The organism is Salipiger pentaromativorans (assembly GCF_024721115.1).
Taxonomy (GTDB): domain Bacteria; phylum Pseudomonadota; class Alphaproteobacteria; order Rhodobacterales; family Rhodobacteraceae; genus Salipiger; species Salipiger pentaromativorans.
Window position 1 is genome coordinate 54,452 of record NZ_JAMDHK010000002.1, and the last position, 220,900, is coordinate 275,351.

The 220,900-nt window shown below is 67.8% G+C and carries 215 protein-coding genes, 4 tRNA genes, 1 pseudogene and 2 riboswitches (2 of these 222 cut by a window edge); of the genes and pseudogenes, 115 read left to right on the top strand and 105 right to left on the bottom strand.

What is annotated here, in order from left to right; translation table 11 throughout:
• The 3 genes from M4578_RS03365 to M4578_RS03375 all read left to right on the top strand — a co-directional run.
• On the top strand, nt 1-1,276 hold the 3' portion of the coding sequence (locus tag M4578_RS03365; RefSeq protein WP_258092035.1) for an MATE family efflux transporter. 101 nt of this gene lie to the left of the window's left edge; the window shows 1,276 of its 1,377 coding nt (coding positions 102-1,377); the start codon falls outside the window, past its left edge; it ends in the stop codon at nt 1,274-1,276.
• A 39-nt stretch (nt 1,277-1,315) separates the two neighbouring features.
• Complete coding sequence (ychF, locus tag M4578_RS03370; RefSeq protein ID WP_258092036.1) at nt 1,316-2,413, top strand: redox-regulated ATPase YchF; 1,098 nt, start codon at nt 1,316-1,318, stop codon at nt 2,411-2,413.
• Nucleotides 2,414-2,478: 65 nt separating this feature from the next.
• Nucleotides 2,479-3,258 (top strand): hydroxypyruvate isomerase family protein, encoded by a 780-nt coding sequence (locus M4578_RS03375; RefSeq protein ID WP_258092037.1) that lies wholly within the window; start codon nt 2,479-2,481, stop codon nt 3,256-3,258.
• On the opposite strand, the gene M4578_RS03380 is transcribed toward M4578_RS03375, so the two are convergent.
• Both M4578_RS03380 and M4578_RS03385 read right to left on the bottom strand, forming a co-directional pair.
• On the bottom strand, nt 3,244-4,167 hold the full coding sequence (locus M4578_RS03380; RefSeq protein ID WP_258092038.1) for a sugar kinase: 924 nt from the start codon (nt 4,165-4,167) through the stop codon (nt 3,244-3,246). The genes M4578_RS03375 and M4578_RS03380 overlap by 15 nt on opposite strands.
• 30 nt (nt 4,168-4,197) lie before the next feature.
• On the bottom strand, nt 4,198-5,571 hold the full coding sequence (locus M4578_RS03385) for an FAD-binding oxidoreductase (RefSeq protein ID WP_258092039.1): 1,374 nt from the start codon (nt 5,569-5,571) through the stop codon (nt 4,198-4,200).
• A 116-nt stretch (nt 5,572-5,687) separates the two neighbouring features.
• Between M4578_RS03385 and M4578_RS03390 the strand changes: the two genes are divergently transcribed.
• The 3 genes from M4578_RS03390 to M4578_RS03400 all read left to right on the top strand — a co-directional run bounded on the left by M4578_RS03390 (nt 5,688) and on the right by M4578_RS03400 (nt 7,655).
• Nucleotides 5,688-6,425: an SDR family oxidoreductase gene (locus M4578_RS03390; protein WP_258092040.1), complete on the top strand. Its 738-nt coding sequence runs from the start codon at nt 5,688-5,690 to the stop codon at nt 6,423-6,425.
• Between the two features lie 171 nt (nt 6,426-6,596).
• Nucleotides 6,597-7,442, top strand: a complete 846-nt coding sequence (locus M4578_RS03395) for a fumarylacetoacetate hydrolase family protein (protein ID WP_258092041.1) — start codon at nt 6,597-6,599, stop codon at nt 7,440-7,442.
• Between the two features lie 123 nt (nt 7,443-7,565).
• A tRNA-Ser gene (locus tag M4578_RS03400) sits at nt 7,566-7,655 on the top strand.
• Nucleotides 7,656-8,219: 564 nt separating this feature from the next.
• Here M4578_RS03400 and M4578_RS03405 read toward each other — a convergent pair.
• From M4578_RS03405 to M4578_RS03425, 5 genes are all read right to left on the bottom strand, one after another.
• Nucleotides 8,220-8,756: a recombinase family protein gene (locus M4578_RS03405; RefSeq protein WP_258092530.1), complete on the bottom strand. Its 537-nt coding sequence runs from the start codon at nt 8,754-8,756 to the stop codon at nt 8,220-8,222.
• Nucleotides 8,678-9,571 carry a DMT family transporter gene (locus M4578_RS03410; RefSeq protein ID WP_258092042.1) on the bottom strand — a complete coding sequence of 298 codons (894 nt, stop codon included), beginning with the start codon at nt 9,569-9,571 and terminating at the stop codon, nt 8,678-8,680. Before M4578_RS03410 ends, M4578_RS03405 begins: the two co-directional genes overlap by 79 nt.
• Nucleotides 9,572-9,587: 16 nt before the next feature.
• A complete protein-coding gene (locus tag M4578_RS03415; protein ID WP_258092043.1) occupies nt 9,588-10,229 on the bottom strand; it encodes a DsbA family oxidoreductase in 642 nt (213 codons plus the stop codon).
• Nucleotides 10,229-10,852 carry an NAD(P)H:quinone oxidoreductase gene (wrbA, locus tag M4578_RS03420; RefSeq protein ID WP_258092044.1) on the bottom strand — a complete coding sequence of 208 codons (624 nt, stop codon included), beginning with the start codon at nt 10,850-10,852 and terminating at the stop codon, nt 10,229-10,231. Before wrbA ends, M4578_RS03415 begins: the two co-directional genes overlap by 1 nt.
• Nucleotides 10,853-10,950: 98 nt before the next feature.
• A complete protein-coding gene (locus M4578_RS03425) occupies nt 10,951-11,844 on the bottom strand; it encodes a LysR family transcriptional regulator (protein WP_258092045.1) in 894 nt (297 codons plus the stop codon).
• Between the two features lie 76 nt (nt 11,845-11,920).
• A riboswitch (cobalamin riboswitch) is annotated at nt 11,921-12,127 on the top strand.
• 149 nt (nt 12,128-12,276) lie between these two features.
• On the opposite strand from M4578_RS03425, the gene M4578_RS03430 reads away from it, so the two are divergent.
• From M4578_RS03430 to M4578_RS03450, 5 genes and pseudogenes are all read left to right on the top strand, one after another.
• Nucleotides 12,277-13,062: a DUF4198 domain-containing protein gene (locus M4578_RS03430; protein WP_258092046.1), complete on the top strand. Its 786-nt coding sequence runs from the start codon at nt 12,277-12,279 to the stop codon at nt 13,060-13,062.
• 5 nt (nt 13,063-13,067) lie between these two features.
• Nucleotides 13,068-13,685, top strand: coding sequence for a cobalt transporter CbiM (gene cbiM, locus M4578_RS03435; protein ID WP_258092047.1), 618 nt, complete (start codon nt 13,068-13,070; stop codon nt 13,683-13,685).
• Nucleotides 13,682-14,254 (top strand): cobalt ABC transporter permease, encoded by a 573-nt coding sequence (locus M4578_RS03440; protein ID WP_258092048.1) that lies wholly within the window; start codon nt 13,682-13,684, stop codon nt 14,252-14,254. The genes cbiM and M4578_RS03440 overlap by 4 nt, the downstream gene beginning before the upstream one ends.
• 15 nt (nt 14,255-14,269) lie before the next feature.
• The gene (cbiQ, locus tag M4578_RS03445; RefSeq protein WP_274705543.1) at nt 14,270-15,046 is read left to right on the top strand and encodes a cobalt ECF transporter T component CbiQ; all 777 of its coding nucleotides are present in this window, start codon (nt 14,270-14,272) and stop codon (nt 15,044-15,046) included.
• A gap of 59 nt (nt 15,047-15,105) precedes the next feature.
• A pseudogene (locus M4578_RS03450) lies at nt 15,106-15,693 on the top strand (energy-coupling factor ABC transporter ATP-binding protein); the annotation flags it as partial.
• A 223-nt stretch (nt 15,694-15,916) separates the two neighbouring features.
• On the opposite strand, the gene cobF reads toward M4578_RS03450, so the two are convergent.
• From cobF to cbiE, 6 genes are read right to left on the bottom strand one after another with little or no spacing between them, the layout of a single operon-like run.
• Nucleotides 15,917-16,648 (bottom strand): precorrin-6A synthase (deacetylating), encoded by a 732-nt coding sequence (gene cobF, locus M4578_RS03455; protein WP_258092050.1) that lies wholly within the window; start codon nt 16,646-16,648, stop codon nt 15,917-15,919.
• A complete protein-coding gene (cobA, locus tag M4578_RS03460) occupies nt 16,641-17,375 on the bottom strand; it encodes a uroporphyrinogen-III C-methyltransferase (RefSeq protein WP_258092051.1) in 735 nt (244 codons plus the stop codon). The genes cobF and cobA (M4578_RS03460) overlap by 8 nt, the downstream gene beginning before the upstream one ends.
• Entirely contained in the window at nt 17,372-18,688 is a 1,317-nt protein-coding gene (locus M4578_RS03465) for a cobyrinic acid a,c-diamide synthase CobB (protein WP_258092052.1), read from the bottom strand. Before M4578_RS03465 ends, cobA (M4578_RS03460) begins: the two co-directional genes overlap by 4 nt.
• Nucleotides 18,681-19,490, bottom strand: a complete 810-nt coding sequence (gene cobM, locus M4578_RS03470; RefSeq protein WP_258092053.1) for a precorrin-4 C(11)-methyltransferase — start codon at nt 19,488-19,490, stop codon at nt 18,681-18,683. Before cobM ends, M4578_RS03465 begins: the two co-directional genes overlap by 8 nt.
• Nucleotides 19,487-19,855 (bottom strand): cobalamin biosynthesis protein, encoded by a 369-nt coding sequence (locus M4578_RS03475; protein WP_258092532.1) that lies wholly within the window; start codon nt 19,853-19,855, stop codon nt 19,487-19,489. Before M4578_RS03475 ends, cobM begins: the two co-directional genes overlap by 4 nt.
• Entirely contained in the window at nt 19,852-21,048 is a 1,197-nt protein-coding gene (gene cbiE / locus M4578_RS03480) for a precorrin-6y C5,15-methyltransferase (decarboxylating) subunit CbiE (RefSeq protein ID WP_258092054.1), read from the bottom strand. The genes M4578_RS03475 and cbiE overlap by 4 nt, the downstream gene beginning before the upstream one ends.
• Between cbiE and M4578_RS03485 the strand changes: the two genes are divergently transcribed.
• Nucleotides 21,047-21,802, top strand: coding sequence for a cobalt-precorrin-6A reductase (locus M4578_RS03485; protein WP_258092055.1), 756 nt, complete (start codon nt 21,047-21,049; stop codon nt 21,800-21,802). The genes cbiE and M4578_RS03485 overlap by 2 nt on opposite strands.
• Here M4578_RS03485 and cobJ read toward each other — a convergent pair.
• From cobJ to M4578_RS03520, 7 genes are read right to left on the bottom strand one after another with little or no spacing between them, the layout of a single operon-like run.
• A complete protein-coding gene (gene cobJ / locus M4578_RS03490) occupies nt 21,778-22,527 on the bottom strand; it encodes a precorrin-3B C(17)-methyltransferase (protein ID WP_258092056.1) in 750 nt (249 codons plus the stop codon). The two genes, M4578_RS03485 and cobJ, sit on opposite strands and share 25 nt — an antisense overlap.
• The gene (cobI, locus tag M4578_RS03495) at nt 22,524-23,273 is read right to left on the bottom strand and encodes a precorrin-2 C(20)-methyltransferase (protein ID WP_258092057.1); all 750 of its coding nucleotides are present in this window, start codon (nt 23,271-23,273) and stop codon (nt 22,524-22,526) included. Before cobI ends, cobJ begins: the two co-directional genes overlap by 4 nt.
• A gap of 14 nt (nt 23,274-23,287) precedes the next feature.
• The gene (locus tag M4578_RS03500) at nt 23,288-23,917 is read right to left on the bottom strand and encodes a precorrin-8X methylmutase (protein WP_258092058.1); all 630 of its coding nucleotides are present in this window, start codon (nt 23,915-23,917) and stop codon (nt 23,288-23,290) included.
• Nucleotides 23,914-25,047, bottom strand: coding sequence for a cobalamin biosynthesis protein CobG (locus tag M4578_RS03505; RefSeq protein WP_258092059.1), 1,134 nt, complete (start codon nt 25,045-25,047; stop codon nt 23,914-23,916). Before M4578_RS03505 ends, M4578_RS03500 begins: the two co-directional genes overlap by 4 nt.
• Nucleotides 25,044-28,349 carry a cobaltochelatase subunit CobN gene (gene cobN / locus M4578_RS03510; RefSeq protein WP_258092060.1) on the bottom strand — a complete coding sequence of 1,102 codons (3,306 nt, stop codon included), beginning with the start codon at nt 28,347-28,349 and terminating at the stop codon, nt 25,044-25,046. Before cobN ends, M4578_RS03505 begins: the two co-directional genes overlap by 4 nt.
• A gap of 48 nt (nt 28,350-28,397) precedes the next feature.
• Nucleotides 28,398-29,453 (bottom strand): cobalamin biosynthesis protein CobW, encoded by a 1,056-nt coding sequence (gene cobW, locus M4578_RS03515; protein ID WP_258092061.1) that lies wholly within the window; start codon nt 29,451-29,453, stop codon nt 28,398-28,400.
• Nucleotides 29,450-29,863 carry a DUF1636 domain-containing protein gene (locus M4578_RS03520; RefSeq protein WP_258092062.1) on the bottom strand — a complete coding sequence of 138 codons (414 nt, stop codon included), beginning with the start codon at nt 29,861-29,863 and terminating at the stop codon, nt 29,450-29,452. Before M4578_RS03520 ends, cobW begins: the two co-directional genes overlap by 4 nt.
• A gap of 96 nt (nt 29,864-29,959) precedes the next feature.
• Nucleotides 29,960-30,175, bottom strand: a riboswitch (cobalamin riboswitch).
• Nucleotides 30,176-30,213: 38 nt separating this feature from the next.
• On the opposite strand from M4578_RS03520, the gene cobO reads away from it, so the two are divergent.
• From cobO to M4578_RS03585, 13 genes are all read left to right on the top strand, one after another.
• Complete coding sequence (gene cobO, locus M4578_RS03525; RefSeq protein WP_258092063.1) at nt 30,214-30,825, top strand: cob(I)yrinic acid a,c-diamide adenosyltransferase; 612 nt, start codon at nt 30,214-30,216, stop codon at nt 30,823-30,825.
• 377 nt (nt 30,826-31,202) lie between these two features.
• Nucleotides 31,203-32,279: an ABC transporter substrate-binding protein gene (locus M4578_RS03530; protein ID WP_258092064.1), complete on the top strand. Its 1,077-nt coding sequence runs from the start codon at nt 31,203-31,205 to the stop codon at nt 32,277-32,279.
• On the top strand, nt 32,264-33,313 hold the full coding sequence (locus tag M4578_RS03535; RefSeq protein WP_258092065.1) for a zinc-binding dehydrogenase: 1,050 nt from the start codon (nt 32,264-32,266) through the stop codon (nt 33,311-33,313). Before M4578_RS03530 ends, M4578_RS03535 begins: the two co-directional genes overlap by 16 nt.
• Nucleotides 33,298-34,182 carry an ABC transporter ATP-binding protein gene (locus M4578_RS03540; RefSeq protein ID WP_258092066.1) on the top strand — a complete coding sequence of 295 codons (885 nt, stop codon included), beginning with the start codon at nt 33,298-33,300 and terminating at the stop codon, nt 34,180-34,182. Before M4578_RS03535 ends, M4578_RS03540 begins: the two co-directional genes overlap by 16 nt.
• Nucleotides 34,182-34,949, top strand: a complete 768-nt coding sequence (locus M4578_RS03545) for an ABC transporter permease (protein ID WP_258092067.1) — start codon at nt 34,182-34,184, stop codon at nt 34,947-34,949. Before M4578_RS03540 ends, M4578_RS03545 begins: the two co-directional genes overlap by 1 nt.
• Before the next feature lie 14 nt (nt 34,950-34,963).
• A complete protein-coding gene (locus M4578_RS03550; RefSeq protein WP_258092068.1) occupies nt 34,964-36,433 on the top strand; it encodes an NAD(P)-binding domain-containing protein in 1,470 nt (489 codons plus the stop codon).
• Nucleotides 36,430-37,455 (top strand): questin oxidase family protein, encoded by a 1,026-nt coding sequence (locus M4578_RS03555; protein WP_258092069.1) that lies wholly within the window; start codon nt 36,430-36,432, stop codon nt 37,453-37,455. Before M4578_RS03550 ends, M4578_RS03555 begins: the two co-directional genes overlap by 4 nt.
• On the top strand, nt 37,452-38,672 hold the full coding sequence (locus tag M4578_RS03560; RefSeq protein WP_258092070.1) for an amidohydrolase: 1,221 nt from the start codon (nt 37,452-37,454) through the stop codon (nt 38,670-38,672). Before M4578_RS03555 ends, M4578_RS03560 begins: the two co-directional genes overlap by 4 nt.
• A complete protein-coding gene (locus M4578_RS03565) occupies nt 38,669-39,319 on the top strand; it encodes a pyridoxine/pyridoxamine 5'-phosphate oxidase (RefSeq protein WP_258092071.1) in 651 nt (216 codons plus the stop codon). The genes M4578_RS03560 and M4578_RS03565 overlap by 4 nt, the downstream gene beginning before the upstream one ends.
• 43 nt (nt 39,320-39,362) lie before the next feature.
• The gene (locus M4578_RS03570) at nt 39,363-40,037 is read left to right on the top strand and encodes a GntR family transcriptional regulator (RefSeq protein WP_258092072.1); all 675 of its coding nucleotides are present in this window, start codon (nt 39,363-39,365) and stop codon (nt 40,035-40,037) included.
• Nucleotides 40,038-40,123: 86 nt separating this feature from the next.
• A complete protein-coding gene (locus tag M4578_RS03575; protein ID WP_258092073.1) occupies nt 40,124-41,560 on the top strand; it encodes an aldehyde dehydrogenase family protein in 1,437 nt (478 codons plus the stop codon).
• A gap of 33 nt (nt 41,561-41,593) precedes the next feature.
• Complete coding sequence (locus M4578_RS03580; protein ID WP_258092074.1) at nt 41,594-42,859, top strand: amidohydrolase family protein; 1,266 nt, start codon at nt 41,594-41,596, stop codon at nt 42,857-42,859.
• Between the two features lie 252 nt (nt 42,860-43,111).
• Complete coding sequence (locus M4578_RS03585; protein ID WP_258092075.1) at nt 43,112-44,953, top strand: ABC transporter ATP-binding protein; 1,842 nt, start codon at nt 43,112-43,114, stop codon at nt 44,951-44,953.
• Nucleotides 44,954-45,005: 52 nt separating this feature from the next.
• On the opposite strand, the gene M4578_RS03590 is transcribed toward M4578_RS03585, so the two are convergent.
• From M4578_RS03590 to pcaF, 27 genes are all read right to left on the bottom strand, one after another.
• Nucleotides 45,006-46,256 carry an RNA polymerase factor sigma-54 gene (locus tag M4578_RS03590; RefSeq protein WP_258092076.1) on the bottom strand — a complete coding sequence of 417 codons (1,251 nt, stop codon included), beginning with the start codon at nt 46,254-46,256 and terminating at the stop codon, nt 45,006-45,008.
• Nucleotides 46,253-46,978 carry a type 1 glutamine amidotransferase gene (locus tag M4578_RS03595; protein WP_258092077.1) on the bottom strand — a complete coding sequence of 242 codons (726 nt, stop codon included), beginning with the start codon at nt 46,976-46,978 and terminating at the stop codon, nt 46,253-46,255. The genes M4578_RS03590 and M4578_RS03595 overlap by 4 nt, the downstream gene beginning before the upstream one ends.
• A 55-nt stretch (nt 46,979-47,033) precedes the next feature.
• Entirely contained in the window at nt 47,034-47,840 is an 807-nt protein-coding gene (locus tag M4578_RS03600) for an ABC transporter permease (protein WP_258092078.1), read from the bottom strand.
• A 1-nt stretch (nt 47,841) separates the two neighbouring features.
• On the bottom strand, nt 47,842-48,708 hold the full coding sequence (locus M4578_RS03605) for an ABC transporter permease (RefSeq protein ID WP_258092079.1): 867 nt from the start codon (nt 48,706-48,708) through the stop codon (nt 47,842-47,844).
• Nucleotides 48,705-49,802: an ABC transporter ATP-binding protein gene (locus M4578_RS03610; protein ID WP_258092080.1), complete on the bottom strand. Its 1,098-nt coding sequence runs from the start codon at nt 49,800-49,802 to the stop codon at nt 48,705-48,707. Before M4578_RS03610 ends, M4578_RS03605 begins: the two co-directional genes overlap by 4 nt.
• 96 nt (nt 49,803-49,898) lie before the next feature.
• Nucleotides 49,899-50,942, bottom strand: coding sequence for an extracellular solute-binding protein (locus M4578_RS03615; protein WP_258092081.1), 1,044 nt, complete (start codon nt 50,940-50,942; stop codon nt 49,899-49,901).
• A 45-nt stretch (nt 50,943-50,987) separates the two neighbouring features.
• Nucleotides 50,988-52,358, bottom strand: a complete 1,371-nt coding sequence (locus M4578_RS03620; protein WP_258092082.1) for a sigma-54 interaction domain-containing protein — start codon at nt 52,356-52,358, stop codon at nt 50,988-50,990.
• Nucleotides 52,359-52,376: 18 nt separating this feature from the next.
• Nucleotides 52,377-53,552 carry a PAS domain-containing protein gene (locus tag M4578_RS03625; RefSeq protein ID WP_258092083.1) on the bottom strand — a complete coding sequence of 392 codons (1,176 nt, stop codon included), beginning with the start codon at nt 53,550-53,552 and terminating at the stop codon, nt 52,377-52,379.
• Nucleotides 53,553-53,581: 29 nt separating this feature from the next.
• Complete coding sequence (locus tag M4578_RS03630; RefSeq protein ID WP_258092084.1) at nt 53,582-55,060, bottom strand: glutamine synthetase family protein; 1,479 nt, start codon at nt 55,058-55,060, stop codon at nt 53,582-53,584.
• A gap of 29 nt (nt 55,061-55,089) precedes the next feature.
• Nucleotides 55,090-56,406: a type I glutamate--ammonia ligase gene (locus tag M4578_RS03635; protein WP_258092085.1), complete on the bottom strand. Its 1,317-nt coding sequence runs from the start codon at nt 56,404-56,406 to the stop codon at nt 55,090-55,092.
• 7 nt (nt 56,407-56,413) lie between these two features.
• The gene (locus tag M4578_RS03640) at nt 56,414-57,631 is read right to left on the bottom strand and encodes an NAD(P)/FAD-dependent oxidoreductase (RefSeq protein ID WP_258092086.1); all 1,218 of its coding nucleotides are present in this window, start codon (nt 57,629-57,631) and stop codon (nt 56,414-56,416) included.
• A 5-nt stretch (nt 57,632-57,636) separates the two neighbouring features.
• A complete protein-coding gene (locus M4578_RS03645) occupies nt 57,637-57,822 on the bottom strand; it encodes a ferredoxin (protein ID WP_258092087.1) in 186 nt (61 codons plus the stop codon).
• A 37-nt stretch (nt 57,823-57,859) separates the two neighbouring features.
• Complete coding sequence (locus M4578_RS03650; protein ID WP_258092088.1) at nt 57,860-59,068, bottom strand: cytochrome P450; 1,209 nt, start codon at nt 59,066-59,068, stop codon at nt 57,860-57,862.
• Between the two features lie 241 nt (nt 59,069-59,309).
• Nucleotides 59,310-60,545 carry a M20/M25/M40 family metallo-hydrolase gene (locus M4578_RS03655; protein ID WP_258092089.1) on the bottom strand — a complete coding sequence of 412 codons (1,236 nt, stop codon included), beginning with the start codon at nt 60,543-60,545 and terminating at the stop codon, nt 59,310-59,312.
• Between the two features lie 17 nt (nt 60,546-60,562).
• A complete protein-coding gene (locus M4578_RS03660; protein ID WP_258092090.1) occupies nt 60,563-61,696 on the bottom strand; it encodes an alanine racemase in 1,134 nt (377 codons plus the stop codon).
• A gap of 96 nt (nt 61,697-61,792) precedes the next feature.
• A complete protein-coding gene (locus M4578_RS03665) occupies nt 61,793-62,863 on the bottom strand; it encodes an ABC transporter ATP-binding protein (RefSeq protein WP_258092091.1) in 1,071 nt (356 codons plus the stop codon).
• The gene (locus M4578_RS03670; RefSeq protein ID WP_258092092.1) at nt 62,860-63,918 is read right to left on the bottom strand and encodes an ABC transporter substrate-binding protein; all 1,059 of its coding nucleotides are present in this window, start codon (nt 63,916-63,918) and stop codon (nt 62,860-62,862) included. Before M4578_RS03670 ends, M4578_RS03665 begins: the two co-directional genes overlap by 4 nt.
• Nucleotides 63,919-63,965: 47 nt before the next feature.
• Nucleotides 63,966-64,754, bottom strand: coding sequence for an ABC transporter permease (locus M4578_RS03675; RefSeq protein ID WP_258092093.1), 789 nt, complete (start codon nt 64,752-64,754; stop codon nt 63,966-63,968).
• 12 nt (nt 64,755-64,766) lie between these two features.
• Nucleotides 64,767-65,684 (bottom strand): ABC transporter permease, encoded by a 918-nt coding sequence (locus tag M4578_RS03680; protein WP_258092094.1) that lies wholly within the window; start codon nt 65,682-65,684, stop codon nt 64,767-64,769.
• On the bottom strand, nt 65,684-66,409 hold the full coding sequence (locus M4578_RS03685) for an AroM family protein (protein WP_258092095.1): 726 nt from the start codon (nt 66,407-66,409) through the stop codon (nt 65,684-65,686). The genes M4578_RS03680 and M4578_RS03685 overlap by 1 nt, the downstream gene beginning before the upstream one ends.
• 198 nt (nt 66,410-66,607) lie before the next feature.
• Nucleotides 66,608-67,573 (bottom strand): AroM family protein, encoded by a 966-nt coding sequence (locus M4578_RS03690; protein WP_258092096.1) that lies wholly within the window; start codon nt 67,571-67,573, stop codon nt 66,608-66,610.
• A 216-nt stretch (nt 67,574-67,789) separates the two neighbouring features.
• A complete protein-coding gene (locus M4578_RS03695) occupies nt 67,790-68,131 on the bottom strand; it encodes a DHCW motif cupin fold protein (RefSeq protein ID WP_258092097.1) in 342 nt (113 codons plus the stop codon).
• A 43-nt stretch (nt 68,132-68,174) separates the two neighbouring features.
• Entirely contained in the window at nt 68,175-69,725 is a 1,551-nt protein-coding gene (locus M4578_RS03700; RefSeq protein WP_258092098.1) for a hydantoinase/oxoprolinase family protein, read from the bottom strand.
• Nucleotides 69,722-70,852: a DUF917 domain-containing protein gene (locus tag M4578_RS03705; protein ID WP_258092099.1), complete on the bottom strand. Its 1,131-nt coding sequence runs from the start codon at nt 70,850-70,852 to the stop codon at nt 69,722-69,724. The genes M4578_RS03700 and M4578_RS03705 overlap by 4 nt, the downstream gene beginning before the upstream one ends.
• Nucleotides 70,849-71,526, bottom strand: coding sequence for an AroM family protein (locus M4578_RS03710; RefSeq protein WP_258092100.1), 678 nt, complete (start codon nt 71,524-71,526; stop codon nt 70,849-70,851). Before M4578_RS03710 ends, M4578_RS03705 begins: the two co-directional genes overlap by 4 nt.
• Nucleotides 71,523-72,536, bottom strand: coding sequence for a nitroreductase family protein (locus M4578_RS03715; RefSeq protein WP_258092101.1), 1,014 nt, complete (start codon nt 72,534-72,536; stop codon nt 71,523-71,525). The genes M4578_RS03710 and M4578_RS03715 overlap by 4 nt, the downstream gene beginning before the upstream one ends.
• 232 nt (nt 72,537-72,768) lie before the next feature.
• A complete protein-coding gene (gene pcaF / locus M4578_RS03720) occupies nt 72,769-73,971 on the bottom strand; it encodes a 3-oxoadipyl-CoA thiolase (RefSeq protein ID WP_258092102.1) in 1,203 nt (400 codons plus the stop codon).
• Between the two features lie 236 nt (nt 73,972-74,207).
• Here pcaF and M4578_RS03725 point away from each other — a divergent pair, with 236 nt between their 5' ends.
• A complete protein-coding gene (locus M4578_RS03725; RefSeq protein WP_258092103.1) occupies nt 74,208-74,966 on the top strand; it encodes an IclR family transcriptional regulator domain-containing protein in 759 nt (252 codons plus the stop codon).
• A gap of 132 nt (nt 74,967-75,098) precedes the next feature.
• Here the strand turns inward: M4578_RS03725 and M4578_RS03730 are convergent, their stop codons facing one another.
• Together M4578_RS03730 and M4578_RS03735 are read right to left on the bottom strand one after the other, a co-directional pair.
• Complete coding sequence (locus M4578_RS03730; protein ID WP_258092104.1) at nt 75,099-75,590, bottom strand: hypothetical protein; 492 nt, start codon at nt 75,588-75,590, stop codon at nt 75,099-75,101.
• Nucleotides 75,587-76,135 carry a permease gene (locus M4578_RS03735; protein ID WP_258092105.1) on the bottom strand — a complete coding sequence of 183 codons (549 nt, stop codon included), beginning with the start codon at nt 76,133-76,135 and terminating at the stop codon, nt 75,587-75,589. The genes M4578_RS03730 and M4578_RS03735 overlap by 4 nt, the downstream gene beginning before the upstream one ends.
• Nucleotides 76,136-76,410: 275 nt before the next feature.
• Here M4578_RS03735 and M4578_RS03740 point away from each other — a divergent pair, with 275 nt between their 5' ends.
• From M4578_RS03740 to M4578_RS03810, 15 genes are all read left to right on the top strand, one after another.
• On the top strand, nt 76,411-77,991 hold the full coding sequence (locus tag M4578_RS03740) for an ABC transporter substrate-binding protein (protein WP_258092106.1): 1,581 nt from the start codon (nt 76,411-76,413) through the stop codon (nt 77,989-77,991).
• Nucleotides 77,992-78,055: 64 nt separating this feature from the next.
• Entirely contained in the window at nt 78,056-79,045 is a 990-nt protein-coding gene (locus M4578_RS03745) for an ABC transporter ATP-binding protein (protein WP_258092107.1), read from the top strand.
• The gene (locus M4578_RS03750; protein ID WP_258092108.1) at nt 79,042-80,001 is read left to right on the top strand and encodes an ABC transporter ATP-binding protein; all 960 of its coding nucleotides are present in this window, start codon (nt 79,042-79,044) and stop codon (nt 79,999-80,001) included. Before M4578_RS03745 ends, M4578_RS03750 begins: the two co-directional genes overlap by 4 nt.
• Nucleotides 79,998-80,927 carry an ABC transporter permease gene (locus tag M4578_RS03755; RefSeq protein WP_258092109.1) on the top strand — a complete coding sequence of 310 codons (930 nt, stop codon included), beginning with the start codon at nt 79,998-80,000 and terminating at the stop codon, nt 80,925-80,927. Before M4578_RS03750 ends, M4578_RS03755 begins: the two co-directional genes overlap by 4 nt.
• A complete protein-coding gene (locus tag M4578_RS03760; RefSeq protein WP_258092110.1) occupies nt 80,924-81,811 on the top strand; it encodes an ABC transporter permease in 888 nt (295 codons plus the stop codon). The genes M4578_RS03755 and M4578_RS03760 overlap by 4 nt, the downstream gene beginning before the upstream one ends.
• A gap of 3 nt (nt 81,812-81,814) precedes the next feature.
• Nucleotides 81,815-82,777 (top strand): sugar phosphate isomerase/epimerase family protein, encoded by a 963-nt coding sequence (locus tag M4578_RS03765; protein ID WP_258092111.1) that lies wholly within the window; start codon nt 81,815-81,817, stop codon nt 82,775-82,777.
• The gene (locus M4578_RS03770; RefSeq protein WP_258092112.1) at nt 82,774-84,225 is read left to right on the top strand and encodes an alkaline phosphatase family protein; all 1,452 of its coding nucleotides are present in this window, start codon (nt 82,774-82,776) and stop codon (nt 84,223-84,225) included. Before M4578_RS03765 ends, M4578_RS03770 begins: the two co-directional genes overlap by 4 nt.
• Before the next feature lie 111 nt (nt 84,226-84,336).
• Nucleotides 84,337-85,056, top strand: coding sequence for a phosphonate metabolism transcriptional regulator PhnF (gene phnF / locus M4578_RS03775; RefSeq protein ID WP_258092113.1), 720 nt, complete (start codon nt 84,337-84,339; stop codon nt 85,054-85,056).
• The gene (phnG, locus tag M4578_RS03780) at nt 85,049-85,486 is read left to right on the top strand and encodes a phosphonate C-P lyase system protein PhnG (protein ID WP_258092114.1); all 438 of its coding nucleotides are present in this window, start codon (nt 85,049-85,051) and stop codon (nt 85,484-85,486) included. Before phnF ends, phnG begins: the two co-directional genes overlap by 8 nt.
• Nucleotides 85,486-86,028 carry a phosphonate C-P lyase system protein PhnH gene (gene phnH / locus M4578_RS03785; protein WP_258092115.1) on the top strand — a complete coding sequence of 181 codons (543 nt, stop codon included), beginning with the start codon at nt 85,486-85,488 and terminating at the stop codon, nt 86,026-86,028. Before phnG ends, phnH begins: the two co-directional genes overlap by 1 nt.
• Nucleotides 86,029-86,031: 3 nt before the next feature.
• Nucleotides 86,032-87,087 carry a carbon-phosphorus lyase complex subunit PhnI gene (locus M4578_RS03790; protein WP_258092116.1) on the top strand — a complete coding sequence of 352 codons (1,056 nt, stop codon included), beginning with the start codon at nt 86,032-86,034 and terminating at the stop codon, nt 87,085-87,087.
• Nucleotides 87,084-87,983, top strand: a complete 900-nt coding sequence (locus tag M4578_RS03795; RefSeq protein ID WP_258092117.1) for an alpha-D-ribose 1-methylphosphonate 5-phosphate C-P-lyase PhnJ — start codon at nt 87,084-87,086, stop codon at nt 87,981-87,983. The genes M4578_RS03790 and M4578_RS03795 overlap by 4 nt, the downstream gene beginning before the upstream one ends.
• Nucleotides 87,980-88,777, top strand: a complete 798-nt coding sequence (locus tag M4578_RS03800) for an ATP-binding cassette domain-containing protein (RefSeq protein ID WP_258092118.1) — start codon at nt 87,980-87,982, stop codon at nt 88,775-88,777. Before M4578_RS03795 ends, M4578_RS03800 begins: the two co-directional genes overlap by 4 nt.
• Before the next feature lie 123 nt (nt 88,778-88,900).
• Nucleotides 88,901-89,608, top strand: a complete 708-nt coding sequence (locus tag M4578_RS03805; protein WP_258092119.1) for a phosphonate C-P lyase system protein PhnL — start codon at nt 88,901-88,903, stop codon at nt 89,606-89,608.
• Nucleotides 89,595-90,764, top strand: coding sequence for an alpha-D-ribose 1-methylphosphonate 5-triphosphate diphosphatase (locus M4578_RS03810; RefSeq protein ID WP_258092120.1), 1,170 nt, complete (start codon nt 89,595-89,597; stop codon nt 90,762-90,764). Before M4578_RS03805 ends, M4578_RS03810 begins: the two co-directional genes overlap by 14 nt.
• A gap of 323 nt (nt 90,765-91,087) precedes the next feature.
• On the opposite strand, the gene M4578_RS03815 is transcribed toward M4578_RS03810, so the two are convergent.
• Entirely contained in the window at nt 91,088-91,867 is a 780-nt protein-coding gene (locus M4578_RS03815) for a class I SAM-dependent methyltransferase (RefSeq protein WP_258092121.1), read from the bottom strand.
• A complete protein-coding gene (locus M4578_RS03820) occupies nt 91,864-93,078 on the bottom strand; it encodes an alpha-D-ribose 1-methylphosphonate 5-triphosphate diphosphatase (RefSeq protein WP_258092122.1) in 1,215 nt (404 codons plus the stop codon). The genes M4578_RS03815 and M4578_RS03820 overlap by 4 nt, the downstream gene beginning before the upstream one ends.
• Nucleotides 93,079-93,450: 372 nt before the next feature.
• On the opposite strand from M4578_RS03820, the gene phnC reads away from it, so the two are divergent.
• The 5 genes from phnC to M4578_RS03845 all read left to right on the top strand — a co-directional run bounded on the left by phnC (nt 93,451) and on the right by M4578_RS03845 (nt 97,703).
• On the top strand, nt 93,451-94,266 hold the full coding sequence (gene phnC / locus M4578_RS03825; RefSeq protein WP_258092123.1) for a phosphonate ABC transporter ATP-binding protein: 816 nt from the start codon (nt 93,451-93,453) through the stop codon (nt 94,264-94,266).
• A 46-nt stretch (nt 94,267-94,312) separates the two neighbouring features.
• Nucleotides 94,313-95,230, top strand: coding sequence for a phosphate/phosphite/phosphonate ABC transporter substrate-binding protein (gene phnD / locus M4578_RS03830; protein WP_258092124.1), 918 nt, complete (start codon nt 94,313-94,315; stop codon nt 95,228-95,230).
• Nucleotides 95,231-95,293: 63 nt separating this feature from the next.
• Nucleotides 95,294-96,238: a phosphonate ABC transporter, permease protein PhnE gene (gene phnE / locus M4578_RS03835; RefSeq protein ID WP_258092125.1), complete on the top strand. Its 945-nt coding sequence runs from the start codon at nt 95,294-95,296 to the stop codon at nt 96,236-96,238.
• Nucleotides 96,235-97,092, top strand: a complete 858-nt coding sequence (gene phnE, locus M4578_RS03840; protein ID WP_258092126.1) for a phosphonate ABC transporter, permease protein PhnE — start codon at nt 96,235-96,237, stop codon at nt 97,090-97,092. Before phnE (M4578_RS03835) ends, phnE (M4578_RS03840) begins: the two co-directional genes overlap by 4 nt.
• Nucleotides 97,089-97,703 (top strand): DapH/DapD/GlmU-related protein, encoded by a 615-nt coding sequence (locus M4578_RS03845; protein WP_258092127.1) that lies wholly within the window; start codon nt 97,089-97,091, stop codon nt 97,701-97,703. The genes phnE (M4578_RS03840) and M4578_RS03845 overlap by 4 nt, the downstream gene beginning before the upstream one ends.
• A 327-nt stretch (nt 97,704-98,030) precedes the next feature.
• On the opposite strand, the gene M4578_RS03850 is transcribed toward M4578_RS03845, so the two are convergent.
• The 4 genes from M4578_RS03850 to M4578_RS03865 all read right to left on the bottom strand — a co-directional run bounded on the left by M4578_RS03850 (nt 98,031) and on the right by M4578_RS03865 (nt 101,391).
• Complete coding sequence (locus M4578_RS03850) at nt 98,031-98,549, bottom strand: bactofilin family protein (RefSeq protein WP_258092128.1); 519 nt, start codon at nt 98,547-98,549, stop codon at nt 98,031-98,033.
• Nucleotides 98,539-99,849 carry a DUF5930 domain-containing protein gene (locus tag M4578_RS03855; protein ID WP_258092129.1) on the bottom strand — a complete coding sequence of 437 codons (1,311 nt, stop codon included), beginning with the start codon at nt 99,847-99,849 and terminating at the stop codon, nt 98,539-98,541. Before M4578_RS03855 ends, M4578_RS03850 begins: the two co-directional genes overlap by 11 nt.
• Before the next feature lie 191 nt (nt 99,850-100,040).
• Entirely contained in the window at nt 100,041-100,859 is an 819-nt protein-coding gene (locus M4578_RS03860) for a ferritin-like domain-containing protein (protein ID WP_258092130.1), read from the bottom strand.
• Between the two features lie 79 nt (nt 100,860-100,938).
• Entirely contained in the window at nt 100,939-101,391 is a 453-nt protein-coding gene (locus tag M4578_RS03865) for a peroxiredoxin (protein WP_258092131.1), read from the bottom strand.
• 86 nt (nt 101,392-101,477) lie between these two features.
• On the opposite strand from M4578_RS03865, the gene M4578_RS03870 reads away from it, so the two are divergent.
• The 5 genes from M4578_RS03870 to lpdA all read left to right on the top strand — a co-directional run bounded on the left by M4578_RS03870 (nt 101,478) and on the right by lpdA (nt 109,514).
• Nucleotides 101,478-104,756: a YhdP family protein gene (locus M4578_RS03870; protein ID WP_258092132.1), complete on the top strand. Its 3,279-nt coding sequence runs from the start codon at nt 101,478-101,480 to the stop codon at nt 104,754-104,756.
• A gap of 7 nt (nt 104,757-104,763) precedes the next feature.
• A complete protein-coding gene (queA, locus tag M4578_RS03875; protein ID WP_258092133.1) occupies nt 104,764-105,813 on the top strand; it encodes a tRNA preQ1(34) S-adenosylmethionine ribosyltransferase-isomerase QueA in 1,050 nt (349 codons plus the stop codon).
• A gap of 136 nt (nt 105,814-105,949) precedes the next feature.
• Nucleotides 105,950-107,239 carry an MFS transporter gene (locus tag M4578_RS03880; protein ID WP_258092134.1) on the top strand — a complete coding sequence of 430 codons (1,290 nt, stop codon included), beginning with the start codon at nt 105,950-105,952 and terminating at the stop codon, nt 107,237-107,239.
• 118 nt (nt 107,240-107,357) lie between these two features.
• Entirely contained in the window at nt 107,358-107,939 is a 582-nt protein-coding gene (locus M4578_RS03885; protein ID WP_258092135.1) for a DUF924 family protein, read from the top strand.
• Between the two features lie 180 nt (nt 107,940-108,119).
• Nucleotides 108,120-109,514, top strand: a complete 1,395-nt coding sequence (lpdA, locus tag M4578_RS03890; protein ID WP_258092136.1) for a dihydrolipoyl dehydrogenase — start codon at nt 108,120-108,122, stop codon at nt 109,512-109,514.
• A 223-nt stretch (nt 109,515-109,737) separates the two neighbouring features.
• On the opposite strand, the gene M4578_RS03895 is transcribed toward lpdA, so the two are convergent.
• The 3 genes from M4578_RS03895 to M4578_RS03905 are packed head-to-tail and all read right to left on the bottom strand — an operon-like array spanning nt 109,738 to nt 111,225.
• Nucleotides 109,738-110,313: an HD domain-containing protein gene (locus tag M4578_RS03895; RefSeq protein WP_258092137.1), complete on the bottom strand. Its 576-nt coding sequence runs from the start codon at nt 110,311-110,313 to the stop codon at nt 109,738-109,740.
• Complete coding sequence (locus M4578_RS03900; protein WP_258092138.1) at nt 110,310-110,561, bottom strand: hypothetical protein; 252 nt, start codon at nt 110,559-110,561, stop codon at nt 110,310-110,312. The genes M4578_RS03895 and M4578_RS03900 overlap by 4 nt, the downstream gene beginning before the upstream one ends.
• A gap of 10 nt (nt 110,562-110,571) precedes the next feature.
• A complete protein-coding gene (locus M4578_RS03905) occupies nt 110,572-111,225 on the bottom strand; it encodes an alpha/beta hydrolase (protein WP_258092139.1) in 654 nt (217 codons plus the stop codon).
• A 167-nt stretch (nt 111,226-111,392) separates the two neighbouring features.
• Between M4578_RS03905 and iscR the strand changes: the two genes are divergently transcribed.
• From iscR to M4578_RS03960, 11 genes are all read left to right on the top strand, one after another.
• Nucleotides 111,393-111,854 (top strand): Fe-S cluster assembly transcriptional regulator IscR, encoded by a 462-nt coding sequence (gene iscR / locus M4578_RS03910; RefSeq protein ID WP_258092140.1) that lies wholly within the window; start codon nt 111,393-111,395, stop codon nt 111,852-111,854.
• A 75-nt stretch (nt 111,855-111,929) separates the two neighbouring features.
• Nucleotides 111,930-112,973 carry a cysteine desulfurase family protein gene (locus M4578_RS03915; protein ID WP_258092533.1) on the top strand — a complete coding sequence of 348 codons (1,044 nt, stop codon included), beginning with the start codon at nt 111,930-111,932 and terminating at the stop codon, nt 112,971-112,973.
• 203 nt (nt 112,974-113,176) lie between these two features.
• On the top strand, nt 113,177-114,730 hold the full coding sequence (gene sufB, locus M4578_RS03920) for a Fe-S cluster assembly protein SufB (protein ID WP_258092141.1): 1,554 nt from the start codon (nt 113,177-113,179) through the stop codon (nt 114,728-114,730).
• A gap of 45 nt (nt 114,731-114,775) precedes the next feature.
• Complete coding sequence (locus M4578_RS03925; protein ID WP_258092142.1) at nt 114,776-114,970, top strand: hypothetical protein; 195 nt, start codon at nt 114,776-114,778, stop codon at nt 114,968-114,970.
• 40 nt (nt 114,971-115,010) lie between these two features.
• On the top strand, nt 115,011-115,325 hold the full coding sequence (locus M4578_RS03930) for a heavy metal-binding domain-containing protein (RefSeq protein ID WP_258092143.1): 315 nt from the start codon (nt 115,011-115,013) through the stop codon (nt 115,323-115,325).
• 35 nt (nt 115,326-115,360) lie between these two features.
• Entirely contained in the window at nt 115,361-115,924 is a 564-nt protein-coding gene (locus tag M4578_RS03935; RefSeq protein ID WP_258092534.1) for a hypothetical protein, read from the top strand.
• Nucleotides 115,925-115,943: 19 nt separating this feature from the next.
• Nucleotides 115,944-116,699 carry a Fe-S cluster assembly ATPase SufC gene (gene sufC / locus M4578_RS03940; RefSeq protein ID WP_258092144.1) on the top strand — a complete coding sequence of 252 codons (756 nt, stop codon included), beginning with the start codon at nt 115,944-115,946 and terminating at the stop codon, nt 116,697-116,699.
• Nucleotides 116,699-117,976: a SufB/SufD family protein gene (locus M4578_RS03945; protein WP_258092145.1), complete on the top strand. Its 1,278-nt coding sequence runs from the start codon at nt 116,699-116,701 to the stop codon at nt 117,974-117,976. The genes sufC and M4578_RS03945 overlap by 1 nt, the downstream gene beginning before the upstream one ends.
• Complete coding sequence (locus M4578_RS03950) at nt 117,976-118,464, top strand: YIP1 family protein (protein ID WP_258092146.1); 489 nt, start codon at nt 117,976-117,978, stop codon at nt 118,462-118,464. Before M4578_RS03945 ends, M4578_RS03950 begins: the two co-directional genes overlap by 1 nt.
• On the top strand, nt 118,461-119,042 hold the full coding sequence (locus M4578_RS03955) for a YIP1 family protein (RefSeq protein ID WP_258092147.1): 582 nt from the start codon (nt 118,461-118,463) through the stop codon (nt 119,040-119,042). Before M4578_RS03950 ends, M4578_RS03955 begins: the two co-directional genes overlap by 4 nt.
• Nucleotides 119,042-120,262, top strand: coding sequence for a cysteine desulfurase (locus M4578_RS03960; protein WP_258092148.1), 1,221 nt, complete (start codon nt 119,042-119,044; stop codon nt 120,260-120,262). The genes M4578_RS03955 and M4578_RS03960 overlap by 1 nt, the downstream gene beginning before the upstream one ends.
• Nucleotides 120,263-120,316: 54 nt before the next feature.
• On the opposite strand, the gene M4578_RS03965 is transcribed toward M4578_RS03960, so the two are convergent.
• On the bottom strand, nt 120,317-121,819 hold the full coding sequence (locus M4578_RS03965) for a peroxidase family protein (protein ID WP_258092149.1): 1,503 nt from the start codon (nt 121,817-121,819) through the stop codon (nt 120,317-120,319).
• Between the two features lie 202 nt (nt 121,820-122,021).
• Here M4578_RS03965 and M4578_RS03970 point away from each other — a divergent pair, with 202 nt between their 5' ends.
• Together M4578_RS03970 and M4578_RS03975 are read left to right on the top strand one after the other, a co-directional pair.
• Complete coding sequence (locus M4578_RS03970; protein WP_258092150.1) at nt 122,022-123,035, top strand: methyltransferase; 1,014 nt, start codon at nt 122,022-122,024, stop codon at nt 123,033-123,035.
• A gap of 74 nt (nt 123,036-123,109) precedes the next feature.
• Nucleotides 123,110-123,186 (top strand) — tRNA-Arg (locus M4578_RS03975).
• A gap of 96 nt (nt 123,187-123,282) precedes the next feature.
• Here the strand turns inward: M4578_RS03975 and M4578_RS03980 are convergent.
• The 3 genes from M4578_RS03980 to M4578_RS03990 all read right to left on the bottom strand — a co-directional run bounded on the left by M4578_RS03980 (nt 123,283) and on the right by M4578_RS03990 (nt 126,081).
• Nucleotides 123,283-124,266: a sulfotransferase family protein gene (locus M4578_RS03980; protein ID WP_258092151.1), complete on the bottom strand. Its 984-nt coding sequence runs from the start codon at nt 124,264-124,266 to the stop codon at nt 123,283-123,285.
• A 366-nt stretch (nt 124,267-124,632) separates the two neighbouring features.
• Nucleotides 124,633-124,708: transfer RNA gene (locus M4578_RS03985), tRNA-Val, on the bottom strand.
• 86 nt (nt 124,709-124,794) lie between these two features.
• Nucleotides 124,795-126,081 (bottom strand): Nramp family divalent metal transporter, encoded by a 1,287-nt coding sequence (locus tag M4578_RS03990; RefSeq protein ID WP_258092152.1) that lies wholly within the window; start codon nt 126,079-126,081, stop codon nt 124,795-124,797.
• Between the two features lie 203 nt (nt 126,082-126,284).
• Between M4578_RS03990 and mntR the strand changes: the two genes are divergently transcribed.
• Nucleotides 126,285-126,716 carry a manganese-binding transcriptional regulator MntR gene (gene mntR / locus M4578_RS03995; RefSeq protein WP_258092153.1) on the top strand — a complete coding sequence of 144 codons (432 nt, stop codon included), beginning with the start codon at nt 126,285-126,287 and terminating at the stop codon, nt 126,714-126,716.
• 6 nt (nt 126,717-126,722) lie between these two features.
• On the opposite strand, the gene M4578_RS04000 is transcribed toward mntR, so the two are convergent.
• Nucleotides 126,723-127,934, bottom strand: coding sequence for a polyhydroxyalkanoate depolymerase (locus M4578_RS04000; protein WP_258092154.1), 1,212 nt, complete (start codon nt 127,932-127,934; stop codon nt 126,723-126,725).
• 103 nt (nt 127,935-128,037) lie between these two features.
• Between M4578_RS04000 and M4578_RS04005 the strand changes: the two genes are divergently transcribed.
• Together M4578_RS04005 and M4578_RS04010 are read left to right on the top strand one after the other, a co-directional pair.
• On the top strand, nt 128,038-128,691 hold the full coding sequence (locus M4578_RS04005) for a glutathione S-transferase family protein (RefSeq protein ID WP_258092155.1): 654 nt from the start codon (nt 128,038-128,040) through the stop codon (nt 128,689-128,691).
• A gap of 93 nt (nt 128,692-128,784) precedes the next feature.
• Nucleotides 128,785-129,345, top strand: coding sequence for a sulfotransferase family 2 domain-containing protein (locus M4578_RS04010; RefSeq protein ID WP_258092156.1), 561 nt, complete (start codon nt 128,785-128,787; stop codon nt 129,343-129,345).
• Here the strand turns inward: M4578_RS04010 and M4578_RS04015 are convergent.
• From M4578_RS04015 to moaA, 6 genes are all read right to left on the bottom strand, one after another.
• Entirely contained in the window at nt 129,330-130,190 is an 861-nt protein-coding gene (locus M4578_RS04015; protein WP_258092157.1) for a glucosamine kinase nucleotide-binding domain-containing protein, read from the bottom strand. The genes M4578_RS04010 and M4578_RS04015 overlap by 16 nt on opposite strands.
• Entirely contained in the window at nt 130,187-131,371 is a 1,185-nt protein-coding gene (locus M4578_RS04020) for a vWA domain-containing protein (protein WP_258092158.1), read from the bottom strand. Before M4578_RS04020 ends, M4578_RS04015 begins: the two co-directional genes overlap by 4 nt.
• A gap of 111 nt (nt 131,372-131,482) precedes the next feature.
• A complete protein-coding gene (locus tag M4578_RS04025) occupies nt 131,483-131,650 on the bottom strand; it encodes a Z-ring associated ZapG family protein (RefSeq protein WP_258092159.1) in 168 nt (55 codons plus the stop codon).
• Between the two features lie 8 nt (nt 131,651-131,658).
• Nucleotides 131,659-133,038: a DUF2927 domain-containing protein gene (locus M4578_RS04030; protein WP_258092160.1), complete on the bottom strand. Its 1,380-nt coding sequence runs from the start codon at nt 133,036-133,038 to the stop codon at nt 131,659-131,661.
• Complete coding sequence (locus M4578_RS04035; RefSeq protein ID WP_420854797.1) at nt 133,038-133,472, bottom strand: GNAT family N-acetyltransferase; 435 nt, start codon at nt 133,470-133,472, stop codon at nt 133,038-133,040. The genes M4578_RS04030 and M4578_RS04035 overlap by 1 nt, the downstream gene beginning before the upstream one ends.
• Before the next feature lie 371 nt (nt 133,473-133,843).
• Nucleotides 133,844-134,848, bottom strand: coding sequence for a GTP 3',8-cyclase MoaA (gene moaA / locus M4578_RS04040; protein ID WP_258092162.1), 1,005 nt, complete (start codon nt 134,846-134,848; stop codon nt 133,844-133,846).
• An 83-nt stretch (nt 134,849-134,931) separates the two neighbouring features.
• Between moaA and M4578_RS04045 the strand changes: the two genes are divergently transcribed.
• From M4578_RS04045 to M4578_RS04080, 8 genes are all read left to right on the top strand, one after another.
• The gene (locus M4578_RS04045) at nt 134,932-135,417 is read left to right on the top strand and encodes a hypothetical protein (protein ID WP_258092163.1); all 486 of its coding nucleotides are present in this window, start codon (nt 134,932-134,934) and stop codon (nt 135,415-135,417) included.
• 163 nt (nt 135,418-135,580) lie between these two features.
• Nucleotides 135,581-136,108, top strand: coding sequence for an SRPBCC family protein (locus M4578_RS04050; RefSeq protein ID WP_258092164.1), 528 nt, complete (start codon nt 135,581-135,583; stop codon nt 136,106-136,108).
• Between the two features lie 101 nt (nt 136,109-136,209).
• The gene (locus M4578_RS04055; RefSeq protein ID WP_258092165.1) at nt 136,210-136,695 is read left to right on the top strand and encodes a (2Fe-2S)-binding protein; all 486 of its coding nucleotides are present in this window, start codon (nt 136,210-136,212) and stop codon (nt 136,693-136,695) included.
• 148 nt (nt 136,696-136,843) lie between these two features.
• Nucleotides 136,844-139,204, top strand: coding sequence for a xanthine dehydrogenase family protein molybdopterin-binding subunit (locus M4578_RS04060; RefSeq protein WP_258092166.1), 2,361 nt, complete (start codon nt 136,844-136,846; stop codon nt 139,202-139,204).
• Between the two features lie 111 nt (nt 139,205-139,315).
• On the top strand, nt 139,316-140,104 hold the full coding sequence (locus M4578_RS04065; RefSeq protein ID WP_258092167.1) for an FAD binding domain-containing protein: 789 nt from the start codon (nt 139,316-139,318) through the stop codon (nt 140,102-140,104).
• 121 nt (nt 140,105-140,225) lie between these two features.
• Nucleotides 140,226-141,212 carry an LLM class flavin-dependent oxidoreductase gene (locus tag M4578_RS04070; RefSeq protein ID WP_258092168.1) on the top strand — a complete coding sequence of 329 codons (987 nt, stop codon included), beginning with the start codon at nt 140,226-140,228 and terminating at the stop codon, nt 141,210-141,212.
• Between the two features lie 88 nt (nt 141,213-141,300).
• Nucleotides 141,301-142,680: a methyl-accepting chemotaxis protein gene (locus tag M4578_RS04075; protein WP_258092169.1), complete on the top strand. Its 1,380-nt coding sequence runs from the start codon at nt 141,301-141,303 to the stop codon at nt 142,678-142,680.
• 118 nt (nt 142,681-142,798) lie between these two features.
• Nucleotides 142,799-143,065, top strand: coding sequence for a hypothetical protein (locus M4578_RS04080; RefSeq protein ID WP_258092170.1), 267 nt, complete (start codon nt 142,799-142,801; stop codon nt 143,063-143,065).
• A gap of 30 nt (nt 143,066-143,095) precedes the next feature.
• On the opposite strand, the gene M4578_RS04085 is transcribed toward M4578_RS04080, so the two are convergent.
• From M4578_RS04085 to M4578_RS04095, 3 genes are all read right to left on the bottom strand, one after another.
• Nucleotides 143,096-143,172: transfer RNA gene (locus tag M4578_RS04085), tRNA-Ile, on the bottom strand.
• A gap of 278 nt (nt 143,173-143,450) precedes the next feature.
• Nucleotides 143,451-144,515 carry a site-2 protease family protein gene (locus M4578_RS04090; RefSeq protein ID WP_258092171.1) on the bottom strand — a complete coding sequence of 355 codons (1,065 nt, stop codon included), beginning with the start codon at nt 144,513-144,515 and terminating at the stop codon, nt 143,451-143,453.
• Between the two features lie 65 nt (nt 144,516-144,580).
• Nucleotides 144,581-145,048 (bottom strand): YbaK/EbsC family protein, encoded by a 468-nt coding sequence (locus M4578_RS04095; protein ID WP_258092172.1) that lies wholly within the window; start codon nt 145,046-145,048, stop codon nt 144,581-144,583.
• Nucleotides 145,049-145,150: 102 nt separating this feature from the next.
• On the opposite strand from M4578_RS04095, the gene glnE reads away from it, so the two are divergent.
• From glnE to M4578_RS04120, 5 genes are all read left to right on the top strand, one after another.
• Nucleotides 145,151-147,937, top strand: coding sequence for a bifunctional [glutamate--ammonia ligase]-adenylyl-L-tyrosine phosphorylase/[glutamate--ammonia-ligase] adenylyltransferase (gene glnE, locus M4578_RS04100; protein ID WP_258092173.1), 2,787 nt, complete (start codon nt 145,151-145,153; stop codon nt 147,935-147,937).
• The gene (locus M4578_RS04105; RefSeq protein WP_258092174.1) at nt 147,934-148,197 is read left to right on the top strand and encodes a hypothetical protein; all 264 of its coding nucleotides are present in this window, start codon (nt 147,934-147,936) and stop codon (nt 148,195-148,197) included. The genes glnE and M4578_RS04105 overlap by 4 nt, the downstream gene beginning before the upstream one ends.
• Before the next feature lie 115 nt (nt 148,198-148,312).
• Entirely contained in the window at nt 148,313-149,569 is a 1,257-nt protein-coding gene (locus M4578_RS04110) for a vWA domain-containing protein (protein ID WP_258092175.1), read from the top strand.
• A gap of 361 nt (nt 149,570-149,930) precedes the next feature.
• Nucleotides 149,931-150,479, top strand: a complete 549-nt coding sequence (locus M4578_RS04115; protein ID WP_258092176.1) for a YeeE/YedE family protein — start codon at nt 149,931-149,933, stop codon at nt 150,477-150,479.
• Between the two features lie 3 nt (nt 150,480-150,482).
• On the top strand, nt 150,483-151,070 hold the full coding sequence (locus tag M4578_RS04120; RefSeq protein ID WP_258092177.1) for a YeeE/YedE family protein: 588 nt from the start codon (nt 150,483-150,485) through the stop codon (nt 151,068-151,070).
• Between the two features lie 292 nt (nt 151,071-151,362).
• On the opposite strand, the gene M4578_RS04125 is transcribed toward M4578_RS04120, so the two are convergent.
• Complete coding sequence (locus M4578_RS04125) at nt 151,363-152,970, bottom strand: peptide chain release factor 3 (RefSeq protein WP_258092178.1); 1,608 nt, start codon at nt 152,968-152,970, stop codon at nt 151,363-151,365.
• Nucleotides 152,971-153,094: 124 nt separating this feature from the next.
• Between M4578_RS04125 and M4578_RS04130 the strand changes: the two genes are divergently transcribed.
• Nucleotides 153,095-153,364 (top strand): hypothetical protein, encoded by a 270-nt coding sequence (locus M4578_RS04130; protein ID WP_258092179.1) that lies wholly within the window; start codon nt 153,095-153,097, stop codon nt 153,362-153,364.
• Between the two features lie 12 nt (nt 153,365-153,376).
• Entirely contained in the window at nt 153,377-154,300 is a 924-nt protein-coding gene (locus M4578_RS04135) for an agmatine deiminase family protein (protein ID WP_258092180.1), read from the top strand.
• 187 nt (nt 154,301-154,487) lie between these two features.
• Here the strand turns inward: M4578_RS04135 and M4578_RS04140 are convergent, their stop codons facing one another.
• Nucleotides 154,488-155,516 (bottom strand): Hint domain-containing protein, encoded by a 1,029-nt coding sequence (locus M4578_RS04140; protein WP_258092181.1) that lies wholly within the window; start codon nt 155,514-155,516, stop codon nt 154,488-154,490.
• A gap of 160 nt (nt 155,517-155,676) precedes the next feature.
• Between M4578_RS04140 and M4578_RS04145 the strand changes: the two genes are divergently transcribed.
• Both M4578_RS04145 and M4578_RS04150 read left to right on the top strand, forming a co-directional pair.
• Nucleotides 155,677-156,456: an SDR family oxidoreductase gene (locus tag M4578_RS04145; protein ID WP_258092182.1), complete on the top strand. Its 780-nt coding sequence runs from the start codon at nt 155,677-155,679 to the stop codon at nt 156,454-156,456.
• Between the two features lie 8 nt (nt 156,457-156,464).
• On the top strand, nt 156,465-157,604 hold the full coding sequence (locus M4578_RS04150) for a hypothetical protein (RefSeq protein WP_258092183.1): 1,140 nt from the start codon (nt 156,465-156,467) through the stop codon (nt 157,602-157,604).
• 146 nt (nt 157,605-157,750) lie between these two features.
• On the opposite strand, the gene M4578_RS04155 is transcribed toward M4578_RS04150, so the two are convergent.
• Together M4578_RS04155 and M4578_RS04160 are read right to left on the bottom strand one after the other, a co-directional pair.
• Complete coding sequence (locus M4578_RS04155) at nt 157,751-161,449, bottom strand: efflux RND transporter permease subunit (protein WP_258092184.1); 3,699 nt, start codon at nt 161,447-161,449, stop codon at nt 157,751-157,753.
• A complete protein-coding gene (locus M4578_RS04160) occupies nt 161,446-162,732 on the bottom strand; it encodes an efflux RND transporter periplasmic adaptor subunit (RefSeq protein WP_258092185.1) in 1,287 nt (428 codons plus the stop codon). Before M4578_RS04160 ends, M4578_RS04155 begins: the two co-directional genes overlap by 4 nt.
• Before the next feature lie 324 nt (nt 162,733-163,056).
• Between M4578_RS04160 and M4578_RS04165 the strand changes: the two genes are divergently transcribed.
• The 3 genes from M4578_RS04165 (at nt 163,057) to der (ending at nt 166,663) form a co-directional block, all read left to right on the top strand.
• Nucleotides 163,057-163,713, top strand: coding sequence for a tetratricopeptide repeat protein (locus M4578_RS04165; protein WP_258092186.1), 657 nt, complete (start codon nt 163,057-163,059; stop codon nt 163,711-163,713).
• 39 nt (nt 163,714-163,752) lie between these two features.
• A complete protein-coding gene (locus M4578_RS04170) occupies nt 163,753-165,078 on the top strand; it encodes a PQQ-like beta-propeller repeat protein (RefSeq protein ID WP_258092187.1) in 1,326 nt (441 codons plus the stop codon).
• 118 nt (nt 165,079-165,196) lie between these two features.
• A complete protein-coding gene (der, locus tag M4578_RS04175; protein WP_258092188.1) occupies nt 165,197-166,663 on the top strand; it encodes a ribosome biogenesis GTPase Der in 1,467 nt (488 codons plus the stop codon).
• A gap of 185 nt (nt 166,664-166,848) precedes the next feature.
• Here der and M4578_RS04180 read toward each other — a convergent pair whose 3' ends face one another.
• The 5 genes from M4578_RS04180 to M4578_RS04200 all read right to left on the bottom strand — a co-directional run bounded on the left by M4578_RS04180 (nt 166,849) and on the right by M4578_RS04200 (nt 172,286).
• Nucleotides 166,849-167,814, bottom strand: coding sequence for a zinc-binding metallopeptidase family protein (locus tag M4578_RS04180; RefSeq protein ID WP_258092189.1), 966 nt, complete (start codon nt 167,812-167,814; stop codon nt 166,849-166,851).
• Nucleotides 167,815-167,964: 150 nt separating this feature from the next.
• Nucleotides 167,965-168,666, bottom strand: coding sequence for a hypothetical protein (locus M4578_RS04185; RefSeq protein WP_258092190.1), 702 nt, complete (start codon nt 168,664-168,666; stop codon nt 167,965-167,967).
• Nucleotides 168,667-168,668: 2 nt separating this feature from the next.
• Nucleotides 168,669-169,961 carry a serine--tRNA ligase gene (gene serS, locus M4578_RS04190; RefSeq protein ID WP_258092191.1) on the bottom strand — a complete coding sequence of 431 codons (1,293 nt, stop codon included), beginning with the start codon at nt 169,959-169,961 and terminating at the stop codon, nt 168,669-168,671.
• Between the two features lie 49 nt (nt 169,962-170,010).
• Nucleotides 170,011-170,694 carry a trypsin-like serine peptidase gene (locus M4578_RS04195; protein ID WP_258092192.1) on the bottom strand — a complete coding sequence of 228 codons (684 nt, stop codon included), beginning with the start codon at nt 170,692-170,694 and terminating at the stop codon, nt 170,011-170,013.
• A complete protein-coding gene (locus tag M4578_RS04200; RefSeq protein ID WP_258092193.1) occupies nt 170,691-172,286 on the bottom strand; it encodes a pentapeptide repeat-containing protein in 1,596 nt (531 codons plus the stop codon). The genes M4578_RS04195 and M4578_RS04200 overlap by 4 nt, the downstream gene beginning before the upstream one ends.
• A gap of 188 nt (nt 172,287-172,474) precedes the next feature.
• Here M4578_RS04200 and M4578_RS04205 point away from each other — a divergent pair, with 188 nt between their 5' ends.
• The 11 genes from M4578_RS04205 (at nt 172,475) to M4578_RS04255 (ending at nt 180,416) form a co-directional block, all read left to right on the top strand.
• Nucleotides 172,475-173,287, top strand: coding sequence for a hypothetical protein (locus M4578_RS04205; RefSeq protein ID WP_258092194.1), 813 nt, complete (start codon nt 172,475-172,477; stop codon nt 173,285-173,287).
• A 129-nt stretch (nt 173,288-173,416) separates the two neighbouring features.
• Nucleotides 173,417-173,704 carry a preprotein translocase subunit YajC gene (yajC, locus tag M4578_RS04210; RefSeq protein WP_258092195.1) on the top strand — a complete coding sequence of 96 codons (288 nt, stop codon included), beginning with the start codon at nt 173,417-173,419 and terminating at the stop codon, nt 173,702-173,704.
• A 27-nt stretch (nt 173,705-173,731) separates the two neighbouring features.
• Nucleotides 173,732-175,393: a protein translocase subunit SecD gene (secD, locus tag M4578_RS04215; protein WP_258092196.1), complete on the top strand. Its 1,662-nt coding sequence runs from the start codon at nt 173,732-173,734 to the stop codon at nt 175,391-175,393.
• 1 nt (nt 175,394) lies between these two features.
• Nucleotides 175,395-176,366, top strand: a complete 972-nt coding sequence (gene secF / locus M4578_RS04220) for a protein translocase subunit SecF (protein WP_258092197.1) — start codon at nt 175,395-175,397, stop codon at nt 176,364-176,366.
• Nucleotides 176,359-177,111 carry a sulfite exporter TauE/SafE family protein gene (locus M4578_RS04225; protein ID WP_258092198.1) on the top strand — a complete coding sequence of 251 codons (753 nt, stop codon included), beginning with the start codon at nt 176,359-176,361 and terminating at the stop codon, nt 177,109-177,111. The genes secF and M4578_RS04225 overlap by 8 nt, the downstream gene beginning before the upstream one ends.
• 9 nt (nt 177,112-177,120) lie before the next feature.
• Nucleotides 177,121-177,474, top strand: coding sequence for an Mth938-like domain-containing protein (locus M4578_RS04230; protein WP_258092199.1), 354 nt, complete (start codon nt 177,121-177,123; stop codon nt 177,472-177,474).
• Nucleotides 177,475-177,633: 159 nt separating this feature from the next.
• Complete coding sequence (gene ccmA / locus M4578_RS04235) at nt 177,634-178,248, top strand: heme ABC exporter ATP-binding protein CcmA (protein ID WP_258092200.1); 615 nt, start codon at nt 177,634-177,636, stop codon at nt 178,246-178,248.
• A complete protein-coding gene (gene ccmB, locus M4578_RS04240) occupies nt 178,245-178,901 on the top strand; it encodes a heme exporter protein CcmB (RefSeq protein WP_258092201.1) in 657 nt (218 codons plus the stop codon). The genes ccmA and ccmB overlap by 4 nt, the downstream gene beginning before the upstream one ends.
• 87 nt (nt 178,902-178,988) lie before the next feature.
• The gene (locus M4578_RS04245; RefSeq protein ID WP_258092202.1) at nt 178,989-179,717 is read left to right on the top strand and encodes a heme ABC transporter permease; all 729 of its coding nucleotides are present in this window, start codon (nt 178,989-178,991) and stop codon (nt 179,715-179,717) included.
• Nucleotides 179,714-179,872: a heme exporter protein CcmD gene (gene ccmD / locus M4578_RS04250; RefSeq protein WP_258092203.1), complete on the top strand. Its 159-nt coding sequence runs from the start codon at nt 179,714-179,716 to the stop codon at nt 179,870-179,872. Before M4578_RS04245 ends, ccmD begins: the two co-directional genes overlap by 4 nt.
• A gap of 25 nt (nt 179,873-179,897) precedes the next feature.
• On the top strand, nt 179,898-180,416 hold the full coding sequence (locus M4578_RS04255; protein WP_420854798.1) for a DsbE family thiol:disulfide interchange protein: 519 nt from the start codon (nt 179,898-179,900) through the stop codon (nt 180,414-180,416).
• 47 nt (nt 180,417-180,463) lie between these two features.
• Here M4578_RS04255 and M4578_RS04260 read toward each other — a convergent pair whose 3' ends face one another.
• From M4578_RS04260 to M4578_RS04270, 3 genes are all read right to left on the bottom strand, one after another.
• On the bottom strand, nt 180,464-180,589 hold the full coding sequence (locus tag M4578_RS04260) for a hypothetical protein (RefSeq protein WP_258092205.1): 126 nt from the start codon (nt 180,587-180,589) through the stop codon (nt 180,464-180,466).
• Nucleotides 180,590-180,765: 176 nt separating this feature from the next.
• Nucleotides 180,766-181,065, bottom strand: coding sequence for an FtsB family cell division protein (locus tag M4578_RS04265; protein WP_258092206.1), 300 nt, complete (start codon nt 181,063-181,065; stop codon nt 180,766-180,768).
• Nucleotides 181,066-181,266: 201 nt separating this feature from the next.
• The gene (locus tag M4578_RS04270) at nt 181,267-182,445 is read right to left on the bottom strand and encodes a phosphoglycerate kinase (protein ID WP_258092207.1); all 1,179 of its coding nucleotides are present in this window, start codon (nt 182,443-182,445) and stop codon (nt 181,267-181,269) included.
• Nucleotides 182,446-182,581: 136 nt separating this feature from the next.
• Here M4578_RS04270 and M4578_RS04275 point away from each other — a divergent pair, with 136 nt between their 5' ends.
• A complete protein-coding gene (locus tag M4578_RS04275) occupies nt 182,582-183,088 on the top strand; it encodes a peptidylprolyl isomerase (RefSeq protein WP_258092208.1) in 507 nt (168 codons plus the stop codon).
• Nucleotides 183,081-183,632: a peptidylprolyl isomerase gene (locus M4578_RS04280; RefSeq protein WP_258092209.1), complete on the top strand. Its 552-nt coding sequence runs from the start codon at nt 183,081-183,083 to the stop codon at nt 183,630-183,632. Before M4578_RS04275 ends, M4578_RS04280 begins: the two co-directional genes overlap by 8 nt.
• Nucleotides 183,633-183,788: 156 nt before the next feature.
• Here M4578_RS04280 and M4578_RS04285 read toward each other — a convergent pair whose 3' ends face one another.
• Nucleotides 183,789-184,676, bottom strand: coding sequence for a GNAT family N-acetyltransferase (locus M4578_RS04285; RefSeq protein ID WP_258092210.1), 888 nt, complete (start codon nt 184,674-184,676; stop codon nt 183,789-183,791).
• Between the two features lie 47 nt (nt 184,677-184,723).
• On the opposite strand from M4578_RS04285, the gene M4578_RS04290 reads away from it, so the two are divergent.
• Nucleotides 184,724-184,864, top strand: a complete 141-nt coding sequence (locus tag M4578_RS04290; RefSeq protein ID WP_258092211.1) for a hypothetical protein — start codon at nt 184,724-184,726, stop codon at nt 184,862-184,864.
• A 120-nt stretch (nt 184,865-184,984) separates the two neighbouring features.
• Here the strand turns inward: M4578_RS04290 and tyrS are convergent, their stop codons facing one another.
• Entirely contained in the window at nt 184,985-186,235 is a 1,251-nt protein-coding gene (gene tyrS / locus M4578_RS04295) for a tyrosine--tRNA ligase (protein ID WP_258092212.1), read from the bottom strand.
• A 97-nt stretch (nt 186,236-186,332) separates the two neighbouring features.
• Between tyrS and M4578_RS04300 the strand changes: the two genes are divergently transcribed.
• A complete protein-coding gene (locus tag M4578_RS04300) occupies nt 186,333-187,388 on the top strand; it encodes an anhydro-N-acetylmuramic acid kinase (protein ID WP_258092535.1) in 1,056 nt (351 codons plus the stop codon).
• A gap of 316 nt (nt 187,389-187,704) precedes the next feature.
• Complete coding sequence (locus tag M4578_RS04305) at nt 187,705-189,522, top strand: ABC-F family ATP-binding cassette domain-containing protein (protein ID WP_258092213.1); 1,818 nt, start codon at nt 187,705-187,707, stop codon at nt 189,520-189,522.
• Nucleotides 189,523-189,592: 70 nt separating this feature from the next.
• Here M4578_RS04305 and M4578_RS04310 read toward each other — a convergent pair whose 3' ends face one another.
• Nucleotides 189,593-190,672: an AbrB family transcriptional regulator gene (locus M4578_RS04310; RefSeq protein WP_258092536.1), complete on the bottom strand. Its 1,080-nt coding sequence runs from the start codon at nt 190,670-190,672 to the stop codon at nt 189,593-189,595.
• 116 nt (nt 190,673-190,788) lie between these two features.
• Between M4578_RS04310 and M4578_RS04315 the strand changes: the two genes are divergently transcribed.
• Nucleotides 190,789-191,895, top strand: coding sequence for an acetoin utilization protein AcuC (locus M4578_RS04315; protein ID WP_258092214.1), 1,107 nt, complete (start codon nt 190,789-190,791; stop codon nt 191,893-191,895).
• A gap of 31 nt (nt 191,896-191,926) precedes the next feature.
• Here the strand turns inward: M4578_RS04315 and M4578_RS04320 are convergent, their stop codons facing one another.
• The 4 genes from M4578_RS04320 to glmU form a co-directional block, all read right to left on the bottom strand.
• Nucleotides 191,927-192,601 (bottom strand): DNA alkylation repair protein, encoded by a 675-nt coding sequence (locus tag M4578_RS04320; protein WP_258092215.1) that lies wholly within the window; start codon nt 192,599-192,601, stop codon nt 191,927-191,929.
• Complete coding sequence (locus M4578_RS04325) at nt 192,598-193,149, bottom strand: pyridoxamine 5'-phosphate oxidase family protein (protein WP_258092216.1); 552 nt, start codon at nt 193,147-193,149, stop codon at nt 192,598-192,600. The genes M4578_RS04320 and M4578_RS04325 overlap by 4 nt, the downstream gene beginning before the upstream one ends.
• A gap of 108 nt (nt 193,150-193,257) precedes the next feature.
• A complete protein-coding gene (gene glmS, locus M4578_RS04330; RefSeq protein ID WP_258092217.1) occupies nt 193,258-195,075 on the bottom strand; it encodes a glutamine--fructose-6-phosphate transaminase (isomerizing) in 1,818 nt (605 codons plus the stop codon).
• 5 nt (nt 195,076-195,080) lie between these two features.
• Entirely contained in the window at nt 195,081-196,430 is a 1,350-nt protein-coding gene (glmU, locus tag M4578_RS04335) for a bifunctional UDP-N-acetylglucosamine diphosphorylase/glucosamine-1-phosphate N-acetyltransferase GlmU (protein ID WP_258092218.1), read from the bottom strand.
• Nucleotides 196,431-196,540: 110 nt separating this feature from the next.
• On the opposite strand from glmU, the gene M4578_RS04340 reads away from it, so the two are divergent.
• The 4 genes from M4578_RS04340 to M4578_RS04355 all read left to right on the top strand — a co-directional run bounded on the left by M4578_RS04340 (nt 196,541) and on the right by M4578_RS04355 (nt 200,575).
• Nucleotides 196,541-197,203, top strand: a complete 663-nt coding sequence (locus M4578_RS04340) for an HAD-IA family hydrolase (protein WP_258092219.1) — start codon at nt 196,541-196,543, stop codon at nt 197,201-197,203.
• 121 nt (nt 197,204-197,324) lie between these two features.
• Nucleotides 197,325-198,518, top strand: a complete 1,194-nt coding sequence (locus M4578_RS04345; RefSeq protein ID WP_258092220.1) for a DegT/DnrJ/EryC1/StrS family aminotransferase — start codon at nt 197,325-197,327, stop codon at nt 198,516-198,518.
• Between the two features lie 102 nt (nt 198,519-198,620).
• Entirely contained in the window at nt 198,621-199,589 is a 969-nt protein-coding gene (locus M4578_RS04350; RefSeq protein ID WP_258092221.1) for an XdhC family protein, read from the top strand.
• Nucleotides 199,586-200,575 (top strand): molybdopterin-binding protein, encoded by a 990-nt coding sequence (locus M4578_RS04355; protein ID WP_258092222.1) that lies wholly within the window; start codon nt 199,586-199,588, stop codon nt 200,573-200,575. The genes M4578_RS04350 and M4578_RS04355 overlap by 4 nt, the downstream gene beginning before the upstream one ends.
• Nucleotides 200,576-200,777: 202 nt before the next feature.
• Here the strand turns inward: M4578_RS04355 and infC are convergent, their stop codons facing one another.
• A complete protein-coding gene (gene infC, locus M4578_RS04360; protein ID WP_338054500.1) occupies nt 200,778-201,470 on the bottom strand; it encodes a translation initiation factor IF-3 in 693 nt (230 codons plus the stop codon).
• Nucleotides 201,471-201,529: 59 nt separating this feature from the next.
• Between infC and M4578_RS04365 the strand changes: the two genes are divergently transcribed.
• Nucleotides 201,530-202,300: a translation initiation factor 3 gene (locus M4578_RS04365; RefSeq protein ID WP_258092223.1), complete on the top strand. Its 771-nt coding sequence runs from the start codon at nt 201,530-201,532 to the stop codon at nt 202,298-202,300.
• An 80-nt stretch (nt 202,301-202,380) separates the two neighbouring features.
• Here M4578_RS04365 and M4578_RS04370 read toward each other — a convergent pair whose 3' ends face one another.
• The 6 genes from M4578_RS04370 to cobA (M4578_RS04395) all read right to left on the bottom strand — a co-directional run bounded on the left by M4578_RS04370 (nt 202,381) and on the right by cobA (M4578_RS04395) (nt 207,317).
• Nucleotides 202,381-203,244, bottom strand: coding sequence for a ferredoxin--NADP reductase (locus M4578_RS04370; protein ID WP_420854794.1), 864 nt, complete (start codon nt 203,242-203,244; stop codon nt 202,381-202,383).
• 82 nt (nt 203,245-203,326) lie between these two features.
• The gene (locus tag M4578_RS04375; RefSeq protein ID WP_258092224.1) at nt 203,327-203,710 is read right to left on the bottom strand and encodes a DUF934 domain-containing protein; all 384 of its coding nucleotides are present in this window, start codon (nt 203,708-203,710) and stop codon (nt 203,327-203,329) included.
• Nucleotides 203,707-204,498, bottom strand: a complete 792-nt coding sequence (locus M4578_RS04380) for a phosphoadenylyl-sulfate reductase (RefSeq protein WP_258092225.1) — start codon at nt 204,496-204,498, stop codon at nt 203,707-203,709. Before M4578_RS04380 ends, M4578_RS04375 begins: the two co-directional genes overlap by 4 nt.
• 5 nt (nt 204,499-204,503) lie before the next feature.
• Complete coding sequence (locus M4578_RS04385) at nt 204,504-206,177, bottom strand: nitrite/sulfite reductase (protein ID WP_258092226.1); 1,674 nt, start codon at nt 206,175-206,177, stop codon at nt 204,504-204,506.
• A gap of 67 nt (nt 206,178-206,244) precedes the next feature.
• The gene (locus tag M4578_RS04390; protein WP_258092227.1) at nt 206,245-206,544 is read right to left on the bottom strand and encodes a DUF2849 domain-containing protein; all 300 of its coding nucleotides are present in this window, start codon (nt 206,542-206,544) and stop codon (nt 206,245-206,247) included.
• Nucleotides 206,544-207,317: a uroporphyrinogen-III C-methyltransferase gene (cobA, locus tag M4578_RS04395; protein WP_258092228.1), complete on the bottom strand. Its 774-nt coding sequence runs from the start codon at nt 207,315-207,317 to the stop codon at nt 206,544-206,546. The genes M4578_RS04390 and cobA (M4578_RS04395) overlap by 1 nt, the downstream gene beginning before the upstream one ends.
• Nucleotides 207,318-207,468: 151 nt before the next feature.
• On the opposite strand from cobA (M4578_RS04395), the gene M4578_RS04400 reads away from it, so the two are divergent.
• Entirely contained in the window at nt 207,469-207,924 is a 456-nt protein-coding gene (locus tag M4578_RS04400) for an Lrp/AsnC family transcriptional regulator (RefSeq protein WP_258092229.1), read from the top strand.
• Between the two features lie 9 nt (nt 207,925-207,933).
• Here M4578_RS04400 and M4578_RS04405 read toward each other — a convergent pair whose 3' ends face one another.
• The gene (locus M4578_RS04405; RefSeq protein WP_258092230.1) at nt 207,934-209,106 is read right to left on the bottom strand and encodes a cytochrome P450; all 1,173 of its coding nucleotides are present in this window, start codon (nt 209,104-209,106) and stop codon (nt 207,934-207,936) included.
• 60 nt (nt 209,107-209,166) lie between these two features.
• On the opposite strand from M4578_RS04405, the gene M4578_RS04410 reads away from it, so the two are divergent.
• Together M4578_RS04410 and M4578_RS04415 are read left to right on the top strand one after the other, a co-directional pair.
• Complete coding sequence (locus M4578_RS04410; protein ID WP_258092231.1) at nt 209,167-210,921, top strand: sensor histidine kinase; 1,755 nt, start codon at nt 209,167-209,169, stop codon at nt 210,919-210,921.
• Nucleotides 210,918-212,144, top strand: a complete 1,227-nt coding sequence (locus tag M4578_RS04415) for a sigma-54-dependent transcriptional regulator (RefSeq protein ID WP_258092232.1) — start codon at nt 210,918-210,920, stop codon at nt 212,142-212,144. The genes M4578_RS04410 and M4578_RS04415 overlap by 4 nt, the downstream gene beginning before the upstream one ends.
• Before the next feature lie 78 nt (nt 212,145-212,222).
• Here M4578_RS04415 and M4578_RS04420 read toward each other — a convergent pair whose 3' ends face one another.
• Nucleotides 212,223-212,783 carry an HD domain-containing protein gene (locus tag M4578_RS04420; RefSeq protein ID WP_258092233.1) on the bottom strand — a complete coding sequence of 187 codons (561 nt, stop codon included), beginning with the start codon at nt 212,781-212,783 and terminating at the stop codon, nt 212,223-212,225.
• 288 nt (nt 212,784-213,071) lie between these two features.
• Here M4578_RS04420 and M4578_RS04425 point away from each other — a divergent pair, with 288 nt between their 5' ends.
• The 3 genes from M4578_RS04425 to M4578_RS04435 all read left to right on the top strand — a co-directional run bounded on the left by M4578_RS04425 (nt 213,072) and on the right by M4578_RS04435 (nt 216,300).
• Nucleotides 213,072-214,085, top strand: a complete 1,014-nt coding sequence (locus M4578_RS04425; RefSeq protein WP_274705546.1) for a DctP family TRAP transporter solute-binding subunit — start codon at nt 213,072-213,074, stop codon at nt 214,083-214,085.
• A 144-nt stretch (nt 214,086-214,229) separates the two neighbouring features.
• Complete coding sequence (locus tag M4578_RS04430) at nt 214,230-214,919, top strand: TRAP transporter small permease (RefSeq protein WP_258092234.1); 690 nt, start codon at nt 214,230-214,232, stop codon at nt 214,917-214,919.
• A 4-nt stretch (nt 214,920-214,923) separates the two neighbouring features.
• Nucleotides 214,924-216,300, top strand: coding sequence for a TRAP transporter large permease (locus tag M4578_RS04435; protein WP_258092235.1), 1,377 nt, complete (start codon nt 214,924-214,926; stop codon nt 216,298-216,300).
• Between the two features lie 173 nt (nt 216,301-216,473).
• Here the strand turns inward: M4578_RS04435 and M4578_RS04440 are convergent, their stop codons facing one another.
• The 5 genes from M4578_RS04440 to M4578_RS04460 form a co-directional block, all read right to left on the bottom strand.
• Nucleotides 216,474-217,235, bottom strand: coding sequence for a substrate-binding domain-containing protein (locus tag M4578_RS04440; RefSeq protein ID WP_258092236.1), 762 nt, complete (start codon nt 217,233-217,235; stop codon nt 216,474-216,476).
• Nucleotides 217,236-217,471: 236 nt separating this feature from the next.
• Nucleotides 217,472-218,767: a calcium-binding protein gene (locus M4578_RS04445; protein WP_258092237.1), complete on the bottom strand. Its 1,296-nt coding sequence runs from the start codon at nt 218,765-218,767 to the stop codon at nt 217,472-217,474.
• A 142-nt stretch (nt 218,768-218,909) separates the two neighbouring features.
• Complete coding sequence (gene tpiA, locus M4578_RS04450; protein ID WP_258092238.1) at nt 218,910-219,656, bottom strand: triose-phosphate isomerase; 747 nt, start codon at nt 219,654-219,656, stop codon at nt 218,910-218,912.
• Nucleotides 219,657-219,789: 133 nt separating this feature from the next.
• Nucleotides 219,790-220,170, bottom strand: a complete 381-nt coding sequence (locus tag M4578_RS04455) for a HesB/IscA family protein (RefSeq protein WP_258092239.1) — start codon at nt 220,168-220,170, stop codon at nt 219,790-219,792.
• 80 nt (nt 220,171-220,250) lie between these two features.
• Nucleotides 220,251-220,900 carry the 3' portion of a DUF3307 domain-containing protein gene (locus M4578_RS04460; protein ID WP_258092240.1) on the bottom strand. 55 nt of this gene lie beyond the right edge of the window, so only the last 650 of its 705 coding nucleotides appear in the window; its start codon lies beyond the right edge, outside the window; the stop codon is at nt 220,251-220,253.

Consider the following 220,900-nt stretch of genomic DNA (forward strand, 5'->3'; position numbering starts at 1 on the left):
CGACACGGTGATGATGGGCTGGTACGGCGTGCCCGAACTGGCGGCGTTGACGCTCGCCAACACGCTCTTCATGACGCTGTTTCTGGTCGGCTCCTGTTTCGCCTGGGCGGTGATGCCCATGGTCGCCTCCTTCGCGGCCTCGGGCGACGAGCGGCAGATCCGCCGCGTCACCCGCATGGGGCTGTGGCTGTCGCTGGCGGTCTTCGCGATCTGCCTGCCGGCGCTGTGGTTCTCGGCACCGCTGCTGCGGATGCTGGGGCAGGCGCCGCAGGTGGCGCAGGACGCGCAGGGCTATCTGCGTATCGCCGGATGGGGGCTGGCCTTTGCGCTGGGCGTCATGGTGCTGAAAAGCTACCTCGCGGCGCTCGAACACACCCGTGTGGTGTTCTGGATCACCGTCATGGCGGCGGTGGCCAATGCCATCGCCAATTACGCGCTGATCTTCGGCAACTGGGGCGCGCCCGAGCTGGGGATTCGCGGCGGCGCCATCGCCTCGCTGGTCTCGCACGGGATCTCGCTGGTGGGGGTGGTGATCTATGCGCGCCTGAAGCTGCCGCAATACCCGCTCTGGCAGCGCTTCTGGCGCCCCGATACCGAGATGCTGCGCGAGGTCTTCGCGCTCGGCTGGCCCATCGGGCTCACCACGCTGGCCGAGGTCGGGCTCTTCGCCGCCTCGGCGCTGCTGATCGGGCTGCTGGGCACCGCGCCGCTGGCCGCGCATGGCATTGCGCTGCAGATCTCGGCCATCGTTTTCATGGTGCATCTGGGGCTTGCCAATGTCGCCACCGTGCGCGCCGGGCAGGCGCGCGGACGTGGGGACAGCGCCTTTCTCATCCGCGACGCCCATACGGTCTTTGCGCTCTCGGTCGTGGCGGTGGTGATCACCGTGGTCATCTTCCTGACGCTGCCCGAGCTGATGGTGGGGCTTTTCCTCTCGCCCACCGATCCCGACCGCGACACCATCCTCGGCATCGGCGTGGCGCTCCTGATGGTGGCGGCGCTGTTCCAACTGGTGGATGCGTTGCAGGTGGTGACGCTGGGCCTGTTGCGCGGGCTTCAGGACACCCGCGTGCCCATGGTCTTCGCCAGCTTCGCCTATTGGGGGCTGGGCCTGCCCGCCGCCTGGGGGCTGGGGATCGTGGCCGGGCTTGGCGCGGTGGGCGTCTGGTTCGGTCTGGTCACCGGGCTCGGCGCCGCCGCCGTGCTGCTGCTCTATCGCTTCTGGGGCCGCGCGGTGCCCGCGCTTAGGCTTGCGCGCGGCGCGGCGCGCGACTAGACACGCCGCGTCCGTCAGCCGTTTACAGGGAGCATTGGCATGGGATTTCGCATGGGGATCGTGGGTCTGCCCAACGTGGGCAAATCGACCCTGTTCAACGCGCTGACCAAGACCGCCGCGGCGCAGGCGGCCAACTTCCCCTTCTGCACCATCGAGCCCAATGTGGGCGAGGTGGCGGTGCCCGACGCGCGGCTCGACAAGCTGGCCGAGATCGCCAAATCGCAGAGCATCATTCCCACCCGCATGACCTTTGTGGACATTGCGGGGCTGGTGAAAGGCGCGTCGAAGGGCGAGGGGCTCGGCAACCAGTTCCTCGCCAACATCCGCGAGACCGACGCCATCGCCCATGTGCTGCGCTGTTTCGAGGACGATGACGTCACCCATGTGGACGGCCGCGTCGATCCGGTGAGCGATGCCGAGACCATCGAGACCGAGCTGATCATCGCCGACATGGAATCGCTGGAAAAGCGACTCCAGAACATCACCCGCAAGGTGCGCGGCGGCGACAAGGAGGCGGTCCAGCAGGAGCGGCTGATGAAAGCCGCGCTGGCGATGCTGGAAGAGGGCAAGCCCGCGCGTCTGGTCGAGGTCGATGCCGAGGACCTGAAACAGTGGAAGATGCTGCAACTCCTGACCTCCAAGCCGGTGCTTTATGTCTGCAACGTCGATGAGGACGAGGCCGCCACCGGCAACGCGCTCTCGGCCAAGGTGGCCGAGATGGCCGCCGCTCAGGGCAATGCGCATGTGGTGATCTCCGCCAAGATCGAAGAGGAAATCAGCCAGCTCGACGCCGAGGAGGCCGAGATGTTCCTCTCCGAGCTGGGGCTGGAGGAGGCGGGGCTCGACCGGCTGATCCGCGCCGGCTACGAACTGCTGCACCTCGAGACCTATTTTACCGTGGGGCCCAAGGAGGCGCGCGCCTGGACGATCCGCAAGGGCACGCTGGCGCCGCAGGCGGCGGGCGTGATCCATGGCGATTTCGAAAAGGGCTTCATTCGCGCCGAGACCATCGCCTTCGACGATTTTGTCGCCTGCGGCGGCGAGCAGGGCGCCAAGGAAGCCGGCAAGATGCGCGCCGAGGGCAAGACCTATATGGTCAAGGACGGCGACGTTCTGCATTTCCTCTTCAACACCTGAGCCTGTCCGGGGTGGGGCCCGGGGAGGGGTCTTGCCCCTCACCGGCATCGCAGGGGAGGAGTGCCATGCGCATCTCGGCCAATCTCGGCTTTCTCTATACCGATCTGCCGCTGCCCGACCGGATCCGCGCCGCGAAACGCGACGGGTTCGACGCGGTGGAATGTCATTTCCCCTATGACACGCCCGTGGCCGAGACGCGCGCCGCGCTGGACGAGACCGGCCTGCCGATGCTGTCGCTGAACACCGCGCCGGGCAGGCCCGGGACGGGCGATTTCGGCCTCGCCGCGCTGCCGGGCCGCGCCGAGGAGGCCCGGGCCGCCGTCGCGCAGGCAGTGGCCTATGGCGCGGCGGTGGGCGCGGGCTGGGTGCATGTCATGGCCGGCAAAAGCGCGGGGGCGGCGGGGGCCGAGGAGGCGTTCCGCGCGACGTTGTCGCTGGCCTGCGATCTGGCCGCCGCGCAGGGCATGGGGGTGCTTATCGAACCGCTCAATCCGCGCGACGTGCCGGGCTATCACCTGAGCACCGTCGAACAGGCGGCCGAGACGATTGCCGCGCTCGGGCGCGACAATCTGAAGATCCTCTTCGATTGTTATCACGTCCAGATCACCCAGGGCGATCTTACCCGGCGTTTCGCCGCGCATCTGCCGCTGATCGGCCATGTGCAGATCGCCGCCGTGCCCGACCGCGGCGATCCGGATCACGGCGAGATCCGCTATGACTGGCTGCTGCCGGCCTTTGCCGAGGCGGGTTATCGCGGCGATGTGGGCGCGGAATACCGCCCGCGCGGCGGTGCGCCCGCCTGGCTGCCGCCTTTGCGCGCGGCGCTCGGGTCAGCGCCCGTCTGAGGGGCCGGGCACGGCCTCGGGCACCAAAGCGCCCGGCGCCTGGATCACCCGTGCCGCCAGCGCCATGGCCTGTCCGGCGGCATCCCGCAGCGGCAGGCCGGTGGCGAGCCCGGCCAGCAGCCCGGCGGCAAAGCTGTCGCCCGCGGCGGTGCTGTCGGTCACCCGCGCCACCGGCCGCGCCGGCACCGCCGCGCTGCCCGCCTCGCGCTGCCACAGCAGCAGATCGCCGCCGCCGCGCTTTACCGCCACCAGATCGGCGCCGTGCCGTCGGTAGCGCGCGACCGTCTCTGCAGGGTCCGTCTCGCCAAAAAGCGTGCGTTCCTCGTCGAAGGAGGGCAGCACGATATCCGCCGTGCGCGCGCCCAGCGTCAGCCCCTCGCGCATCGCTTCGCGGCTCTCCCAGAGCTGCGGGCGCAGGTTGGTGTCGAAGGCGACGATGGCGCCCTTCTTGCGCGCCCGGGCCAGCGCGCCGCAAAAGGGCTCGCGGCTTTTCGGTGGCAGGATCGCCAGGGTGATCGCCGAAAAATAGAGCATCTCGCGCCCCTTCAGCACACCGTCGAGCCAGCCCAGATCCTCGGCCAGAAGCCGTGCCGCCGATTGTCCGCGCCAGTAGGAGAATGCCCGCTCGCCCGCCTCCAGCGAGATCATGTAAAGCCCCACCGTGTGCCCAGGCAGGCGGCGGATGGCGTCGGTGTCGATGCCCTCGCGCTCCATGAAGGCCAGCATCTCGTGGCTGATCGCGTCCTCGCCGACGCAGCTTGCGTAGCCGACCGTCCAGTCGGCGGGCAGCAGCCGGCGCGCGTACCAGGCGGTGTTGAACGTGTCGCCGGCAAAGCCCCGGCGATACAGCCCGTCGCCGGCATCGGACATCTCGACCATACATTCGCCGAGGGCAAGAAAGGCGCTCATGGAATTCTCTCCCTTTGAGGCGGCTCCGGGTCAGGGGGCGGGGGGCAGCAGCTTGCCGGGGTTCAGGATGCCCTGCGGATCGAAGGCCGCCTTGAGACGGCGCATATAGGCCAGGGCGGCGCCGTGTTCGGCCTGCATATAGCCCTGCTTGCCCAGCCCGATGCCGTGTTCGCCGGTGACCGTGCCGCCCAGCCGCAAAGCGGCCTCGGCCAATGCGCCCGAAAAGGCCAGAACGCGGTCGCGCTGCGCCGTGTCGCGCGGGTCGAAGCGCACGCCGCAGTGGAAATTGCCGTCGCCCACATGGCCGACGATCGTGCAGGTCAGCCCGCGCGCGGCGGCCTCGCGTTTGGCCTGCGCAACCGCCTCGGCCAGCCGCGAGATCGGCACGCAGACATCGGTGGAAAAGGTCCGTTTCTCCTTCCCCGGATCCAGCGCCGAGATCGCGCCGAGCGCGCCATGGCGCAGGTTCCACAGCGCGTTGCGGGCCTCGGTCGTGTCCGCATCCTTCCAGCCGCCGGCGCCGGCCTCCCGCGCGATCTCGCGGAACCGCGTCACCTCTTCGCGCACCGCGGCGGGGGCGCCGTGGAACTCCAGAAACAGATGCGGCCGCTCGGGCAGGGCGGTGCCCATGTGCCGGTTGAAGCCGCGCACCATCATCTCGTCCACCAGCTCGATCCGCGCCATCGGCAGCCCGCTCTGGATCGTCAGGATCACGCAATCCACCGCCGCCGCCACATCGTCGAAATGACAGGTGGCCGCCGCGATGGTCTCGGGCTGGCCCTGCAGCTTCAGCGTCAGCTCGGTGATCAGCCCCAGCGTGCCCTCGGAGCCCACCAGAAGATGGGTCAGGTCGTAACCCGCCGAGGATTTGCGCGCCGCGCTGCCGGTGCGGATCACCGACCCGTCGGCCATCACCGCCTCGAGCGCGAGCACGTTCTCGCGCATGGTGCCGTAGCGCACCGCGGTGGTGCCGCTCGCCCGCGTCGCCGCCATGCCGCCGAGGCTGGCATCGGCGCCGGGATCGACCGGAAAGAACAGCCCCGTCGCGCGCAGCGCCGCGTTGAGCTGCATCCGCGTGACCCCGGGCTGCACCACCGCGTTCATGTCTTCGGCATTGACCTGCAACAGCTTGTTCATGCGTGAGAAATCGAGACTGACTCCGCCATGGGCGGCAAGGTGCTGACCTTCGAGAGAGGTGCCGCTGCCGATGGCGGTCACCGCAATTCCGGCGCCGGCGCAGGTGCGCAGGATCTGCGCCACCTCCTCGGTGGTTTCGGGATAGGCGACCGCATCGGGCAGCATCTCGTCGAAATGCGCCTCATTGCCCGCGTTCTGGCGCCGCGCGGCCAGCGAGGTCGCAAAGCGCGGGCCGAGCAGATGGTCGAGAGCCTCGAAGGCGGTCATGTCTCTCTCCGGGGGCGGGGATTGCGCTTGCATTCGGTATATCAGCCGGGGAAGTTGAGGCAAGACGGGCCGCGCGAGGGGGCGGAGGGCCCGGAACCGTTACCGGGAGGGGGCATATGAGCCAGGGCATCGTCATCACCGGCGCGGGCAGCGGCATCGGCCGCGCCACCGCGCGGGCGTTTCTCGAGGCGGGCTGGCGGGTGGCGCTGGTCGGGCGCCGTCAGGCCACGCTGGAGGAGAGTGCGAACGGCGATCCGAACGCGCTGATCCTGCCGTTCGACGTTGCCGACCCGCAGGCGGTCGAGGCCGGATTCGCTCAGGTCGCCGCGCGCTGGGGGCGGCTTGATGCGCTGTTCAACAACGCCGGTGTGTTCCTGAAGGGGGCAACGATCGACGAGATCGCGGTCGAGGACTGGCTGGCGCTCTCCTCGGTCAATATCACCGGCATGTTCCTCTGCGCCCGCGCGGCCTTTGGCCAGATGCGCCGGCAGGCGCCGCAGGGCGGGCGGATCATCAACAACGGCTCGATCTCGGCGCATGTGCCCCGCTGGGGATCGGCGCCCTACACGACCTCGAAACACGCGATCACCGGGCTGACCCGGTCGCTGAGCCTCGACGGGCGCGCCTTCAACATCGCCTGCGGCCAGGTGGATGTGGGCAATGCGCTGACCGACATGGCCGCGCCCATGGCACAGGGCGTGCCGCAGGCCAATGGCGAGATCGCGCCGGAGCCGGTGATGGATGTGGCGCATGTGGCCTCGACCGTGCTGCATATGGCGGGGCTGCCGCTCGACGCGAATGTGCAGTTCGTCACCGTGATGGCGACGGCCATGCCCTATATCGGCCGGGGCTGAGGCGGCGATGTCGTGCCGGCACCCGCGCTGCGGCGGGCCTGCGACCCGGAGCGCGATCCCGTGACGGTGATCCCGGTGCCGGGCGGCGATCCGGGCGATCTTGCCAAAGACATTCCTGCCGCGTGTCCGGTAAAGGCCGGCGCGGCGGATCCGAAGAAGGAGGATTGAGACATGAAACTCTTGCGTGTGGGTGCCCGCGGCGCGGAACGGCCGGCGGTGCTGGATGCGGCGGGGCAGATCCGCGATCTGTCCGGTCTGGTGCCGGATTTTGCCGGGCAGGGGGTGTCGCCCGAGGCGCTGGCGGCGATCCGGGCGCTGGAACTGACGGCGCTGCCGGTGATCGCGCCCGACACGCGGATCGGCGCCTGTCTGGCCTCGGTGCCGAATTTCTTCTGCATCGGGCTGAACTATGCGCGGCACGCCGCCGAAACCGGCGCCGAGCCGCCCACCGAACCGATCCTCTTTTCCAAGGCCAGCTCGGCGCTGTCGGGGCCCTGCGATCCGGTCACGCTGCCTGCGGGCTCGGAGAAATCCGACTGGGAGGTGGAGCTGGGTGTGGTGATCGGGCGGCCCTGTTCCGGCGTCACCGAGGCCGAGGCGCTGGAGTATGTGGCGGGATATTGCACGGTCAACGACCTCTCCGAGCGGGCCTGGCAGATGGAGCATGGCGGCCAGTGGATCAAGGGCAAGTCGGCGCCGGGCTACGGCCCCTGCGGCCCCTGGCTGGTGACGACGGACGAGATCCCCGACCCGCAGGCTTTGCGTCTGTCGCTCGATCTGAACGGCGCGCGGGTGCAGGAGAGCGACACGTCGGACATGATTTTCGGCGTGGCCCAGATCGTGTCTTACATGAGCCGGTTCATGACGCTGATGCCGGGCGATCTGATCGCGACGGGCACGCCGTCGGGCGTGGGGCTGGGCATGAAACCGCCGCGTTTCCTGCGCCCGGGCGATGTGCTGGCGCTGCGTGTGGAGGGGCTTGGAGAGCAGCGCCAGGAGATCGTCGCGGCCGGCTGAGCATGCCGCGGGGGGCTGCCGTTGCGGCGGCGGATCCGGCGATGGCGGGCGGTTTGGAGATAGTGTTCGGGAGGGGGCAAATTCTGCTTGTTTTTCCGGAACGCGATCCTTAGACAGGCCGGCGGAGACGTGGCCGAGTGGTCGAAGGCGCTCCCCTGCTAAGGGAGTAGGCGGGAAACCGTCTCGAGGGTTCGAATCCCTTCGTCTCCGCCACCAAAACCCGTCTTGTTTTGGATATTTACCAAATAAAAACAAAACGGTAGATCGACGCGCTCTGCGCGCAATCCGTCGTTTTGCCTTGTTGTTGTGTGATAGACATTCTTTCTGTGTTTCCGGCAGACCCCGAATGAACCCGAACTTTTCCGAATGGGTCAATGAAACAAGGGCTTTTCAGGAGGTTTGAAAGGTGCTGAGCCTTCGCCAAGGCATGTCTTTCAGTAAACCGCAAAACGGGTCTGAAATGGCGATGTAGAGCGGTTTCAGGGTGGGGCTGGTAAGGGGCGCCATGGAGGCGTCATAGCCAATAAAGCAAGGCGTTTGAAACGGATTTCATGGGCTCTGATGCGCCGCCGCCCAGCATCGGAACATGCAAATGGCGTTGCATGTTGCCGTGGCGCGCTACATGTTCAGAAAAACAATTAATTATCAGCGTCTTGGGTGATGTGATCGGAGCCAGGCCACGCCGCGAAACATGCAACGGGTTTTCGCGGAAGCGCCAGCCCTAAAGTCCTGACAGGTCACCGCTCGAAATTGGTGTATAGACCAGAGCGTCTGGCTCTAGGCTGGCGATGGGCACCTCGCGTTCCAGCACCTTGCCGCCGCCATCGCCCTTGACGTGTTTGTAGCCCCTGGGCGCCCAGAAACAGAAATACCCGGCCTTGAGACGTGCCTCATGCGGTGGCGGACCTGTTCGGCGTTCTTGTCGCAGTGATGCTGGGCAAAGGGTGCTGCGACGAGTTCGAATGTCTTTTGATACGCATCGTCGCCGAACTCAATGGAAGGGCTCTCTAACCGCGCGCCAACCGCGCCGATGGCGCCCCGCAGCTTGATGGCGGCTTCGACAGAGCGTGCGATGCGCGAGATGTCGGCGACGATCACGGCCGGTTCGTGTTTGCGATGCTTGCGCAGCCAGCTCAGAAGCCGCTCCATCTCGGGGCGGTCGGCGATACCGCCGGAGCAGCCTTCTCCGCGAACACGGCTCCGACGGTGTCTGCCTCCGCTCCGGGGAGGGATGTCTAGCGCGCCCCTTGCGGAAGCCCGGCGGAGGGTGGCAGGGAAACGGGCCGGTTGGCGCGCCCGCCGAGCCAGACGCAGAGCAGCACAAGCACCATGCCGGCGGCCTGGACGGGGCCGGGGATCTGACCAAGCACGACCATCCCCAGCAGCACCGCCGTGACCGGGCTCAGAAAGCCCAGCGGCGCGACCGCGTTGGGCCCCAGCCGGGCAATGCCCCGGAACCAGAAGAGATAGCTCACCGCCCCGCCGATCAGCGTCAGCCAGGCGAAGCCGGCGATATTGGCAGCGCTCAGCGCCGGCAGCGGCGGTTCCAGGAGCAGGGCCACGGGCAGCAGCAGCAGTCCGCCGGCGGTCAGTTGCCAGGCGGTGAAGGTGAGCGCGGGCACCGGCGGCTGCCATTTGCGCGTCAGGACCGTTCCCGCCGCCATCGACAGCGCCCCTCCGAGCGCGGCGGCAAGGCCCAGCGGATCGAGCGTGGCCGCTGCCGGGCTGAGCACCAGCAGTCCGACGCCGATCAGCCCGCCGATCCCCGCCAGCACCGCCCCGCGCCGCACCGGCTGGCCGAGCAAGAGACTGGAGAGGCCCAGCACGATCAGCGGCTGTACCGCGCCGACCGTGGCGGCCATGCCGCCGGGCAGGCTGTAGGCCGCCACGAAGAGCAGCCACCAGAACAGCGCGAAATTCAGCACGCCCAGCAGCACGACGCGGGCGATCCAGAGACCCCGGGGCAGGTGCCGTGTGAGCGCAAGCAGGATCAGCCCGGCGGGCAGGGCGCGCAGCATCGCGGCGGTCAGCGGATAGCCTTCGGGCAGCGCTTCGGTGGTGATCAGATAGGTGCTGCCCCAGACTGCGGGTGCTGCCGCCGCAAGGGCAAGATCGGCATGTCGTCTCATGAAACCTCTCCTTGCCTCAGGCGGCCAGCCGCGCGGCGGCGCGCAGTTGCGCGCGCAGGTCGGCCATCGGTCCGTTGACCAGCCGCTGGCCCGTTTCGCGCACGATCACCGAGGGAATGCTGCGGATCTGCAGCGCGCGCGCATGGTGGCGGTCGGCCTCGACCAGCGCGGCGGTGCGCGGATCGGCAAGCCCCTCCCGGAAGGCGGCGGGGGCGAGCCCGATCTCCTGTGCAACCGTTGCCAGCACCTCGGGGGCGGCGATATTGCGCGCCTCGGTCAGATGCGCGCGCTGGAGCGCGTCGAACATGGCCCAATGCGCCGGCTGACCGCCGATGCGCTCTGCCGCCTTGCAGGCCAGCGCGGCCTGTCCGCCATGCGGATAGTCGAAGGCGGCAGCGCGCATGGCGTCGATCCGGATGCCCTCGGGAGTGTCGCTCACCTCGCGGCAGGCGGCCCAATGTCCGAGGATCGTGGCGCGGGCCTGGTCGGGCGTGCCCCAGCGCGCCGTCATTTCGCCGCTGTCGGCCTGCAACACGAAGGTGCGGTGCCGGATCTCGAGGTTGCATTCGGCGGAGAGCCGGCGCAGGCGCGACGAGATGTTGTAGCACCAGCAGCACACCACATCGTGGAAGAAGTCGAGATGAAGCCTTGTCATCATCACGCGGCCTCGGCGCGCTGACCGGCGGTGGCGAGCGCGCGGGCCAGCCGCGCCACATGCGCCCCCTGGAACCGGGCCCCGGCAAGATCGACCTCGGTGGGGGCCAGAGACCCGTCGGCGCCGGCGATGGTGCCCGCGCCATAGGGGGCGCCGCCGATGACGTCGTGTTTCTCGGTCTGGCCCGCGAAGGTGTAGGGCAGCCCCGCGATCACCATGCCGAAATGCATCAGCGGGATGTGGCTGGAGAGCAGCGTCGCCTCGTGACCGCCATGCTGCGAGCCGGTCGAGGCAAAGACCGCGCCGACCTTGCCGACCAGGGCGTTCTGCGCCCAGAGCCCGCCCAGCGTGTCGAAGAACTGCTTCATCTGCGCCGCCATCATGCCAAAGCGCGTGGGCGTGCCGAAGACGATGCCGTCGAACTCGGCAAGCCGGGCCGCGTCGATCACCGGGGTGTCGTCGGCGATGAACCCCGCCGCCGTGCGGATATGCTCGGGAACGGTTTCGGGCACGCGGGCGATCTCGACCTGGCAGCCGGCGACCGTGCGCGCCCCCTCGGCCACGGCCTCGGCCATGCGGCGCACATGGCCGTAGCTCGAATAGTACAGAACCAGAATCTTGGTCATGGGATCCTCTCTTTCATCTCTGTGGATGGTGCGAGGATGGCGCTTGCCGGGCGCCGGATTAAGCGCCCGTTTCGAAGAACAGTCTTTACGTCCGGTTCTCAATCGGTTTCGCCGGGTTTCAGCAGCGCGACAAAGGCGGCAGCGGCGGCATTGGCTTCGAGCCGCGCGCCGGTGACCGCAAAGATCTGGCGGTCCGGCAAGGCGTGATCGGGCAGCACCGGCAGCAGCGTTCCCGCCGCCACCGCCGGGTCGGCGACGAAATCGGGCAGGGTGCCGATCCCCTTGCCGGCGATCAGAAGATCGCGCAGCACCAGAGAATTGCCGACGCTCATGCGCGGGGTCACCGCCACATCCTGCACCGTGCCGCTGCCCCGGTGGCGGAGCTGCCATCTTCGGTGGTGGTCGGCCAGCGTGAACCCCAGCGTCGCGTGATCCGCCAGCGCCTCGGGGCTTTGCGGGGCGCCTGCGCGGTCGAGATAGCGGGGCGCCGCGTAAAGGCGCTGCCCGACCTCTGCGACGGGCCGGGCGAACAGCGTCGAATCCGGCAGCGAGGCCCGGACCCGGATCGACAGATCGAACCCTTGCTCGACCATGTCGATCACATGATCGTCGAAGGACAGGGTGACGGTCAGATCGGGGTGGCGTTCCATGAAGGCGGGCAGCCGCGGCGCGATCACGATCTGACCGTAGGAGCTGGGGGCGTTGACCCGCAGGTGCCCCTGTATCCGGCCGCTGCTGGCACGGATCTCCTCGTCGATTCGCGCCACCCGCCCGAGCAGATCGCGTGCGGCATCGTAATAGGCCAGCCCCTGCGCCGTGGGCGACATGCTGCGGGTGGTCCGCGTCAGCAGGGTGCAGCCAAGGCTTTGTTCCAGCAGCTTGATTTCGCGGCTCAGCAGCGCGCCCGAGACGCCCAGATCTTCGGCGGCGCGGGCAAAGCTGCCGCGCTCGACGATGCGGCAATAGGCGTTCATGACGGAAAACTTGTCCATGGGCCCAGCGATACAGGGTTTCGGCGGCGCTGTCAGCGCGCCGACATTGCGATTGACCCGGTCCGCGCTTTTCTGGCATGCAGAGAGCATGTCCGGTTCCGGGGGTCGCACCCCGGAGGAAAGAGGGAATGCAGTGCGGCGCGGTCTCGCGTCCAAATCTGCAGCTGCCCCCGCAACTGTAAGCGGCGAGCACGGCTGATCATGCCACTGGAGCGATCCGGGAAGGCCAGCCAGAGTGCAACGACCCGCGAGCCAGGAGACCTGCCGGACAGGCGCCTTTGGAAAGGGCGCTTTCCACCGGACGCCGGGGTGCGCGTCTGGCCTTGCGCGCGCCCGAGCCCTTTGCCAAGTCGCGTTTCAGGCTGACCGTCCCCGCTGTCCACAACATCATTGCGCCGGGTGTGGCGCATACGGACAAGGACGAAGAGCCTGATGAAAAAGACCCTGCTCGCCGCAGCGGCGGCTGTCGCGTTTCCCGCGATGGCCTCTGCCCATTTCCTTCTGGAATACACCACCGATACGATGATCGAGGCGCCCGGAGAGGTGCCGGTCAAGCTGATCTTCTGGCACCCGTTCGAAAGCGGCCATGTCATGGATCTGGAGATGCCCGAAGAGTTCTTCGTGATCCACAGGGGCGAAAGGACCGATCTGAAACCCTCGCTGGAGCCGGTGCGCTTTACCGGCACCAGCAACGAGGGCGCGGCCTTCAAGGGGGCGGTGCCGGTCAAGCGCGCGGGCGATTACGTCCTGGTGACGGTGCCCGCGCCCTATTACGAGCCCTCCGAAGAGATCTATATCCAGCAGATCACCAAGAGCTTCCTCAACCGTGGCGAGCTGCCCACCGACTGGATGGAGCCCGCCGGCCTGCCGACCGAGATCCTGCCGCTGATCAAGCCTTACAACGTGCTGGCCGGCTCGACCTTCACCGGTCAGGTACTGTCCGAGGGCGCGCCGGTGGCGGGCGCCGAGATCGAGATCGAATACATGGCGGCCGAGCCCGACATGGACAGCGGGTCCGCAACCGATCCGGTGGTGTCGCCGCCACCGGGCGGGAGCGTGGTCGCGATCTCGGATGCCAATGGCTATTTCACCTTCGGCATTCCGAAACCGGGCTATTGGGGCTTTGCGGCGCTGGGGTCCGGCCCGGTGACCGCGCATGAGGGCAAGGAGCTCAGCCAGGACGCGGTGATCTGGATCCGCGCCTGGGAGCTGGAGTAAGCCGCATGCATATCGTCGATGGCGCCCTGTCGGCCCCCGTGGTGATCGGTGGCACGATCGCCGCGCTGGGGGGCATCGCCCTGGGGCTGCGCGCCCTGCCGTTGGAACGGATTCCGGCGGCGGGCGTGCTTTCCGCCAGCTTCTTCGTGGCCTCGCTGGTGCATGTGCCGGTCGGGCCCTCGTCGGTGCATCTGATCCTCAACGGTCTGGCCGGGCTTGTGCTCGGCTGGGCCGCCTTTCCGGCGCTTTTCGTCGGGCTGCTGTTGCAGGCGGTGTTCTTCGGCTTCGGCGGGCTGACGGTGCTGGGCGTTAACACGCTCAATATCGCGCTGCCCGCGGTGCTAGCCGGGCTGCTCTTCGGGCGGCTGGCCGCCTCGGGCACGCCGCTCGCGGGTGCCGTCTGGGCGGGGATCGGCGGCGCCTTCGCTATCGCGGCCACCACCGTCATGGTGGGGATTTCGCTGAGGCTGTCGGGCGATGCCTTCATTCCGGCGGCCAAGCTGGTGTTTGTCACCCATCTTCCGGTGATGGCCATCGAAGGGGTGCTGACCGGCTTTGCCGTGCTTCTGGCGCGCCGGGTCAAGCCGGAGCTGTTTGCCGCGCTGAAAGGAGCCTCGGCATGAGACCTCTGATCCTTGCAGCCCTGCTTTGCCTCGCGCCGCTGCCGGCGCTGGCGCATAAGGTGATTGCCGCGGTGTTTCCATCGGGCGAAGCCATCGAGGGCGAGATCGGCTTTTCCAGTGGCGATATGGCGGCCCATCAGGAGGTGATCGTGATCGGGCCGGACGGCGCGGAGCTGGGCCGCACGGTGACCGATGAGGACGGGTTCTTCGTCTTCACGCCGGTTCAGCCGGTGGCGCATGTGTTCCGCGCCGATCTCGGGGCGGGCCATGTCGCCGAAGCGGTGATGCCCGCCGGGGAGGTGGCCGCGATCCTCGGCGTCGGAGTACCGGAGGAGGCCGCCCCGGCGGTGCCGACCGCTGCTCAGGGCGCCCCCCTGGCCGCGCTCTCGGGCGAAGAGCGGCAGGCCATCGCCGAGACGGTGCGCAACGAACTGCGGCCGCTGCGCCGCGAGATCGCGGCCTATCGCGAACACAACGATCTTCAGACCATCCTCGGCGGGATCGGCTATATCGCGGGGCTCTTCGGTCTGGGCTTCTACCTTGCGGCGCGCCGCAGGCTGGCGGGCTGAGCCTTGGCGCATGTCTTGTCCCAGGGGCCGGAGGGGCTTGCCGGTCACGGCGGGCCCTCCGGCGCCGGCTGGATCGTGCCGCTCGATCCGCGTGTGCGGATCCTCGGCGCCTGCGTTTACGGGATTGCCGTGGCGGCGCTCTCGGGGCTGGTGGCGCTGTCGGTGGCTCTGGCGCTGTCGCTCGGGCTTCTGGCGCTGTCGCGGCTGCCGCTGCGGCCCACCCTGCGCCGGATGGCGATGATGGACGGGTTCATCTTCTTCATGCTGGCGCTGCTGCCCTTCACGGTGCCGGGCGATCCGGTCTTCACGCTTTGGGGCTTTGCCGCAAGCTGGCAGGGGCTGGGACAGGCGGTAGAGATCGCACTCACGGCCAATGCGGTCATCCTGGCGCTGATGGTGCTGGTCGGTACGCTGGAGCCGGTGACGCTGGGCCATGCGCTCTACCGGCTGCGCTGCCCGGAGCGGCTGGTGCATCTGCTGATGTTCACGCTGCGCTATATCGAGGTGCTGCGCGAGGAATATCTCCGCCTGCGCGCGGCGATGAAGCTGCGCGGGTTCCGGCCCGGCAGCAACTGGCACAGCTACCGCAGTTTTGGCTATCTGCTGGGGATGATTCTGGTGCGGGCCATCGAACGTTCCGAACGTATTCTGGAGGCGATGAAATGCCGGGGCTTCTCCGGGCGCATCGTGCTGCTGCGGGAGTTTGCGCTGTCGCGGCGCGATTGGGTGTTCGGTGCGGCTTTGCTGGGGGCGGTCGCGGGGCTGTTTGTGCTGGAGCGGACATGGCCCTGATCGCGCTGGAGGATCTGCATTTCGCCTATCCCGGCCAGTCGCCGGTGCTGCGCGGCGCCTCGCTGCGGCTGGAGGCGGGGCAGCGCCTGTCGCTCACCGGGCCGAACGGGGCGGGGAAATCCACGCTATTGCGGATGATCCTGGGGTTGCAGCGGCCCGACCGGGGGCGGGTGGTCGCCTTCGGCAAGATGCGGCGGGCCGAGGCGGATTTCCACGAGGTGCGCCGCCGGGCGGGGCTGGTGTTTCAGGATGCGGACGACCAGCTCTTTTGCCCGACGGTGGCCGAGGATGTGGCCTTTGGCCCGCTGAACCTCGGCAAGTCGCGGGCCGAGGCGCTGGAGATCGTCGACCGGGTGCTGGGCGATCTGGAGCTTTTGCATCTGCGCGACCGGATCACGCACAAGCTCTCGGGCGGGGAGAAGCGGCTGGTGACGCTGGCCACGGTGCTGGCGATGGCGCCCGAAGTGCTACTGCTCGACGAGCCGACCAACGCGCTCGACCAGACCAACGAAGCGCGGCTCTTGGAAATCCTACAGGCGCTGCCGCAGGCGATCCTGCTGGTCAGCCACGACCCGGCCTTCCGCGCAAAGCTCGCGCCCGAGGCGCTGGATCTGCGGGACGGGCGGCTGGTGCCGGTGGCGGGGTAAATATTCTCGGGTCAATCCACTCGCCTTTGGCCCGGAATCAAGGCCGAAGGCCGCCGGGCCCAGCGGCGGCCCGTCCGTGCGGGCTGCCGCTTGGGTGACGTTTGCGCATCGCTGAGAGGTCCTTCGGATCTGGTCGGGATAAATCAAGGGATTCTACGCTCTGTGCGGCATCCCACGGGCCGCCGCTGGGCCCGGCTTCTGTTGCGCTTGAGGCATCGCTCCTTTAGCCCCGCCGCAGCAGATAGGTGTCCATGATCCAGCCATGCCGCGTCCGCGCCTCGGCGCGGCGCGCCACGATCCGCTCCGCGACCTGCGCCAGCGGGCCGCTCTCCAGAAGCTGCTCGGCCATACCCAGATAGGCGCCCCACCAGATATGCAGCCCTTCGACGTCGAGCGCCTGAAACGAACAGGCGCCGTCCAGCATCACCACCACCGTCTCGGCGCCCTCAGGCCAGCCTTCATCGCGCAGGCGGCGGCCGGTGGTGATCGTCACCGCGCCGTTCACCGTGTTGAAGGGGATCGCATGCGCCGCCGTCAGCGCCTGCAAGGCAGTGATCCCCGGCACCACGCGCAGCTTCGGGCGCGGCGCCAGCCGCTCGGCAATCCGCAGCGTGCTGTCGTAGAGCCCGGGATCGCCCCAGACCAGCAGCGCCACCGGCCCCTCGGGCGCGTCCGCCAGCGCGGCCTGCCAGCGCCGCGCGATCTCGTCATGCCAGCGCGCCACGCGGTCGCCATAGGGCAGGCGCTCGTCCCGCACCGGCATGTCGAAATGGATCACCCTCGCTGTGGCGCCGGCCTCTGCAAGAATACCCTCGCGCAGATGCGCCAGATCCTCCTTGCCCGCGCCCTTGCGGGGAATGAGCACGACCGCCGCCTCGCGCAGCGCGCGCTGGCCCTCCAGCGTCACATGGGCGGGGTTGCCGGTGCCGATGCCGATCAGCCAGAGCTCAGTCAAACCCCACCCCCAACTCGGCCAGTGGCCCGTAGAGGATGAGCGCCGGCCGGTCGCTGCGCCCGGCGGCGAGCTCATCGGCCAGTGACGCCAGCGTGCTGCGGTGCAGCCGCTGCTCGGGGGTCGAGACCGCCTCGGCGAGCAGCGCCGGCGTGTCGCCCGGCAGGCCGTGTGCCACCAGCTTTTCGACAAGCGCGGGAAAGGTCCGCTTTCCCATGAAGACCACGGTGCAGGCGGTGGGATCGGCGAGCGCCGCGAGGTCGAGATCCTCGGGCAGCGCGCCGCCGGCATCGTGGCCGGTGACGAACTGCACCCGCCGCGCGGTCAGCCGCCGGGTCAGCGGAATGCCCGCGCAGGCGGCGGCGGCCACGGCGGAGGGCACGCCGGGCACGATCTCGTAGGGAATGCCCGCCTCGCGCAGCGCCACCAGCTCCTCTTCCAGCCGCCCGAAAAGCCCGCCATCGCCGGATTTCAGCCGCACCACCCGCTGGCCGGTCTGCGCGTAGTCGACCAGCAGCCGGCTCACATGGTGCTGGCGCGGCGAGGGCCGCCCGGCGCGCTTGCCGACGCCCACCAGATCCGCGCCCTTGCGCGCATGGCTCAGCACCGGGCCCGAGGACAGATCGTCGAACAGCACCGCATCGGCGCGCTTCAGCCGGTCCACCGCCTTCAGCGTCAGAAGCTCCGGGTCGCCGGGGCCGGAGCCCACGAAACTGACGAAACCGCTCATGCCGGCGCCTCCGCGATCAGGTGAAAGAAGGTGCCGCTCACATGGCCCCGGTGCGAGCCGGTCTCGGGCACCGGATTGCCATCCGCATCGGCGACGCGGGCGAGCGGCGCGTCGGGCTGCTCCAGAATGGTCGAGTAATGGAACTCGTGCCCGCGCAGCGCGGCGCCCGGCGCGTGGCCGGGCAGCGGCGCCTCCAGCACCGCCCGGCGATAGCCGAGGTGGAACTTGCGGCGCTCGTAGCTCGTCACCAGCCCCAGCAGCCCGGCCATCTGGTGACGCACGCCTTCCTTGTCGATCAGCGCCGCGCCGAGCGCCATGTAGCCGCCGCATTCGCCATGCACGGGCTTCGTTTCGGCATGGGCGCAAAGCCCGGCGCGGAACCGCTCCGCCGCCGCCAGCTTTCCGGCGTGCAGCTCGGGATAGCCGCCGGGCAGCCAGACCAGATCGGCCTCCGGCGCGGGCGGCGCGTCGGCCAGCGGCGAGAACGGCAGGATCTCGGCCCCCGCCGCGCGCCAGCCTTCGAGCAGATGCGGATAGGTGAAGGAAAACGCCGCGTCCTGCGCCAGTGCGATGCGCTGCGCGGGCGGGCGGGGCAGGGGGGGCGGATCTGCGGGCAGGAGATGCCCGCGTGCGGCGGATCTGAGCGCGCCCAGATCCACATGGGCGCGCAGGAAGGCCGCATAGCCCGCGATGGCGGTTTCCAGATCCGGATGTTCCACCGCCTGGATCAGCCCCAGATGCCGCTCGGGCAGGGTGAGGTCGCCGCGCCTTGGCAGCACGCCCAGCACCGGCAGACCGGCGCGCTCCATCCCCAGCCGGATCAGCCGCTCGTGGCGCGGCGAGGCGACGCGGTTCAGGATCACCCCGGCAAAGGGCAGCTCGCGGTCGTAGCTGGCAAACCCCAGCGCCGTGGCGGCGGCGGATTGCGCCTGACCGCCCACATCCAGCACCAGCACCACCGGCCAGCCCATGCGCCGCGCGGTCTCGGCGCTGCTGCCGAAGCCGCTCTGCCCGCGCGTCGCCACCCCGTCATAAAGCCCCATGGAGCCCTCGGCGATGCAAAGATCCGCGCCCGCCGCCTGCGCCGCGATGGACGAGAGCAGCCCGTCGTCCATCGCCCAGCTATCGAGGTTGAACGAGGCCCGCCCGCTGGCGGCGCGGTGAAAGGCCGGGTCGATGTAATCGGGGCCGGATTTGAAGGGCTGCACGCGCAGCCCGTCCTCGGCCAGCGCCCGCAAAAGCCCCAGCACCACGGTGGTCTTGCCGGTGCCCGAGGAGGGCGCCGAGATCAGCAGACCCGGCATCTCAGCCATTGTTGCGCTCCTCGCCTTCGGGGCGCCAGCCCGACCACGGGCTTTCGGCGCTTTGAGGGCGGTAGCGGCGGTCGTATCCCGCAGCATAGAGGCAGCTTTCGGCAAAGCCCTCGCCGGCAAGCGCCGGCCCCACGAGGATCAGCGCGGTGCGCGAGATGCCCTCGCCGAGCGCCGCCTCGATATCGCCGAGCGTGCCCCGGACGATGCGCTCGTCGGGCCAGCTCGCGCGGTAGACCACGGCGACGGGGCAATCCGCGCCATAGGCGGGAGAGAGGTCGGCAACCACGCGGGAAAGGTTCTGGATCGAGAGGTGAATGGCCAGCGTCGCGCCGGTGGCGGCGAAATTGCTCAGCGTCTCGCCCTCGGGCATGGAGGAGGCGCGGCCCGGCGTGCGGGTGAGCACCACCGACTGCGCCAGGCCCGGCAGGGTCAGCTCGGTGCCGAGCGCGGCGGCGGCGGCGGCGAAGGCGGGCACGCCGGGGGTGACGGAGACCGGGATGCCCAGCGCGCGCAGCCGCCGCATCTGTTCGCCCATCGCCGACCAGACCGAGAGATCGCCGGAATGCAGCCGCGCCACGTCCTGCCCCTTGTCATGCGCGGTGCGGATCTCGTCGATGATTGCGTCGAGATCCATCGGCGCGGTGTTCACGATCCGCGCGCCCTCGGGGCAATGCGCCAGGATCGCCTCGGGCACCAGCGAGCCGGCATAGAGGCAGACCGGGCAGGCGGCGATGATGTCGCGGCCGCGTAGGGTCAGCAGGTCGGGGGCGCCGGGGCCGGCGCCGATGAAATGAACGGTCATGTGGTCTCTCCCCAGGCCAGCGCGCAGGTGGCCAGACGGTCTTTGGAAATTGCCCGCGCGCCGAGGAGCCGGGCCTGCGGTCCGGCGGCGGCGAGGGCGGCGGCTTCGGCCACCGACCCGGTGCCGCGCGCGGTTTGCGACGCGGCGGAGCGGGTGAGGGTGGCCTGATGTGTCAGGTGTTGCGGCGGCACCGGCACAACCGGCAGGCCGAACGATTGCGCAAAGGCGCGGAAGGCGGGGCTTTCGGCCTTGTCGGCGGCAGTGGCGATGCGGGTCGCGGTGTTGCCCGCGCGCGCGAGGTCATAGGCGTCGCGCAGGCTCTCCGGCGTGGCCGCGCCGCGAAATCCGAACCCCGCCACGATCACAGCACCACGCTCCATTGCACGATGGGATAGCTCGCCCGCCAACCCCGGCGCGGGCCGATGGCAGCGGGTTCCGACAGCTCGATGCGCAGCAGGTCGCCCCCCAGCCGGGCCTGCGCGCTTGTGAGCAGCGCCTCGGTCTCCAGCGTCACCGCGTTGGCGACGAGGCGGGTGCCGTGGGGCAGGTGGGTCTCCAGCCAGCCCAGCAGTGCCGTGTCGAGCCCGCCGCCGACAAAGACGGCATCCGGCGGGGCGAGCCCGTCGAGCGCGTCGGGGGCTGCGCCGGTCACGACGTGCAACCGGTCCATGCCCAGCCGGCAGGCATTGGCGCGGATGCGGTCGGCGCGCTCGGCGCGGGGCTCAATGGCGGTGGCGGCGAGCGTCGGATGCGCCAGCAGCCACTCGATCCCGATGGAGCCCGAGCCGCCGCCAATGTCCCAGAGATGCTCATAAGGACGGGGCGCCAGCGCCGAGAGGGTCAGCGCGCGCACCGGGCGCTTGGTGATCTGCCCGTCGCTTTCGAACCAGTCATCCGCCCGCCCACTGGCCAGCGGCAGGGCAGGCCCGCCCGCAAGCTCCAGCGCGGCGCAGACCGGATGCGCGAAATCCGCCTCGGGCAGCGCGTCGGCGCGTGCCCGTGTGATGCGCTCGCGCGGGCCTCCCAACGCCTCCAGCACGGTCAGGCGGCTCTCTCCGAACCCGGTTTCGCAGAGATAACCCGCCAGCGCCGTCACCGCTTCGCCGTCGCGCAGCAGCACGATCAGCCGTGCCCCCGTCGCCAGATGCGGGCGGAGCCGGGTGAGCGGCGCCGCGTGCAATCCGAAACAGCCGGTGGTTTCCAGCGGCCAACCGAGGCGGCTTGCGGCGAGGGCAAAGGTGGAGATCCCGGGCAAGGCGCGCCATTCCTCCGGCGCCAGATGCCGCGCCAGCACAGCGCCCGCGCCGAACCAGAACGGATCGCCCGAGGCCAGCACGACCACATGCCGCCCGCGCAGCGCCAGCAGCCGTTCGAGGCCATCGGCGAAGGGCACCGGCCATGCCATCCGCTCCGCCGCGAGATCGGGGAGCAGCGCATGGTGGCGGGGCGGGCCCATGACCACCTCTGCCGCCTCCAGCGCCGACCGGCTTGCAGAGCAGAGCCCCGCCGGTCCATCCTCGCCCAGACCGATGATCGTCACCCAGGGGTCTTCAGCCATGGCGCCCAATCTCCTCGTTCTCGGCGGCACGACCGAAGCCACCGCGCTCTGCCGCCGCCTTGCCGATGCCGGCATCGCCGGAACCGTGTCGCTGGCCGGCCGGGTCGAGCGCCCGCGTCCGCAGCCGCTGCCGCAGCGGGTGGGCGGGTTCGGCGGCGCCGAGGGGCTGGCGGCGTATCTGCGCGCGCAGAAGATCACCCATGTGGTCGATGCCACCCATCCCTTTGCCGCCCGGATGAGCGCCAATGCGGTGGCGGGCTGCGCTTTGGCCGGCGTGCCGCTCATCGCGCTCACCCGCGCGCCATGGCAGGCGGGGCCGGGCGACGACTGGCGCCATGTGTCCGACATCGCGGGCGCCGTCGCGGCGCTTGCCGGCGCGTCGGCGCGGGTGTTTCTGGCGGTGGGGCGGCAGCATCTGGCGGCCTTTGCCGCCGCGCCGCAGCACCATTACCTGCTGCGCCTCGTCGATCCGCCCGCAGAGCCGCTGCCCTTGCCGCACCATCGGGTTGTCGTGGATCGCGGCCCCTTCACCGAGGCGGGCGACCTCGCGCTGATGCGGGCGCACGGGACCGAACTGGTGGTCTCGAAAAACTCGGGCGGCAGCGGTGCCAGAGCCAAGCTCGCGGCGGCGCGGGCGCTGGGGCTGCCGGTGATCATGATCGACCGGCCCTCGCTGCCCGCGCGGCGCGAGACCCACGAGATCGCCACGGTTCTGGACTGGATCGGACATCATCCCGCCGATCTGGGAGTGTAGACGAAGGGCGCGCCGTCGCGGGCGATGATCCGCGTGGCCGAGGAGCCGACGATCACCATTGTGCGCATGTCGGCCATCTCCGGATGGCACTCGGGCAGGGGGACGACGCGGATCTCTTCCTCGGGCGTCGAGACGGCGCGGGCGAAGATCACCGGGCGGGCATCGCCGCAGGTCTCGGTCAGCAGCGACAGCACGCGGGCAAAGCCCTCGGGCCGCGCCTTCGAACGCGGGTTGTAGAAGGCCATGGCGAAATCCGCCTCGACGGCAAGGCGCAGGCGTTTCTCGATCAGATCCCAGGGTTTGAGGTTGTCGCTGAGATTGATCGCGCAGAAATCATGCCCCAGCGGCGCCCCCGCCCGCGCCGCCGCCGCCAGCATCGCGGTGATGCCCGGCAGCACGCGGATGTCGAGATCGCGCCAGCGCTGCGGCCCGGCCTCGACCGCCTCGAAAAGCGCCGAGGCCATGGCAAAGACGCCGGGGTCGCCGGAGGATACCACGACCACGCGCCGCCCGGCCTCGGCCAGTTCCAGCGCGTGGCGGGCGCGGTCGAGCTCCACCCGGTTGTCGGAGGCGTGTTTCACCAGCCCCGGACGCTCGGCCACCCGCGCCACATAGGGGATATAGCCCACCACATCGGTGGCATCGTCGAGCGCGGCCTGCACCTCGGGGGTGATTTGCGCCCCGGCGCCGGGGCCGAGCCCGGCGATGACGACAGAGCCGCTCATGGCCGCCGCCCCTGTCCATGCACCACGACGATGGAGAAATAGGGGGCGGTCTCTGCCTCGGTCTCGCAAAACCGCTGCACCGTCTGCTGCGGCATGGAGGCGTATTCGACCAGCCAGGCGGCGTCGTATTTACCGGCGGCTTGCAGCGCCCGGCGCACCTTGCCGAGATTCTGCCCCACCTTCATCACCACCAGCGCATCGGCCTGCGCCATATGGGTGGAGAGCGCCTCTTCGGGCAGGGTGCCCATCACCACCGACAGCACGTCGTCGCCCCAGGTGACCGGCAGGCCCGTGGCGGTCCAGGCCGCCGACATGCCGGTGATCGCGGGCACCACGCGGACCGGCACGACCGGTTTCAGCCGCGTATAGAGATGCATGAAGGAGCCATAGAAGAACGGATCGCCCTCGCAGAGCACCACCACATCCTCGCCCGCCTCGGCGAGCCTGCGCAGCCGGGTGGTGCAATCGGCGTAAAACCCCGAGAGCGCCGCGACATAGCGCGGATCGGAAAAGGGGATCTCGGTCGTCATGGGATAGTCCATCGGCACTTCCGAGACGGTGCCGGACAGCATGCCGTCGACGATCTGGCGCGCCCGGCCCCTGCGCCCGGCCTTGCGGAAATAGGCCAGGTGCCGCGCGCCCCGGATCAGCCGGTCGGCACGCACGCTCATCAGATCCGGATCGCCGGGGCCGAGGCCGACCCCCCAGACCGTGCCATGGACGCGGGTGCCGGTCTCTGCGGACATTTCCTCCTGCGCGTTCATTCGGCGCGGCTCGCGATGGCATTGATGGCGGCGACGGTGATGGCGCTGCCGCCGAGCCTGCCTTCGACGATGCAGCAGGGCTCGGGCTGGTCGGCCCAGAGCGCCGCCTTGCTTTCTGCCGCGCCGACAAAGCCCACCGGGCAGCCGATGATCGCTGCAGGCCGCGGGCAATCCGGGTCTTCGAGCATGTTCAGCAGATGAAAGAGCGCCGTGGGCGCGTTGCCGATGGCCACCAGCGCGCCGCGCAGATGCGGGCGCCACAGCTCCAGCGCGGCGGCGGAACGGGTGGTGCTCATGCGGGCGGCAAGGTCGGGCACGCGCTTGTCCTGGAGCGTGCAGATCACCGCGTTGCCGGCGGGCAGGCGCGGGCGGGTGATGCCCTCGCTCACCATGCGCGCGTCGCAGAGGATCGGCGCACCGTCTTCGAGCGCGGCGCGGGCCGTCTCGGCAAAGCCCGGCGAAAAGCGGATATGGCGCTCCAGCCCCACCATGCCCGCCGCGTGGATCATCCGCACGGCGATCTGTTCCTCGTCGGGGGCGAAGCCGCCGAGCGCGGCCTCGGCGCGGATCGTTGCAAAGGACTGCCGGTAGATCGCCGCGCCGTCGGTTTCATATGTATAGGTCATCGCAGCCATTCGCTGTTGCTCTGAAGATCGGATGGGGTGAGGCCGGTCCGCTGCGGCGTGTCGCCGGCGCAGCCGTCGCGGATGAGGTCGAAGACCCCGTCGCGGCCGGTGAGGGTGACCGTGGCGGGGGCCGCGCGGGCGCAGCCCTTGGCGCAGCCCGAGACGTGCAGCCGCCCCGGGACGCGCGGGGCGAGCGCACGGGCCAGCGCGCGGGTCTCGACACTGGCGGAGGGGCAGAAGGGCGCGCCGGCGCAGGCATCGGCGCGCAGCAGCGGATCGCCGGGGTCGATGACGAACTCGTCCGTTTCCGGCATCGCCGCGCCTTCCAGCAGGAAGAGCCGCCATGGGGTGAGGCGCAGCGCCGGGGCGCCGGTCTCGTGCAGCAGGCGGGCGAGGGGCTCGGCGCCGATCTGGCCGAAGGGGGCGCCCAGCAGCGCGCCGAGCGCATGCGCCCCCGGCTGCGGCAGTGGCGCGCGCGGTTTTGGCGCGGTGCTGGCCCAGGCGTCGGGCAGCGGCGTCGCGGCCAGCACCTGCGCCATGCGGCGGCGCTCGGGGCTGCGATGGGCGTCGAACCATTCCGCCAGCTCGATCAGCGCGGGGATCGCGCTGTCATCGGTCACCGGGCGCCCCAGCGCCCAGCCATCGGCGCGCAGGAGCAGCCCGCCCTGGCTGCGCTCGAAACGGAAATCGGCAGGGGCGTCGACCAGCACCGGCAGCGCCCCGGTATCGACGGCAAAGCCCACCTTGGCGGGCAGCTCGGGCAGATCCGGCAGCGCCTCGGTCAGTGCCCGCGCCAGCCGCGCGCTGCGGTCGCCGCGCTGCCAGAACGGCGTGACGAGGATATTGCGGCGGCGCTCGGTCTCGGGATCGGTGTCGAGCAGGTCGAGCCCGCCGAGCGCCGCCATCAGCGGCTTATGATCGTCGGGCGCAACACCCCGGATCTGGAGATTGGCGCGGCTGGTGAGATCGAGGCTGCCATTGCCATAGCGCTGCGCCAGATCGCAGAGCCCCAGCGCCTGCGCCGCCTCCAGCCGGGCCAGGCGCGGGCGCACGCGGATCACCAGCCCGTCGCCCGACATCATCGGGCGCAGCGCCCCCGGACACCATCCCTTGACCTGTGGCTCGCTCATGCGTCGTCCTCCATGAGTTGCATGCGGAGCGAGTTGCTTTGCGTCTGCCAGAGCCCGGCGTCAAGCAGTGCCCGGAACCGCGCGAGCATCGCGGCGCGCGCCTCGGGGTTGGCCTCTTGCAGAAAGCGGTCGGTGTCGCGATCGGCGAGCGTTGCCGCGTAGTAGAGATCGAAGAGATGCGGCGCGACGGCGCCCGAGAGATGGGCGAAGGCCGCCATGTGATCGAGCGTTGCGGCGATCTCGGCGGCGCCGCGAAAGCCGTGGTCGCGCATGCCCGCGATCCAGCCCGGATGGGCGGCGCGGGCGCGCACCACGCGGGCGATCTCTTCGGGCAGGGCGCGGGCGCGGGGCCGGTCGGGATCGGTGTTGTCGAGGTGATAGAGTGCGGCGTCGCCTCCGGCGACGGCCTGCGCGGCGGCGAAACCCGCCTCGTGCCCGGCGTAATCGGCGGCGAGCAGCAGATCGGTCTCGGGCAGATCCTGGCTATGGACGAAGCCCTCGGCCTGCCTGACGCGCGCATGGATGCCCGGCAGGTCGCGCTGCGCGTGGTCTCCGTCGAGCGCCCAGGCACTGGCGGCGAGCCAGGCCTCGCCCGCTGCGCGGCGGGCCGCGTCGCTGTACTCCTCCAGCGATGCGCCCATGCCGAGCCCGAAGCTGCCCGGCGCGGGCCCGTAGACCCGGGCGAGATCGTCGCGCCCGGCATAGGGGTTCCAGTCGGGCGCCTCGTCGCGCGCCGCCAGTGCCCGCACCGCCTGTCCGTAGAGCGCCGAGAGCGTCGGGAAGACGTCGCGGAACAGACCCGAGACCCGCAGCGTCACGTCGATGCGTGGACGGTCGAGCTCGGCGATGGGCAGCACCTCTATGCCGCTCACCCGCTCCGAGCCTTCGTCCCATACCGGGCGCACCCCCAGCAGATGCAGCGCCATGGCGAAATCCTCGCCCGCCGTGCGCATGGTGGCCGAGCCCCAGAGATCGACCACCAGCCCGCGCGGGTAATCGCCCTCGTCCTGAAGGTGGCGGCGGATCAGCTCCTCGGCCAGCCTGCCGCCCTGCGCATAGGCCGCCCGCGTGGGCACCGAGCGCGGATCGGTGGTGAAGAGGTTGCGCCCGGTGGGCAGCACGTCGCTGCGTCCGCGATAGGGCGAGCCCGAAGGGCCGGGCGCGATCCGCCTGCCATCGAGCGCGTCGAGCAGCGACTGCCGTTCGGCGCGGGTCGAGGGGCCGGTCTCGAAACCGGTGCCGGGGCGCGCGTCGCGGCCCCAGACATGCAGCCCCTCGCCGAACTGGCTGTCCTTCACGTCGCAGACGAAGCGGTCGATGCGGGTGATCGCCTCATGTGGGCAGGAGGCGCGGTCGAGCCCCAGATCGCGCTCGACGCCGAGCGCCTGCGCCTCGCCGCGAATGTCCTCCTGAAGCCGGTCGCGGCGTTTCGGGTCGAGCCCGTCGGCATTGGAGAACTCGTCTAGCAGCGCTTCGAGCCGCGACAGGCGCTGCGGCGTGCCGCTGCGGCGCAGCGGCGGTGGGATATGGCCCAGCGTGAGCGCGCCGATGCGGCGCTTGGCCTGTGCCGCCTCGCCGGGGTCGTTGACGATGAACGGATAGAGCACCGGCAGCGCGCCGGTCAGCGCCTCGGGCCAGCATTCGGCAGAGAGCGCGACGGATTTGCCCGGCAGCCATTCCAGCGTGCCATGGGCGCCGATATGAACCAGCGCGTCGGCTTGTTCATGCAGCCAGAGATAGAAGGCGACATAGGCGTGGCGCGGCGTCCGGGCGAGATCGTGATACTCGTCGTCGCGCGCGCCGGGCAGGCCGCGCTCCGGTTGCAGCGCCACCAGCGCCTTGCCCTGCCGGATCGCGGCGAAGCGGATGCTGCCGTCGGTGATGTCGGGATCGTCCTCGGGCGCGCCCCAGGTCTCGTGCAGGTCGTTTTGCAGCGGCTTTGGCAGGGTGGCGAGCGCGGCCTTGTAGGCGTCGAGATCCCAGCCCGTCTCGCGCGCCAGCAGGCGTTGCGGCAGGTCGTTCCCCGCCGGGACCACGTCATAGCCCTCGGTCGCGAGATCGCTCAGGATGGCGCGGGCGGAGGCCGGGGCGTCGAGCCCGACCGCGTGACCCAGCGCCCAGTCCTTGCCGGGATAGGTCGACAGGATCAGCGCGACGCGCCGCTCGTGGCGCGGCGTCCGGGCGAGGTGCAGCCAGCCCTCGACACGGTTGACCGTCGCCGCCACACGTTCGGGCGCGGGGCGGTGCGCCTGGCGGGAGAATTGCAGATCCGGGTCGCGCGGGGCGGGCTCCTTGAAGGAGATCACGCCGCCGCTCAGCCGCCCGTCAACCTCGGGCAGCACCACATGCATGGCGAGATCGGCGGGCGAGAGCCCGCGCGCCGCCTCCGACCAGGCCTTGCGGTCGGAGGTCGCCAGCGCCACCTGAAACACCGGCACGCGGCCCGCGTCGAGCGGCGAGCCGCCCGTGCTGCCGATGCCGGAAAAGGCGGTGGCGTTGACGATGGCATCGGGAGCGAGCTGCGCCACCTGCCGGCGCAGCCAGCCCGCCGCGTCGGGCGATTTGAGCGAGGGCGCGAAGAGCCCCATCACAACATAGCCGCGCGCCCGGAACGCCGCCGCCAGCGCCTCCAAAGGCGCGAGATCGTCGGCGACGAGATAGGAGCGGTAAAAGACCAGCAGCACGCGCGGCGCGTTGTCGCTTTCGGCGCGCGCGGGCAGGAGCAGCGGGCAGCAGACCCCGTGTTCGGGCAGCCAGGCGCCGACCTCGGGCACATGTTTGGCGCCGCGCACCGGCCCGGCATAGAGCCCCGCCGCCAGCGCGAGCTGTGCCAGTGCCGCCTGCGCCGCCACCACGCCGCCGGCATCGCAGAGCTGGGCGAGGCGCCGCAGCGTCGAGACCGGCACGGTGGACTGCGCATCGAGGCGCGGATCGGGGCGTCCGTCGGCGGGCAGCACCGCCAGCGCGATGCCCTTGCGCTCGGCCAGCGCACGCACCTGTTGCAGCCCGTAGGCCCAGTAAGGCATGCCGCCGATCAGCCGGATCAGGATGCCCTTGGCGCCCTCCAGCGTCTGCTCGACATAGGTGTCGACCGAGAGCGGATGTTTCAGCGCCGCAAGGCTGGCGAGCCGCAGCGTCGGCAGCCGCCCCTCGCGCCCGCCGCCGCGATGCCAGGCGCCGGCAAAGGCGCCGAGATCGCTGTCGGAGAAGGACAGCACCACCAGATCCGCCGGGCTCTGGCCCAGGTCGGTCGGGGTCTCGGTTTCTTCGAGCCCGTGGCTTTCGCGAAAGAGGATGTGCATCGCTGGCTCCGGTCGCGCCGGGGGGGGGAGGCCCCCGGCGCCCTCAGGTCATTCCGCCGCTTCGGAGATCGCGCCCAGCACGGCGGAGATCGCCGCGGGGTCGATATCGTCATGCTCTGCGATCACCACAAGCTGGCCCCGGCGCGGCTCACCTGCTCCCCAGGGGCGGTCGTACTGGTGACGCACACGCGCGCCCACCGCCTGCACCAGCAGCCGCATGGGCTTGCCCGCCACCGCCGCATAGCCCTTGACGCGCAGGACGTTGCGTTCCTGCGCCAGCGTTTCGATGGCGCCGACCAGCGCCGCCGGATCGGCCAGCTCGGGGATCTCCACCACCACCGAATCGAAATCGTCATGGTCGTGGGGCGCGGCGCCGTCGTGATGGCTGGGCCTTGCCTCCATGTCGTCTTCGGCGGCGGCCTCCAGCCCCAGGATCACCCGGGGATCGACCACACCCTCGGCCACCTCGACCACCGGGATCGGACGCGGCGCCTCGGCGGCGATCACCGCCTTGGCCTGCGCCACGCCTTCGGGGCCGGCGAGGTCGGGCTTGGTCAGCAGCACGATATCGGCGCAGGAGATCTGATCCTCGAACACCTCCGAAAGCGGGGTCTCGTGGTCGAGACTGTCATCGGCGGCGCGCTGGGCGTCGACCCGCGCCACATCCGGCGCAAAGCGCCCCGCCGCCACCGCCTCGGCATCGGCCAGCGCGATCACCCCGTCCACAGTGATGCGCGAGCGGATATCGGGCCAGTCGAAAGCCTTGAGCAGCGGTTTCGGCAGCGCCAGCCCGCTGGTCTCGATCAGGATGTGATCGGGGCGCGGATCGAGCGCCATCAGTGCCTCGATGGTGGGGATGAAATCGTCGGCCACGGTGCAGCAGATGCAGCCATTGGCCAGTTCCATGATGTTCTCCGCCGGGCAGTCGGGGATGGCGCAGCTCTTGAGGATCTCGCCATCGACGCCGACATCGCCGAATTCGTTGACCACCACGGCAAGCCGCTTGCCGCCGGGGTTGCGCATCAGCTCGCGCACGAGCGTGGTCTTGCCCGCGCCGAGAAAGCCGGTGATGACGGTGACGGGGAGTTTTGCGAGATCGCTCATTGCTCGGCCTCCTGAAGCGGATCGGAAAAGACGGCGGGGGGAATGCGGGCGATGCAGTTGCGCTTGAAATGCTCCGGACGCTGGCGCCAGGGGATCAGCCCGTCAGCCGTGGCGTGGTAGCGCGCCAGCCCGTCGAGCAGCGGCTCCAGCGGGCCGGTCTCGTCGAGATTGCCGTAGAGATAGGTCCAGCGCGCGCCGCCGCGCAGGGCGACGCTGCATCCGTGATCGCAGTTTTGAAGGCAATCCACCGCCCGCAGCGCGACGCCCTCGGGCAGCGGTTCGTCGCGCAGCCTGTCGTAAAGCCGCCGTCCGGGGCGGCGCGCATCGACGGGGATCTCGCCGCCGCGCCGGCATTTGATGCAGACCAGAAGTTCGGTCCGCTCGGGGGGCGGACACTCTGCGGTTGTCATGTCGTTTCGGTCCCATGGGTCATGGGACGCGGGTCAGATGGCGGGAGGAGTCCGTTCGAGAACGGCGTTCCCGACACCGGAACACCCCGTCCGGTTGCAAGTCGTCTTACGCTGGCAGGTCTCCCGGCTTGCGGATTTCGGAGGGCCTTTCGGGCTCTCCGGCGGTTGCCCATCCTTCCCGGCACGATGCCAGTGGCTTTGGGCGACCTCTCCGGTCACGGTCGCGGGGGCGGCTGTGCTTGACCCGGGGTTCCGGGCTGGCACATTCCCTTTTCACCTGTTTACACAGGCACCAGCGTGCGGCCAGATGCGCCCCATTTTGCCGCCTTGTCAAGCCAGAGGATCCTGTCGTGACCCAAGACACCAATGCTCGCCACACCGAAAAGATGCGCAAAATCAAGGCGGCGCGCGACCGGATGATGGAAAGCAAGACCGAGGAAAAGGGCCTGATCATCGTCCATACCGGCACCGGCAAGGGCAAGTCGTCCTCGGGCTTCGGGATGATCCTGCGCTGCATCGCCCATGGCATGCCCTGCGCCGTGGTGCAGTTCATCAAGGGCAGCCGGGCGACCGGCGAACGCCGTCTGATCGAGGAGCGTTTCTCCGATCTCTGCACCTTCGTCGTCTCGGGCGAGGGCTTTACCTGGGAAACCCAGGACCGCGCGCGCGACATCGCCGCGGCGCGCGCGGGATGGGAACGGGCAAAGGCGCTGATCCGCGATCCCGAGATCCGCTTCGTGCTGCTCGACGAGATCAACATCGCCCTGCGCAACGACTATCTGGAGATCGGCGAGGTGGTGGATTTCCTGCGGGCCGAGAAGCCCGAGATGACCCATGTCTGCCTCACCGGGCGCAACGCGAAACCCGAGCTGATCGAGATCGCCGATCTGGTGACCGAGATGACGCTGGTGAAACACCCGTTCCGCGCCGGGGTGAAGGCGCAGCCCGGGGTGGAGTTCTGATTCCGTACCCGCGCAGCGCATAGAATCCGGCACCCGGCGCGGAAGCGTCGGGCAGGCGGGTGCGGTACGGCCGTTCGATTTGCGCAGTCTGCCGGTGATCGCCTCTGCGGTCCCCGAGGGGATGTCTTCTGTTCCGGCGCGAGGACCGCGACCCAGCCCTTGGGGGGCGGATGCGCTGCGTTTCCAGCCTCCGGTTTTCGTGCGGCGCGCAATTGCTGTGCGCATGCCGCAGATGAGAGATTAAAAATTCATATTTCTTAAAAGATACTCATATTTATCGTTCTGTATACAGAAAAGATGATGCGTATACAGATATTTTGGATGCTCATTTGGGCAGAAGACTCACTTCCTGTCGCTTCCAACAGAGGATAGCCCTGATGCTTCGAAAGACCTGTCTGCCGGCGGCCTGCGGCGCCGCCACCCTCACCGCCACCCTCGCGGCTCTTGCCGCCAGCACTGCCGCCGCCGAAGAGGTGCTGATCTCGGAAGAGCGTTGCGCGCTCAACCGCGCGGCGGGCGAGATCACCTTCCTGACCTCCTATGCCTATGCGGCCACGCCGGGCATCCTCGACATTCTGGCCGCCGACATGCAGGGCTATTTCACCTCGCATTGTCTCGATGTGACGATCCGTCCGGGCCATGACAACATCCAGCTCGTGTCCGCCGGACGGGCGCAGATCGCCGGCATGGGCGATCCGGGCGTGGTGATGTCGGGCATCGCCAACGGCGCCAAGATCATCGGCATCACCACCTATGGCAACCAGGCCGCCGATGCGATCATCACCATGACCGACGGGCCGATCAAGGAGCTGAAGGACCTCGAAGGCCATATCTTCGGCTACAAGCTCGCCTCGTTCCCGCATCTCGCGGCGATGATGGCCGCGGCGGGCGTCGAGACCGACAAGGTCAAGATGGTGCAGGTCGGCTACGACCCCTCGATCCTGCCCATGGGCCAGGTCGATGCGCTGATGTCCTACAAGTCGAACGAACCCAACCGGCTGCGCTCGGAAGGTCACGCCATCACCGTCTGGGACCCCACCGATTACGGTGTGAAGGCGACCTTCAACACCCAGATCGCCAATATCGACTTTACCGAGGCCCATCCGACCGCTGTCGAGGATTTCCTGCGCGCCTCCTTCAAGGGCTTCGGCTGGATCACCGAGTCCGACGAGAATCTCGACGCGGCGCTGGCCCATGCCGCCGATCTCTCGACCGCCGGTTACGACATCGAGCTGTCGCGGCTGCGCTGGACCACCGAGGTCGGGCTGATCGAAAGCAGCAAGGTGCCGGGCAAGCCGCTGGGCTGGCAGAGCGCCGAGCAATGGCAGGGCGAGGCGGACAACCTCACGCGGTTCAACCTGCTCGACGAGGTGCCGGATGTGGAAACCGCGCAAAGCGGCGCCTTTGTCGATGCGATCTATGAGGGCGAGACCCTGGTATGGCCGGCGAAATGAAGGCTTGGTACTATAGCGAGCATGGCGGACCCGAGGTTCGCCAGCTCCGTGACGTCGAAATGCCCGCGCTCAAACCCGATGAGGTGCGCGTCAAGGTCATCGCCTGTGCGCTGAACCGGCTCGATCTGCTTCAGCGCGAGGCGCCGGTGGTGGCGGGATTCTCGCTGCCGCATGTCTGCGGCATGGATTTTGTCGGCACCGTGGTCGAGGTCGGCCCCGAGGCGGATGCCGGGCTGCGCGACAAGATCGTGGTCATCGACCCGGTGGTGAGCTGCGGGACATGCGACCGCTGCCTGTCGGGCAACGAATTCTACTGCCGGACCATGCGCACCATCGGTTCGAGCCGCTGGGGCGGCATGGCGGAATATGTCGCGGTGCCCGACCGCAACTGCATCGAGGTGGCCGATAGCACGATCCCGCTCGAAGAGCTGGCGGGTGTGCCCGTCGCTTCGGTCACCGCCTGGCACGCGGTGCTGGGCGCGGCCAAGGTGCAGCCGGGCGAGACGGTGGTGATCCCCGGAGCGAATTCGGGCGTCGGCATCGCGGCGATCCAGATCGCCAAGCAGCAGGGCTGCCGCGTGATCACCACGATCAGCGGCCCCGAACGGATGCAGAAGGCCTATGATCTGGGCGCCGATCTGGTGATCGACCGCCGGGCCGAGGACTGGGTGCAGAAAGCGCGGGACTTCAGCGGCGGCGATGGGGCAGATTTTGTCTGGGATCACGTCGGCGGCGCCTTTCTTCAGCAGGCCATCGACGCCTGCACCATCGAGGCGCGCGTGGTGATGTCGGGAACCACCGATGACGGCTATTCGACGATCAAGGATACCAGCGTCTACCACTACGGGCGCACCCTGATCGGCCACGGCAAATACACGCGCCAGGAGATGCGCGACACGGTGGCGGCCTATGCCTCGGGCAAGCTCAAGCTGGTGGTCGACAGCTACTGGTCCTTCGAGGACATGCACAAGGCCGAGGAGCGTCTGCAATCGAACGACTTTTTCGGAAAGGTCATCGTATGTATGCCAAACTGACCTCGGTTCCCGGCCCGGTCGCGGCCATGCGCGAGACAGAGGAGGCGCGGGGCGACAGCCCCGCCGGCCTCGGCGCGGCAGGCGACCGGATCGAGATACGCGGGGTCAACCGCATCTATCAGGGCAACGGGCGCGAGGTTCACGCCCTGAGCGACATCAACCTGCATATCCGCCGGGGAGAGTTCGTCACGCTGTTCGGCCCGTCGGGCTGCGGCAAGTCCACGCTGTTGCGGATCATCGCCGGGCTCGATCGGCAGAGCTCGGGCGAGGTGCGGCTCTTCAAGCAGGATCCGCTCGACGCCTCGCGCAGCAAGAACATCGCGTGGATCCCGCAATCCTCCTCGCTGCTGCCCTGGCTGACGATCCGCCGCAATGTCGAGCTTTCGGCCCGTCTCAACCGGCGCGCCGACCGGCTGCGCCTGACCGCGCGCAAACCCGAGCGCCCGATGCAAGTGCTGCGCGAGCTGGGGCTTGGCGAGTTTGCCGACAAGCGCCCGGCACAGCTTTCGGGCGGGATGCGCCAGCGCGCCTCCATCGCGCGCGGCTTTGTGCAGGGCGCGCCGATGATGCTGATGGACGAGCCCTTTTCGGCGCTTGACGAGCTGACCCGCGACGCGCTGCAACTGCGCCTTCTGGATCTGTGGGAGAAGCACCGCAAGACGGTGATCTTCGTGACCCATTCCGCCGCCGAGGCGGTGCTGCTGTCGGACCGTGTCGTGGTGATGACCTCGCGCCCGGGCCGCATCCATTCCATCATCGACATCGACCTGCCGCGCCCGAGGCCGGCGGGGATCGAGGACAGCCCGGCCTTCGGCGAGCTGGTGCGGCGGGTCAAGGCCACGCTGCGTGCCGGCTGGGAGGGCGCGTGATGGCGGCCGGTCTGTTCCGAAGCGGCGCCACCGGGCGCCAACTGGCCTATGCGATTGTGGCGCCGCTGCTGGTGCTGGCGATCCTCGGGCTGCTCTGGCAATGGGTCGCGCTGACCATCGGTTCGATCCTGCCGCCGCTCGGCAAGGTCGGGGGCGAGTTCATCGAGCGGCCGGGGTTTTATGTCTTCCACCTGGGCGTCACGCTTTACGCCGGGCTCATCGGTTTCGCCATCGGGGCGCTGAGCGGCGTGCTGCTGGCGGGCTGCATCGTCTGGTTCCCCTTCCTCGGCCCGGCGCTGGTGCCGGTGGCGCTGATGCTGAACGCAACCCCCATCGTGGCGATCGCGCCGGCGCTGATCGTCGCTTTCGGGTTCAACGCCATCCCGCATATCATCGTCGCCACCATCGCCGCCTTCTTCCCGATGCTGATCAACGCGATCACCGGGCTGCGGTCGGTGGATCGCGGTGCGCTCGAGGTGTTCGACGCGATGTCCGCCTCGCGCGGCGAGGTGTTCCTGCGGCTGCGGCTGCCGTCGAGCCTGCCGTATCTCTTCTCCGGTGCGAAAGTGGCGGTCACCGCCGCCATGATCGGCGCCATCGTCTCCGAGTTCACCGGCACCACCGAGGGGCTTGGCGCGGTGATCGTCATCGCCACCTCGTTTCTCAACCTGACGCAGATGTGGGCGGCGATCTTCACCTCGATCCTCGCGACCCTGCTGCTGATCGGCGTGATCAACCTCGCCGAACGGCTGATCGTGCGCTGGTAGGGGGGATGACGACCATGGACCGCATCCTCCCCGAAACCGCCCGCGCCCGGCTTGCGCGGCTGTGGCAGCGCGCGCAGGACGAGATGGAGCGCATCGAGTTCGCCTCGCCGGGCTGGATGCCCGAGCCGCAACGGCGGGACGGCCGCCCGGTCGCCGATGTGATTATCGTCGGGGCCGGGATGTCGGGGCTGGCCATCGCCTTCGGCCTGCGCCGGCGCGGCATCGGCAATGTCCGGGTCATCGACAGGGCGCCCGCCGGGCAGGAGGGGCCCTGGATCACCTGCGCGCGGATGAAGACGCTGCGCTCGCCCAAGACCCGGACCGGTCCGGATCTCGGTGTGCCTAGCCTGACACCGCAGGCGTGGTTCGTCGCGCGCTACGGCGAGGCCGCCTGGGAGAGCTGCGAGCGCATGAGCCGGGCCGACTGGATGGCCTATCTGACCTGGTTCCGCGACACGGTCGGGATCGCGGTGGAGAGCGAAACCGAATTGACCGACCTCGCGCCCGCGGGGTCCGGGCTGGTCGCGCTGGACCTGAAGACCTCGGAGGGGACCGAGCGGGCCCATGCGCGCCGCGTGGTGCTGGCGACGGGGATGGACGGCGCGGGCGGGCCCCGGGTGCCCGGGCTCTTCGCCGCGCTGCCGAAACACTTCTGGACACATAGCGCCGAGACCTGCGACGACAGCCATCTGCGCGGCAAGCGCGTGGCGGTGATCGGCTCGGCCACCTCGGCCTTCGACTGGGCGGACGCGGCGCTCGATCAGGGCGCGGCCTCGGTCACGCTGCTGTCGCGCGGGCATGCGTTTCCGCGCCACGAGATCCTGCTCTTCACCCATTTCCCCGGCTATCTGGGGCATTTCCAGGCGCTGCCGGATGCCGAGCGCTGGCGGTTCAACCGGCTGTCGCAGACCTTCAAGGTGCCGCCGACGCAGGACCAGTATGACCGCGCGGTCGCGGATCCGCGCTTTGCCATGGTGTTCGACGCGCCGGTGACGGGCTGCCGGGTCGAGGGCGATGCCGTCCGGCTGGACACGCCGAAAGGGACGCTGCTGGCCGATCACCTGCTGCTGGGCACCGGCTATGTCGAGGCGGATCTGCGCCTGCGCCCCGAGCTGGGTCGGATCGCCGAGACCTGCACGCTCTGGCGCGACCGTTACAGCCCGCCCCCTGAGGACGCGGATGCCGGGCTGGGCCGCTTCCCCTATCTGAGCGAGGATTTCGCCTTTGTCCCGCGCGGAGCCGGGGCGGAATGGCTGCGCCGGGTGCATCTCTTCACCTATGGCGCGGCGCCCAGCGTCGGCCCGGTCAGCAACGGCATCACCGGCATGAAATACGGCGTGCCGCGCATGGTCGAGGCGCTGGTGGCGGCGTTCTTCCGCGAGGATGCCGCGTTTCATGCCCGCCGCATGGCCGCCTATGACGCGCCGCGCTTCGATCCGCATCTCGAAACCCTGTCCGGCACCGTAAGGGAGGCCCTGACATGACGACCGCCACCGTGCCGCTCTCCGATACCATGGCCGCTGCAAGGCGCGACAGCGCCGAGTTTCCGGTGCTGCTGGCCAATCACGCGCCGATGATCCTTGTGGCGATGCGGCGGCTGGGCGCCCCGGACGCGCGCATCGCCGCGTGGTTCGCGCAATACCGGCAGGCCAAGAAACTGTATCCGATGCCCGCGCCCGTGGCCCCGATCACCGGGGCCGACTGGCTGGACCATCTCGGCGACCGCAGCCGCGAGGCCGATTACCGCGCCTTCATGCGCGCCGAGATCCATCGGCTGGGCCGGGCCGCGACGCTGCGGCGCTACCTGCCGGCGCTGCTGCCCGGGATCGGTGCCAGCGCCACCCATCCGCTGATGCGCATCGCCTATGCGCTGCTCGCCGATGACGATGACGAGATCGGCGCCGCCCTGGGCTACTGGGCCGCCTGTTTCCTGCCGCTGCCCGTCTGCACCGGCCAGCGGCCCGACACCGACGATCCCCTCGCGGTGCTGGCCGGGGTCGGGGCGATCCCCGGCGCGCGCGATTACGATCCCGGCAGCCATTTGCTCTGGCACCACATCCGCACCGTCGCGGCGCTGCCGGAATTCGCCCCGGTCGGGGGCCGGCTCGAGATCGGGCAGGGGACGCTGGCGCAGATGGCGGCAGTGGGGCTCAACCTCTATGCCGCGACGCTGGATTTCGCCGCGCTGCATGTGGTGACCGGTCTGCACTGGTGCCGGCTGTTGTTGCCCTGGCTCGACGGGCCCGAGCCGCTGCTGCGCCCCTATTGGCAGGTGGTCGCGGCGCTGGTGCCCTATATCGGCTTTCCCGATCCGCTGACCCCGGCCGAACTGGACGAAATGCGCCGCTTGCCCGCGCCCCCCTGGGAGGAGATCGCCCGCAAGGCCATCGCCTCGGAGGACGAGCACGACATCAGCCTCACCTTCTCGGCCCGCGAAGAAGAGAAGATCTATGGCGATCCGCTTTACCGGGTGGTGGCGGCGCGGCGGCTGGGGCTGCTGTCATGACGGGGTGCCTGCTTGAGAACGTCCGGCTGAACGGCGGCGAGGGACCGGTCGAGATCCTCATGGAGAGCGGCACGATCCGCGCCATCGCGCCCAGGATCGCCGTGCCCGAGGGGCTGCCCCGGCTGGATGGCGGCGGCGGGCTGGTGCTGCGGCCGATGGTCGATGGCCATGTGCATCTCGACAAGACGCGGCTGGGCCTGCCTTTCGAGTCCCACGTCCCAGGCGCCTCCGTGGCCGAGCGCATCGCCGTCGAGGAGCGGCTGCGCGCCGACCGGCCCGACGCCACGGCGCAGTGCGGCGCGGCGCTGATCGAGCGCATGGCGGGTTTCGGCACCATGGCGCTGCGCAGCCATGCCGACATCACCCCCGGCGCGGGTCTGGCCGGGCTCGAGGCCGAGCTGGCGCTGCGAGAGCGCTATCGCGGCGTGATGGACATCCAGATCGTCGCCTTTCCCCAGACCGGCGTGATCCGGGTGCCGGGTCTCGACGATCTGCTGGATGCGGCGTTGAAGATGGGCGCCGATCTGGTGGGCGGGCTCGATCCCGCCGGCTTTGACGAGGAGATCGCGGCGCAGCTCGATACCGTCTTTGCGCTGGCCGACAAGCATGGGGCAGGGGTGGACATCCACCTCCACGATCCCGGCACGCTGGGCACGTTCGAGCTGCGCCAGATCGCGGCCCGCGCCCGGCGCTACGGGCTGGAGGGGCGGGTTGCGGTCTCGCACGCCTATTGTCTCGGACAGGTGCCCGGCGACGATTTCGCCCGCACTGCCGATCTGCTGGCCGAGAGCGGGGTCGACATCCTGACCAATGTGCCCTCGCATGTGGAAATGCCGCCGGTCGCCGATCTGGAGGCACGGGGGGTGACGGTGTTTCTCGGCTCCGACAACATCCGCGACGCCTGGTCGCCCTTCGGCACCGGCGACATGTTCGAACGCGCGGCGCTGCTGTGCCAGCGCTGGAACTGGCGCGAGGATGCCGATCTCGAACATGCCTGCGCGCTGGCCTCGGAGGTGCCGGCGCGGGTTCTGGGGCTGCGCTCTGACCCGATCGCGCCGGGCACCGCGGCGGATCTGCTGATCGTCGGCGCCGCCTGCATCGCGGATGCCATTGCCACCCGACCCGCCCGCCGCACGCTGCTGCGGGCGGGCCGGGTCATCGCCGAAAACGGCCGCCTGCGGGCCGCCGGAAACACGAAGGACCAAGACCGCCAATGACCCTGCTGGACATGCAAACCACCAATTATTTCCCGAAACTGCGCGGCGGGGCGCAGCCGATGGATTTCGCGACCTGCCCCGACAATCCGCTGCGGCTGATGCAGGACTGGGCCACGCATGTGCTGTCCATCGGCGCGACAGAGCCGATGTTCGTCACACTGGCCACCGCAAGCGCCACGGGCATTCCCTCGTCGCGCACCGTGCAACTGCTGGACATTGCCGACGACGCGCTGCTCTTCACCACCAATATGGGCAGCCGCAAGGGGGTCGAGATTCTGGAAACCGGCGCTGTCGCCGTGTCGCTCTACTGGCGCGAGACCGGGCAGTCGATCAACGTCACCGGCACCGTTCGCGTGGCCGATGACGACGAGAACGACCGCCGCTTCGCCCAGGACCACCGCGAGGTGCAGGCGTCGCGGGTGGTGTCGTTCCATGGCCGCAAGCTGACCGACGAGGCGGCGCATAATGCCCGCTGGGAGGAGCTTTACCGCAGCGACCGCGCGATTGCGCGGCCTGACTACTGGAAGTGGTTCCGCGTCGTGCCCAATGGTGTCACCTTCTGGGAGGGGCATCCCGACCGGATGAATCGGCGGCTGCATTACACGCGCACCGGCGAGATCTGGGACAAGAGCCCGATCGAAGCGTGAGGCCGTCCCGAAACGGGTGTGTGGGCAGAGGAAAGGGGAGGAAATGATCGCGTCTGACAGTTCCCTGATGGTGGAGCGGGTCTATCGCTCGCTGGTGCAGCAGATCTTCGACGGCGAACTGACGCCCGGCGACATGTTGCAGGAGGAGCAGGTGGCCGAGAGCTTTGGCGTCTCGCGCACGCCGGTGCGCGAGGCGCTGCACCGGCTGATGTATGACGGGCTGGCGGCGCGCGGGCCGCGCCGCGCCTTCATGGTGCGCAGCCTCTCTCCCGACGAGGTGAGCGATCTGGTCGAGGCGATGTGGGAGCTGGAGGCGCTTTGCGCGCGCCTGTCCTCGATGCGCATGACCCCGCAGGAGCGGCATGCGCTGTCGCTCTGCGTCGAACAGGGGGATGTGGCGCTGGCCGAGAACGACAGCGTGGCCTATGCCAAGATCAACCGCGACTTCCACAACCGTCTGGTCGAGGGCGCGCGCAACCGCATGATCGGCGGCAGCGCCAAGGCGACGCGCGTGCGCCTCTCGCCGCTGCATTCGGCCCCCTTCGCCACCCGCGAGGACATCGCCAAGAGCCAGGAAGAGCACAAGGATATTCTCAAGGGCGTTCTGGCCAGCGACCAGTTGCACACCTGGGAGGCGATGAGCCGCCACATGGCCACCACCGCCACCAAGGTGCTGGCGCTTTATCACGAGATGGAAGAGACGCGCAAAGCCCGCTAGCGGGCTGCGCGCCATTCCGTTGCAGCGTTCTCCGGGGCTTTGGCGCCGGACACCCCCTTTTTGCCTCAGACCGTTCCGGACCCGCCATGCCGACCTCCTATCGCTCCCCCTCGCTTTATCTTGCCGGCCGCTGGCAGGCGGACACCGCCGCGACGGCGCCGGTCGTCGATCCGGCCACCGGGCGCGAGATCGGCCGGGTGCCTCTGGCCGATGCCGCGCTGGTGGCCGAGGCGCTCGACGCGGCGGAGCGGGCCTTTGCGCCCTGGCGGGCGCTGGGGGCCGAGGCACGCGGGGCGATCCTCGAACGCGCGGCGGGGCTGTTGCGCGGCGGGCTGGAAGAGGCCGCGCGGCATATCGTTCTGGAGCAGGGCAAGCCGCTGGCCGAGGCCCGGCTCGAAATCGCAAGCTGCGCGGGGATGCTGGAATGGTTCGCGGCGGCGGGCCGCGCCGCGCCGGACCGGCCGCTTCCGGCACAGCCGGGGTTTCCCCGCCGGATCATCCGACAGGAGCCCATCGGCCCCGTCGCGGCCTTTGCGCCCTGGAACTTCCCGGCCTCGATCCCCACCCGCAAGGCCGCCGCGGCGCTGGCGGCGGGCTGCCCGGTGGTCGTCAAACCCGCCGAGGAGACGCCGGCGGGCTTTGGCTTTGTCGCCCGCGCGCTGCACGAGGCGGGGCTGCCGCCGGGCGTGCTTTCGGTGCTTTACGGCGATCCCGGGCCGCTCAGCGCGCAGGTGATCGCGTCGCCCGCGATCCGCAAGATCGCCTTCACCGGTTCGACCCGCGTGGGCTGCCTCATCGGCGAGATGGCCGGGCGGCTGGCAAAGCCCTGCGTGCTGGAGCTGGGCGGCCATTCGCCGGTGCTGGTGCTGGAGGATGCCGACATCGAGATGGCCGTCGCGCGCTCGGTTCAGGCCAAGTTCCGCAATGGCGGGCAGATCTGCGGCTCGCCGACGCGCTTCTATATCCACGAAAGCCGTTACGATGCCTTTGCCGACCGCTTTGCCGAGGCGGTGGCGCGCCTGCCCATGGGCAGCGGGCTCGACCCCGAAACCCGGCTTGGCCCGATGATCGGCGCCGGGCGGGTGGAGGCGTTGCACGCGCTGGTGACCGAGGCGGTGGCGCAGGGCGCCACGCTGCGCAGCGGTGGCGAACTGCCCAACGGGCCGGGGTTCTTTTATCGTCCGACGCTGTTGCAGGACGTGCCCGAGACCGCGCGGATCATGCAGGAAGAGCCCTTTGGCCCGGTGGTCGTCCTGAACCGCTTCTCGGACCGCGAGGACGCACTGGCGCGGGCGAACGGCACGCCCTACGCGCTGGCCGCCTATGCGTTCGCGGGCAGCGGCGCGGGGCTCGACTGGGCCGGGGCGGGGCTCGATGCCGGGCTTGTGGGGCTCAACAGCTATGCCGTGGTCTTTGCCGACACGCCGATCAGCGGCCGGCGGTCGAGCGGTTATGGCTCCGAGGGCGGGGCCGAGGGGCTGCGGGAATATCTGATCCCGAAATTTCTGGTGGAGGAGGGCTGAGCCCCGCCGCATCCGCATGCAAAGGAGACCGCCATGGCCCCCGATCTGATCATTCGCAACGCCCGCCTGCCGGACGGGCAGGACCCCGTCGATATCGCGGTTGCAGAAGGCCGGATTGCCGGCATCGGCCCGGGGCTCGCCCCCGGCTTCGCGGGGCCCTGTCACGACGCGGCGGGCCATCTGGCCACCGCCGGCCTGATCGAGACCCATATCCATCTGGACAAGGCCGGCATTCTGCATCGCTGCACGCTGTGCGACGGGACATTGGGCGAGGCGGTGCGCGAGACCGCGCAGGCCAAGGCCGCCTTCACCGAGGAAGACGTCTACCGCCGCGCCGAAAGCGTGGTGCGCCGGGCGATTTCGCACGGGACGACCCGGCTGCGCAGCTTCGTCGAGATCGACCCGAGAGCAGGGTTCCGCAGCTTCGATGCGCTGCTGGCGCTGCGCCGGGCCTATGCGGAGCTCATCGACATCGAGCTTTGCGCCTTTGCGCAGGAGGGGCTGACCAACGAGCCCGAGACGCATGTCATGCTCGACCGGGCGCTGGCGCGGGGGGCCGATCTGGTCGGCGGCTGCCCCTATACCGATCCGGATCCCGCGCGCCATGTGGCGCAGATCTTCGATCTGGCCGCGAAATACGACGTGGCGGTCGATTTCCACATTGATTTCGACCTCGATCCCGCGCGTTCGGACCTGCCGCATGTGATCCGCGAAACCGAGGCGCGCGGCTGGGGTGGGCGCGTGTCGCTGGGCCATGTCACCAAGCTCTCGGCGCTGCCGCCGCAGGCCCGCGCGCGCAGCGCCAGGGCGCTGGCCGATGCCGGGATCGCGCTGACGGTGCTGCCCGCGACCGACCTGTTCCTGCTGGGTCGCGAGGCCGAGTGCCTGACCCCGCGCGGCATGGTCGCGGCGCATCGGCTTGAATGCGAGGGGCTGCTGGTCACGCTCTCGACCAACAATGTGATGAACCCGTTCACCCCCTTCGGCGATGTCTCGCTGATGCGCATGGCCAATCTCTACGCCAATATCGCGCAAGCCGGCACGCCCGAGGCGCTGCGGCGCGTCTTCGCCATGGTCACCGACAATGCCGCGCGGCTGCTGGGGGACGGGGCCTATGGGCTGCGCCCGGGCGCGCCCGCCGACATCGTGCTTTTCGAGGCACGGGAGGCGGGCGAGGCGGTGGCCACCGTTGCCCCGGCGCTGGCCGGGTTCAAGCGCGGCAGGGCGAGCTTCCTGCGCCCGCAGGCACAGGTTTTCGGGCCGGAGCCCGGCCTTCCCATCGCGGCACCCGGCGGCTGAGCGGCGCCAGCCTCACCGCGCCGCAAGAGCCCGCTGGCGGGAAATCGCGTCTGGCGGGAATTTGGGGGGTGACGGGTGGAAAAATCTTGGCTACCGTCGCGCCACTCATGACGAAGGAGAGTCGGATGATGTCGAACAGGATCCCACACCAGCGATAAGCGTCGGTCCTGTTCGGGTGGGCGCGTGCCCCGCCTCGATCATCTTCTCCTTTTTCCCTCCAGACCTGTTTCCAATTCCTACGGAGTGTCCGTCATGTTCCGAGTCTTCGAGACTCTCGTCGATCCCTTTCAGCCCTTCGAGGCGGAAACCCCGCCCCGGCGGCTCCTGCCCTATATCTGGTCGCAACTGCGCACGCTTGGCGGCTGGCTGCCGGTCATGGCGGCGACGAGCCTGCTGGTCGCCCTCGCGGAAAGCCTGCTGATCTTCTACGCCGGGCGCGTGGTCGATCTGATGAACGCCGCCGGCATCTCCGGGTTCTGGACGGCGCATGGCGCCGAGATGGCGCTGGCCGCTGTGGCGCTGCTGTTGCTGCGCCCGGCGCTCATCGCCTTCAACCACCTGCTGCTGGAACAGACGCTGGTGGGCACGCTGCATGTGCAGTCGCAATGGCGTGCGCACCGGCACATGCTGGGCCAGTCGATCCCGTTCTATCAGAACGATTTCGCCGGGCGGCTGTCCAATCGGGTCATGCAGATGGGCCCGGCCACCGAGGATTCCGCCTATATCTTCCTCGAGGCGATCTGGTTCTCGCTGGTCTATGTGGCCGGCGCGCTGGTGATCATCGCGCCGATCGACACCCGGCTGGCGGCGGTGCTGGCGGCCTGGCTGATCCTCTATGTGGTCTATACGCGGTTTCTGGTGGTCCGCATCACCCATGCCGCCGAACGCTGGTCGGACGGGCGCTCGGCGGTGACCGGGCGGGTGGTCGATGCCTATACCAACATCGAGTCGGTCAAGCTGTTCGCGGGGACGCGGGCCGAGGAAACCTATGCGCTTTCGGCCTTCCGGCGGCTGCGGCTGCGGATCCTGCGGTTTTTGCGGCTGGCGACCGAGATGCATCTGGTGCTGAACCTGCTGAACGGCGCGCTGATGGTCGGCATGGGCGGGCTGGCGCTGCTGCTCTGGACGCGCGGGCAGATGAGCATCGGCGAGGTGACGGCGGCGCTGGCCCTGACGCTGCGGCTCAACGGCATGAGCGGCTGGATCATGTGGGTCACCATCCGGCTCTTCGAGCATTTCGGCGTGATCCGCGAGGGGCTGCGCTCGATCGCGGTGGATCATTCGGTGACCGACGTGCCGCAGGCGCCGGCGCTGGCCGCGACGCGGGGCGAGATCCGCTTCGAGCGGGTCAGCCACCATTACGGCAAGGGATCGGGCGGGCTCGACGCGGTGTCACTGACCATCCATCCCGGCGAGAAGGTGGGGCTTGTGGGGCCGTCGGGGGCGGGGAAATCCTCGCTCATCAACCTGCTGTTGCGCTACCGCGACATCGAGACGGGGCGCATCCTGATCGACGGGCAGGACATTGCCAAGGTCAGCCAGGACAGTCTGCGCCAGGCCATCGGCGTGGTGACGCAGGACAGTTCTCTGATGCACCGCTCGATCCGGGCCAACCTGCTGTATGGCCGGCCCGATGCGGACGAGGCGGCGATGGTGGCGGCGGCGAAACGGGCCGAGGCGCATGAGTTCATCCTCGGGCTGCGCGACCGCGAGGGGCGCCGGGGCTACGATGCGCAGGTCGGCGAACGCGGCGTGCGGCTGTCGGGCGGCCAGCGGCAGCGGATCGCCATCGCCCGGATGATCCTCAAGGACGCGCCCATCGTGATCCTCGACGAAGCGACCTCGGCGCTGGATTCCGAAGTCGAGGCGGTGATCCAGGACTCGCTGCACCGGGCGATGGACGGCAAGACGGTGATCGCCATCGCGCACCGGCTCTCCACCATCGCCGAGATGGACCGCATCGTGGTGCTCGAGCGGGGCCGGATCGTCGAGCAGGGGCCGCATGAGGCGCTGCTGGCGCAGGGCGGGCTTTATGCCCGGCTCTGGCAGCGGCAGTCCGGCGGGTTCCTGCGGGACAGCGACGCCGCCGAATGACGGATCCCGGCGGGGCCTGGCCCCGCCGGGCTCTGGCGTGCGGCGAGAACGGTCAGGCGCGGTGGCGGCGCGCGGCGCGGTTGGCGATGCCGGCCTCGGCGCGCAGCCGGGCGACGGTGCGGCGCGACACGTCGATGCCCTCGGCGGCCAGGCTGTCGGCGAGGGCGCCGTCGCTCAGCGGCCGCGCGGGCGGCTCCTGCGCGATCAGGGCCGCGATGCGGCGGGCAATCGCCGGGGCGCCAAGATCGGGCCGGGCGTCGTGGCCGCGCCGGGCAGCGGCGCAGAAAAAGGCGCGCAGCGGCAGCGTGCCCGCCGGGGTCCGCGCGGAGCCCGCGTTCACCATCCGGCCGACCGAGCTTTCGTGCCGGCCGATCTCGGCGGCGACCGCGCGCATGGTCAGCGGGCGCTGCGCTTCGGGGCCATGCCGCAGGAACCCGGCCTGCCGCTCGGCCAGCACGCGCCCCAGCGCCAGAAGCGAGTGGTTGCGCCGCTCCAGCGCGTCGACCAGAGCCAGGGCGGCGCGGCGCTCTTGTGCCAGCGGCGCGCCGCGCGGCAGCGGGCCGAGATCGGCCAGCGTCAGGCGGGGCAGGGTTTCGGGGTTGAGCCGCACGCTCCAGCCCGCGCCTTCGGGGGCAAAGATCAGATCGGCGACGCGGGTCTGCGCCAGCGGTGGCGCAAAGCGGGCGGCGGGGCGCGGGTCGAGCGTTTTCAGCGTCGCGAGCCGGGCCGTCGCCTCGGCTTCCGAGAGACCGCTGTCGCGGCAGAGCGCCGGCAGGCCGCCCGTGGCCAGCACCGGCAGCGCGTCGAGCAGGCGGCGCATGCCGGCGTCGGGCGGCGTGCCCTCGGCCACGAGCTGCAAGGCCAGCGACTCGGTCAGGGACCGGGCGAAGAGGCCCGGCGGTTCGATGCGCTGGAGCAGGCGCAGCACCGCCTCGGCCTGCGCCTCGGTGCAGCGGGCGCGGCAAGCGATTTCGGACGGGGGGAGCGAGAGAAAGCCCGCGGGATCAAGCGCTTCGGTCAGGGCCAGCGCGATGCGCCGCTGCGCCGGGTCGGGCACCAGATAGGGCAGCCGGTCCAGCACATGGGCAATGAGCGACGGGCCCGGCGCGGCGCTTGCCTCTGGCGCCGCTTCGACCGCCGGGGGCAGATGCAGCCGCAGCCAGGGGTTGCCGGCGGCGGTTTCGGAAAGCTGGCGGGCGAGGTCGAGATTGGACAGCTCCAGAAAACCGATCGTGCGGTGCTGGTCCTGGCTGAGCTTCAGCCCGGCCTGTTGGCGCAGCGAGACGGTCTGTCCGAGTTTCATGACCTCGTAAGCGTATGCGCGCGCAGGAAGTTTGCAAAGCCCTTGGCGACGCGGCCGCCGTCGAGCGGCTCGGACAGCCCCGCGCGGGCCAGCGCGGCACGTTCTTCGGGCAGGCGCAGGCCCGAGGGCTCGTCGAGCAGAGCGCGCAGATAGGCCGGGTCGAACTCCGGATGGAACTGCACGGTCAGGGCCGGGACGGTCTCGTAGCCAAGCCCGCCATTGGGCGAGGCGGCATTGGCCAGCAGCCGCCGCGCGCCCGGCGGCAGCACGGTCACCTGATCCTGATGCGCGGAGAGCGCGGCGAGCGTCTCGCCGCCGAACAGCGCCGTGCCCTCGGTCGTGAGCCGGTGTTCCTGCCGTCCGATCTGCCAGCCTTCCGCCGATTTCTCGACCCGCCCGCCGAGCGCCTGGGCAATGATCTGGTGTCCGAAACAGACGCCCAGCAGCGGCACGCGCAGGGCGCCGGCGGCGCGCAGGAACGCCTCCAGCGGCGGAATCCACGGGTGGTCCTCATAGGCGCCGGCGCGCGCGCCGGTGACCAGATAGGCGTCGAACGCGGCCGGATCTGCGGGCAGGGCGGCCCCTCCGGCGACATAGACGCGGGTGAAACCCGCCTCGGGCAGCGCCGCGCCGAGCCAGGTTTCGAACATGCCCGCATAGGTGCCGAACCGGGGGCGGTGCGTCTCGGCGGGGCGGTCGGCTTCGAGGATGCAGATCTTCATGGCTGTTGCCCTTGCAGAGCGACCGCGCGGGGGGTACGAGGCGGGAGGAGGCCGGTCATTTCCGGCGCTCCCGCGTTGCGATCACCGCGACGACGATCAGCAGCAGCGACAGCAGCACGATGATCGTGCCCACCGCGTTGATCTCGGGCGTCACCCCGCGCCGCATGGTCGAGTAGATATACATCGGCAAGGTGTTGTCGCGGCCCGTCAGGAAGAAGGTGACGGGGATCTCGTCGAAGCTCAGCACGAAGGACAAGAGCCCCGCGCCGACGATCGCCGAGCGGATGTTCGGCAGGGTGACATCGACAAAGCTGCGCCAGGGCGTGGCACCAAGATCGTAGGCCGCTTCCTGCAGCGATTTCGGCAGGCGCTGGAGCCGGGCATAGACCTGCGTCACCACCACGCCCAGAAGCGCCGTGGCATGGCCGAGGACCACCGTTTCCAGGCTAAGCTGAAAGCCCATGAGCCGGAACATGTTCAGCATCGAGATGCCGGTGACGATGCCGGGCAGGGTGATGGGCAGCAGGATCAGCCGGCGAAAGACGGATTTGCCGGGAAAGTCGAACCGGTGCAGCACCATCGCCGCCGGCACGCCGACGCAGAGCGTCAGCAGCGTGGCCAGCGAGGCGACGTAAAAGCTGTTGCCGATGGCGGCCTGAAGGTCGGTGTTCTCGGCCAGTTTGCGATACCAGTCGAGGGTGAAGCCCGAGAGCGGCCAGGTGAGCGAGCGCGAGTCGTTGAAGGAAAACGCGATCAGCACCCAGATCGGGATATAGAGGAAGGCCATCAGCGCCGCGACAAAGGTCATGAAGGCGGTGTCGGCGCCGTAGCGGGCCATCAGCGAAGGGGTGTTCTTGGTCATCTCAGGTCCCTCCCGTCAGACCCTTGCGCTCCAGCCGGTCCGAGACGGATACGATGGAGAGCACCACGATCAGCATCACGATGGCCAGCGCCGAGCCCAGCGGCCAGTTGAGCGCCGCGCCGAACTGCGTGGCGATCACATTGGCCACGAGGTTGCCGTCGGGCCCGCCGACGAGGAAGGGCGCGATGAAATCGCCGAAGGACAGGCAGAAGGTCAGCGTGAACCCCGCCGCCACACCGGGCAGCGAGAGCGGCAGGGTGACGTGCCAGAAGCTGCGCCAGGGGCTCATGCCCAGATCGGCGGAGGCTTCGGTCAGGTTCACCGGGATCTTCTCGAGCGCCGTGTAGATCGGCATCACCATGAAGGGGATGAAGATATAGGTCAGCGTCACCACCATCGAGAACTGGTTGTAGAGAAACAGGCTCGACGGTTCGTCGATGATTCTCAGCCACATCAGGAAGGAGTTGAGCACGCCTTCGGTGCCGAGGATGGTCTTCCAGATATAGGCGCGCAGCAGGTAGCTGACCCAGAGCGGCGCGATCACCGCCATGTAAAGCCAGGTGCGCAGCGCCTGCGAGCGGCAGCGGAACACCAGGTAATAGGCGAAGGGATAGGCCAGCAGGAACGAGGCCGCCGAGACCAGCAGCGATATCTTCAGCGTGCGCAGGAAGACCCGCAGATATTGCGGATCGGTGAACAGCGTCACGTAATTGCCGAACTGGAAGGCGGGCAGGAAGGTGGGGTATTTCTTCAGCCAGAAGGAATAGGTCACGATGATGCCATAGGGCAGCAGCATGAAGACCAGGATCCACAGCACCGGGATGCCCACCACCAGCGCGCCCGGAAGATTGCGGCGCAGCAGGTTCACGGCGCGACCCTCCCCTCGAAGACGAAGACATTATGCGGCGCCACCGCCAGCCGCATCGACTGGCCGATCTGCGGCAGCACGCTCTGCGCCAGCCGGTCGGGCAGCAGGCTGTCGGCAAAGACCCGGGCGCCGCCCTCGAGCTCGACCGCCACGCGCAGGCCGAGCCCGTAATAGATGACCTCGGCCACCCGGCCCGAAAGCGTGTTTTCGGCGCTTTCGGTCTCGGCCAGCACCCGCACCTTCTCGGGGCGGAAGCCGATGGTGATCTCGCGCCCCGGCGGCGGGGCGGCGTCGAGCTCGGCGCGCAGCGTGGTGCCCGGTGCCTCGACATGGGTGAGCCGGCCCTGCGTCGCGCCCGAGGTGCCGGGCAGGAAATTCGTCGTGCCGATGAAATTCGCCACATAGGGCGAGGCGGGATGATCGTAAAGATCCTGCGGCCGGCCCTCCTGCGCGATGCGCCCGCTTTCCATCACGACCACCCGGTCGGACATCACCAGCGCCTCCGTCTGGTCGTGGGTCACCATGATGAAGGTGATACCCACCTTCTCGTGCAGGTGCTTGAGTTCGATCTGCATCTGCTCGCGCAGCTTGGCGTCGAGCGCCGAAAGCGGCTCGTCGAGCAGCAGCACCTTGGGGCGCCGCACGATGGCGCGGGCCAGCGCGATGCGCTGGCGCTGGCCGCCCGAAAGCTGCTGCGGGCGCTGGTTGACCTTGTCGTAAAGCCCCACCAGCGACAGCGCGTCCTTGACCCGCGTCGCGATCTCGCCCTTCGAGAGCCTCAGGGTCTTCAGCCCGTAGCCGACATTCTCGCCCACGCTCATATGCGGAAACAGCGCATAGTCCTGGAACACCATGTTGACCTCGCGCTTGTAGGGCGGATCCCAGGTCACGTCTTTGCCGGCGAGGCGGATGCTGCCATGGGTCGGCGCCTCGAACCCGCCGATCATCCGCAGAAGTGTGGATTTGCCGCAGCCCGAGGGGCCCAGCAGCGTCACGAACTCGCCGTCCTCGACGGTGAGCGACACATCGTCCACGCCGATGATCGTGGGGCTGTAATGCTTGGAGAGGTTCTCCAGTTCGATAATCGCGGCCATGTCGCCTCGTTCCCTGTCGTTGAGGTGGCGGGCGCTCCTCCCAAGACTTCCCGCCTTATGGGCTGTCCGGCCCCCGGGGGGCCGGACAGCGGGAGGTTATTGCGCCTTCACGGCGTTCCAGGCGTTGGTATAGGTCTCGAACCGGTCGCCGAGCGGCGTCCAGATCAGCAGGCTGTCGAGATAATCGGGGTCGTCCTGGTGCAGCGCCGAATACTGTTCCGCCGTCATGCAGGCCTTGGCGGCGCTGGCATTGGCGGCGGAATAGCCGTTCACATTGGCGACGCCGCACTGGCCCAGCTCCGAGAGCTGCATGTTCAGGAACTTGTAGGCGCAATCCTTGTTGGGGGTGTCCTTGACCACCATCCAGGAATCCATCCAGCCCTCGGCGCCTTCCTCGGGAATGAACTCGGTGACCGCCACGCCTTCGGCGGCGAGCAGGCTCGACTGATACCCGGCCCAGGTGTTCGAAATCACCACCTCGCCGGCCTTGTAGAGATCGACCAGCTCCCCCGCCGTGGCCCAGTATTTTCGTACCAGCGGCTTCTGTGCCAGCAGGCTGTCCTGCGCGGCGGCGATCTGGTCGTCGGTCAGGTTGTAGATGTCCATATCGCCGTTCTTGCGCGCGGCCACATAGATCGCGCTCTTGTCGTCCCAGAGCGAGATCTTGCCGGCAAGATCCTCGCTCCAGAGCGCGTCCAGCGAGCTGGGCGGCGTGTCGAAGGCGGAATCGAGATACATGAAGGCGATGGCGCCCCAGCTATAGGGCATGCCGTAATAGGCGCCGTCCTGCTGGATCCCGTCCTGGGCGAGAAACTTGGGATAGATCCCGTCCCAGCCGGTGATCGCGGCGGTGTCGAGCGGTTCGACAAAGCCCAGGTCGATCATGAGCTGGGTGGTGTCGATCGACGGTGTGATGAGGTCATAGACCCCGCCGCCGGCCATCAGCTTGGGCGCGAAATCGTCGTTCGAGCCGACATAGGTGGCGTTGACCTTGCAGCCCGAGGTTTCCTCGAACGGGGTGATGAAGGAGGGATCGGCATAGCCCTCCCAGGTCAGCACGTTGATCGTGCCCTCCGCCCAGGCGGCGCCCGAGGTGAGCGCCGCGATGCAGCCGGCGGTAATACCCTTCTTGATCGTCATTTTTGTTGGTTCCTTCTGTTGGACAAGTGTCTGTTTTCCGGCCGCTTACGGCTCTTTTCTGGTTTTCCGGGAGATGGTGCCGATATCGACCCCGAGCGCGGCAGCGGCCTTGCGCTTGCTGCCGTGCCTGCGGATCGCCTCCTCGATGATCCGCAATTCGTAATCGGCCACCGCCTCGCGCAGCGGCCGGTCCGTATCGTCCCCGGGCGCGGGGGCGCGCAGCATGGGCGCGTCGGGATCGACGGCGAGCAGGCGGCGCGGCAGATCTTCGAGATCCTCGCCCAGCACCGAAATCTGCTGCATCAGGTTCCACAGCTCGCGGATGTTGCCGGGATAACGATAGGCGCGCAGCCGGGCGCGCAGGTCGTCGGGCAGGTCGAGCGGGATCGAGCGGCGCTGGTTGATCGCGGTGAGGAAGCGGTTGATCAGGTGATCGAGCAGTTCGGGCACCTCGCGCAGCGGGCGCATCGGCATGTTGACCACCGCCAGCCGGTAATAGAGATCCAGCCGGAACGCGCGCTCCTCGGCCATGGCCAGCAGGTCGCGGTTGGTGGCCGAGATGATGCGCACATTCACCCGCCGGGGCCGGGTGCCGCCGATGCGGGTGATCACCCCGTCCTCGAGGAAGGACAGCAGCTTGGCCTGAAGCGGCAGGGGGATCTCGCCGATCTCGTCGAGGAACAGCGTGCCGCCCTCCGCCGCCTCGATCAGCCCTTTCTTGCCCTCGGTCGAGGCGCCGGTGAAGGCGCCTTTCTCGTAGCCGAAAAGCTCGGATTCAAAGAGGCTTTCGGGGATCGCGGCGCAGTTCACCGCGATGAAGGGATCGCTGCCATTGGCGACGAAGGAATGCAGGTGGCGGGCGATCTCGGTCTTTCCGACACCGGATTCGCCGGTGATGATCACCCGCGCCCCCTGCAAAAGCGCCCGTTCCCCGCGCGACATCATCCGGTCGAGCCAGGGCGAGATCGCGCGCTGGCGGGCGAAATCCGGGCGCAGGCGGCGTTCGGCGGTGCTGTTGAGCGCCATGGTGTTGCGCTGGCCGGTGGCCTGGCGCCGGGCGTGGTCGAAGACCGCCAGATCGCGCAGGGTGATCACATGGCCCTCTTGCGGACCGGTGGCCGAGACCCGGCGCAGGGTGACAAAGACCGCGCCCACCGTCTCGCCGCGCAGGATCATGTGGCCGCTGCGGCCGGTCTCCAGCATTTCCTCGATGGGCGCCCAGTTGAGCGCCGCGCTTGCCGAGAGATCGGCGAGCGTCCGGCCTTTCATCTCTGCCGCGGCGATCCCGGTAATGGCGCCGGCCTCGCGATTGGCGAAGGCGATGGCGCGCGCGGCATCGAGAACGATCAGCCCGTCGGCCAGCGCGTCCAGCGCGGTTTCCAGACCGGGGCGGGTATTGGGCGTATCCTGGTTCATCCTGCGCACCCCCATCGCCTAGCCCCGTGCCCTCAGCGGCGGCGCGCCCGTGCCGCTGATCCCCAGCCGCGCGCGCAGGCTGAGCACCAGGCACTCGGTGCCGCGCAGGCTGAGCGGGCGCGCGGCGAGATCGGCGCGGAAGCTCTGGCTGGGCGTGCGCAGCCCCACCGCGATCGTGCTCACCGGATGGCCGGGCAGCCGCTCCGCCGCCGTCGCGAAAAGCGCGCTCAGCGCCATGGGCAGATCGACCAGATCGGTCAGCGACCGGCCCGGCAGCAGATCGGGCGACAGGTCGAAGAGTTCCTCGGCGGCAAGGTTGGCGCGCAGCAGATGGCCTTCGCCATCCACCACCAGCACCGCGTCGGGCAGCGCCGCGAGGATTGCCTCCAGCGTCTCGATCTCCTCGCGCAGCACGGCGGCGCGGCGGGCGTGTTTCGACACGTCGCGCACCGTGCCCCACATCCGGTAAAGCCGGTTGCCGCGGATATGGCCGCGCACATCGTTCTCGACCTCGATCCAGACGCCGTCATAGCGCAGATCGCGCGAGGGCGAGCCGTTCACGTCGAAATTCGCCTGCACCAGCCGGTGGACGAACTCCTCGTTCTCGGGGCTGCGGGGAAAGGTCTCGTGCACCGGCAGGGCGTTGAAATCGGCGCCCTCGGGGGTGCGGTAAAGCCGCGCCATGGCATCGTTGCAAAAGCGCCAGCGCGGCCCGTTCTCGAAGACCTGGCGGATGATCTCCTGTTCGGGCGCCGACAAGTCCACGGGCTCGGCCCATTCCATGCACCAGCCGGCATCGTCCGAGGCGGCGAGGATCGAGCTGATCACCTCGTTCTCCTCGGCCAGACTTGCGGCGTTTTCCAGCATGCCGCTGCTGCGCCATTTCACCGTGCGCAGGCAGATGCCGTGATCGGGGTGGGAGATGCGGGTGACCACGGCCGTGACGGGGAGCAACGTCCCGTCGTCACGCCGCATCTCCAGCGCCACGAGATGAGGCCCGGCATCGGGCTGGCCGAACAGCTCTTCGAGCCGTTCGCGCGCCGGCAGCCGGTAGATCCGCGACCAGTCCGCCCCGGCAAGCGCGCCGGGCGCGGTTCCCAGAACCGCCTCCTGCGCCGCGCAGATCTGCGCGACCCGGCCCTCGCGGGTCAGGATGTCGGTCATCTCGGTCTGGTCGGTGGTCCTCACGCTCATGGTGCTCTCCTGGTCCAATGGTCAGCGGGTTACGGCACGCAGTGCAGATACCGTTCCACATCCCAATTGGTGACCTCCCGGAGGAAGCGCGTCCATTCATCTTGTTTGTATTCGTCGAAGACCTCGTAAAGCCGCCCCGGCAGCGCCGAGCGCACCACATCGTCGGCGCGCAGCGCGTCGAGCGCATCGCGCAGGTTGAGCGGAATGAGATCCACCGGCTCGCCGGACATCCAAAGCTCGGTCACGTTGCGCGATTCCGGCGCGCCCGGGTCGATCTTGTTGCGGATGCCGTCGTCCATCGCCTTGAGCAGCGCGCCACAGAAGAGATGCGGGTTCACCATGCTGTCGACCGCGCGGAACTCGAACCGGTCGGGCGAGGAAATGCGGATCGAGCAGGAGCGGTTCTGAAGGCCCCAGTTGGCGCCGATGGGGGCCCAGAGCCCGTAATCGTTGAACCGCCGGTAGCTGTTCACCGTCGAGGCGCCCAGGCAGGTCAGCGCGTTGATATGTTTCAAAGATCCGCCAAGGACGTGATGGCCCAGCTCGGTCGGCAGCCAGCCGCCCTCGGTGTTCTCGAAGGCGTTGGTGCCGCCCTTGGAATACATGAAATTCTCTTCCATGCCGGGCAGCTCGCCGGGGATCAGCTCTTGCAGCTCGCGCGAGCCGCCGGTCCAGACCGAGCAGTTGTGATGGCAGCCATTGGCGGCGTAGCCCATGAAGGGCTTGGCCATGAAACAGGCGATCAGCCCGCGCTGCCGTGCCACCTCGGCGCAGATCTGGCGGTAGGTGGTCATGCGGTCGCAGGTCGGCAGCGCGTCGTCGAACTGATAGTTCAGCTCGATCTGGCCGGGCGCGTCCTCGCAATCGCCCTGGATCATGTCGAGACCCATGGCGCGGGCATAGTCCGAGACCTGCATCCAGATGTCGCGGGCGCCCTCGAACTGGCCGATGTGATAGGCGAGCGGTTCGGTGACGCCCTTGTAGGGTTGGACCTCGCCGTCCTTGGGTTCGAGCCAGAGCATCTCGGGTTCCAGCCCGACGCGCAGATGCAGCCCGTTATGCGCCTCGCGGAATTCGCGGTCGAAGCGCTTGAGGTTGCCGCGGGTGTCGTATTCGTAACAGGCGCCGGGCAGGTTGGGGTCTTCGAGGCTGTAGAACAGCGTACAGAAGACCCGCGCCACGCGCTTGTCCCAGGGAAGCTGCACGAAGCTGTCGGGATCGGGCAGGGCGATGCATTCCATCGCGTTGGAATCAAAGCCGATCAGGTTGCCCTTGAAGTCGGGCAGCACGTTGGTGACGCCACCCATCCAGGTCTGCACACCCTTGCGCGCCTGGGTTTCCCAGTGCCGCGCGGGGGCGGCCTTGCCCATCACCCGGCCGGTGATCGAGATATATTGGTAATAGATGTAATCCACGCCGAGCGCGTCGATCTTCTTGCGCACGCGGGCGACCATGTCGGCGCGGCCCGGTGCGTCGACCTCGCGGTGATAGTCGGTGTCTGTTGTCATGTCGGGCTCCCTGTTGGTGTTGTTCTGTCTCAGCCTTCGAGATAGCGGGCGCGTTCTTCGGCGCTGACCGCCGTCGCGAGGCTGGCGTATTCGGCGCGGCAGGCGGCCGCGAAGTTCTCGGTGAAGGCGGTGCCGAAGATGCGCTTGGCATGGTCCGAGGCGGCAAGCCGCCCTGCCGCCTCGGCCAGATCGCGGGGAAAGCGCTGCGCGCCTTCGGGCACGAAATCGGGATGGGCGGCCTCGGCGGGCGGCGGCGCGGGCAGGTCGCGTTCGATGCCGTCGAGCCCGGCGCCCAGCATCAGCGCCATGGTGAGATAGGGGTTGCAATCGGCGGGCGGCACGCGGAATTCCAGCCGCGCGCGCGGGTCCGCGTGGGGGACGGAACGCACGGCGACGGTGAACGGGTATTCCGCCCAGGTCAGCGATTTCGGCGCCCAGCTTCCCGGCGCCAGACGGCGATAGGCGTTGACCGAAGAGGTGCACATGGCAAAGGCCTCGGGCACCACCTGCATCATGCCGGCGATGAACTTGCGCGCCAGATCGTTGGTCTGGCCCGAGGGATCGGAGAAGAGGTTTGCGCCGGTGCTCTTGTCGCGCAGGCTCATGGTGCAATGGCCGCCGATGCCGGGATACTCCTTGCCGAGATAGGGCATGAAGCTGGCGGTCTTGCCCTGCTTGCGGGCGTAGGAGCGGGCGGCCATGCGCAGGAACGCGGCGTCGTCGGCGGCGCGCAGCCCCTCGGTCGCGGCCTGCGTCGCCTCCAGGCAGCCCGGCCCCAGCTCGACGCTCAGCGCATAGAGCGACACGTCATGGCCGAGGATCTCGGCCTCCATCCCGGCGATGAACGCGGCATGGGTATTGGCGGTGGCGCCCGACCAGCATTTGTTGTCGGGGGCGAATTTCTCCAGTCCTTCGAAGCCCTTGTCGCGTGAAGTTGAGGCGTCTTCGTCAAGCACGATCAGTTCGAATTCGAACCCGGCATCGACCTTGAAGCCCATCGCCTCGGCGCGGTCGAGCTGCGCGCGCAGCACCTGACGCGGCATCAGCGCGCGGGCCTCGCCCGAGAGTTCGGCGATCACCGTGACGGCGTTCGGCTCGGACGGGTTGCGGCGCATCGAGGCCGGGTCGATCTCGACCGTCTCGGTGAAAAAGGAGGTGCCGCCGAACAGCGTGTCGCCGCTGTCCCAATACGCCAGCACATTGGCAAAGCGCGGATCGCCCGCCCAGTGCAGGAAGGGCTCGCGCCGCAGCCGGCGTTCGCGGAAGACCGAGCCGTAATCGAACTGGCCGACATGCACGATCTCGGCGCCGAAGCGGTCGAGGGCGGAGGTGAGAAGGTCTGTCATCAAGGCCTCATGCGTCAACGGGAGGGGTGAGCGCGGCGGTCAGCCGGGCGCGGTGGCGGGCCAGCGCGGCGGGGTTGGCGCCAAGCCCGATCAGGCCGACGGGCCGCCCGGCGCGGGCGTATTCGACGATCACCGGGGCTGTGCCGGTCTGGCTCAGATCGCCCTCGATCACGGTCTGGGTCTCGGCCAGCGCCGGGGCGCCGAAAGCCTGAAGCCGCATGCCGTATTGATCGCTCCAGAAGCTGGGCATCGGGGCGAAGCCGGGCGTCGGCCGTTGCCCGGTACAAAGCGCGGCAATCGTTTCGGCGGCGCGTTTCGCGGTCTGGCCGGGGATGCACCAATGTTCGGTGCGGCGCGGCACGGCATCGAAGAGCGGGTTGGCGAAGCGGGCGATGTCGCCCACCGCCAGCAGGTTTTCGGCACCGGGGGCCAGCATCCGGTCATCGACCAGCACGCCGTCGCTCAGATCGGCGCCGCTGTCGGTCAGCCAGCCGGTGTTGGGCTGTGAGCCAAGCGCCTCGACAATGACATCGGCCTCGAGCGCCTGCCCGTCGTCGAGGATGACGCGGGCACCGTCGAACCCGGCGACCGCGCGGCCCGAGAGCAGGGTGACACCGTGGGAGCGGTGCAGCGCCGCCATGGCGGCGGCAACCCGCGCGCCGAGGGCGCGCAGCATCGGCTGCGGCGCGGGTTCGACCAGCGTCACATGTAGGCCGAGCTTGCGGGCGGTGGCGGCGATCTCGCAGCCGATGAAACCCGCGCCGATGACCACCATCCGCGCGCCGGTGCGCAAGGTCGCGGCGAGGGTCAGCGCGTCGTCGTAGCTGCGCAGCACATGGCGCCGGTCCTCGGCGCCGGTGAGCGGCAGACGGCGCGGGCGGAGGCCCGTGGCCGCGACCACCCAGTCGCTGCCGATGCGGCGCCCGTCGCTCAGACGCACATCGGTGCCGTCGAGCGCCTCGGCCGCCACGCCCAGCCGCAGGGTCACGGCGCCCGGCGCCAGCTTGCTGCGCAGGCGCAGCTTTTCGAACACCTCCGGCCCCGCTCCGGGGCCGGCGGCCAGCGCCTCGGCCGCGTCCTTCGACAGCGGCGGGCGGTTATAGGGGGCGTGTCGCTCGTCGCCCACCAGCGTCACCCGCGCCTCGGGCAGCGCCGCCAGCAGCGCCTCGGCACAGCGCAGCCCGGCCAGCGAGGCCCCGACGATGGTGATGCGCGGCGCGGCCATCCGGGTCAGCCGATCACGATGGCCTGCTCGGGGCAGGCATCGGAGGCGGCCTCGACATCGGCGGCGAGCGACTCGTCGACCTCGGCAAGCCAGACCAGCCCGCCATCGTCGTCGAAGGAGAACACCTCGGGCGCGGCGATGACGCATTGGCCGTGCAGCAGGCAGATGGACATATCCACATGGACTTTCATGTTTGCGGTTCCTTTTTCCGGAAGGGCGCGGCGCCGGTCAGGCGGCGTCGAAGGCGATGGGCATGGCGGTGGCGCCGGTGTTGCCGCTGTCGGGCAGCCACAGCACCTCGCCGTTGAAGCGCGGGTTCTTGAGCCGTTGCGCCAGCAGCTTCAGCGCCTCGGTCATGTCGCCGCGGGCGATGAAATGCCCCAGACAGTGATGGGTGCCGCCGCCAAAGCCGAAATGCGGCTTGCGCTTTGCGGTGATGTCGAAATCGGTGGTCTCGAAGACCGCCGGGTCCGAGGCCGCCGATTGCGAGAAGAGATGCACGGTGGTGCCCTGCGGGATCTCGGTGCCGTTATAGGTGAAGGTCTCGGTCGCCTCGCGGGTGACCCAGGTGACCGTGGGGCGCACGCGCATGACCTCTTCCACCGCCGGGCGGGCCAGATCGGGCTGTTCCGCCAGAAGCGCCCATTGCTCGGGGTGTTCGATGAACATCGCCATGGCGAGGCCGAGCTGGTTGCGGGTGGTGTCGATGCCGCCGAAGATCGCCAGCACGATCATGTCCAGAAGCTCCTGATCGGAAAGCTGGTCCGTGTCGGCATTGGCCCGGACCAGCATGCCGATGAAATCCTCCGAAGGCTCGGCCCGGCGCAGCGCCACCAGTTCCTCGGCATAGGCAAAGAGCCGTTCGGTGGCAGCGTCCACCGTGGCCTGATCGCGCTTGTAGCTCACCGCAAGCGCCAGCCCCATGTCGCCCGCGATGTCGGCCAGCTCGCGCCATTTCTCGAAGGGCAGGCCCAGCAGGTCGCAGATGACGCCGGTGGCATAGGGTTCGGTGAACTCGGCGATGAAATCGCATTCCCCCTTCTCGGCAAAGCCGTCGATGAGCCTGTTGGCCAGCGCCTGGAATTTCGGGATGAGCGACGAGATGAGCTTGGGCGAGAAGGCCGGGTTCGCCATCCGGCGCAGCCGCGCGTGTTCCGAGCCTTCCTGGCTGAGCAGCATCTGTTCCCACCAGCGCGCGAAGGCGCCGCCGGTCACGCCGCTATGGGCGGGCCAGCGATAAGAGCCCTGGCGCAGCTTGGGGTGGCGCAGCATCTTCTGCACGTCGTCATAGCGCAGCACTGCAAGCCCATAGGGCGTGCGGGCGCACCAGGCGGCATCGCGCGCGTCGAGAACCGCTTGCGAACGGATCGAGAAATCGGCATCTGCGATGTCGAGATAGGGCAGGGCGTCGGTGGAGAGAATCTCCTGCTGCGTCATGTCGGTGCCTCCCGGGCAAAGGTCGCGGTTCCCGGGATAAGGCACGCAAGTTCTTGTCCAGAATGACTGCATTTCTGGCAAGCATCTGATTAATAGTGGAATTAAATTTTATGCTGCCGCCATGGGGCGGACTCCCGCGGGGCGCGGGCGTTTCCGAGGCGGCCTTCGATGCAGAAATTCATCACCGATGATGACGCGCATCGCCGCGCGGGCGCGTTGCCGGGCTGGCCGGGCGCGGGGCTCAGGGCGCGGTTGCGGTGGTTTCCGTGTCCGGATGCAGCCCCGCCACCCCGAGGATCGCGGCGAGCCCGGCGTAAAGGCCGCGCAGGCTCGGTTCGGGGGCCACGTCGATCCATTCCCCAAGCGTGTGGGCGCGCCCGCCGCAACCGCCGGTGCCGATCTTGACGGCGGGAATGCCCAGGCTCATCGGGATATTGGCGTCGGTCGATCCGGTCTCGGGGCGCATGGTGAAGCCGAAGGCGGCCAGCGCCGCGTCGCAGGCGCGGACGATGGGCGCCGAGGGGTCGGTTCCGCCGGCGGGACGGGCGCCAAGCCGGGCGGCCTCGACGGTGATTTCGCCGTGGCTGGTGTCGCCCCGGGCGTTCTCGGCCTCGACCGCCGCCGCGATCAGCATGTGCAGATCCGAATCCAGACGGTTGAGTTCCTCCTGGCAGACCGACCGCAGGTCGATCTCGGTCCAGACCTCTTCGGGGATGGCGTTGATCGCGCTGCCGCCGCCGAAGACGCTGGCGCAATAGGTGGTGCGCGGCTCGGAGGGCACGCGCCAGCGCGCCATGCCGGCCACCACATCGGCCATCACATGCGCGGGGTTCACGGTGCCGAAGGCGCCGTAGCTGTGCCCGCCCGGGCCGCGAAAGGTGATCCGGTAGCGGTGCGAGCCCACCGCACGGATCACCACCGGCTCCACCTCGGGGCTGTCGAGGGTGAAGAAGGCGCCGATGCGGTCGCGATAGCGGCCTTCGATCAGAAGATGGCGGATGCCGCGCAGGTCGCCTTTGCCTTCCTCGCCCACATCCGCGACGAACAGCAGATCCTGTTCGGTCTCGATCCCGGCGGCATCGAGCGCGCGGGCGAAGGCCAGCAGCACCGCCAGCCCGCGCGTGTCGTCGCCGATGCCCGGGGCGTAGAGCCGCGTGCCTTCGCGGCGGACGGTCACGTCGGTGCCTTCGGGAAACACCGTGTCGAGATGCGCCGCCAGAACCACCATCTGCCCGTTGCCGCGCCCGCGGCGGAGGCCGGTCACATTGCCGATGGCGTCGGTCCGCACCTCTTCCAGCCCCTGCGCCGCCAGCCTTTCGCGGAACGCCGCCGCACGGCGCGCCTCGTGGAAGGGCGGCGCGGGGATTTCCGTCAGCGCAATGATCTCCTCCACCAGCCGGTCGTGCTGGGCGCGCAGGGTCTCTTGCGCTTGGGCAAAGGCGGGATGGGCGACGATGCGGGCGATGTTGCGGGTCATTCCAGGGTCCTTCCGGGTCACCAGCCGCGCAGGATCGGCCAGTCGTCCACGATCTCCTGCCCGCCCTCGGTGACGGCAAAGGCGGGGTGCATGCCGACGGTGGCGCAGGCGTGGTTGGGATAGATCCGCAGGCGCGTGCCCACGGGCAGGTCGGGCAGGGGCGCGCTGCTGCCGGGGCGCATGGCCAGAATCCCGTGTTCCTGGCTGGTGCCCTGCACGATCAGATCGCCGAAGGGCACCCCGTCGAGATCGGCGACAAGCCCAAAGCCCTGATCCACCGGCATGCCGGCAGTGCCCCGGTCGCGCGACAGCGCCATGAACCCGGCGTCGGTCAGAATCCAGCCGCGCGCCTCCTGATGGCCGATCACGGTGGCCACGACCGAGAGCGCGATGTCGTCGATGCCGCCGACGCCCAGCCCGGCCATCATCAGATCGGAGAGCGTATAGACGCCGGCGCGCAGCTCGGTCACGCCGGTGAGGTCGGTGGCGAAAGCGGCGCTGGGGGTCGAACCGACGCTGACCACCGGGCAGGCCAGCCCCGCGGCGCGCAGCGCGGTGGCGGCGGCAACGGCGGCGTCGCGCTCCTGCGCGGCCATGGCGCGGCGGTCGGCGTCGGTGAAGCGACCGTAGCTCGCGCCGCCATGGGTGAGCACGCCGCGCAGCTCCGCGCCGCCCTCGACCAGCCTCCGGCCCAGCGCCACGATCCGGGGATCGTCGGGGGCGAGCCCGGCGCGCATCCCGTCGCTGTCGATCTCGATCAGCGCCGGGATCGGGGCGTCTGCCGCGCGCGAGGCGGCGCAGACCGCCTCGGCCTGCGCCGCGTTGTCCAGGATCACCGCAAGATCGGTGCCCGCCTGACGCATGGCCAGCACGCGCGGCAGCTTGGCCGGGGCGATGCCCACGGCATAGATCAGATCGCGGCAGCCGGCCTCGGCAAAGGCTTCGGCCTCTTGCAGCGTTGAGACGGTGGCGGGGGCGGCCATGTCGCCGAGGATGCGCTGCGCGGCGGGCACCGATTTCACCGTCTTGAGATGCGGGCGCAGCGTCACCCCCAGCGCCTCGGCGCGGTCGCGCATGCGCGCGACGTTGCGATCCATGCGGTCGCGGTCGAGCGCCAGAAAGGGGGTGTCCCTGTCGCTGAGATTGGGCATGACGGCTCCTGTCTGTTCGGTCGGCGCGGGTTTGCCCGGGCAGGGTAGAGCCTGCGCCCGGCAGATGCGAGGGCCGGGCGCGCGCGCCGGCGCCGCTCAATCCGCGAGAAAGACCAGGTCCGAGGGCTGCCAGTCGAGCCGGGTCATGGCGCCGGGCGGCAGCATCCGGCTATGTGCCGTGTTGGCCGCGCGCGCGAGCACATGCCGGCCCTTGGGCAGCGCAATCCGGTAGAGGATGGAATCGCCGAGGAAATTGGCGCTGTCGATCCGGCCGCGCACGATGCAGGGAGCATCGCTTTCATCCGGGTGCAGCACGATCTTTTCCGGGCGCAGCGCCGCATGGACCACGCCGCCGGGATGGTGATCGGCGCCGGGGATCTCGAACCCGTCCTCGGCCACCACCAGAACCTTGCCGCCGTCGCGCTCGACCACCTTGCCGCTCAGCAGGTTGGTGTCGCCGATGAAATCCGCGGCAAAGCGCGTCTTCGGCCGGTTGTAGATCTCGGAGGGGGTGCCGATCTGCTCGACCCTACCGCCGTTCATGATGGCGATGCGGTCGGACATCGCCATGGCCTCTTCCTGATCGTGGGTCACGAAGACGGTGGTGACGCCCAGCGTCTTTTGCAGCTCCTTCAGCTCGAACTGCATCTGCTGGCGCAGCTTCTTGTCGAGCGCGCCGAGCGGCTCGTCGCAAAGCAGCACGCGCGGTTCGATCACGATGGCGCGCGCCAGCGCCACCCGCTGCTGCTGACCGCCGGAAAGCTGCGCGGGGCGCCGTTCGCCCATGGCCGAAAGCGACACCATCTCGAGCGCCCGGTCGACCTTGCGCGCGACGGTGGCCTTGTCGATGCCGCGCATCCGCAGCCCGAAGCCCACGTTCTCGCGCACCGTGCGGTGCGGGAACAGCGCGTAGTTCTGGAACACCATGCCCATGTCGCGCTTGTGCGCCGGCACCCCGGTCACATCCTTCCCAGAGACGCGGATCGTGCCCTCGGTCGGCTGTTCGAACCCGGCGATCATGCGCAGGGTCGTGGTCTTGCCGCAGCCCGAGGGGCCGAGAAGGGCGAAGAACTCGCCCTCCCGGATGTCCATGTCGATCCGGTCGACGGCGCGCACCGCGCCGTCATAGACCTTGGAGGCCCGCTCGATATGGATCGAGGCGCTCATGCGCGGAAGATCCGGTTGACGCGCATGTCGATCGCATCCTTGTTGGCGTTGTACCACATCCAGTCGACCTGCTTGAGCTGGGCCACCTTCTCCGGCGTGGTAAGCAGACGCTCCTGATAGACATCCGACAGGACGACGTTCTTGTTCGCGGGCGAGTACCAGACCGCCTCGGCCATGGTCTTCTGGATCTCGGGCGAGAGCATGAAGTTGATATAGGCCTCCGCCAGTTCGCGTTTCTGGGTGCCGGGGGTGATGTTGAGCACCTGTTCCAGCGCCAGAACGCCCTCTTTCGGCGCGCAGAAGGCGGCCTCGTTCGGGGTGTCGTAGTAGCGCAGCACGCCGGAATCGTGAATCACGCAAAGCTCGACCTCGCCCGAGAGGATCATCTTCTCCATGGCGCCGGTGAAATCCACCAGCTTGATCGGCTTCAGCTTCTCCAGCGCCTCATAGGCGGCATCGAGATCCTTGGCACCGGAGCCGTAGATCGAGGCGGCCATGGTCAGGAAGGCCTGGCCCAGCGAGTTGATCGGGATCACATAGGCGCCGCGCTTGTCGGCATATTCCTCCTTCCACAGATCGGTCCAGGAGGTGGGCACCTCCTTCACCAGATCCTTGCGGTAGCCCATGCCGATGGCCGAGGTGAACATGCAGACGCCGTTGATCGTGTCCGAGGTGGCGTAATCGTAAAGCTCGGCCATGTTGGGAATATTGGTCGGGTCGAGCTTTTCCTCGACAAGCCCCATGACCACGGCCGCGGCCTGGGCGTTCTGGTTGGAATGCACCACGTCATAGATCGGGTTGCGGCGCGAGGAGGCCTGCAGCTTGGGCACGAAGGGGAAGGAGGTGTCGCGCACGATCTTGCAGTTGTATTCCTTTTCGAACATCGGGCCGACGGTGGCCTCGAAGACCTCGCCCCATTTGCCGCCCCAGCCGGTGATGTTCAGCTCGGAATTCTGGGCACGCAGGACGAGGGGCGAGCCCAGCGTCATGGCGCCCGCGGCGGCGGCAGAGGAAAGGAAGCGGCGGCGTCCGGCATTGAAGCGAGAGTGGGTCATCTTGTGGGTCTCCTGTTGGTCGCGTTTGGTTGGGGAAGGGGCGGGGGTCACATCTTGCCGTAGCTGCGCAGCCCGACGGTGCGGTCGATGCCGATGACCACCACTAGGGAAATCAGGATCGACACGACCGACGCGGCGGCGATGCGGCCGTCCATCTCGAATTTCAGGTAGTTGAAGAGGGTGATCGGCAGCGTCTCGTTGCCCGGCCCGATCAGGAAGAGCGACACCGGGAACTGGTCGAAGGAGACGATGAAGGCAAAGATCCCGCCGGCGATCACGCCGGGTTTGATCAGCGGCAGCGTCACCTCGAAATAGACCCGCACGGGGCCGGCGCCGAGATTGGTGGCGGCCTCTTCGAGCCGTGTGTCGAAATTGTGCAGCACCGCCAGCGTGGTGCGCACCACATAGGGGGTGGTCACCAGCACATGGCCCATGACCAGCCCCCAGAGCGGTCGGCCGATGTCGAGGAACATATAGGCCTGGAACAGCGCGAGGCCGGTGAGGATCGCCGGCAGCATCAGCGGCGAGAGCACGAAGGCGGTGATCGTCCGCGCCCCGGGCAGGTTGCCGCGCGCGATGGCCAGCGAGGCGGTGGCGCCGAAGAACACCGCCAGCAGGGTGACGATGGCCGCCACGCGCAGCGACAGCCAGAGCGAGCGCATGAAGATGTCCGAGGTGAAGAACTGCACGAACCAGTCCCAGGTGAAGCCCGAGGGCGGGAAGTCGATATAGGGAACGGGGTTCACCGCAAAGACGAAGATGATCGCGATGGGGGCGAGGATGAAGATCAGGATCGCGGCGTTGAGGGCGATATAGGCGAGGCGTCCGGGGGTCATGGCGGCGTCTCCTCAGGTCAGGTCGCGGTCGCCCGACAGCAGTCCGAGCACGCGGTTGTAGCCGATCACCAGCGCCAGCGAGATCACCAGGAGAATGATGCCGAGGGCGGCGGCGAAGCCGATGTTGAAGGAGGCCGAGATCTGCTGGTAGATCAGCAGCGGCAGCGTCATGAACTGGAACCCGCCCATCAGCAGCGGCGTCACATAGGCCGAGATCGACAGCGCGAAGACCAGCAGCGACCCCGCGAGGATGCCGGGCACCGACAGCGGCAGCGTCACCTCCCAGAAGGCGCGCAGCGGATGGGCGCCGAGATTGGTCGCGGCCTGTTCCAGCCGTTCGTCGATGCGGCTGATCACCCCGTTCAGCGTCAGCACCATATAGGGGATGTAGATATGGGTGAGGCCGATCACGATGCCGGTCTCGCTGTTCAGCAGCGGCAGCGGCCGGTCGATGAGGCCGAAGCGCATCAGCGTGGCGTTGACGACCCCGGTATCCGACAGGATCGCCATCCAGGCGAAGGTGCGCACGACGATGCCGGTCAGCATCGGCGCCAGCACCGCGATCAGCAGCAGCGCGTGGCCGGTGCGGCTGTGCACCCGGGCCATCAGATGCGCCAGCGGATAGCCCAGAAGCAGCGCGGCCAGCGTCGTCGAGAGCCCGATGCGGATGGTGATCCAGAGCACCTCCCAGTTGTAGCTGTCCGAGGCGAAGCGGATGTAGTTCTCGGGGGTGAAGCGCACCCCCTGTTCGAACATCGGATTGCCGGTCAGCACGCTCATCAGCAGCATGAGCGAGATCGGCAGCACGAAGAACAGCGCGAACAGCAGGGCAATGGGCAGGATCAGCCAGGCCAGCGCGTTGGGGCCCGTGCGGCGCGGTGCCGCGTCGTCGGAGGTCAGCGCGGCCGGGGCGGTTGCGGCCTCGCTCATCAGACGATCTCCGCGACGAGCTTGGCGATCAGCGCGCTCGACAGCACCACCGGCAGGCCGCTTGCGGCGCGGGCGGTGTCGCGGTGATGTTCGACAAAGCCCATGCAGTCGGTCATCAGGATCTCGGCACCGGCCTCGGCCAGCGCGCGGGCGGTTTCGGCCAGCGCGTCGTTTGCGGGCTCGTAGGGCGAGACGGCGGCGGCGATCGGCGGGGTATCGAAGGCGGCGAACTTGCCGCCCTCACTGTCGATCTGCTCGGGCAGCGGCACCAGCAGCCCCACCCGGAGGCCCTGCGTCAGCGCGGCGAGGCTCGGCAGCAGCACCTTCTGCGGCTCCACCAGCCGCGCGCTCCGGGTGTGCAGCGCCTCGAACTTGCCGGTGCAGAGCAGCAGGATCGTGGTGCAGCCGGCGTCCTCGAGCTCGGTGACCAGACGCTGGATATTGGCCTCGACCTTGTGCTTGTCCATCACCGCCGACGCGCCGTCGAGCAGCCGCGAGATGATCACCGGCGCACCGGGGGCGGGTGCGAAGCCGGCGGCGATCTCCTCCGCGCTCAGCCCGTCGAGCACGCCTTTCTGGATCAGCGCGACCCCCTCGGGCAGCGCCGCCTCGAGGATCGGCGTCAGATCCGCGCGCGGCGCCTGGCCGGGCGTGATCGTGCCGAGCTTGCGGCCGAGCGGAGCGGTTTCCGGTGCGGACGCGGGTTTGGGGGTGCGGTCAAGCATGGCGGGTCTCCAGTTCCTTGGGGCCGGTCCCGGCAGCGGGCGCGGCTCCCGCCGCCGGTCCGTCGTCCGGCCTTTGGGAAAGCCTAGCACCGCGCCGCGCGGCACCGATATTGGGGAGACTCCCAATGCGCGGCGCCGGCAGGGTTTGCACAGCGCCGCAATTTTGGGCGCGCCGGAGCGCGCCGCCGCCTTGCGGGGTCAGATCGAGAGGGTCGAGGGGGTGATGCCCAGCATCATGTGAATCAGCCCGCCGAGCGAACTGGCGCCGGTCTTGGACATGACATTGGCGCGATGCACCTCGACGGTCTTCTGGCTGATGCCGAGCTGCGCGGCGATCACCTTGTTCGGCAGGCCCTCGCAGACCAGCGTCGCCACCTGCCGTTCGCGCGGGGTCAGCCGTTCGAGCCGCCGTCTTGTCTCGGCCGACAGCGCCGGGCCCGAGCGCAGCGGCGCCTGTTGCAGCATCAGGCGGATCGCCGTGGCGATGATGCGCCGCGCCAGCAGCACCGGCTTGCGGCTGGCCTGGGCGACGATCTCGCGGTCGGCCTCGGTATAGCTGACCGAATGCAGCACGATCACGTCGCTGTCGGCCACGTCCATCACCGCCCTTGCCAGCGAGTCGCGGTCGCCTTCGCGGGCGTGGCTTGCGGTCACGTTGAACTGGTTCAGCACCGGGATGTCGATCTCGCCCACCTGCCGTTCCAGCGGATGAATGAGCCCGATGGTCTGATCGTTCGACCCCAGCGCAATGATCGCCGATTCGACCGCGCGCTGGGCGTTCACCATCGGGCGCGGGCTCTGGAAATCGCGCAGCAGACCGGTCGAGAGCAGCACGACGAGATCGCAGTCATAGGGTTGGATCTCGTCCAGGATACGCTCCAGCTTGCGCCGCACCGCCGCCTTGGACAGCACCACGCGGATGTTCTCGGACAGATAGGTCGACAGGCTTTCCTCGCCGTCGTGCGCCAGGATTTCCTCGATCTCGCCGGCGCTGAGATCGTCGAGCACACCCAGCTCGACCACGTCCAGGTCGATGTCGAGAATGTTCAGGATTTCGGGCAGGATGTCCTGTCGCGGCGACCGGCCGACGGTGAGGAACAGGACCCGGGGCAGGGCGGGGCGATCCTGCGCGAAGACGCTGCGATGGGCCTTGTCGAGATTCATGCGGGGCACCCTTTCCAGATCCGCAAAGGCGGCACCGGCGGGGCCGCCTCCGGGTCTCCCGGTCTGCGCCGCCATCCTGCCGAACCGTCCGGGCCGGGGGGAGAGCGATTCTGTGTCGGCGGCGGGAATCCGGCGCGGCGGTTTTCGGATTGCACAGCCCGGGCGCGTATTGCCCATCTTTTGGGCGCGGCACCGATGCGCCCGCCGCCGCGCCGGTCAATCGACGATGAACAGCGTTGCCCCGGTTTCGGTGCGCGAGGCATGCGCCTCGGCGTCGTCGGCCACCTGATAGCTCATGCCCGCGCGCACCTTCAGAACGCGCCCGTCCTTCAGATGCGTGTCCATGCCGCCTTTCAGGCAAAAGATGATATGGCCCTTGCGGCACCAGTGATCCGAGACATAGCCGGGGGAATGCTCCACCAGACGCACCCGGATCCGGTTTTCTCCCGTGCCGAAATACTGCACGCGCCAGAGCGAGAACCCCGCGTCGCCCTCGTGCCGCTCGGGGGCGATCTGCGACCAGTCGGTCAGGGCAATGGGGAAATCCTGGAGCTTCATGCGTTGGCCTTTCCTGGCTGTTGCCTGTGGTCTGTCTGTCCGCTCAGGCGGCGCGTGCGGCGCCGGCGGCGATCTGGCCCGCCACCCGGGTGCGCACGCGCAGCGCGCCGCCGGGCAGATAGGCCAGCGGCATGTCCTCGACATCCACCGTCTTGAGGCTGCCGCGGTCGGCGCCGCCGGCGACGGCGCGCTCTTCGGCAAGCCGGATCGCCTCGGCGATGGCCTCGTCGCGGCTGAGGCCCGAAAACACCTGATCGACCTCGCCCGAAATCTGAGCGATGGCCGCGCCGACCGCGTTGGCGCAATCGCCATGAGGCACATGCAGCACCTCGGAAACGCCCGAGAGCCGCTCGGGGATGAGAAAGGCACCGCCGCCCACCGCCAGCAGCGGCACATCGCCCGCCTCGGTCTTCATGCGGTCGACATTGGTCTCGATCTGCCGCTTTGCATCCGCCAGCGCGGCCGAGACGGTGGCCGCCGAAAGATGCGCCACGCGGGATTTGTCGCCGATCTCGAGCAGCCCGGCCGCCACGGCGATGTCGCTGGCGGTGAGTTGCGCGCCGCCAAAGACCAGCGCCTCCTGCGGCAGCCGGTAGCCGACCGAGAGCGGCCCGATGCGCAGCGGATCGCCGCCCACATGGCTGCCGCCGCCCAGGCCGATCGACAGCAGATCGGGCATCCGGAACAGCGTGCGCACCCCGCCCACCTCGACCACCGCATTGGCCTCGCGCGGGAAGCCGTTGCGAAGCTGGCCGATGTCCGAGGTGGTGCCGCCCACATCCACGACCATGGCGTTTTCCAGCCCCGACAGATGCGCGGCGCCGCGCATGGAATTTGTGGCGCCCGAGGCAAAGCTCATCACCGGGAAGGCAATGGCGGTATCGGCCAGCATCACGGTGCCGTCGTTCTGGGTCAGGTAGAGCGGCGCGTCGATGCCGCTTTGCGCGATGGCCGCGCGGAAGGCCTCGACCGTTTCCACTGCCAGATCGTGCAGCGCCGCGTTGAGCAGCGCCGCGTTCTCGCGCTCCAGCAGGCCGATGCGCCCGAGATCGTGGCTCAGCGTCACCGCCACATCGGGGCAGATCTCGGCCAGGATCTCGCGCGCGGTTTCCTCGCAGGAGGGATCAAGCGGCGAGAAGGAGGAGGAGACGCCCACCGTGCGCACGCCGCTGTCGCGGATCTTGCGGGCGGTCTCCTTCAGCCCGGCGATGTCGAGCGGCATGAAGGGGCGACCGTCGAATTCATGCCCGCCCTCGAGCTGGTAGATGCCGCCATCGGCGAGCGCGGCCAGATCGCCGGGCCAGTCGCAGAAAGGGGGCAGCGTTGCCGAAGCGGGCAGGCCGATGCGAATGGCGGCGGTTTTCATCAGGTGCTTGCGCTGCACCACCGCGTTGATGAAATGCGTCGTCCCGATGACCACCGCGTCGATGGGGCCGGCACAGGCGGGATCGGCGCGCACCGCCGACAGCGCGTCGAGAATGCCCGAGGTCACGTCCTGCGTGGTGGGCCGCTTGATGGCGAAGAGAACCGCGTCGCCTTCGAGCAGCACCGCGTCCGTGTTGGTGCCGCCCACGTCGATGCCGATGCGCTTCATTCCGCGGCCTCCAGATCGAAAACGGATTTATAGTCGAGATCGTAGCCGAAGGCCCGGGGGCCCACATGCTCCAGCCCCTTCGGCGTCCGGAGCACCTCGGGCGCCTCCATCGCCAGAACCGAGACGCGCTGGCCGTAGCGGATGGTTTCGGTGCCGATGCCATGGGCGGTCACGCTGTCGAGCAGGCAGATGAGATCGGGTGTCGTGGCGATGGCGGTGCCGCGCGGCTCGGGGCCGTCCCAGGCCACAACCCATTCGTTCTGGAACGAGACCGTCAGTTCGCGCCCGGCATCGGCATCGAGCCCGCTCAGCCGCGCGGTGCCGCGCAGAAACCCCTCGGTGGTGCGGCGTTCGACATCGGTCACCTTGCCGGTGAACAGCAGCTTGGCGCCCTCGGTCTCGATCAGCGCGGCGATCGGGTCGGCGTGGCGGCGCTGCGCCTCGGCCAGCGTGCGGCCGATGCCGATGGCCTTGGTGGTGGTGAAGTGGATGCCCCAGCGCTTGACCTCGGCACCGCTGCGCGGCGCCTTGCAGGTCGAGGCGGTCGAGCCCATCTCGGTCACCATCTTGCGGCCCACGCGCTCGACCCATTTCCACGACGGCGCGGTGCGGATGATCGCCTCGATTCCGCGCACGTCGTAAAGCACATTGGGGGTCGGGCGCAGGTCGCCGATGGCCGAGGAGGTCATCTGCGCCTCGGGATAGGCGCGGCCCATGAAATCGGTATCGACCACCGGGATGCCCAGATGCGTGGCGGCCATCAGCGCCTGGATGCCGTTGCCGCCGCCGATCTCGACCGACATCACCGCGTCGAACTCCTGGCCGAGATAGTCCTGCTGGATTCTCACCGCATGGGCGCAGGCGCGGCTGTCCGAAAGGCGTTCCTGGGTGACCAGCGGCGCGCCCATGTTCGACACCACCGCCACCCGGGCGTCGTCGGGCAGGTCCATGGGCGACATCAGCGACACGCGGTGGCCGTCGGCATAGAGCCGGCGCATATTGAGCAGCGCCAGATAGGGGCTGCCGCCGCCGCCGGTGCCCAGCACCCAGGCGCCCACGGCCAGATGCTCGATCTCCTCGGCGCTGATTTCGCGCGCGGGCAGGTCGGGATAGCTGCGAGATTTCATGTGGTCAGTTCCTCCATCACCCGCGCGGCGCAGGCGACGGCCAGCACCACGGGGCGGTTGATCCGGGCGCCGATCCGCGCCTTGTCGGCGGCGGTGTAGCCCATGCAGTCCATGACGATCAGCTCCGGCTGTCCGGCGGCAAGCCTTGCGGCCGCCGCGTCGATCTCTTCCGGTGACGATCCGGGGCGCAGTGCCTCGGCCACCAGCGTGACGCCCTCGCGCTCCCATTTGCGGGTCAGTTTGCCCACCTGCTCGGGCAGCGGCACCAGCACACCCAGCCGCCCGCGCTCGAACACCGCGCCCACCACCGCATCGAGGATGCGCGAGGGGCGCAGCAGCACGCCGGCGCCTCGCAGCTCGGGAAAGGTGCCGGTGCAGGACAGCAGTGTCACGTCGAAGCCTTCGGAGGCAAGCTCGTCCAGCCGCCGCTGCACGCCCGCCGTCACCACATCGTGGCTGACGGTGATCGGCATCCCGTCGCGGCGATAGGTGAACAGCGCGCTGTCCTCGGGGCCGGGCGCGGCGGCGGTGATCTCGTCATTGCTGAGGTCGTCCAGCGCGCCGCGCTGCACCAGTTCGATGCCGGGGGACAGGACACGGGCAAGCTCGTCGGTCTGTCCCGGGCGTGGGGTCTGGCCGATGCTGACAATGGCGGCGCGGCGGGTCACGGTCATCCTTTCAGCGGCAGGTTCATGGTCAGGCAGGTGTCGAGCGGTCCGCGTTGCGAGACGGGCACGGTGAGCGTCTCGGGCAGGTTTCCAAAGCCGATCATCACCGCCACCAACGCGCTTTCGGGAATGCCGGTGAGCTCGCGCAGCGCCTGGTCCTGGGGGTATTCCTCACCCCAGTTCAGCATCACGGCGCCGAGGCCCTCGGCATGCAGCCCCAGAGCCAGCGACATGGCGAACATGCCCGCATCGACCCAGCCCTGATAGCGTTCCTCGACCTCGTACCAATGGGTGAGATCGCTGGCGACGATGGCGACACCGGAGACCTCGTGGCCGAAATTGCGGTTGCCCGACTGCATCGCCAGAACCCGCTGCACCGCCTCGGGCTCGGTCCAGATCCAGACCCGGCAGGTCTGGCGGTTGCAGCTCGAAGGGGTCATCTGCGCCGCCCGCACGGCGCGGTCGATCTTGTCGGGCGCGACCGGGCCGGGCGCGAAGCGGCGGATCGAATGGCGCGCTTCGGCGAAATCGAGGAAGTCGATCTTGCCACGGCGCTGGATCTCCTCGCGCGTGACGGTTTCGGTGCCGCCGCGCAGCGGGGCGCCCTGCCAGTCGCGCAGCGCCGCGATCTGCCCCAACTCCTGGTCGAGCGCGGCGATGTCCTGGCCGGCGCCGGCGTTGAAATCGCGATAGGCCTCCAGCGTGCGCAGCATGATCTCGCAGGTCGCATCCCAGCCGTAATGCCGGGCATAGCTGCCGAGATCGTCGCATAGCAGCGCCACCCGGTCCTTGCCGAAACCCGCGCGGGGGCTGCGCATCGACAGGCCGTATTCGAGGAAATGCCCGGTCATATGCATCCGCGAGCGCAGCGTTTCCCGCCCCTTGATGCCGGTCAGATAGGAGTGTTTCCAGAGTCGCCGCGCGTCATAGGCGGCGTTGAGCGTCAGCACCCAGGCCAGTTTCAGCCTGGCCCAAGGGCCCACGATCCGCGCGCCCTTGGGCTGGGCGGGGGCCATTGCGGCGGGCCCTCGCGTGGGGGCGGCGGATGTTTCGGTGGCGGTCATGGCGGGGCCTTGCGGGGCTCGGATCAGATGCCCGAAGTGTGGGCCCCGCGCCCGTCCGGGATCAATTCGGGACAAACCCGTAGGGGCAGACCCCGCGATGTTCCGCTTCTGCCGAAAAAAGCGGCGCCCTTGCGGGCGCCGCTGGCGGGGCTGGGTTTTCCACGCGGTGCTTGGGCGCGCGCCGTCAGACGCGCTCGAGCGCGATGGCGATGCCCTGACCGACGCCGATGCACATGGTGGCCAGTGCGCGCCGGCCGCCGCCATGCGCCAGTTCCAGCGCCGCCGTGCCGGCGATCCGCGCGCCCGACATGCCGAGCGGATGGCCCAGCGAGATCGCGCCGCCGTTGCGGTTCACGCGCGGGTCGTCATCGGCGATCCCGAGCGCGCGCAGCGTTGCGAGGCTCTGGCTGGCGAAGGCCTCGTTCAGCTCGATCACGTCGAAATCGCTCTGGCTCAGGCCGAGACGGGCCATCAGCTTGCGGCTGGCGGGGACCGGGCCGACGCCCATGATGCGCGGCGGCACCCCGGCCGCGGCGCCGCCGAGCACGCGCGCCACCGGGGTCAGGCCGTGGCGGTGGGCCGCCGCCTCCGATGCAAGGAGCAGCGCTGCCGCCCCGTCGTTGACGCCGCTGGAATTGCCCGCCGTCACCGATCCGCCCTCGCGGAACGGCGTCGGCAGTCTGGCCAGCGCCTCGAGCGAGCTGTCGCGCGGATGTTCGTCCCGCGAGACGCTCACCGGCGGTCCCTTGCGCTGCGGCACCTCCACCGGCGCGATCTCGATGTCGAGCCGCCCGTTTTCCTGCGCCGCGCGGGCCTTGATGTGGCTGCGCAGGGAAAAGGCATCCTGATCGGCGCGCGAGACACCGTATTCCTCGGCCACGTTCTCGCCGGTCTCGGGCATGGAATCGACGCCGTATTGCGCCTTCATCAGCGGGTTCACCAGCCGCCAGCCAATGGTCGTGTCATACACCGCGCCGGCGCGGCTGAAGGCGCGGTCGGCCTTGGGCATCACGAAAGGCGCACGCGACATGCTTTCGACGCCGCCGGCCAGGATCAGCTCGGCCTCTCCGGCCCTGATGGCGCGGCTGCCGGCCAGGATCGCGTCCATCCCCGAACCGCAGAGACGGTTGATTGTCGTGCCGGGCACCTCGACCGGCAGGCCCGCCAGAAGCAGCGACATGCGCGCCACGTCGCGGTTGTCCTCGCCGGCCTGGTTGGCGCAGCCGAAGACGACATCGTCGACCGCCCCCCAATCGACCGCTGCATTCCGCGCCATCAGCGCGCGCAGCGGGATGGCGCCCAGATCGTCGGGACGCACCGAGGAGAGCGCGCCGCCGAAGCGGCCGATCGGGGTGCGGATGTAATCGCAGAGAAAAACCTCGGTCATGGTTGCATCTCCGTCGCGGTATGTGCGGCTGCGGGGCCGTTCGCAGGCCGCCCGGCGGGCGGTTGCGGGAGCGGGCCCGGCACGGGCCGAGCGTCCTCGGATGGGCGGGCGATATGTCTCGTCATGAGATCCTCCTATGGGGGTTGCGGGGGGATCCTCTGCCGCGTCACGCGGCGCTGTGAAGTGTATTTGTGCGCATTGCGCTTTTTGTTCATAATGTGTATTCCCATGTCTAAATGGCGAACAAAACCGACATCATTGCCTCGATGCTCAAGGGATTGCGCGTGATCGAGACCTTCAGCGCCGAGCGTCCGCGACTCGCCATCGCCGAGGTGGCCGAGCTGACGGGGCTCGACCGGGCAACCGCGCGGCGCTGCCTGCTGACGCTGCATGAGGGCGGCTATGCCACCTATGACGGCAAGTTCTTCACGCTCACGCCGCGCGTGCTGCGGCTGGGCATGGGGGCGCTGGCGGCGCTGCCGCTGGCGCAGCTCGTGCAGCCCTGGCTGGACCAGCTTTCCGAGCAGATCGGGCAATCGACCTCGGTCTGCATCCTCGACGACACCGACATCGTCTATATCGCCCGGGCGGCGCAGCGCCGGGTGATGTCGATCGGGCTGATGCCGGGCTCGCGGCTGCCGGCGCATTGCACCTCGATGGGCCGGGTGCTGCTGGCGGCGCTGCCCGAGGAGGAGGCGCGGGCGATTGTCGAACGCTCGGATCTGAGCCCGCGCACCCCGGTCAGCCTGACCGATCCCGAAGAGATCATGCAGCGGCTCGTGCAGGTGCGGGCGCAGGGCTATGCGCTCAACGATCAGGAGGTGGAGCTGGGGCTGCGGTCGCTTGCGGTGCCGCTGATCTCGGCGCGGGGCCGGGTGGTGGGGGCGATGAACACCGGCGTCGCGGCGGTGCAGGGCGATGCGGACGAGATGGTGCGCCTCTATCTGCCCGCGCTGACGAAGGTGCAGGAGGGGCTGCGCCGGATCCTGCCGTGACTTTCGGAGCGACAGTTCCGCAATTAAATATTATATTTCAGTGCATTGTGGTGGTGTCTTGATGATCCGCGCGAGCGGGTCGCATCTACGCCCGAGCGGGCGAAGACGGCCCTTCGCCGGGCGGGCACCGGGTCAGAACAGCAGGCTGGCGCAAAGCCCCAGCAGGATCGGCGCGGGAAGCGAGATAAGCACCCGCGCAAGGGTGAATTGCCTGCCCATCAGCGGCACCTCGTAGCTGAGCGTGCGCACCATCGAGACCAGCGACCAGGCGGTGATATAGGCGACAAGCGCGCCGGCCCCGGCGCCGGCCTTGAGCGCCGAGGCGCCGATGGCGAAGGCCACGAAGGGCCCGCCGGGGGTGAGCAGGCCGAAGCCCGAGGCGATCAGGATGCCCTGAAGCCCGGATTGCGCGCTGAGCCAGCGCTGGACGAAGGCTTCGGGCAGCAGCGCGGCCAGGAACCCTGCGCCCACAAGCCCCACCACCAGACGCGGCAGCATGAAAAGAAAGGTCTCGGTGGCGCGGCGGTACAGCTCGGGCCGCGCTTCGGGCGCGGTGCGGTTGAGATGCGCCAGCGCCCAGAGCGCGGCGCCCCAGATCAGGATCGTGCCGATCAGGATATTCACTCCGCCTGCCTCCGTGCCCGGTGCCGCACCGCCGCGCGCAGCCCGAGGCCCAGAAGGATCGGCACCGGCAGGCTGAGCAGTACCCGCAGCAGCACCAGATCGGGCGGCAGGAAAGTCAGCTCCCAGACGATCGTCCGGTTGAGCCCCAGCAGGATCCAGCCGGTCACCATCGCCACGCCCGCCGCCAGATCGGCCCCGGCGCTCATCAGCCCGAGGGTCAGCGGAAAGGTCACCGCCGGCCCGCCGGGGATCACCGCCCCCGCCGTGGCGGCGATGGCCAGCCCGCGAATGCCGCTTTCGGGCCCCACATGCCGCAGCACCTTGTCCTTGGGCAGCACCAGCGCCAGCGCCGTGGCCAGCAGGACACCCGCCGCGATCTTCGGCAGAAGCAGCAGCGCCAGCCCCAGATCCGACAGCAGGATGTCGCGGAACCGTTCCCAGCCTTGGGTGACCAGCACGCCGGTGCCGCTGCACAGCGCGATGGCCAGAACGAAGAAAAAGCCGCCATCGAACAGGCGGCGCCGGGGGCGGGGATCGGGAGACATGACACCTTGGGTGGTCGTGAAAGCTGGGCGCAAGGTACCTCCGGATGTTTCCGGCGCCACAGGATTTTGTGGCATTTGCCTGTGGGTAAAACATACGGATGAATTTTCCGGATTGGTAAGTTGTTGATTTGAAATGAAACAGGCGCAGAGCCGTCATCAACCCGAAACAATCGGGACGCAAAGAATTCGCCAAACTGCAATCTGCCGGAGTCATTCGGACGACAGGGAGGGCCGCAAGGGGCGATCGCAGCCCCGATCCAACCGGAGACCTCCCGATGTTGAAACGCCTCAAGACCTTTCTGGCGGCCACCGCGCTGTCGCTGACGGCGGTTTTGCCCGCCGCGGCGCAGGACGACCGCCCCGATCTCACCGTTGCGGTGAACAACCTGCCCGACAGCCTCGAAAGCATCGAAGAGATGGGCAACGTCGCCGTGCGCATCACTTATTCGATGTTCGACAGCCTGATCCGCCGCGATTTCCTGGCCGACGGCTCGGGCACCGCCTCCAAGCTGGTGCCGGGCCTTGCCGAAAGCTGGACCCGCATCGACGACCGCACGCTCGAGCTGACGCTGCGCCAGGGCGTGACCTTCCATGACGGCTCGGAACTCACCTCCGACGATGTGGTGTTCTCGTTCAATGCCGGGCGCGGCCATGGCTACGACCCGCTGATCGGCGGCGCCAAACGGTTCATGCTGACCGTCAGCCATATCGAGCCGGTGGACAAATACACCGTGCGCGTCGTCTCGAAAGAGCCCGATGTGCTGCTGGAACAGCGCCTTGCGGGCTATGCCTTCTGGGTGGTCGAGAACAAGAGCTACCTGACCATGGGCAAGGACGCCTTTGCCCGCAAGCCGGTCGGTACCGGCCCCTATAAGATGGATGAATGGGTCGATGGCGAATATATCCGCCTCGTCTCGCATGACGATTATTTCGGCGGCAAGCCGACCGCGAAATCGGTGACCTTCGTGCAGGTGCCGGAAGTGTCGGCGCGGATCGCGGGGCTGGTGTCGGGCGAATACGACATCGCGGTGAACATCCCGCCGGATCAGATCCCGGTGATCGAGGGCTATGACGACCTCAAGGTCGAACAGATCGTGCTCGACAACACCCATATGCTGGTCTTCTTCAACGACGGCCCGACCGCGCATAAGGAAGTGCGTCAGGCGCTGAGCCTCGCCATCAATCGCGACCTGCTGCGCGAGGCGCTCTGGGGCGGCAAGAACTACACGCCCAACGGCCACCAGCTTCCGTCCTATGTGATGTATATCGAGGACTACCCCGCCTTCGAATACAACCCCGAGAAGGCGCGGCAGATCCTCGCCGAGTGCAACTGCTACAACGGCGAGGAAATCGTCTACAAACTGCCGCTGAACTATTACCTGCTGTCGCTGGAAGCGGCGCAGGCGATGCAGCAGATGTGGCGCGAGGTCGGTCTGAACGTCACGCTTCAGCCGGTCGAGAACTGGTCGCAGGTGCGTGACCCCGACCAGCCGGTGAACATCCGTCCCTGGTCCAACACCCACCGTCTTCCCGACCCGACCGGCAGCTTCGTGCCGCAATGGGGCAAGGAAAGCGACATCCAGAACGACGCACAAAAGCCCGTGCGCAGCTGGCAGGCGCCCGAGCGTTTCAATGCGCTTCAGGACACCATCATCACCGCGACCGATTGGGATGCGCGTCAGGCGGCCTATCGCGAGGCGCTGGACATCTGGACCGACGAGGCCCCGGGCACCATGCTTTACAACCCGCTCGAGACCTATGCGCTGCGTCGGGACATCGGCTGGAAGCCCTATGCGCTCTATTACATGGACCTGCGCCCCTACAACCTGACCTTCGGCGACGCTCCCAACAACTGAGCCTTGCCCGCCCCGGCGCGCGGTCGCGCGCGCCGGGGATTTCGCTATTTCCCGAAAGTCCGAAATGCTGTTTTCCGCCGAAAACCTCTCGGTCGAGATCGACCGTCCCCTCCGCGATCCCGTGTCCCCGGTGCGCGGCGTGAGCTTCTCCCTCGATGCCGGCATGACGCTGGCGCTGGTGGGAGAATCCGGCTGCGGCAAGTCGATGACCTGCCTTGCCATCGCGGGGCTGCTGCCCAAGCGCGGCCGGATCTCCGGCGGGGCGCTGAAACTCGACGGGCAGGACCTTTGCGCGCTGCCCGAGAACGAGGCGCAGGCGCTGCGCCGCCGCCATCTGTCGAGCGTGTTTCAGGACGCCACCGGCGGGCTGAACCCGGTGCGCAGCATCGGCTGGCAGGTGGCCGAGGCGGTGCGGCTGCGCAAGGGCGCCACGCGGCACGAGGCCCAGGCCGAGGCGGTGCGCCTGCTGGGCCGCGTCGGCCTGCCGGACCCGGAGCGCCGGGCGCGCGAATATCCGCATCAGTTCTCCGGCGGCATGAACCAGCGCGCCATGATCGCGCTCGCCATCGCAGGCAACCCGCGCCTGCTGATCGCCGACGAGGCGACCACGGCGCTGGACGTGACGCTTCAGGCGCAGATCCTCGACCTGATCGCCGATCTGCGCAGCAGCCTCGGCATGGGGGTGATCTTTGTCACCCACGATCTTGGCCTTGTCGCCCAGACCGCCGACCGCGTGGCGGTGATGTATGCGGGGCGCATCGCTGAACGCGCCGATGTGGCCGATCTTTTTGCCGCGCCGCGCCACCCCTACGCCCACGGGCTGCTGTCCTCGCTGCCCGAGCGGCAGGCGCAGGGCGGGCGGCTCGCCACCATCCCCGGCACCGTGCCGCCCATCGACGCGTTGCCCGGCGGCTGCGCCTTTGCGCCGCGCTGCCCGCGCGTCAGCGACCGCTGCGGGCAGGAGATGCCCGAACTGGCGCTTGGTGCCGCTTGCCATCATCCGCTGCCGCCCGGCCGCGCCGCCGCGACGATCCGCGAAAGAGAGTTCTCATGACGGCCCTTCTGCGCGCAGAGGATCTGCGCAAATCCTATCAGGTGGGGCGGGGCGGTCTCTTCCGCCGCGCCCGCCGCTTCAATGCCGTGGATGGCGTCTCGCTGACGCTGAACCGGGGCGAGACGCTGGGGGTCGTGGGCGAATCCGGCTGCGGCAAATCCACCCTCTCGCGGCTGGTGCTGGGGCTCAGCCCGCATGACAGCGGCGAGATCACCTTCGACGGCGCCCCGCTGCCCGACGAGGGCAGCGACGACTGGCGTCATCTGCGCCGCCGCATGCAGCTGGTCTATCAGGATGCCGCGGGCGCGCTTGACCCGCGCCAGAGCATCGGCACCCAGATCGCCGAGCCGCTGAAGATCCACAACCTGCCGCCCGAGCGCGCCGAACAGGCGCTGGCCGATGTCGGCCTTCCGCAAGCCATGGCGGCGCGTCATCCGCATGAGCTGTCGGGCGGCCAGCTCCAGCGCGTGGTGATCGCCCGCGCGCTGACGCTGGAGCCGGAGCTCATGGTGATGGACGAGCCGGTCTCGGCGCTCGACGTGTCGATCCAGGCGCAGATCGTCAATCTGATCCAGGATCTCCAGCAGGCGCGGGGCATGGCCTATCTCTTTGTCAGCCATGATCTTTCCATCGTTCATCATGTCGCGGACCGGGTGGCGGTGATGTATCTCGGTCAGGTGGTCGAGGAGGCGCCGAAAGCGGCGTTCTACACCCGCGCCCTGCATCCCTATTCGAAGGCGCTGCTTGCCGCCGTGCCGGTGCCCGATCCCGCCACGCGGGGCCGCGCCGCGCCGCGCATCGGCGACCCGCCCAACCCGGCCGCGCCGCCGACCGGCTGCCGCTTTCACCCGCGCTGCCCGCACGCCACCGAGCAATGCCGCGTCGAGGCACCGGCGCTGCGCGATTTCGGCGGGCGCCGCGCCGCCTGCCACCGCATCGAGGAGCTTAGCCAATGACCTGGATCCTGCTGAAACTGCTGCGCGCGCTGGTCACCATGGGGCTGGTGCTGACCTTTGTCTTCTTTGTGCTGCGCCTCTCGGGCGACCCGACGCTGGTGCTGCTGCCCGACGATGTGGATCAGGCGACGCGCGAGTTCTACCGCGCCAAATGGGGGCTCGATGCGCCGCTCTGGGAGCAGTACACCAGCTATCTGCGCGCGCTGTTGCAGGGCGATTTCGGCATCTCCTTCCGCAACAATATCGACGCCTTTCAGGTGGTCTGGGACCGGGTGCCCAAGACCGCGCTGCTGGGCGGCACCGCCATCGCCATCGCGCTGCTGATCGGCATGCCGCTGGGGGTGCTGGCGGCGGTCTACCGCGACAGCTGGCTCGACCGCACCGTCATGAGCATCGCCGTCTTCGGCTTTTCCATGCCGAATTTCTTCCTCGGCATCCTGCTCATCCTGATCTTTTCGCTGAAGCTGCGGGTGCTGCCCTCGTCCGGCTCGGGCACCTGGGCGCATCTCATCATGCCCGCCGCGACGCTCGGCACCGGCTTTGCCGCGCAGATCGCCCGCTATACGCGGTCGTCGATGATCGACGTGCTGTCGAAACCCTATATGCGCACCGCGCGGTCCAAGGGCGCGGGGCTGACGCGGCGGGTGAGCCAACACGCGCTGCCCAACGCCTCGGTGCCGGTGGTGACGATCCTCGGCATCAAGGTGGGCGAGATGCTGGGCTGGGCGGTGGTGACCGAGACGGTCTTTGCCTGGCCGGGCATCGGGCGGCTGCTGACCAGCGCCGTGGCCTCGCGCGATCTGGCGGTGGTGCAATGCATCATGATCCTGCTCGCCTTCACCATGGTGGCGGCGAATATGGTGGTGGATCTGGTCTATGGCTGGCTTGACCCGAGGGTCCGCGTCGGCGCGAGGGCACAGGCATGAGCGCGCTCGACCGTCCCGCGCTGCCCGCCCGCCGCTGGGTCTGGCTGGCCACGCTGTCGCGCCTGCCGGTGATGGTGAGCGTGGCGGCGGGCTTCATGCTGCTGATGCTCTTCGTCACCGTCTTCGCGCAGGTGATCCAGCCCTATGCCTTCGACCATGTGGACCTGATGAACCGCATGACCCCGCCGGTGCCGTTGGCAGGCGCCACATGGGCGCATCCCATGGGCACCGACACGCTGGGCCGCGATCTTTTCTCGCGGCTGCTGGTGGCGGCGCAGACCTCCATGCTGCTGTCGATCCTCGGCACCTGCCTTGGCGCCGTGATGGGGATCGCGCTGGGCTTTCTTGCCGCCCACAAGGGCGGGCTCTGGGACGAGGTCATCATGGCGCTGGTGGATTTTCAGGCCGCCATGCCCTGGTTCATCATCGCGCTCGCCATCCTTGCCTTCATGGGCAATTCCATGGCGGTCTTCATCGCCATCATGGGGCTTTACGGCTGGGAGACCTATGCCCGCATCACCCGTGGCCTCGTGCTGAGCGCGCGCGAGCAGGGCTATGCGCTGGCGGTGCGCGGGCTCGGCGCGAAACCGCGCCGGGTCTACCTGCATCACATTCTGCCCAATATCGCCGGGCCGCTGATCGTGCAGCTCACGATCAACTTCCCCAACACCATCCTGTTCGAGACCTCGCTGAGCTTTCTCGGCCTCGGCATCCGCCCGCCGATGACCTCGCTCGGCCAGATGCTGGGGGAGGGGCGCGACTACCTGATCAACGCATGGTGGCTCGCGGTCATCCCCGGACTGGTGATCTTTCTCACAACGCTCAGCATGTCCGTCCTCGGCGACTGGCTGCGCGTGAAACTCGACCCCTCGCTGGAGACCTGACCCATGACCCAATCCGATACCCTCGTCCGCGAGGACACAGCCGCCACCGGCACCATCGTCGCCACCGGCTTCAACACCGGCGCCGAGAGCGATCTGAGCAAGCTCGACGCGCGGCTGGCGCATATGGCCGAGATCGGCTGCACCGGCGCCGAGATCACCGCCACCGGGCTTGACGCCGTGGTGTCCTGCCGCCTGCTGTCCGACCGCGTGGCGCAGATCCGCGAGATCATGGCGCGCTATCCGCTCAGCTATTCCATGCACGCGCCCATCGCCATCAACCTGATGGACGAGGCGCATGGCGACCTGATGCAGAAGGCCGCAACGGTCTCCATGGAACTGGCCGCCGAGATCGGCGCGGGCGCGGTGGTCATCCATCCCGGCCGTTGCCATCCGGCGGATTGGGAGGCGCGGTCGACCACGCTTTTGGCGCAGGAGCTGGAGCGCCTGCACCCCGTCGCCGACCGCGCGGCAGAGCTGGGCGTGGCCATCGCCTATGAGAATATCTCGCCCAACCGCCGGGTGATCGACGGGCTCGAGACCTCCTATTCGCTCGACCCGCGCCAGCTTGGCGCGCAGCTTGCCGCGCTCGATCACAAGGCGGTCTTTGCCTGCCTCGACATCAGCCACGCCCAGCAGGGCGCGGTGCTTTGGGGCTTCGACATGATCGAGGCCTGCGCGGCGCTGTCGCCCTGGATCGGGCATATCCATTATTCCGACAGCACCGGCCTGCCGGCGAGCTTTCCCTGGACGCAGGAGGGCGAGAAGCATTTCCTCGGCGCCGGCGACATGCACGCGCCCAAGGGCTTTGGGTCGGTGGATTTCGAGGCGCTGGCCGCGCGGCTCACGGTGCGCCCGGGCACGCGCATCGTCATCGAGATCAAACGGAATTTTCACAACCACGCGGAACGGGCGACCTTGCTTGCGGCCCAGGATTTCGCGCGGCGCGTCAATGGAGCTGCGGCATGACCACACATATCGACAAGGCGGTTGTCGTCGTTTTCGACGGGCTGCGCCCGGATCTCATCGACGATGCCATGCCCAACCTGCGCGCCTTTGCCGACGAGAGCCTGCGCTTTACCAATGCGCGCTCTGTCTTTCCGTCGCTCACGCGGGTCTGCACCACGAGCCTTGCCACCGGGAGCTGGCCGGAGCGCCACGGCATCGTCGGCAACGCCTTTCACATGCCCGAGGTGGTGCCGGGCCGGCCGCTCGATACCTCGGATTTCACCCATCTCGCGCGGATGCGCGAAGTGCTGGGCGAGATCGTCACGACCGACAGTCTGGGACAGGCGCTGGCCCGCGCGGGCAAACGCATGGCGACGGTGCATGCGGGCTCGCCCGGGTCGGCCTTTCTGGTGAACCATGACGCGGCGCGCAACGGGCATTGGACCTTTTCCGTGCATGGCGCCGACAAGACCCAGACGCCCGAGGCGGTGGAGCGTGCCATCGCCGCCTGCGGCCCTCTGCCGGGGGGAGAGATCCCGAAGGTGGACGCGGTGGCCTATGCGGGCCGCGTGATGCGTGAGCTGGCCATCGCGCAGGACCGCGCCGATGTCGCCTGGCTCTGGCTGCCCGAGCCCGACACCTCGTTCCACTACCGCGAGATCGGCTCGGAAGCGAGCCGCGAGGCGCGCCGGGCCGCCGATCTGGTCTTTGGCGAGATCGTCCACCAGATCCGCAGCGGGCCGGAATCCGAGCGCACCGCAATTGTCGCGCTGTCGGATCACGGTCAGATCTCGACGGTGGAAGAGATCGACCTCGGCGCCGATCTGACTGCCGCCGGGCTCAGCGCCAGTTCGCGCCCCGGAGCAGAGACGAAATTCGCCATGACCGACGGCGCGGCGGGTGAGCTGCGTGCGCTCGACGGCGATCCGGGCCTTCTGCGGGCGGCGGTTTCCTTTCTTCGGGAACATCCGAAGGTTGCTGCGGTCTTTGCCCGCGATGCGCTCTGCGACGAGCTGCCGGGCGCGTTGCCGCAATCGCTGGTGCGCCACGGTCATGCCCGCCAGCCGGATCTGTTCTATGTGATGCGCTCGGACGAGGCGCCCGACGCCTACGGCATTACAGGCCGCAGGGCTTACACCGGCGGCGTGCCGCTGGGCGGTGGCATGCATGGCGGGCTCAACCGCCACGAGATGGCCACGACGATGATCTGGCAGGTGCCGGGCGGCCGCACCGGCCACGAGACGGCGCCGGCGGCGCTGGTCGATGTGGCGCCGACGCTGGCGGCGCTGATGGGGCTTGCGCTCTCCGCCGATGGCCGTGCGCTGCCGCTGATGGCGGCAGAGACCGAAGCAGCACGGGTTCTGGAAACGCCGGGGCAGGGCGGCGATGGCGCGTTTGTGCTGCGCCGGATGGCGCAGGGCGGGCGGATCTACCTCGATTGTCTCGAAGCGGCGGGCGATGCCCGCTAAGGCGGGGGCGGGCGCGGCGATGGTTTCTTTCAACTGTCATCGCCGCGTCACGCCCCCGTCATGCGGAGCCGCCACTGGTCAAATCATCCGAATGAATTTGCGGGAAGAGTGATGGCGAAATCGGGCAATTGGGAACGCGCGCGCGACTGGATCACCCGGAACATCGAAAGCGAGGCGCTGGCGGACGGCGATCGCCTGCCGACCGAGGGGGATATCCAGCGTCTGACCGGCGTCGGGCGCCACTCGGTGCGCCGCGCCGTCGCGATGCTGGCCGCCGAAGGGGTGCTGAGCGTCGAGCAGGGGCGCGGCACCTTCGTGCGCGCCAAGCCGCCGATCCTCTACCGCATCGGCGCGCGCACCCGGTTCCGCGAAAACCTGATGTCGCAGGGGGTGACCCCCTCGGGCGACGCGATCGCCGCCGGCATCGTGCCGGCCTCGGCCGAGGTGGCGCAGGCGCTGGGGCTTGCCCCCGGCGCGCAGGTGCACCGTGTGCTGCGCCGCAACCGCGCGGATGGCCGGCCGATCAGCCTGGCCCGCGCCTTTCACGACGCCGCGCGCTTCCCCGACCTCGGCGCGCGGCGACAGCAGGGGATCTCGGTCACCGATATCTATCGCGATTACGGGATCCCCGAATATCACCGGCTGGAAACCAGCTTTTACGCCCGCCTGCCCGATGGCTGGGAAGCGCGCGAGCTGGAACAGTCGGCAGAGCAACCGGTCATCGTCATGTGCAAGACCGACATCGACGAGGCCCGCCGCCCCATCGGCTTTTCCGAGTCGATCTGGTCCGCCGGACGGGTGCGGTTTTCGCTGGAGCCCGATCATGACTGAGACCGTGTCCCCCCTCGCGCCCTCGGAGCGGCTGTCCGTGCTGGCGCGCATGACCCCGGCGCGGCTTGCCGCCGAGGCCGAGGCGCTGCTGCCCGAGCTGGGCGAGATCGAGGTGCTGCAAAGCCGCAGCGGGCTGGTCATGCTGCCGATGCGGGACACGGTGATGGGCACCGATTTCCATCTCGGCGAGGTGCTGGTGAGCGAGGCGCATATCCGGCTGCCCGGCGGGGTGCAGGGCTATGGGATGATCACCGGCCACGATCTGGAACGCGCCATGGCCATGGCGGTGATCGACGCGGGGTTTGCGGCGGGGATCGGCGGCGCGCGCCTGCCCGCGGCGGTTGCGGAAGAGGCCGCGCGTCAGGCCGCCGAGGACCGCGAGACCCTGCGCGAGATCGAGGCCACCCGCGTCAATATGGAGACCTTCTGATGCAGAGCGCCCCGCAACCGGATGCCAGAGAGATCCGGGACAATGCCAGCTTTCACGCGCTGATGATGGCGCTGTCCCGTCCCGGCGAGGTCCAGACCCTGCCGGAGGCCGGGTTTGCGCCGCTGGCGCAGGCTCTGCTCGACCGGGAATGCCGGGTCTTTGCCGATGACGACGCGCTTGTCCCGGTGCTGCGCGCCACCGGCGCGGCACTGGTGCCGCTGGCCGAGGCCGATCACCTGTTTGTCGCGCTCGACAGCGCGGCGGCGGTGCGGGCGCTGGCGGGGGCGGCGGTGGGGTCGTTCCTCTATCCCGATCAGGGGGCGACGGTGATCGCACCGGCGCAGATCGGCGTCGGCCCGGCGCTGACCCTGACCGGGCCCGGCATCGAGGGCCGCCGCACATTGCGGCTGGGCGGCGTCGATCCGGCGCTGTGGGAGGCGCGGCGGCGGCTCTGCCGCTATCCCGAAGGCGTCGATCTGTTTTTTGTGGACGGCCGGCAGATCGTGGGGCTGCCGCGCTCTACTGCGGTCGCGGAGGGCTGAGCGATGGCTTATGTGGCAACCCGTGGTGGCGAACGCGCCATCGAACAGGCCGAGCGGCTTTACCGCGCGCAGATGGGCGAGATCACGCCCGCGCGCGTGGCCGAGATCGAGCGCGCCCTGCCGCACCTGATCGACCGGGTGATGGGCGAGGCCTCGCTTTATGCCCCCGATCTGGCGGCGCTGGCACTGGCGCAGTCGGGGGGCGATCTTTACGAGGCGCTGCTGCTGCTGCGCGCCTGGCGCAGCACCCAGCCGCGGTTGCAGACCGCCGCGCCGGTGACGCAGGAGGTGACGCTGACCCACCGCCGCATCTCGGCGGCGTTCAAAGATATTCCCGGCGGTCAGATCCTCGGGCCGACGCTGGATTACAGCCACCGGCTGCTGGCGACCGAGGTGCTCGAGGGCGCGCGCTTTGTGCCGGCGCCTGTCGAGAAGGCGGCGCGCCCCGCGCCCGCCTGCCACCCGTCGCTGGCCGACTGGCAAAAGGCGCAGGGGCTGGTCGAGGCACCCGCGCTGGCGCCGGTCGCGCGCGACGCGATCCCCGATCTCACCAAAGAGCCGCTGCTCTTCCCCGCCAAGCGCGCCCATACGCTGCAAAGCCTGGCTCGCGCCGATACCGGCGGGATGCTGGCGCTCGGATATTCGGCCATGCGCGGCTATGGCAACGCGCATCCCACGGTGAACGAGCTGCGGCTGTCGGAGGCCGAGGTGATCGTGCGCCATCCGGACGGCACGGAGTTCAGCGCCGGACGGGTGAAGACCAGCCAGGCCGAGGTGGTGACGACGAAGGGCGAGGGCAAGCTGCGGCTGGGCTTTTGCGCTACGCTGGGTTGGAACGAGGTCAAGACCATCGCGGGCGCCACGCTGGACCTGAACGCGCCGGGCGCGCCCAAGGGCTCGCCGGTGAACGAGGAGTTCTTCCTCTATCACACCGAGCCGGTCGAAAGCTCGGGCTTCTGCATCCACTTCAAACTGCCGCATTACGTGACCTTCCAATCCTCGCTCGACGCGCTGCGCGATGCGAAGAAACGGCGCGAGACGACGGAGGAACCGGCATGAGCCTCGACACGCTCACACGGCCCTGGAAGGCGTTTTCCTACGGCTTTCTGGATGCGTCTGCCAAACGCGAAATGCGCCGCAAGATCCTCAAAGCTATCGCGGTTCCGGGCTGCCAGATGCCCTATGCCAGCCGCGAGGTGCCGATTGCGCGCGGCTGGGGCACCGGGGGCTTGCAGGCCACGCTGACGCTGGTCCATCCGGGCTCGGTCGTCAAGGTGATCGACCAGGGCGCAGACGACAGCGTCAATGCCGCCTCGATCCGGCGCTTCATCGCGCGGGTCTCGGGCGCGGCGACCACGCTGGATACGCTGGAGGCGACGATCCTCCAGTCGCGCCACCGGGTGCCCGAGGAAAAGCTGCGCTCCGATCAGGTGCTGGTCTTGCAGGTGCCCAATCCCGAGCCGCTGCGCCCGGTGGAGCCCAATATGTCCGTCGCGCGCCAGATGCATGCGGATGCGGATTACGGGCGGATGTGGTTGCAGCTTTACGAACAGATCGTGCGCTCGGGCCGGGTGATGCAGGGCGCGTCCTACCCCTCGCTGGTGAACGGGCGCCATGTGATGACGCCCTCGCCGATCCCGCGCTGGGACGTACCCAAGCTGAACATGGCGGAGCATCTGACAATTCTCTCGGCGGGGCGGGAAAAGCGGCTCTTTGCGGTGCCGCCCTTCACCCGGGTGGAGCCCCTGGTCTTCGACGATGTGCCCTACCGGGTCGAGGAGCACGGCGCGCTGAGCTGTCATCGCTCGGGCGCGCTGGGGTTCTTCATGAACGAGATCCCGCAGGAGGACGGCACGGCGCGATACGAGATCTCGGACAGCCAGCTCGGGGTCAAGCATCTGGACGGTGAGGCACCGGGCGAGACCTGGTATCGGGACGGGGAGTTTGCGACATGACCCTGCTGCGAGAGGCGCCCCGGCTGGTTCAGGCACAGCCTTTGCTGCGCATGGAGCGGGTGCACAAGCGCTATGGCGATGTGGTGGCGCTCGAGGATGTCTCGGCCGAGGTCTATCCCGGCGAGGTGCTGGGCATCGTTGGCGAAAGCGGCTCGGGGAAATCGACGCTGCTGCGGATGATGAATCTCGAGGATCTGCCGGATGCGGGCCATTACCGGCTCGACCTGCCGGGGGTGCCGGAGGATCTGTTCACGCTCGACGGCTATGCGCGGCGCATGCTGCGCGCGCATCATATCGGCATCGTCTATCAGAACCCGCATCTCGGGCTGCTGATGAAGAACTCCTCCTCGGGCAATGTCGCCGAACGGCTGCTGATCGCCGGTGAGCGGCGGTTTGCGGTGCTGCGGGACAAGGCGCGCGATGCGCTCGCGGCCTCGGAATTCCCGCTCGACCGGATGGATGCGCCGCCCGTCGAACTGTCGGGCGGGATGCAGCAGCGGGTGCAGCTTGCCAAGGCGATCGCGCTGGAGCCGGCGGTGCTGCTGCTCGACGAACCGACCACCGGGCTCGACGTGAGCGTGCAGGCGCTGGTGCTGGACACGCTGAAACGTCTGCAACGCGAGCGGCGGATCACCATGGTGATCGTCAGCCACGATCTTGGGGTGATCCGCACCATGGCCGACCGGGTCATCGTCATGCGCCGGGGGCTGGTGGTCGAGGCCGGGCTGGTCGATCAGGTCTTTCAGGACCCGCAGGCGGCCTACACCCAGGCGCTTGTCCATGCCAAGCTGTGAAAGGGTCCAGATGAGACGCGACCGCTCCAGGGGCGCAAATTCCTTCGAAGGAATTTGCAAGAGTTTTCGAAAACTCTTGCCCGCCCGGCCCGAACCTTGCCGCGAAACCGGAGGACGCCGGAAATGACACAGCCCATCCTGCGGGTCGAGCGCCTTGCCAAGAGCTTCCGGATGCACCACCTGGACCGCACGCTGCACGCGTTCGAGGGGCTGAGCTTTGATCTGCACCCCGGCGAGTTCGTGCTGCTTTCGGGCCCCAACGGCGTTGGCAAATCGACGCTGCTGCGCACGCTCTACCGCTCCTATCTGCCGGTGGCGGGGCGCATTCTCTACGACGCGCCCGAAGGTCGGATCGACCTTGCCACCGCGGCGGATGTCGATGTGGCGCTGCTGCGGGCTCGGGAGATCGGCTTTGTCACCCAGTTCCTGACGGCGCGGCCGCGGGTGGCGGCCGAGGATCTTGTGGCCGAGCCGCTGCGCCGTGCCGGCCGGGACGCCGCGAGCGCGCGCGTCGAGGCGCGCCGCTGGCTCGCCGAATTCGGTGTGAAGCCGGAGCTCTGGCGCGCCTATCCCACCACCTTCTCGGGCGGTGAACAGCAGAAGGTCAACCTCGCCCGGGCGCTGATCCTGCCGCAGCGGCTGCTGCTGCTCGACGAGCCCACCGCCTCGCTCGACGCGGGCGCGCGGGGGGCGCTGGTGCGGCGGCTCGAGGCCCTGAAACAGCAAGGTGTCGCGATGATAGGGGTGTTTCACCATCCCGGCGATGTCGCGGCGCTGATCGACCGGGACATCCGGCTTGACCCCAAGGAGATTGCCCATGTGGCTGAGTGACTTTCGCATCGTCCTGCACGACCGGGTGATCGATGGCGGCGCGCTGCGCCTGGAAGACGGCAAGATCGCCGAGCTGTCCGAGACCCCGGTGCCCGGTGCCGCGCTGCAGGGCGATGGGCTGCTGCTGATGCCCGGCTTCGTCGATATGCATGGCGACATGATCGAGCGCGAGGTGGAGCCCCGCCCCAATGTCCGGATGCCGATGGAGCTGGGGCTGCGCGATCTCGACCGCCGGTTGAAGGTTGCGGGCGTGACCACCGGCTATGCCGCCGTCAGCTTCAACCCGAAATCCGCCTATGGTCATCTGCGCAGCTACGAGCATTCCAAGGCCATGCTGCGCGCGCTCAAGGGCATGCGCCAGACGCTCAAGGTGGATCACCGGGTGCATGCGCGGTTCGAGGTGAACTACCCCGGCGCGCTGGAGGTGATCGAGGAGTTGATCGCCGAGGGCACCGTCGATCTGGTCTCGCTCACCGATCACACGCCGGGGCAGGGCCAGTACCGCGATCTCGAGCGGCTCAAGGCGCGCACCGCCGCCGAGCGCGGGCTCTCCGCCGAGGAAGCCGCGCAGGCGGTGCAGGAGCGCATCGACGAGAAGCGCCGCAATGTCGGCGATCTGGCGGCGACTCTTGGCGCGATCTCGGGGCTTTGCAGGCGCCATGGCATCGCGGTGGCCAGCCATGACGACGACACCGCCGAGAAGGTGGCGCTGATGGTGTCGCTGGGCGCGGCGATCAGCGAGTTTCCGGTGACCGAAGAGGCCGCGCGCGCGGCGCGGGCGGCGGGGCTGATGACGGCGATGGGCGCGCCCAACGCGCTGCGCGGGGAAAGCTATTCCGGCAATCTCTCGGCGCGCGCCGCCCATGCGGCGGGGCTGCTGGACATTCTCGCTGCCGATTACCATCCCTCGGCGATCCTGCCGGCGGTGCTGGTGCTGGCGCGGCAGGATCCCGAAGGGCTTGCGGGGGCGGCGCGGCTCGCCACCGCCAATCCGGCGCGGGCGCTGGGGCTTGGCGACCGGGGCGAGATCGCCCCGGGCAAGCGCGCCGATCTGGTGATCGCCGACGACGAGGGGGTGGGCCATGTGCGCGCCACCTTCCGCGCCGGGCGTAAGGTGTTCTCGGACGGCTCTCTGCGGCTGCGGGAGGTGGCGTGACAGGGGCGCCGGTGATCGGCGCCGCGCGGCGCGTGGAGGATCTGGCGCCCTATCGCGACGGGCTGTTCGAGTAGGATCGCGATCTTGAGCGGTCGAGCTGTGCCCCGGCCCGAACCGCCGGTCTCGGGCGGCGGGCTGGGGCGCGTCGATGCGGCGCGGGCGCTTCTGGACGGGTTTTCACGAGCGGTTTCGGCGGGTGTCGTTGTAGACCCCCCCCCGATCCCGAGATCCACGCCGTGATCGTGACGCGGATGTAAAGCCGGCCGGCGATCTGCCGGCGGGGGCAGGGCGCGCCGGGGCTTTGGCCCGGCGTCCGGCCCCGATCAGCGCCGGCGGGTCCACTTCACGGTGGTTTCCCACTCGAGGGTGAAGCGGCCCGTGGCACCTTGCGCGTCGCAGATGGCACGCAGATCGGCGATCACCTGTCCCAGCCCGATCCGGCGCACCAGCGACCAGACGGTCGAGCGGGTCAGATAGAGGTCGATGAGCCCCTGGCAATCGGTCTCCTGCTGCCAGCCGAAGGTGCGCGACTTGCCCGAGCGGAAGGTTTCGAGCGCGCCCAGATCGCGCACCGAGGGTTCCTTGGTCTTCTCGCGCGCCTGGAAATCTCCGAACTCGATGGAATGCTCGGCGACATAGGCGTCGAACGCCGCCACCAGCGGCGAGCCGACACGGCGGTTGCGCAGCATGGCCAGCACGCCGCCCGGGGCAAGCACCCGCGCGGCCTCGGCGAAAAACGCCGTGCGGTCGAACCAGTGATAGGCGGTGCAGGCGACGATGAGCCCGGCGGAGCCATCGGGCAGGGGCAGGGCCTCGGCGGCGCCGTCATCGACCTGCACGCGCGGTTCCTCGCGGAAACTGCGGGCCAGCACACGGCGCATGTCGCGGCCCGGCTCCACCGCCATGACCAGCCAGTCCTGCGGCAGCGCCAGGCGCAGCGCCCGGGTGGAATTGCCCGGCCCGGCCCCCACATCGACCGCGATGCGCGCGGGGCAATCGACCTGATCGGCAAGCGCGGCAAAGGCCGCCACCGGATAGCCGGGCCGGTAGAGCGCATAGGTCTCGGCCAGCCCTTCGAAGCGATCGGCGGCTTCGGGCCTCACAGCCCGAAGCCCCGCGCGGCATGGGCGATCCGCCCGGCGCTCAGCGTCAGCACCGGGGCAGGGGCGCCGCCCTCGGGCCAGTCGATCAGCACCAGATCGGCGCGCTTGCCCGGCGCGATCTCGCCCCGGTCGGTAAGGCCCGAGGCCCGCGCCGGGTTGGTGCTGATGGTCTTCCAGAGCGCGTGCAGCGGCGCGCGGTTCTCGGCCCGCATCTGCGCCACCGCCCCCAGCATCGCCGGATAGTAGTAATCGGAGGCAAGGATGTCGCAGAGCCCCCGGCTCACCATATCCGCCGCCGAGGGCGAGCCGATATGGCTGCCGCCGCGCACCACATTGGGGGCGCCGAAGACGATCCAGTCGCCCGCGCCACGCGCCGCCAGCGCCACCCGGTCGTTCATCGGGAACTCGCTGATCCGGGCGCCGTGGCCGCGGTAGAAATCGCGGGTCTCGATCTGGGTGTCGTCATGGCTGAGCATCGGCGCCGCATGCGCCCGCGCCCGCGTCCCCACCGAGGCGATGGCCCCGGCCACCTGCGGGCGGCGCTCCCACATCTCGCCCAGCAGCCGTATATAGGCCCTCGCGTCGATGCCCGAGCGCGCGGCGCGCTTTTCGAACTTGCCCGTCGCGGCGGTGCGCGCAAGATCAATGGCGGGGTAATCCGCGACCAGATCGAAGGGCCGTTCCTGCAAGGGGATCGCCGGATCGAGCATCGCCATCGAGGTGTGGTCGTTGAAGGCGACCGAAGGTGTCTGCGCCCCCGCCAGAGCGCGCTCGATAAGCGGCTGCGCCTCGAAGCAGAAGGTCTCCCAGCGCAGTTGCAGCCGGTTCTCCACCGCCAGCCGGGGCTCCAGCGCCGCCAGCCGGTCGAGAATGCGGGTGCCGTGCTCGACCGAGCGCAGCCCCGGCTCCCAGGACAGGGTCAGCGCGTGATAGGCGGTGGCGATGCCGTTGGCGGCAAGCTGGCGGTCGGTTTCCAGCAGCGCCACATCGAGCGGGAAGAACACGTTGGGGCGCGGCATGAGCTGACGCTCGAAGGCATCGCCGTGGATGTCCACCAGCGCGGGCGCGAGGATCAGCCCGCGCGCATCGACCCGCTTTGCGCCATCGACCGCCCCGTCGAGCCCGGTGATGTGGCCATTCTCGACCCGCACCGAGACCGTCTCGATGCCATCCGGCAGGATCACCTCGGCGCCTTCGAACATCACTGCCATCACCGCTGTTCCTTCTGCTGGTCCCGGGCCGGGCCCTGGGACAATCCGTTGTTGCGCGGCGCGCGGCCGGGCAGGCGCCACAGCGTGTCCGTCCGCGCGCGGCCTTGATTGATCCGAATGAATTCCTGACGGTAACAGATGACCGGCGCGTTGCAGTTCCATGACGGTTTCGGTGCGGTTTTGTGAAGGGGGCATGACGCCTTTCGGGGCCATCGCGCGCGGTTTTTGGGCGCCGAAACAAGGCCGGATCGGCAAGTCTCTGGTTTTGCTGACTCCCGCCTGCGGAGCGTCATCAAAGCGTTTCAAAGCGGCGACGCAAAATTCATCCGGATGTGCCGAAGCCGTCATGAGAGGCGGCAAGGATGCGGCCTCATGGAAAACGCATCGCTTCGCCTCACCTCGCTGACCCGCCGGTTCGACACGAACACCGCTGTCGACCGGGTCACGCTCGAGATCCCGCAAGGCCAGTTCGTGGGCGTCATCGGACGTTCAGGCGCCGGCAAATCCACGCTTCTGCGTCTGGTGAACCGGCTAATCGACCCCAGCGCGGGCCAGATCCATCACGGCGACACCGACGTGACCGCGCTGAAAGGCCGGGCGCTGCGGCAATGGCGCCGCGACTGTGCGATGATCTTTCAGCAGTTCAACCTCGTCGACCGGCTGGACGTGCTGACCAACGTGCTGGTCGGCCGTCTGGCCGAGCGCGGCTTTCTCGCCTCCATGGCGATGAATTTCACCGACGAGGAGCGCACGCTGGCCATTCAGGCGCTCGACCGGCTGGACATGGCGCCCAAGGCGCTGCAACGCGCCGGCACGCTTTCGGGCGGCCAGCAGCAGCGCGTGGCCATCGCCCGCGCGCTAGTCCAGCAGCCGCGCATCATGCTCGCCGACGAACCCATCGCCTCGCTCGACCCCGGCAACGCCACCCGCGTGATGGAGGCGCTGCGTTCCATCAATGCCGAGGACGGCCTGACCGTTCTGGTGAACCTGCACACGCTCGACACCGCGCGCGCCTATTGTGAGCGCATCATCGCCATGCGCGAGGGCCGCGTGATGTTCGACGGCACCGCGCGCCAGCTCACCGACGACGTGGTGCGCGACATCTACGGTTCCGAGGGGCTCGCCGAGTTCAACGAGGCCGTCACCTCCACCACGGTCACACGCAACCCGGCTCTGACCCCGGCCTGACCCCGACCCATCCAAACGTCTGACATATCTCAGGGAGATCTCTGCCATGAAACTCTTTACCACCGCCGCTCTGCTGGCGCTCGTCGCCGCGCCCGCTCTGGCCGAAGGCTGGAAAGACGACTATCAGGTCGTCAAATTCGGCATCCTCTCGGGCGAGAACGAGAAAGACCGCCTGATGCGCAACGAACCGCTGCGCACCTATCTGGAAAACGAGCTGGGCGTGAAGGTCGAGATCTTCACCGCCGGCAATTATGATGGCGTCGTGCAGGCGCTGGCCGCCGACCAGATCGAGATCGCGCGCTTCGGCTCCTCTTCCTATGCCGCGGCCTATACCGCGACCGAAGGCGGCGTGCGTCCGATCCTGACCACCGTCAAGAAGAACGGCAACACCGGCTACAACTCCATCGTCGTGACCCGCTGCGACAGCGGCATCAAGAACCTCGACGACGCCAAGGGCAAGGTGCATGCCTTCGCCGATCCCGACAGCACCTCGGGCTACGCCGTGCCCTTCTTCAACATGAAGGAAAAGCTGGGCATCGACCCCGCCAGCTATTTCTCGGCCATCCCCTTCTCGGGGTCGCATGAAGCCGGTGTGCAGGGCGTCGTGAACGGCACCTTCGACACCGCCTCGACCTATCAGAACAACGACGTCGATGGCATCCCGCAGCGCATGGTCGCCAAGGGCATGATCGAGGACGGCGTGGTCTGCACCATCTGGGAAAGCCCCGAAATCACCTCCGGCCCCTGGACCGTCCGCAACAACCTGCCCGAAGAGATGGTCAACGACATCGCCGTCGCGCTGGAGAATTTCGCCGAGAAGGATCCCGAAGGCTTCAAGCTGGTGACCTCCTTCGATCCGACCGACGAGAACCCCGACACCGATTACATCCGCGTCGATCACGACCGCTATCAGTGGATCGTGGACATGCGTCAGTGGATCAAGGAACAGCGCCGCGGCTCGTAAGCCAAGGCAGACCTGCAAACCGGGGCGCAGCTTGCGCCCCGGTTCTTTTATGAGGGGGCAGGCATGAGCGATGTTGCGGAGCTGACGGCCTATCCGCCGGTGAGCGGGCCAAGCGCGATCAGCGTCTTCGAGCGCGAATTCGCCGCCAAACGCAAGGCGGCGCGGATCAACTGGGCGCTTGGCACGGCAGTGTTTCTGGCAATCTTCGCCATCACCGCCTGGCTGGGCGATTTCTTCAAGGTCACGCAGGTGACGCTGCCGGACGGCTCGCGCGACTGGCGCTGGATCATCCCGGCCGGCATCCCGCGGCTTGGCGAATATATCGAAAAGACCCTGCCGGTGCTGCGCTGGGAAAGCCTGGGTGCGGATCTGGCGGAATGGTTCTGGCGCTGGAAGATCTGGCTGCGGCTGCTGGTGGAAACCATCCTCATCGCCTTCATGGCCACGACGCTGGGGGTGATCGGCGGCTTTATCCTCAGCTTTCCCGCGTCGCGCAACCTTGCGCCCAACCGCTGGGTGCTGTGGATCTGCCGCCGCTACCTCGAGATCGCCCGCACCGTGCCCGAGCTGGTCTGGGCGCTGATCTTCGTCTTCTGCTTTTCGGTGGGGCCCCTGGCGGGCGTGATGGCCGTGGGGCTGCACGCCACCGGCGCGCTCGGCAAGCTCTATTCCGAGGTCAACGAGAACATCGACATGCGTCCGCTCGAAGGCGTGAAGGCGGCGGGCGGCACGTGGTTCGACCAGATCCGTTACGGCGCGGTGCCGCAGGTGCTGCCCAATATCATCAGCTACACGCTGCTGCGCTTCGAGATCAACGTCCGCTCCTCCTCGATCATCGGCTATGTCGGCGCGGGCGGGCTGGGGCAGGAGTTCCGCACCGCGATGAGCTTTCAGGAATATACCGATCTTTCGGCGCTTTTCGTCATCATCTTCCTGACCGTGGTCGTGATCGACTTCGGCTCGGAGAAGCTGCGCCACCGGATCATCGGGCTGGAGGACCGGGCATGAGCGTTTCCGATCTCGACATCGCACGCGCCAAGGCGCGCTTTCCGCTGGCGTTCCGCGCGCCGCTGCCGGTGCGGCTGCGCCGCTGGGCGCTCTGGGCCGGGTTTCTGGCGCTGTTTGTCTATTGCCTCGTGGCCTTCGACGTCTCGCCGCAGCGGATCTGGACCGGAATCCAGCGCTTCGGCGATGTCGCGGGCTTTATGTTCCCACCCTATGTGTGGACAAGCTGGGACGCGTTCTCGGAGATCCTGAAGGGGTTGGGCGAGACGCTGTCCATGGCCTTTCTCGGCACGCTTCTGGGGGCGGTCTTTGCCTTTCCGCTCAGCTTCCTGGGCGCCAAGACCATCAATCGTCTGCCCCTCCTGCGCCTTTCGGTGCGGCGCGGATACGATGTGATCCGCGCCTTCGAGACGCTGATCCTGGCGCTGATCTTCATCCGTGCCTTCGGGCTGGGGCCGTTGCCGGGCATTCTGGCCATCGCCGTCAGCGAGATCGGCACCTTTGCCAAGCTCTTCTCGGAGGCGATTGAAAACACGTCGGAAAAACCCGTCGAAGGGGTGAAGGCATCGGGCGGGTCGCGGCTTCAGCAGATCCGCGTCGGCACGCTGCCGCAGGTGATGCCGGTGATCCTGTCGATCCTGCTCTACAACTTCGAGTCCAATGTGCGCTCGGGCACCATTCTGGGCATCGTCGGTGCGGGCGGCATCGGGTTCCTGCTTTCGGATCGCATCAGCGCCTATCGCTGGGACGAGGCCTGGTCGATCATCTTCCTGATCGTGCTCATGGTCTATGTGATCGACTTTTTCTCGGCCCGCATCCGGGCCCGTATCATCGGCGACTGGGGACGCACGACATGAAGAAACTGACCGAGGCACCGACGATCCACGAGACCGCGACGGTGACCGATTGCACGCTGGGGAAATGGACCGAGGTGCAGGCGCATGTGTCCATGCGTGAGGTGGCGTTCGGGGATTATTCCTACATCGTGAAGCACGGGAATGCGGTCTGGGCGACCATCGGCAAGTTCTGCTCCATCGCCGAGGGCGCGCGGATCAACCCCGGCAACCACGCCACCTGGCGCGCGGCGCAGCATCATTTCACCTATCGCGCGGCGCAGTTCGATCTGGGCGACGACGACGAGGCGTTCTTTCAGTGGCGCAAGGATCACTGGGTGACCATCGGTCACGATGTCTGGATCGGCCACGGGGTGACGGTGCTGCCCGGCGTGCGCATCGGCGACGGCGCGGTGATCGGGGCCGGGGCCGTGGTATCGCGCGATGTGGAGCCCTATACGATCATGGGTGGCGTGCCCTCGCGCGAGATCAAGCGCCGCTTCAGCGAGGCGCAGGGCGCGGCGCTGCAGCGCATCGCCTGGTGGGACTGGTCGCATGACGAGCTGCGCGCCGCGCTGCCCGACATCCGCGCGCTGCCCATCGAGGCGTTCATCGAGAAATACCATCGTATCTGAGGCTTGTCGGCCAAAGCTCGAGTCGTTTGTGAGGCTCGAAGCGAGGGGCGCGCGGTGTGGCGAGGGCCGGCATCAAGCCGGTTGTCTGCGGGCCGTTCCGGGTGTTCGGAGAAGAGCACTATTCCTTTGAGCCAGGTGATTGCCTGCTGCTTTTGACGCGTTCTTCGAGGTGGAGATTGCGTCGGGGCGCGCCGCGGCAAGAGGGGGCGGCGCAACATGCAACATTGCTCTTGTCCGTGCATCGGGCGCTGTCAGAGGGTCGCCGGACATGAAAACGCCGGGCCCAAGGCCCGGCGTCTGTCATACGGTTCTGTGAAGCGGCTGCGCTCAGCCGGCCTGGCCGCCGGAGGCCGGTTTCGGCGCGGTGGGCGCCGGGGCCGCAGCGGTCTTGCCGCGGGTCGACAGCGGGTCGTCCTGGCGCTGCACGGAGCCTTCGAAATGCGCACCGCTCTCGATCGCGATGGTCTTGTGGATGATGTCGCCCTCGACACGGGCGGTGGCGGTCAGGCGCACCTTGAGGCCGCGCACGCGGCCCACGATGCGGCCGTTGATGACGACGTCATCGGCCACGACCTCGCCCTTGATGGTGGCGGTTTCGCCGATGGTCAGCAGGTGGGCGCGGATGTCGCCCTCGACCGTGCCTTCCACCTGGATGTCGCCGGTGGTCTTGAGGTTGCCGGTGATGTGCAGATCGCTCGACAGCACCGAGGCGGGCGGCTTGGCCTTGGGCGGCGCCGACGGCTTGAACTCGGGGCTGGGCTGACGCGGCGCCTCCGGCATGGCCGGTTTCGGTGCGGTATCCTCGGCTTTGGGGCCAGGATCGTTGATCTTGCTTTTAGAAAACATCGTTTGCAGCCTTGATGTAGATCATGGGGTTCACGGGCTCACCTCCGACGCGAACTTCGTAGTGAAGATGCGTTCCGGTCGACCGTCCGGTATTTCCCATATCACCGATGCGCTGCCCGCGCGAGACCCTTTGGCCCACCTCCACACGGATTTTGGACAGATGCGCATAGCGGGTTTCGATGCCGAATTCGTGCTTGATCTTGATCAGGCGGCCATAGCCCGAGGACCAGCCTGCGTGCACGACGACGCCATCGGCGGTCGAATAGATCGGCGTGCCATGCGGCGCGGCGAAATCGGTGCCGGCATGCAGGCGGCCCCAGCGGTAGCCGAAGCCCGAGGTGAAGCGGAACGCGTCCTTGATCGGGACCGCGAAGGGCGCCTTCTGCGCGGCGATACGGTAGAGGTTGAGCTTGTCCATCTGGCCGAGGATGCGGTTCGCGCGCTCCATCTCGAGCGAGGGCTCTTCGCCGCGGGTCGAGAAGGTCAGCGGGGTCAGCGGGCCGCCCTGGCCGGAATAGCCCTTGCGCACCTGGCTGATGATCCGGTCGGGATCCATGCCGGCGGCGGTGAACATCTTGTCGAGCGGCTTGACCGAGACGGTCATCGCCTCTTCGAGCTGGCGGAAGATCCGGTCGTTCTTTTCTTCCATCAGCCGCAGCTCGGTGGCCATCTCGTCGGCGCGGACCAGCGCGTCCTGGGCATCGGCCACGACCTGATCGCGCTCTTCGGCGGTGCGGGCGAGCGCCTCGGCCAGCAGGTCGAGCGTGCTGTCGCTTTCGCTGCTGCCGGCGATCTGCGCGCCTCCGCCGTCGATCTGGGTTTCGAGCGCGGCGAGCTTTTCGCTGGCCTCTTCACGCTCTTCCATGGCGGTGCGCAGCGTCGTCTGGATCACGTCGATGCCGGTTTCCAGTTCGCGGCGGCGGGTTTCGGAATCGAGCAGCTTGGACTGCATGGCCGAGACCTGCGCGAGCGCGGTGTTGAAGCGTTCCTGTGCCGCCACGGCTTCGGCGGCGCGGCTGTCGCGCTCATCCGAAAGCTCGTTCAGGCGGCGCTGGTAGGTGATCTGATCACGTTTGGCCTGTTCGCGGAAATTGCCGGCGCTGATGCTGTCCATCAGCAGGATCGCGGTGGCGATGATCGCCCAGGCGACCAGCAGCGAGCTGCCGAGGAAGGCAATGGCCTGCGTGCCCGGACGCAGCCGGATAAAGCGCGTGTCGGTGTCCGATCTGAGGAAGAGCCGACGTTCCGGAAAGAAGCGCTCCATAAGCGCATGGGTTCTGATCGCGAGACGCGTTCTCACCTGATTGTCCTTTGTTCCCGTCCCAATATCGACGTTCGGTTCCCCAAAAACCCGACGTCCTGTATTGGGCCTTACCAGACATTCACGGACACGCAACAATTTTGGGCTTTGTCCGGGGAAGACGCGGCGAATCTCCCCAGAAATGGCGAAAAACCGCCGATGCCAAGGGCTTCGGTCGGCCTATTTTTGCGTCACCTTGCCGGGATCTCGTCGGCGAGGGGCCAGTAGAAGTCGGGCGGCAAGCCGGCTTCGGCGCGTTTTTCATCGTTGAAGGGCGGTTTGAGGGCGCCGTGAAAATACCTGCGCACGAGGCCGTGGAAGACCTCCTTGGGGTCGAGATCGTGGCGGCCGCAGAGGAAGTGAAACCATTTCGATCCATAGGCCACATGGCCCACCTCTTCGGCATAGATGGTTTCCAGCGCGGCGACGGCGGCTTGCACGCCGGCCTTGCGGAAGATGCCGATCATGCCCGGCGTGACGTCGAGCCCGCGCGCCTCGAGCACCATGGGCACCACCGCGAGCCGCCCCATCAGGTCGCCGGCGGTGTCTTCGGCGGCGCGCCACATGCCCGCATGGGCGGGCAAGGCGCCGTAAAAGCTGCCCAGTTCCTCAAGACAGTCGCACATCAGGTTGAAATGCTTGGATTCCTCATCCGCAGCCTTGACCCAGTCGTCGTAGAAGCCGAGCGGAAAGGACACATCGGTGAAGCGTGCAATGAGGTCCCAGTGCAGGTCTACCGCGTTCAGCTCGATATGCGCCACCGCATGCAGCAGCGCGATGCGCCCGGTGGGCGAGCCGGGCTTGCGCTTGGGCACGTCGCGGGGGTCGAGTAGCTCGGGTCTTGCGGGACGCGCGGGGCGCGGCGGCGGGGTGGCCCGGCCCAGGGGCAGCGGGGTTCCGGCGGCGCGGGAGGCGCGCCAGGACGCCGCATGGGCGTGGGACTTGGCGGTCTTCTCGCGCCCGTCGGCGGTGGTGAGCACATCGACGGCCATCTCGCTCAGGGTCATCATGGGCGCTGCCTTTCCTTCGTCGCGGCAAATTCCTTTAAAGGAATTTGCAAATCTCTTCGGAGAGATTTGTGGCCCGGGCTCAGAGCGCCAGAGCCGCCTCCAGAACCTCCTCGGCGTGGCCGGGCACCTTCACCTTGCGCCATTCCCGGGCGATCTCGCCGCTGGCGTCGATCAGGAAGGTGCTGCGCTCGATCCCCATGAAGGTCTTGCCGTACATCTTCTTCTCCTTCCACACCCCGAAGGCTTCGCAAACCTCGGAGCCCTCGTCCGACAACAGCGGCACGGTCAGCGCCTTTTTCGCGATGAATTTCTCGTGACTCGCAAGGCTGTCCTTCGAGATCCCGAAGACCTTGACGCCCGCGGCCTCGAATTTCGGCAGCAGCGCCGAGAAATCCAGGTTCTCGACGGTGCAGCCCGAGGTGTCGTCGCGGGGGTAGAAGAACAGCACCACCGGCGCCGGGCGCAGCGCCGAAAGGGTCACGGTGTCGCCGCTGGAGGCGGGCAGGGAGAAGTCGGGGGCGGTCTCGGCCATGGCGGGCTCCATTCTTGCGTTTCTCAATTCTCAACAGAGGGTGTAGAACGCCCGGGCGACAAAGCAAAGCATGAGGCCGGCCGGGCGTGACCGACAGCAGCAGAGATTCCCTGGCCGCGCCGGCGGCGCGGCGCCGCCGGCGCTGGCCGCTGTGGCTGGCGCTGGTGCTGGGCCTGCTGGCAGTGAGCGCCGCCGCCGGAGGCTGGGCGCTGATCGGGCGGCCGCTTTCGGCGCCGGACTGGCTGCGGGCCAAGGTCGAGGCGCGGATCGGCGCGGCGGTGCCGGGGCTGGACATCCGCTTTGGCGACCTGCGGCTGCTGGTCAAGCCGGACGGGCTCGCAAGTCTGGTGCTGGTGGATGTGGATATCCGCTCGGCCACGGGCGCGCAGGTGGCGACGCTCTCGGATGTGGAGGCGGGGTTCTCGCCGGTCCAGCTGCTCGCCGGCGAGGTCGAGCTGCGGGCGGCGCGGCTTTCGGGCGCGGTGCTGACCCTGCGGCGCGATGCGCAGGGGCGGCTGGGGCTGGCCCTGGGCGATGTCTTTGCCGCCGACACCCCTGCGCCCGACATTCCCACGCTGATCGCGCAGGTGGATGCGGCGATGACGGATCCGCGCCTTGCCGGGCTGCGCGTGGTCCGGGCCGATGCGCTGACCATCCGCTACGAGGACGCGCGCGCGCGGCGCGGCTGGACCGCCGACGGCGGGCGGCTGAGCCTGACGCGGGAGGACGGGGCGCTGCGGCTGGCGGGGGATGTGGCGCTGCTCGGGCGCGGGGATGTGGCCGCGACCCTGGCGCTGAACGCCGAAAGCCCGATCGGCGAGACCGGGGTGCAGTTCGGGCTTAACCTTACCGGGCTCGACGCGCAGGACATCGCCACGCAAAGCCCGGCGCTGGCCTGGCTCGAAACCCTGCGCGCGCCGATCTCGGGCGCGCTGCGCGGCGCGGCCACGGAGGACGGTCAGCTTGGCGCGCTCAGCGCCACGCTACAGATCGGCGCCGGTGTGTTGCAGCCCAACGCGCAGACCAAGCCCATCCCCTTCGACCGCGCGCGCACCTATTTTTCCTACGATCCCGCCAGCGCCACGCTGCGGTTCGACGAGATCTCGGTGCAGAGCAGCCTCGGCACCGTCGTGTCCGACGGGCGCGCGGTGCTGCGCGCGGCCGAGAGCGGCTGGCCCAGGGGCATGACCGGCCAGTTCCGTGTGACCCGGTTCGAGGCCGATCCCGAAGGTATTCTCGACAGCCCGCTGCAACTGGCGGGGGCAGAGCTCGACTGGCAGCTCGATTTCGATCCCTTCCGCCTGGTGCTGGGCCGGTTCCGCAGCACCGACCCGGCGCTGCCGCTGCGTCTCTCGGGCACGCTTGCCGCCGAGCGCGAGGGCTGGCGGCTGGCGCTCGACGGACGGCTCGACGAGATCGGCCACGAGGCGCTGCTGGCCTATTGGCCCGAGGCGGTGGTCGCGAACACCCGGCGCTGGGTCGCGGAGAATATCCACGCGGGCCATCTGCGCGACGCGATCTTTGCGCTGCGGCTGGCGCCCGGCGGCAAGGTCCAGCCCTATATCGACGCGCGGCTGGACGGGGTGGAGCTGACCTATGCCAGAGCGCTGCCCCGGCTGACCGGCGCGGCGGGTCAGTTGACGATCTACGACAACCGGCTGGCGATGACGCTGGAGGCCGGCCAGGTGACCCCGCCCGAGGGCGGGGTGCTCGAGGGGGCGGGCACGCGCTATGTCATCCCCGATCTGCGCGCGCGCCCGGCGACGGGCGAGCTGAGCCTCTCCGCCAGCGGCCCGCTGGTCGCCGCGCTGTCCTATCTCGACAGCCCGACGCTCGAGGTCATGCGCAAGGCGGGCCAGCCGGTGCGGCTGGGCGAGGGGCGGGTGGCGCTGACCGGGCGCATCGTGCTGCCGCTGATGCCCGGGGTGAAACGCGAGGATATGAGCGTCCAGGCGCAGGGCACGCTCTTCGATGTGTCGAGCGACGTGATCGTGCCGGGCAAGACGCTGCGCGCCGAGCGGCTGGCGCTCGATCTCGACGACACGCGGCTGGAGATCTCGGGCAGCGCGGATCTGTCGGGGGTGCCCTTCACCGGGCGCTGGACGCAGCCGATGGCGCCCGATGCGGGCAGCCGGGTCGAGGGCGAGATCGCGCTTTCGGAACCGGTGGTGCAGGCGCTGGGGATCGGATTGCCCGCCGGCACCTTTTCCGGGCGTGGCAGCGGTCGCGTGACCATCGCGCTGGACAAGGGCGCGGCGCCGCGGTTCTCGCTCAGCTCGTCGCTGGCGGGGCTGGGGGTGGCGCTGCCGCAGATCGGCTGGAGCCTGTCGCAGCGCGGCACCGGATCGCTGGAGCTGGCGGGCAGGCTGGGCCAGCCGCTCGAGATCGACCGGCTGGCGCTGTCCGCCGCCGGCCTCGAGGCGCGCGGGGCGGTGACACTGAACCGCGACGGCAGCTTTGCGCGGCTCGATCTGCCCGAACTCAAGGTCGGTCGCTGGCTGGACGGCGCGGCGGTGCTGACCGGGCGTGGGCGCGGCGCCCCGCCGGCCATCGCGCTGACCGGAGGGCGGCTGGACATGCGCAGCGCGCCCTTCGGCGACGCGGGTGGCGGCGGCACGGAGGGCGGGCCGCTGTCGGTGACGCTCGACCGGCTCGAGGTCTCCGACTCGATCCATCTGACGGCGTTCCGCGGCGATTTCGGCGCGTCCGGTGGGCTTTCGGGGGATTTCACCGCGCGGGTCGGCGGCACGGCGGCGATCACCGGGCGGATCGTGCCGCAGCACGGGCGCAGCGCCATCCGCATCCAGAGCCGCGACGCGGGCGACGTGCTGGCCGGGGCAGGGATCTTCCGCAGCGTACAGGATGGCACCTTCGATCTGACGCTGACCCCGGTGCGCGGCCGCGCCGGCGAATATGACGGGGCGCTCGAGATCGGGGGCGCGCGGTTGCAGGACGCGCCGGCGATCACCGGGCTGCTCGACGCGGTTTCGGTGGTGGGGCTGCTGGACGAGCTGAACGGCGCGGGCATCTTCTTTTCCCAGGTCGAGGCGCGGTTCCGGCTGACCCCCACGCAGGTGGTGCTGACCCGGTCCAGCGCCGTGGGCCCGTCGATGGGGATTTCCATGGACGGCTATTACAACCTGGCCAGCCGGACCATGGACATGCAGGGCGTGCTGTCGCCGATCTATATCCTCAACGGCATCGGACGGCTCTTTGCGCGCAAGGGCGAGGGGCTGATCGGGTTCAATTTCAACCTGTCGGGCGGGGTGGATGCGCCGCGCGTTTCGGTCAATCCGCTTTCGGTCTTCACCCCCGGCATGTTCCGTGACATCTTCCGCCGCCCGCCCCCCAGCGTGAGCCAGTAGGATCCCCATGAAACTGAGCGATTTCGATTTCGATCTGCCGGAGGCGCTGATCGCGACCCGGCCCGCGCATCCGCGCTCCTCCGCCCGGCTGCTGGTCGCCGAGGGCGACCGGATCACCGATGCGGTGGTGCGCGATCTGCCGGGCTGGCTGCGGCCCGGCGACCGGCTGGTGCTGAACGACACCAAGGTGATCCCGGCGCGGCTGTCGGGCTGGCGCGCGCGGCAGAGCGCCCAGGGGGTGACGCGGGCGCAGATCGAGGTGACGCTGCTCGAGCCGCGTCCGGGCGGGCTCTGGGCGGCGCTGGTGAAGCCGCTGAAGAAGCTGCGCGAGGGCGAGACGGTGGTGTTCTCGGACCGGCTCTCGGCGGTGCTGGAGGGCCGCGAAGAGGGGCAGGGGCTGTTCCGGTTCAACCTCGCCGGCGGGGATTTCGACGCGGCGCTGGCCGAGGCCGGCGCGATGCCGCTGCCGCCTTATATCGCGGCCAAGCGGCCCGCCGATGCGCAGGACAAGGAGGATTACCAGACCGTCTGGGCCAGACGCGCGGGCGCGGTGGCGGCACCGACCGCCTCGCTGCATTTCGATGCGCCGCTGCTCGAGACGCTTGCGGCGATGGGCGTGGCCTTTACCCATGTGACGCTGCATGTGGGGGCGGGCACCTTCCTGCCGGTCAAGGTCGAGGATGTGACCACCCACAAGATGCACGGCGAATGGGGCGAGGTCAGCGAGACCGCCGCGGCCGAGATCGCCGCGACCAAGGCGGCGGGCGGGCGGGTGATCCCGGTGGGCACCACGGCGCTGCGGCTGATCGAGACGGCGGCGCGCGAGAGCGGGGCGATTGCGCCCTGGTCGGGGGTGACCGACATCTTCATCTATCCGGGCTTTGCGTTTCGCGTGACCGATGCGCTGATGACGAATTTCCATCTGCCGAAATCGACGCTGATGATGCTGGTCTCGGCGCTGATGGGGCGCGTGCGGATGATGCGGATCTACGACCACGCGGTCGCAGAGAGATACCGGTTCTTTTCCTATGGGGACGCCTCGCTGCTCATTCCCTGACGCCGCCGCGTGCCGCCTTTGCCGCATCCGAGGGCGGGGATGACCGGCAAAAGGGCGCTGCGCGGTTGCCTTTGACTTGGTCCGATGTCAGGGCTGCGGCAGACTGACTCGCAACGAAGACGATTGGGGGGAGACCATGCTCGAGGTTCTGAGACATTCCTGGGCGTTGCTGCTGGGCATGCTGCTGCTGATGCTGGGCAATGGTCTTCAGGGCTCGTTGCTGGGGGTGCGCGGCAGCGGGGCGGGGTTCTCGGCCTTCGAGATGTCGCTGGTCATGTCGGCCTATTTCGCCGGCTTCCTGCTGGCCTCGCGGCTGACCCCGGGCATGATTCGCCGCGTCGGCCATGTGCGGGTCTTCGCCGCGCTCGGCTCTTTCGTCTCGGCGGTGCTGATCCTCTACCCGGCCTTTCCGCATCCGGTGGCCTGGACCATCGAGCGCATGGTGATCGGCTTTTGCTATTGCGGCGTCTACGTGACCGCCGAGAGCTGGCTCAACAACGCCTCTTCCAACGAGTCGCGGGGCCAGGCGCTTTCGGCCTATATGATCGTGCAGATGCTGGGGATCATCGCCGCGCAGGCGATCCTGCTGATCCCCGATCCGTCGGGCTATCTGCTCTTCGTGATCCCCTCGGTGCTGGTCTCGGTCGCCTTCGCGCCGATCCTGCTGTCGGTGGCGCCCACCCCCGCTTTCGACACCACCAAGCGGATGAGCCTGCGCGAGCTTTATCAGGTCTCGCCGCTCGGCTTCATGGGGATGTTCCTGCTGGGCGGCGTCTTTGCCGCGCAGTTCGGCATGGCGGCGGTCTTCGCCGCCGAGGCGGGGCTGCGGCTGAGCCAGATCTCGATGTTCGTCGCCGCCTTCTACGTCGGGGCGCTGGTGACGCAATACCCGCTGGGCTGGCTGTCGGACCGGATGGACCGGCGCCAGCTCGTTGCTGCGGTGGCGGTGGTCGGCGGGCTGGCCGCCTGTGTCGCTGCGGTCATGCCCGACCGGTTCACGGTGCTGCTGGGGGCGGCCTTCCTGATCGGCGGCGCGGCCAACCCGCTTTATTCGCTGCTCATCGCCTATACCAATGATTTCCTCGATCTCGAGAATATGGCGGCCGCTTCGGCAGGGCTGCTCTTTGTCAACGGGGTGGGGGCCATCGCCGGCCCCATCGTCACCGGCTGGGCGATCGAGAGCTTCGGTCCCGGCGGCTATTTCGCCCTGATCGCGGTGCTGCTGCTGAGCCTGACCGCCTATGCGATCTGGCGCATGACCCAGCGCCCGGCGCCTTCGGTGGAGGAAACCAGCGCCTATACCGCTGTCGGGCCCACCGTCACGCCGGTGGCGGTGGAGGTGGCGCAGGAGGTGGCCATCGAAGCCATCGAGGCCGCCGAGGCCGAGGCGGAAGCGGAGGCCCGCCGCGACGGCGCCGCGGCGTGAGCGTAAACTGGCGGAATGTCGTAATTGACAGAATTTTTTACTTTTGTTCCCTTCGAAGGGGATTGTAACCTTTCTGTAACGCCCGGGGAGTGGGTATGGTTGAGAGGAGCGAGCGGCCATGAAAGGGCCCGATGAAATTTTGGCATTCTGGCTCGACGAGGTCGGCGAGAAAAACTGGTATGCGGTGGAGGATGCGCTGGACGCGCGCATCCGCGATATGTTCGGCGAGACCTGGGAGGCGGCGATGGATGGCCGCTTCGGTCTCTGGCTGACCTATCCCAGCGGATCGCTGGCCTATATCATCCTGATGGACCAGTTTCCGCGCAATATGTTCCGGGGGGCCGGACGGGCCTTCTCGTCGGACGAGATTGCTTTGGCGGCGGCGAAACAGGCGATCTGGCGGGGCTGGGATCTCAAGATCGACGAGCCGGCGCGGCAGTTCTTCTATCTGCCGCTGATGCATTCCGAAAACCTCTGCGATCAGGATCGCTGCATCCGTCTGCTCAAGGAGCGGATGCCCGAGACGGGCGCCGCGAGCCTGCTGCATGCGCGCGCCCACCGCGAGGTGATCCGCGATTTTGGCCGCTTCCCGACCCGCAATGCGGCGCTCGAACGGGCCTCGACGGCGGCGGAACGCGATTATGTCGCGCGGGGCGGCTATGGCAGCACGCTGCGCAAATTGCAGGCAGAGGCCGCCTGAGACGGCGACAAGCCTCTGACCTTATTCGGAAAGGCCCGCGCGAGCCCGCTCGCGCGGGCCTTTTTGTGGCGGCGCGCTAGGTCAAGGGGCGAGGGAAACCGCCACCGGGAGTTTGCTTTACATTGAAGCGTTCCGGAAAATGGTTTAATGCCAAACTAATTTGACTCGACGGAGAGAGCCATGGCTTCGCAAACATTCGACATGATCGTCATCGGCGCCGGACCCGGCGGCTATGTGGCCGCGATCCGCGGCGCGCAGCTCGGGCTCAAGGTGGCCTGTGTGGAGCGCGAGCATATGGGGGGGATCTGCCTGAACTGGGGCTGTATCCCGACCAAGGCGCTGCTGCGCTCGTCGGAGATCTTTCACTACATGCACCGGGCCAAGGAGTATGGGCTTTCCGCCGAGAAGATCGGTTTCGATCTCGATGCGGTGGTGAAGCGGTCGCGCGGCGTGGCCAAGCAGCTCAACTCGGGCGTGACGCATCTTCTGAAGAAGAACAAGGTGACGGCGATCATGGGCGAGGCCACGGTCGCGGCCAAGGGCAAGGTCACGGTCAAGACCGACAAGGGCACCGAAGAACTGACCGCCAAGGCCATCGTGCTGGCCACCGGCGCGCGGGCGCGGGAACTGCCGGGGCTCGAAGCCGACGGCGATCTGGTCTGGACCTACAAACACGCGCTGGTGCCGAAGCGGATGCCGAAGAAGATGCTGGTGATCGGCTCGGGCGCCATCGGAATCGAGTTCGCGAGTTTCTACAACACGCTGGGTGCGGATGTGACCGTGGTCGAGGTGATGGACCGTATCCTGCCGGTGGAGGATGCCGAGATCTCGAAATTCGCCAAGAAGCAGTTCGAGAAGCAGGGGATGAAAATCCGCGAAAAGACGATGGTCAAACAGCTCGACCGGGGGCAGGGCAAGGTGACGGCCCATATCGAGCAGGGCGGCAAGACCGCGACCGAGGAATTCGACACGGTGATTTCCGCCGTGGGCATCGTCGGCAACACCGAGGGGCTGGGGCTGGAGGCCGTCGGCGTCAAGGTCGACCGCAGCCATGTGGTGGTGGACAAGATGTGCCGTACCGGTGTCGAGGGGATCTACGCCATCGGCGACATCGCCGGCGCGCCCTGGCTGGCGCATAAGGCCAGCCATGAGGGCGTGATGGTGGCCGAGCTGATCGCCGGCGGGCATCCGCATGCGGTGGATCCCGACAGTATCGCAGGCTGCACCTATTGCCACCCGCAGGTCGCCAGCGTCGGGCTGACCGAGGCACAGGCGAAGGAGAAGGGCTATGACATCAAGGTCGGGCGCTTCCCCTTCATCGGCAACGGCAAGGCCATTGCCCTGGGCGAGCCCGAGGGTCTGGTGAAGACGGTGTTCGACGCCAAGACCGGCGCGCTTCTGGGGGCGCATATGGTGGGGGCCGAGGTGACCGAGCTCATTCAGGGCTATGTGATCGGGCGGCAGCTCGAGACCACGGAAGAAGACCTGATGAACACGGTCTTCCCGCACCCGACCCTGTCGGAAATGATGCATGAAAGCGTGCTCGACGCCTGGGGCCGGGCGCTGCATTACTGACGGTTTGAGGGTGGGCAGATTGCCCACCCTACTTTCTGCTGCGTGACGGTGAGGGAGTTTCCCGGCCCACACGATATATCGGGAGGCTTTCGGGCCACGCCTTTTCATCTTTCAGGACAATACTCCCGCCGGAGGCATCGGTATCGTCGAAACTGCGAGGGGGAAGAAGATTTTTCGTTCGAAAAATCTTCGCGACCAAGAATTTTCGTTCGAAAATTCTTGGTCAGGCCTTCGAGAAAAACGCGGCGACGCGCGGCCGCAGCCAATCCCAGAGCGCGGGGGCCCCGCGATGGACCTTGGCACCGACGCGGGTTTCGAACATCTCGTAGGTGACGCCGTAATCCAGCCAGCTGCCACCGCCAATGGCGAGATTCAGATTGGGCGGCTGGAAGCGATCCAGCGATTTGGCGAAGCGCGCGTCGGGCGTCTCGTTCGCCTCGAATTCCTGCCAGATTGCCAGCAGCTCCGCCCCCTGCGGCTCGGGCAGCAGGCCGAAGAGCCGTCTGGCAGCGGCGAGCTCGCCAAGGGCCTGGGCCTCCGCATCGACCTCGCCGTAGATCGGCGCGTCGCCGGCGTCGATCTCGACCAGATCGTGCAGCAGCAGCATGCGGATCACCCGGTCGAGGGCGATCTCTTCCGGCGCGTGCTCGGCCAGCACCAGCGCGAAGAGCGCCAGATGCCAGCTGTGTTCGGCAGAGTTTTCGAATCGCCCGTCGTGGTTGCGGGTGGCGCGGGTGATGGATTTCAGCCGGTCGGCCTCCATCAGAAAGGCCATCTGCGCGTCGAGCCGGGCGCTCATGTCTCTGGCGCCTCGGGCTTGCCTGCCTCCGCCTGGATCTGCCTTGCGCGGTCGAGGATGAACTGCCGCGCGCGGCGCTCGGCGAGCCGCACGCGGATCGAGGTGAGATAGGCCTCTTCCAGCGTGGTGGAGGAGGCGCCGATCACCTTGGCGACCTCCATGAAGAACCGGTCGTCGCCGCTGGCCTTCATCACCTTGAACGTGTCCTCGGCGAGCTTGTCGGCCAGCTCCTGCGTCAGCGACGACATCGGGATCCCCTCAGCGCGTGGTCTCGGTCAGGCGGCGCTTCACATAGGAGGTGACCGTGCCGATCATCGTGTCCATATGGGGCTCTTCGAAGAAGTGGCCCGAGCCCTCGATCTCCTCATGGGTGATCGTGATGCCCTTCTGATCCTTGAGCTTGTTCACCAGCGCCGTGGTGTCGGCGGGCGGCGCCACGCGGTCGGCGGTGCCGTTGATGATCAGCCCCGAGGAGGGGCAGGGGGCGAGGAAGGAGAAATCGTACATGTTCGCGGGCGGCGAGACCGAGACGAATCCGGTGATCTCGGGCCGGCGCATCAGAAGCTGCATGCCGATCCAGGCGCCGAAGGAGAACCCCGCGACCCAGCAATGTTTGGAATTGTTGTTCATCGACTGCAGGTAGTCGAGCGCCGAGGCGGCATCGGACAGCTCACCGATGCCCTGGTCGTATTCGCCCTGGCTGCGGCCGACGCCGCGGAAATTGAACCGCAGCACCGTGAAGCCCATGTTGTAAAAGGCGTAGTGCAGGTTATAGACGACCTTGTTGTTCATCGTGCCGCCGAATTGCGGATGCGGATGCAGGATGATCGCGATCGGGGCGTCGTTTTCTTTCTGGGGATGATAGCGGCCTTCGAGGCGGCCTTCGGGTCCGGGAAAAATGACCTCGGGCATCGGTGCGGTGGGCTCCTGTAAGGGCACAGGCGTTTCTTGACGAAACTGCTCAGGTACCTTAGAACGGTTCTAATCCCCGGAGGCGGGTCCGGGAGGGCTGGATTGCAGATAGGCAATCGCCCCGGCAAGGTCAATCGTCAGGTCCGCGTGGGCCCGGGAGGAATGATGTGAAACTGAGCACGAAGGGGCGTTATGCCATGGTGGCGCTGACCGACATCGCGCTGCAGCCCGAGGGCGATCTGGTGACACTGGGCGATATTTCGAAACGTCAGGACGTCTCGCTGCCCTATCTCGAGCAGTTGTTCGTCAAGCTGCGCCGCGCAGGGCTGGTGGCTTCGGTGCGCGGGCCCGGCGGCGGCTACCGGCTGGCCCGGCCGGCCTCGGAGATCCGGGTGGTCGATATTCTGGCCGCCGTGGACGAGACCGTGGATGCGATGCACAAGGGCGCGGGGGCCAGCGGCGGCGCCTCGGGCAGCCGGGCGCAATCGCTCAGCAACCGGCTGTGGCAGAGCCTTTCGGCACATGTCTATGTGTTTCTGCATCAGACCCGGCTGTCGGATGTTGTGGACAATTCGCTGGCGCCCTGTCCGGCGGTGCCCTCGCTCTTTTCGGTGGTGGATGAGGCCTGAGGCCCGGCCTCGCGTCTTTCGGGGCGCTGCCCCGGACCCCAGAGTATTTATGAGAAAGATGAAAGACAGGTGGCGGTGAGGCGGAGCTATCTCGACTGGAATGCCACGGCACCGCTGCGGCCCGAGGCGCGCGCGGCGATGATCGCGGCCATGGATGTGGTGGGCAATCCGTCCTCGGTCCATGCAGAGGGGCGCGCGGCCAAGGGGCTGATGGAGCGGGCGCGGGCGCAGGTGGCAGAGGCCTTTGGCGCGGACGGGGCGGATGTGATCTTTGTCTCGGGGGCCACGGAAGCGGCGGCGCTGGCCTGCGCGGGGCGCGGGCTGAAAGGCGCGGCGATCGAGCATGACGCTGTGGCGGCCTGGATCGACCCGGTGCTGGCGGTGGATGCCCGTGGTCAGGTGGCGGTGACGGCGCCGGAGGAGACCGCGTTGCAGGCCGCCAATTCCGAGACCGGTGTGATCCAGGAACTGCCGCAGGGGCTGGCGGTGGTCGATGCCACCCAGGCTTTCGGCAAGATCCCCTTTGCCTTCAACTGGGCGGGCTGCACCGCCGCGCTGATCTCGGCGCATAAGCTGGGCGGGCCCAAGGGAATCGGGGCGCTGGTGATCCGGCGCGGCACCGATCTTGCGGCGCAGCTCAGGGGCGGTGGGCAGGAGATGGGGCGCCGCGCAGGCACGGAAAACATCCCCGGAATCGCAGGGTTTGGCGCCGCCGCCGAGGCCGCGGCCCGCGATTTGGCGCAGGAGCGCTGGAAAGGGGTGGAAAAACTTAGAAACATTCTAGAGAATGTCATTGCGGATCGCGCAAAAGAGACTATTTTTGTCGGGAATGACGTGCCGCGCCTGCCCAACACCTCCTGCTTTGTGGTGCCGGGCTGGAAGGGCGAGACGCAGGTGATGCAGATGGATCTGGCGGGCTTTGCGATCAGCGCCGGCTCGGCCTGCTCCAGCGGCAAGTTGCGCCCCTCCCGGGTGCTACAGGCGATGGGCCATGACGACGAGACCGCACGTAGTGCGGTGCGGGTGAGTCTGGGGCCGGATGTCGCGGAGGAGGATGTGGTGCGCTTCGCCGAGGCCTGGCTGCATCAATACGAGAAATTCCGCGCCCGCGGCGCGTGAGGGGTAAAGCGCGCCGCCGGCGCCATGACGACTGGACCGCGCCTTCGGCGCTGCGAAGAACACCGCGCCTCCGGCGCTTTTGAACTGACGGCGCCTCCGGCGCTTGGAACACAGCGGCGCCTCCGGCGCTTGGAAACTTACGGCGCCTCCGGCGCCAGGGACGATTGAAACCGCGCCTCCGGCGCGATGACAGGAGAAAGCACATGGCAGCCTTCGACAACGTGACCGTCAAGGAAGGGGTCGAGAAGGAGACCGTGGAGGCGGTCGAGGCGGTCTCGACCTATAAATACGGCTGGGATACCGACATCGAGATGGAATATGCCCCCAAGGGCATCAATCCCGACATCGTGCGGCTGATCTCGGACAAGAACGGCGAGCCGGAATGGATGACCGAGTGGCGGCTCAAGGCCTATGAGCGCTGGACCCAGATGAAAGAACCCAGCTGGGCCATGGTCACCTATCCCGAGATCGACTTTCAGGAACAGTATTACTACGCCCGCCCCAAGAGCATGGCGGAAAAGCCCAAGTCGCTCGACGAGGTCGATCCCAAGCTGCTGGCCACCTATGAAAAGCTCGGCATCCCGCTGAAGGAACAGATGATCCTTGCCGGCGTCGAAGGGGCGGAGGCCGCGCCCGCCGACGGCATCGCGGCGCTCTCCGCCACCGCGGGCAGCGATCGCAAGGTGGCCGTTGACGCGGTCTTTGACTCCGTTTCGGTGGGCACCACCTTCCAGAAGGAGCTGAAGGCGGCGGGGGTGATCTTTTGCTCGATCTCCGAGGCGATCCGCGAACACCCGGAGCTGGTGAAAAAATACCTGGGCTCGGTCGTGCCGGTCTCGGACAATTTCTACGCCACGCTGAACAGCGCCGTCTTCTCTGATGGCTCCTTTGTCTATGTGCCGCCGGGGGTGCGCTGCCCGATGGAGCTTTCGACCTATTTCCGGATCAACGCCGAGAACACCGGCCAGTTCGAGCGCACGCTGATCATCGCGGACAAGGGCTCTTACGTGAGCTATCTCGAAGGCTGCACCGCGCCGCAGCGCGATACCGCGCAGCTGCATGCCGCCGTGGTGGAGATCATCGTGGAGGAAGACGCCGAGGTGAAATATTCCACGGTGCAGAACTGGTTCCCCGGCGACGAGAACGGCAAGGGCGGCATCTACAACTTCGTGACCAAGCGCGCCGATTGCCGGGGCGACCGTGCCAAGGTGATGTGGACGCAGGTCGAGACCGGCTCTGCCGTGACCTGGAAATACCCCTCCTGCATCCTGCGCGGCAATGAGAGCCAGGGCGAGTTCTATTCCATCGCCATCGCCAACAACCACCAGCAGGCCGATACCGGCACCAAGATGATCCATCTGGGCCGCGATACGCGCTCGCGGATCGTGTCCAAGGGCATCTCGGCGGGGGTGGCGCAGAACACCTATCGCGGGCAGGTGGCGATGCACCCGAAGGCGAAGAATTCGCGCAACTACACCCAGTGCGACAGCCTGCTGATCGGCGACAAATGCGGGGCGCATACGGTGCCCTATATCGAGGTGAAGAACAATTCCTCGCGCGTGGAGCACGAGGCGACGACCTCGAAGGTGGATGACGAGCAGCTCTTCTATTGCCGGCAGCGCGGCATGGACGAGGAAGAGGCCGTGGCGCTGGTGGTGAACGGCTTCTGCCGCGAGGTGCTTCAGGCGCTGCCGATGGAGTTTGCCATGGAAGCGCAGCAGCTTGTTGCGATCTCGCTCGAAGGCTCGGTGGGCTAACAGGTGGCGGTGGGCAGGATTGCCCACCCTACGCAGGGGAACGTCATGATCCAGCAACTGGCCATTCAATCGCTTGGCGCCGGGGTCGGTGTCTTTATCGGGGTCCTCATCGGGCTGAGCATCCGCAAGCGCAAGGGGCGGACCGACGGGCTGCTTGGCGGATCGGTCTTCGTCACCGCAAGCGCAGCGGCGGGGCTGGCGATGATCGTCATGATGGCGATGAAATACCTGACCTCATAAATCGTGTGAGGATCTTGTGGTAAATCCTTGGAGTAAAAGCATGATCGTGACAACGACCAACGCTGTCGAAGGCCATGCCATCACCGCCTACAAGGGCATCGTGGTGGGCGAGGCGATCATGGGCGCCAATGTGGTGCGCGATGTCTTCGCGCAGATCACCGACATCGTCGGGGGCCGGTCCGGCGCCTATGAAAGCAAGTTGCAGGATGCCCGGGAAACCGCGCTGCGCGAGCTCGAGGAGCGCGCCGCGGCGCTTGGCGCGAATGCGGTGGTCGGCGTCGATCTGGATTACGAGGTGGTCGGAAACTCCATGCTGATGGTGTCGGCTTCGGGCACGGCGGTGGTGATCGCGTGAGTGTTGAGGCGCCCATATCGCGCCCCGAGCTGACCATGCCCGAGGCCGAGGCCGCGCTGCTGCGCGACCACTATGCGCGCGCCGGTGTCATCCTCGAATACGGTTCGGGCGGGTCCACCGTGTATGCCTCGGAACTGACTGGAAAGACGGTGTTTTCGGTGGAAAGCGACCGGGATTGGGCGCAGATGATGCGCCGCTGGTTTGCCGAGAACCCGCCGGTGGCGGGCACCGAGGTCGATGTGATCTGGTCCGATGTCGGCCCCACCAGGGAATGGGGGCGCCCGGTCGATGACAGCGAATGGCGCCGCTGGCCGCGCTATCCGTTCGAGGTCTGGGGGCTGCCCGAGTTCCGGCACCCCGATGTGGTGCTGGTCGATGGCCGGTTCCGCGAGGGCTGTGCCCTGGCCACCGCGTTCTTGGCCGAGCGCCCGCTGGTGCTGCTCTTCGACGATTACGCGGAGCGCACGCAATATCACAAGGTCGAGGAGTTTCTCGGCCAGCCAGACATGACCGGGCGCATGGCCCGGTTCGAGATCACCCCGCAGCCGGTGCCGCCCAAGCGGCTGCTGCGGATCATGCAGTTGACCATGCGGCCCTGAGGTTCGCGAGGAGAGAAAAATGCTGGAAATCAAAAACCTGCAAGTGAAACTTGAAGAAGAGGATAAGCAGATCCTCAAAGGTGTGGACCTGACCGTCGAGGCGGGCAAGGTGCATGCGATCATGGGGCCGAACGGCTCGGGCAAATCGACGCTGTCCTATGTGCTGTCCGGCAAGGACGGCTATGAGGTGACCGGCGGCGAAGCCTCGCTCGATGGCGCGGACCTGCTGGAGATGGAGCCGGAAGAGCGCGCCGCCGCAGGCCTGTTCCTGGCGTTCCAGTACCCTGTCGAGATCCCCGGTGTGGGCAACATGACCTTCCTGCGCACCGCCGTGAACTCGCAGCGCAAGGCGCGCGGGGAGGAGGAGATGTCCTCGACCGAGTTCCTCAAGACCGTGCGCGAAAAGGCCAAGTCGCTCAAGATCGACGCCGAGATGCTGAAGCGTCCGGTCAATGTGGGCTTTTCGGGCGGTGAGAAAAAGCGCAACGAAATCCTCCAGATGGCGATGCTGGAACCGAAGATGTGCATTCTCGACGAGACCGACTCGGGCCTCGATGTGGATGCCATGAAGCTGGTCGCCGATGGCGTGAACGCGCTGCGCTCCGAGGGGCGCGGCTTTCTGGTGATCACTCACTATCAGCGCCTGCTCGACCATATCAAACCGGATGTGGTGCACATCATGTATGACGGCCGGATCATCAAGACCGGCGGCCCCGAGCTGGCGCTCGAGGTCGAGAACGAGGGCTACGCGCATCTGATCGAGGAGGAGGCGTAATGGCACTTCCGCAACCGAAACTGGATGCGACCGAGGCGCGGATTGCCGCGCTGAGCCTGCCGGAAAGCGGCTGGTCGGCGCCGGCGCGCGCCTCGGCGCTGGCGCGGCTGCGGGGCATGGGGCTGCCCGGCGCGCGTGACGAATATTGGAAATACACCCGGCCCGAGACGCTGACCGCGCCGGCGGCGCCGAAGGCGGCGCTGTTCGAGACCGGCGAGAGGCTGGTCTTCGACGGCATGGACCGGCTGAAGATCGTCTTTGTGGACGGGGTGTTCGACGCCGAGGCCTCCGACCCGCTGGCGCTTGAGGGGGTGGAGTTCGCCCGTCTGGCCGACAGCGCCGATATTCACTGGGCGCAGGATCTTTACGGCACGCTGGAAGAGGCCGGCCAGACCCCGGTCGAACGGCCGCTGGCCGCGCTCAACACCGCCTTCGCCAGCGATGGCATCCTGATGCGCGTCACCGGCAGGGTCCTGAAACCTGTCAGCCTGATTTACTACCATAAATCAGACGCTTCCGATGCGATCTTGCATCATGTCATCAAGGTCGAGGAGGGCGGCGACATCACCGTTCTCGAAAACGGCCCGGCCGCCGCGCGGTTCAACAAGGTGATGGAGGTCGAGGTCGCCGACAAGGCGGGATTCCACCATGTCCGCGCCCAGGGCCGCGACCACGAGCGCCGCGCCGCCACGCATATCTTTGCGCGGCTCGGCACCGAGAGCACCTTCAAGACCTTCACGCTCACCATGAACGGCGTGCTGACCCGCAACGAATGCGTGATCGAGCTGACCGGCGACGATGCCGTCTGCCACGTTGCGGGCGCCTGCATGGGCGATGGCGATTTCCACCACGACGACACGGTGTTCATCACCCATGACGCGGTGAATTGCGAAAGCCGGCAGGTGTTCAAGAAGGTGCTGCGCAATGGTGCCACCGGCGTGTTCCAGGGCAAGATCCTGGTGAAACCCGGCGCGCAGAAGACCGACGGCTATCAGATCAGCCAGTCGCTTCTGCTCGACGGCGACAGCCAGTTCCTCGCCAAGCCGGAACTCGAGATCTATGCCGATGACGTGGCCTGTTCGCATGGCTCCACATCGGGGGCGATCGACGAGGAAGGGCTGTTCTATCTGCGCGCCCGCGGTCTGCCGCGGGGCATCGCCGAGGATCTTCTGACCATCGCCTTCATCGCCGAGGCGGTGCAGGAGATCGAGGACGAGGCGTTGCAGGAGGAAATCGTCGGCCGCGTCGAGGCCTGGCTGACCCGGCGGCGCGGCTGATGTCGCTCTCGCGCGAGATCGTGGCCACCTACCGGGGGCCCGGCGCCGTCGTGGCGCGGCTACTCGCGCAGGGCCCGCGCGAGGACCGGGCCTTGATGCTCGTCATGGCGGCCTGCGGGCTGTTCTTTATCGCGCAGATGCCGGCGCTGTCCCGGCAGGCCCATCTGGCGGGCAGCGAGCTGAACCCGCTTCTGGGCGGTGCGCTGCTGGCTTGGCTGGTGATCGCGCCGCTGCTGTTCTACCTGATCGCCTTTCTGAGCCATCTCGTGGCCCGGGTGCTGGGCGGCAGGGGCACGGGCTATGGCGCACGGCTGGCGCTGTTCTGGGCGCTGCTGGCCTCGGCGCCGCTGGTGCTTCTGAACGGGCTGGTGGCCGGGTTTCTCGGCACCGGGCCGCAGCTCAGCCTTGTGGGGCTGCTGTGGTTCGCGGTGTTCCTGTGGTTCTGGCTGGGCGGGATGCGCGCGGTGCAGAAGGCGGCGGCGGCATGACCGGCGCGGCGCTTGCGCGCCTGGCGTGGCAGACGCTGGTCGCCCCGCGTGAGGTGGCGCAGACGTTGCTGTCGCTACGGCTGTCGCAAGAGACGATCCTGACGGCGCTGGCGCTGGTCGTGGTGCTGAACGCGCTGGTGATCGGTGCCATGCAGGCGGCGGGGCTGACCGGTGCCGCCGTGCCGGTCATGCTGGGCCCGCTGCCGATCGCGGCCCTGCTGGCGGCGATGCTGACCGCGTCGATCCTGTTCATGACCTGGGCCGGCCGGCTCATGGGCGGGCAGGGCCGCAGCGAGGATGTGGCGCTGCTGCTGGCCTGGCTACAGGGGCTGCGCGTGGTGGCACAGCTTGTCGTGGCCGTTGCCTCGGTTCTGTCGGGCGCGCTGGCGTCGCTTGCGGTCGTGGCGACGCTGATCGCCGGGACCTGGATCCTGATCAACTTTCTCGATGTCGCGCATGGGTTCGGCAACCTGTTCCGGGCGCTGATGGTGCTGGTCTTCGGCTCTGTCCTGCTGATCTTTGCGCTGACCGTCATTTTCTCCCTGCTGGGAGTCTCACCGAACGGGATGGCCGTCTGATGTATGATGTCTCCGAAATCCGCCGCGATTTTCCGATCCTTGCGCGCGAGGTGAACGGCAAGCCGCTGGTCTATCTCGACAACGGCGCCTCGGCGCAGAAGCCGCAATGCGTGATCGACGCGGTGACGCGCGGCTATGCCGAGGAATATGCCAACGTCCACAGGGGGTTGCACTACCTTTCGAACCTCGCGACTGAGAAGTACGAAGGCGTGCGCGGCACTGTGGCGCGCTTTCTCGGCGTGCGCGACGAGGACGAGATCGTCTTCACTTCGGGCACCACCGAGGGGATCAATCTGGTGTCCTACGGCTGGGCGATGCCGCGGCTTCAGCCCGGCGACGAGATCGTGCTGTCGGTCATGGAACACCACGCCAATATCGTGCCCTGGCATTTCCTGCGTGAACGCCAGGGGGTGGTGCTGAAATGGGTCGATGTGGATGCCACTGGCGCGCTCGACCCGCAAAAGGTGATAGATGCCATCGGACCCAGGACCAAGCTCGTCGCGATCACCCATCTGTCGAACGTGCTGGGCACCGTGGTGGATGTGACCGCGATCTGCGCGGCGGCCCGCGATCGGGGCGTGCCGGTGCTGGTCGATGGTTCGCAGGGGGCGGTGCACATGCCGGTGAATGTCGAGGAGATCGGCTGCGATTTCTACGCCATCACCGGGCACAAGCTCTACGGGCCCTCGGGCTCGGGGGCGATCTATATCCGCAAGGAGCGCATGGCCGAGATGCGCCCCTTCCTCGGCGGCGGCGACATGATCCGCGAGGTGCATAAGGACAGCGTGACCTATGCCGATCCGCCGATGAAATTCGAGGCCGGCACGCCCGGCATCGTGCAGCAGATCGGCATGGGGGTGGCGCTGGAATACCTCATGGATCTGGGTATGGAGAACGTGGCCGCGCATGAGGCGCGCATCGCCTCTTATGCCAAGGCCCGTCTGGGCGGGATCAACTGGCTTCAGGTGCAGGGCCACGCACCGGGCAAGGCGGCGATCTTCTCCTTCACGCTCGAGGGTGCGGCCCATGCGCATGACATCTCGACGATCCTCGACAAGAAGGGGGTTGCGGTGCGTGCGGGGCATCACTGCGCCGGGCCGCTGATGGACCACCTGGGCGTTTCGGCCACCTGCCGCGCCTCCTTTGGCCTCTACAACACCGAGGAGGAGGTCGACGCGTTGGTCGAGGCGCTGGAGCTGGCGCACGAGCTTTTCGGCTGAGCCCGCCACGGGCGATGCGCCCCGGATCGGTCCGGGGCGCGCGCTGCCGTTCGGTCAGCCGCAGCGCAGATCCTTGGCCAGCGGGATGCCGTCGCGGTTCTTTTCCACCCAGCCCATGATCCGGCCCATGGTCATCTTGCTGCCACCGAAGCCGATCCAGGGGGTGAATTCGGTGTTGAGGATGCTCTCGGGATCGAGCCGCAGCAGCCGGACAAAGACCTGCGCCACGATTGTGCCGCCCACGCCGGTCAGCTTGCCGGTCTTGTCGGCTTCCTGAAGGCAGTAGAACCAGAGCGGCGTCTTGTCGATATGGCGCTCTTTCAGTGTCTCCGGCGCCGCCAGTTCCTTGATGCCCAGATGCGGCGCGTGATCGTGCAGCCAGCGCGCCACCTGCTGTCCCGAGGCCAGGTTCAGCGTGGTGCGGTCGCGCAGGATGTTGCGCAGCCCCAGCTTCTTGGCCTGATCGCGGGGGACCACCAGATCGCCCCAGCGTTCCTCTTTCGACACCACGGCATCGGGCAGGGCAAACAGCGTCTCGGCCATCTGCGTGCCCACCGGCAGCGCTTTCTGCGCCCGCCCGTTGCCCATCTCGAAGAACATCTCCATGTCCATGTCGTCGCCGGGATCGCGCGGGCCGAGGGATTTCATCATGGCGAAGAGATCGCGCGGCGGCTGGCCGTTCTTCAGCACGTAGGAGGGCTGCACGGTGGAATGGCCGAAGCGATAGGCCGCGCCCGAGAACTCCGCCGGCATGATCGGCGCATGCGGCCCGAAGATATGGGGCGTGCTCAGCGCCGCGTCGATGCAATCCTGATCCACGAAGGCGGGCAGAAGCTGGTGCAGCACCAGCCATTGGTAATGCAGCCGCACGCTGCGGCGCACATGTTCGAAATCCATCAGCCGGGGGGCGACGGTCTCGTGCCAGACGCTTTGCCGGATCGACATGGCGCCCATCTCGCGCACGTCGTCGGCGGCGCTGCCGCCCTCCTTCACATGGCTCATCAGGATGTTGTGCAGGCAGATGAAGGCGCCCTGGATCTGGCTGACGAGGATGTTCTCGTCGTTGCGCGGATCGCCGATCAGCGCCGTGCCCTTGCCGTTGCGCGCCAGATCGAGCGGGCAGGCGTCGCGGCCGAAGAGCAGGTAATCCTTGTGCTGGGGGTGATAGAGATGCGGGGTCGCCTCGGGTCCGTCGCCATAGACGCAGTCGAGATCCAGCGTCGGGGTGCGCACGTTGCGGATCGAGCGCGGGTCGATCTTCTTGCCGATGCTGCTGGTGGCGTCGAGCGTGATGTCGTGATCGACGAACTGCCCGAAGAAGGTCATGCCCGCATCGGCGGGGCCGGTGGCGATCTGATCGGTCTTCATCTCATCGACCAGCGCGATATAGGCGTCGAGGATATGCTGGTGCGACAGGTTGCCGGTGATCTCGTTGGGCTTGCCGAGCAGGTGGCCGAAATGCTGGGCGGGTGGCGTTTCGGACATCAGCGCGGTGCCGTCGAGGCATTGTTTGACAAGGTAATCGTAGCGGGACAGGGCGTGGATCATGCCGGTCATGCGGAAAGTCTCCTGAAAAAAGGCTGTCTGAAAATCTGCGAACGGGGCGGATTCCCCTGCGTCAGCCTGACGCAGCCGCGTCATCCGGTCGTGAATGAAAATTCCTGAATATGTCGCTCCGGCGCGGGATCCGGTCCCCGGGGTGGTCCTTTGCGGGGCGGCCTGCTAGCCTGCGGACACAATCACCACAGGGAGCGTTTTTATGGGGCCGGCTACGGACGCCGACGATATTTCGCAGATTGCATTTGGATTCATGGGGTCGCAGGCGCTGTTCGTGGCGCTCGACCACGGGGTGTTCACCCGGCTGGCGGACGGGGCGCTGACCGCCGAGGAGATGGCGGCGGGCACGGGCCTGCATCGCGACCGCGCCGAGACCCTGCTGACGGCGCTGGCAGGGCTGGGTCTGGTGAGTGTCGAGGCGGGGCGCTTTGCCAATTCTCCGGCGGCGGCGGCCTTTCTGGTGAAGGGCGAGAAATACGATTTCGGCGATTACATCCGCCTGCAGGTCGGGCGCCAGATGTATGGGCTGATGGGGCAGCTCGGCGCCGTTGTCGCGGGCACGCTGCCGGCCGGGGCCACCGCATCTTACGAGCAATGGTTCTCTGATCCGGAGCAGGCGCGGCTTTACTCGGAAAGTCAGCACGCCGGATCGCTCGGTCCCGCCCGCCAGCTTGCGCGGCGGCTGGATCTGTCGGGCGCGCGGCATCTTCTGGACGTGGGCGGCGGCACCGGCGCCTTTGCGATCACCCTCTGCCGCGCCTTTCCCGAGCTGCGCGCCACCATCGTCGATTTTCCCAATGTCGCGGCGCTGGGGCGGCGCTATGTCGAGGCGGCGGGGCTGTCGGAGCGCATCTCCTATGTCGAGGGCAACGCGCTGGAGAGGGGCTGGCCCGGCGGGCAGGATGTGATCCTGATGTCCTATCTCTTTTCCGGGGTGCCGGGCGCGGCGCATGACGGGCTGATCGGGCGCGCCTTCGATCATCTGGCGCCGGGCGGGCGGCTGCTGATCCATGATTTCATGGTGCATGCGGATCGCAGCGGGCCGCCTCTGGCGGCGCTCTGGCAGCTTCAGCACACCGCTTTCACGCCCGAGGCGCGTTCGGTCGATACCGAGGGGCTGACGGCGCTGATGACCGCGAAGGGATTTGCCGAGGCCTCGGTGTCGGAGATGATTCCGCAGATGACCATGCTGGCCGAGGCGCGGCGCGCGGCCTGAGGTTTGAAAGCGCCCGCAATCGGGAAATTTCCCGATTGCGGGCGCTGCCGCTTTGCCGTATCACCCCGGCGCAGGCACCCGTAGCTCAGCTGGATAGAGCGCTGCCCTCCGAAGGCAGAGGCCATAGGTTCGAATCCTATCGGGTGCGCCATCTCCCATTCGTCGCCGTCCCTGTTATTCACGTTTCAGCAGGGGGTTCGGGAAAGCCTACGGATGCGCTTTCCGGCCATGCGCGCTTTCCCTGTTGTCAGTCGCGGGTGAAGGGAGGGCGATCTTTTGCGAAATAAATGTCTTTGCAGATGTCGTATAGCTTCTTGTCCCAGACTGTGAAGCCATCAAGAATATCGCGCTGACGGGGGCTCAGATCTTGTAGAGCACTATCGGTGTCGGCGTTCCCCGGTGCCCGGTTGAGACGGACCATGCCCGGTTTTGTGATGAGCTTTCTGGCGAGAAGACGCTTTACGAAATCGTCGAAATACTCGGTCAGACCGTAGGTGAAATCGTCGGCGAGAATGTTGGAGATCGCCTCATGCGTCAGCCGGGCCTTCACATGCTCATTCTGTTGCTGCGCGCGCCTGTTTGCAAGCCTGCGAACCTGGCCGTTGTCGAGATCCTGGTCGGGTTTTCCGGTCTCGGCCGAGAACTCGAGAAACGTTCCAAAGCTCATGCCACCGCCGGCGACCTGCTCATGCAGAATATGCGTTTGAGTCCGAAGGACGTAGCGATAGAAGCTCAAGATCCGGGCTTTGGGGTCGCGTAGCACCGTAATATAGTGGCACTTCTGAGGAAGATGCTGCGCGACGCCGTAAAACAGGTGTCCGAAAACAAAGCGCAAAGCGGCCCGGTCCTCGATCGACATGGTCTTTAAGGATGCCAGGAACCCGTCATTCACCGCCAGTGCGGTGCCCTTCGCGCATTCACGGCCAAGTATGGCACTCAGCGACGAGCCTGCGGTTTTGGGAATGTGCAGATGGATGAGCGCGGTTGACCCGGCATTGCCGGCCATCTCGGAATGCACCTTTTGTTTGATATTGCGTTGCTTCAGATTCCGGGAGAACTCGGCAGATTTCCAGAAACTCTGACGAAGCTGCGCGCCGCTTTTAAGGTTGCGGAGTTTTCCTTCGATCTCTTTCTGGGACGGCGACCTCCCAAGGTAGATTCGGTAAGCGATCTCAACATCATGCGCCGAAATCCCCTCGTTCTCTTGCTCGGTGAGTTTTTCGACACTCATGGAGATTTCTCACGTATTTACGCCAACCGTCACTGGCCGTTTCCTGCCCACGATCCGCACAGGAAACATCCGTATTCTGGAGAAAATCGTTCAGAGCCGCGTCCCGGAAACGCAACGCCCAAAGGGTGTGATCCCGAAAACCGCTGAGCAATCCTCTCACGCCTGCAAGAGGTATCACCGCCGCATCGTGCCCGCAAACTCAAGTTGTGATTTGCCCCGGCGCTACGCGCATTAGGAGTCGATCCTGATGCTCGAGAAAGCCGCGAGGCGCGTTGCGAGCGAGATAACCGGTGGCCGGCGGGCCGCGCCCGGCCTGCCAGAGCCCCGCCAAACGCGCTGTAAATCGTCTCGAAGGGTCTGCGTTTATGGTGGGTGATGAGAGACTCGAACTCCCGACATCTTCGGTGTAAACGAAGCGCTCTACCAACTGAGCTAATCACCCGGCCTGCGCGGGTTTATCCAACCCCGCGGGACGTTTCAAGCGGCTTCGCCACGCTGATTTGCGAGCGACCGACCCCGGCGCGGCGGTCAGCCGCCGAGGAAGGGCAGGGGCAGGCCGAAGGCATCGGCCAGCAGCACCGCGTTCAGCCCCAGTACGGCGGTTGCCCCGGTGAGCGCCAGCAGGCGGACAAGCGGGCCCGTGGCGTGATCGCCCATCACGTCGCGGCGCGAGGTGAAGACGATCAGCGCGATCATCGGGACGGGCAGGGCGATCGACAGGATGACCTGGCTGACCACGAGCGCCTGGGTCGCGTTCACCCCCGCAGCCACCACCGCGAAGGCCGGCAGCATGGTGATCAGCCGCCGCAGCCAGATCGGGATGCGGATGTGCAGGAAGCCCTGCATGATCATCTGCCCGGCCATCGTGCCCACCACCGATGACGACAGCCCCGACGCGATCAGCGACACCAGAAACACCCCCGCGGCGGCGGCACCCAGCAGCGGCGTCAGCGTGTGATAGGCCGTCTCGATCTCGGCCACCTCGCTGTGGCCGAGGTGAAAGGCGCCTGCGGCCATCATCACCATGGCCATATTGACCATGCCGGCCACGGCCAATGCCAGCACCACCTCGGTGTTGGAAAAGCGCAGGACGCGGCGGCGGTCCGCGTCGGAGCGGATGAGCGTGCGGTTCTGCGTCAGGCCGGAATGCAGATAGATCGCATGCGGCATGACCGTGGCGCCGATGATCCCGACGGCAATGGTCAGCGCTGCGGTATCGGGCAGATCGGGGGTGACCAGCCCGGTTGCGGCCCCGGCCCAGTCCACCGGGGCGATCAGCAGCTCGGCCAGGTAACACAGGCCGATCACGCCGACAAAGGCGCCGATGATCAGCTCCATCGGACGAAACCCCCGGCGGTCGAAGAGCAGTAGCGCATAGGTGACGATGGCGGTGATCGCCATGCCCACGATCAGTGGCAGCCCGAACAGCAGCGCCAGCCCGATGGCCCCGCCAAGGAATTCGGCCAGATCGGTGGCCATCGCCGCCACCTCGCTCACCGCCCACATCCCCCAGACAACCGGCCTGGGAAAGCGGTCGCGGCTGAGCTCGGCGAGGTTCTTTCCGGTGACGATGCCCAGCCGCGCCGAAAGCGCCTGGAACAGCATGGCGATCAGATTGGCCAGCAGAACGACCCAGAGCAGGCTGTAGCCATAGCCGGCGCCGGCCTGGATATTCGTGGCGTAGTTGCCGGGGTCCATATAGGCCACCGAGGCGATGATCGCCGGCCCGGCAAACAGAAGACGCCCGCCAAGCCCGCGCCGTTCGCCTGCCAGCACCGCCGCCATGCCCTGCCGGGCGCGCTCTGTCGAAGTCATGAAACCGGTCCGTTTGCGCAGAATGCGAAGAGTCTGAGTTTTAAATATAGCCGTGGCTATATCGCATGCAATGGACAATTCAAGTTGCGACAGTCTTTGCGCCGCATTCGATGCCGCTCCGCTCTGGCGGGCGGCCAAAGCCTTGGCTATAAAGTATGTCCACGATATGCCTTGTGGCGCCGCGCCGCTCTGGAAGGACCCCGATGACGCAGGACGATTCGCCACCCGCCGCCGCGCAGCCCGACCGGTTCGCCCATGCCCGCGAGGCGCAGGCGGTGGCGCTGCTGGAGGATTACGTCGAGATGATCGGCGATCTGATGGCCGAGCTGGGCGAGGCGCGGGTGGCCGATATCGCGCTGCGCATGGGAGTGGCGCAGCCCACCGCCACCAAGGCGGTGGCCCGGCTCAAGCGCGAGGGGCTGGCGGTGTCGCGCCCCTATCGCGGGGTCTTTCTGACCGACTCCGGGGCCGAGCTTGCCGACCGGGTGCGCGCCCGCCACCGCACGGTGGTGGCCTTCCTCGTTGCCGTGGGCGTGCCGGAGGAGGTGGCGGAGCTCGACGCCGAGGGCATGGAACACCATGTGTCGGCAACGACGCTGCGCGCCTTCGAGGCGTTTCTGGCGGAAAAGGGCTAGCGGCCCTTATTCCATCGACAGGATCATATTGCGCACCACCGGGTAGATCTCGTTCTCCCAGCGGCGCCCGTTGAACACGCCATAATGGCCGACATTGGCCTGAAGGTGATGGCGCTTGAGATGCGGGCGCAGGGTCGAGCAGAGATCATGCGCGGCGGTGGTCTGGCCCAGCCCGCAGATGTCGTCGCGCCCGCCCTCCACGGTCAGCAGCGCGGTGTTGCGGATCTTGGAGGGATCGACGGTCTTGCCGCGATAGGTGAAATCGCCCGTCGCCAGCTCGGCGCGCTGGAAGACCCGGTCGATCGTCTGGATGTAGAACTCGGCGGTCAGATCGAGGACGGCGAAATATTCGTCGTAGAAGTCCTTGATCTTCTTTGCTTCTTTCTCTTCCCCCGCAGCGAGGTGTTCATAGAGCTTGCGGTGCTGCGCCTGGTGCCGGTCCATGTTCATGGTCATGAAGGCGGTGAGCTGGACGAAGCCCGGATAAACCTTGCGGCCACCGCCCGGAAAACGCATCGGCACGGTCGAGATCACGTTGCGTTCGAACCAGGACAGCGGTTTCTCGTTGGCCAGATCGTTCACCGCGGTGGGGCTTTCGCGCACATCCACGGGCCCCGCCATCAGCGTCATCGAACGCGGCGTCGCGGGGTTCTTTTCCTCCGACATCACCGCGACCGCGGCGAGGGTCTGCACGCAGGGCTGGCAGACCGCCAGGACGTGGCCGCCGGGGCCGATCTCTTCCATGAAGCGGATGACGTATTCGACATATTCCTCGACGCCGAACTCTCCGGCATCGCGGGGCACGTCGCGGGCATTCTTCCAGTCGGTGATATAGACATCGTGATCGCGCAGCAGCGTGCGCACCGTCCCGGCGAGCAGCGTGGCGAAATGGCCCGAAAGCGGTGCGGTCACCAGCACCTTGGGCTGCTCGACCTCGATGTCGCGCCGGAAGCGCAGCAGATTGCCGAAGGGCATGTCGAGCACGACTTCCTCGGTCACCGGAACTTCGCGGTTCTCCACCTGCACGGAATGAATGCCGAAGCTCGGCCGCTCATGGCTGAGGCGGAAGCGCGACACCATTTCCATGAGGGCGGCGTTGCGGCGCAGCAGATCGCCAAAGGGGCCCATATTTTTCGGGCCAAACGCCAGCGACGAGAGCGCGGCGGTCCGAAAAGGGGCGATAATATCATCAAGTCCTTGATAAGTTGCGTAAAGCACGTTGGTTCGCCCTTGTTAGTCCATGAAAACGCTAGCCAGAACGCCGCGCCTGTGCGACAAAAAAATTACCGCACTGCAGCATGAGGAGCGAAGTGAAGACGCCATGACACAGGCAACGCTCACGATTTCATCGAAAAATTATTCCTCTTGGTCGTTGCGCGGCTGGCTGTTGTGCAAGATGTCGGGCCTTGATTTCAAGGAAGAACCGGTCGATCCGACCGATGCGGATGTGCGCCAGGAACTGCTGTTGCTGTCGCCCACCGTGCGGGTGCCGCGCCTCACCCATGGCAAGGTCGAGGTCTGGGACACGCTGGCGATTGCGGAATACCTGTACGAGATCTTTCCCAAGGCGGGGCTTTTCCCGAAGGATGTGGCGCAGCGCGCCCATTGCCGGGCCATCGCCGGCGAGATGCATTCGGGCTTCTACAACCTGCGCTCGGCGCTGCCGATGAACCTCAAGGCACGGCACGAGACCTTCAAGATGTTCTCGGGCGCGCGGCCCGACGTGGAGCGCATCAAGACGATCTGGAGCGATTGCCTCGAGACCTATGGCGGGCCGTTCCTCTTTGGCGAGCCGACGGTGGCGGATGCCATGTATGCGCCGGTCTGCACCCGGTTCCGCACCTATGCGGTGACGCTGGACGATGCGCTCGAAGCCTATATCGACACGGTGCTCGACTGGGCGCCGATGAAGGAATGGACCGAGGGCGCGCTGGCCGAGCCGGAAGAGATCGAAGAACTCGAAGTCGAATTCTGAAGACCCGCGCGGTGACGGGCCAAGCTCTGGATTTCGGGCGGAATTGGCGTTACGCCGCTTCCCAGGCCGTGACGGTGGCTTGGGGCGCGTAACATGTCGAATTTTCTTCTTCGCGATCCGGATTGTATCCTGATCCACATTCCCAAGACCGGCGGATCCTCGATCCGGCGCGGGCTCTGGAAAGGGCGCTACGAAGGGCCGGCCTTCGGTGACATTCCGGAAAGCTGGCCCGAGGTCTTCCGCTTCGCCTTCGTGCGCCACCCGCTCGACCGCTTCGTTTCTGCCTATGCGGATTTCACCCAGATCCGGGGATATGGCGGCGGCATCGGGCGCTTTGCCAGGATCGCCATGGACGAAAGCGTCGCCTATGGCGAAGAGCGCGCCACCCGCAAGGAGCGCATCCGCCATCACACGATCCCGCAGACCCACCCGTTCAACTGTCTCGATCTGGCCGACACGCTCTATCGCTTCGAGGATTACGAGGCCGAGGTCGCGCGGCTGGCGGAAAAGACCGGGGTCGGGGTCGACGGGTTGCAGCACCGGCGCAAGACACAGCACGAGGGCTGGCGCGAACTGCTGGATCCCACGCTGGTGCGCAGCCTGACCGGCTTTTACGAAGAGGATTTCACCCGGCTCGGCTATCCGCTGCCCTGAGCGGCCGTGTCTGCCAGGTGCCGGGCGAGCGCCAGCGCGCCGTCAAGGCCGCTGCCCTTTGCCGGCACCAGCGCCTGGGCCATCTCGCGGGGCAGCCAAGGGGCATAGGCGCCGGCGACGCCGCCGATGAGGCAGACCGGCTCGCCCGGCGCCCAGCCAAGCGCGTTGATCCCGGTCGCGATATAGCCCGCGCCGCGCCGCATCAGCCGCTCTGCCGCCGTGTCGCCCCGCGCCGCGGTGACCCGTGGTGCGAGCCGGCCGAAATCCTGCGGCGTCGCTCCGGTCGCAAAGGCCACGATGCCCGCCGCGCCGCCCATCTCGTCCAGCAGCGCCCCGGTCAGCGCGCTGGCCGGTTCGAGCCCGTCGCGCGCGCGCAGGCTGTAGGCCAGCGCCTCGCGTCCGAGCCAGGCGCCCGAAGCCTCGTCCCCCAGGGTCAGCCCGTATCCGCCCAGCGTCGAAAACCCGCCATCCGCCTGCCGGGCGAGAAAGCTGCCGGTGCCGATCCCGGCCACGCAGCCGGTCGCCTCTCCCAGCGCGCCGGCCACCGCCGCGCGCCGGTCTTCCTCGACCACGGCACGGTCGAGCGGCAGCGCCGCCGCGACCCGCGCGGCGATCTCCGGCCCGGTCACGCCGGCCAGCGCCAGATAGGCCGGGCAGGGGCGCAGCGCCTGCAGCGCCAGCCCGGCGCTGTTCGCCAATTCGGAAAGACCCGAAACAAGGGTCGCCACGGCGCCGTCGAAATCGCTGGTGACATTGGCCGCGCCCAGCCGCAGCTCGATCCGCGTGCCCTCGCGTTCCAGAGCCAGCCGGCAGGTCGAGCCGCCGGCATCGGCGGCGAGGATCACCGCGACAGCTCCCGCATGCCCCGGTCGATGCCCTCGAGCGTCATCGGGACCATGCGGTCCTCGAAGATGTCGCGGATCATCTGGATGCTCTGGGTGTATTGCCAGTGGCGTTCCGGCACCGGGTTGATCCAGAGGTGATCGGGCCATTGCGCGCGGGCGCGCTCCAGCCAGGTCTGGCCGCTTTCGGCGTTCCAGTGTTCGTTGGCGCCGCCGGGATAGGCGACCTCGTAGGGCGACATCGAGGCGTCGCCGACGAAGATGCATTTGTAGTCCGACCCGTAGGTGTGCAGCACGTCCCAGGTGGGTGTCTGCCGGTCCCAGCGGCGGCGGTTGTCGCGCCAGACGCCTTCGTAAAGGCAGTTGTGGAAATAGTAATGCTCCATGTGCTTGAACTCGGAGCGCGCCGCCGAGAACAGCTCTTCGACCACGCGGATATGGTCGTCCATCGAGCCGCCGACATCGAGAAACAGCAGCAGCTTCACTGCGTTGCGCCGTTCGGGGCGGGTCTTTACGTCGAGATAGCCATGTTCGGCGGTGGCGCGGATCGTGCCATCCAGATCCAGCTCCTCATGGGCGCCGTCGCGGGCCCATTTGCGCAGCCGCTTCAGCGCCACCTTGATGTTGCGCGTGCCCAGCTCGACGCTGTCGTCGAGATTGCGGAACTCGCGCTTGTCCCAGACCTTGACCGCGCGGCGGTGGCGGCTTTCGTGCTGGCCGATGCGCACGCCTTCGGGATTGTAGCCATAGGCGCCGAAAGGCGAGGTGCCGGCGGTGCCGATCCATTTGCTGCCGCCCTGGTGGCGGCCCTGCTGTTCCTTGAGCCGCTCCTTGAGCGTTTCCATCAGCTTGTCGAACCCGCCAAGCGCCTCGATCTCGCGCTTCTCCTCGTCGCTGAGATGCTTCTCGGCCATCTTCTTCAGCCAGTCGGCAGGCAGGTCCACCGCCTCCAGCATCTGGTCGAAGGAAATCGCCTCCAGCCCCTGAAAGGTCGCCGCAAACGCGCGGTCGAAGCGGTCGAGATGGCGCTCGTCCTTCACCATGGCGCTGCGGGCGAGATAATAGAACCCGTCCACGTCATAGGTGGCGAGCCCGGCGCGCATCGCTTCGAGGAAGGTGAGATATTCGCGCAAGCTGACGGGCACCTGCGCCTTGCGGAGATTTTCGAAGAAGGGGACGAACATGCGCGGTCCTTTCGGGCGGCTCGCCCCATCCTACGCAAAGCGCTCTCCGCTGCAACCGCTGCGCTCTTCGGGATTACCGGCGGCCCCCGGTCCGGGGCGGTGGCGCTTCGCTCAGGTGACCACCTTTTCGATCACGATCGTGACGACCAGCCCCAGCAGCCCGAAGGCGATGGCATAGGCCACCACGAACTGCGCGATATCCGCGGCGTTGCCCTTGCGGCGGCGGGCGGTCAGCCCGCCCAGAATGGCGCCGATCAGCACCCCCGCGATCACGATCATGCCTGCCCTCAGCCCCCTTTGAGCGGATTGAGCGAGCCGATCTCGCGCAGCTTGGCGCGGACGGCCCAGTCCGAGCCGAACCCGTATCGTGCCCAGCCGAGGGAGTCCAGACGCACCTGCCGTCCTTCGGCAACCCGGCCGGACAGGTCCAGCGCCTCGGCGCGCAGCAGCATCAGCGTTGCCAGAAGCGCGGCGTTCTCGTGCCGGGCGGCGGTGTCGAGATGCTGGCCCAGCAGATAGAGCGCGTCCTCGGGACGGTTGTCGTTGATCGCATAGGCGGCAAGCTGCGAGGCCACATAGGCCTGGTGAAGCTGGGTGTTGGGCGAGGCGGCGAAATAGCGCTGTGCCAGAACGAACTGGTCCTGCGCGTCTTCGGCGCTCACCCCTTGCAGGATGCGGCCCATGGCATAATGCGAGAAGCCGCGGCGATGATCGCTCCAGCCCATGGCGGTGGCGACGTTCAGCGCCTCGGCGGCGGCGGTGCGGCGTTCGGCCGGCGTGGCACCGGGGCCAAGCGCTTTCTGGATCGCGTCGATCCAAACCCGCGGGGTGCGGGGCAGGCGGCGCACCGGCTGGCCCGCGCCCGCCGGGTTCACCTGGGCAAGGATCGCCGGCAGCCGGTCGGCCACGTCGCGGCGGGACATGCCCGAGCGCAGGGCGGGATCGTAATAGGCCCGCAGCACCGTCATGTCGAAGCCGGTCAGCACCGTGTGCACGTTGTCGTCGTTGAACACGCTGTCGGCGAGGCGGTAGAGGTCGTTGAGCGGCCCCAGCGCCTGGGCGATCTCTTCGTGCAGGCAGTCGCGGACCTCTTGCGGGGCGGCGTCGGCGGGCAGGAAGATGGCCACTTTCTCGCGTCGCGTGACCCGGGCCCAGCTCACCACCGCGCTGCGGCGGGCCGAGAGATATTCCTTGAGCGACGAGACATTGGGCACCACGAAACAGGCCGCCTGCGGCAGATGGCGGCGGATCTCGGCGCGCGGGATCGCCACGAGGGTGATGTTGGCGGCGGGGCCCTGAACCTGGGTGATGTCGATCCGCGCCTCGGTGCGCAGCCGGTGGATCAGCCGGTTGAGATCCGGCGCCAGCGACGGCGGCGGGCTGCCGGCGACGCGCAGGGTGATCGGGCCTTCGAAGCGGGTGAAGGCCGGCAGCGAGCGGCCCGATTCCAGCGTGAAGGACAGGTCCAGGAAATCCCGGGCAAGATCGGAGTTGGAAACCACCGGCGCGGTCGGGCGCGGGGTGGAGAAGCTCTTCATCGCGGGCAAGCCGCTGACGCTTTCGACCGAGGCGGCGGCGCGGGTGGCGGTGTCGGAGGGCGCGACCGGCATACAGGCGCTGACGGCCAGACAAAGCGGGAGGCAGAGCGGGATCAGGAACCTGCGCATCACGGCCTCTGATACTTGATGAAGGGCGTGAGCGTGCCGATGCGGTCGTAAAGCTGGCGCGCGGTGTGGTTGAACTCCTGCGTGAGCCAATAGACCGTGGGGGCGCCGGCGCGGTCGGCGGCCTCGTAGACGCCCTCGATCAGCGCCCGGCCGATGCCCTTGCCGCGGACTTCGGGGGCGGCATACAGATCCTGCAGGTAGCAGACATTCTCGACGCGCCAGCAGTGGCGGTGAAACAGGTAATGGGTGATGCCCACGACCGTGCCGTCCAGCTCGGCGACCAGCGCGTTGAAATCGTGATCGTCCGATCCGAGCAGCCGTGCAAAGGTGCTTTGGTAGACCTCTTCGGACAGTGAGGTTTCGTAGAAGGCGAGATACGCCTTCCAGAGTTCGCGCCAGATTTCCTCGTCGTGCGCGGTGAGGGGCCGCACGATCACATTCGATTGGGACACTAGTTTCGAAGCCTGCCTGCTGCTTTTGATCTCAGATGTTCAAGACATCCGATGTTTTTCTGTCCTCTATGCGATCACTATAGGGCAAAAGCTGGGTTTCTGCACAGCATGCGATTCGCGGGGCGAAAAGAAACATCGCCTTATGCGGGAGTTCCCCTCAACTGCCTGTTTTTAAAGGGGATGGCCTGTGCATTGATGCAACAATGATGCAACAATCAGGGCGGGAAACCGCGATTGTTGCTACACTCTTCATGGCTCGATTGCGGCATTTCGTCAGGGTGACGCCGCGGAAAAAGGGCAGAGGCCGGCCTGCGAGGGGGATAAGGGAGGGCTGTGCCCGGGGGGGGGCGCGTTCAGCCGCCGGTGTGGCTCATGTGGCGCGACACGCGCCCGTCCACGGTCTGCCGCGAATAGTCGAAATCATGGCCTTCGGGCTTCCGCGCGATGGCGCTGCGGATCGCCGCTTCGAGCGGCGCGTCGCTGTCGGGATGGTTGCGCAGCGCGCTGCGCAGATCGGCCCGGTCTTCCTGGCCCAGACACATGAACAGCTCGCCGGTGCAGGTGACCCGCACGCGGTTGCAGCTTTCGCAGAAATTATGCGTGAGCGGGGTGATGAAGCCGACCTTCTGGCCGGTCTCCTCGAGGCGCACATAGCGCGCCGGGCCGCCGGTGCTTTCCGCAAGATCGGTCAGCGTATATTGCTCGGCCAGCCGGCTGCGCAGGTCGTCGAGCTTCCAGTATTGGCCCAGACGGTCCTCGTTGCCGATGTCGCCCATGGGCATGACCTCGATCCAGGTCAGATCCATGCCGCGTTCCGCGCACCATTCGGTGATCGAGAACAACTCGTCCTCGTTGAAGCCTTTCAGCGCCACCGCGTTCAGCTTGACCCGCAGCCCCGCCGCCTGCGCGGCGTCGATTCCGCGCAGCACCTGCGGCAGACGGCCCCAGCGGGTGATCTGGGCGAATTTCTCTTCGTCGAGCGTGTCGGCCGAGATGTTCACCCGCCGCACCCCCGCCTCGTAGAGCGGTTTGGCGAATTTCTCGAGCTGCGAGCCGTTGGTGGTGAGCGTCAGTTCCTTCAGCGCGCCGGAGTCGAGATGCTGCGACATGGATTGGAAGAACTTGAGAATATCCCGCCGCACCAGCGGTTCGCCGCCGGTGATGCGCAGCTTTTCCACGCCCAGACGGATGAAGGTCGAACAGAGGCGTCCAAGCTCTTCGAGCGTGAGCAGCTCTTTCTTGGGGAGAAAGCTCATATGTTCGGACATGCAGTAGACGCAGCGGAAATCGCAGCGGTCGGTGACCGAGACCCGCAGATAGGAGATCGGGCGCGCGAAGGGATCAATGAGCTTTTCCATGACGCGAACCTAAGCACGAAAGCGCTCCTCGGCAAGCGCGGACGCGATTGTCAGGGTCGCACATTGGTTTTAGGGTGCGCGTCATGAAAGCCATTTCTCTCCTGCCGTTCCTGTTTCTGGCCGCCTGCGCGAAGGGCCCGCTCGGACTGTCTCCCGAGGCGGCAGCGCCCGCCGGCGACCAGATGCGCCCGCATGCGCGCCCCGAGGCGCTGTCGGCGCCGCCGCCGCCCGCCAATGCGCGCACCGCGGAACAGTTCGACACCACCACCGCCGCCGAGCGCAGCGCCGCCGCGGCGGCACCGGCCCCTGCCGGAGAGCGGCTGCTGGGCACCAGCGTCGCCTCGCTGGGCGACCCGGCCAAGCCCGGTTTCTGGGTCGAGACGCCGCTGGTCGCGCAGGCGGCGCAGGGCCGGGTGCTGTTCCCCGGAACCGGCAAATCCGCGCAGGTGGAGCTGATTCCCATCGACGGGCCCGCCACGGCCGGCAGCCGTCTGTCGCTGGCCGCGATGCGGCTCATCGGCGCGCCGCTGACCGATCTGCCCACCGTCGAGATCTATACCGGCGGCTGAACGCGCCAAAGCGCGGCAATCCGATGAAAAAATCCCTTGGCAACCACCGGTGCCCTGGCACATGCTGCCGCTAACACCGGCGGCCGGATACGCCATTGGTCTAATATGCCCGGGGCCCCGAGCGTGTAGTCTGGGCGCCGGAGGACAGGAAAGGATCACCCTTATGCACATGAGCGATACGCGCGAGATCAAGGCGCCCCGCGATCTGGTTTGGGCAGCGATCCTGGACCCGGAGGTGCTCAAGCAATGCGTGCCCGGCTGTACCGAGATGAGCGGCTCGGCCGAAGAGGGGTTCGAGGCGACGGTGGTGCAGAAGGTCGGCCCGGTGAAGGCAACCTTCAAGGGGCAGGTGACGCTGTCGAACATGAGCGCGCCGGACAGCGTGACGCTGTCGGGCGAGGGCAAGGGCGGCGCCGCGGGCTTTGCCAAGGGCGGCGCCGACGTGACCCTGACCGACAAGGGCGATGGGGTGACCGAGCTGCATTACGAGGTCGAGGCCAAGGTGGGCGGCAAGCTCGCGCAGCTCGGCTCGCGCATCATCGACGGGTTTGCCAAGAAGATGGCCGATCAGTTCTTCACCAACTTCCAGGAAGCGCTGGAAGGCCCCGCCGAAGCGGAAGAGGCCGGCGAGGCCGAGGGCGGCGAAGAGGGCAAGAAGAAGGGCTGGTTCAAGCGCATGGTGTCGGGCTGACCCGCGCCGGTCGGACCGGCGTCGCTGGTGCCGGCGGGATGTGACGAAGGAAACGGCGGGCGGGAACCGCGCCGCAGGGAAAAAGACCCAGGGAGGATTGGATGACCAAGGTGACGATGACGGTGAATGGCAAGGCCGTCTCGAAAGAGGTCAGCGGCAACACGCTGATGACCGAGTTTCTGCGCGACGAGCTGCGCCTGACGGGCACCCATGTGGGCTGTGACACCAGCCAGTGCGGTGCCTGCGTGATTCATGTGGACGGCAAGAACGTCAAGGCCTGCACCATGTTCGCCGCCGAGGCGCATGGCGCGGAGGTCACGACGATCGAGGGCATGGCCAATGCCGATGGCTCGCTGTCGGTGCTTCAGCAGGCGTTTCAGGATCATCACGGGCTGCAATGCGGCTTCTGCACGCCGGGCATGGTGATGACGGCGGCCAAGCTGCTGGAAGAGAACCCCAAGCCCAGCGAGCACGAGATCCGCGATTATCTCGAGGGCAATATCTGCCGCTGCACCGGCTACCACAATATCGTCAAGGCGATCCTGGCGGCCAGCGGTCAGGACGTGAGCGGCATCGCCGCCGAGTAAGGCGCCCTTGCCACCGCGCGCCGCCGGGATTGGCGGGGACGGTTTGAGTATTTGAAGAAAGATGAAAGGGCAGGGGGCGAGGAGGATGCGCCGCTGTCCGAAGCATTCCGAGGCGGGCGGAGCCTGCCAAACTCAGGGAGGAGTTTTCATGCCGAAGGATCATGGGATCGGCGCGGCGCAGAAACGGCGCGAGGACGTGCGCTTTCTGACCGGCGCAGGGCAATATACCGACGACATCAACGTCTATGGCCAGACCTATTGCGCCTTCCTGCGCTCGGATGTGGCGCATGGCAGGATCGTCAGCATCGACACCAGCGACGCCGAGGCGATGCCGGGGGTGGTGCGGATCTTCACCGGCAAGGATTTCGAGGGCGTCGGCGGGTTGCCCTGCGGCTGGCAGGTGACCGACAAGCACGGCGAGCCGATGAAGGAGCCGGGCCACCCGGTGCTGGCCCAGGGCAAGGTGCGCCATGTGGGCGATCCTTTCGCCGCCGTGGTGGCCGAGACTCTGGAAGAGGCGCGGAACGCTGCCGAGGCCATCGTTTACGACATCGAGGAACTGCCGGCGGTTGTGGATATGAAAGCCGCGCTGGCGCCGGGCGCCACCAAGGTGCATGACGATCTGCCGGACAACCTTTGTTACGACTGGCAGTTCGGTTCGGATCAGGCGGATGTGGACAAGGCCTTTGCCGAGGCCGCCCATGTCACCACGCTGGAGCTGGTGAACAACCGTCTGGTGGCGAACCCGATGGAGCCGCGCGTGGCGCTTGGCGAATACAGCCGCGCCAATGACGAAAGCACGCTTTATACGACGAGCCAGAACCCGCATGTGATCCGGCTGCTGATGGGCGCCTTCGTCCTCGGCATCCCCGAGCACAAGCTGCGCGTGGTGGCGCCCGATGTGGGCGGCGGTTTCGGCACCAAGATCTTCCACTATGCGGAGGAGGCCTTTGTCACCTTCGCCTCGCGGCAGATCAACCGGCCGGTGAAATGGACCTCGACCCGCTCCGAGGCCTTCATGTCCGACGCCCATGGCCGCGATCATGTGACCAAGATCGAGCTGGCGCTGGATGCCGACAACAATTTCACCGGGCTGCGCACCGATACTCTGGCCAATATGGGCGCCTATCTCTCGACCTTCTCGAGCTCGATCCCGACCTGGCTGCATGGCACGCTGATGGCCGGCAACTACAAGACGCCCGCGGTCCAGGTGAATGTGAAGGCGGTGTTTACCAACACCGTGCCGGTGGATGCCTATCGCGGCGCGGGCCGTCCCGAGGCGACCTTCCAGCTCGAGCGGCTGGTGGACAAGGCGGCGCGCGAGCTGGGGGTGGACCCGATCACGCTGCGGCGGCAGAATTTCATCACCGAGTTCCCCTATACCACGCCCGTCGCGGTGCAATACGACACCGGCAATTACATCGCCACGATGGACAAGCTCGAAGAGATGATCGACCGGGCGGGCTTTGCCGCGCGCCGCGCCGAGAGCGCAAAGAACGGCAAGCTGCGGGGCCTCGGCGTCAACTGCTATATCGAGGCCTGCGGCATCGCACCGTCGAACCTCGTGGGCCAGCTCGGGGCGCGGGCGGGTCTTTACGACGCCGCGACCGTGCGGGTGAACGCCACCGGCACGATTTCCGTGATGGTGGGCGCGCATTCCCACGGCCAGGGGCACGAGACCGCCTTTCCGCAGGTGGTGGCCGAGATGCTGGGCATCGACGAGAGCATGATCGACATCGTGCATGGCGACTCGAGCAAGATCCCCTTCGGCATGGGCACCTATGGCTCGCGCAGCCTTGCGGTCTGCGGTTCGGCCATGGTGCGGGCGACCGAGAAGATCATCAACAAGGCGAAGAAGATCGCCTCGCACCTTCTGGAAGCCTCGGAAGCGGATATCGAGCTGAAGGACGGCCAGTTCACCGTGGCGGGCACCGACAAGTCGGTGGCCTGGGGCGACGTGACGCTGGCGGCCTATGTGCCGCACAACTACCCGCTGGAGGAGATCGAGCCGGGGCTGGAGGAGACGGCGTTCTACGATCCGTCGAACTTCACCTACCCGAGCGGCGCCTATGCCTGCGAGGTGGAGCTGGACCCGGAAACCGGCAAGGTCGAGATCCTCAACTTTGCCGCCGCCGACGATTTCGGCAATGTGGTGAACCCGATGATCGTCGAGGGGCAGGTGCATGGCGGCATCGCCCAGGGGATCGGTCAGGCGATGCTGGAGAGCTGCGTCTATGACGAGAACGGCCAGCTTCTGAGCGCCTCCTACATGGATTACGCCATGCCGCGTGCCGAGGACGTGCCGTTCTTCAAGGTCGATCATTCCTGCGTGACGCCCTGCACCCACAACCCGCTGGGGGTGAAGGGCTGCGGCGAGGCCGGGGCCATCGGCTCGCCGCCCGCCGTGGTGAACGCGGTGCTGGATGCGCTGAACTCGGGCGGCTTCGATGTGGCGCATATCGACATGCCCGTTTCGCCGCACCGGGTGTGGAAAGCGATGCATGGCTGAGCCTTTCTCCGGCGGTCGCGCTTGACGCCGCCGCCGGGATTTTGCGTATTTTGAAAAGAGAAGAAGGGCAGGGGCGCACGAGATCCCGGACCCTTCGCAGGAGGTAAGACGATGTATAGCTTCGAGATCGAGACGCCGACGAGCCTTGCCGATGCGCTGAGCGCTCTGGGGCAGGACGAGGCGCAGGCGCTGGGGGGCGGTCAGACGCTGATCCCCTCGCTGAAGGCGCGGTTGGCTTCGCCGGCGGTGCTGGTGAGCCTGGCCAAGATCGACGAGATCAAGGGGATCACCGCCGGCGACGGCACGGTGACCATCGGCGGCGGCACCACCCATGCGGCGGTGGCGGCGGGGGTGGCCGGCAGCTATCCGGCGCTGGCGGCGCTGGCGGGCAATATCGGCGATCCGGCGGTGCGCAACCGCGGCACCATCGGCGGGTCGCTCGCCAACAACGACCCGGCGGCCTGCTACCCGGCGGCGGTGCTGGCCTCGGGCGCAACCATCGTGACCAACACACGCGAGATCGCGGCGGACGATTATTTCCAGGGCATGTTCACCACCGCGCTGGAAGAGGGTGAGATCGTCACGGCGGTGACCTTCCCGATCCCGGAAAAGGCCGCTTATCTGAAGTTCGAGCAGCCCGCCTCGCGCTTTGCGCTGGTGGGGGTGTTCGTGGCGAAATACCCCGACGGGGTGCGCGTGGCGGTGACCGGCGCGTCGGAATCGGGGGTGTTCCGCTGGACCGAGGCCGAGGCGGCGCTGTCGGCGGACTTCTCGGTCGCGGCGCTGGACGGTCTGTCGCTGCCCGCCGAGGGCATGATGGGCGATCTGCACGGATCCGGCGCCTATCGCGCCCATCTGGTGGCGGTGATGACCAAACGGGCGGTGACCGCCGCCGGCTGACCCGGTTGCGGCCAAGCGCCCTTTTCTGGCCCCGGTCCGGCGCGGATCGGGGCTTTTGCGCTTTCATCCGGGTTTGTCTTTCCTATATCGGTTGGGGAAAGACAAACCGGAAAGACCGCTCATGATCCCCGCCTCCGTTCTCGATCTCTCGCCCGTGCCCGAAGGCGGCACGGTGGCCGACGCGCTGACCAACACCATCGACCTTGCGCAACATGTCGAAGCCCTGGGCTACAACCGTTTCTGGCTGGCCGAGCATCACAATATGATCGGTATCGCCTCGGCGGCGACCTCGGTGGTGATCGGGCGGGTGGCGGCGGCGACGGCGACGCTGCGGGTGGGGGCGGGCGGCATCATGCTGCCGAACCACGCGCCGCTGATCATCGCCGAGCAGTTCGGCACGCTGGAGACGCTGTTTCCGGGCCGCATCGACCTGGGGCTCGGCCGGGCGCCGGGCACCGACCAGATGACCACCGTGGCGCTGCGCCGCAACCCGGCCTCGAGCGACCGCTTCCCCGAGGATGTGATCGAGCTGCTCGGTTTTCTGGGCGATGCCGCCGAGGGCCAGCAGGTGCGCGCGGTGCCGGGCGAGGGCACCCATGTGCCGGTCTGGATTCTGGGCTCGTCGCTCTTCGGCGCGCAGCTCGCCGCGCATCTCGGGCTGCCCTATGCCTTTGCCTCGCATTTCGCGCCGGACGCGCTGGGGCAGGCGGCGGAGATCTATCGCGACCGGTTCCGCCCCGGTCTGACGCAAGAGCCCCATTTCATGATGGCGGCGAATGTCTGGGCGGCGGAGACCCCCGAGGAGGCGATGTTCCGGCGCAGTTCGCAATTGCAGTCCTTCGTCAATATCCATCGGGGGACGCGGGGCAAGCTGCCGCGCCCGGTGGAGGACATCTCGGCGGTGGCCGAGCCGCGCTATGTCGCGGCGGCCGAGCGGATGATGAGCGTCGGCGCGGTGGGCGACCGGGCGCAGGTGGCCGAGGGGCTGGGGCGGCTGATCGACCGCTACAAGCCCGAAGAGCTGATGCTGGCCAGCGCGATCCACGACCCCGAGGCGCGCAAGCTCAGCTATACGATCGCCATGCAGGCGCTTCGGGATCTCGGCTGATCCGGCGCCGGTGTTCGGCGGTCTTCAGCTTTCGGAAAGATCCCTCGGTATATGACAGGCTCCAGACCGCTCACTGGAGGGATTGCAGATGGGGCTTTGGAGCCGACCGAAAAAGCAGCCGGCACAAGAGATTTCGGGGGATGAGGCGATCTTGCAGATCGTCGAGCGCACGCAGGCGGTGATCCATTTTGCGCCGGACGGGACGATTCTGCGCGCCAATGAAAACTTCCTCCGCGCGCTCGGCTACACCGAGGAGGAGGTGGTGGGAAAGCATCACAGCATCTTCGTGCAGCGGAAATACCGGCAGACGCCGGCCTATGCGCAGTTCTGGGAGGATCTGCGCGCCGGCAAGTTCTTTTCCGACGAGTTTCCCCGCATCACCAAGAGCGACGAGGTGATCTGGATCAGCGCCACCTATGCGCCGGTCTTCGACGAGGCGGGCAATGTGGTGCGGGTCACCAAGATCGCCACCGAGATCACCGGCCAGCGCGAGGCGATCAAGGACATCGCGCGGGGGCTGGCGGCGCTGAGCCGGGGCGATCTCTCCTTCCGCGTGACGCTGCGGCCCGAGGAGCGGCTGTCGGAGCTGGGCGAGGCCTATAACGTCGCGGTGGAAACCTTTGCCACGCTGATCACGCAAGTGCAGTCGGTGTCGAGCACGATCGATGAGATCGCCGAGCGCATCGGCGGCAATTCCGACGAGCTGTCGCGCCGCACCGAGACTCAGGCGGCCACGCTGGAACAGACGGCGGCGGCGGTGGAAGAGCTGAACACCAATGCGAAATCGGCGGCGGAATACGCCTCGGAAGTGGGCCGCGAGGCGGAGGACACCAAGCTCGCCGCCGAGGGCAGCAGCCAGGTGGTCGAGGATGTGACCGCGGCGATGCAGCGGATCGAGACCTCGTCGGAATCGATTTCGCAGATCATCTCGGTGATCGACGACATCGCCTTCCAGACCAACCTTCTGGCGCTGAACGCGGGGGTCGAGGCGGCGCGCGCGGGGGAGGCCGGACGCGGCTTTGCGGTGGTCGCCTCCGAGGTGCGGTCGCTGGCGCAGCGCTCGGCGGAATCGGCGCAGGAGATCAAGGCGCTGATCGGCGAGAGCGGCGGCCATGTGAAGGCCGGCGTGGATCTGGTCGGCAAGGCCAGCAGCGAGCTGATCAACATCTTTCAGGGGGTGGAACGGATTTCCGACCGCATCCGCGAGGTGGCGCACGGGCTGAGCGAACAGACCATGACGCTGGGCGAGATCAACACGGCGATTTCGCAGCTCGATCTGGTGACGCAACAGAACGCCGCCATGGTCAACGAGACCACCGAGGCGACGCGCAGCCTGGCGCGCGACAGCCGGACGCTTTCGGAAGGGGTGCGGGTGTTCCAGGTCTCCGGCGACGGCGGGGCTGCGCTTGCCGTCATGCCCTCTGGAGGCGGTCAAACCGGTTGGGCCGAGGAGGCTTCGGTCGCCTGAGGGGCGCAAACCGGCGAGGGGTTTCTGTTTTCATAAGAAGGGCGGGGCGGGCTCGAAGGGCTCGGTCTGGTTTCGAATCTGTGCTAGGATTCGTTTCGGGACTTTTCAGGTAAACATTTTGACGGAGGAGACGATGCGTTTTTCCAAAGCGGTTGCCGGGCTGGCTGTGGCGCTCATTCTATCGGGAGGCGTGGCGCTTGCCGGCGATGCCTCCTGGAAATATTCGGACGGGACACGGCTCAAGATCAAGTGCCGGACCGCTGGCTGCACGGTCAAGGCCAAAAAGCCGGGCGGCGACTGGGTGCTGGTGGAAGAGGGCCCCGGCGGCAACAAGAACTTTGTTGTGCTGGAAGCGAAGTATAAGAAGGCGAAACCGGTCTTGTGACCGTCTAGGCGGTCGCTGCCGCTGGCGATCTGGTAGGCCCGGAGGGACTTGAACCCCCAACCAAGGCGTTATGAGCGCCCTGCTCTAACCAATTGAGCTACAGGCCCACCGTGTCTGCCTGAGTAGCATTCGCGCGGGCAGGGTCAAGGTTTTCGCACGCGGCCCCGGCGCGCCGGGCCGTCCGGCTGCCACGCCGCCAGCTTCCGGAGCGCTGCGGTAGGTCACACGCGGGGTGTTCAGACGGCGTCCGCGCCACGCGGGCCTTGGGACTGTGGCGGCGGTTCTCGCACGGCGCGCTGTAGGGTGGGCAATTTGCCCACCCCGCCCGAAAGGCCCACGCCCATGGGGCACCGCTCGAAGGTCGCCGCTGCGTGGGGGCCTCCCTTCAACGTGGGCTGCGCAGCACCATCAGCTCGCCGACATTCTCACGGGTGATATAGCCCAGCACATGGCCGCCGGGGTCGGTCACGGCCACGGCGGCGGCCTCGGAGAGCGCGTCCAGAACCTCGCCCAGCGGGCTGCCGAGCGTGAGCTGCGGGACGTCTTCCATGAAATCCCCCACGGGCAGGGTGTTTTGCCCCTCGGCGATGGCGCGGAAGAGCGCGGTACGGGTGAGGAACCCGGCGAGCCGCCCGTCGGGGCCGAGGACCGGAAATTCGTGCTGGGTGGTGCGGATCAGGGTCTGGCCCGCAACATGCAGCGGATCTTCGGGGCGCAGGCTTTCGAAGGCGGTGATCATCGCGTCGCGCGCCTGAAGATCGTTTGCCACCGCGCGCGAGGTTACGTCCTGGCTTTCCGCCTGACCGGCGAAATAGACGAAGAGCGCGATCAGCAGCAGCATGAAGTTTCCCGAGGCAAGACCCCAGAACGCAAAGAGAAACGCCATGATCTGACCGGCGGTGGCCGCCGCCCGCGTGGCATGCACGCGGTCCATCCGCGTGGCGAGAAAGGCTCGCAGCACCCGCCCGCCATCCATCGGAAAGGCGGGCAGCAGGTTGAAGAGCGCGAGGAACAGGTTCACCGCCGCGAGCTGGCCCAGAAAGGCGCCGGGCGAGCCGCCGAGATTGGCCAGCTCCTCGATATCGGTGCTGGCGCCAAGCGCCATCAACACCGCCCAGATCACGATATTCACCGCAGGCCCGGCAAGCGCCACGATGATCTCCTGCGCGGGTTTTTCGGGCATCCGCTCCAGCCGCGCCATGCCGCCGATCGGCAGCAGCGTAATGTCGGGGGTCTTGATGCCATAGCGCCGCGCAGTCAGCGCGTGGCCGAATTCATGCGCCACCACGCAGGCGAAAAGCGCCAGGACGAAGCCCACGTTTTGCAGCGCTGCCATGGCGCCGCCCTGCGGCCAGGCCGCCGCCGCGACCCAGGCGAGCAGCAGGAAAAACGTCGCATGGACGCGCAGTTCCGAGCCGAAAAGGCGTCCGATGGAGAATGACCAGCTCATGCGATGGGCTCCTGCGATGACGGTGGGGTCAGGATGCGCCCCCCGCGTGCGGGGGGCAAGGGGGGCTATTCGGTGAAGGCGGCAGGCACGGCGCCGGTGAGGCCGGGCAGCAGATGCGCATCCAGCGCGAAGACATGGCGCGGGGTGCCGGCGGCGGCCCAGATCGTGGGGAACTCCAGCAGGCGCGGGTCGATCCAGGCACGGATCGGGCTGAGATGCCCCACCGGCGCCACGCCGCCGATGGCAAAGCCGGTCTGCGAGCGGATCAGGTCGGCATCGGCCTTGCCCAGCGGCTCGCCCGCCAGCGCCGAGGCCTTCTCGGCGCAGACCTTGTTGCCGCCCGCGGTCAGGAACAGCACCGCCTCGCCGCTCTCTTCGGCGCGGAAGATGATCGACTTGGCGATCTGGTCGATCTCGCAGCCGACGCTGTCGGCGGCCTCCTGCGCGGTGCGGGCCTGGCCCACCTCGCGAATGTCCGGCTCCATCCCGGCGGCTTCCAGTGCGGCGCGCACCCGTTTGAGGCTCTTGCTCATGGCGGTCTCCTGTCGTTTCTTGCAGGGGTTAGACCCCGATGGCGGCGCGGGTGCAAGAGCTTGGCATTGCGCAGACCCGCTCGGCTCCGCCATACAGGCGCCATGAGCTTTGCATCCCGCATCACCCGCCTGCCGCGCCCCTATGAACCCGAACTGGGAGAGGAGGCCCGCGCCGCCGCGCCCTGGGCCTCGGGCGATGTCGCCACGCTGCTCGCGGGCGCGGGCGGGTCGAGCCCTTATCTCAAGGGGTTGATCGGCAAGGAATCGGCCTGGCTCGAGGGTGCGCTGGCCGATCCAGAGGTCGCGCTGCCCGCGCTCTTCGATGCGCTGGAAGACACGCCGGCGGACAAGCTGGACAATGCGCTGCGGCAGGGCAAGCGCCGGGTGGCGCTGCTGACCGGGCTGGCCGATCTGGCGGGCGTCTGGCCGCTGGCGGAGGTCACGGGCGCGCTCACGCAATTTGCCGATCTGGCGGCGCGGCTGGCGCTGGAGGCGGCGATCGCGCGCGAGATCCGGCGCGGCAAGCTGCCCGGCGCCACCGAGGAGGACATTGCCATTGCAGGTGGCATGGTGGTGCTGGCGATGGGCAAGATGGGGGCCTTCGAGCTGAATTACAGCTCGGATATCGACCTTATCTGCCTTTTCGATCAGGATCGCTTCGAGCGCGACGATTTTCACGAGGCGCGCAGCGCCTTCGTGCGGGCCACGCGCAAGATGTCGGCGACGCTCAGCGATCTGACCGGCGAGGGCTATGTCTTCCGCACCGACTTGCGGCTGCGCCCCGATCCGGCGGTGACCCCGGTCTGCATCGCCATGGAGGCCGCCGAGCGTTATTACGAAAGCCTGGGCCGGGCGTGGGAGCGCGCCGCCTATATCAAGGCGCGGCCCTGCGCGGGCGACATCGCAGCGGGCGAGCGCTTTCTCGACACGCTGCGCCCCTTCGTCTGGCGGCGGCATCTGGATTTCGCCGCCATTCAGGACGCGCATGACATGCGCCTGCGCTACCGCGATAAGAAGGGCCACGGGCCGATCACCCTGCCGGGCCACGACATGAAGCTGGGCCGGGGCGGCATTCGCGAGATCGAGTTCTTCACCCAGACGCGGCAGATCATCGCCGGCGGGCGCGACCCGGATCTGCGGGTGCGCGGCACGGTCGACGGGCTGCGGGTGCTGTCGGAAAAGGGCTGGGTGCCCTTCGATGTGACCGAGCGGCTTACGGATCATTACCGCGCGCATCGCGAGGTGGAGCACCGGGTACAGATGGTCAACGATGCGCAGACCCATCTGCTGCCGGGCTCGGGCGACGGCTTCGACCGGCTGGCGGCGCTGATGGGGCGCGACCGGGCCGAGCTGGAACACGATCTCAAGGCCCGGCTCGAAGAGGTGCACGAGCTGACCGAGGGGTTCTTTGCGCCCGATGCGCGCGACGGGCGCAAATGCGAGGTGCCCGACGAGCTGGAGCGAAGCGAACTTCTGGCGCGCTGGACAAGCTATCCGGCGCTGCGCTCCGGGCGGGCGATGGAGATCTTCAGTCGTTTGCGGCCCGAGATCCTGAGCCGTCTGGCCCGCGCCGCGAAACCGCAGGAGGCGCTGGCGGCCTTCGACGGGTTCCTCGCCGGACTGCCCGCCGGCGTGCAGCTCTTTTCGCTCTTCGATGCCAATCCGCAGCTCATCGACCTGCTGGTCGACATCGTCTCGACCTCGCCCGATCTGGCGCGGCACCTGTCGCGCCATTCCAGCGTCTTCGACGCGGTGATCGGCGGCGATTTCTTCAGCCCCTGGCCGGGGGCGGCGGCGCTCACGGCCGAGCTGGGCGAGATTCTTGCGCGCGAGGGTGATTACGAACGCCGTCTCGATATGGCGCGCCGCTGGGCCAAGGAATGGCATTTCCGCGCGGGGGTACATCTGCTGCGCGGCCTCAGCGAGCCCGAGGAGGCCGGGCAGTGCTATGCGGATCTGGCCGAGGCGGCGCTGGCGGCGGTGCTGCCGGTGGTGCAGGAGGAATTCGCCCGCAAGCACGGCCCCGCGCCGGGGCGCGGCGCGGTGGTGGTGGGCATGGGCTCGCTCGGGGCGCGGCGGCTGCACGCGCTGTCCGATCTCGACCTGATCGTGATCTACGATCCGGCGGGGGTCGAGGCTTCGGAGGGCCGCCGCCCCTTGCAGTCGCGGCAATATTACGCCCGGCTGACCCAGGCGCTGATCACCGCGATGACCGCGCCCATGGCCGAGGGCAAGCTCTACGAGGTCGATATGCGGCTGCGCCCCTCGGGCAATCAGGGGCCGGTGGCGACCTCGCTCGCCTCTTTCACCGAATACCAGCGCAAACAGGCCTGGGTCTGGGAGCATCTGGCGCTGACCCGCGCGCGAGTGGTGGCCGGGCCGGTGGAGCTGGCCGAAGAGGTCGAGGCGCTGCGGGCCGGGATCCTCGCGGCACCGCCGCCGCGCGCCAAGGTGCTGGGCGAGCTGGCCGAGATGCGCGCGCGCATCGCCGCCGCCAAGGGGCAGGGCGACCCGTGGGATCCCAAGCTGGGGCGCGGGCGGATGCAGGACATCGAGCTTCTGGCGCAGGCCGGGGCGCTGCTGTCGGGCCGGGCGCCCCGGCGCACCGCGCGCGGGCTCGCGGCGGCGGCGCGCGACGGCTGGCTGGAGAAGGCGGAGGCCGATCACCTTGCCGCCACCTACCGGCTGTGCTGGAGCCTTCAGATCGGCGCGCGGCTGATCACCGAGGGCGCGCTCGACCCGGAAGAGCTGGGCGCGGGGGGCTGCGCCTTCCTCACCCGGCTGACCGGCACGCAGGCGGCGGCGGAGATGCAGGAAAAGCTCGACGACATGACCCGCCGCGCCGCCGGGATCATCGACGCGGCATTGCCCAGGGAGGCGGAGACATGAGCAAGGGGCACAAGGACGACCCCAAGGGGCTGATCACCGAGGCCTATCGCATCGAGGGCATCGGCGCGGCGGAATGCCGGTCGATCTTTCTCGACTGGGCGCTGTCGCTGCCCGTGGGGGCCGAGCCGCGCAGCCATATCGAGGCGCTGCTGGCGCGCCACGGGGAAGAGGGCCATCCGATGACGGAGGTGCTGCGCGAGGGGCTGACCCGCGCCGGGGCGCCGCGCCGCCGGGGCGGCGCCTCGGGCCGCCGCAACTGAGGGCACCGGGCCCGCGACGAAGGAAGCACTTGCTCCACGCCGCTGCATGCGTTTGGCTGTCGGGACCGTTCACACCGGGCCGCCCGCCGGCCCGGCCCGCCCTTGGCCGAGATTTATGCCCGAATACGTTCCCATCGCGATCCCCGAGCATCCGAGGCTTGCGCAGAACATCATCCATTTCGCCCGCGCGCTGCGCCGCGCCGGGCTGCCGGTGGGGCCGGGCCGGGTGATCGACGCGATCCGCGCGGTGGCGGCGGCGGGGTTTACCGACCGGATGGATTTCTACTGGACGCTGCACGCCTGTTTCGTGAACCGCCCCGAGCATCGCGTGGTCTTTGCCCAGATCTTCCGGCTTTACTGGCGCGACCCGCGCTATCTCGAACATATGATGTCGATGATGCTGCCCGCCGTGCGTGGCGTGCAGGAGGAAAAGCTCGCCCAAAGCGCCGAGAAACGCGCGGCGCAGGCGCTGCTGGGCGACCAGTTGCCCGAACTGCCCCAGCCCGAGGGTGAGGAGGAGGCGACCAAGATCGAGGTCGACAGCTCCTTCACCATCTCGACGGAGGAAAAGCTCAAGACGCTGGATTTCGAGCAGATGTCGACCGAGGAGATCGCGCAGGCCAAGCGCATGCTGGCAAAGCTGAAGCTGCCGGTGAAGCCGATCCCCTCGCGCCGGGGCATGGCGGCGGTGGACGGGCGGCGGATCGACTGGCGCCGCACTCTGCGCGCCTCGATGCGGCAGGGCGGCGAGATGCGGTCGCTCGCGCATCTGAAGCCGCGCCCGCGCTGGCCTAATCTGGTGGTGCTTTGCGACATCTCCGGCTCGATGTCGCAATATTCCCGCATGGTGCTGCATTTCCTGCATGCGGTGGCGAACGAGAAGGGCGCCGGCTGGGCCAGGGTCCATGCTTTCACCTTCGGCACGCGGCTCACCAATATCACCCGCCATCTGGCGACCCGCGACGTGGACGCGGCGCTGAAGGCGGCGGGCGCCGAGGCGCAGGACTGGGAGGGCGGCACGCGCATCGGCGAATGCCTGCACGCCTTCAATCGCGACTGGTCGCGCCGGGTCATGGGGCATGGCGCGGTGGTGCTGCTGATCACCGACGGGCTCGACCGCGACGACGCGGCGGCGCTGGAGAAAGAGATGGAGCGGCTGCATCTCTCGGCGCGCCGCTTGATCTGGCTAAACCCGCTGCTGCGCTGGGACGGGTTCGCGCCCAAGGCCTCGGGCATCCGGGCGATGCTGCCGCATGTGGACAGCTTCCGCGCCGGGCATTCGATTGCGTCGCTGGAGGATCTCGCGCAGGCGATCTCGCGCCCGGACGATGCGGGCGAGAAGGAGCGGCTGATGCGGATGATGGCGGGGTAGCGGCGTCACCGTTTGAGCTGTCTCCGGCGCGGACCATGGCGACGCCGCCGCGCCATCGCCGGACCGCCCCCCTGGGCCGGCGATTTGGTGACGCCAGCGCAAAGTGCCGAGGTCTTTCGGATTTGGCAGGGATAAAGTCGGGGGAACCATCTGTCAGATCGCCAAGCCGCGGTCCGGCGACGGCGCAGCTTTCTTTGCGCTCGGCGAGCTTTTCCGAACCAGGGTGCTGCCTTGACGGGGCAGACAGGTCTTTGAACCGCCATCCTCTCCGATGTTAGCGCCATTTGATCCAAATCATGCGGTATATGGAATGTGTTTGATATTCGGTTTCCAGAATATCTCTGGATCGGGAGGGTCATTCATGACTTTGAACTGGAAACTGGGCGGTTTGCTGCTGGGCGCGGTGTTCTTCGCCGCCGTCCTGCTGGTGAAGCCCATCGGGGTGAGCACGCAATTCGTGATCCTGGACGGGATCATCGCGGATAGCGTCGCCACCGACTTCATCACGCAGAGTGACGAGGGCTATACCTCGACCAACGCTTATATGGCGAAATCCGGTGGCAAATACGCCAAGAACGCCGCCAACCCGCTGAATTACAGCTTCATCTTCGTGTTGGCGATGGTCGGCGGCGCGTTTCTGTCGACCGTCCTGCGCGGCGGCATATCGAAGGAAGAGCGCAGCGCTCCGGCGATCTGGCGGGCGAATTACGGCGACACGCCGTGGAAACGCTACGCTGTGGCCTTTGTCGGCGGCTTCGTGGTGCTTTACGGCGCGCGCCTCGCGGGCGGCTGCACCTCGGGGCACATGATGTCGGGCATGATGCAGACCTCCCTTTCGGGCTATATCTTCGCCGCCGGGGCTTTCCTGACCGCCGTGCCCACCGCCATGCTCATGTATAAGGAGGGCTGACCCATGCAGATCGCTCTTGCCATTCTCATCGGCGCCGGTTTCGGCTTTGTGCTCGACCGTGTCGGCGCCACCAACCCCAATGTGATCGGCGGCATGCTGACGTTGCGACGGCTGCACCTGATGAAGACCATCCTGCTGGCCATCGGCACCGGCTCGATCCTGATGTTCGGCGGGCAGATGCTGGGCCTCGTGGATGTGATGCATATGGACGTGAAGGCCGCCTATGCGGGTGTGTTCATCGGCGGGCTGCTGCTCGGCGCGGGCTGGGCAGCCTCGGGCTACTGCCCCGGCACCGGCGTCTGCGCGCTGGGGACGGGGCGCAAGGATGCGCTTTTCTACATCGCGGGCGGGCTGCTGGGCGCTGCCGCCTATATGGCGACCTATCCGGCCTGGAAATCCTCCGGCCTGCTCGACGATATCGCGGGCGGCAAGGTGACGCTAGGCACGGTGCCGGGATCGAAATTCGACGGTCTCTTCGCGGTCTCCGGCGATATGCTGGGCATCGCGCTGGGGCTGGTCTTTGTGCTGGTGGCCTTCGTGCTGCCCGAGAACATCTCGGGCGGTCGCGTGCAGGAAGTGCCTGCGGAGTAAGGCGCCGGTCTTAAAACATCTGGCGGCTCCGGAGAGGACCTCCGGGGCCGTTGCGGTTGAAAACGCCGGATTTTGAGTATTTGCCAGAAAGATGAAAGGGCAGGCGCATCCCTTTCATCTTTCCGGACAATACTCCCGCCGGAGGCCGGCCCGAGGCGGGCGCGATTGCTGGGTTTCAGAAGAGGGCGTGGCCTGTCTTCCGAAAGCCGAATGCCGCCAGAAAGAGGGCGCCGCTCCTGATCTCCTCAAACACTCCTCTGGAGCCTTTGCCGGGCAAGGCCCGGACCGGAGATCACACCATCATCTCTTTCGTCGCGCTCAGCGTGATGTCGGGGTAATCCCGCACCACCCGGTCGATGTCCCATTGCAGCCGCGTCAGATAGACCACGTCGCCATCGTTGTCATGGGCGATGTGCTGCTTGTTGGCATTGACGAATTTCTCCACCGCTGCCTTGTCGCCCGAGACCCAGCGGGCCGAGGTGAACTGCGACGGCTCGAAGCGCACCGGCAGCCCGTATTCCTGCTCGATCCGCGCGCCCAGAACCTCGAACTGCAGCGCGCCCACGACGCCCACGATAAAGCCCGAGCCGATATTCGGCTTGAAGACCTTGGCGGCACCTTCCTCGGCGAATTGAAACAGCGCCTTTTCCAGATGCTTGGCCTTCATCGGATCGCCCGCGCGCACATTCTGCAACAGCTCTGGCGCAAAGGAGGGGATGCCGGTGACCTTCAGCGCCTCGCCCTCGGTCAGCGTGTCGCCGATGCGCAGCTGCCCGTGGTTCGGGATGCCGATGATGTCGCCCGCCCAGGCCTCTTCCGCCAGCTCGCGGTCGGCGGCGAGAAACAGCACCGGGTTGGCGATGGCCATGGGCTTTTTCGTCCGCACATGGGTGAGCTTCATGCCGCGCTCGAAATGCCCCGAGGCGAGGCGCACAAAGGCCACCCGGTCGCGGTGCTTGGGGTCCATATTGGCCTGCACCTTGAAGACGAAGCCCGCGACCTTCTTTTCCTCCGGCGCGATCTCGCGCGGTTCGGCGCGTGTCGGCTGCGGCTCCGGCGCCAGCGATCCGATGCCGTCCATCAGCTCCTTCACCCCGAAGGAGTTGATCGCCGAGCCGAACCAGATCGGCGTCATATGGCCTTCGAGCACCGATTGCGGGTCGAGCGCGGGCAGCAGCTCGCGCGCCATCTCGATCTCTTCCTTGAGCTGCTCCAGCAAGTCGGTGGGGACGTGCTGTTCCAGAGCCGGATCGTCCAGCCCTTCGATCTTGATCGATTCCGCCACCTTGTTGCGGTCGGCGCGGTCCATCAGCTCCAGCCGGTTGCGCAGCATGTCGTAGCAGCCGATGAAATCGCGCCCCATCCCGATGGGCCAGCTCGCCGGGGTCACGTCGATCGCCAGGTTTTCCTGGATCTCGTCGATGATCTCGAACGTGTCGCGCGCCTCGCGGTCCATCTTGTTGCAGAAGGTCAGGATCGGCAGGTCGCGCAGGCGGCAGACCTCGAAGAGCTTCTGCGTCTGGCTTTCCACACCCTTCGCGCCGTCGATCACCATGATCGCCGCATCCACCGCCGTCAGCGTGCGATAGGTGTCTTCGGAGAAATCCGAGTGACCGGGCGTGTCCACGAGATTGTAGCGATACTGGCCGTAGTCGAAGCTCATCGCCGAGGCCGAGACCGAGATCCCGCGCTCCTGCTCCATCTTCATGAAGTCCGAGCGCGTGCGCCGCGCCTCGCCCTTGGCGCGCACCTGACCGGCCATCTGGATGGCACCGCCATAGAGAAGGAATTTCTCGGTCAGCGTCGTCTTGCCCGCATCCGGGTGCGAGATGATCGCAAAGGTGCGGCGCCGGGCGATTTCCGGCGGCAGGTCGGGGCGGTTTTGAGGCGTGTCCAGCATGAGCGAGCCTATATCGCCAGCCGATGCGCCCCGCAATGCGCGACCGCGCATTTGGAGAACTGCCGGGGTCGTGCTAGACTGACCGGGCGTTTTTGATCTGCATTATTTCAACAGGAGAACATTCATGTCTGGCAACACCCCCCTCAAATCCCGTCTCAGCAAGGCCCTCGGCCTCTTCGTCTCCGTTCCCCTGTCGGCTCTGCCGGCATTGGCACAGGACAAGACCCCGGACCGCACGGTCGGGCTGAGCAAGGGCCGCGCCGTCGGCGTGCGCGCGATCAAGGGATCGACCGGTTTGCGCGTCCCGGGCATCCGCAAGCCCGGTATCCGCTATCCCGGCATCCGGGTGCCCGGGAGTGTCGGAAAGAACCTGCCGGAGTTCGAGGGCAAATAAGGGCTTGCCGGGGTGCACCTGGCGGTCCGGCCGCGGCCCGACGGGGTCATCCTGCCGGACTATGCGTTTCCGGACGCGATCTGCGTGCCCTGGTCTGATTTCACTATCAGGGCCACACTCGAGGCGCTTGCGGGCGAGATTTCGCGGCAGGCGGGCGTTGTCCTGATCTGCCGCGACCCCGACGCCGCCCGGCGCTTTGTCGCGGGTCAGGCCCGTCCCGAGCATTTCGGCATTGTCACCGGCGGCTTCGACAGCCCCTGGCTGCGCGACCACGCACCGGTGGCGCTGAGGGCCGAAGGCCGGTTGCGATATGTGCGCCCTTTGCGTCACGGCACGCCGCGCGAAAACGATGGCCGCCTGTTCGAAACGGTCTTTCCCGCCGCCGAGCGGATCACGCCGCTCAATCTGGCGGCGGGAAATCTGGTGACAGGGTCCGGCGGACTGGCGGTGTCGACCGACGGCATTCTGGAAGAGAACGGTCTCGAGGATCCCGGGCCGCTGCTGCCCATGGCCCGGATGCTGGGGATACACGACTGGCTGATCGTGCCGGGGTTTCCGGACGATCTCAGCCGCCATTCCGATTGCATGCTGCGCTTTCTCGGCCCCGATCTCGCGGCGATCTGCCTGCGTGACGACGACCCGGAGGCGCGCCGCGCCTCGGATGCCTGCCGGGACGGCTTGCGAAAGCTGCGGCCGGAGATACGCCTGCTGGACCTGCCGGCGGCAGCGGGACCGGGCGGGTTCAACAGCCCGCTCAACTGGATACAGCTCGGCCAGACCCTGCTGCTGCCGGATTTCGGCGTCGAGGATCCGCTGGCGAGAACGCGAACCGCCCGGCTGCGCGCGGCCGGCTTCGACGGCCTCTCGATTCCCTGCGCAACATCCGGGCTGGGCGGCGCGCTGCATTGCCTGACGGCATCCGTCTTTGCATCCTGACGGCACAGCGCAGGCATGATGATCCTGCGGCGCAACAAGCAGAGCCGCTCACCGGGCCGCATCGCAACAGGGCCACACGCGCCCTCCCGCTGTTTCCATTGGCTGCAAATATCCCGGGGGGAAGCGCGCCCCGGCGCGCGAGGGGGCAGCGCCCCCAACCACGGCGCCGCAGACGCGGCGCACCCCCTCAGCAGCTCGACGACTTGCGCAGAAGTTCCGCCAGATCGGGGCGGTTCAGCAGCGCCTCATGCACTTCCAGATCGCCGTGATCGCTCTTGCCGTGCCCGGGCAGGAGCTGCGACAGCCGTTGCGACAGCTCCTGCGGCAGTGCGGCCCGGGTGCGGGTATCGACCAGCATGGATTCCGCCGCGATTCCCTCGGCATAGATGATCTGATGGTGATCGAAGAGCATCTGGTAATAATCCACGAATCCGCCCTTCACGCGGGTGATCGTATCGCCGTTGATCAGATGCCGCGCCTTCACCAGAAGCTCCGACCGCCCGGCACCCAGCCGGTCCTGACGCTGATAGATGAACAGCCGGTGATCGGGGCTGACCAGAAGATCGCCGGAATTGTGCAGCACGCCCGCCTTGATCAGGATCGGCGCGAAGGCGCCCACGGCGCGCGCCGTGTGGTGCCCGATCCAGCGGATCTCCTGCGGGCCGTCGTCACGGGTCAGCACCCGGTCGCCGACGCTCAGCGCCTCGACCGGGCGTTGCGCGCCCGAGGCCAGGGTGATCATCGTGCCGCGGGTGAAGGAGACACAGGCGACCTGCGCGAATTTCTGCAGCGCGTCGTCGCGCGACACCCCGACCAGCGCATAGTCCTGACGCGGGTTCATGGCGCCGAGCGGCAGCAGCAGGATCTCGGCAACGTCGCCATCGGCGTCGGTTTCCACCAGCACCAGCCCTTCGGTGGTCTCGCCGTCGCCCGACATGAAGGTCACCGCGCAATCGAGATGCAGATCCGCGCCGGGCGTGCCGATCTCGCTGTCTCGGGCAATCCTGAAGGGCGGCTGGCTGACCGGGTGCAGGCTGAGCCGATGCAGCGCGGCCACCGGCGAGACGCGGTAGATGTCGTCGGGAATCAGCTCTTCGGCAAAACTCAGCCCGTCGCCGAGATTGGCGCCGTTGATCACCCGGATCTGATCCGCGCGATAGACGTTGACGCTATGCGCTGCCTGCGCGTTTGCCGACTGCTCCATGAACTGGTCCATGACATGCCCACCTTGTCAAACCCACCTGACCGCTTCCATGCCGGTCGCGGTACGGAAACAGACTATACCCCATTGTATGCATTGGGAATGTGTCATCAAATGGGTCGTCCGCCGGCGTTTTCCCGGCGCAACAACGCGGCAGAGAAGGAGCGCGCAGGAGATGGATCTGAAGATTGCCGGAAAGCGGGCGCTGGTCTGTGCCTCGTCGCGCGGGCTGGGCCGGGGCTGCGCCGAGGCGCTGGCCGAGGCCGGCTGTTCGCTGGTGATGAACGCCCGCAGCCCGGGCCCGCTGGAGGCGGCCGGCGCGGAGATCAGCGCCGCCTACGGGGTCGAGGTCACGGTGGTGCCCGCCGATATCGTCGATCCCGAGGGCCGTGCCGCGGTGATCGAGGCGGCGGGGGCGGTGGATATTCTGGTGACCAATTCCGGCGGTCCGCCCGCGGGATACTGGACGGAATGGGACCGGGGCGATTTCATCGCGGCGCTGGACGACTCCATGCTGACGCCGATCGCGCTGATGCAGGCGCTGATCCCGGGCATGATGGCGCGCGGCTGGGGCCGGGTGGTCAATATCACCTCGCGCTCGGTCAAGGCGCCGCTGCTGCCGCTGGGGCTGTCGAATTCGGCACGGGCGGGGCTGACGGGCTTTGTCGCGGGCACCTCGCGGCAGATCGCGGGCAGCGGCGTGACGATCAACAACCTGCTGCCCGGCGTGCATGACACCGACCGCATCGACGAGCTGGACGATGTGACCGCCGCCGAAAAGGGCATCAGCCGCGACGAGGCGCGCCGCCAGCGCGCCGCCGGCATTCCCGCCGGGCGCTATGGCGATCCGGCCGAGTTCGGCAAGATGTGCGCCTTTCTCTGCTCGCAGCACGCGGGCTATATCGTCGGACAGAATATCCTGCTCGACGGCGGCGAAACCTTTGCCTCGCTCTGAGTACCAGCATGGCGCGCGGCCCTGACGGCAAAGGCGGTGGGGCGGGGTTCTCGCTCGCCGATCAGCTTTTCAACGCGGAGACGGCGGGCGATCTGGCCGCCGGCTTTGCGATGCTCCCCGGCTTCGATGCCGGGCGCTTTCTCGAGACCGTGCTGCCGCGCTTTCCGGGGCTCGGCGTCCATGCGCGGCTTGACGTGTTGGCGGATGGGCTCGAAGCGCAATTGCCGCGCGATTTCAACGCGCTGGCCGAGGCTCTTGAAGCCGCGATGCCGCCGCCGCTTTCACCGGATCTGCGGGACGACGATTTCGGGCGCTTTGTCCATGCGGTGCCTGGCGTGCTGGCGGCACGGCACGGGCTCGAGGCGCCCGAGCGGGCGCTCGACCTGCTCCATGCGGCGACGCAGCGGTTCTCGATGGAATTCGCGATCCGCCCCTTTCTGAACCGCTGGCCCGATCTGGTGCTCGACCGCATGAGCGTTTGGGCGCGCGATCCGCATTACCATGTGCGGCGGCTGGTCTCCGAGGGCACGCGCCCCCGGCTGCCCTGGGGCATGGGGATCGCCGTCGACCCGCTGCGCCCGCTGGAACTGCTGGATCTGCTGCATGCGGATCCAGCGCGCTTCGTGACCCGCTCGGTGGCCAATCATCTCAACGATCTATCCAAGATCCATCCCGAGGCGGTGTTGGGCCGGCTGCGTGGCTGGCGGGAGCGGGGCGCGCAGGACCCGGCGGAGCTGGACTGGATGACCCGGCACGCGCTGCGCACCGCGGTGAAGCGGGGCGAGCCCGAGGCGCTGGCGCTGCTGGGCTACCGCGCCGATCTGCCGGTTCGCGCGGCGCTGGAACTGCCCGCCGAGGTGCGGATCGGGGAGATGCTGGCCTTTGCCGTGACGCTGGAGGGGGAGGAGGCCGGGCCGGTGCTGGTGGACTACCGGCTGCGGTTCGCGCGGCCGTCCGGCGATGCGGAGAAGGTGTTCAAGCTCAAACCCGGGCGGTTGACGCCGGGGCGCCCGCTGCGGCTGGAGAAGCGGCACCGGATGAAGGGCGACGCGACGACCTTCCGGCTGCATCCGGGACGGCATGCGGTGATCGTGCAGGTGAACGGGCGGGATGTGGCCGAGGGGGCGTTCGAGTTGCTGGCGGTGTGAGCGGTGTTGGGAGTGGTGGGCAAATTGCCCACCCTACGAGGAGGGGCGCCGCGCCTTCGCCCTGGTCCGCGCCGGGGCAGGGCGCCTCTGTAGGGTGGGCAATCTGCCCACCATCTGCTCTCAAAAATCTCGCCGCACCGGGCGCCCTATTCCGCGGCCTTCAGCGGCGGGACCGCCTTGGGTGCGGCGGCGGCGGGCGGTAGGTCGTCCCAGAGGATCTCCGGCGCCTTCACCTTGCGCGCCGCCCGGGTCAGCGCCCAGTCCTGCGCGGCCCGGCTGCCGCGCCCGAGCGACAGCGCCGCCAGCGCGCGGGCGATCCACATCAGATAGGTGTTGAACCAGACCCGCAGCGCCAGCATTGCCGGCGTGAAGACCAGCGTCAGCACCGTCGCGATGGAGAGCCCGAAGACCACCGCCGTCGCCAGTGGCTTCCACCAGAGCGAGGTGGGCGAGTCGATGGCATAGCCGCCGCCGAAGAAATCCAGCGACAGACCGATCATCATCGGGAACAGCCCCGCGATGGTGGTGACCGTGGTCAGCAGCACCGGGCGGATGCGGTCCTCGGCGGTGCGGATGATCGCCTCGATGCGGGGCATGTAGCGGGCGTAATCCTGGAACGTGTCGATCAGTACGATGTTGTTATTGACCACGATCCCCGCCAGCGCCACCACGCCGGTGCCGGACATGATGATCGAGAAGGTCTGGTCCATCACGATCATGCCGAGGAACACCCCGGCGGTAGAAAGCACCACCGCAAGCAGCACCAGAACCGAGTTGTAGAAACTGTTGAACTGCGCCAGCAGGATGATGAACATCAGCGCCAGCGCGGCGGAAAACGCCTGCGCCAGAAACGCCTGGCTGTCCGCCTCCTCCTCCTGATCGCCGGTCCATTCCCAACTCACGCTCGCCGGCAGCGGATCGGTCTCCAGCCAGGCGGTCAGCGCCGCGATGCGTTCATTGGCGGTCACCGGCACCACATGCAGCGCCCCGTCCTCGGCCAGTTGCGCCAGCGCGGCGGCGCTCTGGCCCTCGGCGGCCGAGGTCACCCGATAGGCGGTGCCGCGCAGGGACAGATCCCCGGTGCCCGGCGCGGTTTCCTCGCCATAGCCGAGGATCTCGCCCTCGGCACTGAAGGCGGACAGCCCGTCGCGCACCCCGGCCTTGATGTCGAAATGGCGCTTCTGGTCGACGCGGTCGATCTCGGCCAGTTTCGCCACCGGTTCGCGGGTGATGAAATTCGACAGCGGCACCAGCCCGTCCGAGGTGCGCACCTTGAGCGAATCCAGCGTCGAGAGCACGCGGTCCTCTTCGGGCAGACGCACGCGGATGTCGATCTCCTCGTCCGAACTATCGACCCGCATCGTGTCGAGCGTGAGCCCGCGCGTCACGAGCTGCACCATGGCGCCCACGGTGGCCACGTCGGCGCCATAGCGCCCGGCCTTCTCGACATCGACATTGATCTGCCAGTCGATGCCGGGCAGCGGGCGGGTGTCTTCGATCTGGCGCAGCCCGGGCATCGCGTCGAACTGCGCGCGGGCGGCCGCCGTCGCATCGAGCAGCGCCTGCCAATCGTCGGATTTCAGCCGCAGGTGCACGGGTTTGGCCGAGGCAGGGCCCATGGCGAGATCGAGGATCTCGATCTCGATCCCGGGCAGGGCGCGCATCGCCTCGGTCAGCTCTTCCAGCACGATATTGCCGTCGAGCTCGGGCCGGTCGCGGCGGTTGTCCCAGGGCACGATCTCGAGCTGGATCTGCCCGATCGTGTCCTTGGGCGGCTGCGCTCCGCCGGTGTTGGAACTGAGCCCGCCGTCGCCGGCGAAGGCAAAGGCGGTCTCGATGCCGGGATGGGCCAGCACGATGCGCTCGGCGCGTTTGACCAGCGCGTCCTTTTCCGCAAGCGACAGGTTGCCGCGCGCTCGGACATAGACGAGCGCCTGCTCGGGTTCGCTTTCGGTGAAGAACTGCGTGCCGTTGTTGTTCTCACCGTAATAGCCGAAGACCGAGATCACGAAGAACACCACCGCGCCGATGGTCACGAGCGGCATCACCGGATTGGCGGTCACGAGCTGGATGAGCCGGCCGAAGAGCGAGCGGCGATAGCTGCCGCGGATGCGCTTGCGGCGATGCTCGATGCGGGCGGCGTCGAGCGTGATCGAGGCCATGACGGCGAAGACGAGGAACAGCGCCACGCCGGGCAGCCGGGCGCCATAGCCCGTGGCCGGGTTGTAGAAGAGGAAATTCGGGTTCAGCACCATCATCGCGCCGGCGAACATTCCCAGCAGGGCCACGGGCACCAGCGCCGCCCGCGCGGCCCAGCTGGGCCAGGCGCGGCGCAGCTTTTCCGAGGCGTTGTGCAGCAGGCGCGAGAAGCGGCCCGAGACGCCGCCCATCACCGGCAGGTAGATCAGCGCCACCACCAGCGAGGCCGAGAGCACGAAGATCAGCGTGACCGGCAGCATGCCCATGAACTGCCCCGCGACACCGGGCCAGAACAGCATCGGCAGGAAGGCGCAGAGGGTGGTGGCGGTCGAGGAGACCACCGGCCAGAACATGCGCTTGGCGGCCTCGACATAGGCGTGCATCGGGCCGGTGCCCTGGGCGATGCGCTTGTCGGCGTATTCCACCACCACGATGGCGCCGTCCACCAGCATGCCCACGGCGAGGATCAGCCCGAACATCACGATGTTCGACACGGTGATCCCCATGCCCCAGAGCAGCAGGAAGCAGAGCAGGAAGGAGGTGGGGATGGCAAAGCCCACCAGCAGCGCCGCGCGGGTGCCGAGCGTGGCCAGCACCACGATCATCACCAGCGCGATGGCGGTCAGTACCGACCCTTCGAGCTGCTTGACCATGGAATCGACGATCACGCTCTGGTCGTTGCTGGCGGCCACGGTGACGGTGGCCTGCAACTCGTGCGGCCAGGCCGCCTGCGCCTCGGCCACCACGGCGCGCACCGCCGCCGTGGTGTCGATCAGGTTGAAGCCCTTGCGCTTGACCACCTGTAGCGCAACGGTGTTCTCGCCGTTGAACCGCGCGGTGCCCTGGCGGTCCTCGAAGGTGAGGTGGATGGTCGCCAGATCGCCAAGCGTCACCACCCGGTCGCCGTTCACCTTGACCGGCAGGTCATAGACGTCGCGCGGGTCGTCGAAGCTCGACGGGATCTTGACCGAGAAACTGCCATTGTCGGTCTCGACCTCGCCCGCAGCCACCAGCAGGTTGTTGTTCTGAACCACATTGATCAGTTCGCTGGCGGTGACGTTGTAGCTTTCCAGCCGCAGCGGGTCGATCGTGACCTCGAGCATCTCGTCGCGATTGCCGGCGATGCCCGCCTCGAGCACCGAATCGAGCGCCTCGACCTTGTCCTGAAGATCCTTCACCACCTGCGCCATGGTGCGTTCGGGCACCGGGCCGGTCAGCGAGACGATGAGGATGGGGAATTCCGAGAAGTTGATCTCGTTGATCGAATATTTCTCGGCGCCTTCGGGGAATTTGGATTCCGCCTTGTTCATGGCGTCGCGGACATCGGCCATGGTCTCGGTCTTGTCCCAGCCGAACTCGAATTCCAGCGCCACGCCGGCATAGCCTTCGGAGGCGACGCCGCTCAGGGTCTTGAGCCCGTCGAGATCGGCAAGCTCGGTCTCCATCGGTTTCACGAGCAGCTTTTCGCTGTCCTCGGCGGAGATGCCGGGGAAGGGGACGGAGATGAACAGCGCCGGGATCTCGATGTCGGGTTCGCCCTCTTTCGGCAGGGTGACATAGGCATAGGCGCCGGCCACCAGCGACAGGAAGACGAAGGCCAGCACCATGCGGGCGCGGCGGGCGGCCCAATCGACGATCCCGGTCACTGGATGACCTCCTCGAAGCTGGGGGCCACCGGCACGCCGTCGGTGACGTATTCCTGACCCACGGTGATCACATCGACCGTGTCGGGCAGGCCGCGCACCCAGATGCCCTCGCGGCTGTCGCGCAGCACGGTCACCGGCATGAAACGCGCGCTGTCGTCGCCGGCGACCGTCCGCACCCCCAGCCGGCCGTCGTCGTCCAGCGTCAGCGCGGATTGCGGCAGCAGATGCGCCAGGGCGCCCTCGGCCTCGATGGCGATCTCGGCGGTCTGGCCGGCGCGGATCGCCAGATCGGGGTTGGGCAGGGTGATTTCGACGCGGAAGGTGCGGGTGGTCTCGTCCGCCCGGCGGGCGACGAAGCTGACGGTGCCGGTCACCAGCGTGGTGCCGGTGAGCCGCGCGCCGGCGCGCGCGCCGGGAACGACCCGCGCGACATCGGTTTCGGGCACATAGCCCACCAGCCGGATCGGGTCGAGCTGCAGCACGGTGGCGCAGCTTGCCCCCACGCTCATCAGCGCGCCGAGCTCGGCGGTGTCGCTTTCAAGAACCCCGGCAAAGGGGGCCTCGATGGTCAGATCGTCCACCGTGGTCTGGGCGCGGGCCACCGCGGCCCGGGCGCTTTCGAGCGAGGCCTCGAGGCTGTCGCGCCCCGATTCCGCCGATTTCAGCCCGGCCTCGGCGCTGCTGACCCCGGCCTCGGCGGCGCGCTGCGCGGCGCGGGCGGCGGCGAGCGCGGTGCGCGAGTTGTAGCCGCCCTTGGCAAGTTCCTCGGCGGCGGTGAGGTTGATCTGCGCCTCCTCGAGCTGTGCCTGCGCCTGCACCAGCGATGCCTGCGCCTCGGGGATGCGTGCCTCGATCTGCGGGCGCTGCGCTTCGGCCTCGGCCAGCGCGGCCTTCGCCTCGGCCAGCGAGGCGCCGGAGGTGCCCGGGTCGAGCGTGCAGAGCGCCTGACCGGCGGCGACCGCGCTGCCCTTGGGCAGCGGCGCCGAGATCACCCGGCCGCTGGTCTCGGCCTTCACCTCGACTTCGCGCGAGGGCTGGGTTTCGCCGCGCAGCACCACGGCGTCGTCGATCTCCTGCGCGGTGGAGCGCATGGCGATCACCGCGACCGCGGCGGCAGAACGGTCTTGCGGGGCCGCCTCTTCGACCGCGGGCGCGGCCTCCTCGGCGGCGGGCGCGGCGGGGGCGATGTCCTGGGCAAAGCCCAGCAGGCGGTCGCGCTCCATGATCACGCCATACAGCACCGCGATCACCAGAAGCGCCGTCAGGATCGAGATGATACGCATGGTTCCGGTCTTTCCACTCTGTCCGCACCGCGGCGGAGCCTATAACGACACGGGCACAAGGCAAGCCCGACGAACAGCCTGCGGCGCCATGACCGCACGGCACCCGCCCATGGTCCGGGCGGGCCTCGCGAGACGGTCTGCGGGGTCCGCACCGAATACTGAACTACCTGGTTCAGTTTAGGCGTGATCGCGCCGCCGATCAAGCCATTGCCCGGGATTCGCGCGGCGGCCGGCGGGCCGCCGCCCGGAGCGACGGCGGTGATGCCTTGGCAGGCCCGGCGCGGGGCTGTAAGGAGGGGGCAAATCAAGACCAGTGAGGCCCCCTTGAGCGACACCGACAGTTTCATCGACGAAGTGACCGAAGAGGTGCGCCGCGACCGGCTGTTCGCGCTTATGAAGCGCTATGGGTGGCTGGCGGTGCTGCTGGTGCTGGTGCTGGTGGGCGGGGCCGCCTGGCGCGAATATGCCGCGGCGCGCGACCGCGCGGCGGCGGAGGCGCTGGGAGACGCGATCCTGTCGGCGCTCGATGCCGACGATCCCGCCGCGCGCAGCGCAGCGCTGGCTGCCGTGGACGCGCCCACGCCGGGCGCGCAGGCCGTGGTGGCGATGCTGGCGGCGACCGAAGCGGCGCGGGCGGGCGATGCGGACACCGCCGCCCAAAGCCTCGAGTCGGTGGCCGCGAACGGCGATCTGCCCGAAATCTATCGCGAAATCGCCTCCTTCAAGGCGCTGAGCCGCCCTGATACAGGGCTGTCCCCGGAAGACCGCCGCATCGGGCTCGAGGCGCTGGCGGTGCCGGGCAAGCCGCTGCGGCTGCTCGCCGAGGAACAGCTTGCGCTGATCGAGATCGAGGCGGGAGCCCGTGAGGCCGCCATCGACCGGCTGCGGCGCATCATCGAGGATTCCGAGGCGACCGCGGGCTTGCGCCAGCGCGCAACTCAGTTGATTGTAGCGTTGGGCGGCGCGCCCGAGGCCGGGTAAACCGGCGCAAAAACGGCAGAAACGACGGGGGCAGGGGATTTGCGTATCACCACGATCACGGCGGGGCTTCTTGGGCTGACGATGCTGTCGGCCTGCGAGGATCCCGAGGTCATTCTCCCCGGCGAGCGCTACGGCACCCGCGAGGTGCTGCAAGGCGACGTGCCCGCCGAGGCGCCGCCGGAAAACAGCGCCCGCGCGCTGGCGCTTGCCGCCGCGCAGAGCAATGCCGATTGGGCGCAAAGCCCGGTGTCGCCCTTCGTGCGGGTCGGCAACGCGGCTTTGGGCCGGTCGCTGACCCCGGTGCTTTCGGTCAATATCGGCGAGGGCGACACCCGCCGCGAACGGCTGAACGTCGATCCGGTGGTGGCCGGAGGACGCATCTTCACGATGGATTCGCAGCACCGGGTCAGCGCGGTGAGCCCCGCCGGCGCCATCCTGTGGCAAAAGAGCATGGTGCCCGACCGCGACGCGGCGCAGCAGGCGCAGGGCGGCGGGCTCGCGGCGGCGGACGGGCGGCTTTACGTGGCCTCGGGCTTTGGCCGGCTGACGGCGCTCGACGCGGCCACCGGCGACGAGATCTGGACCCAGCGCCTCGGCGGCACCGCCACCGGCGCGCCGACCGCCTCGGGCGGGCTGGTCTATGTGACCTCCGGCGACAACCGGGGCTGGGCCATCGAGGCGGATAGCGGTCGCGTCCGCTGGCAGACCGAGGGGGTCGAGGACATTCACAACGTCGCGGGGGCGCCGGCGCCGGCGCTGAGCGATGACATCGTGATCTTCGGCTACGGCAGCGGCAGCCTGCAGGCGGCCTTCCGCCAGGGCGGGCTGCGGCGCTGGAGCGCCGACGTGGTCGGCGCGCGCAACGGCATCGCGCTGGCGGGGATCACCGATCTGACCGGTGCGCCGGTGATTGCCGGCAACCGGGTCTTTGCGGGCAACCATTCCGGCCGGGTCGTGGCCTTCAATCTCGACAGCGGTGAACGGCTCTGGACCGCGCTCATGGGCGCGCGCGGGCCGGTCTGGCCCGCGGGCGACTCGGTGTTCCTGGTCTCGGACGTGAACGAGCTGGTGCGGCTCGACGCCGCCACCGGCGGCCAGATCTGGGCGGTGCCGCTGCCGGGCTATGTCGAGGTGCGCCGGCCGCAGCGCAAACGCAGCACGGCCTATGCGCATCACGGCCCGGTCATGGCCGGCGGGCGGCTGGTGCTGGCCTCGTCGGACGGGCTGCTGCGCAGCTTCAACCCCGAGGACGGTGCGCTGCTCTCGGCGGTGGAGATCCCGAACGGCGCCACCACCGCGCCGGCGGTGGCCGGCGGCACGCTCTATGTGGTGACCAAGAAGGGTCAGCTCGTCGGCTATCGCTGAGGCGGTACATGGGACGGCCCGGGGAACGGCGTGCCGGACCCCCCGGCGCTGCGCGTGCCCTCTTTCGCCGATGCGGCAAATGCGCTATCGGGGCGGCTTGTGATCAAGGACGCATGAGATGAGCTTTTCCCTCGCCATTGTGGGCCGCCCGAATGTGGGCAAGTCCACGCTGTTCAACCGCCTGGTCGGCAAGCGCCTGGCGCTGGTCGATGACCAGCCCGGTGTGACCCGCGATCTGCGCGAGGGCGAGGGCAAGCTGGGCGACCTGCGCTTCACGGTGATCGACACGGCGGGGCTGGAGGAAGCCACCGACGAAAGTCTTCAAGGCCGCATGCGCAAGCTGACCGAACGCGCGGTCGATATGGCCGATGTCTGCCTCTTCATGATCGACGCGCGGGTCGGCGTGACCCCCACCGACGAGGTCTTTGCCGAGATCCTGCGCAAGCGCGCCAAACATGTGATCCTGGCGGCGAACAAGGCCGAAGGCGCCGCCGCCGATGCCGGTGTGCTCGAGGCTTATGCGCTGGGGCTGGGCGAGCCGCTGCGTCTGTCGGCCGAGCATGGCGAGGGGATGCCGGATCTCTACGGCACGCTGCAGCCGCTGGCCGATGCCTTTGCCGAACGTGCCGCCGAGGAGGCGCCTGAGACGGATGTGAGCATCGCCGACGAGGACTCGGACGAGGCCGAGGAGGGGATGCCCGAAATCACCGCGGCAAAACCCCTCCAGATCGCCGTGGTGGGGCGCCCCAACGCGGGCAAGTCCACGCTGATCAACAAGATCCTTGGCGAGGACCGGCTGCTGACCGGCCCCGAGGCGGGCATCACCCGCGACGCCATCTCCGTGCGCCTCGACTGGGAGGGCGTGCCAATGCGGATCTTCGACACCGCGGGCATGCGCAAACGTGCCAAGGTGCAGGAAAAGCTGGAGAAACTCTCGGTCTCGGACGGGCTGCGCGCGGTGAAATTCGCCGAGGTCGTGGTGGTGTTGCTGGATGCGGCCATCCCCTTCGAGCAGCAGGATCTGCGCATCGCCGATCTGGCCGAGCGCGAGGGCCGCGCGGTGGTGGTCGCGGTCAACAAATGGGACGTGGAAGAGCACAAGCAGGAAAAGCTGCGCGATCTGAAAGAGGCGTTCGACCGGCTGCTGCCGCAGCTACGCGGCGCGCCGCTGGTGACGGTTTCGGCGCGCACCGGCAAGGGGCTCGACCGGTTGCAGGCGGCGATCATGAAGGCCTGGGAGGTGTGGAACCGCCGCGTCTCCACCGGCCAGCTCAACCGCTGGCTCGAAGGCATGATCTCCTCGCACCCGCCGCCCGCGCCGCAGGGCCGGCGGATCAAGCTGCGCTACATGACCCAGGCCAAGACCCGACCGCCGGGCTTCGTGGTGATGTGCTCGCATCCCGACAAGATCCCCGAAAGCTACACGCGCTATCTGGTCAACGGGCTGCGCGAGAGCTTCGACATGCCGGGCACGCCGATCCGGCTCTATATGCGCGGGCAGGGGGACAAGAACCCCTATAAGGGCCGCCGCGAAAAGAACGCCGGGGCGCTGAAGAAGCACCTGGGCAAGCAGCGCAAAAGCTGATCTCGGCACGCCCCGTCGGGTTGCCGCGCCTTGTCGCACCGCCGGGGTGGGGCTCTGCCCCGGCTCCTGCGGAGCCTCCCCGGGATATTTGACGCCAATGGAAGACCGGAACGCCGCGCCCCGTCTTCTTCTCTTTTGAAATACGCCCGCCGGAGGCGTCCGGCATTGCCGCCGCGAGCAGGCGGTTAGAGCGGGGCGTTGCGGCGCAGCCAGCCATGGGCAAAGCCCAGCTTGTCCCGCACACCCTGCGCCAGCACAAAGGGATAGAGATCGGGCAGGTCCAGCGCCCGGTTCACATGGTTCATGGCAATCGACAGGTCGATGGCCAGCGTGATCTCGGCCTCGGTGTCGCTCTCGGCATAGGCGTCATAGCCGGGCGGCGGCCCGCCGGGCAGCGCCAGACCCGCCGCCGCCGCGCTGTCCACCAGATCCACCAGATGCAGCAGATGCGCGATGCTCTCGGCCCAGTCCTCATGCGGGTGCGCCGTCGCATAGCTCGTCACATGGTGATAGCCCGAGGGCTGCGGCGCGGCGTAATGCGCCTCGAGCGCGGCGCCGTAATCCTGGCGTTCGTCGCCGAAGAGCGGGCGGAAGGCGTCGAGAAACCCCGGCTCCGCCGCGAGTCGTAGGAACAGGAAATGCGCGATCTCGTGGCGCATGTGGCCCAGCATCGTGCGGTAGAGTTCGCCGAACTGCTCCTGACGCAGTACCAGCACCGCGTCGCTGGCCTCGGTCACGTTGATGGTGATGATCCCGTCCGCGTGCCCCATCACGATTTCCTCCGGCCCGGCGGCGGTCTTCTCCGACAGCAGCCGGAACACCGGGCGGCGGCCACGGTCGGTCGCGGTGAACCAGCCCCAGCGCGCGAGATTGGCGAGCATCCAGCGTTTGGCCAGCTCGGACACTTCCCAGAGCGGGCGGTTGGTGCCCTCGCGCAGATCCGGCAGCGTCTTGGTCATCGCGCAGGAGCGGCAGAGCCCGCGCGTCTCCGCCTGCCAGTTGCAGCCGATAATCTCGCGATTCGCACAGACCGGTCCGGCGCGCAGCATGACCTGCCCGTCCGGGTCAAAGCTCACCTGCTGCCCGCAGGTGCAGCCGGTGTTGTGAAAATAAAGCGGTGCCCCGCAATTGGGGCAGCGGAAGATCTGCATGACAAGCGGTCCTGGCCCGATACTACGGGGAGGGAACGGGCGCCCCTCGGCGCCGGTTCCGACACCGGCCAAGGATGAGGAAAACGCCGCCCGCCGCAACCCCGTATAGCGCCGCAGCGGGCGTTGCGGGCCGTCGTCGCGGGCGGGCGCCTACTCCGTATCGGTGCCGCGCAGCGCCAGAATGGCGAAGATGCCGATCAGCGCCAGCCCGGCCACCGCGATGTTGAGCGGCGCGGAATTGGCCACGATCACCGCGATCAGCGCCCAGATCACCGTGATCCCGTAAAGCGGCGCCCGGTGCAGCCGGTATTGCATGACCAGCGCGATCGTCAGCGCAATGGACAGCGCCACCAGCGCGGCAGGCGTCTCGGGCAGCCAGCCGTAGCCCGCCAGCAGCAGCCCGACCGAGACCGGCGCCGCCGCCGTCAGCCAGCCGGAATAGACCGCCAGCGGCGAGACCTGAAGCCAGCGGTCCATGTCGCCGGTGAGAAACAGCGCCCGCAGCGCCGCCACAAGCATCACCCAGATCATCGCCGTGGCCGCGATGGGCGAGACCTGCGCCACCGGCAGCCAGAGCACGCCCACGCCGAGGCTCAGCAGCAGCGGCGCCCGGTGGCCCTGCCAGTCGGGTTCCTCCGGGCGGCGGAAGAGGCCAAAGCCCGTGCCCGCGACAAGCCACAGATAGATCAGCCCCCAGATCGCAAAGGCATAGCCCGCGGGCTGGGAGGGCGGATCCTCCTGCGGCACCGGAAAGGCGCCGGGGTCGAACCCGGCAAATCCGGGCCACAGCACCGGCCCGGCGGCAAAAGCCACCGCCGCCAGGAACACCGCTGCCGCCCAGAGCTTGTTCATGATCAGACCAGATCTCCGTCCGCCGTGAGCGTGGTCTTGCCGCGCAGCCAGGGGTGCAGCGCCTCGGGCAGCTTCACCGAGCCATCCGCCTGCTGGCCGTTTTCCAGCACCGCGATCAGGCAGCGCCCGACGGCCAGACCCGACCCGTTCAGCGTATGCACATAGTCCGGCTTGCCACCGGCGCCAGGCTTGAACCGCGCGTTCATCCGCCGCGCCTGGAAATCGCCGCAGACCGAGACCGAGGAGATCTCGCGATAGGTGTTCTGCCCCGGCAGCCAGACCTCGATGTCATGGGTGCGCCGCGCGCCGAACCCCATGTCGCCGGTACACAGCACCACCGTGCGATAGGGCAGGCCCAGCTTTTCCAGAATGCCCTGCGCGCAGGTGGTCATCCGGTCGAGCTCTTCGCGGGACTTGTCCGGGTGGGTGATCGAGACCATCTCGACCTTTTCGAACTGGTGCTGGCGCAGCATACCGGCGGTGTCGCGGCCCGCGCTACCCGCCTCCGAGCGGAAGCATTGCGTATGCGCCACATAGCGGCGCGGCAGATACTCCTCGTCCACGGTCAGCCCGTTGACGATATTGGTCAGCGTCACCTCGGCGGTGGGCACCAGCCACCAGCCCTCGCGGGTCTGGTAGCTGTCCTCGCCGAATTTCGGCAGCTGGCCGGTGCCGTACATCATCTCTTCGCGCACCAGCACCGGGGTCCAGGTCTCGGTGAGCCCGTTTTCCTCGGTGTGGGTGTCGAGCATGAACTGCGCCAGTGCCCGGTGGATGCGCGCCACGGCGCCGGACAGCACCACGAAGCGCGCGCCGGAAAGCTTGGCGGCGGTCTCGAAATCCATGCCCTTCTGGACGCCCTCGAGCTGGTAATGCTCCTTGGGCGCGAAATCATAGGTCGCGGGCGTGCCCCAGCGGCGGATCTCGACATTGTCGTCCTCGTCCGCGCCCTCGGGCACATCGTCATAGGGCAGGTTCGGCAGGCCCATCAGCAGGTCATTGAGCTGGGTGTCCAGCTCCTTGGCCCTGGCCTGCATCTCGGCCACTTCGGATTTTTTCGCGGAAACCAGCGCGCGCAGCCGTTCGAATTCCGCCTCGTCGCCGGAGGCCTTCGCCTTGCCGACCTCCTTGGAGGCCTTGTTCTGCTCCGCCTGCGCGGTTTCGGCGGCGTGGATCGCGGCGCGGCGTTCCTCGTCGATGGCCAGGACCGACGACGATTGCGCATCCAGCCCACGGCGAGACAGCGCCGCATCCCATGCGGCGGGGGTTTCTCGGATGGCGCGGATGTCGTGCATCGTCCCTTGTCCTTCTTTGGGTGCGAGTCGCGGCGGTTATGCCCTCTTTTTAATCCGAGGTGTAGGGGGCGCCCCGCAACAGCCGCGCCCGAACCCACTCATCCACCGGCACCGCCAGCGTATCGCCCTGCGCATAGGCAGAGACCACGGCGACGATCTCCCACGCGCCCGGCCCGCCGCTCAGCACCGGCCCGCCGGAATTGCCGGGGCGCACCGGGCAGGCGATGCGCAGGAGCGCGTGGTCCTTGTGTCCCGCGCAATCGAAGCGGGCCGAAAGCCTGTGCGGCCGGTGATCGTGATAGCCGATAAGGGCGTAGGGCGGGGCGAAGGTGCTGCCGATATGCAGCGGCGCGATGTCGAGCGGCTGGGCCAGCGTGACCAGCGCCAGATCGTGTTCGATGTCGAGATACAGGTTTCTATAGGCTTTGGGGTGCAGCTCATAGCCCGCCACGGCGCTCTCCCCGGCATAGTCGCCGCCGAGCCAGCCCGCGACGAAATGCAGGTTCTCGGCACGCTCCGGCGTGCCGCCGGGGCCCGCGAGACAATGCGCGGCGGTCAGCACGGTATCGGGCGCGATCAGCGCCCCGGAACACATGCCGCGCCGGTTGTAGCCCCTGGTGTTGAGCCGGCCCACGGCCTGCCACTGGGGGTGGTCACCGAGGGGCAGGGCGGGCAGATCCTGCGCGGTGGCCGGGGTGGCGAGGAGGAGGGCGAGCAGGGCGGCGCGGATCATTGCGGGTTGTCGGGGTCCATGCCGATGGAGCGCTGCCAGGCGCGCCAGCGGGTTTCGAATTTGTAGTTGAGGAGTGTTTCGCTGACCCAATGATCGGGTCTAGGTTCGCCTCTCGGAAGTTGCACCGTGCCATCGGCAAAGATGTCATTCTGGAATTCCTGCAAAACCAGCGCAGTCACTTGACTGGCGGTTTCACTTGATTGCCCACCACTTAACTTGAGTGCAGCTCCACGAAAGTTTGCATTGCCCAGAAGAGTGTTCTCGTCCATCTCCACGTATCGAAGATCTGCTCCTTGGAGCTGCGCCTGTTCTAAGTTGGCGCCTTGCAACTTAGCCCCGCGAAATTTGGCGCCTTGCGCTTGTATGCACGAAAGTTCAGCTTCACGTAAATCGGTGCGCATGAGATCAGCGACCTGAAATTGCGCGAAGTTCAGCTTCACGCACCGCAGATCGGCCCAATTCAGCTGTGCTGCTTGCAACGCGGCGTATTCAAAATTTGCTCCGTTTAGCTTGGCGCTTCGAAACTTAGCCCCTTGCATCTGGGCTCTCGCAAATAGCGCACCGCGAAAATCACGTTGCCGCAACATTGCGCCTTGTAGGTTCGCGCCGCTGAGGTCGATGGACAGGGTGTTGTCGTCCAGCCCGCAGGTCTGCGTCAGCCGGCCAAGCGTCTGCGCGGCGTTCTGCATGTCGGAGCGGATGTGCAACCCGCGCGCCCATCTTTGTAGCGCCTCAAGGCTCGCATTGTCCGGGTGCAGGCCGAGCTGGGTCAGCGCCTCGGTTTGTGTCAGGGGCGGGCTGTCGTCCTGCGGATGGGTCAGTGCCCGCACCTGCATCCAGGCATGCTCTTTCGCCGGATGCTCCCGCGACAATTCGCGCAGATAGACGCTGAGCATCCGGGCGATGCGGTCGGCGGTGGCGATATCCGGGGTGACCTCGCTGCGTTCGCGCAGCAGCCCTTCCAGCCGGTCGATGGCGGCGTTGCGGCGGACCACATCGTCTTCCCAGGCGTTGAACGGGTCTGTCGTGCGGGGCGGGTCACCGGCTCCGGGGCTTTCTTCGGTCACCGCCTCACGCCATGTCACCTGCCGCTGCGCGTGCAGGTCGGCAGCGGCCTCGGTGATCTTCTGGTTGAAGAGCGCCTCGTCGGCGATGCGGGTCTGCTGCCGGGTGAGGCGCAGCCGGTAGAGGGTGATCGGCAGGGCGATCACCGCTGTCAGCAGCGTGGTGAGCGCGGCGAGCTGGGCCAGCTCGAACCGCCAGTTCCAGAGTGCCTGCTTGTCCGCCTCGGTCTCCGGCGCCATCGGCGGCGGCGGGGAGGTGGTCAGATCGGCAACCAGACCCAGCAGACCGTAGAGCAGGTATCCGGCGACGCAGGCCCAGAGGATCCCGGCGGCAATCGTGAGGAGTGTCCAGAGCAGGAAGAGGCCGCCATCCATGCTCTTGTAGCCCAGCCGCATGCGGAAGCGGTCGAGCGCTGCGGGCCTCTTGCGGGCGCGTTCGGGCAGATAGGCCGCGACGAGCAGCACCGCGAGGACGAAGGCGAGGGTGCCGAACCATCCGGGTGGAATCGGAAATGTGGTTGTCGCCATGACCTCGGCCCCTCGCTACGCCTGCCGAGCCTAGCCGCGACGCCGCGCCGCCGCAATCGTGCCGCGCCGGGGGACGGGCGGGCAGGGTGACGTCGCGTCGGGGTAGACCTTCCTGTCGGTGGAATGTGCTTGAAGCCGCCCTGCCGCTGGGTAAGGTCTTTGCAGAGTGTGAAAATCCGGGTGTGGACATGATGGACAGGGTGAGAGGCTGGCATCTGCCGGCAGGCGTGGCGCTGGTTCTGGGACTTTTGCTGGCGGCGCCGGTCGCGGCGCAGCAATGGGGGCCTTATGACGGCACCATCCATTCCACGACGCCGGGGAATGCGGGCGCGGCGCCGGTCGATGGCGGCGCCATCTGCCAGGGGCATCGGTCGGGCTATTACTGCATCGTCGTCGGCTGCCTGCCGGGTCAGCCCATCGGGCTGTATCTCGTCTCCGAGGCGCTGGCCAAGAACGGGTTGCGCAGCGCCCATCTCATGGTCGATGGCCGCAACCTCGGCTATATGCTGCTGGAGAAGGTCGAGGGGCGCGAGACGCTGTTCGGCAAGGTCATCCCCTCGACGGTGGCGCGGCATTACATCTCGCGGATGCGCTCCGGGAGCCAGCTCGAGATCCGGCTTCAGGACGGCAGCGACATGCTGAGCTATGTCAGCACGCTGCGCGGCTCCTCCAGGGCCATCGCCAACGCGCTGGCGCGGTGCCCGGCGCCCGGAACGCCCGAGCCGCGCGCAGGGCAGGCCGCGACCCCGGCGCCGGCCCCGGCCCCGGTGCCGCAGGGCACGCAGGGGCTCGACCCGCTGGACTCGCTGTTCGTCGCCAATGGCTGCACGGCCAGCGAGGCGCAGATCTACGATCTGATGTCGGATGGCGGGCGCAGCATCGGCGACGGGCAGGCGCAATTCATGATCTGGGTGAGGTCGCCGGGATGGCACGACGCCTATGAGGTGATCAACCGCTCGCCCTTCGTCTATCGCTGGAAACAGGGGCCCTGCGCGCGCTGACGTTCGGAGAGCGCGCAACTTGCCGTGCAAGGCCGCGGGGCGCCTTGCATCCGCTACCGTTCGCACATAGGTTCCGCGCGACTTGCACAGGGGGGCGTCCCCCGCCATCAGCCAATGAGGAGCCCGCCCATGGACACAAGCGCCATTGCCCAGTTTGTCCCGCTTATCCTGATCTTCGGGATCATGTATTTCCTGCTGATCCGTCCGCAGCAGAAGAAGGTCAAGGAACACCAGAAGATGGTGTCGGCGCTGCGCCGGGGCGATCAGGTGGTGACCCAGGGGGGCGTCATCGGCAAGGTCTCGAAGGTCAAGGAAAACAACGAGGTCGAGGTCGAGATCGCCGAGGGCGTCAAGGTGCGCGTGGTGCAGAGCACGATCACCCAGGTCCTGTCCAAGACCGAGCCCGCGGAAAGCTGACCTGCCAAGCCCGGGAGGGCGCCCTGAATGCTTCAGATCGAAACCTGGAAACGCGTCCTTATCTGGGCGCTGGTGGCGGCGGGGCTGGTGCTTGCGGCGCCCAACCTCTTCTACAGCCGAGTCGAGACCCATAACGACGCGGTGAGCGCCATCGAGAAAAGCGGCGCCACGCCCGAGCGCGAGGCCGCCGCGGCGCAATGGCCCTCCTGGCTGCCCTCCGATCTCGTGAATCTCGGGCTCGACCTGCGCGGCGGCGCGCATCTGCTCGCCGAGGTGAAGGTCGCCGATGTCTATACGTCGCGCATGGAGGCGCTCTGGCCCGATGTGCGCGACATCCTCCGCGATGCCCGCGACGAGGTCGGTACGGTGCGGCTGCAACCGTCGGAGCCCGGCACGCTGCGGGTGCGGATCTCGAACCCCGAGGGCATGGCCCGCGCGCTGGAGCTGGTGCGCGGTCTGGCGCAGCCGGTGGTTTCGCTGACCGGCGCCGGTGCCACCGACCTTCAGGTGGCGGGCGAGGGCAGCGACATTGTCGTGACCTTCTCGGAAGCCGAGAAACAGGCCACCGACGAGCGCACCATGCGCCAGTCGCTGGAGATCATCCGCCGCCGGATCGACGAGGTCGGCACGCGCGAACCGACGATCCAGCGCCAGGGGGCCGACCGGATTCTGATCCAGGTGCCGGGCATCGGCTCGGCCGCCGAGCTGAAGGACATCATCGGCACCACCGCGCAGCTCACCTTCCAGCCGGTGGTGAGCCGCACGACCAATCCCAACGAATCCGCCGGGGTGGGGAACGAGATCCTGCCCTCGCTGACCGAGGAGGGCGTGTATTACGTGCTCGAACAGGCGCCCGTGGTCACCGGCGAAGAGCTGGTGGATGCGCAACCCTCCTTCGACCAGAACGGCCGCCCGGCGGTGAACTTCCGCTTCAACCCGGCGGGCGCCCGCAAGTTCGGCGATTACACCGCCGAAAACATCGGCTCGCCCTTCGCCATCGTGCTCGATGACGAGGTGATCTCGGCGCCGGTCATCCAGAGCCACATTCCCGGCGGCTCGGGCATCATCACCGGCAATTTCAGCGTCGAGGAATCGACCAACCTCGCGGTGCTGCTGCGCGCGGGCGCGCTGCCCGCCGGTCTGGAGTTCCTCGAAGAGCGAACCATCGGCCCCGAGCTGGGGCAGGACAGCATCGAGGCGGGCAAGCTCGCCACCGGCGTGGCCTTTACCGCCGTGCTGGTCTTCATGTTCCTGAGCTACGGGCTGTTCGGCATCTTCGCCAATATCGCGCTGATCCTGAACATCGCGCTGATCATGGGGATCCTGTCGATGATCGGCGCCACGCTGACGCTGCCCGGCATCGCGGGGATCGTGCTGACGGTGGGCATGGCGGTGGATGCCAACGTGCTGATCTTCGAGCGCATCCGCGAGGAACTGAAATCGGCGCGGGGCCCCGCTCGGGCCATCGAGCTTGGCTATGAAAAAGCGCTGTCGGCCATCGTCGACGCCAACATCACCACCTTCATCACCGCGGTGATCCTTTACGCCATCGGGTCCGGCCCGGTGCGCGGCTTTGCCATCACGCTGGGGCTCGGCATCGTGACCTCGGTCTTCACGGCGATCTGGGTGACGCGCCTGCTGCTTGTGATGTGGTTCGAACGCCGCCGCCCCCGGACGCTGGAGATCTGACATGCGCCATCTGAGACTGGTCAAGGACGGAACCTCGTTCGACTTCTTCAAGCACTGGAAGCTCTGGCTGGGCATTTCGGGGTTCATGATCCTGCTGGCGATGACCAGCTTCGGCCTGCGCGGGCTGAACTACGGCATCGACTTCCGCGGCGGCACGACGATCCGCACGGAAAGCGCGCAGCCGGTGGATGTGGGCGCCTATCGCGACGCGATAGGCGCGCTGGAGCTGGGCGACAGCACGATCTCGGAAGTGTTCGACCCGACCTTCGGGCCGGAGCAGAACGTCGCCATGGTGCGCATCCAGGCGCAGGACGATCAGGAGGCGGTGAGCGCCGAGACGGTGGCCGCGGTCGAGGCGGCGCTGCAAGGCGTGGCGCCGGACATCAAGTTCGTGTCGGTGGAAAGCGTCGGGCCCAAGGTCTCGGGCGAGCTGATCCAGACCGCCTTTCTGGCGGTCGGGCTCGCGATCGGGGCGGTGCTGATCTATATCTGGCTGCGCTTCGAATGGCAGTTCGCGCTTGGCGCGGTGCTGGCGCTGGTGCATGACGTGCTGCTGACCATCGGCGTGTTCTCGGAAGTGGGGATCAAGTTCGATCTGGCGATCATTGCGGCGCTGCTGACCATCGTGGGCTATTCGCTGAACGACACGGTGGTGGTCTTCGACCGGGTGCGCGAGAACCTGATCAAATACAAGAAACGCCCGCTGAAAGAGGTGCTGAACCTCTCGATCAACGAGACGCTGAGCCGCACGATCATGACCTCGCTGACCACGCTGCTGGCGCTTTTCGCGCTGTTCGCGCTTGGCGGCGACGTGATCCGGGGCTTTGTCTTCGCGATGATCTGGGGCGTCTTCGTCGGCACCTATTCCTCGATCTTCGTGGCTTCGGCGATCCTGCTCTGGCTGGGCGTCAAGCGCGACTGGTCGAAGCCCGACGCGGCGGCCGAGGCCAAGGCCGCGGGCACGAGTGTCTGACGCTTTCGCCCAGGCTCTGGCGGCGCCGGGGCTCTGGGCGATGCTTGGCACCTGCTTTGTCGCTGGGCTGGTTTACGGCTTTGCGGGGTTCGGCGCGGCGCTGGTCTTCATGCCGGTGGGCGCGATCTTTCTGCCGGTCGAAGCGGCGATTGCCTCCTTCAACGTGGCGGGACTGGTCTCGGTGGTGACCGTGCTGCCGGGGGCGCTGCGGCAGGTGGAGCGCAAGAACACCGGGCTCATGGTCCTTGCCGCGCTGCCCATGGTGGCGCTGGGGATCCAGGTTCTGAAACATGCCGATGTGGCCCTGCTCCGCTGGGCGGTGGTCGGTGTCGCGGCGGTGACGCTGGCGGCGCTGGTGACCGGCTGGCGCTACCGCGCCGTGCCGGGGCCGGGGATGCGCGCGGCGGTGGCGGGGGCCACCGGCTTTGTCGGCGGCGCCACCGGGCTTCTGGGGCCGGTGCTGATCCTGTTTCAGCTCGCCGGGCAGGAGAGCGTGCTGCGGTCGCGGGCGACGATCATCGTCTTTCTGACCGTCACCTCGGTGTTGCTGTTGCCCCTCATGGCTTTGCAGGGCGTGTTAACCTTGTCCGCCATCCCCCTTGGTCTTCTCATGCTTTTGCCCTATGGTCTGGGCACGAAAGTGGGCCAGACGCTGTTTGATCCGGCACGGGAGGGGGCGTACCGTGTTGTGGCTTACCTGATCATCGCGACGGCAATCTTGCTGGGATTGCCTGTATGGGACTAGGGGACGACCATGCAGATGAATGAACTCAGCTTTGGCGCGGCGCAGCCGGTGGACGGCTACGGCCCGGGGTTTTTCCGGGTCGGCGGGCGCCCGATGGACGGTGCGCTGTGCCTGTCTCATGGCGGCTGCCGTGCCTGGGGCGGGCTCGAGGACGAGGATGCGCTGGTGGCGCTGGCGGGCGAGGTCGATGTGATCTTTGTCGGGCTCGGGGCCGAGACGGGTTATCTGCCCAAGAGCCTGTCGGCGCGGCTGGAAGCCGTGGGGGTCGGTGTCGAGGTGATGAACACACCCTCGGCCTGCCGGACCTATAATGTGCTTCTGGGCGAAGGGCGGCGCGTGGCGCTGGCGGTGCTGCCGGTCTGAGACGCGCGGTCCGGCATGGTTCGGAACACAGGGCGCGGCGCTGTCCGGCGCATGTGGTTTTTTCGCGTATTTGAAGAAAGATGAAAGCCGGGACCGGGCAGGCAGGATGCGCGGTTTTGGCGCTTTCCTCAAAGCCTTGGCTGAGGTAATCCCTCGGCCATGATGCTGAGCGTGCGCGATCTTGCGGTCTCCCGGGGCGGGGTGCCGGTGCTGGAAGGGGTGAGCTTTGCGCTGGCCCCGGGCCGGGCATTGGTGCTGCGCGGCCCGAACGGATCGGGCAAGACCACGCTGCTGCGCACGGTGGCGGGGTTGCAGCCACCTTTTTCGGGCGAGATCGCGGGCGCGGGGGAGCGCATCGCCTATGCCGGCCATTCGGACGGGCTCAAGGCCATGCTGACGGTCACGGAGAACCTGAGGTTCTGGGCGCAGGTCTTTGGAACGAGGGACATTTCCGCGGCGCTGCGCGATTTCGATCTGGCGCAGCTCGACAGCCGGCTCGCCGGCACGCTCTCGGCCGGGCAGAAGCGTCGGCTGGGGCTGGCGCGGCTGATGGTCACCGGGCGCCCGGTCTGGGTGCTGGACGAGCCCACCGTCTCGCTGGACGCGGCCTCGGTGGGGTTGTTCGCCGCTGCGGTGCGGGCGCATCTCGCGGCTGGGGGCTCGGCGCTGATGGCAACGCATATCGACCTCGGGATTCCCGAAGCGGAGGTGTTCGACGTGACCCCCTTCAAGGCGGTGCCGCGCGCCGCGAAACAGGACGAGGCGTTTCTGTGATCGCGCTGCTGACACGGGATCTGCGACTGGCGGTGCGGGCCGGGGGCGGGTTCGGCCTGGGGCTGGCGTTTTTCCTGATCGTCACGGTTCTGGTGCCCTTCGGCGTGGGGCCGGAAACCGGGCTTCTGTCGAAGATCGCGCCGGGGGTGCTGTGGATCGGGGCGCTGCTGGCCTGCCTGCTGTCGCTCGACCGGATCTTTGCGCTCGACTGGGAGGACGGCTCGCTGGATCTGCTGGCCACGGCGCCGCTGCCGATGGAGGGCATCGTCAGCGTCAAGGCGCTGGCGCATTGGATCACCACCGGGCTGCCGCTGGTGCTGGCGGCGCCGCTGCTGGGGGTGCTGCTGAGCCTGCCCGCCGATGGCTATCTCTGGGTGCTGGTCTCGCTTGCGGTGGGCACGCCCGCGCTGTCGGTGATCGGCACCTTCGGCGCGGCGCTGACCGTGGGGCTGAAGCGCGGCGGTCTGCTCTTGTCGCTGCTGGTGCTGCCGCTTTACGTGCCGACGCTGATCTTCGGCGCCGAGGTGGCGCGGCGCGGGGCGGAGGGGCTGGCGGTGCAGACGCCGCTGCTGATGCTGGGGGGCATCAGCGCCGGGGCCATCGCGCTCCTGCCCTTTGCCAGCGCGGCGGTGCTGCGGATCAACCTGCGCTGAGCGCGCGCCGCCCTGCGGCAGCTGGTCCCTTGCGGCTGACGGAGATTTTAGGTGTAACCATGCGACGTTTGGGATAGAGGCAGGGCCATGTCGATCTGGGAATACGCCAACCCCGTAAAGTTCATCCGGACCACGGATCTCGTGCTGCCATGGGTCTCGGCGCTGGCCGTGGCCGCGCTGGTCGTCGGGCTGGTCTGGGGCTTCTTCTTCACGCCCGAGGATTACCGGCAGGGATCCACGGTGAAGATCATCTATCTGCATGTGCCCGCCGCGATGATGGCGATCAACGCCTGGGTGATGATGCTGGTGACCTCGCTGGTCTGGATCGTGCGGCGCCACCATGTCTCGGCGCTGGCGGCCCGCGCCGCCGCGCCCATCGGCGCGACCTTCACAATCATCGCGCTGGTCACCGGCGCGCTTTGGGGCCAGCCGATGTGGGGCACCTGGTGGGCCTGGGATCCGCGGCTGACCTCCTTCCTCATCCTGTTCCTGTTCTATCTCGGTTACATGGCGCTCTGGACCGCGATCGAGAATGACGACACGGCGGCGGATCTGACCTCGATCCTCTGCCTTGTGGGCTCGGTCTTTGCGCTGCTGTCGCGCTATGCGGTGAATTTCTGGAACCAGGGGCTGCATCAGGGCGCCTCGCTCTCCCTGGATGCGGAAGAGAACGTGGCGGATGTGTTCTGGTATCCGCTGCTGGTCTGCATCGCCGGATTCGTCCTGCTGTTCGTGGCGCTGGTCTTCCTGCGCACCCAGACGGAAATCCGCGCGCGCCGGGCGCGCGCGCTCTTGGCTCGGGAGCGTCAGGCATGATGCCGGAACTGGGAAAATACGCCTTTGCCGTGCTGGCCTCCTACGGCGTCAGCCTGGCGCTGATCGTGGTGCTGGTGGCGATGAGCCTGATGCGCGCGCGCCGGGTGCGGGCCGAGCTGGACAAGATCGAGGAACGGACCAAGCGCCATGGCTGAGACCCGAAAGAAACTCTCTCTGCTGATGATCCTGCCGCCGCTGATCTTCGCGGCTTTTGCAGTGATGGCCTATCTGGGCATGCAGCGGGGCAATACCCGCGATCTGCCCTCGACCTTCATCGGCCGCGCCGCGCCGGCGCTGCCCGCCGAGACGCTGGAGGGCTTCCCCTCGGTCAGCGACGCGGATCTGCGCAGCGGCGAGGTGACGGTGGTGAACTTCTGGGCCTCCTGGTGCCCGCCCTGCCGGGCAGAGCATCCGCGCCTGCTCGAGTTGCAGGCCGAGGGCGTGCGCATCGTCGGTGTGAATTTCAAGGACAAGACGGGGGCGGCGGCGGGCTATCTGACCGAAGCGCAGTCGCCCTTCATCGGGGTGCCTTATGACCCGCAAGGGCGCACGGCGATCGAATGGGGGGTGACCGGCCCGCCCGAGACGTTCATCGTCGCGGGAGATGGCACGGTGCTGCACAAGCACACCGGGCCGCTGGCGGGCACGCTTTACACCGACGTCTTCCTGCCCAAGCTGCACGAGGCGCTTGGCCGCTGAGCCTGCCAGCGCCGCTGAGGCGCGGCCTGTGCAACACCCGGGAGAGATCAGAGATCGCAGGGCGCGCTGTTGTGGCTTTCGGTGCAGGCCGGCGGCTGGCCATGGGCCGCATAGGCGCCAAAGATCGAGAGCACCGCAAGCGCGGCGGCCTGTAGGATGGTCAGGGTTTTCATTCTGCTGCCTCGGTCGGGTTGTTATGACTTGTCTTTTCAGCAGAGATGGGGCGCTTCGGGGCGGTGTTTCAAGCCCTGCCGCCTGTCCGGCGGGCGGCGCCCGGCAAAGCGGCGGAGATCTGCACAGGAAAGCGGCGGGTGAGCGGGCGTTCGCCGGGCGGCGCGCGCCGCAGGGCTCAGCGCACGACGATTTCGTCGGAGCGCATCAGGCCCAGCACATCGCGGGCCTGCTGGTCGAGCAGGTCGAGATCGAGATAATCGTCCGACAGCCGGTGCGTGAGGTTTTCCATTCGCGCGACCTGATCCTCGAGCTGGGCCAGCTCGGCCGCGAGCTTGTCGCCCTCGACTTCGATCTCGGCGCGGCGGAACAGGCCGAAATCGCCCTGCACGGCGGCAAAGACGAAATAGCCCGAAAGGCTCAGGGTGATGGCCGCGTAGATCACGACACCGAATGCGGGTTTGCGCCTTGCGCTCATGGCTGCGCTCTTGCTCTGCCTCGACAACCGCATCTCTTCCGGATGCGTAAGACAGACTATGCCACAGGTGATTCGCAAAGGGAATCCCCTGTGACGCGCTTATGAGGAAAAACCGCGTGATCGCGGCGGGATGCGCGGCGTTCCGGAGAGCGGTGGGCAAGAGTTACCCACCCCGGACCCCGCGCAGCGGCGGAGCGGGCCTCAGCCCAGCGCCGCGACGCCGGGTAGGACCTTGCCTTCCATCCATTCCAGGAAGGCGCCGCCGGCGGTGGAGATATAGGTGAAATCCTCCGCCGCGCCGGCCTTGTTCAGCGCCGCGACCGTGTCGCCGCCACCGGCCACCGAGACGAGCTGACCATGGGCGGTGGCGGTGGCCGCATGGGCGGCGGCGGCGTTGGTCGCCGCGTCGAAGGGCGCGATCTCGAAGGCGCCGAGCGGGCCGTTCCAGATCAGCGTTTCGGCCTTGTCGATGGCGGCCTTGATCGCCTCGACCGCCTCGGGTCCGGCGTCGAGGATCATCGCATCGGCGGGGCAGGCATCGGCGGGCACCGTCTCGGAGGGGGCGTTTTCGCGGAATTCACGCGCCACCACCACATCGGCGGGCAGCAGGATCTCGCAGCCGGCGGTGCCGGCCTTGGCGAGAATCTCCTTCGCGGTGCCGGCCATCTCGTGTTCGCAAAGCGATTTGCCCACGTCGATGCCCTGCGCGGCGAGGAAGGTGTTGGCCATGCCGCCGCCGATCACCAGAAGATCGACCTTTTCCACCAGATTGCCCAGCAATTCCAGCTTGGTCGAGACCTTGGCGCCGCCGACCACCGCCAGCACCGGGCGCTTGGGCGCGCCGAGCGCGGCGTCGAGCGCCTCGAGCTCGGCCTGCATCAGCCGGCCCGCGCAGGCGGGCAGCAGATGCGCCAGCGCCTCGGTCGAGGCATGGGCGCGGTGCGCCGCCGAGAAGGCGTCGTTGCAATAGATGTCGCCAAGCGCGGCATAGCGCTTGGCCAGCTCGGGGTCGTTTTTCTCTTCGCCCGGCTCGAAGCGGGTGTTTTCGAGCAGCACGACCCCGCCCGGATCGCAGGCGTCGATCACCACCTCGGCCTCGTCCAGCGTGGCGAAATGCACCTTGGTGCCGAAGGCCGCCTCGATGGCGGGCACCAGCATCTTCAGCGACATCTCGGGCACCACCTTGCCCTTGGGCCGGCCGAAATGCGCCAGCAGCACCGGCTTGCCGCCGCGCGACAGGATGTCCTGCACGGTGGGGCCGACGCGCTCGATGCGGGTGGCGTCGGTGACCTCGCCGTTTTCCACGGGCACGTTGATGTCGACACGGGTCAGCACGCGCTTGCCGTCAAGCTCCATGTCGTCGAGGGTTTTCCAGGCCATGTTATCCTCCGGTCAAATCGTTGTGAAAGGTCTGCCCCGAAGGGCGGGCGGCGTCAATGCGCGCCCGTCTCTTGGCAATCGCGCAGGGGCGGATTAAGTCGGGAGCGAGCTTTAGGCGCATAGGGAGTGACACGATATGGCCGAGATCAAGGACCCCGAGAACACGATCCTCATGGAGCTGAAGGACGGCACCGTGACGATCGAGCTGCTGCCCGACGTGGCACCCAAACATGTGGAGCGGATGAAGGAGCTGGCGCGGGCCGGCGCCTATGACAACGTCGCCTTCCACCGGGTGATCGAGGGTTTCATGGCGCAGACGGGCGATGTGGCCCATGGCAACATGGAGAAAGAATTCAACATCCGCCGCGCCGGCACCGGCGGGTCGGATCTGCCGGATCTGCCGGCGGAATTCTCGAAACTGCCGCATGACCGGGGCACGCTGGGCGCGGCGCGCTCGATGAACCCGAATTCGGCGAATTCGCAGTTCTTCATCAATTTCAAGGACAACCATTTCCTGAACGGTCAATACACCGTCTATGGCCGGGTCATCGACGGCATGGCGCATGTGGATGCGATCACCCGTGGCGAGCCGCCCGCGAGCCCCGACCGCATGGTCAGCGTCAAGGTGGCGGCCGATGCGTAATCTGGCAGCGGGGCTGCTCTGCCTTCTGGCCGCGCCGCTCTCGGCGGCGGGGCTGGATGTGACGGTGCAGGGCGAAGGGGCCAACGGCACCTTTCACATCGCGCTGTTCGACGATGTGGCGCCAGACCATGTCAAGCGCATCACCACGCTGGCGCAGCAAGGGGCTTATGACGGGGTGGTGTTCCACCGCGTGATCGAGGGCTTCATGGCGCAGAGCGGCGATGTGCAATATGGCAAGATCGGCGGCGACATGCGCATGGCGGGGATGGGCGGATCGGATCTGCCGGATCTGAAGGCGGAGTTCTCGGGCAAGTCTTTTGACCGCGGCACCGTCGGCATGGCGCGGTCGCAAAGCCCGGATTCGGCGAATTCGCAGTTCTTCATCATGTTCGCTCCGGCGCAGCATCTGAACGGGCAATATACCGTGGTGGGCGAGGTGACCTCGGGCATGGATGTGGTCGATGCCATCAAGCGCGGCACCGGGCGCAACGGGGCGGTCGTGGGCCAGCCGGATGTGATGGTGTCGGTCAAGGTCACCGACTGAGCGTGATCGCGCGGGGCGCGCCTGCGGGCGCGCGCCGGTCTTGCGCCCTGCCGCCGCTGGCGGCCGGGCGCGGGTGAGGAGGGCGGCGCCCTCCTCTTGGCCCTTCGGGGCCAATTCACCTCCCCTTTCGAGTATTTGCGGAAAGATGAACGCCCGTCAGGCGGCGAGCGCCGGGGGCAGACGCCGGGCGATGGGGGCGAGCGCGTTCAGGTGCAGCCAGGTGCCGCCCAGGCGATGCGCGCGGGCGCCGCTGCGCAGCTTGAAACGGGTCAGGCCAGGGGCGTCGTCGGAATTGAGCATGCCGAGATCGAGCAGGTCGTGGCCGTGCCCGGCAAGCCAGCGCATCGCCTCCCAGAGCAGCGCGGTCATGGCACCGCGCTTGCGGCCCTCGGACAGCGTGACCCCGATCTGCCATGTGGCCATGCGGCCGTGGCGCAGCACCGCGATGGCGGCGACGGGCGCGCCGTTGTGGCGCGCCTCCCAGATCAGTGCCTTGCCGGGGTTGGTCTGGGCGAAGGCGATCAGCAGCCCCGGAGGCAGGCTGCGGTAGCGGCGCGCGCGGGCCTGCCGCGCCTCGGCGTCCAGCAGCCAGTGATCGGCCGCGAGCGGGTGGCGCGAGATCCGAAGGGCTTGACGCTCCAAACGGTTCAGGTGGCTGCGCCATTTCGGATGCATCGCGGCGCGCATGGCGGAGTCGGTCCCGAGCGGCAGCAGCGCGATGGTGGCAGGGGTGATCAGCGGCCAGAACCCGGCGCGGCGCAGTGCCGGTGCCTCGGGGCCGTCGGCATTGAGCAGCAGCGGTACGCGGCGCCGGTTGCGGCAGAGCGGCAGCCAGTCTTCGAGATCGGCGGCGCGGCGCGCCACCGGGCCGCGCGACAGCAGCTCCACATGCCCCAGCACCGGCAGGCGGCGCGACTGGATGAGCCAGGACAGCGCCGGCGCGCGGGCGGAGCCCGCGAAGCCCTGGCGCAGCGGCACCCCGAGACAGCGCAGGGTGCGGGCGTATTCGGGCGATTGCGTCAGGGGCAGGCGCAGCGATTCCATGATCCCGATTAAGGAATCGGAAAGTGAATCCGTGGTTAATGGGCCGCATGAGACAGAGACATCCCGCGCCCCGTTCGCAGGCCGTTGTGGCCCCCCGTCCGAAACCGACCGCCGCCGCGGCGCTGTTGCTGGCCACGGCGCTGTCGCTGCCCTTTGCCGCGCTGGCGCTGCTCCAGGCGGTGTTCTGAGGGGCGTTTCGGCGTGCCGGGGTGGGCCATAGGGCACGAGGCCCCGGATCGGGTCCGGGGCGCGGGTTGCGCGTGGCGGCGCGCGGTAGGGTGGGCAATTCTGCCCACCGCTCCTGTGTCTTAGGCGAGTTTCACCAACGCGTGGCGCTTTTTGCCTGCCGAGAGCTTGACCGGCGAGGCCAGCGCCCCCGCGTCCAGCATCAGCCCGGCATCGCTCAGCGGCGCATCGTCGATGCGGGCGCCGTTCTCGGCGATCAGCCGTTTCGCCTCCTTGCCGGATTTCGCCAGACCCGCGCGCACGATCACCTGCACGATCGAGATGCCGTCGCCGATCTCTTCGGCGGTCAGCTCCAGCGTCGGCAGGTCGTCGCCCACGCCGCCCTTCTCGAAGACCTCGCGCGCGGTGGCTTCCGCCGCCGCAGCGGCCTCGGCGCCGTGGCAGAGCGTGGTCACCGCATTGGCGAGCACGATCTTGGCCGCGTTGATCTCGGAGCCCGCCAGCGCGCCCAGCCGGTCGCATTCCGCGACGTCCATCTCGGTATAGAGCTTGAGGAACCGGCCCACATCGGCATCGGTGGTGTTGCGCCAGAACTGCCAGAACTCGTAGGGCGCGCGCATATCGGCATTCAGCCAGACCGCGCCGTCCTGCGATTTGCCCATCTTCTTGCCGTCCGAGGTGGTCAGCAGCGGCGAGGTCAGCCCGTAGATCTCGGCATCCAGCACCCGGCGGGTGAGGTCGATGCCGTTGACGATATTGCCCCACTGGTCCGAGCCGCCCATCTGCAACAGGCAGCCGTAGCGGCGGTTCAGTTCGAGGAAATCATAGGCCTGCAGGATCATGTAGTTGAATTCGAGGAAGCTCAGCGACTGCTCGCGGTCGAGCCGGGATTTCACCGATTCAAAGCTCAGCATCCGGTTGACCGAGAAATGCCGCCCGATGTCGCGCAGGAAGTCGAGGTAATTGAGCCCGTCCAGCCATTCGGCGTTGTTCAGCATCAGCGCCGGATTCCCGGCCTGCTCGTAATCGAGATATTTCGCGAAGACCTGCCTGATGCCCGAGATATTGTCGTCGATCTGCGCCGGCGTCAGCAGCGGGCGCTCGTCGGCGCGGAAGCTCGGATCGCCCACCTTGGTGGTGCCGCCGCCCATGAGGGTGATCGGCTGGTGGCCGGTCTTTTGCAGCCAGCGCAGCATCATGATCTGGATGAGCGAGCCCACATGCAGCGATTTCGCCGTGGCGTCGAAGCCGATATAGCCCGGCACCACCCCTTTGGTCAGCGCCTCGTCGAGCCCCTGATAATCGGTGCAATCGGCCAGAAAGCCACGCTCCATCATGACATTCATGAAATCCGATTTGGGATGGTAGGTCATGGGGCTTCCCTCGTATAGTTCGTTCGTTCCTATAAGCGTGGGGCGGGCTGAGGTGAAGGGTAAGTTGAACGATGCGCCGGTCTGGGCGCTGGGTACAATGTCGGGCACGTCGCTCGACGGGGTCGATGCGGCCATGGTGCTGACCGATGGCAAGCAGATCCTCGAATTCGGAGAGCGGGGCTACCGGCCTTATTCCGAGACGGAACGTGCGGTGCTGCGCGACGCGCTCGGGCGCTGGCCGGGAGAGGATGTGAGCGCCGCGCTGGCGGTGGTGCAGGGGGCGCATGAAGAGCTTCTGACGCAGTTTCCGCAGGCGGATCTGGTGGGGTTCCACGGCCAGACGCTGGCGCATGAGCCGCAGGGGCGGGGCACGCATCAGCTTGGCGACGGCGAAGCCCTGGCGGCGGTGCTGGGCTGCGATGTGGTGTGGGATTTCCGCTCGGCCGATGTGGCGCTGGGGGGCGAGGGGGCGCCGCTGGCGCCGTTCTTTCACTTCGCCTGCGCGCAGTGGATCGGCGCACGCGCGCCGCTGGCCTTTCTGAATCTCGGGGGGGTGGGCAACCTCACCTGGGTCGATCCGCTCTGGCCGCAGCCGGATCTGGACGGGGCGCTGCTGGCCTTCGATACCGGCCCGGCAAACGCGCCGCTCAACGATCTGGTGGCCGAGCGGCTGGGGCTCGATTGCGACCGGGACGGGGCGCTGGCGGCGCGGGGCGCGGTTGTGGAGGGGGCGCTGGAGCTGTTCCTGGAGGAAGGGTATTTCCGCAAGATCCCGCCCAAATCCCTGGACCGGGATGATTTTTCCCTGATGCTCGATCTCGTGCGCGAGCTGTCGGACGCGGATGCGGCGGCGACGATGACGGCGATGGCGGCCACGGCGGTGATGCTGGGGCTGGAGCATTGCCCCTCTGCGCCGCAGCGGCTGCTGGTCACCGGGGGCGGGCGCAAGAACCCGGTGATGATGGCGATGCTGGCGGCGGGGCTCGATTGCGCGGTGGAGCCGGTGGAGCGCGTGGGGCTCGACGGCGATATGCTCGAGGCGCAGGCCTTTGCCTATCTCGCGGTGCGGGTGGCGCGCGGGCTGCCGACCTCGGCGCCGGGCACCACGGGGGTGGCGGCGCCGGTGAGCGGCGGGCGGATCAGCCGGGTGTGAGGTCGGGCGGGGGCGGTGGGCAGGATTGCCCACCCTACGGGGGCGTCCCATGCGATTGTGGTCCTTGCGCCGGGCAAGGGCGTCGGGTGTGAGCAAGGACACCAGACGACACCCGCTGCCGGGGCGACAGGCCGAGGCCCCGGAACGGGGCCGGTGCGGGTTTTCTGAGGGGTTTTGTCTGAGGGTTTTGTCCGTGCGCTGCGGCCCGCTTCGCGTAGGGTGGGCAATCCTGCCCATCGCATGCCAGCCAGCAAGCGCACAGTCCCGCGGCGACCGCCCCTTGACGCGCCGCGCGTCCCGACATAGCGCATCGCACATGGCACAGGCACCGCTTCTCCAGCTCTCCGACATCTCGCTCACCTTCGGGGGCGAGCCGGTCTTTTCCGGCCTCTCGCTCAATGTCCAGCCCGGCGACCGCGTCGCGCTGGTGGGGCGCAACGGCTCGGGCAAATCCACGCTGATGAAGGTCATGGCTGGGCTGGTCGAGGCCGACAGCGGCACCCGCGTCGTGCCCGCAGGCACCAGCGTCGGCTATATGGAGCAGGAGCCGGATCTTTCGGGGTTCGAGACGCTGGGCGACTATGCCGCGCAAGGGCTGGGGCCCGCCGAAATGTATCTGGTCGAGGCCGCGGGCCAGGGGCTGGGCTTCGATCCGGACCGCCCCGTCGCCACCGCCTCGGGCGGCGAGCGCCGACGTGCGGCGCTGGCGCGGCTGATGGCGCAGGACCCGGACGTTCTGCTGCTCGACGAGCCCACCAACCACCTCGACATCGCCGCGATCCAGTGGCTGGAGACCGAGCTGAAGGGCACCCGCAAGGCTTTTGTCCTGATCAGCCACGACCGGCGGTTCCTTGAGGAACTGACCCGCGCGACGCTCTGGATCGACCGGGGCGCGGTGCGGCGGCAGGAACAGGGGTTCAGGGCCTTCGAGGACTGGCGCGACAAGATCTGGGCCGAGGAGGACGAGGCCCGCCACAAGCTCGACCGCAAGATCAAATCCGAGGCGAAATGGGCGGTCGAGGGTATCTCGGCCCGCCGCACCCGCAACCAGGGGCGGGTGCGGGCGCTGAAGGCGCTGCGGCAGGACCGCGCGGGCATGATCCGGCGGCAGGGCGTGGCGGCGATGGAGCTGGCCTCGGCACCGGTCTCCGGCAAGAAGGTCATCGAGGCCACGGGGCTCACCAAGGTCTTTGGCGACAAGACCATCGTCCGGGAGTTCTCGCTGACCGTGCAGCGCGGCGACCGGGTGGCTTTTGTGGGGCCCAACGGCACCGGCAAGACCACCCTTATCCGCATGCTGATCGGCGAGTTGGCGCCGGATGCGGGCAGCGTGAAGCTCGGCACCAATCTGGTGCCGGCGGTCTTCGACCAGTCGCGGTCGCAGCTCGACCCCGACATGAGCCTCTGGGAGAGCCTCACCGGCGACAAGGAGATGCGGGTTTCGGGCAAGGCCGATCAGGTGCTGGTGCGCGGCGAGCCGCGCCATGTGGTGGGCTATCTCAAGGATTTCCTCTTCGACGAACGGCAGGCGCGGGCGCCGGTGCGCTCGCTCTCGGGCGGCGAAAAGGCGCGGCTGCTGCTGGCCAAGCTGATGGCCAGGGAGAGCAACCTGCTGGTGCTGGACGAACCGACCAACGATCTCGATGTGGAGACGCTGGATCTGTTGCAGGACCTGCTGGGCGAGTATGACGGCACGGTGCTGATCGTCAGCCACGACCGGGATTTCCTCGACCGGATCGCCACCACGACGGTGGCGATGGAGGGCAACGGGCAGGTGGTGGTCTATGCCGGCGGCTGGAGCGATTACCAGGCGCAGCGGGCCGAGACGGCGTCCGCCCCCGCCAAGATCGGGAAGGCGGCGAAAGAGGCGCCGAAGCCCAAGGTGCCGCCGAAGCCGCAGACCGGGCTCAGCTTCACCGAAAAGCACCGGCTGGAAGAGCTGCCGGGGCTGATCGAGCGGCTCGAGGCGGAGATCGGCAAGCTCGAGGCGCTGCTGGCCGATCCGGAGCTGTTCGCGCGCGAGCCGGTGAAGTTCCGCAAGGCGACCGAGGCGCTGACCGAGCGGCAGGACAAGCTCGCGGCGGCCGAGGAGGAATGGCTGATGCTGGAGGAAAAGGCCGAGGCGGCGGGCTGAGCGTCGGGCCAGGCGGGCAAGAGTTTTTGAAAACTCTTGCAAATTCCTTCGAAGGAATTTGCCGCGCCCCTCAGTCCCTGGTCAGATCGACATGGCGTTCGGCGGCGCTCATGACGCCCACGGTGAAGAGGATACGCACCACATGGTGCAGGCTCACCAGCGCCGGGTTGGCGGCGAGGCTCAGCGCGATCACCGACATCTCGGTCACCCCGCCCGGCGAGTAGGAGATCATCAGCAGCAGGAAGGGCAGCCCCGTGGCCTTGGTCAGCAGCGTGGCAAACCCCGCCCCGAGCGCCAGCATGAAGAGCACCGACACCAGGCTCAGCCCGAGCGAGCGGCGCAGCATCGCCGCTGTCATGCCCGAAAAGCGCAGCCCAAGCGAAACCCCCACCACCACCTGCGCCGTGGCAATCAGCCAGAACGGCAGATGCAGATCCACCGCGCCGGTCAGCGTCAGCGCCGCCGAGAGCAGCAGCGGCCCGGTGATCTGGCCTGCCGGCAGGCGGATCACCTGCGCGATGCCCAGCCCGGCCCCCGCCGCGACGAGGATCAGCAGCAGCGCCGGCGGCGAGACCGGCGCGGCGGGGACGGCGCTGGCCCCGGCCGCGCTGCCCACCGGATGGCCGAGCCAGAGCGACAGCGCCGAGGGCACCAGGGTGATCACCAGGATGATGCGCAGGAACTGCTGCGCGGTGAGCAGCGGCAGGTCGGCGCCGGCGCGTTCGCCCATCACCAGGCTTTCCATCAGCCCGCCGGGGGTGCCGGCGTAATAGGCCGTCGCACGGTCATAGCGTCCGAGACGGCGAAAGATCGTGTAGTTGCCCGCATGGGCCAGCACCACGAACAGCGCCAGCGCCGACAGGGTCAGCAGCATGTCCCCGGCTTCGTTCAGCAGTTCGGGGCGCACCTGGGTGCCGATCATCACGCCGATCAGCCCGATGAACAGCGTGCGGAAGCGCATGGGAAAGCTGTAATCTCGCAGCGCCCCGTGCTGGAACAGCGCCGTGGCCAGCCCGGCGCTGCCGAGGCTGCCCAGCATGAAGGGCATCGGCAGATGCGCGGCCTGTGCCAGCAGCCCGCCCAATGCGCCAAGCGCCAGCAGGGCGGCGGTCAGACCGATTGTGCGGAGGGTCAGCGAGGCGCCATACATGCGCGCGAGATAAGCGGATGCGCCGGGAATGTGCAACGGGGCGCGGCGCTTGTCGTGAGAGTTTCACCTTCGGCGCGAAGGCTTGCCTTTGCCGCCGGGCGGTCTAGACCATGCGCATGCGACGCGCGCTTTTCATCGGATCGGACATCTATCGCGGGTCGCGCTATGGCGCGCGTCACCCGCTTTCGATCGAGCGTGTGCCGGCGGCGACGGATCTTGCCCGCAGCCTCGGCTGGATGCCGCCAGAGCTCTACCGTACCAGCCCCCGCGCCAAAGCCGCCGCGCTGACCGGGTTTCACACGCCCGCCTATATCGCCGCCCTGGCAGCGGCGGAACGCGCCGGCGCGATCAGCGAGGAGATCCGCGCGCGCCATGGACTCGGCACGCTCTCCAACCCGATCTTCCCCGAGATGTTCCGCCGCCCTGCCACAGCCGTGGGCGGCGGGCTGCTGGCGGCAGAGCTGGTGATGTCGGGGCAGGCGCGCGCCGTCTACAACGCCGGCGGCGGCACCCATCACGCGCTGGCCGACCGCGCGGCGGGGTTCTGCTTTCTCAACGAGCCGGTGCTGACCATCCGGCATTTGCTGCGGCTGGGGGCGCGCCGCGTGGCCTATGTGGATATCGACGCGCATCACGGCGACGGGGTGGAGATCGCTTTTCACGGTTCTGAACAGGTCCGGGTGATCTCGGTGCACGAGGACCGGCGCTGGCCCTTTACCGGCGCGCTGGAGGACACCGGCGGCGGTGCGGCGGTCAACCTGCCGGTGCCGCGCGGGTTCAACGACAGCGAGTTCGCCTATGTGCTGGAAGAGCTGATCCTGCCCGCCGTCGACGGGTTCGCGCCCGATGTGGTCTTTCTGCAATGCGGCGCCGATGCGCTGACCGAGGATCCGCTGTCACGGTTGGCGCTGTCGAACAACAGCCATTTCCGCGCGGTCGCGGCGCTCTACGCGCTGGCGCCGAGGCTGATTATGTCGGGCGGCGGCGGCTACAATCCCTGGAGCGTGGCGCGTTGCTGGGCGGGATGCTGGGCAACGCTGTCGGGGCAGGCGCTGCCCGAGGATCTGCCCGGCGAGGCGTGCGCCTTTCTTGCGGCTCTCACATGGTCCCGCAAGGGCCGGCCCGCGCCGGAGCTGCTGGCGACGCTGCGCGATGCGCCCCGCGACGGGCCGGTGCGGGAGGAGATCCGCGACGGGGTCGCCGTGCTGCGGCAGCGGCTGTGAGATGGGCTTTCGGCCTGTCCCGAAACAGGTCTCAGAGGTATTTCGAGGCTTCCCGAAGGGCGAAGGGCTTCAGCCCGCCGCCGTGGGCGTCCAGAAACCCCTGCGCGCGGGGAACATCGTGTTTCGAGAGATCGCGCACCCACCAGGCCACGGCCTTCTGGATGAACCAGTCGCGGTCGGGCACGTAAGAGGCGGCCCAGCCCAGCACCCGGTCGCGGATCGCCAGATCCGCCTCGGAGGGGTGATTGAGCCGCGCCCAGGGCAGGGTGATCACCAGCGCCGCGCGGCGGGTCCACATATGCGGGCTTTGCACCCAGCCCTCCACCGTGTCGATGCGCGCGTGATCGGCGGTCAGGCGCCGCTGCCCGGCCTGACAGGCGTGATCGGCGATGGCCCAGCTGTCGAAGTCCGGCACCCAGCTCTGGATCAGCGCCCAGACGGAATCGTCGGGCCGGATGCGCGCCTGGGTCAGAAGTTTCGCCGCCGCCAGCCGCGCCTCGAACACATCGCTGTCCCAAAGCCCCCGCGCCAGCGCCACGCGCGCCTCAACGTCCAGACCCGGCCGCCAGGCGCGGGTGAGATCGTTCAGCACCGGGTTGGGCACGCCCAGATAGGTCCGGTCCACCTTGTGATAGGCGCGCATCTCTTCGGCCCGACCGGGGACCGCATGGGCGGCGATCTCAGCCAGCGCGGCCTCGGGGGTCATGTGGCGTCGGCCTCGATCCCCGTGGGCTTGCCGTCAAGCGTTTCGCTGTTGGTCGTGGCCCAGTAATCGCGCAGCCCGTCATACCCCTTGTTCTCGGCCCAGCGGGTCAGTGTGTCGCGCTCGCCGGAAAATTCCATGAAGGGCACCGCATAACCGCAGGAGTTCTGCACCAGGTCGATCTCCATCTCGCAGATCTGCCGCGCACCGGGCAGGTCTGGGAAGAGATCGAGCATCTCGCCCCAGCCCGCATCGCTGTGCTGGATCATCCGCGCGGTGCCGTAGCAGCGCAGGATCAGCGGGCGCTTTTCAAAGCTGCACCACATGAGCGTCAGCCGGGGATCTTCCAGCAGGTGGCCCGCCGTCTCGTTGCCCGAGCCGGTGAGGTTCAGAAAGGCGATGCGATTGGGTCCGAGGATCCGCAGCGTATCCATGCCCTTGGGCGAGACATTCACCCGCCCCGTGGGGGCGGCGGAGCCCACGAAAAACAGATGCTGGGCCTCGATAAAGGCCATGTGGTCTTCGCTCAGAGCGTCGAATCGCTTTGCCATACCGGTCTCCCGCTTTTGCCGCAGGGCAGAATAGCGCGTTGCGGCGGCGTGGCCAGACATAGTCTCGGGCCCGTCCCGGAGGCGTTCCGGGGCGGGCGCCGCCGGCGCTTATTCCACCGTCACCGATTTTGCGAGGTTGCGCGGCTGGTCCACATCGGTGCCCTTGGCGACCGCCGCGTGATAGGCGAGAAGCTGCGCCGGCAGCGCATAGAGCAACGGGGCGAGCCGTTCGTCGACCGCGGGCAGGGTGATGACCTGCCAGACGCCTTCTCCGGCCTCTGCCGCGCCCGCCGCGTCGGTGATCAGGCAGACCTTGCCGCCGCGGGCCATGACCTCCTGCATGTTCGACACGGTCTTATCGAAAAGCGAGTCATGCGGCGCCATGACAATCACCGGAACGGTCTTGTCGATCAGCGCGATGGGGCCGTGCTTGAGTTCTCCTGATGCATAAGCCTCGGCGTGTATATAGCTGATTTCTTTCAGCTTTAGGGCGCCCTCAAGCGCGAGAGGATACATCATCCCGCGCCCCAGGAACAGCACGTCGCGCGCCTCGGAGATCTTTTGCGCCGCGGTTTCGATCGTCGTATCGCGATCCAGCGCGGCATTGAACACGCCGGGCAGCGCGCGGAGCTGATCGAGCAGCCCGGCGATGTCGGAATCGGCCATTGTGCCGCGTTCCTTCGCGGCCTTGATCGCCAGTAAAAGCAAGACGTTGAGCTGGCATGTGAAGGCTTTGGTCGAGGCGACGCCCACTTCGATCCCGGCGTGGATCGGCAGCGCCAGATCGCTTTCCCGGGCGATGGAACTGGTTTCGACATTGACCACCGACACGATCTTGTCGGCCTTTTCCTGGCAATAGCGCAGGGCGGCCAGCGTGTCGGCGGTTTCGCCCGACTGGCTGACGAACAGCGCCACGGTGCCGGGCAGCACGGGCGGTTCGCGGTAGCGGAACTCCGAGGCGATATCGACCTCGACGGGCAGGTGGGCCAGCCGCTCGAACCAGTATTTCGCCGTCAGGCAGGCATAAAACGCCGTGCCGCAGGCGACCATGGTCAGCCGGTCGATCTTGGTGAAATCGAGATCGGCGCCGGGCAGCGTGATCTTGTTGCCGTCGAGATAGGCGCCCAGCGCATCGGCCAGCACCGTGGGCTGCTCGGCGATCTCCTTGGCCATGAAATGCTTGTAGCCGGCCTTGTCGATGCGGGTGGCATCCATGCGGATCGCCTTGGCCTCGCGGTTCACCCGGCGGTTCTGCATATCGAAGATCTCGGCGCCCTGGCGGGTGATCACCGCCCAATCGCCCTCTTCGAGATAGGTGATCGTATCGGTGAGCGGCGCCAGCGCGATGGCGTCCGAGCCCACGAACATCTCGCCGTCGCCATGGCCGATGGCCAGCGGAGAGCCCTTGCGCGCGGCGATCATCAGGTCTTCTTCGCCATCGAAGAGGAAGGCGAGCGCAAAGGCGCCTTCGAGCCGCGCCACGGTTTCGCGCGCGGCCTCGGCCGGGCTCTTGCCGCTGTCGAGATAGTAGCTCGCCAGCATCGCCACGGTTTCGGAATCGGTCTCGGTTTCGGGAACGACCCCCTTGGCGGCGAGCTCGGCGCGCAGCTCGCGGAAATTCTCGATGATTCCGTTATGCACCATCGCCACCGAACCCGTGCGATGGGGATGGGCGTTCTTTTCGCTGGGCGCGCCATGGGTGGCCCAGCGGGTGTGGCCGATGCCGGATTTGCCCGCCAGCGGTTCATGTACCAGCCGGTCGGAGAGGTTCACCAGCTTGCCAACCGCGCGGCGGCGGTCGAGATGGCCGTTGTTCACCGTGGCGATGCCGGCGCTGTCGTAGCCGCGATATTCCAGCCGTTTCAGCGCTTCGACCAGGATCGGCGCGACCTCATGCGTGCCGAGCACGCCAACGATTCCACACATCTCGATTAGCCCTTGTTCTGTTTCGCTTTTTTCGCGCGCAGCATGTTGAAGAGCCGCGTCGCGAAGCCGGGTTTGTCCACTTGCTTGGCCCGTCCCAGCGCCAGCGCGCCGGGGGCCACATCCGAGGTGATGACCGAGCCCGAGCCGGTCATGGCGCCGTCGCCCACGGTCACCGGCGCCACCAGCATGGTGTCCGAGCCGATGAAGGCGTTGCGCCCGATGGTGGTGCGGTGCTTGAATACCCCATCATAATTGCAGGTGATGGTGCCGGCGCCGATATTGGTGCCTTCGCCGATCTCCGCATCGCCCAGATAGGTCAGGTGGTTGGCCTTGGCGCCTTCGCCCAGATATGCGTTCTTGATCTCGACGAAATTGCCCACATGGGTGTCCTCGGCCAGTTCGGCCCCGGGCCGCAGCCGCGCGAAGGGGCCGACGATGGCGCCGCGGCTGACGTGACAGCCTTCGAGATGGGAAAAGGCGCGGATGCGGGCGCCGGTCTCGATGGTGACGCCGGGGCCGAAGATGACGTTGGGCTCGATTTCGGCGTCGCGGCCGATCACCGTGTCCCAGGCCAGATAGACGGTTTCCGGCGCATGCAGGGTGACGCCGTCCGCCAGCAGCCGCGCCCGCGTTGCGGCCTGAAAGGCGGCTTCGGCGGCCGCCAGTTCGGCGCGGGAGTTCACCCCCAGAGTCTCGGCCTCGGCGCAATGCACGACCCCGGCCGTCAGGCCGCGGGCCCGGGCAAGGGCGACGATGTCGGGGAGGTAGTATTCGCCGGCGGCATTGTCGTTGCCGACCTCCGAGATCAGCGTCAGAAGCGTTTGCGCATCGGCGGCGACCACGCCGGAGTTGCACAGGGTGATGTCGCGCTCTTCCGGGCTGGCATCCTTGTATTCCACGATGCGGAGCAGCGCGTCGCCCTCGGTCACCAGACGGCCGTAACGGCCGGGATCGGCGGCGTCGAAGCCCAGCACCACCACATCGTGGCTGGCGCGCGCGCGCGCCATGGCTTCGAGCGTGTCCTGGCTGATGAAGGGGGTGTCGCCGTAAAGCACGATGGCATCGCCCTCGAAGCCTTCGAGCTCGGGCGCCGCCTGGGCCACCGCATGGGCGGTGCCGAGCTGCTCGGCCTGGATCACCACGCGCGCCTCGGGATCATACTCCTGCGCCGCGGCGGCGACCGCCTCGGCCTCGTGGCCCGCGACCACGACGGTGCGGGCGGGTTCCAGCGCCTGACCCGCGCGCATGGCGTGCCACAGCATCGGCGCATGGGCGATGCGGTGCAGCACTTTGGGAAGGTCGGACTCCATGCGGGTGCCCTTGCCCGCGGCGAGGATGATCAGGGCGATGCTCATACCGGTTTCTCGTTTGTGTTCTGCCTGCGCCCGTTTTATCGGGTCCGGGGAAAGGGGCAAGGTGGCATGCATCACGTTGGATTTCGGCTTGTGACAGGAGGGCGCGCCCGATGCGCACGGTGATCTTCGATCTCGACGGGACGCTGGCGGACACCAGCGGCGATCTGATCGCGGCGGCCAATTTCTGCTTCGAGGCCATGGGGGCTGCGGTACGGCTCGATCCGGCGGCGGATGCGGCGACGGCCTTTCGCGGCGGGCGCGCGATGTTGCGGCTGGGGCTGGAGCGGGCGGGCGCGTTGGACGAGGCGACCGTGGAGCGCTGGTTTCCGGACCTGCTGAGCGCCTATGGCGCGTCGATCGACCGGCACACGCGGCTTTATCCCGGCGCGGTGGCGGCGGTCGAGGCGCTGCGCGCGGAGGATGTGCGTGTGGGGATCTGCACCAACAAGCCCGAGGGGCTGGCCGAGGATCTGCTGCGCCGGCTCGGGGTGCGCGATCTGTTCGGGGCGCTGGTGGGGGCGGATACGCTGCCGGTGCGCAAGCCCGATCCGGCACCTTACCGCGAGGCCGTGGCACGGTTGGGCGGTGCGGTGGCGCGCAGCTGCCTGGTGGGCGATACCGAGACCGATCGCAAGACTGCGGCGGCGGCGGGGGTGCCCTGCATCCTAGTGACCTTCGGCCCGGATGGCGAGGCGGTGCGGGCGTTGCAGCCGGAAGGGCTGATCGGTCATTTCGGAACGCTCGGGAGCGAGGTCCGGCGGCTGCTGGGCTGAGCGATAAAATCTTTCTAAGGAAAGATTTTATCGGCCCCTGACGGGCGAAGAGATTTTTCGGACGAAAAATCTCCCAGGCGGGTGCATTGACGCCGTCTCTGCGGGGGCGCATGAAAGACGCATGAGCGAGCGGTTTACCGGCAGTTTCACCCAGCAGGAGCCGATCCCCGAAGAGGGGATCGCGGCGGCGCTGGAGGTTTTGCGCCACGGGCGCCTGCACCGCTACAATGTCGCCGAGGGCGAGCTGTCGCAGACCGCTCTGCTCGAGCAGGAGTTCGCCGCGATGACCGGCGCGCGCTATGCGCTGGCGGTGGCCTCGGGGGGCTATGCCTTGGGCTGTGCGCTGCGCGCGGTCGGTGTCGGCCCCGGTGACAGGGTTCTGACCAATGCCTTCACGCTGGCGCCGGTGCCCGGGGCGATCGCCGCACTCGGCGCCGTGCCGGTCTTTGTCGGCGTGACCGAAGATCTGGTCATCGACCTCGACGATCTGGCGGCGCGGATCGGCGAGGCGCGGGTGCTCCTGCTGAGTCACATGCGCGGCCATATCTGCGACATGGACCGGCTGATGGCGCTTTGTTCGGAGGCGGGCGTCACGGTGATCGAGGATTGCGCCCATACGATGGGGGCGGCCTGGAACGGCGTGCCCTCCGGGCGGCATGGCGCCGTGGGCTGCTATTCCACCCAGACCTACAAGCATATGAACTCCGGCGAGGGCGGTCTGCTGATCACCGACGACGCCGATATCGCTGCGCGGGCGGTGCTTCTGTCCGGCTCCTACATGCTTTACGAGCGGCATCTCGCGGCGCCGGGGCCCGAGGTCTTCGAGCGGGTGAAATACCAGACACCGAATGTCTCGGGCCGCATGGACAACCTGCGCGCGGCGATCCTGCGCCCGCAGCTCCAGGCGCTGCCGCAGCAGGTGGCGCGCTGGAACGACCGTTACCGCATCGTCGAAGAGGGGCTGCGCGACACGCCGGGCCTGAGGCTCATCGACCGCGACCCGCGCGAGGCCTATGCCGGTTCGTCCTTCCAGTTCCTGCTGCTCGACTGGGCACCCGAGGCGGTTCAGGAGGTGCTGGCGCGCTGCGCCGCCCGCGGGGTCGAGCTGAAATGGTTCGGCGGCGCCGAGCCCGTGGCATTTACCTCGCGCTACGATTCATGGCGCTACGCCCCCAGCGCGCCGATGCCGGCGAGCGACCGGGTGCTGGCGGGCATCGTCGATATGCGCCTGCCGCTGACCTTCAGCCTCGAAGACTGCGCGCAGATCGCCCGGATCCTGCGCGCCGAGGTGTCGGCGGTGTTTCAGCAGGGCTGAGGCGTGGGGCGCGCCGTCTTGGCGGGCCGCCCGGGCATGGGATCTTTGGAGCGGCGCTCCGGCCCGCGCGATGTGATGGAAAGATGAGGGAGGATGGTCTCAATGAGCAGCTTTGACAGCATACCGGAAACCGCGCTGGCCTGGCATCGCGACGGCAGGGGCGCGGTGCTGGCCACGGTGATCGAGACCTGGGGCTCGGCGCCCCGGCGGGTTGGTGCCCAGCTGGCGATTTCCGGCAAGGGCGAGATCGAGGGCTCGGTCTCGGGTGGCTGCGTCGAGGGCGCGGTGATCGTCGAGGCGCTCGAGGCGCTTGAGGAAGGTGCTGTGCGCGAGCTGGAATTCGGGGTGTCGGATCAGGATGCCTTTGCCGTCGGGCTGGCCTGCGGCGGCACCATCCGGGTGCTGGTCGAGCCGGTGGGCGCGGTGCTGCCCGAGGCATTGCTCGACGGGCTCTGCGCCGCCCGGGCGGCGCGGCGGGCGGTGGCCTATGTGGTCGATCTCGACAGCGGCGACCGCCGGCTGGACGAGCGCGGCCACGAGACGCGGTTCCGCATGGACCGCTCGGGATTCGAGGAGGACAGCCGGACTTTCGTGGCCATTCACAACCCGCCGCTGCGGCTGATCGTGGTGGGCGCGGTGCATATCGCCCAGGCGCTGGTGCCGATGGCCAAGATCGCCGGCTACGACCCCGCCATCGTCGACCCGCGCGAGACCTTCGGCGCCGAATCCCGTTTTCCCGGCGAGACATTGCTCAACGACTGGCCTGACGAGGCGGTGGCAAAGCTCGGGCTCGACGGGCGGACCGCGCTGGTGCTGCTGACCCACGATCCCAAGCTCGACGACCCCGCGCTGGAGCTGGCGCTGCGCTCGGGCTGTTTCTATATCGGCGCGCTGGGGTCGAGCCGAACCCAGGCCAAGCGCGTGGCGCGGATGCAGGCGGCGGGGTTCACCGAGGCCGAGATCGGGCGGATCCACGGGCCCGTGGGGCTCGACATCGGTGCCTCGGGCCCGGCGGAGATTGCCGTCTCCATCTTGGCGGAGATGACCCGGGTGCTGAGGACCGGCGGATGAAATTCGGCGCCGTGCCTCTGGCCGAGGCGGTGGGCGGCGTGCTGGCGCATTCCGTGGCGCTGCCCGACGGGCGGCTGCGCAAGGGCCGGGTCATCGCGCCCGAGGATCTGGCGCCGCTCGAGGCGGCGGGCATCGCCGAGCTTGTGGTGGCGCGGCTGGAAGCCGGCGATGTGGGCGAGGATGCCGCCGCCGCGCGGCTCGCGCAGGCGCTGGTGCCCGATCCGGACGGGGCCGGCCTGCGCCTTGGCCGGGCGGCGACCGGCCGGGTGAACATTCACAGCACCGACGCCGGCGTGATCGAGATCGACGCCGCGCGCATCGACGCGGTGAACGCGGTGCATCCGATGATCACCGTCGCCACCGTGCCGCCCTGGAAGAGCCTGCCGGCGCGGGGCATGGCCGCGACGATCAAGATCATCTCCTATGCGGTGCCCGGGACGGCGCTGGAGGCGGCCTGCGCCGCCGCGCCGGGCGCGCTGCGCCTGCGGCCGGTGCGCCTGGGCAGGGCGGCGCTGATCGAGACTTCGATCGGCGGTGAGGTGCCGGCCAAGGGCCGCCGCGCCATCCGGGCCCGGCTCGAGCGGTTCGGCGTGACCCTCACGGCGCCGGTGGTGGTGCCGCACGAGACCGCGCCGCTTGCCGCCGCCATCGCCGCGAGCGATGCGGAGATCGTGCTGATCCTGACCGGCTCGGCCACCTCCGACAGCCTCGACACGGCGCCCGAGGCGCTGCGCGCCGCAGGCGGCACGGTCACCCATTTCGGGATGCCGGTGGACCCGGGCAATCTGCTGTTCTTCGGCGCGCTCGGCGATAAGCCGGTCATCGGTCTGCCGGGCTGCGCGCGCTCTCCGGCGCTGAACGGCGCCGACTGGGTGCTCGAGCGCATCCTCTGCGGGGTCGAGGTGAGCGCGCGCGACATCATGGGCATGGGGGTGGGCGGTTTGCTCAAGGAACCGCCGTCGCGCCCGCGTCCGCGCGAAAGCTGAGACCGGCTCGGGCGGCTGCCGCATCACGCTGCGGGCCCCGGACACCGCTCCGCAGCGATGAGTCGCCCTTGCAGACCGCGCGCATCGCTGGCGTGCTCGCGCTCTGCACCGCAGGATGTGCGGCACTGCCTTGGGCGGGCAAGAAAAAACCCGCCGTTGGCGCGGCGGGTCGTTTCTGGCAAGGAGGCTGTGCTTACTTGGCTTACTTGCTCAGCGGGCCGATCATCATGATCATCTGACGGCCTTCCATCTTGGGCATGTTCTCGACCTTGCCCAGATCCTTGACGTCCTCGGCCACCCGTTCCAGCAATTCGCGGCCCAGGTTCTGGTGCGCCATCTCGCGGCCGCGGAACCGCAGCGTGACCTTCACCTTGTCGCCATTCTCGAGGAACTTGAACACGTTGCGCATCTTGACATCATAGTCATGCACATCCGTTCCGGGGCGGAACTTGACCTCTTTGACCTCGATGATCTTCTGCTTCTTGCGCGCTTCGGATTCGCGCTTCTGCTGTTCGTATTTGAACTTGCCGAAATCCATGATCTTGCAGACCGGCGGGGTGGCGTTGGGCGAAATCTCGACAAGATCCAGCCCAGCCTGCTCGGCCAGCTCCATGGCGCGGCGCGGCGGCTGAACACCAAGATTTTCGCCCTCTGCGCCAATCAGGCGGATTTCAGGGGCCCGGATACGGTCGTTGACGCGGGGGCCGGTGTCGCGCGTGGGCGGCGCGTTGTGAGGTCTGCGGGCTATGGTATCGGTCCTTTTGCCGTGGATACTTTGGTCGCGCAAAATAAGCCCGAGCCGGCGGCGTTTCAAGCGCCAAATCCGCGGAGATGCGCCGAAGCCGCAAGAGTTCCCCTTGTAGTTCACCCGACCCTGGCGCACATCGGGGCGCACCAAGCGCGGGCGCGGGGTCCGATCCTGTTGCCCGCCACATAAAAGAGGATGCCAAGGATATGAAAAAACTGATTCTCGTCGTGATCGGCCTGGTCGCTCTGGGCGGCGTCGCCTGGATGATGAAAGGTGTTCCGGGCGTCGAGCAGACGCCGACGGCGGAGGCGGCCGATGACGCGGCAGCGACGGTGACCGAAACCGCCGATGAGGCGGCGCAAGCGGCCGAAGAGGTTGCCGATACGGCGGCGGAGACCGCCACCGAGGCGACCGAGGGGGCGGCCGAGGCCGTGACCGAGGCCGCAGAGGCTGCAACCGAAGCCGCGCAGGAGGCCGTCGAAAGCGCCGGCGAGGCGGCAGAGGCCGCCGTGGACGCCGCCACCGAGGCAGCGCAGGACGCGGTGGACACTGCGACCGAGGCCGCCGGCGAAGCGATGGAGGCGGTGACCGACGCCGCTGGCGATGCTGCCGCTGCGGCGGATGAGGCGGTGGAGGCGGCCACCGAAAGCGCCGCGGAGGCCGTGGAAGCCGCAACCGAGACCGCGAATGAGGCGGCAGAGGCTGCGAGCGAGGCTGCCGGCGAGGCGATGGATGCGGCGCAAGGCGCATTGGAGAGCGTGACCGGCGCCTCCGAGGCGGCAACCGACGGCTCCGGGATCGGCGAGCTTCTGACCGTCGACGGCTTCGATTACGACAAGGTCATCGACTACGTGGACCAGTCCGAGCTGAGCCCGATGATCAAGACCACCACCAAGGCCACGCTGCAACAGGTCCGCGACAATCCCGAGCTGCTGAAAGCGACGCTCGACAAGCTGCGCGAGCAGCTCGGCCTCTAGGGGCTGCGTCAAAAAAATACCGCCGCGCAAGGGATTGCGCGGCGGTTTTGATTCGACATCTCAGCTTGAAAGCGGTGGGATCAGTCGAGGAAGGCTTTTTCCACCACATATTGTTTGGGGTCGGAATTGGCGCCTTCCTCAAGGCCCCAGTCTTCCAGCATCGCCTTGAGTTCCAAGTTGAAGGCCAGGTTGCCGCAGATCATCGCCCGGTCTGTCTCGGGGTTGATCGGCGCCACGCCGAGATCTGCAAAAGCCTCGCCCGAGCGCATCAGATCGGTGATGCGGCCCATCTTGGCACTCTCTTCGCGGGTGGTGGTCGGGTAATATTTGATCTTCTTCCAGAAGCCCTCGCCGATCACCTCGTTCAGCAGCTCGTCGGTCTTCAGGTTTTCGACCAGCGCCGCCCCGTAGTGCAGCTCATCCGCCTCGCGGCAGGTGTGGGTAATGACGACCTCGTCGTAATCCTCATAGGTCTGCGGCTCGCGCAGCAGCGAGGCGAAGGGCGCGAATCCGGTGCCGGTGGCGAAGAACCAGATGCGCTTGCCGGGCAGCAGCGCGTCATGCACCAGCGTGCCCACGGGCTTGGGCCGCAGGATGATCTCGTCGCCGGGCTCGATATGCTGCAGCTTCGAGGTCAGCGGGCCGTCCTGCACCTTGATCGAATAGAACTCCAGCTCCTCGTCCCAGGAGGGCGAGGCGATGGAATAGGCGCGCAGCAGCGGTTTCTGCTTGCCGGTCTTGGGATCGGGGTCGCCCATGAGGCCGATCATCACGAACTCGCCCGAGCGGAAGCGCAGCGAGGCGGGGCGCGTCACGCGGAAGGAAAACAGGCGGTCCGTCCAGTGCTTGACCTCGGTCACGGTCTGGGCGTCGGGCAGCACCATTTTTTTCGGCGCGTCTGCTGCGGTGGCATTGGTATCGGTCACGGGCGTCATCTCGGTCATGGCTGATCTCTCGGATTTCGTTTGCGTGCAAACAAAATCCGAGTCCTTTTCTAAGGTGTATTACATGATTTTGAAAGGTGGCTTAACCGCGCAGGCGGCTTTGATAGTCGTGCTGTTGCCAATTTGAGCGAAAGCGCCAGTCTTCCTCGGGCTGGCGGGCGGCCAGATCGTCGGAAATCTCCACCTCGTCAAAGCCCGCGCGGCGCGCCATGGCATATTGATCCGAGATCACATGCCCCTCGGCGCGCAGCCGGCCCTTGTAGCCGCGCAGCCGCAGCAGCCGCGCCAGGGTAAAGCCGCGCCCGTCGGCGAAGCTGGGGAAATGGATGCGGATCATCTCCACCTCCGGCGCGATCTCCAGGGTGGCGGGATCGGTCTCGGGGGCAAGCTCCAGCGCGGCTGCGCCGTCGAAGCCGCGGGTCCAGTCGTCGGGGCCGAAGCCCGCATCGGTCACCAGAATGCTCATGTGCTCGGTCCTTGTCTCACCATGCGGCCATTCACGAAATGGATGCCGCATTCGTCCTTGGTTGCGCCGCGCCAGCGTCCGGCGCGCGGGTCTTCGCCTTCGGCCACCGGCGAGGTGCAGGGGGCGCAGCCGATCGAGGGGTAGCCCCTGGCCACCAACGGGTGCCGGGGCAGGCGGTTTTCGTCCATATAGGCGCGCACGTCCTCGGGCGCCCAATGCGCCAGCGGGTTGACCTTGATGCGGCCGGTGTCCTCTTCGAGCTCGAAGAAATCCAGCGCCGCGCGGGTCTGCGACTGAAAGCGCTTGCGCCCGGTGATCCAGCCGTCGAACCCCGTCAGCGCGGCCTCCAGCGGCACGGTCTTGCGCAGCGCGCAGCAGGCGTCGGTGTCGGAAAGGCGCAGCGCACCGTGGGGATCGCTGTCGGCAAGCTGCGCCTCGGAGGTGCGCAGGATGCGCACGTCCTGCAGGTGCAGCCGTTCGGCCACCTCCTGCTGATAGGCAAGGGTCTCGGCAAAGAGCAGCCGGGTGTCGATGAAGAGCACCGGCGTGCGCCGGTCGATCAGCGCCACCAGATGCAAGAGCACCACCGATTCCGCCCCGAAGGAGGAAACCAGCGCGATCTTGCCCGCCTCGGGATCGCGCAGCGCGCCCTCGAGCACCGACACCGCGCCATGATGGCGGTAGCGCGCGTTCAGCGCCGCCACCCGCTCGCGCAGGTCCCGCAACTCCGCGAGGCTGCGCGCCGGGGCGCCTCCGGCGGGAGTATTTGCAGAAAGATGAACGGTCATGGTGTTCAGGCCGCCTTTGCCTTCTTGCCGGTTTCCGCGCCGTAGAGCGCGGTCTTGAAGGGCGCCATGCCGAGGCGGCGATAGGCCTGGAGGAAGCTTTCCTCGCGGCTCTCGCGATGCTCCAGATAGGCCTCCACGATGCGTTCGATGGCGGGCACGATCTCGTCGGCGGGAAAGCCCGGCCCGGTGCGCTCGCCGAGCGCGGCGGTTTCGGTGGCATCCCCCCCGAGGGTGATCTGGTAGTTCTCCACGCCTGCGCGGTCGAGCCCGAGAATGCCGATATGGCCGACATGGTGGTGGCCGCAGGCATTGATGCAGCCGGAGATCTTGATTTTCAGATCGCCGATCTCGTGCTCGATCTTCAATGCGTCGAAGCGGGTGGCGATCTCCTGCGCGATGGGGATCGAGCGCGCGGTCGCCAGCGCGCAGTAATCCATGCCGGGGCAGGCGATGATGTCGGAGATCTTGCCGATATTGGCGGTGCCGAGCCCGTGCGCCTTCAGGATCGCGTGGACCTGCGGCAGGTCGGATTTGTGCACATGCGGCAGCACGACGTTCTGTTCGTGGCTGATGCGCAGCTCGTCATGGCCGAAGCGGCGGGCGATGTCGGCCATGACGCGCATCTGCGCGGCCGAAGCGTCGCCCGGCGTTTGCCCGTGCGGTTTCAGACTGATCTGCGCGATGGCATAGCCCGGCGCCTTGTGGGCGGAGAGGTTGGTGTCGGCCCAGGCGCGGAACACCGGGTCGCTCTCGTAGGCGCGGTCATAGGCCTCGGCCGGCGCGTTGCGGAAGGCGGGCGGCAGGAACTGCGCCGCGATCTCGTCGAAGAGTTCCAGATCGGCGCCGTTGAAGGCGGCCTTGGTTTCGGCGAAGCGGGTTTCGACCAGATCGCGGATCTCGTCGATGCCATGCTCGTGCACGGTGATCTTGATGCGCGCCTTGTATTTGTTGTCGCGGCGGCCCAGCAGGTTCCAGACCGAGACCGTGGCCTCGACGTAGGGCAGCAGGTCGGGCAGCGGCACGAATTCCGCCAGCTCCTTGCCGATCATCGGGGTGCGGCCAAGCCCGCCGCCCACCAGAATGCGGTAGCCGATGCGGCCGTCGCGCTGGACGATCTGGATGCCGATGTCATGCGCCTTGATCACCGCGCGGTCGTTGGGGCTGCCTGTGACGGCGATCTTGAACTTGCGCGGCAGGAACTGGAATTCCGGGTGATCGGTGGACCATTGCCGCAGCAGTTCGGCCACCGGGCGCGGATCGGCGATCTCGTCGGCGGCAGCGCCCGCGAAATGATCGGCGGTCACGTTGCGGATGGTGTTGCCCGAGGTCTGGATGGCGTGCAGCCCGACCTCGGCCAGCGCGTCGAGCATATCCGGCACGTCCGACAGCTTCGGCCAGTTGTACTGGATGTTCTGCCGGGTGGTGAAATGGCCGTAGCCCTTGTCCCATTTCTCGGCCAGCAGGGCGAGCCGGTCCATCTGCGCGCCGTTCAGCGTGCCATAGGGGATGGCGACACGCAGCATATAGGCGTGCAGCTGGAGGTAGAGCCCGTTCATCAGGCGCAGCGGTTTGAACTCGTCCTCGGTCAGCGCGCCGGAAATGCGGCGTTCCACCTGGGCGCGGAACTGGCGGTTGCGCTCGGCGAGGAAGGCGGTGTCGAACTCGGTGTAGCGGTACATCTGTCAGGTCTCCGGCAGCGTCCTTTGCGGAGGCTGCATCCTTTTGAGGGAAGGTCCGGTGGGGGGTTCAGCCTTCGGCCTGTTTGCCGTGCGGGTAATTCGAGGGGCCGGTGGCGCGGAACGCCTCGCGGAAATGCGTGGTCTGCGGGCCCTCGGCGCCAAGTGAGACATCGGCGAGGTAGACGCCGACCGCCTCGGCATGGCGCGACGAGGCGTCGAGCAGGCGGACCTGGGCCACGGCCTCGTCGGTCAGCACTTCGGCTTCGGTCAGCGTGCGGACCCAGCTGTCATCGGCGGCGAGATAGATCACGTCGCCTTCGAGCAGCGCGTTGGCGGTGATCACTTTCGGGGTGAAGGCTTTGGACATCAGGAGACCTCCTGTCTTGCGATTGCGGTGGCGCGCGCGGCCTGCGGGGCGAGCCCCAGCAGCAGCACGGCGGGGCCGTCGAGCCGGGCCGCCTCGAGCGTGGCGGCGAGGGTGGCGAGGGTGGCGGGCATCTGGCGCTCATGGGCGCGCGAGGCGTTCTCGACCACGGTGACCGGGGTCATCGGGTCGGCGCCATGCATGAGCAGCCGTCCCTGAAGAAAGCGCGCGGCGCGTTTGCCCATGTAGATGGCGGCGACGGCACCGGGGCGGGCCAGCGTGCGCCAGTCCTGCTCGGCAAAGCCTTTCACGTCATGGCCGGTGAGCAGGCGCAGATCGCTGTTGCGCCCGCGCTTGGTCATCGACACGCCGAGGCTGGCGGCGGCGGCGGTCGCGGCGGTGAGGCCGGGTGTCACCCGATAGGGGATGCCGGCGGCGTCGAGCGCCTCGGTTTCCTCGTCAAGCCGACCGAAGACGCCGGGATCGCCGGCTTTCAGCCGCACCACGCGGGCGCCCGAGCGGGCGTGGCCGATGATCAGCGCATTGATCGCGTCCTGTTTCATCGAGGGGCCAAAGCCCTTCTTGCCGACCGGCACCAGCGTGGCATTCTCGGCGGCGAGGTCGAGGATCTCCTGCGGCACGAGCTGGTCGTGCAGCAGCACCTCGGCGGCGCCGATCAGCCGCATGGCGCGCAGGGTCAGCAGCTCGGGGTCGCCGGGTCCGGCGCCGACAAAGGCCACGTGCCCCTGGGGCAGAAGAGTCTGTGCAGGTGCCATGGTGCGGGCTCCGGGTTCGGGAAAACTTGCGCCTAGAATAGAATATTTTCCCTCATTTCCGCTAGGAGGGGGCGATTGATAAGGATTTTGTTCTTCTGTCGCGTTGTGCTAGAAGAAATCGTCTTGCTGCGGCGCAAAAGGGAGAAAACCGATGCAGATCGACGCGACCGACCGGAAAATCCTTCGCGAGCTGCAAAGCGACGCGGGCCGCTCTCTGGATGAAATCGCCCGCGCTGTGGGGGCTTCGAAGACGCCGGTCTGGAACCGGATTCGCAAGCTGCGCGAGGCGGGGGTGATCGGCCCGCAGGTGGTGATCGCCGACCCCGACAAGCTGGGGTTCGAGGCCTGTTTCTTTGTGCTGATCCGCACGTCCGAACATGACGCGGAGTGGCAGCGGCGCTTTCTCGGCGCGGTGCGTGCCCGGCCCGAGGTGATGGAGGCGCACCGGCTGGCGGGCGACATCGACTATATTCTCAAGGTGCGGGTGCCGAACCCGCGCGCCTATGACGTGTTCTATCAGGCGCTGATTTCCGAGGTGAAGGTGCACAACGTCACGGCGCTTCTGTCGATGGAGGAGATCAAGGCGACCACGGCGCTGCCGGTGTAGCCTTCGGGATCAGCCCGTCTCGACCAGCAGCCGCTCCAGCCCGTGGAAATGATAAAGATCGGCATAGCGCGGCGGGTCGGCCAGGCGCAGGCCGGGCAGGCGGGCGAAGAGGATCGGCAGGGCGGTTTGCAGCTCCAGCCGGGCGAGCGGCGCGCCGACGCAGAAATGCAGCCCGCCGCCGAAGGCGTGATGCGCCGACGCGCGGCGGGCGGGATCGAAGCGCGCCGGATCGGGATAGACCGCTGGGTCGCGGTTGGCGGCGCCCAGCAACAGCGCGACCTTATCGCCGCGCCGGAATCTGTGGCCGAAAAGCTCGGCCTCTTCATAGGCGTAGCGGGTGAAGAGATGCAGCGGCGGGTCGTGGCGCAGGATCTCTTCCGCGACCTGCGCGGCGCTGTTCTTGTCGATCCAGTGGCCGGTTTCCAGCAGCGTCTTGAGGCCGTTGCCCATCGTGTGGACGGTGGCTTCGTGCCCGGCGTTCAGCAGCAGGATGCAGGTCGCCGTCAGTTCCTCGGTCGAGAGCCGGTCGCCCGCCTCCTCGGCGGCGATGAGATGCGACAGCAGATCGTCGCGCGGGCTTTTGCGGCGCTCGGCGATATAGCCTGTCAGGAAGGCGGTGAAGTCGGCCGAGGCACGGGCGGCGGCGTCCTCGATGGCGCGGGTGCGGCGCGCCTGATACATCGCCACCATGGCGTTGGACCAGTCCAGAAGCTGCGGCGCCATGGCGTCGGGCACGCCCAGCAGGCGCGCGATCACGATCACCGGGATCGGCTGGCAGAAGGCGGGCAGCAGGTCGACGGGACAGTCCGGGAAGGCGTCGATCAGCTTATGTGACAGCGCGGCGATCTCCGGCCCCAGCGCGGCGATGCGGCGGGTGGTGAAGGCGCGCAGCACCAGCCCGCGCAGCCTTGTGTGGCGCGGCGGCTCCAGCTCCAGCATGGAATGCGCCTCGATCGCGTAGAAGGGCGCCAGATGCTCCGGCACCGGCGTGGCCTGCTCGGCGGGGATCTCGCGCCCGAAGCGGCGGTCGCGCAGCAGCGCATGCACCGCGCGGTGCGAGACGGCACAGAGGCCGTAGGCATCCCAAAAAGCGAGATCTCCGGCGGCGCGCAGCCGGTCGTAGAACGGATAGGGGTTCTGCACGAAGGCGGGATCGGTGGGGGATTGCGAAAAGCGCATCATGCGCGCGACCCTGCCTTTGCGTGGCTTTCCTGACAAGGTGCGGATTGCTATGTCTTTGCCATGAAGAGAGGTTTTCTGCACAGCCGCGCGGCGCTCCTGGCGCTGGCGCTTGCCGCCATCGCCCTGCTGGCGGCGGGGGTCTGGCGCTCGGCCTATGTGCAGGCGCTGGGGCCGGTGGCGGCGCGCGGGCAGAGCGATCTGGAACTCGCCTCGGACCGGCTGGTCACGCAGCTTCAGCGGTTCCGCGAATTCGCCGTGCTGACCGCCGATCACCCGGCGCTGGCGGCGCTGCACGAGGGCGGCGCGCGGGCCGAGGCCGACGCCATGCTGCTGCGCGCCGCCGACCGCTCCGGCGCGGCGCTGGCGGTTTATGTAGATGCAACGGGCCGGGTGCTGGCGGAATCGGCGCCGGGTCTGCCCGGCTGGGAACTGCATGAGGAGCCGCTGGACCGTGCCCTCGACGGCGCGCTCGGCGTGGCGCATGGCGCCGGGCCGGAGGGGATCGCGCGGGCGTTTTACTTCGCCGCGCCCAGTTTTTCCGCCAACGGGCAGGTGCGTGGTGCGCTGATCGTCGCGGTCGACGTGGCGCGGCTGGAACGGGACTGGCGCGGCTCTCTGCCGGCGGTGCTGTTCGTGGATCGCCAGGGCGAGGTCTTTGCCACAAACCGCTCCGAACTGCTGGGCTGGCGCCGCGAAGGCGGGGGCGCGACGCTGATCTCCGCCGAGGGCGCGCCGCGCGACGTGGCGGTGCGCAGCCCAGGCGGCTACACCGTCTGGGATCAGCGGTTTTCGCCCTATATCCCGGCGCGGGCGCTGAAGCTCGAGGCGGATCTGCCGGTGATCGGCATGACCGGCGTTTTGCTGGTGGATGTGGCCCCGGCTGCGGGGCTTGCCGCGCTGCAGGCGGCGGTGGTGGCCGCCGGGGTGCTGTTTTTCGGCACCCTGCTCTGGGTGGCACTGGAGCGCCGCCGGGCGCTGGCCGAGGTCAATCAGGTGCTGGAGGCGCGGGTCTCGGCCCGCACAAGGGCGCTGGAGCAGAGCAACGTCGCGTTGCGCCGCGAGATCGCCGAGCGGCAGGAGGCGGAGGCGGCGCTGAAACGCGCGCAGGCGGAGCTGGTGCAGGCCTCCAAGCTTTCCGCACTCGGGAAGATGAGCGCGGGCATCAGCCATGAACTGAACCAGCCCTTGATGGCGATCCGCAGCTTTGCCGAGAACGGCGCGGCCTTTCTCGAACGCGGTAAGGCCGAGCGCGCCGCCGAGAACCTCGGGCGGATCTCGGACATGGCGCAGCGCATGGGGCGGATCATCAAGAACCTGCGCGCCTTCGCCAAGGCCGAGCCGGAACCCGCGCGCCGGATCGGCCTTGCCGCCGTGGTGGAAGGCGCGCTCGAGGTGCTGGCGGGGCGCATCGAGGCCACGGGCACCGAGATCGTCTGGCAGCGCCCGAACCGCGCCACGGTGGTGATGGCGGGCGAGGTGCGGCTGGGGCAGGTGGTGGTGAACCTTCTGTCGAACGCGATGGAGGCCATGGCGGGCTCGGACACAAGGCGCATCTTCATCCGCATCTCGCAGGATGACGATGCCGGGCTGGTGCGGCTCACGGTGCGCGACACCGGGCCGGGCATCGCCGACCCGTCGCGCATCTTCGATCCGTTCTATTCCACCAAGGAGGTGGGCGCCGAGGAGGGCATGGGGCTGGGCCTCTCGATCTCCTATGGCATCGTCGAGGGGTTTGGCGGAAAGCTGCGCGGCGAGAATGTGGAGGGCGGCGCGCTTTTCACCATCGAGCTGCAACAGGCGAGGGAAATCGCATGAGCGTGCGCAGGGTGCTTCTGGTCGATGACGACGCCGCGGTGCGCGAGGCTTTGGGCCAGACGCTGGAGCTGGCGGAGTTCGACGCGGTCACGGCGGGCAGTTTCGTCGAGGCGAAGGACCTGATCGGGCCGCGCTTCGAAGGGGTGATCGTCTCGGACATCCGCATGCCGGGGCGCGACGGGTTTTACCTGCTGGATTATGCGCATGAGCAGGATGCGGAGCTTCCGGTGATCCTGCTGACCGGCGAGGGCGACATTCCCATGGCGGTGCGGGCGATGTCGGCGGGGGCGTTCGATTTTCTGGAAAAGCCCTGCGCGCCGACGGATCTGATCTCGGTCATCGAGCGGGCGCTGCGCACGCGCGGGCTGGTGCTGGAGAACCGCCGCCTGAAGGCGCAGCTTGAAACCGGCGACCCGGCGGCGCGGATGCTGGCGGGCAATTCCGAACTGGCCGAGGCGATGCGGGCACAGGCGCGCGCGGCGGCGCGGGCGGGCACCGATGTGCTGGTGCGGGGCGCGCGGGGCTCGGGGATCTCGAAAGTGGCCGAGGTGGTGCATCTCTGCTCGGCGCGCGCCAAGGGGCCGTTCGAGAAGCGCTCGGCGGCGGAACTCGGGCGCGAGGATCTGGCGGCGCTTTGGCAGAGCTGCGCCGGGGGGACGCTGTTTCTGGACGAGATCGGGCAATTGCCGATGGACACGCAACTGGCGCTACAGGACGCGCTGGAGGCGGGCGGTGCGCGGCTGATCGCGGGTACGGTGGAGGATCTGTCGCGCGCGGTGGAGGAGGGGCGGTTTTCCTCCGAGCTCTTCTATCGGCTGGAGGTGATGCAGCTGCGCATTCCGGCGCTGGCGGAGCGGCCGCAGGACATTCCGGTGTTGTTCCGCCATTATGTGGCGCAGGCGGCGGAGCAGGCGGGGCTGCCCGAACCCGAGATCGGCGAGGAGATGATCGCGGGGCTGATGGCGCGCGACTGGCCGGGCAATGCACGCTCGCTCATGTCGGCGGCGATGCGCTTTGTGCTGGGGCTGGGCGAGGGCGGCACCGGTGGCGAGGGCCTGGGGCTGGCGGAGCGGCTGGCGCAGGTTGAGCGATCGCTGCTGGCGGATGCGCTGAAACGCACTGGCGGGCAGGCGAGTGCGGCGGCGGAGACACTGAAGCTGCCGCGCAAGACCTTCTACGACAAGCTGGCGAAATACGGGTTGAAGCCGGAGGCGTTTCGGTAGCGGCCTCATCGGCCCCTTGCGGGGCCTTTTCGGCGGGGCTGGCGGTGCGTATTTGGCGGAAAGATGAAAGGGCCGGGGTCAGGAAGCGGCGTTGCGGGTGCGCGCGTCGACCTTTGTCCGCAGGCTGCGCAGCAGGTCGGTGGTCGCCGTCCATTTTGTGCCGTAGCCGAGATTCCAGCCGTAATCGAACGCCGCGTGCTGCGGGCCGGTCAGGTGCTGCATCATCGTTTCCAGCTTGTCGAGCCCCTTGGCCATGCGCGCCTCGGGGCTCTCGCCGGCCTCGTATTCCTCCCAGAGCGCGCGGAGGCGGCTGCGCAGATCGTCGGGCAGGATTTCGGTCAACGTGGCGAGATCGGCGCGTTCGCGGGCGGTCTTGTCGTCCTCGGGGGACTGGTGGATGGCCGGCACGTCGCCCGAGATCGCCTCGCCCAGATCGTGCACGATGCAGAGCCGCAGGAGCTGCGCGATATCGACACCGCTTTCGGGCTCGGTGAGCAGGGCGAGCAGGCAGAGGCTCCAGCTATGCTCGGCCACGCTTTCGGGGCGCCCGGCACTGGTCTGCCCCGAGCGGAAGGTGGCCTTGAGGCGCTCGGCCTTGGCCATGAAGGCCAGGATACGGTCGTGGCGATCGGGTTCCATATCGCGATCGTGACCGTTCGGCGAGGGATTCGCCAGAGGCTGGAAATTGTGCGGAAATCCGCACAGCGCGCCGAAGGGCTTGTGCGGAATTTCGCACAGGTGGTGCGGCGCAGCATGAGGTGAAGCTTGAGGATTTAGGATTATCATTTTGATTTTAAAACTGAAAGCTAGATTTCATAACGCGCCTCTCACGCAGACTTGATGCGTTTGGCGCATGGCTGTCTTGTGTCCGACGAAGGGTTCCGCAGGGGAGCGGGCCCTCTTTCTTTTACTCTCGGGAGGATACCGATGAAAAAGTTTCTGATGACCGCCTGCGCCGTGGCCGCGCTTTCGGCAACCGGCGCAACCGGCGCCATGGCCGCCTGTGACGACGGCGAGATCGTGATCAAGTTCAGCCATGTCACCAACACCGACAAGCACCCCAAGGGCATCGCCGCGACGCTGCTGCAGAGCCGCGTCAACGAAGAGATGAACGGCGTGGCCTGCATGGAGGTCTATCCGAACTCGACGCTTTACAACGACGATCAGGTGCTGGAGGCGATGCTGAACGGCGACGTGCAGCTGGCCGCGCCCTCGCTGTCGAAATTCGAGCAGTTCACCAAGGTGTTCCGCATCTTCGATCTGCCCTTCATGTTCGTGAACATGGACGCGGTGGACAAGTTCCAGAACTCCGAGACCGGCCAGGCGATGAAGGAATCGATGCTGCGCCGCGGCCTGCTGGGGCTCGATTTCTGGCACAACGGCCTGACCCAGTTCTCGGCCAACAAGCCGCTGATCTCGCCCGAGGACGCCCGCGGCCTCAAGTTCCGCGTGCAGCCCTCGGAAGTGCTGAAGGCCAATATGGAGCAGCTTGGCGCCAGCCCGCAGCCGATGGCGTTCTCGGAGGTTTACGGCGCGCTTCAGACCGGCGTTGTCGACGGTCAGGACAACACCTGGTCGAACATCTACGGCCAGAAGTTCTTTGAGGTGCAGGACGGCATCACCGAGACCAATCACGGCCTGCTCGACTACATGGTCGTGACCTCCGCCGACTGGTGGGACAGTCTCGACGAGGACGTGCGGACCCAGCTCGAAACCATCATCCACGAGGTGACCGCCGAGCGCAATGCGGCCATCGCCGAGGTGGATGCGGCCAACCGTCAGGCGATCCTCGATGCCGGTGGCACCATCCGCGAGCTGACGCCCGAGCAGCGTCAGGAATGGGTCGATGCGATGAAGCCGGTCTGGGAGAGGTTCGAGGGCGATGTCGGCCAGGAGAACATCGACGCGGCACAGGCGATCAACGCCGAGGTGCAGGGCTAAGCGCCCGCGCCTCTCTGGTCCGGCCCTCGGGGACAGGGGCCGGCCGACCTGAGGGGGACGGTCCCGCCGTCCCCTTTTTTGTACCGAGACATCACAAAGGACAGGCCGCCGGGGACGCGACCCGGAGGCTCGAGGGGGAACCGCATGTCCAGTCACAGCCAAGGCCAGAGCGCGCTCGGCCGTTTCGTCAACGAGTTCGAGGAGACCGCCATCGCGGTGATTCTCGGGCTCATGACGCTTATCACCTTCGTCAATGTCGTGCTGCGCTACGGCTTCAATACCGGGCTGATCTGGGGGCTGGAGGCGGTGACGATCCTCTTTGCCTGGCTGGTGCTGTTCGGGATCAGCTACGCGGTCAAGACGACCTCGCATCTGGGCGTCGATGCGGTGATCAACCTGGTGCCGCCGGCCGCGCGGCGGGTGCTGGCGGTGATCGCGGCGCTGGCCTGCCTCTTCTACGCGGTGCTGCTGCTCAAGGGCGCCTGGGACTACTGGGCGAATTTCGCCAACCTGCCGCAGACCACCGGGCGCTGGCTGCCGACCGGGTTCGAGGAGATGAAACGCACCTCCTACCGGTCCTGGTACGAGGTCGTGGATATTCCGATGCCCGACTGGCTTCGGTTCATCGAACCCTGGATCAATGAGGGCGAGCATTACGAGAAACTGCCGCGCTTCATCCCCTATGCCATCCTGCCCATCGGCGCCGCGTTGCTGCTGTTCCGCTTTCTCCAGGCGGGCTGGCATATCTGGACCGGCGAGAAAACCAGCCTGATCGTGAGCCACGAGGCGGAAGACGCCGTCGAAGACGTGGCCCATCTGAACCGCGAGGACTGAGCCCATGGAAGTCGTTCTTCTTTTTGCCTCGGTCGTGGGGCTGATGCTGATCGGTGTGCCGATTGCCGTGTCGCTGGGCCTGTCGTCGATCTTCTTCCTGCTGGTGCTGTCGGACACCTCGCTGGCCTCGGTGGCGCAGAGCTTTTTCCAGGCGATGGCGGGGCATTACACGCTGCTGGCGATCCCGTTCTTCATCTTGGCCTCGTCCTTCATGTCGACGGGCGGCGTGGCGCGGCGGATCATCCGCTTTTCCATCGCGCTGGTGGGGCATTTCCACGGCGGTCTGGCCATAGCGGGGGTCTTTGCCTGCATGCTCTTTGCGGCGCTGTCGGGCTCGTCGCCCGCGACCGTGGTCGCCATCGGCTCCATCGTCATCGCCGGCATGCGGCAGGTGGGCTATTCCAAGGATTTCGCGGCGGGTGTCATTGCCAACGCGGGCACCTTGGGCATCCTCATCCCGCCGTCGATCGTGATGGTGGTCTATGCCTCGGCCACCGATGTCTCGGTGGGTCGGATGTTCCTTGCGGGGGTCATTCCGGGGCTTCTCGCGGGCAGCATGCTGATGGTGACGATCTATCTCATCGCGCGGTTCCGGGGCCTGCCGAAAGGCGAGTGGCTGGGCTGGGGCGAGGTGTTCCGTTCCGGCCGCGAGGCGCTCTGGGGGCTGTTCCTGATCGTGATCATCCTCGGCGGGATCTATGGCGGGATTTTCACCCCGACCGAGGCCGCCGCCGTGGCTGCTGTCTATGCCTTCCTGATCGCGAATTTCGTCTATTGCGACATGGGGCCGCTGGCCGGGCGCGACGGGGCGCCGAACCTGCCGCTCATCCGCAAGCCCATCGCGCTGGTGACGGCCTTCTTTCACCGCGACACCCGAGATACGCTGTTTGACGCGGGCAAGCTGACGATCACGCTGATGTTCATCATCGCCAACGCGCTCATCCTCAAACATGTGCTGACCGACGAGCAGATCCCGCAGCAGATCGCCGCGGCGATGCTGAACGCGGGCTTCGGGCCGGTGATGTTCCTGGTGATCGTGAACGTGATCCTGCTGATCGGCGGGCAGTTCATGGAGCCCTCGGGCCTCATCGTGATCGTGGCGCCGCTGGTCTTTCCCATCGCCATCGAACTGGGGATCGACCCCATTCACCTCGGCATCATCATGGTGGTGAACATGGAGATCGGGATGATCACGCCGCCGGTGGGTCTGAACCTCTTCGTGACCTCGGGTGTGGCGGGCATGCCGATGATGTCGGTGGTGCGCGCGGCGCTGCCCTTCCTCGCGGTGCTCTTCGTGTTCCTGATCATGGTGACCTATATCCCGGTGCTCTCGACCTGGCTGCCGACCACCTTCATGGGGCCGGAGATCATCACGAATTAAGCGGTGTGCGTGCGGTGGGCAGATTGCCCACCCTACGCAGGTGTGGAGGCGGCGCTCCGGGGTCGGGGCGCCGCTTTCTATGGCGGGGCGGGAGGCCTCCGGCGGGAGTATTTTGCGGAAAGATGAAAGAAGAGGCCCGCGCCGTTCTGGAGAGGGTGGCGCGGGCCGGGTCGTCAGAAATCGTGCTGCCAGCCATGGGCCGCGAAGATCGCGGCGGCGGCGTCGGATTGCACGTAATCGAGGAAGGCCGAGGCGACCGGGTTTTCCGCGCCGCGCGTGGTGAGGCCGATGCCGGTGTCGCGGTAGATCGCCAGCTCGGGCTCCACGGCGACGAGATCGGCGAGATCGGGGTTGTCGATCTGCCAGTGGTTCCAGATCAGCCAGGCGTCGAGCTCGCCATCTTCCTTCCAGCGCTCGCGGGCGGCGCCGCTGTTCGGCGCGCGGTAGGCGATATTGTCGCGGAAGGCGCGCAGATCGGCGATGCTGCGCATCCGGCCGACCGCGTCCTCCCACATGCCGACCTGGCCCGCGCCCTGCACGACCATGATCTTCATCCCCGGTTCCAGCAGGCTTTTCAGCCCGGCAATCCCGTCCGGATTGCCCTTGCGCACGAGGATGGCGGAGGGGCGCATGTAAAGCGGGACGACGCTTTCCTGCACGATGTCGCCATGGGCTGCGAAAAACGCCGTCATCATGTTTTCCGAGCCGCTGTAGATCAGATCGGCATCGGCCTTGGCGTCGTCCATCCAGCGCGAGGCGGGACCGGCGGTCACTTGCACGTCATGGCCGGTTTCCGCCTCGAAGGCGGCGGCGACCTCTTTCATCGCCGGGGTGGGGCCGCCGGGGCCGTAGAGTTTCAGCGTGTCGGCCTGCGCGCCAAGCGCGGTGGCGGCGGCGAGCAGCGCCCCCGAGATCCAGGCAATCGGGTTGGGCATGGGATCGGTTCCTTTCGGTTGTGAGATCGCTGTCGCCCGGAAGGAGCGACAGAAGAGCTACACCGGGAGGACCGGAATTATTCCCGAAGGAGAGCGGGCTGGACGGAATGCCGCAGGTGGAGGCGGGGCAGGGCGGCGCGCCTCCGGCGGGCGTATTGGTCCAAGAGAAGAAAAACAGGGGCCCCGAAGGACCCCTGTGCCAGTTCTTGCGGGCGGAAAGCCCTCCGCCGTCCGGATCAGTGGAGCTGTACGACGAAATCGCCTTCCTGAAGCGCCACGCCTTCGACACGGACGATGAATTCGCGCGTGAAGGTGCCTTCGAGCGTCGATCCCGTGCCGCTGAGGACGATGTCGGTATAGGCATCGTCGGGGCCGATCTCGAGCGCGCTGACCTCGAGCGACTCGTTCAGGGTCGGCGCGCCGATGTCGCCCAGCTCGCCCGAGGAGAGCAGGCGGTCGTAATCCTGGGCGAAATCGCCCGCCGTCACGCTGTTCACCTGGAGATTGAGCATCAGCACGTCCTCGGCCGGATCGAAATCGGTGATCCGGGCCACGACCATCGGGTCCTCGTTCTGGCTGTCCACATGGTCGAGGGTCAGCCACATGTCGAACTCGTCCTCGCCCTCGCCGCCGGTCAGCTCGACCGCGTAATCGGTCTCGGTGGCATAGATGTTCGCATTTAATGTCTCGCTCGGCCCGAGCTCGAGCGTGGCCCAGATGGTATCGTTGCCCTCGCCCCCGTCGATGGTGGTGTCCTTGTCCAGCACCCTGAGATAGTCGTCGCCTTCGCCGCCGGACACGGTGGAGAAATGCCCGGCCGCGACATAATCGTCGCCGGTGCCGCCGTCGATATCGGCCAGGCCTTCGAGCGCATTGATCGTATCGTTCCCCGCACCGCCCTCGACGGTCTGGATGCCGAATTCCTCGCCGCTGAACGGGGTGCTTTCGAGGTAATCGTTGCCATCGTCGCCGTAGAGTGCGACGCCCTCGCCGATGAGCTGGTCGTCGCCGTCACCGCCCCGCAGCGAAACTCTGGACTCGTAGCTGACCGCGCGCAGCGTGTCGTCGCCGCCTTCGCCGTCGGCGGTAAACCCGTCGCTCGACGATGCCAGGAAAGAGCCGTTGTCGTGGATGTTGATCCAGTCGTCGCCGTCGCCGCCGAGAAGGCTAGAGGCGCTGCCGCGCAGCTCCTCATGCGCGAGGTCGCTGTATTCCACCAGCGTATCGTCGCCATCGGTACCGAGCAGCACGCTTTCGCCGTCGATCTGGGCCGGCTGGAAACTGTCGCCATAGGTGGCGGGCGTGCCGCCTTCTTCTCTGGGCTCTTCGGGCTCTTCCGGCGACCCTCCCGGTTCCTCGGGGGTCTCTTCCGGTTCTTCGGGAGTCCCTTCCGGCTCCTCCGGAGCGCCCTCCAGCTCGTCCGGGCTCTCCTCGCCGTCCGGGATCTCATCGTCGTCGTCGCTGGACGAATCGCCCGCACTAAAAACAGTGGCGCCCAACAGAGACGCCATCAGAAGAATCATCCATTCCATCGTTTTACCCCCGAAAACAACCAACGATTGCAACAGTATCGGAATGTTGCACCGCAGCAAGTCGACAGGGAAAAATAGGTGATTCTGGTAAACGATAACCGCGCTCGGCGGTTATCGTTTCGATTTCACGGATAGTGCGCGGTCAGCCCGCGCTGGCGTTCAGGGCCTCGATGATCGGCACGAAATCCGCGGCTTTCAGCGAGGCGCCGCCGACCAGCGCGCCATCGACATTGGAGACCGCGAAGATCTCGGTCGCGTTGCCGGGTTTCACCGAGCCGCCGTAAAGCAGCCGGACCGACCGGCCCACGCCTTCGCCGAAGCGGCGTTCGAGACGGGCCCGGATGAAATCATGCACCTCGCCGATCTGGTCGGTGGTGGGGATCTTGCCGGTGCCGATGGCCCAGATCGGCTCGTAGGCGACCACCAGATTGTGGCCGGTGGCGCCATCGGGGATCGAGCCGGCAAGCTGGCCGCCGATGATGTCGAGCGTGTTCTGCGCCTCGCGCTCCTCGAGGCTTTCGCCGACGCAGAGCACGACCTTCAGCCCGGCCTCCCAGGCGGATTTGCACTTGGCGCGCACGTCCTCGTCGCGTTCCTCGTGGTCGGTGCGGCGTTCGGAATGGCCGAGGATCACATAGGCCGCGCCGGCATCGGCCAGCATCGGCGCCGAGATGTCGCCGGTATGGGCGCCCGAGGCCGCCACATGGCAATCCTGCCCGCCGATGGCGATCCCTTCGGCGGCCTCGGCCGCCGCGGCGACCAGCGTCGCGGGCGGGCAGATCAGCACTTCCGAGGCGCCCTTGGCGGCCGCTTCCATCCCCGCGAGTTCCGAAAGCGCCGCTTTCAGCCCGTTCATCTTCCAGTTGCCGGCGGCAAGTTTCGTGCGCATGGTCTCTCCCTATCTTCGCGTCGCGCCCATCATCGGGGGACGGGCGCCCGCGTCAAGGGCGTGCGGCCATGAGAAATGCCGCAGAGGGAAGGGTTATCGCTATCCCCGGAAGACCGCGCGCGGCGGCGCGAGGTCACTTGCCGGCGCGTTCGGCCTGCAATGCCTCGACATCCTTGAATTTGATCGATTCGCCGCAGCCGCAGGCATCGGCCACGTTGGGGTTGTTGAAGCGGAACCCCGATTCCAGCAGCGAGGTCTCGTAGTCGATCTCGGTGCCGAAGAGGAACATCTGCGCCATGGGGGCGATCAGCACCCGCGCGCCCTCCTGCTCGACCACCTCATCGTTGGTCTCGGGCGCATCGACGAATTCCATGGTGTATTCCATGCCCGCGCAGCCGCCTTTCTTGACGCCGATGCGCAGCCCGGCGCGCCCGTCGCGCTCCATGAGCTTGCGGACCTGTACGATAGCGGCGGGGGTCATGGTGACCGCCTGTTTTCCCGGAATGCCGAACATTGAGCATGTCTCCTTTGCCGTCTGAATCTAGGGGGCCTGGCGGGCGGTGACAAGCGGGCGGGGCGGTTTCGAAGCAGGATTTACGGGATTGCGGCGAGCAGCGCCATGGTCGCATGCGCCGCAGCCAGCGCCCAGGCGAAAGAGGCGAGCGTACCGATGATCACGTATTCGCCGGCTTTCTGCTCTTTCGTGGCGGTGTCGAAGCGCAGCACCGATTTCGCGGCGATGAGAAAGCCGATGCCCGCGGGTTCGCCGATCATCACCAGCAGCAGGATCATCGCCCGCTCGAGCTGGCCGATCAGGCGGCCGGCGTCGGGCAGGCCCTGCGGCACCTCTTCGGCGCTGTAGCGCGACATCAGCAGGCCCACCGCGTGGCCGCCGGCAAGCACGGTGGCGATGGTGCCGGCCACGCCGATGGCGGGGGCGGTGAGCATGGCAAGCCAGGGCGCCCAGATCCCCGCCGCCGCCGCGCCGGGCCAGAGCAGGGCTGCCGCGGCGAGCGTGGTCAGATGCGCCGCCTGATCGGCGAGAAAGGTGGCGAGGCTCGTGCGCAGGCGGTCGGGCAGGGCCCATGTCTTGAGCGCGTCGATGACCAGATGCGCGACGGTCACGAAAAGCGCCACCTGCCAGCCGCCGCCAAGCGCGCCGAAGCTGAGCGCAAAGACCAGCACGCCGTGCAGCGCCATCACGCCGGGATGGCGCTTGTGCTGCACCATCCAGCGGGTCTGGA

What these genes read in the sequence shown, in the direction of transcription:
- M4578_RS03795 (WP_258092117.1), top strand. Translation starts at nt 87,084, where the DNA reads ATGAGCCTCGACACGCTCACACGGCCCTGGAAGGCGTTTTCCTACGGC.
- M4578_RS03535 (WP_258092065.1), top strand. Translation starts at nt 32,264, where the DNA reads ATGGCCGGCGAAATGAAGGCTTGGTACTATAGCGAGCATGGCGGACCC.
- ychF (WP_258092036.1), top strand. Translation starts at nt 1,316, where the DNA reads ATGGGATTTCGCATGGGGATCGTGGGTCTGCCCAACGTGGGCAAATCG.
- M4578_RS03380 (WP_258092038.1), bottom strand. Translation starts at nt 4,167, where the DNA reads ATGAGCGCCTTTCTTGCCCTCGGCGAATGTATGGTCGAGATGTCCGAT.
- M4578_RS03735 (WP_258092105.1), bottom strand. Translation starts at nt 76,135, where the DNA reads ATGTCTCCCGATCCCCGCCCCCGGCGCCGCCTGTTCGATGGCGGCTTT.
- cobW (WP_258092061.1), bottom strand. Translation starts at nt 29,453, where the DNA reads ATGAGCGATCTCGCAAAACTCCCCGTCACCGTCATCACCGGCTTTCTC.
- M4578_RS03610 (WP_258092080.1), bottom strand. Translation starts at nt 49,802, where the DNA reads ATGGCCGCGATTATCGAACTGGAGAACCTCTCCAAGCATTACAGCCCC.
- glmU (WP_258092218.1), bottom strand. Translation starts at nt 196,430, where the DNA reads ATGAGCATCGCCCTGATCATCCTCGCCGCGGGCAAGGGCACCCGCATG.
- M4578_RS04120 (WP_258092177.1), top strand. Translation starts at nt 150,483, where the DNA reads ATGCAGATCGCTCTTGCCATTCTCATCGGCGCCGGTTTCGGCTTTGTG.
- M4578_RS03685 (WP_258092095.1), bottom strand. Translation starts at nt 66,409, where the DNA reads ATGCTTGACCGCACCCCCAAACCCGCGTCCGCACCGGAAACCGCTCCG.
- M4578_RS03970 (WP_258092150.1), top strand. Translation starts at nt 122,022, where the DNA reads ATGGGGCCGGCTACGGACGCCGACGATATTTCGCAGATTGCATTTGGA.
- M4578_RS04300 (WP_258092535.1), top strand. Translation starts at nt 186,333, where the DNA reads ATGTCGGGCACGTCGCTCGACGGGGTCGATGCGGCCATGGTGCTGACC.
- cobA (WP_258092051.1), bottom strand. Translation starts at nt 17,375, where the DNA reads ATGAGCGGTTTCGTCAGTTTCGTGGGCTCCGGCCCCGGCGACCCGGAG.
- M4578_RS03670 (WP_258092092.1), bottom strand. Translation starts at nt 63,918, where the DNA reads ATGACCCACTCTCGCTTCAATGCCGGACGCCGCCGCTTCCTTTCCTCT.
- phnC (WP_258092123.1), top strand. Translation starts at nt 93,451, where the DNA reads ATGGAAAACGCATCGCTTCGCCTCACCTCGCTGACCCGCCGGTTCGAC.
- phnE (WP_258092126.1), top strand. Translation starts at nt 96,235, where the DNA reads ATGAGCGTTTCCGATCTCGACATCGCACGCGCCAAGGCGCGCTTTCCG.
- phnH (WP_258092115.1), top strand. Translation starts at nt 85,486, where the DNA reads ATGCAGAGCGCCCCGCAACCGGATGCCAGAGAGATCCGGGACAATGCC.
- M4578_RS04125 (WP_258092178.1), bottom strand. Translation starts at nt 152,970, where the DNA reads ATGCTGGACACGCCTCAAAACCGCCCCGACCTGCCGCCGGAAATCGCC.
- M4578_RS03700 (WP_258092098.1), bottom strand. Translation starts at nt 69,725, where the DNA reads ATGAAGCGCATCGGCATCGACGTGGGCGGCACCAACACGGACGCGGTG.
- M4578_RS04455 (WP_258092239.1), bottom strand. Translation starts at nt 220,170, where the DNA reads ATGTTCGGCATTCCGGGAAAACAGGCGGTCACCATGACCCCCGCCGCT.
- M4578_RS04045 (WP_258092163.1), top strand. Translation starts at nt 134,932, where the DNA reads ATGAAAGCCATTTCTCTCCTGCCGTTCCTGTTTCTGGCCGCCTGCGCG.
- M4578_RS03725 (WP_258092103.1), top strand. Translation starts at nt 74,208, where the DNA reads ATGGCGAACAAAACCGACATCATTGCCTCGATGCTCAAGGGATTGCGC.
- M4578_RS03465 (WP_258092052.1), bottom strand. Translation starts at nt 18,688, where the DNA reads ATGGCTGAGATGCCGGGTCTGCTGATCTCGGCGCCCTCCTCGGGCACC.
- M4578_RS04130 (WP_258092179.1), top strand. Translation starts at nt 153,095, where the DNA reads ATGTCTGGCAACACCCCCCTCAAATCCCGTCTCAGCAAGGCCCTCGGC.
- M4578_RS03900 (WP_258092138.1), bottom strand. Translation starts at nt 110,561, where the DNA reads ATGTCGTCGCTGACGCAGGAGCTGGCCGACAAGCTCGCCGAGGACACG.
- M4578_RS03885 (WP_258092135.1), top strand. Translation starts at nt 107,358, where the DNA reads ATGAAAGGGCCCGATGAAATTTTGGCATTCTGGCTCGACGAGGTCGGC.
- sufB (WP_258092141.1), top strand. Translation starts at nt 113,177, where the DNA reads ATGGCAGCCTTCGACAACGTGACCGTCAAGGAAGGGGTCGAGAAGGAG.
- M4578_RS04010 (WP_258092156.1), top strand. Translation starts at nt 128,785, where the DNA reads ATGTCGAATTTTCTTCTTCGCGATCCGGATTGTATCCTGATCCACATT.
- M4578_RS03575 (WP_258092073.1), top strand. Translation starts at nt 40,124, where the DNA reads ATGCCGACCTCCTATCGCTCCCCCTCGCTTTATCTTGCCGGCCGCTGG.
- M4578_RS03820 (WP_258092122.1), bottom strand. Translation starts at nt 93,078, where the DNA reads ATGGCAGTGATGTTCGAAGGCGCCGAGGTGATCCTGCCGGATGGCATC.
- M4578_RS03860 (WP_258092130.1), bottom strand. Translation starts at nt 100,859, where the DNA reads ATGATGACCCTGAGCGAGATGGCCGTCGATGTGCTCACCACCGCCGAC.
- M4578_RS03655 (WP_258092089.1), bottom strand. Translation starts at nt 60,545, where the DNA reads ATGACCCGCAACATCGCCCGCATCGTCGCCCATCCCGCCTTTGCCCAA.
- M4578_RS03675 (WP_258092093.1), bottom strand. Translation starts at nt 64,754, where the DNA reads ATGACCCCCGGACGCCTCGCCTATATCGCCCTCAACGCCGCGATCCTG.
- M4578_RS04400 (WP_258092229.1), top strand. Translation starts at nt 207,469, where the DNA reads ATGCAGATCGACGCGACCGACCGGAAAATCCTTCGCGAGCTGCAAAGC.
- M4578_RS03980 (WP_258092151.1), bottom strand. Translation starts at nt 124,266, where the DNA reads ATGAGTGTCGAAAAACTCACCGAGCAAGAGAACGAGGGGATTTCGGCG.
- M4578_RS03620 (WP_258092082.1), bottom strand. Translation starts at nt 52,358, where the DNA reads ATGAACCAGGATACGCCCAATACCCGCCCCGGTCTGGAAACCGCGCTG.
- yajC (WP_258092195.1), top strand. Translation starts at nt 173,417, where the DNA reads ATGGACACAAGCGCCATTGCCCAGTTTGTCCCGCTTATCCTGATCTTC.
- M4578_RS04075 (WP_258092169.1), top strand. Translation starts at nt 141,301, where the DNA reads ATGGGGCTTTGGAGCCGACCGAAAAAGCAGCCGGCACAAGAGATTTCG.
- M4578_RS03390 (WP_258092040.1), top strand. Translation starts at nt 5,688, where the DNA reads ATGAGCCAGGGCATCGTCATCACCGGCGCGGGCAGCGGCATCGGCCGC.
- tpiA (WP_258092238.1), bottom strand. Translation starts at nt 219,656, where the DNA reads ATGCGCACGAAACTTGCCGCCGGCAACTGGAAGATGAACGGGCTGAAA.
- serS (WP_258092191.1), bottom strand. Translation starts at nt 169,961, where the DNA reads ATGCACGACATCCGCGCCATCCGAGAAACCCCCGCCGCATGGGATGCG.
- M4578_RS03990 (WP_258092152.1), bottom strand. Translation starts at nt 126,081, where the DNA reads ATGACTTCGACAGAGCGCGCCCGGCAGGGCATGGCGGCGGTGCTGGCA.
- M4578_RS03580 (WP_258092074.1), top strand. Translation starts at nt 41,594, where the DNA reads ATGGCCCCCGATCTGATCATTCGCAACGCCCGCCTGCCGGACGGGCAG.
- M4578_RS04025 (WP_258092159.1), bottom strand. Translation starts at nt 131,650, where the DNA reads ATGATCGTGATCGCGGGGGTGCTGATCGGCGCCATTCTGGGCGGGCTG.
- M4578_RS04315 (WP_258092214.1), top strand. Translation starts at nt 190,789, where the DNA reads ATGCGACGCGCGCTTTTCATCGGATCGGACATCTATCGCGGGTCGCGC.
- M4578_RS04440 (WP_258092236.1), bottom strand. Translation starts at nt 217,235, where the DNA reads ATGCCCAACCCGATTGCCTGGATCTCGGGGGCGCTGCTCGCCGCCGCC.
- M4578_RS04290 (WP_258092211.1), top strand. Translation starts at nt 184,724, where the DNA reads ATGAGACAGAGACATCCCGCGCCCCGTTCGCAGGCCGTTGTGGCCCCC.
- M4578_RS03625 (WP_258092083.1), bottom strand. Translation starts at nt 53,552, where the DNA reads ATGAGCGTGAGGACCACCGACCAGACCGAGATGACCGACATCCTGACC.
- M4578_RS03430 (WP_258092046.1), top strand. Translation starts at nt 12,277, where the DNA reads ATGAAAAAGACCCTGCTCGCCGCAGCGGCGGCTGTCGCGTTTCCCGCG.
- M4578_RS04050 (WP_258092164.1), top strand. Translation starts at nt 135,581, where the DNA reads ATGCACATGAGCGATACGCGCGAGATCAAGGCGCCCCGCGATCTGGTT.
- M4578_RS04140 (WP_258092181.1), bottom strand. Translation starts at nt 155,516, where the DNA reads ATGGACCAGTTCATGGAGCAGTCGGCAAACGCGCAGGCAGCGCATAGC.
- M4578_RS04150 (WP_258092183.1), top strand. Translation starts at nt 156,465, where the DNA reads ATGGCGCGCGGCCCTGACGGCAAAGGCGGTGGGGCGGGGTTCTCGCTC.
- sufC (WP_258092144.1), top strand. Translation starts at nt 115,944, where the DNA reads ATGCTGGAAATCAAAAACCTGCAAGTGAAACTTGAAGAAGAGGATAAG.
- M4578_RS03665 (WP_258092091.1), bottom strand. Translation starts at nt 62,863, where the DNA reads ATGAGCGCCTCGATCCATATCGAGCGGGCCTCCAAGGTCTATGACGGC.
- M4578_RS04445 (WP_258092237.1), bottom strand. Translation starts at nt 218,767, where the DNA reads ATGGAATGGATGATTCTTCTGATGGCGTCTCTGTTGGGCGCCACTGTT.
- M4578_RS03695 (WP_258092097.1), bottom strand. Translation starts at nt 68,131, where the DNA reads ATGAAGCTCCAGGATTTCCCCATTGCCCTGACCGACTGGTCGCAGATC.
- M4578_RS04275 (WP_258092208.1), top strand. Translation starts at nt 182,582, where the DNA reads ATGGCCGAGATCAAGGACCCCGAGAACACGATCCTCATGGAGCTGAAG.
- ccmA (WP_258092200.1), top strand. Translation starts at nt 177,634, where the DNA reads ATGATGCTGAGCGTGCGCGATCTTGCGGTCTCCCGGGGCGGGGTGCCG.
- M4578_RS04365 (WP_258092223.1), top strand. Translation starts at nt 201,530, where the DNA reads ATGAAAAAACTGATTCTCGTCGTGATCGGCCTGGTCGCTCTGGGCGGC.
- M4578_RS03520 (WP_258092062.1), bottom strand. Translation starts at nt 29,863, where the DNA reads ATGACAACCGCAGAGTGTCCGCCCCCCGAGCGGACCGAACTTCTGGTC.
- M4578_RS03800 (WP_258092118.1), top strand. Translation starts at nt 87,980, where the DNA reads ATGACCCTGCTGCGAGAGGCGCCCCGGCTGGTTCAGGCACAGCCTTTG.
- M4578_RS04355 (WP_258092222.1), top strand. Translation starts at nt 199,586, where the DNA reads ATGAAATTCGGCGCCGTGCCTCTGGCCGAGGCGGTGGGCGGCGTGCTG.
- M4578_RS04265 (WP_258092206.1), bottom strand. Translation starts at nt 181,065, where the DNA reads ATGAGCGCAAGGCGCAAACCCGCATTCGGTGTCGTGATCTACGCGGCC.
- M4578_RS03865 (WP_258092131.1), bottom strand. Translation starts at nt 101,391, where the DNA reads ATGGCCGAGACCGCCCCCGACTTCTCCCTGCCCGCCTCCAGCGGCGAC.
- M4578_RS03745 (WP_258092107.1), top strand. Translation starts at nt 78,056, where the DNA reads ATGCTGTTTTCCGCCGAAAACCTCTCGGTCGAGATCGACCGTCCCCTC.
- M4578_RS04115 (WP_258092176.1), top strand. Translation starts at nt 149,931, where the DNA reads ATGACTTTGAACTGGAAACTGGGCGGTTTGCTGCTGGGCGCGGTGTTC.
- der (WP_258092188.1), top strand. Translation starts at nt 165,197, where the DNA reads ATGAGCTTTTCCCTCGCCATTGTGGGCCGCCCGAATGTGGGCAAGTCC.
- M4578_RS03740 (WP_258092106.1), top strand. Translation starts at nt 76,411, where the DNA reads ATGTTGAAACGCCTCAAGACCTTTCTGGCGGCCACCGCGCTGTCGCTG.
- M4578_RS04005 (WP_258092155.1), top strand. Translation starts at nt 128,038, where the DNA reads ATGACACAGGCAACGCTCACGATTTCATCGAAAAATTATTCCTCTTGG.
- M4578_RS03530 (WP_258092064.1), top strand. Translation starts at nt 31,203, where the DNA reads ATGCTTCGAAAGACCTGTCTGCCGGCGGCCTGCGGCGCCGCCACCCTC.
- M4578_RS03615 (WP_258092081.1), bottom strand. Translation starts at nt 50,942, where the DNA reads ATGACGATCAAGAAGGGTATTACCGCCGGCTGCATCGCGGCGCTCACC.
- M4578_RS03570 (WP_258092072.1), top strand. Translation starts at nt 39,363, where the DNA reads ATGATCGCGTCTGACAGTTCCCTGATGGTGGAGCGGGTCTATCGCTCG.
- M4578_RS04110 (WP_258092175.1), top strand. Translation starts at nt 148,313, where the DNA reads ATGCCCGAATACGTTCCCATCGCGATCCCCGAGCATCCGAGGCTTGCG.
- glmS (WP_258092217.1), bottom strand. Translation starts at nt 195,075, where the DNA reads ATGTGTGGAATCGTTGGCGTGCTCGGCACGCATGAGGTCGCGCCGATC.
- M4578_RS03905 (WP_258092139.1), bottom strand. Translation starts at nt 111,225, where the DNA reads ATGCCCGAGGTCATTTTTCCCGGACCCGAAGGCCGCCTCGAAGGCCGC.
- M4578_RS03410 (WP_258092042.1), bottom strand. Translation starts at nt 9,571, where the DNA reads ATGAGACGACATGCCGATCTTGCCCTTGCGGCGGCAGCACCCGCAGTC.
- M4578_RS03805 (WP_258092119.1), top strand. Translation starts at nt 88,901, where the DNA reads ATGACACAGCCCATCCTGCGGGTCGAGCGCCTTGCCAAGAGCTTCCGG.
- ccmD (WP_258092203.1), top strand. Translation starts at nt 179,714, where the DNA reads ATGATGCCGGAACTGGGAAAATACGCCTTTGCCGTGCTGGCCTCCTAC.
- M4578_RS04020 (WP_258092158.1), bottom strand. Translation starts at nt 131,371, where the DNA reads ATGTTCGTCCCCTTCTTCGAAAATCTCCGCAAGGCGCAGGTGCCCGTC.
- M4578_RS04375 (WP_258092224.1), bottom strand. Translation starts at nt 203,710, where the DNA reads ATGAGCATTCTGGTGACCGATGCGGGCTTCGGCCCCGACGACTGGACC.
- M4578_RS04095 (WP_258092172.1), bottom strand. Translation starts at nt 145,048, where the DNA reads ATGAGCAAGAGCCTCAAACGGGTGCGCGCCGCACTGGAAGCCGCCGGG.
- cobJ (WP_258092056.1), bottom strand. Translation starts at nt 22,527, where the DNA reads ATGAGCGGCTCTGTCGTCATCGCCGGGCTCGGCCCCGGCGCCGGGGCG.
- M4578_RS04405 (WP_258092230.1), bottom strand. Translation starts at nt 209,106, where the DNA reads ATGATGCGCTTTTCGCAATCCCCCACCGATCCCGCCTTCGTGCAGAAC.
- M4578_RS04280 (WP_258092209.1), top strand. Translation starts at nt 183,081, where the DNA reads ATGCGTAATCTGGCAGCGGGGCTGCTCTGCCTTCTGGCCGCGCCGCTC.
- secD (WP_258092196.1), top strand. Translation starts at nt 173,732, where the DNA reads ATGCTTCAGATCGAAACCTGGAAACGCGTCCTTATCTGGGCGCTGGTG.
- M4578_RS04065 (WP_258092167.1), top strand. Translation starts at nt 139,316, where the DNA reads ATGTATAGCTTCGAGATCGAGACGCCGACGAGCCTTGCCGATGCGCTG.
- M4578_RS04030 (WP_258092160.1), bottom strand. Translation starts at nt 133,038, where the DNA reads ATGCGCAGGTTCCTGATCCCGCTCTGCCTCCCGCTTTGTCTGGCCGTC.
- lpdA (WP_258092136.1), top strand. Translation starts at nt 108,120, where the DNA reads ATGGCTTCGCAAACATTCGACATGATCGTCATCGGCGCCGGACCCGGC.
- M4578_RS03550 (WP_258092068.1), top strand. Translation starts at nt 34,964, where the DNA reads ATGGACCGCATCCTCCCCGAAACCGCCCGCGCCCGGCTTGCGCGGCTG.
- M4578_RS03710 (WP_258092100.1), bottom strand. Translation starts at nt 71,526, where the DNA reads ATGACCGTGACCCGCCGCGCCGCCATTGTCAGCATCGGCCAGACCCCA.
- M4578_RS03895 (WP_258092137.1), bottom strand. Translation starts at nt 110,313, where the DNA reads ATGAGCGCCCGGCTCGACGCGCAGATGGCCTTTCTGATGGAGGCCGAC.
- M4578_RS03960 (WP_258092148.1), top strand. Translation starts at nt 119,042, where the DNA reads ATGTATGATGTCTCCGAAATCCGCCGCGATTTTCCGATCCTTGCGCGC.
- cbiE (WP_258092054.1), bottom strand. Translation starts at nt 21,048, where the DNA reads ATGGCTGAAGACCCCTGGGTGACGATCATCGGTCTGGGCGAGGATGGA.
- M4578_RS04255 (WP_420854798.1), top strand. Translation starts at nt 179,898, where the DNA reads ATGATCCTGCCGCCGCTGATCTTCGCGGCTTTTGCAGTGATGGCCTAT.
- queA (WP_258092133.1), top strand. Translation starts at nt 104,764, where the DNA reads ATGAAACTGAGCGATTTCGATTTCGATCTGCCGGAGGCGCTGATCGCG.
- M4578_RS03750 (WP_258092108.1), top strand. Translation starts at nt 79,042, where the DNA reads ATGACGGCCCTTCTGCGCGCAGAGGATCTGCGCAAATCCTATCAGGTG.
- M4578_RS04200 (WP_258092193.1), bottom strand. Translation starts at nt 172,286, where the DNA reads ATGGCGACAACCACATTTCCGATTCCACCCGGATGGTTCGGCACCCTC.
- secF (WP_258092197.1), top strand. Translation starts at nt 175,395, where the DNA reads ATGCGCCATCTGAGACTGGTCAAGGACGGAACCTCGTTCGACTTCTTC.
- M4578_RS04305 (WP_258092213.1), top strand. Translation starts at nt 187,705, where the DNA reads ATGGCACAGGCACCGCTTCTCCAGCTCTCCGACATCTCGCTCACCTTC.
- M4578_RS04350 (WP_258092221.1), top strand. Translation starts at nt 198,621, where the DNA reads ATGAGCAGCTTTGACAGCATACCGGAAACCGCGCTGGCCTGGCATCGC.
- cobA (WP_258092228.1), bottom strand. Translation starts at nt 207,317, where the DNA reads ATGGCACCTGCACAGACTCTTCTGCCCCAGGGGCACGTGGCCTTTGTC.
- M4578_RS03425 (WP_258092045.1), bottom strand. Translation starts at nt 11,844, where the DNA reads ATGGACAAGTTTTCCGTCATGAACGCCTATTGCCGCATCGTCGAGCGC.
- M4578_RS04340 (WP_258092219.1), top strand. Translation starts at nt 196,541, where the DNA reads ATGCGCACGGTGATCTTCGATCTCGACGGGACGCTGGCGGACACCAGC.
- M4578_RS03640 (WP_258092086.1), bottom strand. Translation starts at nt 57,631, where the DNA reads ATGGCCGCGCCGCGCATCACCATCGTCGGGGCCTCGCTGGCCGGGCTG.
- phnD (WP_258092124.1), top strand. Translation starts at nt 94,313, where the DNA reads ATGAAACTCTTTACCACCGCCGCTCTGCTGGCGCTCGTCGCCGCGCCC.
- M4578_RS04145 (WP_258092182.1), top strand. Translation starts at nt 155,677, where the DNA reads ATGGATCTGAAGATTGCCGGAAAGCGGGCGCTGGTCTGTGCCTCGTCG.
- M4578_RS03880 (WP_258092134.1), top strand. Translation starts at nt 105,950, where the DNA reads ATGCTCGAGGTTCTGAGACATTCCTGGGCGTTGCTGCTGGGCATGCTG.
- M4578_RS04370 (WP_420854794.1), bottom strand. Translation starts at nt 203,244, where the DNA reads ATGACCGAGATGACGCCCGTGACCGATACCAATGCCACCGCAGCAGAC.
- M4578_RS03375 (WP_258092037.1), top strand. Translation starts at nt 2,479, where the DNA reads ATGCGCATCTCGGCCAATCTCGGCTTTCTCTATACCGATCTGCCGCTG.
- tyrS (WP_258092212.1), bottom strand. Translation starts at nt 186,235, where the DNA reads ATGACCTACCATCCCAAATCGGATTTCATGAATGTCATGATGGAGCGT.
- M4578_RS03485 (WP_258092055.1), top strand. Translation starts at nt 21,047, where the DNA reads ATGGCGCCCAATCTCCTCGTTCTCGGCGGCACGACCGAAGCCACCGCG.
- M4578_RS03965 (WP_258092149.1), bottom strand. Translation starts at nt 121,819, where the DNA reads ATGACCGGCATGATCCACGCCCTGTCCCGCTACGATTACCTTGTCAAA.
- cobI (WP_258092057.1), bottom strand. Translation starts at nt 23,273, where the DNA reads ATGTCCGCAGAGACCGGCACCCGCGTCCATGGCACGGTCTGGGGGGTC.
- M4578_RS04070 (WP_258092168.1), top strand. Translation starts at nt 140,226, where the DNA reads ATGATCCCCGCCTCCGTTCTCGATCTCTCGCCCGTGCCCGAAGGCGGC.
- M4578_RS04345 (WP_258092220.1), top strand. Translation starts at nt 197,325, where the DNA reads ATGAGCGAGCGGTTTACCGGCAGTTTCACCCAGCAGGAGCCGATCCCC.
- M4578_RS04390 (WP_258092227.1), bottom strand. Translation starts at nt 206,544, where the DNA reads ATGTCCAAAGCCTTCACCCCGAAAGTGATCACCGCCAACGCGCTGCTC.
- M4578_RS04055 (WP_258092165.1), top strand. Translation starts at nt 136,210, where the DNA reads ATGACCAAGGTGACGATGACGGTGAATGGCAAGGCCGTCTCGAAAGAG.
- M4578_RS04435 (WP_258092235.1), top strand. Translation starts at nt 214,924, where the DNA reads ATGGAAGTCGTTCTTCTTTTTGCCTCGGTCGTGGGGCTGATGCTGATC.
- M4578_RS03440 (WP_258092048.1), top strand. Translation starts at nt 13,682, where the DNA reads ATGAGACCTCTGATCCTTGCAGCCCTGCTTTGCCTCGCGCCGCTGCCG.
- M4578_RS04195 (WP_258092192.1), bottom strand. Translation starts at nt 170,694, where the DNA reads ATGATCCGCGCCGCCCTGCTCGCCCTCCTCCTCGCCACCCCGGCCACC.
- phnF (WP_258092113.1), top strand. Translation starts at nt 84,337, where the DNA reads ATGGCGAAATCGGGCAATTGGGAACGCGCGCGCGACTGGATCACCCGG.
- M4578_RS04420 (WP_258092233.1), bottom strand. Translation starts at nt 212,783, where the DNA reads ATGGAACCCGATCGCCACGACCGTATCCTGGCCTTCATGGCCAAGGCC.
- M4578_RS04090 (WP_258092171.1), bottom strand. Translation starts at nt 144,515, where the DNA reads ATGAGCTGGTCATTCTCCATCGGACGCCTTTTCGGCTCGGAACTGCGC.
- M4578_RS03660 (WP_258092090.1), bottom strand. Translation starts at nt 61,696, where the DNA reads ATGCCCAATCTCAGCGACAGGGACACCCCCTTTCTGGCGCTCGACCGC.
- M4578_RS04230 (WP_258092199.1), top strand. Translation starts at nt 177,121, where the DNA reads ATGCAGATGAATGAACTCAGCTTTGGCGCGGCGCAGCCGGTGGACGGC.
- M4578_RS03645 (WP_258092087.1), bottom strand. Translation starts at nt 57,822, where the DNA reads ATGAAAGTCCATGTGGATATGTCCATCTGCCTGCTGCACGGCCAATGC.
- M4578_RS04260 (WP_258092205.1), bottom strand. Translation starts at nt 180,589, where the DNA reads ATGAAAACCCTGACCATCCTACAGGCCGCCGCGCTTGCGGTGCTCTCG.
- M4578_RS03930 (WP_258092143.1), top strand. Translation starts at nt 115,011, where the DNA reads ATGATCGTGACAACGACCAACGCTGTCGAAGGCCATGCCATCACCGCC.
- M4578_RS03690 (WP_258092096.1), bottom strand. Translation starts at nt 67,573, where the DNA reads ATGAATCTCGACAAGGCCCATCGCAGCGTCTTCGCGCAGGATCGCCCC.
- M4578_RS04205 (WP_258092194.1), top strand. Translation starts at nt 172,475, where the DNA reads ATGATGGACAGGGTGAGAGGCTGGCATCTGCCGGCAGGCGTGGCGCTG.
- mntR (WP_258092153.1), top strand. Translation starts at nt 126,285, where the DNA reads ATGACGCAGGACGATTCGCCACCCGCCGCCGCGCAGCCCGACCGGTTC.
- M4578_RS04385 (WP_258092226.1), bottom strand. Translation starts at nt 206,177, where the DNA reads ATGTACCGCTACACCGAGTTCGACACCGCCTTCCTCGCCGAGCGCAAC.
- M4578_RS03635 (WP_258092085.1), bottom strand. Translation starts at nt 56,406, where the DNA reads ATGACAGACCTTCTCACCTCCGCCCTCGACCGCTTCGGCGCCGAGATC.
- M4578_RS04320 (WP_258092215.1), bottom strand. Translation starts at nt 192,601, where the DNA reads ATGACCCCCGAGGCCGCGCTGGCTGAGATCGCCGCCCATGCGGTCCCC.
- M4578_RS03565 (WP_258092071.1), top strand. Translation starts at nt 38,669, where the DNA reads ATGACCCTGCTGGACATGCAAACCACCAATTATTTCCCGAAACTGCGC.
- wrbA (WP_258092044.1), bottom strand. Translation starts at nt 10,852, where the DNA reads ATGACCAAGATTCTGGTTCTGTACTATTCGAGCTACGGCCATGTGCGC.
- M4578_RS04180 (WP_258092189.1), bottom strand. Translation starts at nt 167,814, where the DNA reads ATGCAGATCTTCCGCTGCCCCAATTGCGGGGCACCGCTTTATTTTCAC.
- M4578_RS03755 (WP_258092109.1), top strand. Translation starts at nt 79,998, where the DNA reads ATGACCTGGATCCTGCTGAAACTGCTGCGCGCGCTGGTCACCATGGGG.
- M4578_RS03505 (WP_258092059.1), bottom strand. Translation starts at nt 25,047, where the DNA reads ATGAGCGAGCCACAGGTCAAGGGATGGTGTCCGGGGGCGCTGCGCCCG.
- M4578_RS03595 (WP_258092077.1), bottom strand. Translation starts at nt 46,978, where the DNA reads ATGAAGATCTGCATCCTCGAAGCCGACCGCCCCGCCGAGACGCACCGC.
- M4578_RS03585 (WP_258092075.1), top strand. Translation starts at nt 43,112, where the DNA reads ATGTTCCGAGTCTTCGAGACTCTCGTCGATCCCTTTCAGCCCTTCGAG.
- M4578_RS03395 (WP_258092041.1), top strand. Translation starts at nt 6,597, where the DNA reads ATGAAACTCTTGCGTGTGGGTGCCCGCGGCGCGGAACGGCCGGCGGTG.
- M4578_RS03630 (WP_258092084.1), bottom strand. Translation starts at nt 55,060, where the DNA reads ATGACAACAGACACCGACTATCACCGCGAGGTCGACGCACCGGGCCGC.
- M4578_RS03650 (WP_258092088.1), bottom strand. Translation starts at nt 59,068, where the DNA reads ATGACGCAGCAGGAGATTCTCTCCACCGACGCCCTGCCCTATCTCGAC.
- M4578_RS03955 (WP_258092147.1), top strand. Translation starts at nt 118,461, where the DNA reads ATGACCGGCGCGGCGCTTGCGCGCCTGGCGTGGCAGACGCTGGTCGCC.
- cobN (WP_258092060.1), bottom strand. Translation starts at nt 28,349, where the DNA reads ATGCACATCCTCTTTCGCGAAAGCCACGGGCTCGAAGAAACCGAGACC.
- M4578_RS04380 (WP_258092225.1), bottom strand. Translation starts at nt 204,498, where the DNA reads ATGACCGTTCATCTTTCTGCAAATACTCCCGCCGGAGGCGCCCCGGCG.
- M4578_RS03385 (WP_258092039.1), bottom strand. Translation starts at nt 5,571, where the DNA reads ATGACCGCCTTCGAGGCTCTCGACCATCTGCTCGGCCCGCGCTTTGCG.
- M4578_RS03770 (WP_258092112.1), top strand. Translation starts at nt 82,774, where the DNA reads ATGACCACACATATCGACAAGGCGGTTGTCGTCGTTTTCGACGGGCTG.
- M4578_RS03810 (WP_258092120.1), top strand. Translation starts at nt 89,595, where the DNA reads ATGTGGCTGAGTGACTTTCGCATCGTCCTGCACGACCGGGTGATCGAT.
- M4578_RS03850 (WP_258092128.1), bottom strand. Translation starts at nt 98,549, where the DNA reads ATGTTTTCTAAAAGCAAGATCAACGATCCTGGCCCCAAAGCCGAGGAT.
- M4578_RS04425 (WP_274705546.1), top strand. Translation starts at nt 213,072, where the DNA reads ATGAAAAAGTTTCTGATGACCGCCTGCGCCGTGGCCGCGCTTTCGGCA.
- M4578_RS03945 (WP_258092145.1), top strand. Translation starts at nt 116,699, where the DNA reads ATGGCACTTCCGCAACCGAAACTGGATGCGACCGAGGCGCGGATTGCC.
- M4578_RS04185 (WP_258092190.1), bottom strand. Translation starts at nt 168,666, where the DNA reads ATGAACAAGCTCTGGGCGGCAGCGGTGTTCCTGGCGGCGGTGGCTTTT.
- M4578_RS04410 (WP_258092231.1), top strand. Translation starts at nt 209,167, where the DNA reads ATGAAGAGAGGTTTTCTGCACAGCCGCGCGGCGCTCCTGGCGCTGGCG.
- M4578_RS04285 (WP_258092210.1), bottom strand. Translation starts at nt 184,676, where the DNA reads ATGGAATCGCTGCGCCTGCCCCTGACGCAATCGCCCGAATACGCCCGC.
- M4578_RS04245 (WP_258092202.1), top strand. Translation starts at nt 178,989, where the DNA reads ATGTCGATCTGGGAATACGCCAACCCCGTAAAGTTCATCCGGACCACG.
- phnE (WP_258092125.1), top strand. Translation starts at nt 95,294, where the DNA reads ATGAGCGATGTTGCGGAGCTGACGGCCTATCCGCCGGTGAGCGGGCCA.
- M4578_RS03765 (WP_258092111.1), top strand. Translation starts at nt 81,815, where the DNA reads ATGACCCAATCCGATACCCTCGTCCGCGAGGACACAGCCGCCACCGGC.
- M4578_RS04415 (WP_258092232.1), top strand. Translation starts at nt 210,918, where the DNA reads ATGAGCGTGCGCAGGGTGCTTCTGGTCGATGACGACGCCGCGGTGCGC.
- M4578_RS03500 (WP_258092058.1), bottom strand. Translation starts at nt 23,917, where the DNA reads ATGACCTATACATATGAAACCGACGGCGCGGCGATCTACCGGCAGTCC.
- M4578_RS03555 (WP_258092069.1), top strand. Translation starts at nt 36,430, where the DNA reads ATGACGACCGCCACCGTGCCGCTCTCCGATACCATGGCCGCTGCAAGG.
- M4578_RS04105 (WP_258092174.1), top strand. Translation starts at nt 147,934, where the DNA reads ATGAGCAAGGGGCACAAGGACGACCCCAAGGGGCTGATCACCGAGGCC.
- M4578_RS03790 (WP_258092116.1), top strand. Translation starts at nt 86,032, where the DNA reads ATGGCTTATGTGGCAACCCGTGGTGGCGAACGCGCCATCGAACAGGCC.
- M4578_RS03925 (WP_258092142.1), top strand. Translation starts at nt 114,776, where the DNA reads ATGATCCAGCAACTGGCCATTCAATCGCTTGGCGCCGGGGTCGGTGTC.
- M4578_RS04270 (WP_258092207.1), bottom strand. Translation starts at nt 182,445, where the DNA reads ATGGCCTGGAAAACCCTCGACGACATGGAGCTTGACGGCAAGCGCGTG.
- M4578_RS03680 (WP_258092094.1), bottom strand. Translation starts at nt 65,684, where the DNA reads ATGAGCGAGGCCGCAACCGCCCCGGCCGCGCTGACCTCCGACGACGCG.
- M4578_RS04060 (WP_258092166.1), top strand. Translation starts at nt 136,844, where the DNA reads ATGCCGAAGGATCATGGGATCGGCGCGGCGCAGAAACGGCGCGAGGAC.
- moaA (WP_258092162.1), bottom strand. Translation starts at nt 134,848, where the DNA reads ATGGAAAAGCTCATTGATCCCTTCGCGCGCCCGATCTCCTATCTGCGG.
- M4578_RS03545 (WP_258092067.1), top strand. Translation starts at nt 34,182, where the DNA reads ATGGCGGCCGGTCTGTTCCGAAGCGGCGCCACCGGGCGCCAACTGGCC.
- M4578_RS03715 (WP_258092101.1), bottom strand. Translation starts at nt 72,536, where the DNA reads ATGGCCCCCGCCCAGCCCAAGGGCGCGCGGATCGTGGGCCCTTGGGCC.
- M4578_RS03950 (WP_258092146.1), top strand. Translation starts at nt 117,976, where the DNA reads ATGTCGCTCTCGCGCGAGATCGTGGCCACCTACCGGGGGCCCGGCGCC.
- M4578_RS03540 (WP_258092066.1), top strand. Translation starts at nt 33,298, where the DNA reads ATGTATGCCAAACTGACCTCGGTTCCCGGCCCGGTCGCGGCCATGCGC.
- M4578_RS03935 (WP_258092534.1), top strand. Translation starts at nt 115,361, where the DNA reads ATGCCCGAGGCCGAGGCCGCGCTGCTGCGCGACCACTATGCGCGCGCC.
- M4578_RS03760 (WP_258092110.1), top strand. Translation starts at nt 80,924, where the DNA reads ATGAGCGCGCTCGACCGTCCCGCGCTGCCCGCCCGCCGCTGGGTCTGG.
- M4578_RS03845 (WP_258092127.1), top strand. Translation starts at nt 97,089, where the DNA reads ATGAAGAAACTGACCGAGGCACCGACGATCCACGAGACCGCGACGGTG.
- M4578_RS04310 (WP_258092536.1), bottom strand. Translation starts at nt 190,672, where the DNA reads ATGTATGGCGCCTCGCTGACCCTCCGCACAATCGGTCTGACCGCCGCC.
- M4578_RS03560 (WP_258092070.1), top strand. Translation starts at nt 37,452, where the DNA reads ATGACGGGGTGCCTGCTTGAGAACGTCCGGCTGAACGGCGGCGAGGGA.
- M4578_RS03415 (WP_258092043.1), bottom strand. Translation starts at nt 10,229, where the DNA reads ATGATGACAAGGCTTCATCTCGACTTCTTCCACGATGTGGTGTGCTGC.
- M4578_RS04430 (WP_258092234.1), top strand. Translation starts at nt 214,230, where the DNA reads ATGTCCAGTCACAGCCAAGGCCAGAGCGCGCTCGGCCGTTTCGTCAAC.
- phnG (WP_258092114.1), top strand. Translation starts at nt 85,049, where the DNA reads ATGACTGAGACCGTGTCCCCCCTCGCGCCCTCGGAGCGGCTGTCCGTG.
- M4578_RS04160 (WP_258092185.1), bottom strand. Translation starts at nt 162,732, where the DNA reads ATGCGTATCATCTCGATCCTGACGGCGCTTCTGGTGATCGCGGTGCTG.
- pcaF (WP_258092102.1), bottom strand. Translation starts at nt 73,971, where the DNA reads ATGACCGAGGTTTTTCTCTGCGATTACATCCGCACCCCGATCGGCCGC.
- glnE (WP_258092173.1), top strand. Translation starts at nt 145,151, where the DNA reads ATGAGCTTTGCATCCCGCATCACCCGCCTGCCGCGCCCCTATGAACCC.
- M4578_RS04325 (WP_258092216.1), bottom strand. Translation starts at nt 193,149, where the DNA reads ATGGCAAAGCGATTCGACGCTCTGAGCGAAGACCACATGGCCTTTATC.
- M4578_RS03600 (WP_258092078.1), bottom strand. Translation starts at nt 47,840, where the DNA reads ATGACCAAGAACACCCCTTCGCTGATGGCCCGCTACGGCGCCGACACC.
- M4578_RS03705 (WP_258092099.1), bottom strand. Translation starts at nt 70,852, where the DNA reads ATGAAATCTCGCAGCTATCCCGACCTGCCCGCGCGCGAAATCAGCGCC.
- M4578_RS03590 (WP_258092076.1), bottom strand. Translation starts at nt 46,256, where the DNA reads ATGAAACTCGGACAGACCGTCTCGCTGCGCCAACAGGCCGGGCTGAAG.
- cbiM (WP_258092047.1), top strand. Translation starts at nt 13,068, where the DNA reads ATGCATATCGTCGATGGCGCCCTGTCGGCCCCCGTGGTGATCGGTGGC.
- cobM (WP_258092053.1), bottom strand. Translation starts at nt 19,490, where the DNA reads ATGACCGTTCATTTCATCGGCGCCGGCCCCGGCGCCCCCGACCTGCTG.